Genomic DNA, 229,886 nt, shown 5'->3' with positions numbered 1-229,886 from the left:
AAGCTATCCAGGCGTCAACTTCATCAATGGCGATGCCTTCGATCTGAATGCGACACTTGGCGAGCACCAGGGCCAGATGTTCGACAGCGTCATTTCCGCCGTACCGATGCTGAATTTTCCGATGGCCGCCCGCATCAAGCTTCTCGACGAATTGCTGAAACGCGTGCCGCACGGTCGCCCCGTCATACAGATATCCTACGGTCCGATTTCCCCGATCGTTGCGCAGCCGCATCTCTACCACATCCGCCATTTCGATTTCATCGTGCGCAACATTCCTCCGGCGCAATTGTGGACCTATACCCGGGCCTGATCACACGGCAGAGTGGGCAAAGGCCGTCATTTCCCGGTCGTGACAGATGGTTAGGGGCCTGATTTTCCCTTTCCATCGCCATTGAGGACCGTTCCCATGCATGCCCTTTACATTACCCATCCCCAGGTCCGGATCGATCCGGCGGTTCCGGTTCCGGAATGGGGACTTTCGGACGTGGGTGCACAGCGGGCGTTTGAGGCAAGCCGCCTGCCATGGGCACGCGCATTGCGCCGGATCGTGTCGAGCGCGGAAACCAAAGCCATCGAAACCGCCCGAATCCTTGCTGAAACATCCGGCGCGGATATTGAAATCATCGGGGCGATGCATGAGAACGACCGGTCGGCCACAGGCTTCCTGACGCCGCCGGAATTCGAAAAGGCTGCCGACTGGTTTTTTGCCCATCCGCGAGAAAGCTTTCACGGCTGGGAACGGGCAATCGATGCGCAGGCGCGAATTGTTAACGCCGTCAGGGCCGTTCTAGACCGGCACGACCCGCAACAGCCGATTGCCTTTGTCGGCCATGGCGGCGTCGGCACGCTTTTGAAATGCCATATCGAAGGCGTCGGCATCAGTCGCAGCAAGGACCAGCCACCCGGCGGCGGCAATCTTTTCCGGTTCCCAATCGCCGAATTTTCACTTGCAGCTCAGCGCCCCACATGCGACTGGACGGCAATGGAAACATGGCAGGGATAAGACAATGACCGCGCGCGAAAAACTGATCGTCGGGCTCGATGTTCCGACTGTGCAACAAGCTGAAGACATCGTGTCGAAGATCGGCGATGAGGTTCTGTTCTACAAGATCGGCTATCAGCTGGTATTTGCCGGTGGTCTCGAATTCGCCCGCGACCTTGCCCAGAGCGGCAAGAAAGTCTTTCTCGACATGAAACTGCTCGACATCGACAACACCGTCGCCTCCGGCGTCGAAAACATCGCCCGCATGGGCATGTCGATGCTGACCCTGCATGCCTACCCGAAAGCCATGCGCGCCGCAGTCAAGGCAGCCGAAGGCTCTGGCCTCTGCTTGCTTGGTGTCACCGTGCTAACATCGATGGATGATGCCGATCTTGCGGAAGCCGGCTATGCATCGGATGCCCGTTCGCTGGTGCTGCGCCGTGCGGAACAGGCGCGCGAGGCGGGCATGGGCGGCATCGTCTGTTCGGCAGAGGAATCGACGGCGGTGCGTGAAATCTTGGGCCCCGACCTTGCCGTCGTCACCCCTGGTATTCGCCCGGCTGGTGCCGAGGCTGGAGACCAGAAGCGCGTGATGACGCCTTTTGACGCCATCAAGGCCGGTTCGAGCCATCTGGTTGTCGGCCGCCCCATCGTCAGATCAGAAGATCCGAAAGCAGCAGCCCGCGCCATTCTTGACGACATGCTGCGCGCCAGCTTTCCGGCAAATCAATAAGGACCATCGGAGGAGACGAAATGGCAAAGGGTTACTGGATCGCGCGCGTCGATGTACGCGACAACGAACGCTACAAGGACTACGTGTCGACTGGGAAGCCCGCTTTCGAGCGGTTCGGCGCCAACTTTCTCGCCCGCGGCGGTGCGTTGACCGAACTTGAGGGCAAGGCACGCGCACGCAACGTCATCATCGAATTCCCCTCTGTGCAGCACGCGATCGATTGCTACAACTCGCCCGAATACCAGGCGGCGGCCAAAATCCGTCAGGAAGTCGCCGACGCGGAGATGATGATCGTCGAAGGAATTTGACGGTCTTCAACCGCATTTCCAAAACTAGTCCCGGGCCTTGTGACAACGTCTCTTCACGCGCGCACGGCTTTGGGCTAAGAGACTGAAAAACGCTTTATCGACAGCTTCTGAGGAGCCTCCCATGACCTTGGCCAACCTTCCACCCCTCGTCACCGTTTTCGGCGGTTCGGGTTTCGTCGGGCGGCATGTCGTGCGGATGCTCGCCAAGCGCGGTTATCGCATCCGCGTGGCCGTGCGCCGTCCCGATCTTGCTGGTTTCCTGCAGCCGCTCGGCAATGTCGGCCAGATCTCGTTTGCCCAGGCGAACCTGCGGTATCGCGACTCCATCGTCAAAGCCATCGAAGACGCCGACCACGTGGTCAATTGCGTTGGCATTCTGGCCGAAAGCGGCCGCAACACCTTTGACGCCGTGCAGGAATTCGGCGCGAAAGCCATTGCCGAAGCAGCCCGCAACGCCGGTGCAACGCTGACGCACATCTCCGCCATCGGTGCCGATGCCAATTCGTCGACCGGCTACGGCCGCACAAAGGGCCGCGCCGAGGCAGCAATCCATTCCGTTCTGCCCGGCGCCGTGATCCTGCGTCCTTCGATCATCTTTGGACCGGAAGACGACTTCTTCAATAAATTCGCCAAGATGGCCCGCAGCCTGCCGTTCCTGCCGCTGATCGGCGGCGGAAAAACCAAGTTCCAGCCGGTCTATGTCGAAGATGTAGCGGAGGCCGTTGCCCGCAGCGTGGATGGCAAGCTGAAGCCCGGCGCCATCTATGAACTGGGGTGGCCAGGACGTCATGACGTTCCGCGACTGTCTTGAGGCGGTTCTTGCCGCAACCTACCGTCAGCGTCCTTTCGTCAACCTGCCTTTCGGCGTCGCCTCAATGATCGGCAAAATCGCTTCGCTGGTGCCGCTGATTACGCCGCCGCTGACTGTCGATCAGGTGACCATGCTGAAAAAGGATAATGTCGTTTCCGCTGACGCGGAAAAGAACGGCCTGACCCTGGAAGGCATCGGCATTACGCCCGTTCGCGTTGCTTCCGTCCTGCCGTCCTACATGGTGCACTATCGCCCGCACGGACAGTTCTCGAACGCCGGAAAAGCAGCATAAACCTACCGTCGCGCATTAACGATCTGAACGAAAGCGGGAGCCATTCCCGCTTTTTGTTTTTGCGCAATTCAATCGCAACCAAACCGCTATTGGCGCATTTCCCCCTCAACTGCAGGGGAGGTGCACCATCGACTGAAGCTGTTTTGAAAAGCCGGGTAAAAGTTAACGGCCAAGTGGGCTCCACAGCCGAGCGTGGCACAAGCGCAACTGTGGAAAAGACTTCGCATTAACCCGGTATTCAGCAAGCCGCTTTATTGATAATGGCCACATTCCTAACATATCCAGAACCCTCACTTCACACACGGCGGCGTAATCCGCGCGAACGAACGTCTGAAAGGCAATAATAAAATGGGCAGATCTATCGCACTCTTTTTTGCGTGTGCGGCTTTGGTGGTTCTGGCGGGTTCTTTCATGGCGCCGGGCACGGTTGCAGCGGGCAAGAGCGGTTGCGCTCCCGCCTACGGTGTCGACCCTTGCGCAACGGCTTCGATCAGCACGAACTGATCAGCTTTCACAAGTCTCAAATAAAAAGCGCCTCCGGATTCTCCCGGGCGCTTTTTATTTTGTCCGTGTATTAAAAACGAACGGCTATTTTAAAGCTCGGCTCAACGGTAGAGCAGAAGTGCCGCCAGACCCAGCGAGCCGATAACGATGCGCCACCAGGCAAAGGGTGCAAAACCGCGTCGCGAGACGAAGTCTAGCAGCGAGCGTACGACGAACAGGCCGGAGACGAAAGCGGCGATGAAGCCTACGGCAATCAGCGCACTGTCATCGAAGCTCAGGGCATCTCGGTTCTTGTAGAGATCGAGCACAAACGCGCCGAGCATGGTCGGCATCGCCAGGAAAAACGAGAATTCGGCAGCGGAGCGCTTGTCCGTGCCCATCAACAGCGCGCCGACAATGGTGGCGCCGGACCGGGAGGTGCCCGGAACCATCGCAAGGCACTGGAACAGACCGATCTTGAAGGCAAGCGACGGCGGATAATCCATGATGTCGGTATATCTGGGCTTCAGCGGCATCCGGTCGACGGCCAGCAATATGACGCCGCCGATAACCAGCACGATACAGATGAGGACAGGTGTTTCGAACAGCACCGTCTTGATGAAGTCATGCGCCAGAGCGCCGATCACCGCCGCTGGCAGGAAGGCGACAGCGACGGCCAGCACGAAGCGGCGCGCCTTGGCACTTGTTGGCATCGCCATGGCGATCGACACAAGCTTCTGAAAATAAACAAGAAGGATAGCAACGATCGCGCCGAGCTGAATGAGAACGGCAAAGGTGTTGCCCGGCGATTTGAAGCCGAGAAAATGCCCGGCCAGCAGCACATGCGCCGTTGAGGAAACGGGAATGAACTCCGTAAGACCCTCGATAATGCCCAGCAAAAGCGCGCTGATGATCGATTGGTCACCCATGAGGTATCCTTTTTTCAGGGGGAAGCGGGAATGGAAAGCAATTGCGTTAAACTTGTTTTAAAGTAGCCAAGCTCTTATAGCGTCTTGATGAAGCGAAACTGAAAAAGTTTTCCGTCAATTGTCGATCATGACAACCAATCGTAAAAATTGAGTACCGATGCCAACTCTCTATCACTCTCCCATGTCGACCGCATCGCGGTTCGTTCGTCTGATCCTTTCGGAATACGGGTTCCAGACCGATCTCGTGGAGGAGCAGCCGTGGGAAAGAAGGCGGGAGTTTCTGGCCCTGAATCCGGCGGGCACCCTGCCGGTCTATCTCGATGACAATATGCGCTCTCTCAGCGGTCCCTACGTGCTCGCCGAGTTTCTCGACGAAACGCACGGGGTTTTGAAGCGTGACCGGCGATTGCTGGCGGAAGACCCGTTTCAGCGGGCGGAAATCCGCCGCTTGACCGAGTGGTTCCTGCAGAAGATGGAAAACGATGTGACCCGACCGCTGGTGCGGGAGCGGGTTTATAAATTGCAGATGACGGCGGCGCAGGGTGGTGGCCCCCCGGATTCCAAGCTTCTGCGCACCGCGCGTAACAATGTTCGTCAGCACATCAAATATCTGGAATGGCTGGCGGGTTCGCGGACGTGGCTCGCCGGCGACCGATTGAGTTATGCCGATCTGGCCGCGGCTGCTTCTGTTTCGGTGCTGGATTATCTCGGCGAAATCAACTGGCTTGAAGCGCCCATTGCCAAGGAGTGGTATCAGCGGCTGAAATCGCGCCCGTCCTTCCGGCCGTTCCTCAGTGAGCGCATTCCGCGCCTTGCCCCCTCCTCCCACTACGCCGATCTGGATTTCTAAGTTTCGGCCTCCCGGTTATTTGCTGCGGCGTGTAGCTACGCATATATATGTCGCAGAGTAACCCGCAGGAGAAACGACCATCGACGTTGCCAGCGACAAGCAGCGGATACGCGCTCGCAAACTGACGGACTTCGTTCGTCAGGAGGCGCTTTCGCTCGGCTTCGATCTCTGTCGTATCACCGCGCCGGACAGCATTCCGCTGGCACCGGGACGGTTGAGGCAGTTTCTGGATAAGGGCTATCATGGCACGATGGCGTGGATGGAGGAGACCGAGGCCCGTCGCGCCGAGCCAAAAACGCTATGGGGCGACGTGCGCTCCATTGTCATGTTCGGGCTGAATTACGGGCCTGAGGAAGATCCTCGCGGCGTTCTTTCCAAAGCCGACAAGGCAGCCATTTCGGTCTATGCCCGCAACCGCGACTATCACGACGTCATAAAAGGGCGACTGAAAGAAATCGCCACCCGTTTTGCCGCGCGCGCCGGCGAGGACGTGAAGGTCTTCGTTGACACTGCGCCGGTGATGGAAAAACCGCTTGCCGCAGCCGCGGGTCTCGGCTGGCAGGGCAAACACACCAATCTGGTCAGCCGCACCCATGGTTCCTGGCTGTTTCTCGGCAGCATGTTCACCACCGCCGAGCTTTGTCTTGATGAGGCAGAGAAGGACCATTGCGGCTCCTGTCGCGCCTGTCTCGATGCCTGTCCGACGGCCGCCTTCCCCGCCCCCTACCAGCTGGACGCCCGCCGCTGCATCTCCTACCTCACCATTGAGCACAAAGGCGTCATCCCGCACGAGTTCCGGCCGATGATAGGCAACCGCATCTATGGCTGCGACGATTGCCTTGCCGCCTGTCCCTGGAACAAATTCGCGGCCAGCGCCTCCGAGATGAAGCTGCAGGCGCGCGAGGATTTGAAGGAACCTTCCATCGCCTTCCTGCTGACGCTGGACGACGCTGCCTTCCGCAGCTTCTTCAGCGGCTCACCAGTCAAGCGCATCGGGCGTAACCGCTTCATCCGCAACGTGCTGATAGCTGCTGGAAACTCTCGCGACCAGCAATTCGTGCAGCAATGCAAGTCTCTCGCCGAAAAAGACCCGGCACCGGAGGTGCGCGGCATGGCCGCATGGGCTTTGTCGCAGCTTATGGACAGCGAGGAATTCCGTGCATACTCTGCCGGCCGCGCCCCGGAGCCTGATCCAGAGGCGGAAATGGAATGGCAACTGGCAGAGGCGTGACCCATGCATGTGATGATTTTCGGCGCAGGATATTCGGGCAAGGCCATTGCAAACGCGCTGAAAACCGAAGCTGCAACGATATCGGGCACCACGCGCAGCACTGACAAGTTCGCAAGCCTTGCTGCAACTGGCATGACACCCTTCCTGTTCGACGGTGCCCATCTTAATGACGATCTCATCGCCACAATGGCCAATGTCACCCATCTCGTGCAGTCCATCGCGCCGGGGAAGGATGGAGATCCACTGCTTGCGCTTTTGGGCGACGACCTGAAACGGCTTCTGCCCAAGCTTGAATGGATCGCTTATCTTTCCACCGTTGGCGTCTATGGCGACCATGACGGCGCATGGGTGGATGAGGAAACCCCGTGCCGCCCGGTTTCCGCCCGGTCAGTGGAACGCGTTGCTGCCGAAACCGCCTGGGCTGCGGCTGCTGAAAAAGCGGGGGTGCCGCTTGCCATCTTGCGCCTTTCGGGAATTTACGGCCCCGGACGCAATAGTTTCATGAATTTCGAAAAGGAAACGGCGCGCAGGCTGGTGAAGAAAGACCAGGTGTTCAACCGCATCCGGGTTGAGGATATTGGTACGGCCCACGCCTTTCTGGCGCGGAGAAATGAACGCGGCGTCTTCAATGTGACGGATGATGAACCCGCTCCGCCGCAGGATGTGGTGAGCTTCGCCGCCACGTTGATGGGCGTTGAGCCGCCTCCCGAACAGGCATTCGAGACCGCCGATCTGACGCCGATGGCACGCTCCTTTTACGGCGAGAACAAGCGTGTTTCCAACGCCAGGATACGTGGCCTTGGTTTCGATTTCAGCTTCCCGGAGTACAAAATCTCCCTGACACAATTGTGGGAAAGCGGCCTCTGGCGGGGCTAAAAATTCCCCATTTAAAAGCGATGAAAAATCCTTCCAAACCCGTTTTTGAGGATGGTTTTGGTGGTTTTTCAGTCAATTAGGCTTTTATTAACCATGCAAAAATCGCTAAAATCGTAGCCATTAGAAAAATATTTCACTCACATTTCGTGAACTCGATTCACGAAGGCGTGACTTGTAACAGCATTTCCATTGAGCATTGATTCTGCGTCATTTTTTCCACTTTTCAACAATAAGGCACCGACGACACCTTTCCGGCTAACGATCACGAATGTTACAGCCTGTAACACTTCGTGATTTGAGATCAGCTTTTTTTCGCCATTTTTCCCTCGCCCTACAATCTCGCATTCAAACGCGTTCAGGCCAGACAATGGCCGTTTAGCAAGGGCACAATCAATCGGCGCGGGGCCGATTTTCAGGGAAGCACAGTTTGTTGAATATCCGTCGTATAACTTTCACCGTCGCAACTATAGCCGCCTGTTCCATCATTGCGCCTCTTCAGGCGAATGCGGCAAATGGTTGTGGAGGGGCATCGTGGTATGCGTTGAGCTCCAAGACTGCTTCGGGCGAGCGTATGAACGCCGCCAACATGACCGCCGCTCACCGCTCGCTGCGGTTCGGCACCAAGGTCAAGGTTACCAATGCCCGTAACGGCAAGGCCGTTGTGGTGCGCATCAATGACCGCGGTCCGTTCATCAAGGGTCGCGTTCTCGATCTTTCCAAGGCCGCTGCCAAAAACATCGGCATGATCAGTTCCGGCACCGCCAAGGTCTGCTACGAGGTCGTCAGCGCCGATTGAGCCTTGCCCTTGCCGCCATTCGCGTCTACCAACCGGGCTAATCAGCAAAATGAGGTAGACAATGCGTTTGGGCGGGCGTTTGGCCGGAGCAATCGAAGTATTGGCGGATATTGAGGGACGCAGGCGTCCTGTTGCCGATGCTCTGAAGGACTGGGGACTTGCCCATCGTTTCGCAGGTTCGGGTGACAGGGCCGCGATCGGCAACATCGTCTATGACGCGCTGCGCATGAAACTGTCACACGCCTGGCTGATGGATGACGACAGCGCCGCCTCGCTTGGTTATGCAGTTCTTCTGCGACAATGGGGCAAGAGCTTTTCGGAACTTGCGGCGGAATTCGACGGCGACAAATTTGCCCCTGCCGCGCCTGATGAAGAAAAGCAGAAAGCCTTTCTCTCCCGTTCTCTCGCCGATGCACCAGCCCATATTCAGGGCGACATTCCCGAATGGGTTCAAGCATCCTTCGAGACGGCGTTTGGAGCCAGCTGGCTTGCCGAGGCGCAGGCGCTGAACCAGCGCCCGACGCTTGATCTGCGGGCCAACACGCTGAAGGCCACTCGCGACAAGGTGCTGAAGGCGCTGGAAGAGAGCGGTGCGGAAGCAACGCATATCGCCCGTCAGGGTGTCCGCATCCCCGCCGGCGAAGGCCCTTCCCGCCTGCCGAATGTGACCGCAGAACTGTCCTTCCAGAAAGGCTGGTTCGAAGTTCAGGACGAGGGATCACAGATCGTTGCCGATCTTGCCGGCGCGCATGAAGGCGAACAGATCCTCGATTATTGCGCAGGTGGCGGCGGCAAGACGCTGGCCATGGCCGCCAGCATGAACAACAAGGGTCAGGTTCACGCCTTCGACGCCGATCGCAAGCGGCTCGCGCCGATCATCGAGCGGCTGAAACGAGCCGGCACGCGCAATGTGCAGGTTCATGACCGCGCAGCCGGACTTGTCCCGTTTCATGAAAAATTCGATCGCGTTCTGGTGGACGCCCCCTGCACTGGCACCGGAACATGGCGCCGGCGGCCCGACACCAAATGGCGGCTGACGACACGCAATCTGGAAGAACGGGTACAGCAGCAGGGCGAGGCCCTTTCGCAGGCCAAGGGTTTTGTGCGCCCCGGCGGCGAGCTGCTTTATGTCACCTGCTCGGTTCTGCCCGAGGAAAACGAGCAGCAGGTCACGCGCTTCTGCGAAGAAAATCCGCAATTCTATATCGGTTCGGCACTGGATCGCTGGCAGACGACTTTTGGCGGCAATGCAAACAAACCGCATTCCTCTGACGGCAAGACAGTGACGCTGACGCCTGCAACTACAGATACGGATGGTTTCTTCTTCTGCGTAATGAAACGCAAAGTGTGAAACAGGTTTTGCACGCGCTGATTTTACTTCGAAAAATACCGAGTAGCTTGTTTCAAAGCATTCTAAACTAGAATATTTGACACAAGTTTGCGATTGGGTCAGAACTCGCTTGCCGCAGCGTGAAGTTATTTCACGCCTGCCCAAGGAGAGGGATCATGATCCGCAAAACCATTCTCAGCGCGTCTTTCGCGCTTCTGGCCGCATCCGCGACCTTCACCGCGCTTCCCGCCCGCGCTGCGACCGACGCCGCCGCTGTCGTCAAGCATTACGCCGACGTCGCGCATGCGAAATACGAGGATCCGCTGACCACGGCGAAGGCGCTGGACAAGGCAATCGACGCGCTGATCGCAACACCGAGCGAAGGAACGCTGAAAGCTGCACGTGAAGCGTGGATCAAGGCGCGCGTTCCCTACCAGCAATCGGAAGTCTACCGGTTCGGCAACCCTGTCGTCGACGCCTGGGAAGGCAAGGTAAACGCCTGGCCGCTGGATGAAGGCCTGATCGACTATGTCGACGGTTCCTACGGCACCGAGAGCGACGAGAACGAGCTTTACGTCGCAAACATCATCGCCAATCCGAAGATCAAGATCAGTGGCGAAGATGTCGATACCTCGAAGATCACCCCCGAACTGATCGAAAGCCTGCACGAGGCGGGCGATGTCGAAGCCAATGTGACGACCGGTTACCACGCCATCGAATTCCTGCTCTGGGGCCAGGACCTGAACGGCACCGGACCGGGTGCGGGCAACCGCCCCTATACCGACTACGACAAGAAGAATTGCACGAACGGCAATTGCGACCGCCGCGCCGATTACCTGAAGTCCGCCTCCACCCTGCTGATCAAGGATCTTCAGGAAATGGTGGACGCCTGGGCGCCGGAAGGCGAAGCCACCAAGACAGTGGAAGCCGACCCGAAAGCCGGCCTGACCGCCATTCTCACCGGCATGGGCTCTCTTTCCTATGGCGAGCTGGCAGGGGAGCGCATGAAGCTCGGCCTTCTGCTGCACGATCCGGAAGAGGAGCATGATTGCTTCTCCGACAATACCTATAATTCGCATCTTAACGACGCCATCGGCATCGCATCTGCCTATACCGGCGAATATACCCGTGTGGATGGAACGAAGATGACCGGCGCCTCGCTGTCGGAGCTGGTCGGCGCCAAGGACAAGGCGCTGAACGACGAGATGACGGCGAAGCTGAACAAGACGCTCGACGCCATGCATGCCATGGAAAAGCGTGCCCAGACGGTCGAGGCCTACGACCAGATGATCGGCGAAGGCAACAAGGAAGGCAACGCCGTGGTTCAGGCTGCCATCGACGGCCTTCTCGACCAGACGAAAACCGTCGAACGCGTGATTGCGGCACTCGATCTCGGCAAGATCGAACTTGAAGGTTCCGCCAGCCTCGATAATCCGAACGCCGTCTTCAAATAAGAGCCAATGCGGGCCGCAGATCGCTGCGGCCCGCCATTCCCATGCTTTCCATGAAGTCATCGCTGCCGCGGATCCGCAAGCCGTTCTTCTTCGCCGGGGCAGCCTGCCTTGTGGCATCGATGGTGCTTGCCGCGCCGCTTCGTGACGATCTGACGGAAAAAGACCAAAGCCGCGTTCAGGCTGTCACCGCGCCGACGATGGATTTTACCATGCCGGAGCCCTTCGAGGCCATGTCCGGCGGGGCAACGACCAGCACCCATAAAGCCGATAGCGGCGCGTTTTCGCATCCATCCGCAACAATGCCGTTTGAGAGAAAACAGGATTTCAAGCTCGGCAATGCGCTGTTCCAGAAGCTCTGGGTGTCTTCCCCCTCCTCCACGCAAGCCTCAGACGGGTTGGGGCCGCTCTATAACGCCCGATCCTGCCAGGCCTGCCATGTGAAGGACGGCAGAGGCCGACCGCCACTTGCCGGCGAAGATGCCGTCTCCCTGTTTCTGCGGCTGGCCCGGCCTGCCCGCAACGAGGCGGAACGGGCAGCGATTGCGCGCCACGAGGTGTTGAATTTTCCCGACGAGACCTATGGCCGGCAGCTTCAGAACGTTGCCATTCCCGGCCTCGCTGCAGAGGGCAAACCTGTCGTCACCTATATCGAAAAGCCCGTGCGACTGGCCGACGGCGAGGTGGTGATGCTTCGCAAGCCAGACTATGCCGTGGCAGGCCTACACTATGGCCCTCTGGGCGTCGATACGACTTTGTCGGCGCGGATTGCCATGCCAACCCTTGGGCTTGGGCTGATCGAGGCCATTGCCGAGGCCGATATTCTGGCCGGCGCCGATCCGGATGACAAAAATGGCGACGGCATTTCCGGGCGCCCTGCTTTTGTACGGGATCACCGGACCGGCGAACTGAAGCTCGGCAGATTTGGCTGGAAAGCCCAGAACGCCAGCGTCCGCGACCAGAGCGCCAGCGCCTTCTCCCACGATATCGGCATTTCCACGCCGGATACACCGAACGCCTATGGCGATTGCACCGACGTTCAGAAAGACTGTCTTGCCATGCCGACCGGCGTGCAGCCACGGCTTGGGCCAGTGGAGGCGCCGGACCCCATTCTCGATCTCGTGACCTTTTACACCGAAAACCTTGCAGTGCCGCAGCGCCGCGATGTGGGTGATCCCACCGTGTTGCGGGGAAAGCAGCTTTTTTACGCATCCGGCTGCACATCCTGCCATACACCGAAATTCGTCACCCGCCGTGACACTGCCGACCCCATGCAGTCTTTCCAGCTGATCTGGCCCTACTCGGATTTTCTGCTGCACGACATGGGAGAGGAGCTTGCCGACGGCCAGCAGGTGGGCGAAGCAAGCGGGCAGGAATGGCGAACCCAGCCGCTCTGGGGTATCGGTCTGACGCGAAGCGTGAATGGCAACGGCTTCTACCTGCATGACGGGCGGGCGCGCAGCCTGACAGAAGCGATACTATGGCACGGCGGCGAAGCGCAAAAAGCGCGCGATGCCTTTGCCGACTTGCAAAAATCCGACCGGCAGGCTTTGCTGGCTTTTCTGGAGTCCCTTTGATGAAAAATGCCATGCGAAAAATACCCGGTCTCATCTCCGTGCTGCTGCTTTTGGGCATGCGGCCCGCAATGGCGCAGGATGTGGAGCTGATGCCGCCGCCACCGCTCGACGCCGTACAGGTCGGGGGCGTGATGGAAAAAGCGGTGAACGGTTTCATCCGTCCCGGCTATGACCACTTCCGGCAATCGGCAGAGAAGCTGGAAGGCAGCATGAAGGCGTTCTGCGCCGCCCCTTCCAAAACGACGGATGAGGCGGCCAAAGCGGCCTTTGCCGATACGGTCTCCAGCTGGTCAACCATCGAGATCGTTCGGGTCGGTCCGGTGATCGAGCACAACCGCTTCGAACGTGTGCTCTATTACCCAGACAAGAAGGGTCTTGGCCTGAAACAGGTACAGCGTTACCTTGCGGAAAAGGACGAAAGCGTCACCAGCGCCGAGAGCCTGAAGGGCAAGAGTGTCGCAGCGCAGGGCCTCGGCGCGCTGGAATTCGTGCTCTATGGCGCCGGAGCGGGTGACCTGTTCGACAAGAAGGGCGATTTCCGTTGCCGCTATGGCGCGGCGATTGCCGGCAACGTTGCCAATGTGGCGGCGGAGCTTTCCGACAGCTGGAACGCACCTGATGGAGCGCAGAAAAACTGGACGCAGCCCGGCGCGGATAATCCCGTCTTTCGCGATGAGCGTGAGGCGCTGGTTGCGCTGCTTGGCATTCTCGTACACGGCGCCGAAGCAATCCGCGACCAGCGCATAGAGACGTTCTACAAGGGGCCGGACAAGGCGAAGTTTCCCCGCACGGCGATCTACTGGCGGTCCGGTCTGACGTGGAAAAGCATTGCCGCAAACATCAAGGCCGTTCAGACCCTCCTGCACACGGCCGATATGGTCGAACTCGTGCCACCCGACCAGCGCTCCATCGTCAACTCCATCGATTTCATCGCCAAATCGATGATCCGCATTGCCGGAACGATTGATACCAACGTGGAAAAGGCGCTTGATGACGACCAGCAACGCGCCAAGGTGGATTACCTGCTGCTGAACGGCAAAGACCTGATCTACCGCCTCAACGACCAGTATGGCGGCGCAATCGGTCTCAGCTCCGGCTTTTCCTTCGCCGACGGAGACTGAGGCGGTGATATCAGGCAAAAAGCCGACGCTCATAGACCGGCGCAGCTTCATCAAGGCGGTGGGCATTCCGTTCCTTGCGACGCTCGCTCCCGGCTCGCTGCATGCGCTTGAACGCGCCGACGCTGTCTTCGCTTCCGCTTTTCGCGCCCATGACGGTTCCTACGGCATTGCGACTGTGAGCGAACGCGGCGAGATCATCGACCGTGTTGCGCTCCCAGCCCGCGCCCATGGAATGGCAACGAGCCATGCGACCGGCATGACAGTGGCCTTTGCGCGCCGGCCCGGCACCTTCTTCATGGCCTTTGACCCCGCGCGACGCCGCGAACCTGTCGTGATGCACACGCCGGAAAACCGCCACTTCTACGGCCACGGACAATTTTCTCCCGACGGTGCGATCCTCTACGCCAGCGAAAACGACTTCGATGGCAATCGCGGTGTTATCGGGCTTTACGATGCCCGCAACGGATTTGTCCGCATCGGTGAATACGACGCCCACGGCATTGGCACCCATGACATGACCGTGAGCGACGATGGCAGGCTGATCGTGATCGCCAATGGCGGCATCGAGACCCACCCGGATTTCGGCCGAACCAAACTCAATGTCGACAGCATGCAGCCGTCGCTCGTGCTTCTGGACGCCGCCAGCGGCCAGTTGATCCAGAAACATACGATGCCAGACCAGTTGCGACAGCTTTCCACCCGCCATGTCGATCTCGGCGATGACGGGCGTGTCTGGTTCGCCTGCCAATATGAGGGACCACGCAACGATCTTCCGCCGCTTGTTGGCCATTTCTCGAAGGGCGAGGACCTTGCCTTCGTCGATCTACCAGAGCAAACGACGGTGCGCCTTGCCAATTATGTCGGTGCCATCGCCGTCAACCGGCGCGATGGCCTGGTGGGCCTGACCTCACCCAATGGCAACGCGGCCGTGACGCTGGATGCGAAAACCGGGCGTGTTGTATCCGAGACGACCGTGCGGGAGGCTGCGGGCGTTGCCCCCGCCATAAAGGGCATTGCGGTTTCTTCCTATGACGGATTTTTCGAGGCTATTCGCAGCGACGTGGCGTGGGACCAGCATATCGTGCGTATTTCAGGCTAAAATACTGAAAATGCACCGGAACAAAAAAGACCAAAAAGCATTTGAGGCGTCATGAAAAACCTTTCCGTGTATATCATTTTCGTGGTTGTGGTTGTTGCGCTGGGTGCGCTCATCGGCATCAACAACGTGCCGGGCGAATGGTACCAGTCGCTTCAGAAGCCGCCCTTCAACCCGCCCAACTGGATATTCGGCCCGGTTTGGACGACGCTCTACGTGATGATCGGCATTGCAGGCGCGCGAACATGGATCGTGAGACCAGCGGGCACGCGCATGCGTCTCTGGTTCACGCAGCTGGTGCTGAATTTCCTGTGGTCGCCCATCTTTTTCGGCATGCAAAGCCCGACAGGCGCGCTCGTCATCATCGTGCCTATGCTGATCTGCATTCTGGCTTTCATTGCGCTCACCTATAGTCGCGACCGCATCTCCATGTGGCTTTTCGTGCCCTACGCCCTTTGGGTCGCCTTTGCCACGCTGCTGAATGCCAGCATCGCCGTGCTGAACTAATTGCTCCTGCGGCACTTGCCTTGCCCGCCGCCACACGCCATGTCAGTTTGCGGTGAGGACAAAAGCAGGCAGGTAAGCCAATGGAGATCACGGATCCCGGCGATTTTCGTCAGCGGATAGAAAGAAGCTTTGCGCGGCAGGGTGTGGTGCAGGCAATCGGTGCGCAGATAAGCCGCATCGAACACCGTCTGGTGGAAATCGAGCTGCCGTTTCATGAAAAGCTGACACAGCAGCACGGCATATTGCATGCCGGTGTCATTGCCGCGGGCCTGGATACCGCCTGCACCTATGCCGCCTATACGATCATAGAGCCGGAAGCCTCGCTGCTGACAATCGAGTTCAAGGTCAACCTCATGTCGCCCGGGCGCGGCGAGCGGTTCCTGTTTCGTGGCGAAATCATCAAGCCGGGCAACAACCTGATCGTTGCCGATGGCCGCGCTTACGCCCTTTCCGACGGGCCGGCGAAGCTCATCGCCTCCATGACAGGCACGATGATGGTGGTAAAGGGCCGCGAGGATATTACCGGATGAGCTACCGGCTTTTGCATGTTGCAGACAAATCCATACTTTTCGTGATGGCGGCTTCCGCCGAATACGGCCCCCACCTGCAGGCGCGCATCGCGCCCTTGATGACCGGCGTCGGCCCGGTCGAGGCAGCGATTTCGGTCACGGCAATTCTTGCCGGTCTCGATGCGGCGGACCATCTGCCTGACCTTGTCGTTTCGCTCGGCTCCGCCGGCTCGCGGACGCTCGACCAGACTGGCATCTATCAGGCGATTTCTGTTGCCTATCGCGACATGGATGCCTCGGCCTTCGGTTTTGAAAAGGGTCGCACGCCGTTTCTCGATCTGCCGGCCGAGGTGGCCTTGCCCCTGCGCATACCCGATATTGCCGAGGCGCGGCTTTCCACGGGCGCCAACGTCGTCTCTGGTGCCGCCTATGGGTCGATCGATGCCGATATGGTGGAAATGGAAACCTATGCCGTGCTCCGGGCCTGCCAGCGCTTCGGCGTGCCGCTCATCGGCCTGCGCGGTATTTCCGATGGCAAGGAAGATGTGAACCATGTGGACGACTGGACGGAATACCTGCATATCATCGATGAAAAGCTCGCAGACGCCGTCGACAGGCTTTGCCGCGCTATCGAAGATGGTGCGATCACCCTTTGAACCTCGCGATTTTAGTAAATTTCCGCTGTTAGATGCCCGCTTCCGGGTTGCCTAAAGCCGCCATTTTCTTTAAAGGCTCGCCATGACCCAGATAGCCCATCCCGACAGCATTCTCATCATCGATTTCGGCAGCCAGGTGACGCAGCTGATTGCGCGCCGCATCCGCGAAGCCGGGGTCTATTGCGAAATCCACCCGTTTCAGAATGCCGCAGAGGCGTTTGAGAAGCTCCAGCCCAAGGGCGTGATCTTCTCCGGCGGCCCCGCATCTGTAACGGCGGAAGGCAGCCCGCGTGCGCCGCAGGCGGTGTTCGACAGCAAGGTTCCGATCCTCGGCATCTGCTACGGCCAGCAGACGCTCTGCACCCAGCTCGGCGGCGTTGTCGAGGGCGGTCACGCGGCGGAATTCGGGCGCGCCGATATCGACATCAAAAAGGCAAGCCCTCTGTTCGACGGTTTCTGGGAACAGGGCAAGAGCTATCCCGTCTGGATGAGCCACGGCGACCGCGTGACGAAACTGCCGGAGGGTTTCGAGGTTATCGCAACCTCCGAGAACGCACCCTTCGCCATAGCTGCCGACGAGACACGCCACTATTACACCACCATGTTCCACCCGGAAGTGGTGCATACGCCAGATGGTGGCAAGCTGCTCTCCAACTTCGTGCACAAGATCGTCGGTCTCAAATCCGATTGGACGATGGCAGCCTATCGCGCCGAGATGATCCGCAAGATCCGCGATCAGGTCGGCACCGGGCGCGTGCTCTGCGCACTCTCCGGCGGCGTCGATTCCTCGGTTGCGGCGATCCTCATCCATGAGGCGATCGGTGACCAGCTGACCTGCGTTTACGTCGACCACGGCCTGATGCGGCTTGGCGAAAGCGAGCAGGTCGTCGGCATGTTCCGCGATCATTACAATATTCCGCTGGTACATGTGGATGCCGCAGACATGTTCCTGGGCCAGCTTTCTGGCGTCTCCGACCCGGAAGTGAAGCGCAAGACTATCGGCCGCTTGTTCATCGAGGTCTTCGAGGCGGAAGCTGCCAAGATCGCAGCAGACGGCAAGGGTGCTCCGAATTTCCTCGCGCAGGGCACGCTTTACCCTGACGTCATCGAGAGCGTTTCCTTCTCCGGCGGTCCTTCCGTCACCATCAAGAGCCACCACAATGTCGGTGGCCTTCCCGAGCGCATGAACATGCAGCTGGTGGAGCCGCTGCGCGAGCTCTTCAAGGACGAGGTGCGTGCACTTGGCCGTGAACTCGGCTTGCCGGAAAGCTTCATCGGGCGCCATCCCTTCCCCGGCCCGGGTCTGGCGATTCGTTGCCCCGGTGCGGTCACCCGCGAGAAGCTCGATATTCTGCGCAAGGCAGATGCGATCTATCTCGACGAAATCCGCAAGGCGGGTCTTTACGACACCATCTGGCAGGCCTTCGCAGTGCTCCTGCCGGTGCAGACCGTGGGCGTCATGGGTGACTACCGCACCTATGACTTCGTCTGTGCGCTCCGCGCTGTGACCTCCGTGGATGGCATGACGGCGGATTTCTACCCCTACGACATGAATTTCCTCGGCCGCGCCGCGACCCGCATCATCAACGAAGTCCGTGGCATCAACCGTGTCGTCTATGACGTGACGAGCAAGCCGCCCGGCACGATCGAGTGGGAATAAAACGAAGGCGGAGCAATTCCGCCTTTTGTTCTTCTTTTGTTCTTTATTTTATCACCGCGCAATGATAGGTTTCCGGCCTTGGTATAAGGCTGTGGAGCATCGTCATGGAGTGCGAGTTGGCGGACGAAAGAGCCTTAAAGCAGCTTTGTTTTGATGGGCTGGAGCCGCAGAAAATACGGCGCATCAATCCGCGCTTTCGAAACAAGCTCCTGCTACTGCTGAAGCCACCACGGCAATTGGCGGAAAGAATTTTTGCCGATGCGTCGCATCATGCCATGGGTCGGACAACCCGCGAGGCATATCCCGCCGAGCTTCTGCACATAACCCTGCTGTGTTTGGGGTGTTTCGAGACAATCCCTCACGGACTTACAAGCAGGCTGAAGGCGGCAATGGGTGCGGTAAACGCGCGGCCTGTTCCGGTCACCCTGGACGGAAGCGCGCTTTTCGGCAATCGCAATAGTCTGGTGCTGCGAAACGGTGGTGATCTGCCGGAGATCAACGCTCTGGTGAAGCTGCTGCAACGAGCGCTTCGACAGGCAAACCTTCCCTATATCGCGGCACCATCTTTCACGCCGCATATCACGATGATTTATGGCTGCGGGAAGATAGAGCCGATGCCGGCCGGAAAACCCTATAGCTGGCTTGCGGGTAATTTCGAGCTTGTTTTCAGCCATAATGGCGAAACGCGACATGAGTCCCTTGGACGCTTCGCACTCTCCGCAAAAGCAGATCGTTATGAGCCGCTCGAAAGCCAGCTGCATTTACCGGATAAACTGATCGGTCCGAGAAAACGGCCGAATCGAAAGCAGGCGGAACGCTAAGGCCCGCCAACATATACGCACGAGCGAGGCGATGTCGCCTCGCTGCAAACGATAATCAGCTTAGAGCTGAACCTTGTCGAAAGCCTTGCCGTCGATGCCAAGCGCTTCGAGGTCGGCGCGGGCCGGCTTGCGATGCGCGCGAACAGCGGCCGAAACCGAAAGTGCAGCACCGAGAACGGCGAAAGTTTCGCCAAAGAAGTTACGCGATGTCTTTGCAACCTGACGCATTTTTCTCTCCATCTTTGATGCCCAGATAATGGGCATTTTTGGCCTCTGCTACAACTCATGATGTAGCAGGGAAGCCATGCAGCTTTGCTCGCGCTCGTTTGGATGTCAGACACTGCATTTTTGCATGGCTAGAATTCCGTGCTTCAGGCTGCGGGTTGAATACGGCGCATTATTTGTTATGCCGGAAGTTCAAGACAAAGAGGCAGGCAACATGACGGTCACCATTTACGGCATCAAGAACTGCGACACGATGAAAAAGGCCAGAAGCTGGCTGGAGGCCAACGGTGTCGACTATTCTTTCCATGACTACAAGACGGCCGGCATCGATCAGGCCCATCTCGAAACATGGTGCGATGCCGCGGGCTGGGAAACGGTTCTGAACCGGGCCGGCACCACCTTCAAAAAACTGGACGATAGCCAGAAAGCCGATCTTACGCGCGAAAAGGCCATTGGCCTGATGCTGGAGCAGCCCTCCATGGTCAAGCGACCGGTGCTGGAGGCCAAGGAGGCGATAACCGTCGGTTTCAAGCCGGAAACCTATCAGTCCCTCTTTGCGTGAGTGCAGGCCACCATGTCCAAGACAACCCGCGCTACGCAGATGCTGACCAAGGCCGGTGTGAACTTCACCACAGTTACCTATGACTACGACCCGAATGCCGACCGGATCGGCCTGCAGGCGGCCGAAGCTATCGGCGAACCGCCACATCTGGTTCTGAAAACACTGATGGCTGAGCTGGATGGCAAGCCTGTCTGCGTCGTCGTCCCGTCCGACCGGGAAGTGAGCATGAAGAAGCTTGCCGCCGCCTTCGGGGGAAAATCTGCCAGCATGATGAAGCCCGCCGATGCGGAGCGGGCAACCGGTTATCATGTGGGCGGCATCAGCCCTTTTGGACAGAAAAAACAGGTTCCGACCGCCATAGAGGCTGGGGCCATGACCCATTCCTATGTCTACATGAATGGTGGCCAGCGCGGTTTGCAGGTAAGGCTTTCCCCCGGCGACGCGCAGGCGGCGCTGAAAGCCGTTGTCGCACCTTTGGTGGCTGATTGACGTCTCGACACAGCTTTGAAAGCATTTGGCTTTCGAAGCGAATGGGCTATGGTCGGCGCCTCCGATTGAAATATACGAAGGCAGATCATGACTGTTTCCCCCATCGATCCCGTCAAACTCGAGAAACTGGCTGAAGTCGCCGTCAAGGTCGGCCTGCAATTGCAGAAGGATCAGGATCTGGTGATCACCGCTCCGCTGGCGGCGTTGCCGCTGGTGCGGTTTTTGACCAAACACGCCTATCTTGCCGGCGGCGGGCTGGTCACCACCTTCTATTCCGACGAAGAAACCACGCTTTCCCGCTACCGCCACGCCAGCGACGCCAATTTCGACCGGGCTTCCGGCTGGCTCTATGACGGCATGGCCAAGGCCTATGCCAATGGCGCGGCGCGGCTTGCGATTGCCGGCGACAACCCCATGCTGCTGGCCGAACAGGATCCCGCCAAGGTGGCGCGCGCCAACAAGGCCAATTCCACGGCCTATAAGCCGGCGCTTGAGAAGATTTCCAACTTCGATATCAACTGGAACATCATCTCCTATCCAAACCCGTCCTGGGCAAAACAGGTCTTTCCCGGCGTGACGGAAGACGAAGCGGTTCGCAAGCTCGCGGACGCCATCTTCGCTGCTTCGCGGGTAGATCTCGCCGATCCGGTCGCGGCATGGGCGGAGCATAACGCCAATCTCGCCAAGCGTTCGGCATGGCTGAACGGTGAACGTTTCTCGTCGCTGCATTTCACCGGTCCCGGCACGGACGTGAAAATCGGCCTGGCGGACGGCCACGAATGGCATGGGGGCGCCTCCACCGCCAAGAACGGCGTCACCTGCAACCCGAACATTCCGACGGAAGAAGTGTTCACCACACCGCATGCGCTGCGCGTGGATGGTTACGTGTCCAGCACCAAGCCGCTTTCACATCAGGGAACGCTGATAGACGATATCCAGGTGAAGTTCGAAGGCGGCCGCATCGTGGAAGCCAAGGCTTCGAAGGGCGAAGCCGTGCTGAACAAGGTGCTCGATACCGACGAGGGTGCGCGGCGTCTGGGTGAAGTGGCGCTGGTGCCGCATTCCTCGCCGATTTCGGCAAGTGGCATCCTGTTCTACAACACGCTGTTCGACGAAAACGCCTCCTGCCACATTGCGCTCGGCCAATGCTATTCGAAATGCTTCGTTGATGGTGCTTCGTTGTCGCAGGATCAGATCAAGGCGCAAGGCGGCAATTCCAGCCTGATCCACATCGACTGGATGATCGGTTCCGATAAGGTGGATATCGATGGCGTGAAGCCGGATGGCTCCACAGTTCCGGTGATGCGCAAGGGCGAATGGGCCTGAGCTATTTCGGCAGCTGGCTCCGCTGACTGAGCCAGATGCTGAAAAGCACTGCAACGAAGCCGACGATTTGCGCTGGCGTGAGGCTTTGGCCGAGCGCCAGCCAGCCGAGCAGGGTCGCAACGACGGGGCTTAGGAAACCGAGCGAGGCTGCAGCCGAGGGTTCGATGCGGGCGAGACCCCGGAACCACAGAAAATAGGTCAAGGCGGCACCAATAATGCCGAGATAGGCCATACCGAGAATATTGGCCGCGGTAGGTGCAGGCAGGGCCGGCTCCAGGAAATATGCGACCGGCAGAAGCAGAATGCCTCCAGCCGTCAATTGCCAGGCCGTAAAGGTGAGGTTCGACACCGGCGGTCGCCATTTGCGGGTGAGCACGGTTCCAAAGGCCATGGATACGGCGCCTGCAAGACCCGCAGCCACGCCGACGGCATCCAGCGCGGCAGCACCCGGCGCCAAAACCAGAAGTGCGACGCCTAAAATACCCAGAAGACCAGCGACAATGGCCAGCGGCCGGACCGGCGCGGCGAGAAACAGCCGCGAAAGTCCGATGACGATCAGGGGTTGGATCGCACCCACAGTCGCAGCCACTCCACCCGGCAGCCGGTAAGCCGAAACGAAAAGCATCGCCCAGAAAAACGAGAAATTCAGCGCACCTAGAATAAGGCTGCGAGACCACCAGATGCCCTTCGGTAGTTTTCTGACCAGAAGCAACAACAATACTCCGGCCGGCAAGGCGCGTAGCATCGCAACATGGAATGGATATCCATGCGGCAGGAATTCGGTGGTGACGAAGTAGGTCGTCCCCCAGATGGCGGGCGCAAGTGCCGTCACCAGCACATCGGCGGCGTAGGTGGTATTTTTCTTCATTTCAAGAATCTCTACATCAAGATAAATACAACTTAGCCAATTTTATCTTGACGTCAAGATATCAGTTGTTATGCCTTGGTGATGAACAAAGAACCGATTGATCACGTCGATCACATTCTGGCGCAATGGCACAAGGAGAGGCCCGATCTCGATGTCGAGCCAATGGGGCTGCTTGGGCGCTTGAAACGGCTAACCACGCATCTCGGTCGCGAGGTGGAGGCGGTGCTGCTGAAACACGGCCTCTCCTCTTCCGCTTTTGATGTGCTGGCGACATTACGGCGCGCGGGCGCGCCTTACCGGCTTTCGCCCGGTGATCTGCTGGCCATGACAATGGTAAGCTCCGGCACAATGACCAACCGGATCGACCAGCTGGAAAAAGCGGGTCTGGTGGAGCGCGTCCACAACCCGCAGGATCGGCGCAGCGTATTGATATCATTGACGGAGCGGGGATTTGCCATCGTCGAGGACGCGGTTAGCGCCCATGTCGAGAACCAGCAACGGCTGGTCGCACAGCTCAGCGAAGAAGAGCGCACGGCGTTGAACAAGCTTGTGAAGCGGTTTCTACAGGGGTTTGAAGCTTAGTTCCCTAAAAAGCGGACAGGAACCAGCAATCGCGGAGGTTATGGCGCTTGTTTCGGCGATAAAAATCCTATAAGCAATTTTCCGTTAACCTGTCCTACAGGTTGGAGGAGCGATTGTATAAGCCCATTTTGCAGGAAACCGATCTCGTCAGCAGCGCTATTGGCGCAATCACGCGCCACATTCGCGAAAACGAACTTGCCCCCGGAGCGAAGCTGCCCAGCGAGCTTTCGCTCTCGCAGCAGCTCGGTGTCTCGCGCACCGTGGTTCGCGAGGCTTTCAGGTCCTTGTCGGCCATGCGGCTGATCGATGTCAGCGTCGGCAAGCGCGCCACGGTGGCGACGCTGGATCATGGCGCGATGTCGCTGATGTTCGAACATGGCATTCACACCGAGCAGATCAACATCCAGCAGATTTACGACGTGCGCCGCACCATCGAAGTCAGAACCGTGACATTGGCGGCGCTGCGGCGAACGGATGCGGAGGCGCTCACCATTCTCGACCACGCCAACAATATGGAGCGGGACTTCGGTAATAGTGACAGGGTCATGGAACACGACCTTGCCTTTCACCTTGCCGTTGCCAGAGCCTCCAAGAACCCGGTTTTCGAACTCATTCTCGGCGCCTTTCAGAATGTGACGCGCCAGACATGGCCGATCGGCTGGAAGAGCCGCAAATCCGACGCGCAGCGTCATGCCGCGACTGAACTTCATATCGCCATCGGACAGGCCATTGCCGCGGGCGACCCGCAAACGGCCTCAACGCTTATGGCGCGGCATTTCGATGAAAGCGTGCATGCGCTTCTGGCCGCCGGCATCGCCTGATTTTTCAAACGCAGTTCCAGACCGAAAACTGCCTGCCTCTGGAGGAGACACTTCATGAAAATTACGAAACTCGAAACCGTCCGCGTGGCGGAACGGGCAAACCTGCTCTGGGTTCTGGTCCACACGGATGAGGGCATTACCGGACTTGGTGAAACCTTCTACGGCGCCGAGACGGTTGAAACCTATGTGCACGAATATATCGCACCCCGCGTGATCGGCCGCGATCCGCTGCAGATCGACCTTCTGGCACAGGACCTCGTCGGTTATCTCGGCTTCCGTTCATCGGGTGCGGAAGTACGCGGCAATTCGGCCTTCGATATCGCGCTTTGGGATATTTTCGGCAAGGCCACCAACCAGCCTATTGCGCAATTGCTTGGCGGCTTCAGCCGCAGGGAAATCCGCACCTACAATACCTGCGCGGGCACGGAATATATCAAGAAGGCGACCGGCCAGCAGACGGCCAATTACGGCCTGTCCGGCGGCAAGGATTATGACGATCTGAACGGCTTCCTGCACCGGGCGGACGAGCTTGCCCATTCGCTGCTGGAAGACGGCATCACGGCCATGAAGATCTGGCCTTTCGATGCGGCGGCGGAAAAGACGCGCGGCCAATATATCTCGATGCCTGACCTGAAAAGCGCGCTCGAGCCGTTCGAGAAAATTCGCAAGGCAGTCGGCGACAAGATGGATATCATGGTGGAGTTTCACTCCATGTGGCAACTTCTGCCCGCCATGCAGATCGCCAAGGCGCTCACCCCTTACCAGACCTTCTGGCACGAAGATCCGATCAAGATGGACAGCCTTTCCAGCCTGACGCGTTATGCCGCCGTTTCACCCGCGCCGATTTCCGCATCGGAGACGCTCGGCTCGCGCTGGGCTTTCCGAGATCTTCTGGAAACTGGCGCTGCCGGTGTGGTGATGCTTGACATCAGCTGGTGTGGTGGACTTTCCGAAGCGCGCAAGATCGCTTCCATGGCCGAAGCCTGGCATCTGCCGGTTGCGCCGCATGATTGCACCGGCCCGGTGGTACTCTGCGCCTCCACGCATCTGTCGCTCAACGCACCGAACGCGCTGGTTCAGGAAAGCGTGCGCGCCTTCTACAAGACCTGGTACCGCGATCTCGTCACCGCATTGCCGGAAGTTAAAAACGGCATGATCACCGTGCCGCCGGGTGCCGGCCTTGGCATGGAGCTGCATCCCGATATTGAAAAGACCTTCACCGTCAGCCGTCGTTTTTCAGATGCGGCGTCGATCTGATCAGAACAGACTGCCCTGATTTCCCGGGTCCGAAGAGGCCGGTTTCACCGGCTTCTTTTTGGGAGCGGCAGGCGTGGGAACGTCAGATGATGGAGTAGCCTCGCCTGTCGTCAGGGCGGCGACGCGACCGTCGGCAAACTCCATCGACACCACAGCGCCGGACGCGATGGCAGCAGCCCGGGTCAGGGGCCGGTTCTCCTCGTCGCGGATGACAGTATAACCGCGGTTCAACACATTCTTGTAGGACAGCGACTGCAGGATGCGGTCATGGGCAGCAAGGCCCGAGCGGTTCTGCGCCATGCGGTGAAGCACGGCGGTATCGGCTCGTCGCGTTGCGGTGACGACCCGTTCCTTCTGCCGCTCCAACTGGCCGAGCAAGCGGGCGGGCAGCGAACGCAGCGCGGAATCGGTCGAGGAAATTCTCGACTGCGCCTGCAACAGGCGGCGCTCCACAAGCGCCTCGGCCCTCTGCATGCGTTCCGTAACACGCTGGCGATGCTGCCGCAGGCCATTCAGCAGGATTTCCGGCCTCAGACCCGAAGCAGAGCGTTCGAACGCGCGGCGCTTGTTCAGCGTCGTCATTTCAAGCCCGCGACCCAAACCGCTTGCGGCTTCGTCGAAACGACGGCGCGGCAGAGCCAGAAGCTGGTCAAGCGATGGCAGCGCACGCACCAGAGCACGCACGCCCTGTCGGCGATTGTCCATTTGGCGTGATACGGAGCCGGAAAGGCGCGCCGCAAGGCCGGAGAGCTGCGCCTCCAGTTCCGCACGCACCGGCACGGCCATTTCGGCGGCACCCGTCGGTGTCGGTGCGCGCACGTCGGCGGCGTAGTCGATCAGGGTCGTATCCGTCTCATGCCCCACAGCGGAAATCAGCGGGATTTCGCTCTCGGCAGCGGCGCGCACGACGATTTCGTCGTTGAAGCTCCAGAGATCTTCCAGACTGCCGCCACCACGGGCGACGATCAGCACGTCGGGGCGTGCAATCTCACCGCCGGGCTGAAGCGCATTGAAACCGCGAATGGCGTTCGCCACTTCCTCACCCGAGCCTTCCCCCTGCACCTTGACCGGCCAGACGACGACATGGACCGGAAAGCGATCCGAAATGCGGTGGAGAATATCGCGAATGACTGCGCCCGTGGGCGATGTGACAACACCGATGACACGCGGCATGAACGGCAGGCGGCGTTTGCGTTCCGCATCGAACAGCCCCTCCGCCGCCAGACGCCGGCGGCGGTCCTCCAGCAAAGCCATCAGCGCGCCCGCGCCGGCCGGCTCCAGGCTTTCTATGACGATCTGATATTTCGAGGAGCCGGGAAAGGTGGTGACCTTGCCGGTGGCGATGACCTCCATGCCCTCTTCCGGGCGGAACTTCAGCCGCGAGAAAGTACCCTTCCAGATAACCGCATCGATGCGGGCGCGATCGTCCTTCAGGGAGAAATAGGCGTGACCCGAAGAATGCGGACCCCGGTAGCCGGAAATCTCGCCGCGCACCCTCACCTGATCGAAAGCCGTCTCCACCGTTCGCTTGATGGAACCCGACAGTTCGGAAACCGAGAACTCGGCAAGATTGCTCAATGCGGCATTGGAGAAAATATCGCTCATGCCCGTTTGTAACCAAAACCCGTCGATTCGGAAATGCCGGTACTGGCCGGGTCTATTTTAACGGCGGTGAAACCATATCCTCAACTAACGAGTTAGGAAAATGGGTGAGGGAGGAGAAAACAAGGGTTCGTTAGGGAAGAGGACGCTACGTCTTATCCCAGACCCGGCAACCAAAGAGGAGGCGGCATTCATGATTTTTCTTACCGCCACATTGCTCGGCGTAACCGCAGTTGCGTTGCGTTCGGTATTCAGCATCATTTTCATCTGCCTGATGGTTATCGGCGCCTATGGTGTCGCGATGGCGATTTCTGCAACCGCCGTGCCGCTGATGTCGCTGCTCCTGGCGCTTGCCGGTTATAATTTCGGCGTTGTGAGTGTGGTCATCGGCCTTCTCGTGCTGCAACGTCCGCGCTCCACCCAGCCGACGCTTTAAAGCACACGGCCTTGCGGCTTCGCCACTTCGCCCTGACCGAGGTTTACGGACTGGCTGTAGACCTTTCCATCTCTTTTCTGCTGATTTTTTATATCGGCATCGACCCGCTTGCCGCCCGTCTTCCGGGCGCTTTGGCAGGGCTTGCGACGAGTTGGAGGCTAAACCATTCGAATGGCGATGGCCCCAATGAGCTGAACGGCTTTCTGATGAACGCCGTCACGCTTATCTCCCGCATGGTTGGCGTCGGGCTGTTCGCCATGCTGCAATGGCGCAATCCACTGGTGCAGCCGCTGGTCCCGCTCGCCTTTTCCGCACTCGCGGCACTGGTGCTGGCGCTTTACGGCTATAGGCGGCTTCAAAAGCAGCGTGCGGATCAGGATTAAACCGTCTCCCAACCGTCCTTTTCCGCCGCACGGTAGATGGCATCGATGAAAAGCTGGTTCTTCCTCGAGCTTTCCAGGGTGACGACCTCGCCCTCACCTTTCACCGCGCGGGCGAAGGCCTCCGCCTCCAGCTTGTACTGGCGACTATCCTGAAACCGGAAGACTTGCGACTGGTTATGGCCCTGGTTGGTCAACTCGATTTCCTCCGCACCCCAGCGATTTGCATTGAAGGGAGACTTGATCTCGATGTACCCGTCCGTGCCATGGAAAACCATCAGCTGGCGAGCGGCAAGCTGCGTCGCCAGATAAAAGCTCAGTTCGAAGCCGCCGAAATCGGCCCTGACGCTGGAATAGATATCGGTGCCGAATTCCTTATCACGCTCGACGCTCGCCTGTACGCGCTTCGGCTCGGCACCCGTGGCAAAACGGGTGACGATGGTCGGGTAGACGCCGATATCCGGCAAGGCCCCGCCGCCCCAGTTCGGGAATATTGCGCATATTGCCGGGATCGCGGTTGAAGTAGCTGAAAGCGCCCTGCACATGCTTCAGCGTTCCGATTGCACCTGATGCCAGCAATTCCTTCACCTTGGCCCAAACAGGAGAATAGGTGACCATGAAAGCCTCCGACACGACAACGCCATTGTCGTCCCGCGCCGCGATGATGGCGTCGATCTCTTCAGCCTTGAGTGCGATCGGCTTTTCACACAGCACGTGTTTGCCGGCATTGGCAGCTTTTATGGTCCATTCCACATGTTGCGAGGTGGGAAGCGGAATATAGACGGCATCGATGACATCGGACGCAAGCATTTCCTCATAGGAGCCGAAGGCATGCGGGACGGAAAAACGATCTGCAACCGCGCGCGCCTTGGCATGATCGCGGCTGGCGATGGCGCTGACCACACAGTTCCGCGCATCCTGTATCGCCGGAATGACGTGATCCTGAGCGATTTTCGCCGTTGAAATTATTCCGAAGCGCAGCATCTCATTCTCCCACTCTGTAATTCCGGGAAACTTACCATTGTCGCGACGCCTGGCAAGTCGCACGAAACGTAACTGCAAACGCTATGGCCGGATTCGTCCTTCCTTTGTCGGTTTCCATGCTTTTATCCAGCCTTTCAAAGGTGAATTATGCTATGCATGAACCCAATGGAGAATCATGAAATGTCCTCTTCTCACACAGCACTCCTTGTCATCGACGTTCAGGAATCCTTTCGGCACACCCCCTATTTCCAGGAAAGCGAACTTCCCGCCTATCTGGAAAAACAGCAGGTACTGATCGACGGCGCCAAGGCGTCGGGCATTCCCGTCGTGCAAATCTTTCATGTAGATGGCGACCGGGCATTTGCAGAAGAGAGCGGCTATATTCGCGCGCTGGAAGGTGTGCGCATTACCCCTGACGTTACCTTTCGCAAGAACCGCCACTCTGCTTTCGCCGGCACCGGCCTCGATATCTGGCTGACGCAAAAGGGTATCAACCGGCTGATCGTATCCGGCATCCGCACCGAACAGTGCTGCGAAACGACCACACGGCATGCATCGGACCTCGGTTACACAGTCGATTACGTCACCGAGGCGACGCTTACCTTTCCAATGACGCACGCCTCGGGCACCGTGTTCAGCCCTGATGATATTCGCACCCGAACCGAGCTGGTGCTGGCCGGTCGCTTTGCGCGCATCGCAACCGTCGGCGACGTTCTCGAAACGGTACGAAAGGCCGCCTGATGGACAATGGCGGCACGCGGACCATTCCCTTTTATACGCTTGTGCCGCCACACGCGCTGTTGCTCGATATTGCCGGCCCGCTGGAGGTGATCCGTTATGCCAACGCGGAACAGCGGGACGTCCATTTCGACTGCCGTTACATCGCGGAACATGACCAGCAGCAATCCTCCATCGGCCTTGGGCTTTGCGGGCTGGAGGCCTTGCCCGAGAGCCTGCCGGACAATGCTTTCCTGCTGATTTCCGGCAGCATCTCCCGATCGACAACGCGCCGGAGATGCGACGGGAGCGGCAGGCGCTGGTGGCATGGTTGCGCCGCGCAGTGCGCGCGGACACCACAGTCATTTCCATTTGCTCCGGCGCACTGCTCGCGGGCGAAGCAGGTCTTTTCGACGGGCGGAGCTGTACGACACATGCGGATTGCATCGAAGCGCTGCGCCGCACCGCACCGCTGTCGCAGGTGGCCGAAAACCGTCTTTTCGTGGAGGATGGCAACCGCTTCTCCAGCGCCGGTATTTCCACCGGCACCGACCTCATGCTGCATGTCGTTTCCCGACTGACATCGCCTGCGGTCGCGGCGCGCATTGCCAAAAATATGGTCGTTTATCTCAGGCGCAGCGGCAGTGATCCGCAAATCTCCCCCTGGCTTACCGGCCGCAACCACATTCACCCCGCCATTCACCGGGTGCAGGACCGGGTGATGACTGAGCCGGCTCAGGACTGGTCTTTGGAACGGCTGGCCGATATTGCCGCACTCAGCGAGAGGCACCTGTCCCGCCTGTTTCGCGAGCATACCGGCATCAGCGTCATCGACTACGTCAACCTGATGCGGGTCAATCTCGCCCGCGACATCCTTGCAAACAGCCGTCTGGATATGGAAGCCATTGCCGAGCGGGCGGGCTTTGCCTCCGCCCGGCATTTGCGGCGCGTGTGGCAACAGCACAATCACCTCCCGCCCAGCCACTATCGCGGCTTTCAGGCCTGATCTCACCCGCTTTTGCCCGTTGCCTGATGAATGCCATCAAAGGAATTGAATGGTTATGCCGGCAAGCAGTTGATAACCTTGCCGCCAAAGACAGCAAGAGGAGCATTCCCCGTGGAAAAACGAAGCCTTGGCCGCACCGGCCTCTCCATCGCCCCGATCGTCTTCGGCGGCAACGTGTTCGGCTGGACAGCGGACGAGAAGACTTCCTTTGCCCTGCTCGATTCATTTTTCGACGCCGGGTTCAACGCCATCGACACGGCAGACGTCTATTCCGCCTGGGTGGACGGGCATGAGGGCGGCGAGTCGGAAGCCATCATCGGAAAATGGCTGAAACAGTCGAGCGTCAAGCGGGAGGACGCGGTGATCGTTACCAAGGTCGGTTTCGACAATCGCGGTCAGAAGACAGGCCTCAGCGCCAAATGGATCGCAGAGGCTGTCGACGCCTCGCTGAAGCGCCTGCAAACCGACTATATCGATCTCTACCTCGCCCATAAGCCGGACGCGGATGTGCCGCTGGAGGAAACGCTTGCAGCCTTTGCAAAGCTGAAGGAACAGGGAAAGATACGCGCCATCGGCTGCTCCAACTATTCGGCGAGCCAGCTTCAGGAGGCGCTGGACACGGCCGCGAAGAACGATCTGCCCCGTTACGATGTGCTGCAGCCGGAATATAATCTCTACAACCGTGCGGATTTCGAAGGCCCGCTTGCCGATCTTTGCGTCGCCCAGGAAATTGGTGTCATCAATTATTATAGCCTCGCGGCCGGGTTCCTCACCGGGAAATATCGCGCCAAGGCGGATACCGAAGGCGTCGCCCGCAGCTACCGGGTGGGTGAATATGTCAACGCCCGCGGCCTTGCCGTTCTGGGCGCCATGGATGCGGTTGCCGTGGAAACCGGAGCCAAGCTTGCCGATATCGCGCTGGCGTGGCTATTGCGGAAGAAGGCCGTGACGGCACCGATTGCCAGCGCCACCAGCCTGTCGCAACTCGAAAGCTTCAAACGCGCCGTCAATCTCAAGCTGACGGATGAGATGATGACGCTGCTCGACAAGGCGGGCGCGTGACATGGATCTTGTAATTCGCGACGCGGAGCCGGAAGACCGGGCAGAATGGCTGCGCCTGTGGAACGACTATCTCGCCTTCTATAACGTACACCTTGCCGAGGAAGTTACGGACCATACATGGGCGCGTATCCTCGATCCGGCATCACGCGTTTCCATGCGCGTGGCTCTTCTGGGCGACAGGATGGCCGGTTTCGCCATCCATCACTTCCATGATTCCACCTGGGTGAAAACGCCCGACTGCTATCTGGAAGACCTGTTCGTTGACGGCGCGATCCGTGGCAAGGGAACAGGCCGGGCGCTGATGGATGACCTCATTGCCATATGCAAGGAAAAGGGCTGGTCCCGGCTTTACTGGAACACGGACGAGCACAATCACCGTGCTCAGAAGCTTTACGACAGCTACGTCAAAAGCGACGGCCATATCCGCTATCGCATCAAGTTCTGATCACCCTCTGAAGCGGAAGAAATCCACGAAAGCCCTTAGCGCCGGGCGCATCTGCCGGCGCGAGGGGTAATAGATATAAAAACCATCAAAGGGCGCGCACCAGTCCTCCAGCACCCGGACCAGCCTGCCTTCCTTGATGTCGTCTTCTACGCGCTGTTCGAAAACGAAAGCCAGACCCGCACCGTCAATCGCCGCCCGGCGAATAAGGCTCTGGTCCGACAGGACGAGCGGCCCCTGCACATCGACCACCAAAGGTCTGCCGTCCTTTTCCAGCTCCCAGCGGTATAGCAGACCGCTGGAGAAGCGACGGAGAATACAGCGATGCCGCATCAAATCCCTCGGCTCACGGGGCGGGGGATTTTCTTCGAAATAGGTGGGCGCGCCGACAATCGCGCCACGCCATGGGCCGCTCGCCTTCACGGCAATCATATCCGCTTCAAGATTCTCGCCGAGCCGCAGGCCGGCATCGAAACCTTTCGCGACAATATCCTCGAAGCGGTCATCGGTCGAAATCTCCAGCGAGATATCTGGATATAGCCGCAGGAACTCGCCAAGCCGGGGCATGATCAGGTCCTCCGCCGCAAGTCTTGGCAGGGTTATCCGCAACGGTCCGGCCGGCCTTCCGCCATGCTCGGCAAGCGTATCGATGACGGCATCGATTTCAGCAAGGGCCGGCCCAAGCGTCTCGAGAAGCCGCCTGCCCTCCTCTGTCGGCGAAACGCTGCGGGTGGTACGATGCAGCAGGCGCAGGCCAAGGCTCGCTTCGAGCGACGATACTGCATGGCTGACGGCGGAAGGCGCAATGGCAAGTTCGGCGGCAGCTTTACGAAAGCTGCGGCCTTCGGCAACGGCAGCGAGGACAGCGAGTTGAGAGAGTTGCACACGGTTCATTGTTCTAAATAATAGAACAACCCGCAACGATTTGCAGCGATTATTTTTGCCGTCTTAGGGCGCTATCTTCTCACCACGCCCCTGACAACGGGCGGCTCCTCATGGAAGGACGAACAGATGAAAAAAAGAACTCTCGGAAACAACCTTTCCGTTTCGGCGCTTGGCCTCGGCTGCATGGGCATGACCCATGCCTATAGCCCGACCGGCGACGAAAATAGTGCAATAGCGACGCTGCACCGCGCCGTCGAACTCGGTGTCACTTTTTTTGACACGGCAGAGGTCTATGGGCCCTACAACAACGAAATCCTCGTCGGCAAGGGTTTGAAGCCCTATCGCGACAAGGTGGTCATAGCTACAAAGTTCGGTTTCAAAATCGACGCCAGCAAACCCGCAGGCCAGATGATGGTGGGCACCGACAGCCGCCCGGAAAATGTGCGCGCCGTCGCCGAAGCCTCTCTCAAACGCCTAGGCGTCGACACCATCGACTTGTTCTATCAGCATCGCGTCGATCCGGATGTTCCAATCGAAGATACGGTCGGCGCCATGGCGGAACTGGTCCGGCAGGGCAAGGTGAAACATCTAGGCCTTTCGGAAGCGAGTGCCGAAACACTTCGCAAGGCGCATTCCACTCACCCGATCGCTGCCATACAGAGCGAATATTCGTTGTGGACCCGCGACGTGGAGGAAAACGGCGTGCTGGAAACCTGCCGGGAACTCGGTATCGGTTTCGTCCCCTTCAGCCCGCTCGGGCGTGGTGCCCTGACGGGCGCGCTGAAATCGCTCGACGGACTTGCATCCGACGATTTCCGCCGCGGCCTGCCGCGCTTCCAAAGTGAGAACTTCGATGCCAATCTGGCGCTCATCAAGCTTCTGGAAGATATGGCTGCCGAAAAGGGTGTTGCCGCCGGGCAACTGGCGCTGGCCTGGGTTCTGGCGCAGGGTGACTTTATCGTTCCGATCCCCGGTACGACGAAAATCGCCAATCTTGAGACAAACGTGGCGGCAGCGAATATATCGCTGACGGCAGAAGAAGTCGCCAGCCTTGGCGCGTTGCTTTCTCCAGCAAAGGTTGCCGGCCAACGATATCCCGAGCGTATGTCCCAGATGGCGAACCGCTAAAAACAAAAAAGCCGAGGCGACTGCCTCGGCTTTTTCAATTCATGGAAACAGAGCTTTACGCTCTCAGCACGCCGCCCGTCGATTTCTCGACATTACCGACGATCTTTGCGGTCAGCGCCTCGAAATCCTCGTCCGTCAGCGTCTTGTCGACCGGCTGGATCTGAACTTCAATGGCGATGGACTTGCGGCTTTCGCCAAGCGATGCACCTTCGAAGACGTCAAAGACATTGACGCCGGTGATCAGCTTGCGATCAGCGCTTGTTGCAGCCTTGATGATGGCCCCTGCCTCGACCGACTTGTCGACCACGAAGGCGAAGTCGCGCTTGACCGCCTGGAAGGGCGAAAGCTCAAGGGCCGGCTTTGTGCGGGTCGCCTTCTTCTTTGGCTCCGGCATGGCGTCGAGATAGATCTCGAAACCGCTATAGACACCGGAAACATCCAGCTCTGAGAGAGTCTTCGGGTGGAATTCACCGAAATAGCCGAGCACGACCTTCGGACCCATCTTGATGGTGCCGGAGCGGCCAGGGTGATACCAGCCGGGAGCGCCGGCCTCGATCTGCACATTGGCCATCGGCAGGCCACAGGCTTCGAGCACCGAAAGCGCATCGGCCTTGGCGTCATAGACATCCACCGGCTTGCCGCCGCCCTTTGTGGCATTGGACCACATGCGGCCGCTGCCTGCGAGCGAGGCCGTGCCACGGCGTACACCGCCGGCAACACGGCGCTGGGTGTCCGGCGTGTCACCCTCATAGGTGCCGGAGACCTCGAAGATTGCCACATCGCCGTGGCCCTTGTCGGCATTGCGCTGTGCTGCGGTCAGAAGGCCCGGCAGAAGCGAAGGACGCATATCCGACATATCGGCCGCGATGGGGTTGGCCAGTTTCAGAGCGGGCGAACCGCCACCGAAAAGCTTCGCGTGAGCTTCCGGGATGAAGGACCACGTGACGGCCTCCAGCATGCCACGGCTGGCAAGCGCACGGCGCGCGGTGCGGGTGCGCACCTGCAGCGTCGTCAAGATGCGGCCGTTGACGGCACCGAAGCTCTCCAGCGGTTCCGGCTTGATGTTGTCGACGCCATGAATGCGCATGACCTCTTCCACCAGATCGGCCTTGCCGTCGACATCCGGGCGCCAGGACGGCACGGTGACGGAAACACGCTCGCCCGTTCCCTCGATGCCGAAACCGAGACCCTTGAGAATGGCCAGGCTTTCTTCCGCCGAAACTTCTAGGCCGGTCAGACGCTTCACTTCCGAGAGCGGAAAATCAACGACCTTGGGCTGATGCCCCTTGTAACCGACGACCTTGGCTTCGCCGGCAACGCCGCCGCAGAGTTCCAGAACCAGTTCGGTGGTGCGTTCCAGACCCGGAACCATATATTCCGGATCGACGCCGCGCTCGAAGCGATAACGGGCATCGGTGATGATGCCGAGCGAACGGCCGGTCTTGGCGATGTTGATCGGATCCCAGAGAGCGGACTCGATCAACACGTCAACGGTGTTTTCATCACAGCCGGAGTGTTCACCGCCCATGACGCCGCCGATGGACTCGAGGCCCTTTTCGTCGGCGATGACGACATTGTTCGGGCCGAGCTTGTATTCGCGCTGATCAAGCGCGAGGATCGTCTCACCCTCTTTCGCACGGCGGACCGTCAGGTCGCCCTTGACCTTGGCGGCATCGAAGACGTGCATCGGCCGGCCCTGATCGAAGGTCATGTAGTTGGTGATGTCCACGAGCGCATTGATGGGACGCAGGCCGATTGCCATCAGACGCTGCTGCATCCACTTCGGGCTCGGGCCGTTCTTCACACCGCGCACGATGCGCAGCGAAAAGCCGGGGCAGAGCGCCGCGTCATCCAGCTCCAGCTTCACGTCGACCGGGGTTGAGCCTTCGACCTTGAAGGACGGCGCTGGCTTGGTCTTGAGCTTGCCGAGACCGGAAGCGGCGAGATCGCGCGCGATTCCATAGATCGAGGTGCAATCCGGGCGGTTTGGCGTCAGATTGATCTCGATGACCGGATCGTCAAGTCCGGCATAGGTCGCGAAAGAAGTGCCGACCGGCGCGTCTTCCGGCAGATCGATGATGCCGTCGTGATCGTCGGAAATGTTCAGCTCTTTTTCGGAGCACATCATGCCGTGGCTTTCGACACCGCGTATCTTGCCGACGGCAAGCGTGACATCGATGCCCGGCACGTAAACGCCAGGACGCGCCAGCGCACCGACAAGGCCGGCGCGCGCATTCGGCGCGCCGCAGACGATCTGTACCGGCTTGCCGTCACCGGCATCCACCATCAACACCTTGAGGCGGTCGGCCTCGGGATGTTTTTCGGCGGAGACGACCTTGGCAATGACGAAAGGCTTATAGGCCGCCTTGTCGTCGACGTCCTCGACCTCAAGCCCGATCGCCGTCAACCGTTCGCAAATCTCGTCCAGCGTCGCATCCGTTTCGAGATGCTCTTTCAGCCAGGAAAGAGTGAATTTCATGTCTTTGCTCCTTGGCTAACCGGATTAAACGCTCAAACCGCCGAACAGCGTCGGCATGTCGAGCGGGCGGAAGCCGTAGTGGTTCATCCAGCGGACATCGGCGTTGAAGAAATCACGCAGGTCCGGCATGCCGTATTTCAGCATGGCGATGCGGTCGAGGCCCATGCCCCAGGCAAAGCCCTGATATTCATCCGGGTCCAGACCGCCGGCGCGCAGCACATTCGGGTGCACCATGCCGCAGCCAAGGATTTCCATCCAGTCGTTGCCTTCGCCGAACTTGACGATCGGGCCGGAGCGGTCGCACTGAATATCCACCTCGAAGCTCGGCTCCGTGAAGGGGAAGAACGACGGGCGGAAGCGCATGACAACGCTATCCACCTCAAAGAAGGTCTTGCAGAACTCTTCAAGTACCCAGCGCAGATTGCCAACATGCGCCTTCTTGTCGATCACCAGACCTTCGACCTGATGGAACATCGGCGAATGGGTGGCATCGGAATCCTGACGATAGGTCTTGCCCGGAATGACGATGCGGATCGGCGGCTTCTGGCTTTCCATGGTGCGGATCTGCACCGGCGAGGTGTGCGTGCGCAGCACCTTGCGCTCGCCGTTTTCATCCGGCTGGAAGAAGAAGGTGTCATGCATTTCGCGGGCCGGATGGCCTTCGGGGAAATTCAGCGCCGTGAAGTTGTAATAGTCCGTTTCGATATCCGGACCTTCGGCGATCGAGAAGCCCATATCTGCAAAGATCGCGGTGATTTCATCGACGATCTGGCTGATCGGATGAATGCGGCCGCGCTCGGTCGGAGACTGGCGGACCGGCAGGCTGACATCAAGCGTTTCCGCCTTCAGGCGGGCGGCAATCGCGGCATCTTTCAGGCCACTCTTGCGTTCACCGATCAGGTCGGTGATTTCAGTCTTGAGCTGGTTGATGGCAGCGCCCCGGGTCTGGCGCTCTTCCGGCGTCATCGACCCCAGCGTCTTCAGAAGCTCCGAAACCGAGCCCTTCTTGCCAAGCGCGGAGACGCGCACGGCTTCGATGGCCGGCTCATCGGCGGCGGCGGCGATCTCCGACATCAGTTGCGATTTCAAGGTATCAAGTTCAGTCATCTTTTCCTGCCTTGCCGGTATTTTTAACAGCGGCTTCGGGGTTCACAGCATTCATCAGATAGTCGGTCGCCATGATAAAGCGTCGCAGATCACTACCCATCCGCACGCGCCCGATCAACCGGGCAAGCGGTAAAAATCGCCCCAGAATGCCGATCAGACGGCACAATTCTTCAAGCGCCCGCGGCGGGGCGTTTTCACGCCAGCGGGCAAAGGCGGCGTCGCAGGTTTTAGGCGCATCGCAGGCGCGGGTCGCGACCTGCAAAAACAGCAGCCAGATATCGCGAGCCTGCGCCGTCTCCAGCGGCATGACCTCCTGCGGGCGCTCCTCGAAATCCATGAAACCGATACGGTCGTCTTTTAAAAAGAAGTCACGCACATGCGGGCGGCCGTGGCAGAGACCCGCCGCATGCAACTCGCCAAGCGCTTCTGCGGATTTCACAAGCAAGGCGTCATGTTGCACCGGATCGGACGCCTTTAGCGCACCCATCCGCTCCATGAGCGTCGGACCGACATCTCCCAGCACCATTGCTGTGCGCGACGAGTAGATCAGCGGCGGAACCGGGAAACCGCCTTGCTGGAACTGCTGCAACGTTTCCAGCTCTCGCTGCATGAGGCCGGCGCCGTCCAGCGGTTCAGAAGGGCGAAGAAAAGCATAAGGCAGAAGTTTTGACAGCAGCTTCTGCATTTTCATCCACCAGGTCACACGTTCCGTGCCCTGCCGTTTGATCCACACCGTCAATTGCGAGAGCTCGACCTTTTGAATGCGCCGGTCACTTTTCAGGAGGACGCGCATCAGAGTTGCGATGTCGTCATCGTCGAGATGAACGCGAAAGCCTTCTGCTTCCACAACCTGAATTTTATTGACCAGCATTTCCGTCCACCAAGGATTTCGCTTCAAACGGCGTGAATACTCCAACTCTTCTAAATTTCTAAATTAAAAAACGCCGATAGAGCTGTATCAGAAACTGAAAACGAAAAACCCGCGCCGGAGGACCGGCGCGGGTTTCAAATGAACAACAGATTGTCCGCGCCGTAATTACTTTACAGCGGTTTCAAACTCGTTGGTCGTACCAGCTTCCTTGAGGTACTCAAGAGCCTTCTTCGCGGTCTCGACGAGCACGCCGAATGCTGCCGGCTCATGGATAGCCATGTCGGACAGAACCTTGCGGTCAACTTCGATGCCAGCCTTGTTCAGGCCGTCGATGAAGCGGCCGTAGGTCAGGCCGAATTCGCGAACAGCAGCGTTGATACGCTGGATCCACAGAGCGCGGAAGTTGCGCTTGTTGACCTTGCGGTCGCGGTAAGCGTACTGCTTGGAACGATCCACGGCAGCCTTAGCTGCGCGGATGGTGTTCTTGCGGCGGCCGTAGAAGCCCTTGGCTGCCTTGAGTGTCTTGGTGTGCTTGGCGCGGGAAGTTACGCCACGTTTTACGCGTGCCATGTCATGATCTCCTTAAAGTGTCCAAAAGTGCGGAAAAGTCTCAGAGACCGTTCGGCAGGTAGTTCTTGACGACTTTTTTGCCGTCAGCTTCGGCGAGAACCATGGTTCCACGCGCGTCGCGAATGAACTTGTTGGTACGCTTGATCATGCCGTGGCGCTTACCGGCGGCGGCTGCAACAACCTTGCCGGTGGCGGTGATCTTGAACCGCTTTTTTGCAGCGGACTTCGTCTTCATCTTGGGCATTTTGCTACTCCGTGTTTTTGTATCGAAACAGGCAGACGAGGCCTATTTCAAGCTATTCAGGAACGGCCTCGGCATGCCCTGCCGGACCGTTCGGACGCGCGCTTATAACCGCAGTCGGTTAAAAGCGCAACGGGGAATACGAACTTCCCCTTGCGGTGGTGCTTCATGCCGCCCGGGCGGCGTGCGCGAAAGAGTTATTTCGGCGCGAGAACCATCATCATCTGACGGCCTTCCAGCTTCGGCTCGGCTTCAACCTTGGCAATCGCCTGGGTATCTTCCTTCACCTGCAGGAGAAGCTTCATGCCGAGTTCCTGGTGGGCCATTTCGCGGCCGCGGAACTTCAGCGTCACCTTCACCTTGTCACCTTCGTCAAAGAAACGGTTCATCGCCTTCATCTTCACGTCATAGTCATGCGTGTCGATGTTGGGGCGCATCTTGATTTCCTTGACCTCGACGATCTTCTGTTTCTTGCGCGCTTCAGCGGCTTTTTTCTGGGTCGAGTATTTAAGCTTGCCGAGATCGAGGATCTTGCATACCGGCGGTTCAGCGTTCGGCGAAATCTCAACGAGATCGAGACCGGCATCCTCCGCCATTTTCAAAGCCTGGTCCGTCGGCATGCTACCGAGGTTCTGGCCCTCTTCATCAATAAGCTGAACTCTGGGAACCCGGATTTCCCGGTTGGAGCGCGGGCCCTCCTTGACGGGGGCATCGGCTTTGAAAGGTCTGCGAATGGTCGTATTCTCCTGATCTGTTTCTGGATCACATCGGCAAAAAACAGCTTGTTTGGTACAAGCGGCGGAAATGTCGTTATTGCCGTGGCGAAGTCAATAGCATATCTGCCCGAAAAGATCACCTGTTGTCACGGTTTTTGCAAATACGCCGCCTTTGTTGCGCGAAATTCAGGAGAATTGCATATACATGACTGAACAAGCCGCTGAATTCCTGCGTGTAGGCATGGGCGACGACGCCCGCGACATCGCCGTCCTTCACCGCCCGGCAACTTCACGAGAAGATGCACCCACGCTTGTCTGGCTCGGCGGTTACCGTTCCGACATGACGGGAACCAAGGCGGTGGAACTCGACCGCTTTGCAGCGGAAAACGGCATTGCCTGCCTGCGGCTCGATTATTCCGGGCACGGCGCTTCCGGCGGTGACTTCCAAAAAGGCACGATTTCAAGATGGCTGGAAGAGGCGCTTGCCGTCGTGCGCCAAAAGGCGCCCTCGCGCGTCGTCCTTATCGGTTCGTCGATGGGTGGATGGATTGCGCTGCGCATGGTCGAGGAACTGCGCAAGGCTGGCGGCACGCCGTCCGTCGCTGGTCTGGTCCTCATTGCGCCAGCCCCCGATTTCACGGCGGACCTGATAGAGCCGAGCCTCACGGATGCGGAAAAACGGTCGCTTGAAGACAAGGGGTATTTCGAGGAACATTCGGAATACAGCCCCGAGCCGAACATCTTTACACGCGCGCTGATGGAAGACGGGCAGCAGAACCGCGTCCTCACCGGCATCATTACCACGGGCTGCCCGGTTCACATCCTGCAGGGAATGCGCGATCCCGATGTTCCCTATCAGCATGCGCTGAAGCTCCTCGAACATCTTCCTGCTGACGACGTCGTCTTGACGCTGATCCGCGATGGCGACCACCGGCTGTCCCGGCCGCAGGATATCGACAGGATGCTGGCTGCCGTCAAAGCCCTTGCAACATAGGCATTTGCGCAACGATCTTAACCATATTTAACGAGTCTTGCGCGCCGCCGATGGCTAGTGATTGACTCCTGCCCCCCAACCCTCTTAACTTTTCATTAAGAATTAAGGGACGGGTTTCATGATGAACGCACCGCTGGCGCGTGCGCTGCTGTTTGCAGTTGCCGCCGGGCTATTGACTGCTGCCTCCGCCGTGGCGGAAACCAAGGGAAGCCCTTCCATGGTGACGGGCGGGATCACATCCCAGCCGATCGGCCATTATGAGTTCTGCCAGAAATACGCGAGCGAGTGCAACATTCGAAGCAAGCTGACGCCGCCACCACGCGTCACCGAGTATGGCTGGGGTGTAGTTCGCGAGATCAACACATCCGTCAACACCTCGATCGTCGCCATGACCGACATGGAAATCTACGGCAAGGAAGAAGTCTGGGAATATCCCACGACCGCTGGCGATTGTGAGGACTTCGTGCTGCTGAAGCGCAAGAAGCTGATCGAGCGTGGGTTTTCCGTTGCTGACCTGCTGATCACTGTCGTGCGCAAGCCTGATGGCGAGGGCCACGCCGTGCTGACGCTCCGCACCACCGATGGCGATTATATTCTCGACAATCTCACCGACGACGTGAAGCTCTGGACCGACACCAACTACACTTATCTGAAGCGGCAGGCGTCCTTCAATTCGGGCCGTTGGGTTTCCATCGAGGATGGCCGCGACGTTCTGGTCGGCGCATTGCGCTGATCGACAGATATTATAGGCTCAATGCAGAAAGCCCGCAGCAAACGCTGCGGGCTTTTTTATTCACTAGGCGTTGCCGATGATGATACCCGCGGCCAGCACCAGCGAACCGCCGAGCACTACCTGAAACACTGCCCGCAGGAACGGCGTTTCCATGAAGCGGTTCTGAATAAAGGCGATGGCCCAGAGTTCCACGAAGACGACGACCGCGGCGATGGCCGTTGCTGTCCAGAAATGCGGAATGAGATAGGGCAGCGCATGGCCAAGGCCACCAACGGCCGTCATGATGCCTGAGGCGAGACCGCGCTTTACCGGAGAGCCACGACCGGAAAGCTTGCCATCATCATGGGCCGCCTCGGTGAAGCCCATGGAAATACCCGCGCCAACGGAGGCCGAAAGGCCGATCAGGAAGGTTTGCCACGTATCCTGCGTGGCGAAGGCGGCTGCGAAGATCGGCGCCAGCGTCGATACGGAACCATCCATCAGTCCCGCAAGACCCGGCTGCACGAAGGTCAGAAGAAATTGCCGCTTTGCGGTTTCCGCCTCTTCTGTCTTGCCGTTTTCGTCGAGATGTTTCTCTTCCAGCATCTGCGCGATGTCTTCGTGACCACGCTCAGCCTCGGCCAGATCGCCGAGCAGCTTGCGGGTCGAGGCATCGCTGGTTCGCTTGACAGCCTCGTCGTAAAAACGGATCGCCTGGGCCTCCATCAATTCCGCCTGCGCACGAATTTTGTCGAGCGACAGGTTCTTCACCAGCCAATCCGGCGTGCGCTCGTAAAAGCCACGCACATGCTCACGGCGGATCAGGGGGATCGTTTCCCCAAATCGCCTGCGGTGCATGTCGATCAGCACGTTTCGATGCTGCTGCTCCACCTCGGCCATATCATCGAAGATTTTTGCGGATTGCGGATATTGCGCGCGCAGATGATCGGCATAGGAGCGGTAGATGCGGGAATCGTCTTCTTCGGACGAGATGGCAAGTGCGAGGATTTCCTGTTCGCCAAGCGAGGAGAACGGGCGTTTGGACAGGGAAAAAAGACTGCGGAACATGGCTGGAACCTCTTTAGAATAATTCTAAATACATCCTGATCACGTCACAATCAAGCCTTTTAGAATTATTCTAATATGCCAAAGGGTCGCATTGCGGAGTGTCGAAGAGCCACGTAGGTTCTGCCGCAAAAGGAAGCACAATGCAGGACCAGATCGCGGCAAAGGCCGCCCACAACGCGGAAATTCAGAACAGGGCGGAAAAGGCCATGGCGGCTATCGGCATCGACGCCGGTTTCGTCGACCTGCTGGTCGAGACATTTTACGGCCGCGTTCTGGAACATCCCACGCTGGGCCCTGTCTTCAATGCGCGGCTTTCCGGGCGCTGGCCGGAGCATATGGCCAGGATGAAACAGTTCTGGGCCGCCGTCGCCTTCAAGAATGGCGGCTACGGCGGCAAGCCGGTGCAGGCGCATCTTGGCGTAAAAGGCATGTCGGCGGAACTGTTCCCGCAATGGCTGGCGCTTTTTTCGGCCACCCTTGACGATATCGCGCCGAGCCCACAAGCCCATAGCTGGTTCATGGAAACTGCGGAACGCATCGCAAAAAGCCTGACGCTTTCGCTGTTTTATAATCCTGCAATGGATGATCCGGCGTTAAAACGCATGCATCCTTAGCCCCATCCGGGCGATGATAGCAGGCCCGGCAAGTTCAAATATTCCCCTTGATGGCCGCGAGGATAAATGTTTAGTAGCCACTGGGAGGCGTACCGTACGGTTCGCCTGTAATATGCAGACATATCAGGGCTTATCGACATGGATCGCAGATCATTTATTCGCAAGGCGGGCGCTGTTGGTGCCGGTGTTACCGCAACCGTGCTGGCCGCTCCGGCCATTGCGCAGGAAAACCCCAAAATCACCTGGCGCATGACGTCGTCATTCACCAAGGGCCTCGACATTCTATTCGGTGCCGGGCAGATCGTCGCCGATCATGTCAAGGAAGCATCCGGCGGCAACTTCGTCATCCAGCATTTCGCCGGTGGCGAAATCGTGCCGGCGCTGCAGGCAGCGGATGCGGTGACGGCCGGAACCGTCGAAATGGCGCATACCTGCTCATACTACTATGTTGGCAAGGACCCGACCTTCGCGCTCGGGACCTCGGTTCCCTTCGGTCTCAATGCACGCCAGACGAATGCATGGTTCAATCAGGCGGGCGGCAACGAGTTGCTCAATGAGTTTCTTGCCCAGCACAATATCTACTCGATCCTGCTCGGCAATACCGGCGCCCAGATGGGCGGCTGGTTCCGCAAGGAAATCAACACCATCGATGACCTGAAGGGCTTGAAAATGCGCATTGCCGGCCTAACCGGCCAGGTGATGCAGAAGGTTGGCGTGACACCGCAGCAGATCGCCGGCGGCGATGTTTACGCCGCTCTGGAAAAGGGCACCATCGATGCAACCGAATTCGTCGGTCCCTATGACGACCAGAAGCTCGGCTTCTACAAGGTTGCGAAATATTACTACTACCCCGCATGGTGGGAAGGTGGCCCAGCCGTTCATGCTTTCGTGAACCTGCAGAAGTTCAACGAGTTGCCGGAGAACTACAAGCGTATTCTGAAAGACGCCTGCGCCGCCGGCAGCGCCAGCATGCTGGAGCGTTATGACGCGCGCAATCCGAAGGCTCTGAAGGAACTCGTGGCGCAGGGCGCCATCCTGCGGCCGTTCAGCCAGGAAATCCTCGACGTCTGCCACAAGGCGGCTCAGGACACCTATGCGGAGATTTCGGCCAAGAACGAAAGCTTCAAGAAGATCTACGAAAGCCAGCAGGCGTTCAAGAAAGACGCCTATCTCTGGGCACAGATCGCCGAATATACCTATGACACCTATATGATGATCCAGCAGCGCAACGGCACGCTCTGATCCTCATTTCAGTATCTTCAAACGGCCATCCTGCATCTGTCGGGTGGCCGTTTTTGTATTCGATACCAGATTCCACACCTCGTGTTCACGCCAGTCCACCGGGCTCATGCCGGTGACGCGGCGAAATTCCCGGTTGAAGTTGGATTTGGTCTGAAAGCCGGAAGACAGCATGATCGCAGTGACCGACTGATCCGTCTCCTCCAGCAACCGGCAGGCTTCGCGGATGCGCAGCTGGTTGACATATTGCGAGACGTTGACGCCGAGCGAGCGATTGATGGCGCCGGAGATTTGCCGGCTCGGCAGACCGAGACGTTTTGCGAGCCGTGACAGGTTTAGGTTCTCATCGCGGTAGAGCGTGTGGGTTTCCATCAAGCGATCAAGCCTTTCGACAACGTCCCGGTCCTGTTGTGAAGGCGCCGGCAAAGACAACTCCGCAGCAGGCTGGGCAGCCGTTTGCGGCGCTTTGCTTTTGCCGGCAAGTGCAGCCATGAGACCGATCAGCAGAAGCCCGAGAAGGTTGGCATTGCTGACAAGTGCGGCAACATTTTCTCCATGCGCCCACTCGAAATCGAAAAACACCAGAAGATCGAAGAACGCGGAAACGCAGAGAGCGACCGCGGCGACAATAAGCGCCTTATGCGCAGATGCGACGCTGGCAAATTGCGCCTCGTCCAGCCCATCCGGCCCTTTTCTTGCCAAAAGAAGCAAGGCAATGGCGTGCCCGACAAAAATCACGATCAGCGCAAAATCGATCGCAACAGGAAGGACGAACTCCAGAAAGACGACGAAGAAAGGTGAAAGCACAAGACTGGCAAACATCGCCCTCCTGCTTTCAACTCCAACGCCCATCAGTCCGCGAAAGGCGATGTAGACGAGAGGCGGCAGGCAGGCAGCCAGAACAGGCAAAACATAACGCGCTTCGCTCACACCATATCCCCAGCGCAAGCCGACAAGAACGGACTGCACGGCGCAAAGCGCGATGAGCGCCAGAAACGCCCGGTTGGTTCGCATATCCTCTGCGCCTCGAAAGAAGACGATGAACATAACGACCAGCAGAAGTGCGACGACAAAAGGCAATGGAATGAAAAGCACGGATAACGATCCCGAAGCGATGAATTACCACCCATTCATGGACCAGATCGCGTTTCGGCACGACCTTTAACGCGATCAAGGACGCATTTATTCACCCTAGAAGAAAAACGGGAGCATCCACCTTGTCAAACGGAGAGGCTCTCATGACACTGAAAAACACCCTTTTCGCACTTCTGATGTGCGCGGCTTTTTCCCCGCAGGCATTTGCCGCAGAGGATGTCGGGCTTACAAGCATCCCTGTTCCTTCCAAGGCTCGCGACACAAACCTTGACGTTACGATCTGGTATCCGGCCAAAGGCGGAGACGGCACACCGGTGCTTTCCTCCGAGAACCGTATCTTTCAGGGAACGGCGGTTCGGAAGGACGCGACCATCAAAGACGGCCATTTCCCCCTCGTGTTGATTTCGCACGGGTCCGGCTCGCGCGCTGAAGGCATGGCCTGGATCGCCGCGAAACTCGCCAGCGAAGGTTTCATCGTCGCCGGAACCAATCATCCCGGCACGACCAGTGGTGACTCGACGCCTGCCGATACGCCGAAAATCTGGGAACGGACGAACGATCTATCCACAATCGTCACGGCCTTGACGACGGACGGCACGTGGTCAGGTGCGATCGACGCGCAACGCATCGGTGTTCTCGGCTTTTCGCTGGGCGGTAGCGCAGCGATGGAGATTGCAGGTGCACGCGCCGATCTTGACGCCTATGTGCGCTATTGTGAAGAGAATGCAGCAATGATGGATTGCCAGTGGTTTGCCGACGGCCGGGCCTATGTCAATAACGAGCCGGTCAGCGTACCGAAGCTCGATCTAAGAACCATCGACAAGGCCCGTTTCGAGCAGCAGAACCGCGATCCACGCATCCGTTCCGCCGTGTTGGTCGATCCGGGTCTGGCGCTGGCGTTCCAGCCGAACAGCCTGAGACAAATCGATATTCCGCTGACCTTCATCAATCTTGGCAGCGAAGGTAAAATACCGCCCGCCGTGCTTGCCGACGAGCTTGCAGCACAAGTGCCTGCCTCTACTTACCAACAGGTCGACGAGGCCAACCATTTTAGCTTCCTGCCCCTTTGCAAGCCGGATGCCGACGCGTTTCTCAAATCCGTTGGCGAGCGCGATCCGATCTGCGAACCGGCCGGGCCCCGCGACCGTAAGGATATTCATGCACAGCTGGAAACGATGATCGTCAACGCCTTCAACCGCAAGCTGAAGCCGGGTCAATAACCATAAGAACCTAGCCGATCCTTTTGTAAAACAGGGTCGTGCCGCAATAACGCCCGTCGGGAAAAAGCGCATAGTCGGGGATGACGCCGACGCGTTCCCAGCCAAGACGGGGATAAATTGCCTCCGCATCGCTACCCGTGGCCGTATCCAGCACCAAAAGGGTACGGCCACGTTTTGCCGCTTCCTGCTCCACCTTTTCCATGAGCTTTCGTGCAAGTCCCAGCCCGCGTGCCGACCGATGCACAAGAAGCTTCATCAGATCACCGCGATGTGGCTGGTTGGGCTTGGAGGCCAGACCGACCTGCACCGTGCCCACCACTTTGTCGTTTACTTCCGCCACCACATGAATGGTGCCGCCTGCTTCCACGGCATCGGCTACATCCTGCCAGAACGGCTCTGCATCTTTTGGGGAGAAAGGCAGCATGAAACCGACAGACGCGCCGCCATTAACGCAGTCGGCGATAACGTCACAAAGTTCGGGCAAGGCATTGATCGTCTCTGCCCGGTTCAATACGCGGATGGTGGCCATTAATAACTCCTGTCGGGGAAAATCAGCGCTGTCTTTGATCCAGCACGACGGCATAACGGGCAGGTTTTTCTGAGGGATTGTGGAAGACATGTCCCTCACCCACCGGCATGAAGAGGCAATCGCCTGGTTCCAGCAGGTGCACGTCTCCACCACTCGTCATCTCCAGCACACCGTCAAAAAGCCAGACATATTGCGTCATTCCGCGGCTTGCCGCATGCGGCGGGAAACCGACCCGTGCGCCCGCCGGGAACTCGACCTCGACAATATCGACATCGGAACCGACGCGTGGCGGGGAGATGGCACGGCGCACATAACCGGTCTCCGGGTCTTTCCAGAGCTGCTGGTCACGCTTTTTCACCAGCGGTGAAACAGCCTCTTCGTCTTCGGCGAAAAAGCCGGAGAGCGACAGGCCTAGCGCTGCGCAGATGCGGGCAAGAAGCGAGGCCGTGGGGCTCGCCTCGCCACGTTCGATGCGGGAAATCATGGCGCGGCTGACGCCGGATTCGGCGGCGAGCCGATCCAGCGTCAAACCATTTTCAGCGCGCAACGTCTTGATGCGGTCGCCGATAGAGCGTTCGAGAATATGATCTTCGTTTTCCATCATGCGAGAATACATTCTCACATGATGGAGTCAATATCTACCATAATGGAAATTACGATCGCTTTTTTACCGCGGGTTCGGCGCGCGGCAAAGATGCATCAGGCACCGACCTGGGCGATCCAATCGTTCAGATTATAGTAGTTCGTTACTCGACTAACTTTTCCATCTTTCAGGTCAAAGAATGCACCAGCCGGCAGGACGTATGTCTGGCCATCGGCTTCCGGCAGGCCTTCATCGGTTGCGAGATATTCGCCGTTCACGATGAATTCCGCAGAGGCGCGCTTGCCGTCCTCGCTCGCCATGATGACCATGTCGGTGAGGTTTTCCTTATAGCAGCGATTCATGTGCTGCATGAAGGATGCAAAAGCAGGCTTTCCGGTCTGACGCTCGCCCTGATTGATGTCATGTACCACCTCGTCGTGAAGAAGCGCCAGAAAGGCATCCATGTCCTGACGGTTGAAGGCATCGTAGTAGGCGCGGATGGTCTCAGTGGCGGTCATTGTCTTCTCCGTTCAATGCTTGCGCAGGGTTTCCATGACGGTATAACCAGTGCAACCGAAAGTGAAAATGCCCATGACCGTCGAAATCAAGTCTCTTTCCGGCATCGAGGCCGCGCCCTATTTCGATGACCTTGCGCGCCTGCGGATCGAAGTGTTTCGCGCCTTTCCCTATCTCTATGACGGATCGCTGGATTACGAGCGCAAATATCTCGCCACCTATGCCGACACGAAAGGCGCGGTTTTTGTGCTGGCGCTGGATGGCGCACACGTGGTGGGCATGTCCACCGGCATGCCCATGGCGGCCGAGACCGACGAGGTGAAGGCGCCCTTCCTGAAGGCGGGTTACGATCCGGACCGAATATTTTACTTCGGCGAAAGCGTGCTTCTGCCCAGCTATCGCGGGCATGGCATCGGGGTGCGGTTCTTTGTGGAGCGGGAGGCGCATGCGAGCAAGCTCGGCTTCAACTGCTGCACCTTCTGCGCGGTCGAGCGCCCCGCCGACCACCCGCGCCGGCCATTGGATTACGTGCCGCTGAATACCTTCTGGGAAAAACGCGGCTATCGCCATCACCCGGAATTGCACACCAGCTTCACCTGGCGGGATCTAGACGAGAGCACCGAAAGCCCAAAGCCCCTGTCGTTCTGGATGAAGACCATTGCTGCCGGAGAAGAAAACAGATGACGAAACTCGCCGCCAGCCAATATGCCATCGAACTCATCGAGACATGGGAAGGCTATGCCGCCCATCTTTCCGCCATCGTGCGCGAGGCGAAAGAAAAAGGCGCCGAGCTGCTGCTGTTGCCGGAATATTCGGCCATGACGCTGACCGGGCAGTTGCCGCCCGATGCGCGCTCGGACCTGCACCGCTCCATCGAAGAGATACAGCCGCTCATCCCCTCATGGGTCGAGCTTTGTGAAGAGCTGGCGCGGCAACATCAAATCCTGTTTCAGCCGGGCAGCGCGCCAGTGAAAGACAAGGACGGCAAGTTCCGCAACCGCGCATGGCTGTTCGGCCCCAACGGACTGATCGGGTATCAGGACAAGCAGATCATGACGCGCTTCGAGCGGGAGCAATGGAACATCCATGCCGGCATCGAGGGCCTGAAAGCCTTCGAGACGCCGATCGGCAGGCTCGGCATCCTCATCTGTTACGACAACGAGTTCCCGATGCTTGGCCGGAAGCTGGCCGAGCTTGGCGTCGAACTGGTTCTCGCTCCCAGCTGCACCGATACGCTGGCCGGCGCCTACCGGGTGCGCATCGGCGCGCAGGCGCGGGCGTTGGAAAACCAATATGCCGTTCTCTCCTCCCCCACGGCGGGTGAGGCTCCATGGTCTCCCGCCGTCGATGAAAATCGTGGCCGCGCAGCACTTTACGTGCCATCCGACTATGGCATGCCGGCATCGGGTATCGTCGCGGAAAGCGAAAGCGATGCGGTGACACACAGCACGTTGCTGATCGCCGATATCGACCTTGCTGCCGTGGCCAAGCTTAGAACCGAAGGACAAGTGGCCACCCGCCGCGACTGGCCGGAGCAGTTTGCGATCTGAAAAGCCCATTTTAAAGGGCTTTTAACCAAATTCCCGCTTTGCGGCATGAGAAGCCCCTGCTATAGCGCGGGGCATGAGCACAAATTCGACCCGCACGCCCCTGGACCATATCCGCAACTTCTCGATCGTTGCCCACATCGATCACGGCAAATCGACGCTGGCCGACCGGTTGATCCAGTCGACAGGCGGCCTTGCCGAGCGCGATATGTCGGAACAGGTTCTCGATTCGATGGATATCGAACGCGAGCGCGGCATCACCATCAAGGCCCAGACCGTGCGCCTGCACTACAAGGCGAATAACGGCGAAACCTATGTGCTGAACCTCATCGACACGCCCGGTCACGTCGACTTTGCCTATGAAGTGTCCCGCTCGCTTTCGGCCTGCGAAGGTTCGCTACTGGTGGTGGACGCATCTCAGGGTGTGGAAGCCCAGACGCTGGCCAACGTTTATCAGGCGATCGACAATAATCACGAGCTGGTGACGGTCTTGAACAAGATCGACCTGCCGGCCGCGGAGCCCGACCGCATCAAGGAACAGATTGAGGAAGTAATCGGCATCGATGCTTCCGAAGCTGTGTTGATTTCGGCCAAGACCGGGCTTGGCATCCCCGATGTTCTCGAAGCCATCGTCAACCGCCTGCCACCGCCGAAGAGCGAAGTCGGCGAGAACGGGCCGCTCAAGGCACTGCTCGTCGACAGCTGGTACGACACCTATTTGGGCGTCATGGTTCTGGTGCGCGTCATCGACGGCGTGCTGACCAAGGGCCAGCAGATCCGCATGATGGGTTCCGGCGCAAAATACGGCGTCGAGCGCGTTGGCGTACTTACCCCGAAGATGGTCAATGTCGACAGCCTCGGCCCCGGCGAGATCGGTTTCATCACCGCCTCGATCAAGGAAGTCGCCGATACGCGTGTTGGCGATACCATTACCGACGACAAGCGCCCGACGGCGCAGGCCCTGCCCGGCTTCAAGCCAGCGCAGCCCGTGGTTTTCTGCGGCCTCTTCCCTGTCGATGCAGCCGACTTCGAAGATCTGCGCGCGGCAGTGGGCAAGCTTCGCCTCAACGACGCCTCCTTCTCCTTCGAAATGGAATCGTCTGCCGCTCTCGGCTTCGGTTTCCGTTGCGGCTTCCTCGGTCTGCTGCATCTTGAAATCATTCAGGAACGTCTCGAGCGCGAGTTCAATCTCGATCTGGTCGCCACAGCACCTTCGGTCGTCTATGAAATGACGCTGACGGATGGCACCGAGAAAGAGCTGCACAACCCGGCTGATATGCCTGATGTCGTGAAGATCAAGGAAATCCGCGAACCGTGGATCAAGGCGACGATCCTGACGCCCGACGAATATCTCGGTGGTATTCTGAAACTCTGTCAGGACCGGCGCGGCCTGCAGACGGAGCTGACCTATGTCGGCAACCGCGCGATGATCACCTATGAATTGCCGCTCAACGAAGTGGTGTTCGATTTCTACGACCGGCTGAAATCCATCTCGAAGGGTTACGCCTCGTTCGACTACAACATCATCGACTATCGCGAAGGCGATCTCGTCAAGATGTCGATCCTCGTGAACGGCGACCCGGTGGACGCACTCTCCATGCTGGTCCACCGCTCGGCGGCTGACCGGCGCGGACGCGGCATGTGCGAAAAGCTGAAGGAACTCATTCCGCCGCACATGTTCCAGATCCCGATCCAGGCGGCCATTGGCGGCAAGGTCATCGCCCGCGAAACCGTGCGCGCGCTGCGCAAGGACGTGACGGCGAAGTGCTACGGTGGCGATGCGACGCGTAAACGCAAACTTCTGGACAAGCAGAAGGAAGGCAAAAAGCGCATGCGCCAGTTCGGCAAGGTGGAGATTCCGCAGGAAGCTTTCATCGCTGCGCTGAAGATGAACGACGAATAAGCGGCCGCTAAATCGTCGCTGATTTGACAAGGGAGGCTCACGGCCTCCTTTTTACATTCACGCCAGCTGCTCAGGCATGCAGCTTCGCGCCCTTGGTAATCTTGTCGACGATTTTCTTGTCCGCCCTCAGCGCCATGCCGACAACCTTTGCATTGTCGGGAGAAAATTCCGAAAACACCTGGCGGTTGGCAACATCATGACCGGTTGCGAACATTTCCTCGATATAGAGCGATGTCGTGACCTCGCGTTCCAGGGATCGCTGATGGATTTTGCGCAGTGCCTCCTGATCCGTGGCCATGACGACTATCGGCTGGACGGACAGGGGATTGTAGACGTTACCCGCCCCGTCGCGGTATGGTTCCCCGATGATCTCTCTGGTCTGGGCGACGATGCCGGACATGAGAAATGCGGTGACATTCAGTTTTTGCCACACGGCAAGGTCATCACGAAGGATGACGGCGATCTTGGTATCAAACATGCGAACTCAATCTGGCTGTGGTTACGAAAGAGAAGCGACCCTAGTCCCTCAGGGTACGAGCGATCTTGAACGTTCGTGCAAATTCGAGGGGATCGTGCAGGCCCCTTCCAGCGAAGGGATCGAGCGCATCGAAGCGCGCTTTCACGGCAACGCCTATGCACCCCATCGCCATGACACCTATGCTCTGGGTGTGACGCTTTCCGGCGTCCAGACGTTTTCCTATCGTGGCACATCGCATTTCAGCACGCCCGGAAAGGTTATCGTGCTGCATCCGGACGAAGTTCACGATGGTGGTGCCGGCACCGACGAAGGCCTGCGCTACCGTATGCTCTACCTTCCGCCGGAAAAAACCATGGAGGTGGCGACCGGATTTCACGCGCTGCCATTTGCAAAAAATCCCGTCATCGAAGACGATGAGTTCCGGCAATGCCTGATAGAGGCTCTCGGCAATCTCGAAGGCGAGCCGGACAATCTGCTCCTGACCGACTGGCAATCGAGACTGTCGGATCTGCTCTGGAAGCATTCGAACGGAAGCGAGAGAACCCTCAGGCGGCTTGACCGGATCGCCGTTTTCCGTTGCCGGGATTACCTGCTGGAGAACAGCGCGCTTGCCGTCAGCTCAGAGAAGCTGGAGCAAATAAGCGGGTTAGATCGCTTCACGCTCTTTCGGCATTTCCGCTCCCTGTTTGGCACGAGCCCGCACCGTTATCTCATCATGCGGCGTCTGCAAAAATGCAAGGACATGATGCGGGCGGGTGCGGGTCTTGCGGAAACGGCGTTTGCCTGCGGCTTTGCGGATCAGGCGCATTTTACCCGCCACTTCAAGAATGCCTTCGGAATGCCTCCGGGGCGCTGGCTAAGCCTTGTTTCGCACTGATCATTCCGGAAACATGATCGACCTGTGAGCCGCAGTCCCTGCCATGGCGCCATCGCCCACAGAAAGAGCGACCGAGCCGGCGGGCCTTGCCACATCACCGCATGCGAAGATTCCGCGCACTGTCGTCTGTTTCATGGCATCCGTCACGATGCTTGAACCCATCGGCCCTTCTTCCACGATGCAACCGAGCTTTTCGATCCAATCCGAGGCAATCAGCAATTTCGGTTGCGTGAAAAGACCGGCCAAAGCAATGCTGCGCCCATCCGCAAGAACGACATCCGCATGCCCTGCGATCTCTCTGATACGCTCTTTTTCCACCCGAACGCCCCGGGCTGACAAAAGCGCATTCTGTTCAGCATCCGGCACGAATATACCGTTGGTAAAAAAGGTCGTTTCACCCCAGTCCGGAAGCATCAGTGCATGGTGGATGGCCAGCGGTGAGGCCGCGATGACGCCGATCCTGCGCTGATCCAGTTCGTATCCGTGGCAATAGGGGCAATGGAAGACGGCGCTGCCCCAGCGTTCCTTCAGCCCGGCTATATCAGGCAGTTCATCCGTAACGCCTGTGGCAAGGATTAGTCTAGCCGCCCTTTCGCGGCGATTGCCATCGATCTCGATGACGAAGTCATCGAATGATCCTTCGGCATTCGTTACCCTGCCCTTTGCCCAGTGTATCGTCGGGTAGCGCTCGATCTGGCGGCGTGCCTCGGCGATGATGTCGCCCGGCGCCTTGCCGTCCTGTCCGAGAAAACCGTGGGAATGGCTGGCGAAGCGATTTCTCCGCTCACCCGCGTCCACCACCAGGATGTTTTTTCTCGCGCGCCCGAGCTGCAGGGCGGCGGACAGGCCCGCATAGCTGCCGCCGATGATGATGACGTCGTATTTCATGATGCACCTATCGTTCACCGAGCCGGAAGCGCCCGTTCGTTTCAAGATACTTATATTGTTACATGATTTTTAGAGTCAATAGTCACGCAACTTATATTGTTACGTCATATGCTAACTGGTAATGTCGCGAAAAACAGGCGGATTTCACCGATGAGACACGACACGCGCCTTTCACGGGTGCTGCATATTCTGATCCATATGGAGAAACACGAGGGTGCGGCGACCTCGGAAAGCATCGCGGCGATGTTGCAGACGAACCCGGTGGTGGTGCGCAGAACCATGGCGGGCTTGCGGGAGCACGGTTACGTGTCGTCGGAAAAAGGCCATGGCGGTGGCTGGGTTCTGGCGCGACCGCTCAGCGAAATCACGCTGCTTGATATTTACCGGGCGCTTGGCGCGCCGGAATTGTTCTCGATTGGGCTGGCAGGAGATAATCCTAACTGCGTCATAGAGCAGGCCGTCAATGCTGCCCTTTTCGACGCCATGAACGAGGCGGAGACCATTCTCCTGTCCCGCTTCGGAAACATTACGCTTTCGGCGCTGGCGGAGGAATCGATGAGCCGCTGGTCCAGATTGTCCAACCACCCCTCCGCGATGGATCAGCTCTAACGCCGCAGAGTTGGCGCAATAAAAAACCGCCTGCCGTAAGGCAGGCGGTTTTGTCAGATTATCTAACCCATTACGGCTGCGTCTGCGTGCCGCCGGTATTCGGGCTTGCCGGTGCGGCATTGTTGGCAGGCGGTGTTGCCGGGACGGTCGGAGTCACGGGCGCCGGTGCCTGTTGCGTCGCCGCAGGCGGCATGGTCGAGGATGTCGTGGCCGGATCGGTGTTCGGGCCGCTCATCTGCGACCAGGCGAAAACGCCCACCAATGCGACAACGAGAATCGCCAGCCATGGCATCCAGGACGGAGACTTGCGGGCAAGCGGTTCATTGCTGATATTCAGTTCCGGACGAAGATCACGGTCCGGGCGCGGATTGTTTGGATCGAATGTCATGGTATTTCCTCCTCTTCATTCTGAGAAGAAAACGGCGTTCACGGGATTTTGTTCCGATTCTCCTCGGCCAGCACAATATGGGCGACAATTACGCGCTCTGCCTGAGGGCATCTGCCAGCACCGCCATGACCTGAGGAGCGGCCATTTGCGACACATTGAAACGCATGAAAGCGGATGCGTTCTGCGCGGAGCTGAAAACATTGCCGGGTGCCAGCACCACCTGTTGCACCAGTGCCCGGCGTGCAACATCGGCGGCGTCGACCCCCTCCGGCAGGCGGCACCATAAGAACATGCCCGCCTGCGGTTCGATCCACGGCACACATCCAAGCGCTTTCAAACGCGCCGCCGCCTCAGGCACCGCCGCCGCGAGACGCTGTCGAAGAGCCTCGACATGCTTGCGATAACTACCGTCAGTCAAAAGCGACAGGATCAATGCAGCCGAAAAATTGGCTCCACCAAAAGCAGTGGCAATCTTGAGATCGGTCAGGGCTTCCACCCATGCTGGAGGCGCTGCGATGAAACCGCACCGAACGGAAGCAGACAGGGTTTTAGAAAAACTGCCGATCTGGACGACCCGGTTCAGACCATCGAAAGCAGCCAGCCGTGGTGCCGCCTGCGTTTCAAAATCGGCAAAAATATCATCCTCGATGATGGTGAGGCCCGCCTGTTCGGCCAGCATCAGCAGGCGATGGGCGGAAACGGCGGAAAGCCTTGCGCCTGTCGGATTATGGATCGCGGAATTAGTGATATAAAGGCGCGGCTGATGCTCTTTCAGTGCCTGCTCGAAAAGCGGCAGGTCCGGTCCAGCCGGCGTATAGGGCACACCAACGATTTTCACCCGATGCGCCCGCAAGAGAGCGCGGAAGTTAAAATAGCAGGGATCATCGACAATCACCGTATCCCCTGGCTGCAGTAGGAAACGACACAGGAGATCGATCGCCTGCGTGCCGGAATCGGTGAGCATGATCTGGCTGGCGCCCGCCTGTACGCCATGTTCGGCAAGTCTGCGGGACAAAAGCTGGCGTAGCGGCAACAGCCCCATTGGGCTCGCATAATCCGTCAGCAAGGAAGCATCCGCACGGGCAAGCGCCCTCACCGCCCGCCTTAGCGCTTGCTCCGGCATCCATGACGCTGGAAGCCAGCCGCAGCCGGGCTTGGCAAGCGCCGCCCCCTCGTCCAGCGCCTGGCGCGACACCCAGAGCGGATCCACCGCCCTGTCCAGCCGAGGCTCGATATCGGCCAGAGACAGGGGCGCGAGCGGACCCGCCACATAAAATCCCGAACCCGGTCGTGAGCTTATAGTGCCATCGGCAACCAGCCGGTCATAGGCCTCGACGACGGTTGAAGTGGAGACCTGCATGGCCTTCGCAAGCGCTCGAACGGATGGCAACCTGGCGCCGGGAACGAGGCTTCGCGAAGCGATGCGTTGCCGCATGCTGGCCATCACCTGTTCTATGCGCGTTCCCGTCGCGAGGTGTCCGTCCACATTTCTCTCCAACCGTACCACCCAAACAACCATAACAGTTTCTTGAAATTGTATATGACTGTCGCTGTTTTCACCAGCCGTTCCGGATCAAGTAAGGGAAATTGCAGGAGACGGTCATGGACAAGACGACAAGCGGTTGGCTAAGCGGCCTTATCGGCGTGGTGATATTCAGCGGCTCGCTGCCCGCCACGCGGGTTGCGGTAACGGGTTTCGATCCAGTGTTCCTGACCCTCGCCCGCGCCAGCATAGCCGGCCTTCTGGCGCTCGCTTTGCTTTTTGTGTTCCGGCAAAAACGCCCGGCGCGCGATGATATGGCATCCCTTTTCATCGTGTCCTTCGGCGTGGTGGTTGGCTTCCCGCTGTTGACTGCCCTCGCCTTGCGGCACATTACCTCGGCCCACTCCATCGTCTTTGTCGGGCTTTTGCCGCTCGCTACCGCGGTTTTTGCCGTGCTGCGTGGGGGAGAACGCCCGCGGCCCGCCTTCTGGTTCTTTTCCTGCCTGGGCAGCGTTCTCGTTGCCGGCTTTTCATTGTCGAATTCGCTGGCCTCCGGGCTCGGAGCATCACTTGCCGGCGATCTCTTGATGCTGGGCGCGATTATCGTCTGTGGGCTGGGATATGCCGAGGGTGCTGCCCTTTCCCGCAAACTGGGGGGCTGGCAGGTCATCTCATGGGCATTGGTCCTCTCCCTGCCTCTGATGCTGCCGCTTGCCTTCTTCACAGGGCCGCAAACCCTCGCAGGCATCGACCCGCAGGCCTGGGGCGGCCTTGCCTATGTCTCGCTGTTCAGCATGCTGATCGGCTTCATCTTCTGGTATCGCGGGCTGGCGCTTGGCGGAATTGCCGCGGTGGGCCAGCTGCAATTGCTGCAGCCGTTCTTTGGGCTGGTGCTTGCAGCAACCCTGCTTCACGAGGAGGTCAGCCCTGCGATGATCGCCATCACGCTCGTGGTGGTGCTCTGCGTTGCCGGCGCGCGAAAATTTTCGCGCTGACGCCCGCCCCGTCAACTCGAGCGGCGGTCTACCCAGCGATGCCAGGCATCCTCGCTGCCGTTGAAGACATTGAGATCGATGCGTCCATCGACACCATGCGACAGGCCGGAGCCGGAATATTGCCAGAACAACCACTTGCGGCCGGGATAGACCACGGACGGATGCTGGGCAACGGCGCGCAGCCAGAAGGGATAGTCCTGGAACTCGCCGGTCAGATTGTCCTTATAAAAATCGGGCGCCGTATAGATAATCGGACGCTGGCCGTAATGGCGCTCCAGCTTGTCCATGAACACGCGCATCTTTTCCAGAATACGCTCACGGGAATGGCGCATCTTGCAGCTCGATTCGCCGTTATATTCCACGTCGATCACCGGCGGCAGCGCATCCGGATCGCGCGGTACGTTGCGAATGAACCAATCCGCCTGCTCGCCGGCCGACCGGCACCAGTAGAAGAAGTGGTAGGCGCCACGACGGATGCCCGCTTCCTTTGCACGCTGCCAGTTGGTGCGGAACATCGGGTCAAGATGATCGCCGCCATCCGTCGCCTTGATGAAGGCGAAGTTGGCGCCGCGTGTGCGCAGCTGCGGCCAGTCTATATTGGCCTGCCAGCGCGAGACATCCACCCCGTGGACCTGAAAATGGCGCGGCTGGACCCTGCCGAAATTGATGGGTTTGGCATCGCTGAAGCTGGAGCGGAAAATGCGCGAACGGATCTGCGCACCGGCACTGGCCGCCGGGGCTGCAGCCATGGCCAATTGTACCGGACGCTCTGCCGGTCGTACCATTCCAGCCTGTGACGGTGACGGCAAACGGGTTTCAAGCGCGTTCTGCGGCACGGGCGCTCGTGGGGTAACGGCTGAAAAGGCCTTTGGCTCTTCGGGCACCGGCCCGCCCCATGCCAAAACTTCCTGTCGCGGCTGGGCCGTGATGGGTTGGCTGCCCACGCTTGCCTGCGGCACCGGCGCGGATGGCGTAACCGAACTCGTGGTTTCCTTCGACGGCAGGCCGGCCATCAGGCTTTCCGGCCCGGAACTGGACGTACAGCCACCAAGCAGAAGGCAACCGAAGAGAAGTGCTGGCACAGCCGATGAACGCATGAGAACCCGTACGCAAAACAATCCAGGGGCACTCTGACGCCGCCCGGGAACCTCGAAATACAATTGCTAACGGAAGATTATCAAAAAAGACTGAATCTTATCTTTACGCCGACACCTTCCAACGCGCCCGTCATTTCTGGCAGGAGAATGCCTCGAGGTTTCGCGAAACGGAGAGCTTCAGGCGGTCATCGTGCTCAGATCGACCGTATCGGCGCCGGGGGAATTTTTCTTGATCGATTCGATGGCGTGGATGGCCGATGCCTTGGCCTTGTATCCTTCGGACGAAAACATCGTTTCCCCGTTGGATGCTTTGAAGCGGAAGCGATATTCCCCGGCCCTGTCCTGATAGATTTCGAATTTATACATGATCTTGGTGCCTCCTTGGCAAACGTCGGTGAAACACACTCAATTCTGAGCGGCCTTGGCCATATTCGCAACCGATAATTGCCAGATCACACAAGCCGTACCCAGGCACGGGCAATTTCCAGACCGGTCGCATCGGCCACATCGGCACGCCCGCCACGGTGATCGTGGTAATTGTTCATCCAGCCGGGCGCCATTTTCTCGACGGAAGCCGGGAATGCCTCACACCATCCGTCTACCACGGCCGTGGATGCCTCAAAATGAAATTGCGTGCCATAGGCGGCCCGGCCAACGCGAAAAGCCTGATTTCGCGTTGCACCATTGGTCGCAAGTCTCGTCGCCGCGGGAGGAAGCGTGAATGTGTCGCAATGCCACTGAAAAATGGGAAATGTCTTGTCGAGTCCCGCCAATAGCGGATCGGACACGCCCTCTTCCGTGAGGGATACGTCTTCCCAGCCGAATTCGGGCGGGCCGGCCAGAATATTCTCTCCGCCATAGGCGCGCGCCAGCAACTGGCTGCCGAGACAGACGCCCATCACGGCCTTGTCCGCATCGCCAAACGCTTTCATCAAAAGTGCGAGGTCTGGAAGATAGGGATAAAGCACGTCGTCAAGAGCGTTCTGCTCCCCGCCCAAAACGACGAGCGCATCGTGTGCAGCTGCATCGAGAGGAAGAGGCTCACCCGCATAGGCGCGGATGACATGCACGTCAGCCCCTGCCTCTTGCAGAGCGACGCCGATCTGTCCATGCGGCGTGCCCGCCATGTTTTCGATAATTGCAACGCGCATGGGGCCTCTTGCCGACAACGGGGAATACGATCGGCCGGTATCGCCGATCGAATTCAGCTTCACCACGAGAAAAACGGATTTTCAAGAGGCGCAATATCGTCAGCAAGGCAATAAGCGGACAAGCCGGCCTGTGGCACCTTAAAATTCCCGCGACAGCTTCGCGTCGACGGAATGCCGGTTGCCGCCGCGGACAGCGAAGAACAGGAAAATGGCTGCCCAGAGAACTGATTTTTCCGCGCCACCCAGACCTTCCGCTTTTACGATACCGTGAAAATAGACCGTTACTAAAAGCACGATCATTGCGGCAAAGGATGCCGGCCGCGTGAACAGCCCAATGGCCACGAGAATTCCACCGAAAAATTCGGTGGCGGCCAGGAGAGGTGACCAGAATACACCCGGATAAAAGCCGAGGCTCTCCACCATGCCGACAGCCCCGAACGGATTGGCGATCTTGCCGAAGCCGTGGGTGACAAGAAGAAGCCCGGCCACGACGCGCAGAACGGTCTCCACCAGATCATGTGTCGAATTATAAAGAGGTGCGACCGCCGGAACGAAAAGACGCTGACGATTATTGTCGAACTGGGCCATGGGATCTCCGCGTTTTAGCCTTCGATGGCTTATCTGTTCGCAAAGCAGCATGATAAGAACAAGCATGCCGCAGGTAAAAACATGAGTATTATAGTTGACATTATCGTGAGCATTATTGTCACCGGGCGCTGAAGGAGACGTGATCATGGCCGAGACCAAGCCCCGCATAACCATCCGCTACTGCACACAATGCAACTGGCTGCTTCGTGCGGGATGGATGGCGCAGGAGATTTTGCAAACCTTCGCTTCTGATATCGGCGAAGTCAGCCTCATTCCCTCAACGGGTGGCCTGTTCGAGATCACCGTTGATGGTGAAACCATATGGGAGCGCAAGCGCGATGGCGGTTTCCCCCGGTCCAAAAGAGCTCAAACAGAGAATCCGCGATGTCATCGACCCGGAACGTGACCTCGGTCATGTCGACAGGACGAAGCATGAAGGGCTGGACAATTGACGCGGCAACATGTTTCAACAGCGTCTAACCAAGTTTTTTCCCTTTAAAATCAATGATCGTCATAAAAGTTCAAAAAGTCTGTTGACACCGGGCGGCTGCCCTCGTACATCGCTCTCCGTCGCCCAGATGGCGGAATTGGTAGACGCGCCAGCTTCAGGTGCTGGTACTCGCAAGGGTGTGGAGGTTCGAGTCCTCTTCTGGGCACCATTCCATTTTTGATCTTAGCCAGATCAAACACTTAGACGAAAAAACAGCAACATTCAGTCCTCCTGCAAAAGGCAGGGGAACATGTTGCGGTTTTTCGTTTTGCTGGCGATCAACCCCGATTTTTCCCATAAAAATACTGCCCAGGACGAGCACTAAGCCTTTGTCACTTTGACAAAATGCCAGCCATTCCCGCGCGCGGAATTCCGATATATTCAGACCTGGTATTGGGTTGCAGTTCGCTTAAGGCTGGGCGTCTTTGTCGCCACTGTTTTGCGAATGCTGTTCGCAATTCGGTGTACAGGAAAGCACGGTCCGTTCCGTCTGTCGAAAAACGCGAACCGTATTGCCCTCATCGATGGAGACGAGAATGCGCTCATCGACGATTGGATTGCCCTCGGCATCGAGAAGAACAAGATTCGTCGTGCCGAAACTGCGCCCGGTCAGCACGATCGTGGTGGCATCGGCCACCGTCGCATCGGCGACTTTCGAGTTGCCGACAATAACCTTGCTCACGGGGCGGTCGAGGCGAAGGACACGGGCGTGGTTCATCGAAACGCGCAATATGTCTTCCTGAGCAAAAACAGGCTGTAACGAACCCGATAGGATGACGGACAAGCCGACCACGATTTTCGCCAGTTTTCCGGATGACACGCGTTTCGCCCCTGCTCACTACCCGCACTTACTGTGCAGCAGAATGCGGGTTTTTAGTGAATGAAGCGTTAAATGATAGAGGCCCCTAATGTGAACGGTAACCATGCCTGACATGGCAATATTTTCGAGGCTCTCGCTGTCCCGCACCAAAACTGAACATCTATGTCTCACCGGGAGGACACTTTGCCGGAAATAAGAAACTGACAGTCTCTGGAATATATTTGTTTATCAGGAACTATAAAAATAGAGACAATACTTTTTTGTTTTGTTTACCAAGAGAAACTCATCCTGTCGTTTACTTTGGATTAATCCTCTTCTTTAAGCGCTTGGAAATCGCTCACCTGTAATTTGAACGCAACCGAACAACGGAAAACAGTTGTCGGCGTGCTGAACACAACACAAGAGTTAGGAGAGACCCATGACTAAGATTTTCGCTCGCTTCCTGAAGGATGAGTCCGGCGCCACTGCAATTGAATACGGCCTGATTGCTGCGCTTATTTCTGTTGCCATCATCGGCGGCGCATCGTCGCTGGGCTCCAAAATCGGACTCCAGTTCACGAACCTCGCGACTTACCTCAACTTGACCGCGAAGACATCGTGATTATACGCACCAAAGCATATGCCACCCCGTAAACGGGGTGGCATTTTTATAACAATCTTCCGTCAACTTCGAAGAGATAAAAATGGCAGTTGCGGCAATTTTTCTTATACTGCCTCTCTGCTTGGTGTTCGCTGCCATCAATGACGTAGCGAGCATGACCATACCCAACAGAATACCGCTTATATTGCTGCTTTCCTTCATTGTGGTTGCGCCCTTTACGGGTATGGAGTGGCAAACCTTCGCAATGAGCATTTCAGCCGCCGCAGCCGTTTTTTTTGCCTGTTTTGCGCTCTTCGCTGCCAATGTCATGGGCGGTGGGGATGCCAAACTTCTCACAGCTGCCGCTGTCTGGTACGGTTTCAATGCCTCCCTAATAGAGTTTCTACTTGCGGTCACCTTCATCGGCGGCGTGTTGACGCTTGGAATCCTGCTTTTGCGATCGCGCTCGCGGGAAATCATGGCGGCCGGCATTCCCATTCCGGATTCCTTGCTGGTTGCGAAGAAAATCCCCTATGGCATAGGCATCGCTATTGCCGGGCTTTTGACCTATGGCGAAACACCGCTTGTAAAAGCCGCCATCGCAAGTCTTTCCTGAGAAATCTGCGTTCACTGCAGGTTAAAGGCCTGTTAACCAGAAATCCAAGCATAATATTAACCATAATTATACCAATGACCGGCCATCCTGACGGGAGAAGAATCTGATTCCCTCAAGGATCGAGCATGAAACCGTCGCGTATCGTCATTCTGTCCGTTGCCCTAGTCGCCGCCGGTCTTGCCGGCATCGTTGCCATGCAGATTTCCGGCGCGAAGCAGGTCATCGAAAAAGCGGAAACGATCATAGAGAAGGAACCGACGGTTAACGTTCTCGTTTCCTCGGTCAACCTACCCGTTGGCAGCCGCCTGAACGATAGTTCGGTACACTGGACGCCCTGGCCCACTGGTAACGTCATCGACAGCTTCATAACGGAAGCGAAAAACCCGAACGCCATAACCGAACTATCCGGCGCTGTCGTGCGGCTGCCTTTGTTTCAGGGCGAGCCGGTACGGCCTGAAAAAGTGGTCGATTCCAGCACCCGCATCATGTCCTCGCTTTTGCCGGCCGGCAAACGCGCCGTCGCCACGGAAATTTCCGTCTCGACAGGTGCTGGCGGTTTCGTGCTGCCGAATGACCGAGTCGATGTCATCATGGTCCGCAAGGGCGATTCAGGTCATTTTTTAACTGAAAATGTTTTGAACAATGTCCGTGTTCTGGCGATCGACCAGCAGATCAAGGAAGGCGAGGACGGCACCTCAGCCGTCGTGGGTGCAACCGCAACGCTCGAACTCACACCCGAACAGGCCAAAATCATCACCGTGGCGCAACAGATGGCGGATCGCCTTACGCTGGCTTTGCGCTCAGTCGCCGATGCGCAGGAAAACGACACGCTTTCAGCAGGTTACCTTCTCAACGGCGGCTCCGGGCAGCCGGAGATTCAGGTGATCAAATCCGGTTCGATCGTCAAAGCCGGACAAGGAGCATCGCAATGACCGGGAGTTCCATGGCAAAGCGCATTAAACAACACCTGCGTTCCTCAATGGCGGGCAGCCTTGCATTTTGCTTGGCTTTTTCAGGTTTTCCGGGTCAGCACTCTCCCGCGTTTTTGCGTATCAGCGAAGCCGAGGCTCAAAGCGCGAGCATCGTGCGGATCACCGAAAGCGGTAGTGGCATTCGCAAGCGCCTGAAGCTCGGTCTCAACAAGGCACTGGTCATCGATCTGCCGGAGGATGCCCATGATATTCTCGTCGCCGATCCGAGCCTTGCCGATGCCGTAACCCGTACGTCCAAGCGCATCTATCTGTTCGGAAAAACGGTGGGCCAGACCAATATCTTCATTTTCGGAGATGGCGGGCGCGAAATCGTCAGTCTTGATCTTGAGGTCGAGCGCGATATCTCTGGGCTTGAGGCCAATATCCGCCGTTTCATTCCCGAATCGGACATCAAGGTAGAGATCGTTTCGGACAACATCGTTCTCACTGGATCAGTGCGCACGCCGCAGGATTCTGCACGCGCCGTCCAGCTTGCCGAAGCATTTCTGAAAGGCGGCGAAGCCACCACCCGCAACATATCGCTGACGGGCGGTAACAATGGCGGTGACGCGGCGATATTTGCCGAAAACCGCCAGACATCGCAGATCGTCAATATGCTGACGATTGAGGGCGAAGATCAGGTGACGCTGAAAGTCACCGTTGCTGAAGTTAGCCGGCAGGTGCTGAAACAGCTTGGCTTCAATGGTTCCATCAGCAGCTCGACAAGCAATAACGGTTTCGAATTTTCAAATCCGTCCAATCTCGGAAATGCAATTAGCGGTGCGTCGCGAATAGCCAGTGGCGCGATTGGCTCCGGCTCGCTCAACTTTGCTTCCTATCTCAACGCCATGGAACAGGCGGGTGTCGTGCGCACTCTGGCCGAACCAAGTCTTACCGCCATCTCCGGCGAACAGGCCAAGTTCTACGTGGGGGGCGATTTCCGTCTGCCTGCAGAGCAAGAAGTTACCATCGACAAGGATACGGGCCAGCCAACCATAACGCGTACCACCGACACGGTCGACTACGGCATCACGTTGAACTTCAGGCCCGTCGTGCTTTCACCGGGACGGATCAGCCTTAAAATCGAGACCAATGTTTCCGAGCCGACATATGAAGGCAACGTTGTAACCGGAAATGCGGGCCGCACCATCCCAGGTTCTACCTACATGTCGATCCGCAAACGCGAGACATCGACAACAGTCGAACTTCCGTCCGGCGGCTCGATTGTGATCGCAGGTCTGGTCCAGGACAATATTCGTCAGGCCATGTCAGGACTTCCCGGCATTTCCAAAGTCCCGATCTTCGGCACGCTTTTCCGCAGCAAGGATTTCATCCGCAACGAGACGGAGCTTGTCATCATAGCAACGCCCTATCTGGTACGTCCTGTTGCGCGCAATCAGATTGCCCGGCCGGATGACAACTTCAACCCGGAAAACGATGCCGCGATGTATTTCATGAACCGTGTCAACAAGGTCTATGGCCGGAAGGATCAGGTCCAGGCGGCTCCCTATCAGGGATCAGTGGGGTTCATCTACAAATGACGACACACGCACGAAATCTCGTCCTCAGAGCAAGCCCGGTCCGGGCAGGAAACGTCATGCAGGAAAACCCTTCTTCCTTTTCCTCAAGCCTGCCGGGCAGACGGGCAGGTCTCGTCGCCATGGTAGCGCTTGCCGCCGGCCTGTTGCAGGGTTGCGCACGCGACCCGATGACGACCAACGCCATTCCTGACGACTACCGCACGCGCCATCCGATCACCCTCTCGGAAGCCGAGCATTCGCTGGATATTCCGGTTTCAGCAGGCGATAGCCGGCTGACCACGGCAATGGCGGATAATGTCCGTGGTTTCGCCCAGAATTACGCCTCGATGTCGACGGGAATCGTCAATATCCAGATGCCATCGGGATCAGCCAACTCGGCAGCGGCTTCAAAAATGGCGAGACAAATCCGCTCCGCGCTTTCCGGCGCTGGTGTGCCCTCTGGCAAGATCATGGAAACACGTTACGCTGCATCCCCGAATGGCGACGCCGCCCCCATTCGACTGAGTTATGTGGCCGTTACCGCCATGACCGGGCAATGCGGCCAATGGCCCGAAGACCTTTCCGACAATACCTTTGCCAACAAGAACTGGTACAATTTCGGATGTGCCTCCCAGAGCAATCTCGCGGCACAGGTTGCCAATCCCATGGATCTGGTTGGCCCGCGTGGCATGAGTCCGATCGACGCGGAGCGCCGAGCAGTGGTGATTGACGCCTATCGCAGCGGCAAAAACACGGCGACGCCAAATTGACGCGGTTCCAACAATTGTCAGGGCAGGAAAGACGATGAGCGCTGTAGAATACGATATCAAGTCAAGCGGCGACGCGGAAGCCGAACAGCCGGCGCCGCGTGCCTCGGATATGGATCGCCTGCGGCCCTTGCCCCGCATATCCGTCCATGCCTTCTGCGTCAGCGAAAACATGCAGCGCGTGATGGATGCCTTATCCAGTGACAGGCGGATGAGCAAGGTCACCCTGCGGGTAACCAAGGGCGACATCAACGCGGCGGCGACGATGTTTTCCGCCTCACCAACGCCCAACCTCATCGTTCTCGAAACAGCAAGCTCACCGTCTTCTCTGCTGGATGATCTCGCTCCTCTGGCAGAGGTTTGCGACCCCACCACCCGTGTCATCATCGTTGGCCGGCACAACGACATAACGCTTTATCGCGATCTCATCCGCAACGGCATTTCCGAATATCTCGTCGCACCGATCAACATGGCCGATCTATTGGCCTCGATCGCGACGATCTTCGTTGACCCGGAAGCGGAGCCGCTCGGTCGCAACATAGCCTTCATCGGTGCCAAAGGCGGGGTGGGCTCGTCGACGATCGCGCATAATTGCGCCTTCGGCATCTCTACCCTCTTCTCCACCGAAACCATTCTGGCGGATATGGATCTTGCCTATGGCACGGCCAACATCGATTTCGATCAGGATCCCGCTCAGGGCATGGCGGAAGCGGTGTTTTCGCCGGAACGGCTGGACGAGGTGTTCCTCGACCGTCTGCTGACGAAATGTTCCGACCACCTCTCACTTTTGGCCGCACCCTCTCTTCTCGACAGGACCTATGATTTCGATCGTCAGGCGTTTCTGCCGATTCTTGAGGTCCTGCAGCGCAGTGCGCCCGTCGCGGTTCTCGACCTTCCCCATCAATGGTGTGACTGGACGCGGGCGGTGCTTGCGGAAGCCGACGAGGTGGTCATTACGGCGGTTCCGGATCTCGCAAACCTGCGCAATACGAAGAACCTGTTCGACGCGCTGATAAAACTGAGACCCAACGACAAGTTACCGCATCTCGTTCTCAATCAGGTCGGCATGCCGAAACGCCCGGAGATCGCCCCTGCGGATTTTCTCGACCCACTGGAAATCGAGCCGGTCGCCATCATTCCGTTCGACACCCAGCTGTTCGGAAATGCCGCCAACAGCGGTCGCATGATCAGCGAGATGGACGAAAAATCCCAGATCGCGGAAACGTTCTCGCAAATTGCCCATACCATTACAGGCCGTACCATTCTGCGCAAAAACAAGCGCGGCGGTCTGGACAAGCTCAAGAATATTCTCAAGCGCAAATAGGCTCCCTTTCTGGGCCTTTAGACGGAAACGCCGATGTTCGGAAAACGCGGGCCAGAAGGCCCAGCCAGAACCATAAAGCCGGATTTTGTCGCGCCTGCCATACAGCAGGTGAAGGCAACGCCTGAGCCGCGATCTCTGGCGATCGACACTTTGGAGCCCGGCCAATCGCCTGCAACGCGGCAGGCACAATCTCCCATGCAATCGCCGCAGAAAAAGCGTGCCCGCACGGAAGATTATTACAATACCAAGGGCCAGGTCTTTTCCGCGCTCATCGATACGATCGACCTTTCGCAGCTCGCCAAGCTCGACGCGGAGAGCGCACGCGAGGAAATCCGTGATATCGTCAACGATATCATAACGATCAAGAATTTCGCCATGTCCATCGCCGAGCAGGAAGAGCTGCTCGAAGACATTTGCAACGACGTTCTTGGTTATGGGCCGCTGGAGCCGCTTCTCGCACGCGATGATATTGCCGATATCATGGTCAACGGTTCCGGCCAGACCTTCATCGAAGTCGGCGGCAAGACCATCGAATCCGACATACGGTTCCGTGACAATGGTCAATTGCTTTCCATCTGCCAGCGCATCGTCAGTCAGGTCGGCCGACGCGTGGACGAATCGAGCCCGATATGCGACGCCCGCTTACCCGATGGATCGCGTGTCAACGTCATCGCACCACCGCTCGCCATCGATGGTCCGGCGCTTACGATCCGAAAATTCAAGAAGGACAAGCTCACGCTAGACCAGCTAGTGCGTTTCGGCGCGATCACGCCTGAAGGCGCGACCCTGCTCAAGATCATCGGCCGCGTCCGCTGCAATGTCGTCATCTCTGGTGGTACCGGCTCTGGCAAGACCACGCTTCTCAATTGCCTGACGAGCTTCATCGACAAGGATGAACGCGTCATTACCTGTGAGGACACCGCCGAACTGCAACTGCAGCAACCGCATGTGGTGAGGCTGGAAACGCGCCCGCCGAATATCGAAGGTGAAGGTGAGATCACCATGCGTGATCTGATCAAGAACTGCCTTCGTATGCGGCCTGAACGTATCATCGTCGGCGAAGTGCGTGGACCGGAGGTTTTCGACCTTCTTCAGGCGATGAACACCGGCCATGACGGATCGATGGGAACGCTCCACGCCAATACGCCGCGGGAATGCCTCAGCCGTATCGAATCGATGATCGCCATGGGCGGGTTTACCCTGCCGGCAAAGACGGTACGTGAAATCATTTCGGGCTCTATCGACATCGTCATTCAGGCCCAGCGCCTTCGCGACGGCTCACGCCGGATAACGCAGATCACCGAAGTGATCGGCATGGAAGGCGACGTCATCGTGACCCAGGATCTGATGCGATACGAAATTGACGGCGAAGACGCGCATGGCAAGCTGATCGGCAAGCACGTATCCACGGGCATCAGCAAACCCCATTTCTGGGATCGCGCGCGCTACTATGGCGAGGAAAAACGCCTGGCCACCGCGCTCGACGAGATGGAAAAGACATCCTAGAGCAAGTCTTGTTTAAACGGAATCGTCTGACGTGCTCTAACTCTTTGTTTCTACGTATTTTCCGGACGGAAAACCACTACGCAATTTTACCGGAAATGCTCTAAGGAAGGCGACTGCCATGGACCCCACAATCCTGTTACTGGCCGCACTTGTCGCTATTTCGGCAGGGGCGCTTGCTTATGCCTTCCTCTTCCAGCAGATCGAGGTCGAGAAAAAGACCACTAGTCGCGTCAAGCGGGTCAAGGCCGCCGAGACGGATCACGCAAACATCAAGGCCGCGCGGGACCGGGTCCAGGAACTTGGCAAACGCCGCAAGTCCATGCAGGACAGCCTGCGGGAAATGGAAAAGAAACAAAGCGAAAAGGCGAAGAAAGCAAAGAATGTCGGTCTGCGCGAAAAGCTGGTTCAAGCGGGACTGCAACTTTCTGTCCGGCAGTTCCACCTTCTGAGCGCAGGCGCGGCTGCTTTCTCCGTCGTCATTGCGCTTCTTTATGGCCTGTCGATGCTTATCGCTCTGCTCATAGGAGCCGTCGTGGCCTTGGGACTGCCGCGATGGGTATTGGCATTTATACTCAAGCGCCGGCAGAAAAAATTCCTCGAGGAATTTCCAAATGCGCTGGATGTCATGTGCCGGTCGATCAAATCCGGATTACCGTTGAACGACGCCGTGCGACTGATTGCTTCAGACGGTCAAGAACCAGTCAAGACGGAATTCCAGCGCGTCATCGACGCGCTACAGGTCGGCATCGGCATTCCGCAGGGGATCGAGCGCATGATGCTGACCGTGCCGCTTTTCGAAGTGAGCTTCTTCAGCACCGTGATCAACATTCAGGCGCAGGCGGGCGGCAATCTTTCGGAGGCTCTTTCCAACCTTTCGAAAGTTCTGCGTGAACGCAGGAAAATGCGTGCCAAAGTCAACGCGTTATCGATGGAGGCGAAGGCCTCGGCAGTTATTATTGGCGCGCTGCCTTTCATCGTCATGCTGCTGGTGCATTTCACCTCGCCCGACTATCTGTCGGTGCTCTTCACCGACATGCGTGGGCACATCATTCTGGGGGTGTCGGCATTATGGATGCTGATCGGGATTTTCATCATGCGCCAAATGATCAATTTCGACATATGAGGGCACGACCATGACAGGAAGCCTCTTTTCCAGCCTGACGGACCCGCAAACGATCATTGCCATTCTCGTCACCCTTGCGGTTTTCGCAACCCTCTATACGCTCATCATGCCACTCTTTGAGCGAAAAGACTTCGCCAAGCGCATGAAAGCCGTGTCATCGGAGCGCGATCTCATTCGCAGCCGCGAGCGTGAGCGCCTCGCCGCCGCCACTAGGGACGGCAAGGCCTCCCTGCGTGGCAATAATAATAAATCGGCGCGCCGCATCGTCGAAAAATTCAACCTTCAGGAAGCGCTTGCCGACAAGAACACGATGAACAAGCTGCGCGCTGCGGGTTTTCGTTCACAGAATGCGCTCAACACATTTCTTGCCGCCCGGTTCGTGCTGCCATTCGTTTTTCTGGCCCTGGCCTTTACCTGGGTTTTCGTTCTCGGAAACCTCGCCGATAAGGCTTTCGTCGTCCGGCTGATGGCAGTGCTCATTTTCGGTTATCTGGGTTTTTACGCACCCAATATCTATGTTTCCAACGCCATGAACAAGCGGCAGGCCTCGATCAGGCGCGCTTGGCCGGATGCGCTTGATCTGATGCTGATCTGCATCGAATCCGGTGTGTCCATGGAGGCCGCCATGCGTCGTGTTGCGGAAGAAATGGGTGAGCAGTCGCCCGAACTGGCGGAGGAAATGATGCTGACGACAGCGGAGCTTTCCTTCCTTCAGGACCGGCGCATCGCACTTGAGAATTTTGGCATGCGCACGCAGCTGGACGGCGTAAAAAGCGTGGTGCAAGCGCTTATCCAGGCGGAACGATACGGCACGCCATTGGCTCAGGCGTTGCGCGTTCTGGCCCAGGAAGGCCGTGACGAGCGGATGAACGAAGCCGAAAAGAAGGCCGCCGCCCTGCCGCCAAAGCTGACCGTGCCGATGATCATATTTTTCCTGCCGGTGCTCATCGCAGTCGTTCTCGGACCAGCCGGCATTCGCGTCGCCGATACGTTCTGACACGCTAAACGCGCCCGCCCTATAGGCGGTAGCGCGTGATGAGGCGGAGCTGTGAATATTATCTGCGATGTGGCATTGATGGACGCGCCTGAACCCGCATCAGCCTGCTGGCTTGTTGTCCTTCTTCGCCAGTTGCTGCCAGGAATTCTGCTGCGACAGCATTGCACGCAGATAACCGAGATTTGCCTGCGCCTGCTGTGGCGAAAGTTCCTGAACCGCGATGCGCTCAGCCTCGGCAAACCGTCCCTGAAGACCCACCACGAGCGCGAGGTTCTGGCGAACGCGGCTGTCGGCGCCCGGCTGGGTGATGGCCGATTGCAGATATGTCTCGGCGGTACGGGGATCGCTCGACAGGACATAGGACATGCCAAGGTTCGAGAGCACGCTTGGATCGTTCGGTTTGAGATCGAGTGCCTGCCTGTATTTGGTGCGGGCCTCGTTCGACCTGCCAAGCTGGTCGAGCACGGCACCTTCGGCAGAATACAGCCGCCAGTCTGGACGATCAGGCGTCTGTGCTCTCTGAATGGTTGAAAGGGCCTGTTCGAGCTGGCCTGATGCTGCCTGCGCCTTGCCATAGGCGGCAAGCACCTCGCGGTCGGACGGATTGGCGATGGCGATCTGCTGCATGACCGCGAGCGCCTGCGTGTTCTTGCCGGTCATCATCAGCACGTTAGCATAATTCATGCCGACTGACCTGTCCTTGGGGCTGCGTTCATAGGCCTTGCCGGCCGTCTCTTCCGCCTGCCGGAGCTGGTCCATGTTCATGTGGTCATAGGAGCGTGTGGCCGCAGGAATGGAGCCGGTGGACATGCGATCCGGCTTGTTGGTGCTCGCGCATCCGGAAACGGCGAAAACCAGCGCTGCGAGACATGCTCCCCGCAGTAAGCCTGTCCGACCTGTCTCGCTCAAAGAAAAAGCAGTCATGGCAGTGCCCCCGCCCAAGAATTATCGATCTTGCGCCCGACATACGACAGACTCACATGACGCAACTTTCGCTTAAGCAATAATCTGTTAACCCTAACAGAGCGTTAATCGCACCGATTCTCGACAGTTACGAAAGCAGACCATGGCGCCCTATCAGTTCATCGAACGCCCGACACCTTTCAGCTCCAAGGCTGGCAGCACCCTGCCGGTTTTCGCCGTGACGCCAGCCCATATCGAACAGGGTGCCATCGATCCTGTTGCTCTGGACTGGGCGAAGAAAGCGGGTTTCAAGGCCGAAGCAGGCGCCGTATTGCTTGTTCCCTCTTCCGATGGTTCGCTAGGTGGCGTTCTTCTCGGCCTTGGGGGCAATCCCTCCGAAATCCCGTTCATAACCGGAAAACTGGCCCGCGAGCTTCCCGAAGGCGAGTGGCATATTGAAACCGCGCCATTGACGGCCAATCGGCTGGCTCTCGGTTTCGGCCTCGGCAGCTACCGCTTCGACAAATACAAGACAACCAAAACCAGCGGGGCAAAGCTTCTCATTCCGCAGGATGCCGAAGATGGCGAGATCAAGCGCGTTCTGGCCGGCGTCTTCCTCGCCCGCGATCTCATCAATGTTCCGGCCAACGATATGGGACCGGACGAGCTTGAGATCGCCTTCCGCAGCCTTGCCGCACACTACAAGGCAAAGGTGGCCGTCATTACCGGCGACGATCTGCTGAAGGAAAACTTCCCGCTCATCCATGCCGTCGGCCGCGCCAGCGAAAGCGCACCGCGCCTTCTGGAAATGAACTGGGGCAAGAAGGGAAATCCCTGCCTGACCCTCGTTGGCAAGGGTGTCTGCTTCGATACTGGTGGTCTCGATATCAAGCCAGCCGCCTCCATGGCGCTGATGAAGAAGGACATGGGTGGTGCGGCCAATGTTCTCGGTCTTGCGCTGATGATCATGGACGCGAAACTGCCGGTCAATCTTCGCGTCCTCGTGCCCGCCGTCGAAAACTCCATTTCCGCCAACGCCTTCCGTCCCGGTGATATCTACAGGAGCCGCAAGGGCCTGACGGTACAGATCGACAATACGGATGCGGAAGGCCGTCTCGTTCTGGCCGATGCGCTGGCCTATGCAGACGAGGATGCGCCGGACCTGATGATTGACATGGCAACGCTCACGGGTGCCGCCCGCGTTGCTCTCGGCCCGGATCTGCCGCCCTTCTATACCAATGACGACGATCTGGCCCACGATATCGCGGAAGCGAGCATCGATACCGACGATCCCCTTTGGCGCATGCCGCTCTACATGGGGTACGACAAGGATATCCGCTCACGCGCGGCCGATATCACCAACGCGCCATCAGGCGGCATGGCAGGATCGATCACCGCCGCCCTGTTCCTGAAGCGTTTCGTCACCAATACGAAAAAATGGGCACATTTCGATATTTACGGCTGGTCCTTGAGCGAAAGGCACCATTCATCGATCGGCGGCGAGGCTCAAGGGATCAGAGCACTCTTCCATTACATCTCACACCAGTTTGCGAAGTAAATCGGTACCACGGTTGATCTGACCGGCCCACGGGCGCTTCGTTAAGCGGAGCGCCCGGCCTTACTCAAACCAGAACCTTCTGTTCCTTGAGATCTTCCTCACCAAAGAACTTCAGATAACGCTCCACCTCGGATCGTTCGCCTGTCGCTTTTTGCGGATTATCGGAGAGTTTCACGGCTGGCCGACCATTGGCGTCGCTGACCTTGCAGACAATGGAAATCGGCTTCAAGCTGGCGATGGTCTTCGGCGCGCAACCGGCGAAATCATTGGTCAGATTGGTGCCCCAGCCGAAGCTCATGCGCACCCGGCCTTCGAAATGCCTGTATGTATCGACGATGGCATCGACATCGAGCCCATCTGAGAAAATCAGCATCTTCTTGCGGGGGTCACGGCCCATCTTCTGCCACCACTCGATGATCTTTTCCCCGCCTTCGATCGGCGGCGCGCTGTCGGGACGAAAGCCCGTCCAGTCCGCCACCCATTCCGGCGCATTGCGCAGAAAGGCCGCCGTGCCAAAAGCATCGGGCAGCACGATCAGCAGGTTGCCGCCGTAAAGCCGGTTCCAGTCCTTCAGAACCTGATAGGGTGCTGCGGCCAGTTCCTCGTTGGTTTGCGCCAGCGCCGCAACCACCATCGGCAATTCATGCGCATTGGTGCCGACCGCCTCAAGGTCGGAATCCATGGCGAGAAGGACGTTGCTCGTGCCGGTGAAGGCAGGGCCAATGCCTTCCTTCAGCGCCTCGACGCACCAGCGCTGCCACAGAAAACTGTGGCGGCGGCGGGTGCCGAAATCGGAAATACGCAGGCCCGGCAGTTCCCGCAACCGTTCGACCTTTTCCCACATCTTGGCCTTTGCGCGGGCGTAGAGAACATCCAGCGTGAAATAACCAAGCGAGCGCATTGCGCTGCGCGAGCGTAGCTCATTGATGATCGCCAGCGCCGGGATTTCCCAGAGTGTCGTATCCATCCAGCGGCCGTGGAAATTCAGCTCATATTGCCCGTCTCGCTTGAAAAGCTCGTATTCCGGCAGCTGGTAGCTCGAAAGCCAGGAGAGGAATTCCGGCTCGAAGATTTGCGAGCGGCCGTAGAAGGTGTTACCCGCAAGCCAGATGTTCTCCTTCTTGGAGAGGCGCAGGGTACGCGCGTGATCGAGCTGCTCGCGCAGTTCCATCTCGTCGATCTCTTCCGCCAACCGCACCGTCTTCGTGCGGTTGATGAGCGAAAACGTCGCGTCGACTTCCGGATAGAGTTTCCAGATCATCTGCAACATCAGCAGCTTGTAGAAATCCGTATCGATCAGGCTGCGGACGATCGGATCGAGTTTCCAGGTGTGATTGTGGACACGGGTTGCTATATCGGTCTTCGTCATGCTTGCATTCCCCAGCATCGGCCCAGAACATCGGCAGGGCCGACGTCACCCCGCACCTCGACAGGTATTATCAACCTGTCATGTCAAAGATTTATCTGAAAAAGCAACAACAAGTCCAGAGTGCGGGCGGCGCAAACGCCGCTTTAAGTCATATTACTTCAGAAGGTCGGGTCGACAGGATTGATGCCGGGATACCAGTCCTTGGAGATGGGATTTCTGCCACCGAAGCTGGAGATGCCGTTCTCATCGGTGCAGCGATAGCCTTGAACCGGCAGACCGCGACTACCGAAAACATCCCGGTATGGGCCGCGGGCATATCCAGTTACACCAAGTTCGCTATGGCAATTGTAACGCACCTTGGGCTGTAGCGTTCGCGGGTCTTTGACACCCGGCAGGTTCGCATAGGCATCTGGAGCCGGAGCAAAACCATTCTGAAAAACGGTCTGCGCCTGCGCGGAAGCGCTCATTAACACCGCTGCCAGGATCGCTGCCAATCGTGTTGCCATTTTTGTGTTCATCGATGCCGGTCCCGTACCATCATTCAACCGATGTAGGCTTTCGGCTGTGGTCGCACAAAGGGCGAGGCAGGCACAATTTCGTGAAGCCGCCGCCTCAGCCTTCCAGACGCCGGAAAGCCGTCGGCTTTTCGTAAAGCCAGCCGATGCGCTCGATGGCCTCATTGAGATTTTCGCGTGCAACATTCATCGTGTGGCCATTGGCATGCAGCAGCGTCTCTTCGTTTTCCATTAGCCCGACATGGCCCTTCCAGAAAACCAGATCGCCGCGGCGCAATTCATCGCGTTCTATTTCCACGCCGAGCGATTTAACCTGCATGTCGGTATCGCGCAGAACCCGTCGGCCCGTCATCGCCATGGACAATTGCACGAGGCCCGAGCAATCGATGCCAAAGCCGGAGCGGCCGCCCCAGAGATAAGGTGTCTCGATAAAGCGCAAGGCCACCGCAACATAGTCCTCTTCGAGAGCGGCATCGACTGGTCGGCAATGGGCGGCGATTATGCCCTCGCCTCTTTCGGTCAGCAGATAGCGGGTGCCGCGTGTCTCGGCCTCACCAACGATCCGGACCATGCTGCCCATGGAAATGGCTGCGACCGGCGGTTTGCGCAATTCGGCGGAAGGATAGAGGAAGGTGCGTGGCGCAACCACCTGGTGGGTAACGGCAACGACATCGCCGATTGCCGTCTCCGGCACGTAACCGGCATAACCATCAGCATCCGCCTGCACCCAGGCCCAGCCATTCGCCCGGTCGAAAATGCGCACGGTTTCACCAAACAGCAGCTCCGTATCGATGCCGGCGGCAAGGTCAGGCGTTGGCCGCAGGCCAATAACCGGCACCGCGATCTGGGCTGGCGAACCGCTGACGAAACGCTCGGCCTGAACCACGCCTTGCAGTTTCTCATCGGCCAGATCGGAGCGGAAGACATTCAGGCGGCGGTCGAGCATCATGGTTTCACATCCAGAGGTTAGATCTTGCGTGCCTGATCAATAATCAGATCGCCGAATTTTTCCAGATAGAGCGCACCTGCCACGGTGCGTTTTATCACGACATTGCGCTTGTCCCGTTCGTCCCGCACCCTGTCAACCAGCCCGAGCGCTCCCAGACTGTCGAGTGCGCGGGTGATGACCGGTTTGGTCACGCCCAGCAAGGCGGCGAGGCCCCGGACTGTATGTGGCGGCGGCACGAGGTATATCTGCAGCAGGATTGTAGTCTGGCGCAAGGTCAAATCCGGCGCATCGGCCGTGACCTGCGCAGCAGATACGCGATGCCAAAGCCCCAAGGCCTCCGTAGGCGAAAGTTCTGCAGGCAAACCGGTAACCTTCCAGTCGTTATCCCACCGTTTTCATTCAACGGAGCGGAAAACTCAAGAAGCATACCGCACAAACAGAACCGCCGCGCCTTCGCAGATCATAAAAGATCGCGCGGCGCGGCGGTGTTGTTTAAACCCGTTTGTCGGGCCTTTAATGTCCCCTCTGGACTTGCAAGATGAGATGCAGGAAGCGTGCCAGTTTTACCGCAGTGCACAAATACGAGCAAAAACAGATGCTTGGGGTATAATTCCGATGTTATGTTCAAATTTTCCGCAAGGCGAAAATAGCAAAAAAAACAGGCAATCAGCAATTCAGTGCTTAAAAACTGCCTTCCGCCGTAACAGCGGAAGGCTGGGATCGGGATGGGTCAGATTTCCGCACCGCGAGCGGCATCGGTCGCATCTGCATTGTGCCGCCGGTTATGTCGGATGGACGACCAGAGCGAAATGCCGATCAGGGTCGCGCCACCAAGGCCGGTGATGACCTCTGGAATGTGGAACATCGTCTGCACGTACATGATGACGGACAGGATGAGGATCGCGTAGAAAGCGCCGTGTTCCAGATAGCGGTATTCGGCGAGCGTTCCCTTTTCCACCAGCATGATCGTCATCGAGCGCACGTACATGGCGCCGATACCGAGGCCGATGGCGATGATGAACAGGTTCTGCGTCAGCGCAAAAGCACCGATGACGCCATCGAAGGAGAAGCTTGCATCGAGCACTTCGAGATAGAGAAACGCACCGAAGCCGCCTTTTGCAGCGCCTTCGAGCACTTCCTGGCTACGATCGAGAATACCGCCGACGACTTCCACCAGCAGGAAGGTCAAAAGACCCCAGATTGCCGCATGGAAAAAGGTGTTGGCCGCAACCGGACCAAGCTCCGGATTGTCGCTGGCGCCGATGATACGAGAGAAGGCCAGCATGACGACCAGCACGAAGGCGATCTCGATACCCTTGACGGAGGAATAGACCGCAGCCTTTTCCTCGATCCAGCGCACCCAGTGCACGTCCTTTTCATGGTCGAAGAAGAAGTTGAGACCGACCATCATCAGGAAGGTACCGCCAAAAGCAGCGATCGGCAGATGGGCGTCACGCATGATTTCTGCATAACGTTCCGGCTGCGTGGCCGCCATGACGAGCGCCGTCCAGGGGCCGACATTGGCGGCAACGACCACGATCAGCAGCGGGAAGACGATACGCATGCCGAAAACGGCAATCAGAATACCCCAGGTCAGGAAGCGATGCTGCCAGACTGGCGTCATCTCTTTCAGCTTGTTGGCGTTGACGATGGCGTTGTCGAAGGAAAGCGAAATTTCCAGCACGGCAAGCACCGCACAAATGAAGAAGATCGTCGCTGTTCCACTGACAGTTCCGGTCATTTCCCAGCCGAGATAGCCGCCAAGGATCAGACCGACGATGGTGACGATAAAAGCCCACTTGAAGTAGGAAAGTGTGGTTTTCTGGGCGGCGCTCATGTCCGGTTACCTCCGGTAACGAGAGCGATTGCGGAACGACGCAGGACGTCGGGCCGCACGCAGAAAGCACGCGCGCGAAGCACATTCAGGTTTTTCATAGTTTTTAATCCGCCGGCCAATTTTTGCAGGCGGTACCGACATCACGAGAGCGCCGTAAAACTCTCGCCAGAGGGGCCCGGCACCTTTGTTTCCTCTGCCCTTGCGAGACATATGATCGCAGGACCCTCTCTTACTCCTCGAAGATCACCTCTTCGTCAAGTCCCGTGATGATTTCGGCGGCAACATCACGGGTAAACAGAGGAAATGCCTAGTCCGCAGCCAGTATATCCACCTTTTCGCGACCGCGTTTGAGCGTATTTTCACGGAAGAAAATATAAAGGCCGGAAAGAACGATCAGGCCCGCACCGACGACGATACTGGTCTGCGGCACATCACCAAAGAACAGCCAGCCAAAGACCACCGCCCAGAGCAGCAATGTGTATTGCAGCGGCGCGACGGTCGCGGCGTCCGCGAGCTTCAGAGCGCGGTTGACCAGCACATGCGCCGCCATGGCGACCACGCCGAGCAGGCCGAGGAAAGCGAGATCGAAACCGGACTGGACCGGCAACCAGCCCGACGGCGTGACGAACACCGCAACGAGGCCCGCAAGCCCCGCACCGATGATCTGCCAGAAAGCGAGCACCGTATCAGGCGTGTTGCGTAGCTGGCGTCCGGACAACATCATGAAGGCGAAGGCGGCGCTGCCGAGAATGGAAAACAGTGCGGCCGAGGTGAGGCTTGCCGAGCTTGGCTGCAAGGCAATGAGAACACCGACGAAACCAATGGCGATGGCCGTCCAGCGACGCCAGCCGACCTTTTCTCCCAGGAGAAACGGCGATAGAGCCGCCACATAAATGGGGGCGGCGAGCCAGTAGGTCATCACGTCTGCCAGCGGCAGGGCAGCGACTGCGAAATAGAAACAGAAAAGCTCGGCGGTGGAGAAGAATACTCGCGCCACCTGAAGAGACGGTCGCTCGATTTTCATGAGGCCGGAAAGACCGCCTTTCCACACGATCGGAACCAGAATGACAAGGGCAGCGACGCTGCGGATGAGGATCACCTGCCCCTGGCTGTAGGTCGAAACCAGCCATTTTCCCATAGCGTCGTTCAACGCGAAAAGCAGCATTCCAAGCAGCATGACGGCCACGCCGAGGCCAGTCGGCGAAAGCTTTCGTAATATATTCGGCATGTCAGGTTCCGTTCTCTCCCAATGGCTGCATTGGTCGTTCAGCCAGCCCTCGTTTGTCAAGCCCGAAGCGGGAGGAGTCGCGTATTAATAGTACTAATAAATCGGCAATTTCGATGTCACGCGAACATGCGCTTCTCTTCGGCAACGAGTTCCTGGAGAAAATCGACCACCGTGCGCACGCGGACCAACTGACGGGCGGATTCGTGATAGGCCGTCCAATAGGACCGACTTATGCTCATATGCGGCATGATCCGCAGAAGTTCGGGATATTGTCCGGCAATGTAATTGTGCAGGATGCCGATACCGGCGCCCGAGCGCACCGCCTCGGTCTGACCGGTGGCGCTGGATATTTCAAAGGCGGCGTCCCAGTCGCGCATGATCTCGCCGGTATAGTTCAGAGAAGGCGAGAAGATCAGATCCTCGACGTAGCCGATGCGCCGATGGCGCTTGAGTGTTTCCACATCCGCCGGCGTTCCATATTCGGAGAGATAGGACTTCGATGCGTAAAGCCCCAGCGAATAGTCGGTGAGCTTGGAAAACATCAGCCTACCCTGTTCCGGCCGCTCGATGGTGATGGCGATATCGGCCTCTCGCTGCGACAGGGAAAAGGAGCGCGGAACCGGCACGAGCTGGATTTTTAGGTCGGGATAACGCGCGGTCAGCCGGCCAAGCCGTGGCGCAAGAAAAGAAACCCCGAGACCATCGGGCGCGCCGATGCGCACCGTTCCCGCCACTGCCGTATCGACACGACCGAGATTTGCCTGCGCATTCAGCATTTCGGTTTCCATGCGCTCGGCGGCGCCCAAAAACAGCTGACCTTCTTCGGTCAGTTCGCAACCGTTCGTCCGGCGGATGAATAATTGGGTCTTCAGTGCCTGCTCCAGCGACGTCAATCGTCGCGAAAGCGTTGCGTGGTTGAGGCCGAGCCGTTTCGATGCGGCAAGTATCTGCCCGGAGCGGGCAACGGCGAGGAAGATGCGGACGTCATCCCAATTCATGGTTTGCTGCGCAGCATTATGGGTTCGACATCAAGCAAGGTCAGCGACGTCACCATTCCTGCCACACTCTCTTTGTATTTCAGAAAATGCGGCGTTTGCAGATGCGCTTCATATGCCGCCCGGTCCGCGTAGACTTCGAGGATGCGAATCTTTTCCGGGCTGCCTTTAATTGCCACCGCATTTAATGCAAGCACACCAATTTCCAGGCTGACCGAAGCTTCGATCTCTTCTGCAAGCAGTCTGCGATAGGCATCCAGCTGGGTTGGATCGATTTGGATTTCAGCCATCCGCACGACTGGTTCATCGCTCATCAAGCTTCTGACCTTCTGTTGACCGGCGAACGTGTGGGTGTCGGAAATCCGCCGCCACCCTCAAAATACTCGCCTTGCTTTAATTTACGCACAACGGTTTCTTATCTGAGTTCATTGATTTGTACAAATTCAAGTGCAATGCTGCACCCATCAAAAAATCGCGGAGGAAAGCCCCATGAGGGAAATCGGTCATTTCATCAACGGCAAGCATGTGTCCGGCACCAGTGGCCGCACATCTAACGTCTACAACCCGGCAACCGGCGAAGTGCAGGCGACTGTCGCGCTTGCCAGCGACGCCGAGTTGCGCGCTGCCGTGGAAAGCGCAAAAGCGGCACAGCCGAAGTGGGCCGCCACCAACCCGCAGCGCCGCGCCCGCGTTTTCTTCAAGTTCGTCGAACTTCTGAACCGCGATATGAATGAGCTGGCGGTGCTGCTCTCCAGCGAGCACGGAAAGACCGTCGAAGATTCCAAGGGCGATATCGTGCGCGGCCTCGAAGTCTGCGAATTCGTCTGCGGCATTCCGCATCTGCAGAAGGGTGAGTTCACCGAGGGCGCAGGTCCCGCCATCGACATGTATTCGATCCGCCAGCCGGTCGGCATCGGTGCGGGCATCACGCCGTTCAACTTTCCGGGGATGATCCCAATGTGGATGTTTGCGCCGGCCATCGCCTGCGGCAACGCCTTTATCCTCAAGCCTTCCGAGCGCGATCCGTCCCTGCCGATCCGCCTTGCCGAACTGATGATCGAGGCAGGTCTTCCGGCCGGCATCCTCAACGTCGTCAATGGTGACAAGGGCGCTGTCGACGCCATACTGACCGATCCGGATATCGGCGCGGTTTCCTTCGTCGGTTCCACGCCGATTGCCCGCTACGTCTACGGTACTGCCGCCATGAACGGCAAGCGCGCACAGTGCTTCGGCGGCGCGAAGAACCACATGATCATCATGCCTGATGCCGATCTCGATCAGGCCGTGAACGCCCTGATGGGCGCCGGTTACGGTTCGGCCGGCGAGCGCTGCATGGCCGTGTCGGTTGCGGTTCCGGTTGGCGAAGAAACGGCCAACCGTCTCGTTGAAAAGCTCATCCCGCAGATCGAAGCACTGAAGATCGGCCCCTACACCGACGACAAGGCCGATATGGGCCCGCTCGTTACCAAGGAAGCGCAAACGCGCGTCAAGGGTCTGATCGACAGCGGTGTCGAGCAGGGCGCGAAACTGCTGGTCGATGGCCGCGACTTCAAGCTCCAGGGTTATGAAGACGGCTATTTCGTCGGTGGCTGCCTGTTCGACCACGTCACCCCTGACATGGACATCTACAAGACGGAAATCTTCGGACCTGTTCTCTCCGTCGTTCGCGCCAAGAACTACGAAGACGCGCTGGAACTGCCGATGAAGCATGAATATGGCAACGGTGTTGCGATCTACACCCGTGACGGCGATGCTGCGCGTGACTTCGCCAGCCGCATCAATATCGGCATGATCGGCATCAACGTTCCGATCCCTGTTCCGCTCGCCTACCACTCCTTCGGCGGCTGGAAGGCCTCGAGCTTCGGCGATCTCAACCAGCATGGAACGGATTCAATCAAGTTCTGGACGAAGACCAAGACGATCACCTCGCGCTGGCCGTCCGGCATCAAATCAGGTGCCGAATTCGTCATGCCGACGATGAAGTAAGCAATGCGTCTCTAAACAATGAACCGGCGGGCGATTGACCCGCCGGTATCCTAACCGGTCACAGGCGTGTAAACGGCGTCAATTGGTCGGGCCGTCGTTGAAACCCACTTCGTCCACCAGCTCGGATGCCTGTTTGCGGTGGGCGGCAATATCCGTCAGTGGCAGCTTGTCCGGATTGATGGGGCCGAAGCCCTTCACGACATCGGAAGGCTCCGCTCCGGGCAGCACCGGGTATTCGAAGACCTGCTTGGCATAGATTTCCTGCGCCTCGCGCGATGCCAGGAATTCCATCAGCTTCAGCGCATTGTCCTTGTTGGGTGCGTATTTGGTCAGCGCCATGCCGGAAATATTCACATGCGTTCCGCGATCTCCCGCATTGGGAAAGATCACCCGCACCGATCCCGCCCAAACCTTTTCCTCCGGCTCGCGGTCGTTGGTCAGCATCAGGCCGACATAATAGGTATTGCCGAGCGCGATATCGCATTCGCCGGAAAAGATCGATTTGGTCTGGCTGCGGTCTGTTCCATCAGGCTTGCGGGCAAGATTGTTCTTAAGGCCGGTCAGCCATGTCCGGGTATAATCGACGCCATGATGGGCGATCATCGAGGCGATCAGCGCGATATTGTAGGAATGCTGACCGTCGCGAATGCAGATCTTGCCCTTCCATTTCGGATCGGCAAGATCTTCATAGGTGATGTCTTTCTGGGTGACCCGCTCCTTTGAGGCATATACCACGCGGCCACGCGTCGTCAGGCCGAACCATTCGCCTTGCGGATCGCGCAGATTGGCCGGGATATCCTTTTCAATGACGGGATCGTTCAGCACCGGCTGTGTGACGCCGCCTTCTTTCGCCTCGACAAGCCGGGCGATATCGACCGTCAACAGCACGTCGGCCGGCGAATTGACGCCTTCTGCCTGAATGCGCTCCACCAGACCCTTGTCGAGGAAGAGAACGTTGGCCTCTATGCCCGTTTCTTTCGTGAAGGCATCGAGCAGCGGCTGGATCAACTCGGGCTGCCGGTAGGAATAGACGTTCACCTCGCCGTCCGCAAAAGCAGCGGGCGCGGCCCAGAGGATCGTCAGACCCGAAAAAACGGCAGCGGAAAAACACGATTTCAAGCTTGCCATTAAGAATGCCTCCATTACATTCAGATTCTTGACTTGTTTGTTCATGAATCATCAAAGCGGTCAACAAGGCTGTCCGAGAAATATCGGATGGCTGCCAGTTTTTTCAGTTTCTGGAATTGTTCTAAACTGAAAAAGAGACTATATAACTCCACATTGAGAGTTAGGAGACCAGCATGCGTTTGACCAAACAGACCAACTATGCCGTTCGCATGTTGATGTATTGCGCCGCAAATGAAGGCAAGTTGAGCCGCATTCCGGAGATCGCCAGGGCTTATGGCGTATCTGAGCTGTTCCTTTTCAAAATTCTGCAGCCGCTCAACAAGGCCGGTCTGGTGGAAACCGTGCGCGGCCGTAACGGCGGCGTGCGTCTTGGCAAACCCGCTGAGAAAATCAGCCTGTTTGACGTGGTGAAGGTGACCGAAGACAGTTTTGCCATGGCGGAATGCTTCGAGGACGGTGCTGTCGAATGTCCGCTTGTGGATAGCTGCGGCCTCAACTCGGCGCTTCGCAAGGCGCTCAATGCCTTCTTCGATGTGCTGGCGGAATATTCCATCGACGATCTCGTCAAGGCGCGGCCGCAGATCAACTTCCTGCTCGGCATCGACACGGAAATGCCGAAGATCGCCGCCTTGCCGGCCGCCTGATCATCCCATTGCCCAAGCAACAATTGCGCTAGCCCGTGCCCACAGGTCACGGGCTTTTATTTTATAGAATACTTCGGAAATGCAATATTTTTGGTCGAGCGTGTTGACGCCAGGAGACGAAGCGGCGCATTTGGTCGCGAGCTTTTTTGAAGCAATCAGCCAGCGTCGCAATGATCATCAAGCCTGAATTCCATACATTTGCACTTACCGCGCTCGTCGGCAGCATGGGTGCGCTGCTTGCCAGTCTCCTTAACGTTCCAGCGCCGTTTCTGTCCGGTCCGGCGCTCGCCGTGACGATTACGGGACTGGCGGGCGTGAAGCTTGGGATTCCCGCCTTCATCCGCAATGCCTGTTTCGTTGTGGTCGGCATTTCGATGGGAACGAGCGTAACGCCGTCGGTGATCGATGCCGCGAAGACATGGCCACTGAGCTTCGTCATCGTGCTCGTTGCAGTCGTCATCATGCTGTATGTCGCCTATTGGATCCTGCATTACGGCTTCGGATACGACAGGACGACGGCGATGCTGGGCGCTTCGCCCGGGCACCTCAGCTATATCATCAGCCTCGGCGCCGAGACGAAAAGCGACCTTGCGACCGTCAGCATCGTGCAAAGCGTGCGGGTGCTGGCGCTGACGCTTTCCGTGCCGCTGATTGTTGAATATTTCGATCTCGTCAGCACGGAACCGCTCATCGCCAATCCACCGATGGGCCTGTTCACACTGGCCCTGACCATTGGCGCGTCGCTTGCGATGGGATGGCTGTTCCTTCGCTGGAGATTTCCCGCAGCCCTGCTGCTGGGCGGCGTCGCGGTTTCCATCGGCACCCATATTACCGGCCTTACCGAGGGCGGCGTTCCGAGCTGGCTCAGCCTGCCGGTCTATGTGCTGATCGGCTGTCTCATCGGCACGCGCTTTTCGAATGTGTCGCTGATGGATGTGCGAAAAGGCTTTCTGGCAGGTTTCGTCGTCACCATCGCCGTGATGGTGATCGCCGGAAGTATCGCCTGGATGATTTCCAACATTACAGGCGTTCCGCTCAATGCGGTGATGATCGCCTATTCGCCGGGCGGGCTTGAAACGATGGCGGCGATGGCCGTGATGATGCATGCCGATACCGCCTATGTCGGGTCACATCACGTTCTCAGACTTCTGTTCCTGTCGGTTCTCATGCCGCTCGTCATGGGCAAGGATGCACGCAAGCGGGACGGCGAAATCTAAGCCGGGCCAGTGCCCTCGCCATTCAGGTAAAAAACGCCAATAGCGTTGCAACCATTTGTTCCTCTGGCCGTTCATGTTTCTCCGCAATTGCGGCGGCGATTTTTCGCGTGTTCGACAGGCTGACCCACCGGAGGACTATTCATGAACCGCTTGATGATGTTGACAGGCGCCGGATTTGCGCTCGCCCTTTCTGTTTCCTTCGCTCAGGCGCAGGTGGTGGTGTCGTCTAAGATCGACACGGAGGGCGGCGTTCTCGGCAACATCATCCTTGCCGTGCTGAACAAGAACAATATCGAGACGACGGATCGCATCCAGCTCGGCGCTACCCCGGTCGTCAGAAAAGCGATCACGGCTGGCGAGATCGACATTTATCCGGAATACACAGGCAACGCCGCCTTCTTCTTCTCCAAGGCGGACGACCCGCTCTGGAAAGATGCCGCCAAGGCTTACCAGGAAGCCAAGACACTCGACTATGACGCCAACAAGATCGTCTGGCTGACACCATCGCCCGCAAACAACACCTGGGCGATTGCGCTGCGCAAGGATGTTGCCGACAAGAACAATCTGAAGACGCTTTCGGATTTCGGCAAATACATTGCCGGTGGCGGTGAGGTGGTTCTTGCCGCCTCCTCGGAATTCGTCAATTCCGCAGCCGCCCTGCCGGCATTTCAGACCACCTACGGCTTTACCATGAAGCCGGATCAGCTGATCACGCTTTCCGGTGGCGACACGGCTGCCACTATCGCTGCCGCCGCAAATCAGACGAACAATGCCAATGCGGCCATGGTCTATGGCACCGATGGTGGCATAGCGCCGTCCGGTCTTGTCGTGCTTGAGGACGACAAGCATGTGCAACCCGTCTACCAGCCCGCGCCGATCATTCGCGAGGAAGTTCTGAAAAAGAACCCCAATATCGAGACATTGCTGAAACCTGTTTTCGAAAAGCTGGATCTGGCAACCTTGCAGGAGCTGAACGCCCGCGTGCAGGTGGGAGGCGAACAGGCCAAGGCAGTTGCGACCGACTTCCTGACGAAGAACGGTTTCCTCAAGTAATTGCCAGAGAACCGTTGGGGCGGGATATCGGAAACCATGTGAGGTTCACCATCCCGTCCGAACCTATGATCCGGGGGAGCGGAATTTGACGAAATGGCCTGACAAGGTAGGCGTGCTGATTTCGTGCCTGCTTCTCTACGCGCTTGCCGCGTCCCCCCTTCATGACATTCCGAGCTAACCGGATCATTCAGGGTGAAACGCGAACGATCTTCGAAGCGCTTCCGGTTGCTGCTGCTACCCTCCTCGTCGCCATCATTGTTGTCGCCGCCTTCATCGCCTTTTTCCGGTTTCCGGCGCACCTGAAACTCGCCGCTGCGCTGGTCGGTCTCGCGGCACTGGCGATCTTCGTCGGGCAGGCGGCGTCTGCGTTGACACCTGAGGGCAACAGTTTTGCCCGCGTTTCGCCCGCCAGCGGTTTCTGGTTGATGTTTGCAGGGCTTGCATTGCTTGCCGCCGATTGCATTGCACGTCTCCAGCCGAAACCCACTTTGCGGATTTTGCTGTTGCTGGTGGCAACCGGGACGCTTGCGGCGTTCCTGACAAGCGGCCTCTGGGACGATCTCTCCATCATCAAGGAATATACCGGCCGGGCAGATATCTTCTGGACCGAAGCACTGCGGCATGTGGAACTTGCCATCGGGTCGCTGGTTGCAGCCACCCTCGCCGGTATCCCGCTCGGCATTCTCTGTTACAAGGTCGAGCGTTTGCGCTCCGGTCTACTGAACGCTCTCAATATCGTCCAGACCATTCCCTCCATCGCGCTTTTCGGCCTTTTGATTGCGCCACTCGGATGGATGGCAGCCAATGTGCCGGGTGCGGCGAAGATCGGCATCGCCGGCATCGGCATGGCGCCCGCCTTCGTGGCGCTATTTCTCTATTCGCTGCTGCCCGTTGTCTCCAATACGGTGGTCGGCCTGTCCGGCGTTTCGCAGGCAGTGCGGGAAGCCGCGCGCGGGCTTGGCATGACGCCACTGCAAAGGCTGCTGCGGGTGGAGTTTCCGCTCGCCATGCCCGTCATCCTCACCGGCATCCGTATCGTGCTGGTGCAGAATATCGGTCTTGCGACCATCGCAGCACTGATCGGCGGCGGTGGATTTGGCGTTTTCGTGTTTCAGGGCATAGGGCAGACCGCGATGGACCTCGTACTGCTCGGCACCGTGCCGACCGTTCTGCTCGGCTTCGCCGCCGCGATTACGCTCGACGCCCTTATCGACAGCAATCTCTTCAGCGCAGGCGGAAGGCAAAAGGCATGATCGAGATCGACACCATCACGAAACGATATGGCGATACGGTCGTGGTCGACCAGGTCTCCCTGACTGTGGCGCCGCGCACCGTCACCGTCATCGTCGGCACTTCCGGGTCGGGAAAAACCACGCTGCTGCGCATGATAAACCGGCTGGTGGAGCCGACCTCCGGCACTATCCGCATCGACGGAGACGATGTGAGCACCATGCCCGGCTACAAGCTGCGCCGTCAGATCGGCTATGCCATTCAGGGCCATGGGTTGTTTCCGCATCGCACCGTGGCGGAGAATATCGCGACGGTTCCGCAGCTCATCGGCTGGGACCGCAAGCGCATCGATGCGAAAATCGACGCGCTGATGCAGCTCTTCCAGCTGGATCCGGCGCTTTATGCCAACCGCTTTCCGCATGAGCTTTCAGGCGGCCAGCAACAGCGTGTCGGCGTGGCGCGCGCGCTTGCAGCAGAACCGAACATTCTCCTGATGGACGAACCTTTCGGTGCACTGGACCCGGTTATCCGCGCAAAGGCCCAGAACGATCTTCTCGATATCCAGAAGAAGCTCGGTGTCACCATCGTTCTTGTCACGCATGATATGGACGAGGCCTTTCACCTGGCGGATCGTATTGCCGTTATGGACAAGGGCCGTATCGTTCAGGACTGCCCGCCGGCCGAGCTGGTGCTGAAACCGGCAACAAATTTCGTCCGCACCATGATCGGCGAAAACGAGCGCGCCCTGAAACTTCTATCCGTCCTGTCGGTTGCAGACGTCGTGGAGCCGGGAAGCGCTGAAGGCGAACCTTTGAATGAACATACCAGCCAGCGCGACGCCCTGTCTGCAATGTTGTGGGCGGGCTGCGATACCTTGCCGGTGCTGAAAGACGATGGCAAACCCGCAGGTATCGTACGGCGCGATGTTCTCCTCCAGCGGGCTGCCGGAACCCCATGAAAAATGCCGCTTCGTTTTTCGCCCCCGGGCTTCTGGTGCTGGCGCTGATGGCCTTTCTCGCGGCGCCGCAGGTTTTCGCACCGATATTCCGCCCTCTTGTGCAGACCAATGCGCCGGCGATCTACACGCAGGCCAATCTGCTTTCCCTGACACTGTCGCATCTGACCATTGTCGCAATCGCAACGGGGCTCGCCACGCTGGTGGCGGGAGCCCTTGCGGTTCTCGTCACCCGCCCTTTCGGCGCGGATTTTCTGCCGCTATCGCGCAGCATCGTCAATATCGGCCAGACCTTTCCGCCGGTGGCGGTGCTGGCGCTTGCCGTGCCGATGATCGGTTTTGGCGAGAAACCGACGCTCATTGCGCTGTTTCTCTATGCGCTTCTACCGGTTTTCGAAAATACGCTGACAGGGCTGACCACGCTGCCGCCAACCGTCATGGATGCCGCAAAGGGCGCCGGCATGACCGGCTGGCAAAGACTTGTCAAAGTGGAGCTGCCACTTGCCCTTCCGGCGATCCTCGCAGGCATCAGGCTTTCGGCGGTGATCAGCCTTTCAACAGCAACCATCGGTTCCACGGTCGCGGCCCGCACGCTCGGAGAGGTGATCATCGCCGGTCTGCAATCCAACAATCTCGCCTTCATCCTTCAGGGCGGATTGATCGTCGCTGTGCTGGCAATCCTGATCCACGCCAGCTTTTCTGCACTGGAAAAGGCAGCGGCCCGCAAAACCGGGCACTGACAAATGCAAGCTCCTCATTTTTATGTTCCCGACATCCGCCGCGCATGTTAGGGGCTGACCGTCGAAACAGAAACATTCGAGGTTCGGGTGACAAAGGCAATCGTCGTGATGGGAGTGAGCGGCTCTGGCAAGTCCACGGTCGCAGAAGAACTGGCGGAAAAAGCTGGGCATTGCCTTTATTGAGGGCGACAAGCTTCACCCGAAATCCAATGTCGACAAAATGTCAGAGGGCATTCCGCTGACCGACGAAGATCGCTGGCCCTGGCTCGATCTGATTGGCGCAGAACTGCGCAAGGGAAACGAAAATAACGGTGTCGTCGTTTCCTGCTCGGCGCTGAAGAAAATCTATCGCGACCGCCTTCGCGAGGCTACCGGTGGCCCGCTCGCTTTCGTCTATCTGGACGGCAGCCTGGAACTTCTCAGCAGGCGTATGGGCGAACGCAAGGGCCACTTCATGCCGCTCTCGCTGCTCCAGACCCAGCTTGCCACGCTGGAAGTGCCGACCGGCGAACCCGGCGTCGTAACCGTCAGCATCGACGCCACGCCGGAGGAAATTACCGCAAACGCACTTTCGGGCCTGAAAGCGGTGATTTTTTAAAATCCGAGCCTGTCGCGCAGGCCGTACCACCATGCACCAAGCACGGTCAGCGGCACGCGGAACGTCTTACCGCCCGGGAACGGATAATTCGGCAGGGAACTCCAGACATCGAAACGCTCTGCGTGGCCTGCAACGGCCTCGCCCAATATCTTGCCGAGCAGGTGCGTGGTAGTGACACCGTGGCCGCTGTCGCCATGCGAAAAATAGACATTGTCCGACAGTTTGCCCATATGCGGGATGCGCGTCAGCGTCAGCGCGAAATTGCCGCTCCAGGCAAAATCGATCTTCGTCTTTTCCAGTTGCGGGAAAGTCTTCAGCATATTCGGACGGATCACCCCGGTCAGATCCGCCGGATCGCTGCCGCCATAACCGATACCACCGCCATAAAGCAGGCGGTTGTCGGAGGTGCGGCGATAATAATCGAGAATATAATTGGCATCCTCGACGCAATAATTGGCTGGCAGGAGTTGCTCGATCAGATCGGCATCAAGCGGCTCTGTCGCCATGACCTGGCTTGAGACCGGCATCATCCGGTCGCCGATTTCCGGCAGCAGCTTGCCGAGATAGGCATTGCCGCAGACGAGAACATATTTCGCCTTCACGCTGCCCGTCGCCGTGCGCACGACAGGGTTTACGCCCTGCTCCAGCGAAATGACCCTCGAATTTTCGAATATGCGCGCACCGAGACTTTCGGCCGCCGCTGCTTCTCCCTGCACCAGATTGAGCGGATGGATGTGGCCGCCGAAACGGTCGATCATGCCGCCGGCATAACGATCGGTCCGCACGTATTTTCCGACATCGGCTTTGGAGACCATCTCAAGCCCGCCATGGCCGTGTTTTTCCCAATGGGCCTTATGGGCCTCCATCTCGCGAATCTGTTTCGTCGTGAAGGCCGCAAAGAAACCGCCATCGACGAGATCGCAATCGATAGCGTATTTCGAAATGCGGCTGCGGATGATCTCCCCGCCTTCCAGCGACATTTCGCCGAGTTTCACCGCCTTGTCGTGGCCGTAACGGCTGGCGATTGTTTCGAGGTCGCGGCTATAGCCATTGACGATCTGGCCGCCATTGCGCCCCGAGGCGCCGAAGCCGACCCGCACGCCTTCCAGCACGATAACGGAATAGCCGCGTTCGGAAAGTTCGAGTGCTGCGGAAATCCCGGTAAACCCGCCACCGATGACGCAGACATCCGCTTCCATTGCGCCTTCAAGCGTTGGCCGCACGGATTTGACATTGGCGGAGGCCGCATACCAGGAGGATGTGTGGCCGGGATTGGGAATAGTCGTCACCTCAGCCATCTCACACCGTCCTGATATAGGCGTCATATTCGACGTCGGTTACACGCAGGGAAAATTCGGAAAGTTCCTGCTGTTTGCAGGCAGAAAACAGCGTGCGATAACGCTGGCCAAGCGTCGCATAGGCGAAACTCGAACGCGTGAAACGCTGCAATGCATAATCCCAGTTGGTGGGCAGAGGTTCGTGATTGATGGCGTGGCTGTCGCCGGAAATCGCGCCGCCCGGCTGGCGTTTTTCCTTCATGCCGGCAAGGGCAGCACTCAGGATCATCGCCACAACGAGATAGGGATTGGTATCGGCGCCGGCGACACGATGTTCGATGCGGGTTGCGGCCTTGCTGGCAGTGATAACGCGCACCGCCGCCGAGCGGTTGTCTATGCCCCAGGAGGCATAGGTGGGCGCATGTTCGCTGGGCGTCAGGCGGCGATAGGAATTAGCATGGGGAGCGAAGATCGCCATGCTCTCCCCCATGTTTTCCAGAAGGCCGCCGACCGAATGCATCAGCGCGTCCGATGGGCCGTTTTCCCCGGCGTAGATATTCCTGCCGTCACTATCGAGAACGGAAAAATGCACATGCATGCCATTGCCGGCCTGTAACCCGTACGGCTTCGCCATGAAGGTGGCGTCGAGATCGTGCCGCCGCGCCACACCCTTGACGATACGTTTCAGGAAAACAGCGAAATCGGCGGCCCGCAACGCGTCCGGCACATGATTGAGGTTGATTTCATATTGGCCGGGGCCGTTTTCCCGCAGCGTCGTGTCGGCAAGAACACCCTGCGCCCTGCATGCGGTGGCGATATCATGGAAGACATCCTCGAAATCCTGCAATTCGGAAATCGACAGAACCTGTGTCTGGCCCGTGTGCCACCGGCCTTCGCGGCTGTGCGGCGGACGCACCGGATCGAGCGCAGAGCGAACCGGGTCGATCAGGTAAAATTCAAGTTCGGTCGCCACGACGGGCGTGAGGCCGGCCTTTTTGTAGGCTTCCAGCACCCTTGCCAGAACATTGCGCGGATCGCCATAAAACCCGGTTCCATCAGGATTTTTCATCGCGAGCAGGACTTGCGCGGTCGGCCGGCCAAGCCATGTCACCCGAGACAGCGTGCCGGGAACAGGAAAGCAGAACCCGTCCGGATCGCCCGTCCCTTCGGCGAGGCCTGCGGCATGCACATCGCGGCCCCAGATATCCAGCGCATAGACCGAGCGTGGGATCGCCATTCCCTTTTCAAGGACATCGATCGCCCTTTCGCGCGGAATCCATTTGCCGCGCGGCACGCCATTTGCATCTATGACGAAGGCTTCGAGAATTTCGATATCGGGGTTATCGTCGAAAAATTTCTTTGCTTTTTCAATATCATCCATCATGCACCAGCAGGCCGTTTCTCTTCTGTTTCGCGCGCAGAAGCGCTTCGCTAACGAAAATCGTCCTGCTGTTGATAGATGAGAAACCTCGCCGTCATGATGACGCTTGCCCCTTTTCCCTTTTTATAAGCCCATGTTACGTGGCCCGCCGCGGGAAGGCCAGCGGATTCGGCCATCAGAGCGGGATGGCGAAAAGTGTACACGGTTTTCGCCAGAGATGATTTCAGTTCATCAGGATCTAGGGATTGAACCTTTCGGGTCGATAGGCATCGATGGCGATGACCGCCGTTTCTCCCAGCATGGTTTCCGCCAGCACACGGCCAGTGATGGGCCCGAGTGTGAGGCCGTGATGGGCGTGACCGAACGAGAACCACAATGTCCTGTGGCGCGGCGCCTTGCCGATGATCGGCATCATATCCGGTGTGCAGGGACGCGCGCCCATCCAGGGTTCCGCATCCAGCCTGCCGCCCAGAGGAAAGACGGTGCGGGCGACCCGTTCCGCCCGCTCGATCTGCACGGGAGATTTCGGCGCATCGCGTTCGGCAAATTCCGCGCCGGTCGTCAGGCGGATGCCTTTGCGCATTGGCGCGAGGAAATAACCGCGCTCGGCGTCGATCAACCAGTTGTTGAGCTTGGTGCCCTCCTGCGGAGCATAGTGCATGTGATAGCCGCGTTTCACGCCGAGCGGAAAGCGGTAACCGAGCCGTTCCGTCACCGTATCCGCCCAGGGGCCTAGTGCGACAACGGCATGTTCAGCTTCCACCGCCCCGGTTTCGGTGCGTACCGTCCAACCACTTGTCGTCTGGCTGAGCGTGGATGCATCACCCCGGACAAAGGTTCCGCCAAGGCTCTCGAACAGTTTGACATAGGCGAGCGTCAGCGCATGTGGATCGCGCACCGACCATGGATCGTTCCATTTCAAACCGCCGACGAAATCGCGGCTGAGATGCGGCTCCGCCGCGGCGAGTTCCGCCCCATCGAGTTTCGTGTGGGAGATGCCGTGGTCGCGCGCCAGACGTTCGGCGAAAGCAAAGTCTGCATCCCGCCTTTCGGCGGTCCTGTAGGCCTCCATCCAACCGTTTTTCACGATTAGATCGCCGGCCTTGGCTTCATCGATCAGGATGCTGTGTTCGGAGACCGAGTGCTCGATCAGCGGCGCGTAGGCGCGGGCAATTGCTGCGTGGCGCGTGGCTGCGGAATTATACCAGTAGCGGCCAAGAAACGGCGCGATCCTGGGCAGGGCAGAGAGATGATAACGGGCATCGATGCTGTTGTTCAGGGAATAGCGGAGAAGCCGGCTAACTTCCTGCGGGAAGGCGTAGGGAACGACACCCTCTCTCTGGATCAGTCCGGCATTGCCGAAGGAGGTTTCCTCACCCGGTCCCCGCCGGTCCACCAGCACCACCGATTTGCCCCTGCGGGCCAGTTGCAAAGCGACGGAGACCCCGATGATCCCCGCCCCCAAAACGATCACATCCGCTGCCATGGCATTCAATCCGTTTGCGTATCTCGTCCCCTCAACATGGGTCGGCATTTTGCGCAAAGCAACAGAAAAATCATCGTCTTAATAGAAACAGCAATGCGCCTGCTACTGGCTCACCGCTTTAGTTTCGACTGCCTCGATATTGAAAGCAGCAGCCAGCAGGGCCTTGGTATATTCCTGTTGCGGATCGGCGAATATCTCCGCTGCCGGGCCGCTCTCCACCACCTTGCCGTTGCGCATGACGATTACGTCGTTGGCAAGCGCTTTAACTACCTTCAGGTCATGACTGATGAAGAGATAGGCGAGTTCGTGGCGGGCCTGAAGATCGCGCAAGAGATCGACCACCTGTGCCTGCACGCTCATGTCGAGCGCCGATGTGGGCTCGTCCAACATGACGAAGCGGGGTTTCAACACCATGGCGCGGGCAATGGCGATACGCTGACGCTGGCCACCGGAAAATTCATGCGGATAGCGCCAGCGCGTCGCCGGGTCGAGCCCGACTTCTTCCAGCGCCTGGGCGACGCGGGTATCCCGCTCATCGGCGGAAAGCTGTCGCTCGTGCACCTTCAGACCCTCGGCAACGATTTCGCCCACCGACATGCGTGGGCTGAGCGAACCGTAAGGATCCTGAAACACCACCTGAAGCCGATTTCTGAGCGGCTTCATCATTTCATAGGAATAGCTGTCGATCGACTGACCGATGAAACTGATACGCCCCTCAGACGCTATAAGACGCGATAGGGCGAGACCGAGTGTCGTTTTGCCGGAGCCGGATTCGCCCACGACGCCAACCGTCTGTCCTGCGCGCAGGGTAATATCGATACCGTCAACCGCCTTCACGTGGTCGACCACCTTGCGCATCAGCCCCGCCTTTATCGGGAACCAGACTTTTATGTCGTCGCCCTGCATGACGACAGGTTTGCTGGCATCGGAAAGCGGCGGCTCGCCCTTGGGTTCGGCAGCCAGAAGATGGCGGGTATAGGCATGCTGCGGATCGGTAAACACCTGCTCCACCGTGCCGGTCTCGACGATCTTTCCCTTGGTCATCACGCAGACACGATCGGCAAACTTACGGACAATGCCGAGATCGTGGGTGATGAACAGCATGGACATGCCGTGCCGGTTTTTGAGGTCGCTCAGCAGTTCAAGGATCTGCGCCTGAACCGTTACATCGAGTGCGGTCGTGGGTTCATCTGCTATCAGCAGTTTCGGCCGGTTGGCAAGCGCCATGGCGATCATCACGCGCTGCCGCTGGCCGCCGGACAATTCATGCGGATAGGCCTTCAGGCGCTTTTCCGGCTCGCGGATGCCCACCTGCAATAACAGTTCCAGCGTGCGCGCCCGCGCTTCAGCGCCGGTGATTGCCTGATGCAGTTCCAGAATTTCGCCGATCTGCCGCTCGATGGTGTGGAGCGGGTTGAGCGAGGTCATCGGCTCTTGGAAAATCATGGTGATGTCGTTGCCGCGAACAGCGCGCAACGCGCGTTCCGGTAGGGTCAGCATTTCCTTGCCGTCGAACAGGATTTTGCCCGAAGGATGGCTCGCCGCCGGATAGGGCAGCAATTTGAGAATGGAGTTCGCCGTGACCGATTTTCCGGAGCCGGATTCCCCGACTAGGGCGACAACTTCGCCCGGCATCAGGTCGAAGGAGACATGATCTACGGCGACGCTGGTCGCTCCACCCTGATGAAAGGCAACGGAGAGATCACGGACGGAGAGAAGCGGCTGGGTCTTTGTTTCCATCATGGCAATCACCGGAACGTCTTGCGTGGGTCGAAGGCGTCTCGCACCGCCTCGCCGACGAAGATCAGCAGCGACAGCATGATGGACATGGTGAAGAAGGCCGTGAGGCCAAGCCAGGGCGCCTGAAGATTGTTCTTGCCCTGCGCGATCATCTCGCCCAGCGACGGCGATCCCGGCGGCATGCCGAAGCCGAGGAAATCGAGCGAGGTCAAAGTGGTGATAGAGCCGGAGAGGATGAACGGCAGGAAGGTCAGTGTTGCCACCATGGCGTTTGGCAGAAGATGCCGGAACATGATTGTCCAGTTGCCGACGCCAAGGGCGCGGGCGGCGCGGACATATTCGAAGTTTCTGGCACGCAGGAATTCCGCCCGCACGATGCCAACGAAGCCGACCCATGAAAACAGCAACATGATGCCAAGCAGCACGAAGAAACCCGGCGGCAGAATAGCCGCGATGATCAGCAGGATGTAAAGCACTGGCATGGATGACCAGATTTCAATGAAACGCTGCAACAGCAGGTCCGTCCAGCCGCCGAAGTAACCCTGGATGGCGCCGGCAGTCACCCCAACTAGGGCGGATGCGATCGTCAGCGTCAGGCCGAAAAGCACGGAAATACGGAAGCCATAGATCATCCGCGCCGTGACGTCGCGCGCTTGATTGTCGGTTCCGAGCCAATTGAGATTGCCGAGCGTACAGCCGGGATCGGCATTACCCTGCGGATAGGCCGAGCAGCGGTCCTTTTCATCCATCAGCCAGAATGGTGCCGTGGGGGCGGAATGCGGAATGTTGGAATTGACCGTCTGATAGGAATAGCGGATCGGCGGCCAGATCATCCAGCCATTGGCGTTGATCTCGTCCTGAATGAAGGAGGATTTGTAGTCAGTCTGGGCAAGGAACCCGCCAAACTTTTCCTCCGGATAATCGACCATGACCGGCACCAGAAATTCGCCCTTGTAGGAAGCGAAAATGGGTTTGTCATTGGCGATGAATTCCGCAATCAGGCTCAGGAAAAACAGGATCAGGAACAGCCAGAAGGACCAGTAACCGCGCCGGTTTGCCTTGAAATTCTGCCAGCGGCGCTTGGTGGTTGGTGAAAACCACGGGCGCTTCGGCTTTACCAATGTTTCCGTTGCGGCGGTATGGGCAAGCGTCATCACACGTCCCTCCGCTCGAAATCGATTCGCGGATCGATCCATGTGTAGATAAGGTCGGATAGGAGGCTGACCACGAGGCCCATCAGCGAAAAGATGAAGAGCGTGCCGAACACGATCGGGTAGTCGCGATTGACGACCGAGAGATAACCGAGGCGACCTAGGCCATCCAGCGAGAAGATATTCTCGATCAGCAGCGAACCGGTGAAGAATGCCGAGATGAAGGCGCCCGGAAAACCGGCGATCACGATCAGCATCGCATTGCGGAAGACGTGGCCATAAAGAACCTTGCGTTCGCTGAGCCCCTTGGCGCGGGCGGTCACGACATATTGCTTCTTGATCTCGTCGATGAAGGAATTTTTCGTCAGAAGCGTCGTCGTCGCGAAAGCCGAAAGCGATAGCGCGATCAGTGGCAGGGTCAGGTGCCAGAAATAGTCGATGATCTTCTGCCACCAGTTCAGCTGGTCAAAATTGTCCGATACCAGACCGCGCAGCGGGAACCAGTCGAAGAACGATCCGCCGGCGAAAAGCACGATGAGAAGAATGCCGAACAGGAAGCTTGGAACGGCATAACCGATGATGATGATGCCTGATGTCCAAATATCAAAGGTCGAGCCGTCGGAAACGGCTTTCTTGATGCCGAGTGGAATGGAGATCATGTAGGAGATGATCAGAATCCAGAAGCCGAGCGACATCGAGACCGGCAGCTTGTCGATGATGAGATCGATGACCGAGGAATTGCGGAAGAAGCTGTCGCCGAAATCGAAGCGTATGTAATTCCACATCATTTCGAGAAAACGGGTGAGCGGCGGCTTGTCGAAACCGAACTGTTTCTCAAGCTTGGCGATCAGCTCCGGATCAAGGCCCTGCGCACCGCGATATTTCGAGCCGCTTTCATCGAAACCGCCGGACTGGCCCATAAGATCGCCGCCGCCGGAGAGGCGGTCGGAGGCGCTGTCGCCCTGCCCAGTCAGTTGCGCGACGACCTGTTCCACCGGCCCGCCCGGCGCGAACTGGATGACAAGAAACGAAATGCCCATAATGCCGATAATGGTCGGGATCATCAGCGCCAGACGTCTGAGAATATAGGCGCCCATCACCCTTTGCTCCCGGCTGATACGTCAGCGGTTTTCGTTTCTGTCAAACCCGGTCCTTTCCTGAAAGCGCTGCCTTGCGCGATCCAAGCGATTCGTCTCGCCCTATGTGAATCAAGCCTTCGGCGCGAAAGCAAGCGCGTCGTCAGTTCGCGGCCTGGCTGGACCACCATGCTTCCGGAAAACCGATGCCATATTGCGGCAGGTTTTCCGGACGGATGAGCGTCTTCCAGTAAGCGACGAACATCTCACCGCGATAAAATTGCGGTATGACGTAGCTGTTTGCCAGAAGCACCCGGTCAAGCGCCCGCGCGGCGGCCACCTGCTCATCCCGGTTGGGCGCAAATATGACCTTCCTGACCAAAGCGTCGACGGCAGGGTTCTTGATGCCGGCGAGATTGTTGGAGCCCTGCCGGTCGGCCGCCGCCGAACCCCAGAAATCCGCCTGTTCGTTTCCGGGATTTGCCGACGTCGCCCAGAGCTTGACCGCAACGTCGAAATCGAAGCTGCGGGTACGGTTGGTATATTGCGAGGCATCGACGGTGCGGATGGTCGCATTGACGCCGATCTTCTTCAGGTTCTGGACATAGGGCAGGATGGTTCTTTCCATGCCGGAGGAATCGATCAGAAACTCCATATCCAGCGGCTGCCCGCTCGCCGCATTGACCATGCGGTTGCCGCGAAGCTCATAACCGGCCTCCTTCATCAGCTTGACCGCCTCGCGCAGATTGTCACGCTGTTTGGCGGGTTCACCCGCGACGGGATTGCTATATTCGGTGGTGAAGACCTCCGGCGGCACCTGATCCTTCAACTCCTGAAGAATTTCGAGTTCACGACCGGTCGGCAGGCCGGAAGAGGCGAGCTCGCTGCCCATGAAAAAGCTGTTGATGCGCTGAAACTGACCGTAAGCCAGCGTCCTGTTCAGCTCTTCGAAGTCGAAAGCATAGTTAAGCGCCTTGCGCAGTTTCGGGTTCTGGAACTTCTCCCGCCGCATGTTCGGCACGAAGGCCTGCATGATGCCGACGGCGCGATAGATGTTCGGCAATTCTTCCTTTGTGACGCGGCCTTCCTTGGCGGCCGGAAAATCATAACCAGTGACCCAGCGGCTGGAAGAAGCTTCCTGCCGGAAATCGACTGTGCCTGATTTGAAAGCCTGGAACTCGACGTCCTGATCGGCAAAGAAGGTATAGGTGATTGTTTTGAAATTGTGCTGGCCGACATTCACATTGACGTCCTTGCCCCAGTAGTCGTCGCGGCGTTCATAGGTGATTGTGGAGCCGGGAGAGACTGACGCAATCTTGTAGGGGCCCGAGCCCATGACCGGCTCCAGCGTGCCGCGCGAGATGTCGCGCGGCTTGGCGTCTGGACCGGCGGCTTCCCACCAGTGCTTGGGAACGATCAGCAATTGGCCGACGATCTGCGGCAATTCGCGATTGTTCTTTTCATCGAAAGTGAAGGTGATGTCCTTTTCGCCGCTCACCTCTGCCTTGGTGACATGGGTGTAATAGGTCGCAAGCTGCGGGCTGAGGTCTTTGGCCTTTTCAAAGCTGAAGACGACATCTTCCGGCGTCACCGGCTTGCCGTCGGCCCATTTCGCTTCCGCGCGCAGCCGGAAGGTGGCTTTGGAGATATCGTCGGGATAGCTCACGCCCTCTGCCAGGAGACCGTAGGAGGCCGAGAGTTCCTCTTCCGTCGATTTCATCAGAGTGTCGAAAACCAGTGAAAGACCTGTGGCCGCCTCACCCTTGGCGAGCAGCGGATTGAGCGTGTCGAAGGTTCCCGACGTCGACAGGCGTAGCGTGCCGCCTTTCGGCGCCTTGGTGTTCACATAGTCAAAATGATCAAAACCATCGGGATGCTTCAATTCACCGACCGTCGAGATTCCCTTTCGCCACACATCCGCAGACTGTGCGGAGGCGGCCGCCGGCATCAGCATGGCGGAGGCCGCAAGAGCGACGAGGAGCCGGGATTTCAGCGGTGCCAATTTCATTCGGGACGTTCCCTGTTTTCGTGTTTGTTGAAGAGAGCATAAAACAAACATTGGCAAAAAACAGATGCTCCGGCTCACAAGCTCTTTATTGAGGCCTTTATTCGCATGCCTTGGTGCGGGCGGCTTGAAACATGGTTTCAACAAAATCCCGATCCAGTTTATCCTGAGGGGCGAGAGAATCATTTAGTCGGAACGGGCACGAATATATGACGGCGGGATCATCCAGAGTTTTCAAAGCGGCCATGCTGGCGATTTCGGTCGTTTCGGCGCTCCAGTTGCAGACGCAAATCGCATCGGCCGAGGACAGGCCCGCGAAAGAGGTATTCGGCCACATCGACCTGCCATCTGCGAATAGCTCCCAGCCGATCGGCTCCTATGCAAAGGGATGTCAGTCCGGCGCCATCGCCATGCCCGCAGATGGCCCGACGTGGCAAGCCATGCGCCTTTCCCGCAATCGCAACTGGGGCCAACCGCAGCTCATTTCCTTCCTCGAACGGTTTTCGCAGGATGCACAGAAAATCGGCTGGCCGGGCCTGTTGCTTGGCGATATCTCACAGCCGCGCGGTGGACCGATGCTGACAGGCCATGCCTCGCACCAGATCGGCCTCGATGTCGATGTGTGGTGGCGGCCCATGCCGAATCCGAGGCTGACGGTGCAGCAGCGCGAGACGCTGCCTTTCATTTCCATGCTTGATAAGTCCAAGTTCCTCACGGTCGATGACCGCAAATGGTCGCCGCTCAATGCACGGCTGGTAATGATGGCAGCGAGCTATCCGCAGGTGGAGCGGGTCTTCGTGAACCCGGCAATCAAGCAGAAACTCTGCCAGACATGGACCGGCGACCGCACCTTCATGGGCAAGATCAGGCCAATCTACGGTCACGACGAACATTTCCACATCCGGCTGGAATGCCCGCCCGGCGCGCCCAACTGCAAACCTCAGGCAGAAGTTGGCAAAGGTGATGGTTGCGACAAGTCGCTGGCCTGGTGGTTCACCAAGGAACCATGGGCGCCGCCGAAGAAAGACCCCAATGCCAAGCCGGTGAAACCCCGTCAGGTCATGGTCTCCGATCTGCCCGCAGCCTGTGCCGCCGTGGCCGCCGCCCCATCCGCCAATACGGAAGGTTTTGCTGCCCAGGCATATTCCCCGGCGCAGGCCGTGCGCCAGCAAGGCGTGGAACAGATCATCCAGAACGCTCCGGCCATTCAGCCACCTGCGGATATTCCGCTTCCGACCCAGCGCCCGACATTGAACTGAAACAGAAATGCGGCATTAAACAGCTTCCCTTTTCAAATGGGGACAAGCTGTTATAGAAGGCTTCAAATCGATTTAATTCTTTATGGGAACAGGCTGGGGACATGGCAGGACAACGCTGTATCGCACTCATCGCTCACGACGAGAAAAAAGACGATATGGCGGATTTTGCGCGTCATCACCAAAAGGTGCTTTCCGGCTTCAAGATCGTCGCCACCGGCACCACCGGCGGGCGCGTTCAGGAAGCATGCCCCGACCTCAGCGTCATTCGCCTCAAAAGCGGCCCGCTTGGCGGTGACCAGCAGATCGGTGCGATGATCGCCACCGGTGAGGTCGATATGCTTATCTTCTTCACCGACCCGCTGACGGCGATGCCGCATGATGTGGATGTGAAGGCGCTGACGCGGCTTGCCACGGTTTACGACATTCCCATGGCGCTCAATCGCGCCACCGCAGAAAACCTGATCGACTTCAACCTCGCCGAATGACGCGCCAACATGGAACAGGTAATGCCGAAGACGTCCGATACCGAATATCTTTCCTTTCCGATCCTTCTTGGCGACATCGGCGGCACCAATGCCCGCTTTTCCATTCTGATCGATTCCTTTGCGGAACCGGTGCACCTCACCACCGTGAAAACAGCGGAATATCCGACAATTGACGACGCCATCCAGCAGGCGGTTCTGGACAAGACCTCGCTTCAGCCCGTGTCGACCATCCTTGCTATCGCCGGCCCCATCGAAGGCGACGAAATTCCGCTGACCAACTGCCATTGGGTCGTTAAGCCGAAGGATATGCTGGCCAAACTCGGCCTGAAGGACGTCATCGTCATCAACGATTTCGAGGCGCAGGCACTGGCTATTGCCGCGCTCGACGACGACAACCGCGAGTCTATCGGCTCCGGCAAAAAAGACATGCTGGCATCGCGCGTCGTTCTCGGACCAGGCACAGGCCTTGGCGTTGCCGGTCTGGTTTACGCCCGACATATGTGGTTTCCTGTACCCGGCGAAGGCGGCCACATCGATATCGGCCCCAGAAGCGCGCGTGACTATGCGGTCTTTCCGCATATCGAGACCATCGAGGGCCGTGTCGCCGGCGAACAGATCCTTTGCGGGCGCGGGCTGGTCAATCTTTACCGGGCCATCTGCACCGCCGATGGCATCGAGCCGATCTTTTCCGATCCGGCCGACATAACCTCGCAGGGGCTTTCGGGCCAGAACCCGCAGGCGAAAGAGACGCTTTCGCTTTTCAGCACCTATCTCGGCCGTGTGGCGGGTGACCTTGCCCTGATCTTCATGGCCAAGGGCGGTGTCTATCTCGCAGGTGGCATTTCGCAGAAAATCGTTCCCGCGCTGAAAAGCCCTGAATTCCGTGCGGCGTTCGAAGACAAGGCGCCGCACAGTGCCCTGATGCGCAGCATTCCCACCTTCGTCGTTACCCATCCACAGGCGGCCCTTTCCGGTCTCGCCACCTACGCGCGCACCCCTTCGGATTTCGGCCTTTCACTCGACGGGCGGCGCTGGAGAGCCTGATCTGCGCTTGGGACAGGCTTGCGAAGCTGGCGGGCGGTCATTAACGTCGGTGAGGTATGGGTCAGTCAATTGAATGGCGACCTTGAACGGCAGGACGTGAAAAGTGAGTGAAGGCATGAGCGGCAGCGATATGAAACTGGTGGTGGTTGGTGCGGCGGGCCGCATGGGACAGGCGCTGATCCGCCTTATTCACCAGACACCGGGTGTAACGCTGCATGCCGCCGTGGCGCGCGAAGGGTCTGCTTTTGTTGGCCGCGATGCCGGCGAGATTGCCGGTCTCGGACCAATCGGCGTCGAGATCACCAGCGATCCCTTGCAGGCATTCCTGCATGCGGAAGGGGTGATCGACTTCACCTCGCCTGCAACCAGCGTCACTTTCGCCGGTCTCGCCGCGCAGGCCCGCATCGTACACGTCATCGGCACCACCGGTTGCTCACTGGGCGACGAGGAAAAATTCAAGGCAGCGTCACGCCATGCCCGCATCGTCAAATCAGGCAATATGAGCCTCGGCGTCAATCTGCTCAGCGTTTTGACGCAGCAGGCCGCCAAGGCACTGGATGCGCAGAACTGGGATATAGAAATCCTTGAAATGCACCACAAACACAAGGTGGACGCGCCCTCCGGAACAGCGCTGCTGCTCGGCGAAGCGGCGGCAGCGGGCCGCAAGGTCGATCTCGCCACCTCCTCCGTTCGCGTGCGTGACGGGCATACGGGTGCGCGCGAAGCGGGTACAATCGGTTTTGCGACGCTGCGCGGCGGCTCGGTGATCGGCGAACATTCGGTGATCTTCGCTGGCGAGGGAGAGCGCGTCGAGCTTTCCCACTACGCCGGCGACCGCTCCATCTTCGCACGCGGCGCGATTGCGGCGGCGGTCTGGGCCTTCGACAAGAAGCCGGGCTTCTATTCGATGCTGGATGTTCTCGGCCTTTCGCAGGCAGAATAACGCTTCAATCTATGTCTGCGCCTTAATTTTCCACGGTAAACTCAACCGTATCGGCCGAGAACCGGCTGATGGCATATTGCACGGGAATGCCGTCCATATCCGCGTTCAGCGCCTGGGTGACGAGCAGTATTGCGCCCGGCGACAATTCGAGATCGGCCAGATCCTGCGTATCAGCGTGGCTCGCGGAAATAACGGTAGAGATGCGCACATAATCCGCGACGCCCAGCATTTCGAAGGCGGCGGTGATCGACCCACTTTTTTGATAGGCTTCCCCTATCCCTGAAAAACGGTCCGCCGGAAACCACGTGGTCGAGCGGGAAACCGGCCGGCTGTCGGCCTTTCGCAGGGTTTCCAGACGCACAAGCGGCGCACCCGGCTGCAATTGCAGCCGTGCCGCCAGGTCGGCATTTGCCGGCTCGGTGGTGTGGGAAAGAAGCAGCGCCTGCATATCCTTCACCTGATCGCTGATACCGGCTGTGAACCGTGTGCGCAGTGAAATCGGAAAGCTCAGTCGTTCCTTGCGCGCAATCATCGTGCCGCGCCCCTGCCTCGCCTCGAGAATGCCTTCGCTTGCCAGCGCGGCAATGGCGCTCCTGACGGTATGGCGGTTGACACCGAATTTTTCGGCCAGCGTCATTTCTGGCGGCAACATGCCGGTTTCGTCGTGATCGCCCGCTGCGATCTCGCCCCTGATCCTGTCGGCGATCTGTCGCCAGAGCGCCACGCCGTTCTTTCTTTTCATCGCTGCCGAAGGGCTCATGTCACACGCTTGTCATTCATCGATGTTAATTGTAACTTATATTGTATAGTTGTCTATATCAATAGACATTAGAGGTCAAGCGATGAATAACGAAGCTGCGAATTCACATGCGGAAAGGAAACGGGTGGCAGCACTTCTTGCCCGCGCCACCGTTCAGGAACTTGAGGCCGTCTGGAGCCGGCAGGATGCCAGCCCGCAGACGGAAAACGTGCGGGGGCCTGAAACCGGCCTCGTGATGGTCAAAGGCCGTATCGGCGGCGGCGGTGCGCCCTTTAATCTGGGCGAAACCACCGTGACCCGGGCAACCGTGAAGCTCGCATCCGGCACCGTCGGCCATGCGCATGTGCTCGGCACCGGTCGCAAGAAGGCCTGGTACGCTGCGGTTTTCGATGCGCTCTGGCAGGAAAACCCGACACGCGGCTTCATCGAGACCGAGCTTCTTTCACCGGTCGAAAAAAGACTGGCCGAGGAGAAAGACCGGAAAACGAAAGAAACAGCCGCAACTCGTGTGGATTTCTTCACCATGGTTCGAGGAGAGGATTGATGGGCGTGAAAGCCGAAGCATTGACGGGCGGTTTTTCCGACGCCGTTTTCGATTCACAGCGAATCTTCAAGGAGCTCATGGACGGCATGGCCCGGCCAGGCACAGCGCAAACGATCGAAACAACAGTTGCCCCGCCGCTGCCGCTTGGTGCGGCCAGCGGCGCTGTTCTTCTTGCACTTTGCGACCATGACACGCCGGTCTGGCTGAGCGGCGCGCTACGCAAAACCACGGTGCCGGGATGGATCGGGTTTCACACCGGGGCGGTTACAACAGAGGAAAAAAGCGCGGCGCATTTCGCCGTCATTGAGGCGGGAAGCGCAATTGCCTCCTTCGGTCTCTTTGCCCAAGGCAGTCAGGAATACCCCGACCGTTCCACGACGGTCATCATTGAATTGCCCGATCTTGACGGCGGACGGGAACTGCTGCTGTCCGGCCCCGGCATCCGCCATATCAACATCATTAGCCCATCCGGCCTGCCGGACATATTCCCGAGGCTATGGGCGGAAAACAACGCCATCTTCCCGCGCGGCATCGACGTCATCCTGACGGCTGGCGACAAATTCGTCTGCCTGCCGCGCAGGACGCGCATTCAACCCGTGGAGGCATAAGATGTATGTTGCTGTCAAAGGCGGGGAAACCGCCATCGCCAACGCCCACCGGCTTCTGGCCGACAAGCGGCGCGGAGACCGCGACCTGCCCGCCATGACGGTGGCGCAGATCGTTTCGCAGCTTTCGCTCGCCGTTGACCGGGTCATGGCGGAGGCTTCGCTTTACGACCAGTCGCTGGCCGCCCTTGCCGTCAAGCAGTCTCGCGGCGACATGATAGAAGCGATTTTCCTGCTGCGCGCCTACCGCACGACCCTGCCCCGTTTCGGCTATTCTGTTCCCGTGGATACTGCGAAGATGACGGTCCAACGGCGCGTTTCGGCAACCTACAAGGATTTGCCGGGCGGGCAATTGCTGGGACCGACCTTCGATTACACCCACCGCCTGCTCGATCCCTCGCTGCTGGAGGACGGAGCTGTCGAGATCCCTGCCATCCGTGAAGGCGAGACAGAATACGTCATGCGCGTATCCGACATTCTCGCCGAAGAAGGCTTGATCGAAAGTGACGGCGACATGCCGGACGACCATGTTGCCGGCGATCTGACACGCGAACCAATAGAGTTTCCGATGGCGCGCGACCTGCGCCTGCAATCGCTTGCACGCGGCGACGAGGGCTTTCTTCTGGCGCTCGCCTATTCGACGCAGCGCGGTTACGGCCGCACACACCCGTTCGTCGGTGAAATCCGAATCGGCGAGGTGGAGGTCGAACTGGATGTGCCGGAGCTCGGTTTTGCTGTCTCGCTCGGAGACATCAAGGTCACCGAATGCCAGATGGTCAACCAGTTCAAGGGTTCTGCCAAGGCACCTCCGCAATTCACCCGCGGTTACGGTCTGGTGTTCGGCCAGAGCGAGCGCAAGGCGATGGCCATGTCACTTGTCGACCGTGCGCTACGCGCCGCTGAATTCGGTGAGGATGTGGTTGCCCCGGCGCAGGACGAGGAATTCGTCATCTCGCACGCCGACAATGTTCAGGCGACGGGCTTTGTCGAACATCTGAAATTACCGCATTACGTGGATTTTCAGGCCGAACTGGGCTTGGTGCGCAAAATGCGCGCCGATTTCGACGCGACCGACACCTATGCCGGGGAATGGATGAGCGATGCAGCCGAATAAATCAGCGACTGTGCTGCTCGCCGAACCAATAGGCGCAAAAGACGGTCAATGCTGCAAAAGCGGCAAAGAACACGGCTGCAAGAATTCCAATCTCCATGAGCTTGTACTCCTTTTTTCGCAAGGTTAACGCGCAATGCTTAAAGAAGTTTCATTCGACGACGGGCTGGCTGCCTACAACTTCGCCTATCTGGACGAACAGACCAAGCGGATGATCCGCCGGGCGATCCTGAAGGCAATTGCCATTCCCGGTTATCAGGTTCCCTTCGCTTCCCGTGAAATGCCCATGCCTTACGGCTGGGGCACCGGCGGCGTGCAGGTGACCGCCGCCATCCTCGGTCCAGACGATGTCCTGAAGGTTATCGACCAGGGCGCCGACGACACCACCAACGCCGTTTCCATCCGCGCCTTCTTCCAGAAAGTCGCTGATGTCGCCGTCACCACCCGCACCAAGGATGCAACCATCATCCAGACGCGGCACCGCATTCCCGAAGAAGAACTGCATTCGGGGCAGGTGCTTGTCTATCAGGTTCCCATTCCTGAACCCTTGCGGTTCCTCGAGCCGCGTGAGACCGAAACCCGCGTCATGCATGCGCTGGAGGAATACGGCCTGATGCACGTCAAGCTTTATGAGGACATCGCCCGCAACGGCCGTATCTCCACCACCTATGCCTATCCGGTGAAGGTTGCGGGGCGCTATGTGATGGACCCCTCGCCAACCCCGAAGTTCGACAATCCGAAAATGCACCTGTCGGACGCCCTGCAATTGTTCGGGGCCGGGCGCGAAAAGCGCATCTATGCCGTGCCACCCTACACGGATGTCGTCAGCCTGGATTTCGAGGACCATCCGTTTGAAATCCAGAGCTTCGACAAGCCCTGCGCGCTGTGCGGCGGGGAGAATGTCTATCTGGACGAGGTGGTGCTGGACGACAAGGGCGGGCGGATGTTCGTCTGCTCCGATACCGACCATTGCGAAGACCGCCGCGCCCATGGCCACAAGGGCCATTTGCTGGCGGATGTGAAGGAGGCCGCAGAATGAGCGACGCACCGCTTCTGAAAGTCAGGGACGTTTCGAAATATTACGGCGACCGCGCCGGTTGCCGCAACGTCTCCTTCGAGCTTTATCCGGGCGAGGTTCTGGCAATCGTCGGTGAATCCGGCTCCGGCAAGACCACGCTTCTCAACTGCATTTCCACACGGCTCGTGCCGACGGCTGGCAGCGTGGAATATCGCATGCGCGACGGCTCGGTGCGAGACCTCTATCATATGGGCGAGGCCGAACGGCGTTTCCTGATGCGGACAGACTGGGGGTTTCGTGCACCAGAACCCAGCGGATGGGCTGCGCATGGCGGTTTCGGCGGGCGCCAATGTCGGCGAGCGGCTTATGGCTGTCGGTAACCGGCATTACGGCAATATCCGGCAATCGGCCAGCGAGTGGCTGGAACGGGTGGAAATCGGCACAGACCGCATTGACGACCAGCCTCGCGCCTTTTCCGGCGGCATGCGTCAGCGTCTGCAGATTGCCCGCAACCTGGTGACCTCACCGCGCCTCGTCTTCATGGACGAACCGACCGGCGGCCTCGATGTCTCGGTGCAGGCACGCCTGCTCGATCTCGTGCGTGGTCTCGTCAACGATCTCGGCCTCGCCGTTATCGTCGTCACCCATGATCTGGCGGTCGCGCGGCTGCTTTCCCATCGCATGATGGTGATGAAGGGTGGTGACGTCATCGAACACGGTCTGACAGATCGGGTGCTGGATGATCCGCGCGAACCCTACACGCAATTGCTTGTTTCCTCCATTTTGCAGGTTTGACGCCATGCCGACACCCCTTATCGTTTCGGAAGTCTTCAAAAGCTTCACCATGCATCTTCGCGATGGCATCGAACTGCCTGTTGTCCGCGATGTCAGTTTCTCCGTGTCCGGCGGAGAATGTGTCGTGCTCGGCGGCCCGTCCGGCATCGGCAAAAGCTCGATCCTGAAAATGCTCTATGGCAATTATGCCATCGACAGCGGCCAGATCCTCATCCGCCACGAGGATCAGGTCATTGACATGGGCAGCGCCTCGCCGCGCACCATCCTCGAGATTCGCCATCGCACCATCGGGTATGTCAGCCAGTTTCTGCGCACCGTGCCGCGCGTTCCGGCGATCGACGTCGTCGCCGAGCCGCTTTTTGCGCGCAAGGTTGCCGCAGAAGAGGCCCGCGAGCAGGCAGCCGTTCTGCTTTCGAAACTCAACCTGCCGCGGGAACTGTGGTCGCTGCCGCCAGCAACCTTTTCCGGCGGCGAGCAGCAGCGCGTCAACATCGCACGCGGTTTCATCACCGATCACGCGATCCTGCTTCTCGATGAACCCACCGCATCCCTGGATGCCGCCAACCGACGGGTGGTCGTGGAGATGATCGCGGAAAAGAAACGCAAGGGGACCGCCTTGCTCGGTATTTTCCATGACGAGGAAGTGCGGGAAGCCGTGGCCGATCGCGTTCTGGATGTCTCGCAATTCTCCCCCGGAAGGCAGCGGCATGAGTGTGAAGGTCGGTCTCGAACCTGTTGTCCACGAAAGTGCCCGCGTCACCAATTCATCGATCGGCCGCTATACCGAAATTTCCGGAACGCTGCCGCATCGAGGAAGTGGAGATGGGCGACTATTCCTATGTCATGCAGGACGGTGCGATCTGGTGCGCCACCATCGGCAAATTCGTCAACATCGCCGCATCCGTCCGCATCAACGCGACCAATCATCCGATGTCGCGCGCCACACTTCACCATTTCACCTACCGTGCCCGCAATTATTGGGACGACGCCGATGATGAAAATGACTTCTTCGCCGCCCGCCGCGCCAAGCGCGTGGTGATCGGCCACGATGTCTGGATCGGCCATGGCGCGACCATCCTGCCTGGCGTCACAATCGGAAACGGTGCGGTAATCGGGGCCGGTGCGGTCGTGTCGAAAGACGTTGCGCCCTATACCATCGTCGGCGGCGTACCCGCCCGGCTGATCAGGAACCGCTTCCCGGCGGACCTTGGCCAGCGCATGGACGATCTCAAATGGTGGGACTGGGACCACGCAACGCTGCGCGGCGCACTGGACGATTTCCGCACCCTCGCCGCCGAGGATTTCGTGGCGAAATACGCCGGGTAAAATCGCGCCAAACCGAAGAAACTGCAGATTCCGGGGTCATGCTCCGGGGGTCTCGCTAACCATGTCTGCGAGACAAAGCGCGGGCTTCAAGCCCTTGGCACGACTACTAAAAGGTTCGCAGGCGACCACGCGCACGCCTTATCTGCGCATTCTGTAATATTTTCTTCATCAAACTGACATTCACGCTTCACGCACCGCTGTTAGGTCGAACCCCATCAGAAGAAGATTGGACGGGGAAATGAGCTTTCACCTGAAGCAAGTCACGCGCCGTTTCGGCAACCACACTGCGGTCGATTCAGTGAATGTGGAAATTCCGCAAGGCCAGATGGTTGGCGTGATTGGACGTTCTGGCGCAGGAAAGTCAACGCTGCTGCGCATGATCAACCGCCTCGTCGATCCCTCCTCGGGTTCCATTCATTTCAACGACACGGAAGTCTCTTCGCTGAAGGGTGCCGCCCTGCGCAACTGGCAGCGCGACTGCGCGATGATCTTCCAGCAGTTCAATCTGGTGCCGCGTCTCGACGTGCTCACCAATGTCATGCTCGGCCGCCTGAACCACCGTTCGACCGTGCTCAGCCTGTTCAACATCTTCACGGATGAAGAGCGCCTGATGGCGATTGCCGCCCTCGAGCGGCTCGGTATCGAGCACGTAGCCATGCAGGCGGCGGGCACGCTTTCCGGCGGCCAGCAGCAGCGCGTCGCTATCGCCCGGGCACTAATGCAGTCTCCGAAGATGGTTCTCGCCGACGAGCCGATCGCCTCTCTCGATCCCCTGAACGCCAAGATCGTCATGGACGCCCTGCGCGACATCAACGAGCGTGAAGGCATCACCGTCATCACCAATCTGCATACGCTGGATACGGCGCGCAATTATTGCGAACGCATCATCGGCATGTCGCAGGGTCGAGTCGTTTTCGACGGAACACCCGCCGAACTGACGGCGGCGGCGGTCACCGAGATTTACGGCACGGATTCACACGGCGCCGGCATCGACGAGACCATGACCTCGACCAGCATCAATATTCCCGGCGCGCAGCTTGCCGCGCGTCCGGTTCAGCAATCTGCCGGTCCCGAACCGCTGGCTCTCGCCGGGCTCTGAGGAACCGCTCAGCATCGTTTGCGCCCGCGTCAAGGGCCGATACTTCACAACAAACTCCGGCTCGCCGGAAAACAGGAGAAAGTCCATGTTGAAGAAAATCCTTCTTTCGGCAGTCGCCCTTGGCGTTCTGGCCGGTTCGGCCATGGCTCAGGACGTCAAGGTCCTGCGTATCGGTCTCGACGGTTCGGAAAATGAAGCCGACCAGATCCGCAACACGAAGTGCGTTGCGGATGGCCTCAAGGCTGCAACCGGCGTTTCCGAAGTTCAGGTTTTCCCGTCGCCGGACTATAACGGCGTTATCCAGGGCCTGCTCGGCGGCACCATCGACATTGCATCCATGGGCGCTTCTTCCTACGCCAAGATCGCTATTGCCGATCCCAAGGCCGTCGATCCGATCCTGACCTATACCGGCTCTGACGGTTCGAGCGGCTACTACACGATCATGGTTGCCCGCAAGGACAGCGGCATCAAGTCTCTGGCTGACGCCAAGGGCAAGAAGATCGGCTTCGCCGACCCTGACTCCACTTCCGGCTTCCTCGTCCCGAACGTATCGATCCCGAAGGAAACCGGCGTTCCGGTCAAGGAATATTTCTCCGAAACCGGCTTCGGCGGCGGCCATGAGAACCTCGTTCTCGCCGTTCTCGACAAAAAGTTCGACGTCGGCACGACATTCGGTTCTGGCGTCGGCAAGTGGGAAGAAGGCTACTCCGGCGGCAACCTTCACCAGATGGTCAAGAAGGGCAACCTCGACATGGACGATATCGTTCAGGTCTGGAAGTCCCCGCTGATCCCGAACGGTCCGCTTCTCGTTGCCAACAAGATCGGTGACAGCATGAAGCAGAAGGTCGAAGACTTCTTCATGGAACTTCCGAAGAAGGATCTCGCCTGCTTCCAGGGTTACACCCAGGGCAAGAACACTGCCTACATCAAGGTCGACCCGGCTTTCTACCAGACGATCATCGACGCCCGTAAGTCCGTTATCGGCGGCTGATCCTCAGATCATATCCGGAAGCGGCGGTGCCTTGCGGCATCGCCGCTTTTGCCAATAAAGGAAAGCGGCATGGCGACCACACTGCAACATGGTACCCTCACGCCCGAGGGATTGAGCGCATCGTCCCGAACGGTGATGCGTCATTATCAACAGCAGCTTAGGACACGGCGGATTTATACCGTTATGTCGCTCGTTATCTTCCTCATCGTCCTTGCCGCCTCACTGAATTTCGCCAATGAGGCCAATTCGGGCAAGTTCTTCGAGCGCCTGCCATATTTTTTCGACTTCATGAAAACATTCGTGCCGGATAGCCCGCTCGAGGTCTTCCGGGCGATGTTCGACCTGCCGTCGCCCTATGACAACGGTTCGCTGAAATACAACTATGTCGCGGATCGCGTTTACATCACCAACGGTTTCTACATACCGCATTTCATCTATCAGCTGATCATCACGCTCAACATCGCGCTGGTCTCGACGATAATAGGCACGACCTTCGCATTTGTGCTGTGCTTTTTTGCCTCCACAAACCTTATCGGTGCCGGCCTCGTGCGCTGGGTGGTACGCCGGGTAATGGAGATCCTGCGCGCCTTTCCGGAGATCGTCGTCGCGGGATTGCTGACTGCCATCTTATCGATCGGGCCGATCGCGGCGATCATCGCGATTTCCGTGCACACCATCGGGGCTCTGGGGAAGCTATTCTTCGAAGTCGTGGAAAATGCCGACATGAAGGCGGATGAAGGCCTGCGTGCCGCGGGTGCCAACTGGCTGGAGCGGGTTCGCTTTGCCATCGTGCCGCAGGTCCTGCCCAATTTCGTGTCCTATGCATTGCTGCGTGCCGAAATCAACGTACGCGCCTCGACCATCATCGGCGCCGTTGGTGGTGGCGGCATTGGCGAGGTCTTCCGGCTGTCGATCGGTAACGATCACGCCTCCAAGACCTATGCCATCATCATCCTGCTGCTGATCACCATCATCGCCGTAGACCAGTTTTCAAGCTGGTTGCGCCGCAGGCTGATCGGCCATCAATCCTTCGAATTCGGACGGGGAGCGGCCTGATGTCGTCCAGCTTCATTCTCAATACCGCAGACCGCGAGAGGCTGACGGCCGCACATCCCGCAATTTTCAATCGCGGCTTCATGCAGCGATTCGGCTTGCTGACCGGTATTGTCGCCGTCCTCGTCTATCTCACCGCCTGCTTTTTCTTCTTCAATGTCGGCCCCGCTTTCATGCAGGGCCGATGGGATCGCGCTTCGAGCTACATTCAGGACTGGTATTCCTGGAGGGCCCAGCCACGCCTTCGTTTCGAAGACGGCAAGGTGAACCCGCAGTGGTCAAGCCGGATGCAATATCCCGCCGATGCGCCGATCGACTGGCTGCAACCCTTGCCGGATGGCGGCTACAGCGTCGTTTACGCGGGCACGCAAAACCGTCTCGACGTAACGCCGACCCGGGTGGACGTCTATGTGGACGGCAAGAACTATCCCGTCATCATCAATGGCGACAAGGCTCTGGCGCCTGAGGTCCTGCCGCAAGAGATCACGCAGGACGGCAACAAGGTTCTCGTGCATTACGGTTTTGCCGGACAGGCGGAAATCCGCACCAGCCAGGTTTACGTGCAGCGGCGGTTCCTCGGATGGGCGAACTTCCTGTTCGATACCAAATCGGAATTCTGGGGCAAGAGCTATGGCGACCTTGCCGCACTGGCGCTGTGGGGGGAAAGGCTCGATCCCACGCGCTCCAATATCAGCCACATGGTCGATGATTTCCTCGACAATGGTGTCTGGCAGCACGCCGATATTCTTTCCAAGCTGATGCAGACGCTGGTGATGGCCTTTGTGGGCACGTTGTTCGGCACGCTCGTTGCCCTGCCGCTCGCTTTTCTCGCCGCACGCAATATCACCGCCAACAGGGCCGCCAACTGGGGCATGAAGCGTCTATTCGACTTCCTGCGCTCGATCGACATGCTGATCTGGGCGCTGTTTTTCACCCGCAGCTTCGGTCCGGGGCCGATCCCCGGCATTGCCGCGATCTTCTTCACCGATACCGGCGCGCTCGGCAAGGTCTATGCCGAGGCGCTGGAGAATGTTGACGACAAGCAGCGCGAGGGCGTCAAATCGGTTGGCGCTTCCCCCATTGCCGTCAATCGTTTCGGCGTGCTTCCGCAGGTCCTGCCGGTCTTCATTTCCCAGTCGCTTTATTTCTGGGAAAGCAACACCCGTTCAGCCACGATCATCGGTGCGGTTGGTGCTGGCGGCATCGGTTTGAAACTGCTGGAAGCGATGGGTACCAATGCCGACTGGGACAAGGTCGCTTATATGGTGCTGCTCATTCTCTTCGTGGTTTTCCTGTTCGACCACATCTCGAATTCCCTGCGGTCGCGCCTGATCGGGAAAACCCAGCATTAATTCATAAAGCAGGAGCGGGGTTTGGCTATCCCGCTTCCCAAGACGTGCGCAAAACCGGAACCTCTTTGCAAAGTCAGATACATCCCGTCAATGCGCCAGCATCCGTCTTCCGGACATTCGAGAGACACGCGGCGTTTCAAGCGCTTTTTTTCCTGGGGCATCATCATTCTGTCACGGAAAGCGATTACCTCGCACTCCTGACCTTGCGGGAAGCGGGCGAGTCACGCCAAATAGCTTTTCATCCAGGTTTTCCATGACACCGAAGAGTGCTTGCCGTGCGCTACGCCATCTATTTTTCTCCGGCTAAAGATCATCCACTGACTGAAGCGGCGTCGCGCTGGCTGGGACGCAATGCCTTTTCCGGCGCGCAACATGATGACCATGGCGCTTATGCGGAGATGACCGAGGAGCCGCGCCGTTACGGTTTCCACGCGACGCTGAAAGCCCCCTTCGAGCTTTCCGAAAAATACAGCGAAGCGGATCTCGTCGCCGCCCTCGAACAGTTTGCGGCCAGCCAGTCCGTCTTCGATATTCCACGTGTTGTCATCGGTGCACTCGGGCCGTTTTTCGCGCTCGTTCCGGATCGCACCTACCAGCCGCTGCAGGATTTTGCCGCTGAGATCGTTGACCATTTCGACCGTTTTCGCGCGCCCCTGTCCGAGACGGACATTGCCCGCCGGCGCCCGCAAAACCTGACCGAAAGCCAGCGGCAAAATCTGTCGCTTTGGGGTTATCCGCATGTCATGGATGACTTCCGCTTTCATATGACGCTGACGGGCCGCATCGACGAAAGCGACGCGCCCGCTATCCAGGATGTGCTTTCGACAAAGTTTTCCGAGTTCGTCGACCGGCCTCTCACCATTTCCGGCCTCGCTTTGTTCGTTGAGGAAACGCGCGGCGCACCATTTACCGTTCATCGCTGGCACCCGCTTGGCCAGCCGCCAAAGAAAGATGCTGACCCATGACCGAGCATGCCCTTTCCAACGCCCGTATCGTTCTGGAAGACGATATTATTCTGGGATCCGTTCTGATCCGTGACGGCAAGATTGCCGATATCAGCGAAGGCGCCTCCAAAACCGGTGAGGATCTCGAAGGCGATTTCCTCATCCCGGGTCTGGTGGAACTGCACACCGACCATCTGGAACAGCACTATTCGCCGCGTCCCGGGGTTATCTGGGATAAGATCGCCGCCATTCAGGCTCACGATGCGCAGGTCGCGTCATCAGGCATTACCACTGTTTTCGACTGCCTGCGGCTCGGCTCCGACGAAGATGGCGGGTTCAAGAAGGGCGAGATGCGGGAAATGGCGGATGCCATTGAAACCGCTGCCGATCAGAACCGCCTGCGGGCAGATCACCTGCTGCACCTGCGCTGTGAAGTCGCCTCCGCCGATGTGCTCGAGCATTTCGAAGATTTCGAGACCGATCCGCGTGTGCGGCTGATTTCGATGATGGACCACTCCCCGGGGCAGCGCCAGTTCCAGTCGATGGACCAATATATCTTCTATTACCAGAAGAAGCGCGGACTGAGCGACGAGGCTTTCGCCGAGTTCGTCAGACGCCGGCAGACGGCATCGGCGGAGTTTTCCGCCAAGCACCGGGATTACCTGGCGGCCCGCTGCGCCGAGCGCGGCATAACTGTTGCAAGCCATGACGACGCTACAGAAGCGCATGTGGGCGAAGCGATCGGACACGGCGTGAAACTCGCGGAGTTCCCCACCAGCGTCGAGGCGGCAAAGGCTTCGCACAGCGCCGGCATGAGCGTGCTGATGGGCGCACCGAACATCGTTCGTGGCAAGTCCCATTCCGGCAACATCGCCGCGCGTGATCTTGCCGAACTTGGCGTGCTGGATGTTCTCTCTTCCGACTATGTGCCGTTCAGCCTGCTTTACGCGCCGTTCCTGCTCGCCGACCAGGTGGAAGCCATCACTCTGCCGGAAGCGTTGCGCATGGTCACCTCCACGCCGGCACGAACGGTGGGCCTTCGCGATCGCGGCAGCATCGCAACGGGATTGCGGGCCGATCTGGTCCGAGTTCACCGCGAGGACGGCGTTCCCGTCGCCCGCTCGGTCTGGCGTCAGGGCAAACGTGTGGCATGACCGGCAACGGACAGGATAGCCGGCTTGACGGCCAGACACTGGGTACTGTGCCCGGAACCATGATCGTAATTGTCGGCCCGAGTGGGGCCGGCAAGGACACGCTGATGGATTATGCGGCAGCGCAGCTGTCCGGGCGGCCGGGCTTTCATTTCACCCGCCGGGTCATTACCCGCAGCGGCGATGCCGGCGGCGAAAATCACGATGCCGTTTCCATGCACGAGTTCAACCGGCTGGAAGACGAAGGTGCTTTTGCCGTTTCCTGGCAGGCGCACGGGCTGAAATATGGCATTCCGGCCGCCGTCTATCGTCATCTTAATGCGGGAGACGTGGTCATCGCCAACGGCTCCCGCTCGGCCCTGCCCCAGTTCGGCACCGCCTTTGCGCGCCTCAAGGTCGTGAACATCGTTGCACGGCCGGACGTGCTGGCGAAGCGGCTGGAGCAGCGCGGGCGGGAAAGCCGGGAGGATATTCTCCGGCGGCTGGAACGCAGTTCGCTCACGGTCGTCGGAGATTTTGATGTGACGACCGTGGACAATAGCGGTTCCATGGAAGATGCGGGCAAAACCATCATGCAGGTGCTGGAGCAGAGCGCCTGCCGTCGCCACATTTAAACTCCATAGGCCGAACTGGTCGACAAATGGCTTCCCAACGCTTACCATCAGGCGACAATTTCCAAACATGGTACGCCAAGGCGAGGGATGCCTGAAAAGAGGGTCAGCGACGAGATAACAGTGGTGGCCGGTCTGGCCGCCGGCGTCGCCAATTATGCACGGTCGCGGGGCATCGACATTGCCCCCATCTGCAAGGCTCTCGATATCGATCCTGCCACTTTCGGCAGCGTGACGGAGCGCATCAGCCTCGACCGATTTTGCCGCCTGCTCGAGACATGTGCGTTGATTTCCGGCGACGACGCCTTTGGTTTGCAGTGCGCGTCCACCTTTCCCGCCGGCGCATCCGGCGCGTTCGGATATGGCCTGATCAGCGCGCCGACAGTGCGGGCTTTCCTGCGTTTTCTTCAGGATCACGTTTATTACGCGACGAATAACAGTAATTTCACCATGGTCACGGATGCCGCGCACGTAACCCTGTCGTGGTCCTTTGCGCCTGTCATCGCCAAACGCGATCAATATGTGGATTTGTCGCTGACAGCTCTGATCCAGCGCCTTCGCGATATTCTGGGGGAGCGCGTGAACCTGATCGAGATCGGTCTGGAACGGCCGAAACCGATTAATATTCAGCTATTTAAAGAAAGAATGACCAAGCGCGTCAGCTTTTCGCAACCCATCCACACCATGCGTCTTCCCACATCGCTTCTGGACGTGGTCAACCCAAATGCAGATGAGCGGCTGTTCGAGCTGATGAACTTGCAATGCCGGATGCTGCGGCCGGAGACATCGGCAGACGCCACGCATTTCATCGATCAGGTGAAGCGTTACATGCAGGTGCGGCTGTCGGATGCCGAGCTTTCGCTGAGCGAGATCGCCCCCTATTTCAACCTGTCGGAACGCAGTTTTCAAAGACGGCTTGCCGAGCTTGGGACTAATCTCAACGAGATAAAGGACGCCATTCGCAAGAATGCCGGCTTCAAGCTCCTCGTGGAAAGCGATCTTCCGGTTTCCGATATCAGCTACAGGCTCGGCTATTCCACGCCGGGTGCGTTTTCGCGTTCCGTTTCCCGCTGGTTCGGGGCAACGCCCACGGATATTCGCAAGAAACACGCGCATCATTCCGCCGTATAGGGCGCATTCCCAGCATCAATATTCCATATATCCAAAATAAAATTAGGAAATATGTCGGCGTTCATTGGATTATGTATCGAAACATAACAATAAAAACGCAAAACTTGGCGTGAGATGTTATTCTCTTGAGATGGCAGACCGCCTAATAGAACGCCGCAATATGCCTTAGGGCATGACGGAAAATATTCCAAAGCTTTGAATTTTACATTGTTCTGGACAAGAACCGATTTCAGGTTTTTGGGAAGGACGATGCAGTCATTCTTTCATCGCCGAGGATATGCCCATGCCGGGACCGGCTGGCTGCGAGATCAGCTGCTTATTGCCTGGTTCCTGAGGCCACATCCCGCTTTGGGAAGGTCAATCTCTTTTGAGGCTGAAAGACTATGTCGTCAAAAACGCAGCATGAACGTCATCAGGCGCGTGAAATCGTCCTTTCGGATCGTGAGCGGCAATATCTGGGGCTCGTTGCGCGGGGCCGACATCCTTCTCACATTGCCTTGATAACGGGAGCGGACGAAGCGGATGTTAAAGATACTCTGGAACGGGTCCGCCTAAGGCTGGGTGCGGCCAATCTGCTGAATGCCGTCAGCATCGCCCTGCTGCGTGGACTGATCGAACAGGATATTTAGAGCTTCCCTCTCGCTCCAAAAGCTTACGCGAAATCGTCCCCTTCCCGTAAGCCAAAACCGGATGTGTTGCTTTCTGCGCCAAAAACCCACCATTTCGATGGCGGGACGGCGGACTAAAAGGCGGGTCGGAAATGACTTCCGGCCTATCGGCGCAACTGTAAGGCAGCCATACACGGTTTACCCGGCGGACTTTCCGGTCCGCCGGGTTTTCATTTTCAGTTCCTCACAGTGACTGAATCTCGGCAAGAATATCGCTTTCGACGATAATACCGCTTTCCAGCGCCTGCCTTCGAATGCCCTGGCTTCGCCGACCGGGCAAACGCACGTTTTCCTGCTTCTCTATCTCTCCGGCGATAAGCGCCAGTCGCTCGGTAAAGGCCGCACCGCCCGACGATACGGGGTCTATGGCGATGATCGTATGGCCGAGAGAGGGTGGCGCACCCTTGTCGTCCAGAAGGGAAGAGGCCTCGAAGGCGAAGCTTCCACCGGTGAGCGCAGCGGCCATGATCTCCACCATCAGCGCCAGGGCAGCACCCTTGGCCTCGCCCGCAGGCACCATCGTTCCGGCTAGGGCTTCTTCGGGATCGGTCGTGGGCCGGCCATTCGTATCAAGCGCCCAGTCGCCCGGAATGGTTTCGCCTTTCTGGCGGGCCGCCATAATCTTTCCGCGCGCAACCTTGGAAAGCGCCAGATCGATCACCAGCGGATCTGCCTCGCCAACAGGGCTGGCGAAAGCAATCGGATTGGTGCCATAGAGCGGTTTGGTGCCACCCCAAGGCGCCATGGATGCAGGCGCATTGGCGAACATCAGCGCCACGAGGCCCATTTCCGCGAAACGCTCGACTGTAAGTGCCATGACGCCTGCATGATGGGAGCGATGGATCGCGGCGAGCGCGATGCCCTGCTGCCGGGCCATGTCCGGCAACTCGTCTACGGCGCAGTCGATCGCGGGATAGGCGTAACCGTTGTTAGCGTCAATTGAAAGCACACCCGGTTTGACACGACTTGCCACCGGCCGCGCATTGCCATCGACCTTGCCAACCCGCGCCTGACGGACATAAACGGGGATACGCCGAAAACCGTGGCCGCCCTGGCCTGCAGCCTCGGATGCCACGAGCGCCTTCGCCACGGAGCGGGCGTTTTGCGGCAGAACGCCGTTACGCTCAAAGATAGAGGATACGAGATCCTCCGCCTCTGCGATTGAGAATTTCATTCCGGAATGCCTCTGCGTGTTAAGTCGACAAGACCTACACCATCGAAAACATTCGCGAAATGCAATTCAGGCCCAAATGGATATCTTATCGAGAATAACGGTCGGGCACGCATTCGCCCTTCGGCAGGGCGTCATGCCAGGCAAGAGCTTATTCCAGCAGAACCGCGACGTGGCCTTGGAATCGATCTAGCGGATGCTGATCGGCAAGGTGATTGTCTTGTTTGCGTCCGGTGGCGGCGCGGGCACGGGTGACGCGCTCTGGATCCAGGCCGCAATCTGCTGGTCGATGGAGGAATCACCAGTGGATTGCACCACACTGACACCGCTGATGGCGCCTGTATCGTTAACCCGGAACCGCACGGTCGCTGTCATCGCATCGCTGCGAAGCGAGCGGGGCTTACGCCTCTGGATATGCGAGCGAACCTTCGATCCCCATTTTGCCGGCGAGGCGGAGGATGAAGAGAAGAAACCGGCATTGTTGCGCGATGCCGCCGTCCGGTCGGATTGCTGTGTCTCGGCCTTGGCCGTTTCGCGCAGTTCCGATGCCTGTTGCGGTTTGGGGCGCTGGCGCTCGACCTTCTTCTTGTCGTCCGGTTCTTTCTTCTCCACCTTCTTTTCGACCGGCGGCGGCGGTGGCCGGATGACGGGCAAGGGAACCTCGACATTTTCGAGTTCCGCCATCATCTGTTCCTGCACGGGATCGATCGGCTCCACCGGTTCGGGAATTTCCTGCGGCTCGACGATCTCCTCGACCGGCGGTTCCGGCGGCTGCACGGGTTCCGGCGGCGGCGTTTCCACAACCGGCTCAGGCGGCGGCGGCTCCTCCGGGGTGACTTCCTCCACCGGTTGGCTGTTGTCGCTCTTTACCTCTTCGGCATCTTCAACGTCCTGCGCAGGCGTCGTTTCCTCGGTGTTCACGGCTTCCGGTATGGCTGCCATTTCGATCATGATCGCGGCAGGCGGCGGCCCGCCGGCATCCAGTTCCTCTGGTTCCTGCATCAGGTAATAGGCAAAACCCGCATGAACGCCCAGCATGAGCAGTGCTGCGGCGGACCACAACGCCGCTTCCCCGAGGCGGGAATGTCGGGACTGCGGGTAGCCGTTTTCAGTCATGGCGCGGTTCCTGGCACTGTGGGCGCGGCGGGCGGAACGGCACCGCCTGGCTGCGTTGCCGCAGCGGCATTTTCCAGCCCTACCAGAGCGATTTTCAGATATCCGGCATCGCGAAGCAGGTTCATGATTTCCATGAAGTGGCCATAGTCGACGGCTTTGTCGGCGCGCAGGAAAAATTCGCGTATCTTTCTTGCCGCCCGTCTGCCGGTCGATCGCCGCTGCCAGGGCTTCGCGGGCAACCGCATCATTGCCGAGATTGAGCGACAGATCATCCTTGACGGTCAGATAAAGCGGCTCTTCCGGGCGCTCCGCAGGCTTGGCGGTGGATGCGGGCAGATCGACATTCACATCCACGGTCGCCAGCGGTGCGGCCACCATGAAGATGATGAGCAGAACCAGCATCACGTCGATGAAAGGCGTGACGTTGATTTCGTGGTTTTCGGAGAGATCGTCTCCGCTATTTTCGCGAATACCGCCAGCCATGACCGATCACCGCCCAACCAACGACACTGCGGGCTTGCTGCTGCCCGGCGGAATGCGGCGGAAATCAAGGTCGCGGCTGACGAGGCGTTCCACGCCGGCTGCGGCATCCGCCAGCAAATGCCGGTATCCCGTGATCGAGCGGGCGAAGACGTTGTAGATCACCACCGCTGGAATAGCAGCAACAAGGCCGATTGCCGTGGCAAGCAGCGCCTCGGCAATGCCGGGTGCCACGACGGCAAGATTGGTGGTCTGCGATTCCGAGATGCTGATGAAGGAATTCATGATGCCCCAGACGGTACCGAACAGACCGACAAAGGGAGCGGTGGAGCCGATGGTCGCCAAGGCGCCCGTTCCGCGCGACATGCGGCGACCGGCGTGGGTTTCAATGCGTGACAGGGCCGAGGATACACGCTCCTTGATGCCACCGCCGTCGGTGTGTTCGACCACCGCGTCGGAAAGCTGCATTTCGTGAGTTGCCATGCGCAACATCAGCGCTGCCGGCCCGCCCTTCTTTTCGACGGCCTCAGTCGCCTCGTTCAGGGTTTTCGCCCTGCGAATAACCTTGAGTGTCGCACCGGCGCGCACCCGTGCACCGGCAAGCTCGATAGACTTCGCCACCCAGACCGTCCAGGTGACGAGCGATGCGAAGGCAAGACCGATCATCACGCCCTTCACGACCCAGTCTGCCGCCATGAACATGCCCCAGGGAGACAGGTTGTGCGGGATATCAGCACGATGTCCGGCACTTGCGGGTTCGGCGACTACCGGTTCAACCGGGGTGGAGACCTCGTTCGGCGCTGCCGTACCGTTCGTCGGAGCGCGTTGCTCCGTCTGTGTCGGCTGCGGTGAAACACCTTCGGCTGCCGGCGTGGGATTACTTGCGGCGGGCGCAGGCTGGGCCGGCGCGGGCTGTGTGGGCGCGGCAGCGGAAGGCGGCACAGGCTGGACTGCCGGAGCGCTCGGCGTCTCAGCCGGCGACTGCGCGGGCTGCATCGTTTCTGTTGCCGGTGCAGGTGCTGGTTGGATCGGGGTCTCGGATGCCGACTGAGCAAAAACCGCTCCGGCACTCAAGCCGGCCAGCAAAGTGACCGTCATGGCAAGTGAGATATGCCGTGTTTTGTTTGCCCTGGTGAAGCACGCGGAAGAAGTTGAGGTCTCAGCTGACATAATTTTTATCCCGGATTTCCGTCGATGAACTCATCCGCAGATTGACCGGTTCATTAAAACCGGGGCCATGAACGGATGCCGTCGTGAAAGCTTGACGTTCCGATAATAAACCTGAGTTCTTTTGACAACTATTATATTGCCAAAAGACGACCCGTAAACTCTTCTTTACAAAAAATTGACCGACCTGCGGTCTTCAGGTGTTTTGCGAAGGCGAAAACTGCGCCACCAGCGCGTGTCGGTCGCCGGGATAGGTGACCCGGACACTGGTGACATAATCCGCTCCGTGCCAGGTGCGGCGGTGGATGACCAGACACGCCGCACCGGAAGCAATGCCGAGCGCGGTCGCATTTTTGCGATCAGCGGAAACTGCGCTGATGCGATGTTCCGCGGCACTCCAGGGAACCATTTTCAGCAGCCAAGTGCCCGGCCCGATCTGTGAAAAATCCGCTGCCTCCGCCTCCGGAACGGCGGTGACATTGATGATGCGTTCTTCAAGGCAAAAGGGAACGCCGCCGGCAAAATGCGTGCAGGTGAGTTCCAGAACCGGGGCATCCGCGGCAAGCGCCATGGCCGCGCCGTCTTCTTCCCCCGCAGGGCGCAGTCGCCGTCTGTCGAGACGGTAACCGTAAACGAGGCCGAGGGCCTGCACCTCCCGCTCGATATCGTGGATTTCCAGCACGGCCGATTGCGCATGGGGCTGGCGAACGAAGGTGCCGAGACGCCGGCGGCGCTCGATAAGGCCGCGCTGCACCAGTTCGCCGAGCGCCTTGTTCACCGTCATGCGCGAGCAGGCATATTGCCGGGTCATCTCGTGTTCGTAGGGAATACGATAACCCGGCGGCCACTCGCCCGACATGATGTGGCGCTCGACATCGTTGCGGATGCGCTCGTGCAGTGATTTTTCCTGAAGATCGGCGCCTGTACTCCTCATACCGATGCTTCCTTCCTCCCGGTTCTATGGATCAACTATCCATGGGCAGCGGCGGCAATCGCCTCGCTGCGAATTTCCTCCGTCAACTTGGCGCGTAGCTGCGAAAACTCCGGGCTGGCCTTGACGGTGTAGTGACGCGGATGCGGCAGGTCGACCGGCATGATCGACTTGATGCGCCCCGGCCGCGCTGACATCGTCACAACCCGCGACGCCATGAACACCGCCTCCTCGATGTCATGCGTCACAAAAATGACAGTCTTCTGCTCGCGCTCCCATATGCCGAGCAGCAATTCCTGCATCAGTCCGCGCGTCTGGTTGTCGAGTGCGCCGAAAGGCTCGTCGAGCAGCAGGATCTTCGGGCCGTTTGCCAGAGCGCGAGCGATGGCTGTTCTCTGCTGCATGCCGCCGGACAGCTGTTTCGGCCAATGGTTCTCGAAGCCGCGCAGGCCAACCTTGTCGATATAGCTGTCGACGATCTGCCATTTTTCCTTCTCGGCCACACCACGCTCGCGCAGGCCGAAGGCGACGTTTTCCCGGATCGTCAGCCACGGAAACAGCGTGTAGGACTGGAACACCATGCCGCGATCCGCCCCCGGCCCTGTCACTGCCCGGCCGGACAAAAGGACTTCACCCGTCGTTGGACGGTCAAGACCGGCGATGATGCGCAGCAAGGTCGACTTTCCGCATCCGGACGGGCCGAGAATGGTGACGAAATCGTTGCGGGAGATTTCCAGATCCGTGGGCTGCAAGGCCAGCGTTGGCTGGCCGCCCTGAACGCCGGGGAAAGTGCGGCTGACGCCCTTGATAACGAGTTCGCTCATCAGGCAAGCCTCCAGGCGAAAAGCTTCCGGTTCAGCGATTTGAACGCGAAGTCAGAAATAAGTCCGATGACACCGATGACGATGATGCCGAAGATGATCTGCCCGGTCGCCATCAGCGCCTGGCTGTTGATGATCATATAGCCGATGCCCGACGACGCGCCGATCAACTCGGCAACAATGACATAGGTCCAGGCCCAGCCGAGGACGAGACGGAGAATTTCCGCAATATCAGGCGCATTGGCGGGAATGAGAACGCGGCGGACCACGCCCCGGTCTTTTGCGCCAAGTGTATAGGCAGCCTCCACCAGATCGCGTCTTGTGCCGGCAACCGCCACGGCAACCATAAGAATGATCTGGAAAACTGCGCCGATGAAGATCACCAGCAGCTTCTGCATCTCGCCGATGCCGGCCCAGAGAATAAGCAGCGGCACGAAGGCAGAAGCCGGAAGATAGCGTGCGAAGGAGACGAAGGGCTCAAGCAGCGCCTCGACCGGCTTGTAAGCGCCCATGGCGATGCCGACTGGTACGGCAACGAGCGAGGCCAGCACGAAGCCGCCGACAACACGCCAGATCGTCATTCCGATATCGCTGGCAAATCCCTGATCGGTCAGCAGATAGATGCCGTCCTTCAGCATAGTGATCGGGTCAGCCAGAAAGGTCGGCGATACGAAACCGCCGAGCGTGGCAAAGCCCCAGGCGGAGAAAAAAGCACGAAGAACAGAATGCCGAGAAAAATCCGCGTGCTGTTCTTTATGGGTTGAAGAGGTTGCATTCTGTCGCCTGTCCGGAAAACGGGCGCGGCACTCTATCGCCGCACCATCTAAGCGCCGTGCGTCGTCCATGACGCACAGGCGCTGTAAGGCTTCTCACTGGCTGCAATAGTCCCCGAAGGAAAAGCAGCAGTTTGCTTCTGTTACTTGATGAAGGACGTGTCCGCGAGTGTCGAAAGATCGGGTTTCGATTTTATCACGCCGATTTCCAGAAGCAGATCAGCCGATTTTTCGGAGAATGTCTTGAATTCACCGTCGAAGAACTTCTGGTTGGCGGCCTTGTCCTGCCATTCCAGGAATTTAGCCGAAGCTGCGAATGCCTCGCCCGTCTGTTTTACGTCCGCTCCCATGGTCTCATAGGATTTTGCAGGGTCCGTCTTGATGAGCTCGAGCGCCTGGAAATAGCTGTCCGCAAGGGCTTTTGCCGCCTGCGGATTGGCCTTCAAGAAATCCGGCGTGCAGCCGAACGTGTCCATGACGGCGGGATAATCCAGCGTCGTCGCAAGGATTTTCCCCTTGTCCGGTGCGGCGCGCACTGTGGACAGATAAGGCTCATAGGTCATGGCGGCTTCATTCTGGCCGGCGACGAATGCCTGCGCGGCCGGTCCCGGCTCAAGGTTGACGACCTTCACGTCCTTCAGGGTCAGGCCGTTTTCCTTCAGTATCCAGGCAAGGAAGAAATAGGGGGATGTGCCCGGTGCAGAAGCGGCAACCGTCTTGCCTTTGAGGTCCGACACCTTTGCAACATCACTGCGCACCGCAATGCCGTCGGCTCCGTGCGACTTGTCCATCTGGAAAATCTGGGTGGACTTCACGCCATTGGCATTCCACGCGATCCACGTTTCGACCGTGGTGGCGGCGCACTGGATGTCACCGGAAGCAAGCGCCAGATGCCGGCTTGCCTGCGGAATCTTCTTGATATCGACCTTGAGGCCATTCTTTTCGAAAATGCCAGCCTGCTTGGCAAGCGTCAGTGGCGCAAAGCCGGTCCAGCCGGACATGCCTATTGTAACCGATGTTTCGGCATAGGCGGAAGCAGATGAAACAAGCGTCGCGATTGCGGCGATAACCCATGTCTTTTTCATGATCGGAACCCCTTTTGATTTATTTTTGTGCGATATTTTTTTCGCTTTATTTGAGGCATGCTAGGCAGGGATTCTACATTTGTCTAGACAAAATAGAGGCGCTCAAACGCTTCCAGAAAGATTGCAAACAAGCCGCCCGGCATTCTAGACATAGGATAGCACAGCCCGGCGCATCGGCCCGCTGTTTTCCATATCGAGCTTTTCCATGACCAGACAGAGACGCCGTAACATCATCAGGGCAAGGCGCACCGGCACCGGCATTGCGCTCGTCGCCGCCATTTCATTCATCGCCGGAATGACAGATGCGGTGGGTCTTCATCTTTCCGGCGATTTCGTTTCCTTCATGACCGGCAACACCACCCGCGCGGCCATTTCGGTGGAAGCTGGCGTTTATTCCCATGCGGCGAAACTACTCTTCGCGATCATCGCTTTCGTGGCGGGCAATGCTGGCGGTATCGTGGTCGCGCATAAATTCGACCGGAGCATCTTTGCCGTTCTCGTGGCCGTCGGGTCGCTGGTGGCGATTGCCGCATTGCTGCGCGACGATGCTTCCGCCCTGGCGCAGTTTTATCTTGTCGTTTTCGCCATGGGGATGGTCAACGCTGCCGTCGAACATATTGAGGGGCTGCCTATTGGCCTCACCTACGTGACCGGCGCCCTTTCCCGTTTTGGCCGTGGCATCGGTCGCTATCTTCTGGGGGAGCGAAGCCTCGATTGGGGCATCCAGATCGTGCCCTGGCTCGGTATGATAAGTGGCGCAATCTGCGGGGCGGTGTTGGGCGCCACGCTGCAGTACGATGCCCTGTGGGTGGTTGCTGCAACCGTTTTTGCGGTCGCCATCGCCACACTCGTCATTCCGCGTTCGCTTCGCCACCGCTATAATCAAAGGGTCCGGATCAGGCGCATCGCGCCCTGACGGACTGCGTCGTCACTTGCGTGAGATGGTGACGAATTTCGTGCCGCGCACCCGCACCGTCATCAGGCAGGCTTCCTTGTCGGTTCGATCGCAATAACGCGGGTGCATCTTCAGTACGAAGACCATGTTGCCGAAACGTTTGATGAAATCGTAGCCGTAAATCCGGGCCGTCGCGATCATCAGATATCCGCCCTCTTTGACCTGGACGTAAAAATTGTAAGGGCAACCTTCGTCATCGCAGCTGCGGCCTTTTTCGCCATCGCAATCCAGCACGCCGTGATTGACGACGGCATCCGTCAGGCCATCATTGTTGATATCCAGTCTGGTGATGAAATCATCGCCGAAGCCAGCCGTCTTGCACTCCTTGCGGAAATGATCCTTTTCATAGATCTCGGGATCGTTCACCAGCTGCTGCTGTGCCGCCAGCGCGACCGGAAACATCAAGAGGACCAGCGCCTGAAGAGCGGCAACGATAGCGATTCGCACGGCATTTTCCTTTGCATCCGTTTCGTTTATGGATGTTGCGATCATCCGGGCGGCCAGCCTAGAGTTCCGTGCTTGCGCGACACTGACGCAAACGCATCCAAATTTCCGGGGGGACCTTTTTCATGACACTGCTGGGTTTTCTCGATTATGCCGGCGTTGCCGTGTTTGCCGCAACCGGCGCATTGGCCGCCTCACGCAAGCAGCTCGACCTGATCGGCTTCCTGTTTTTCGCCGCCGCGACCGGGATCGGCGGCGGCACGGTGCGCGATCTCGTGCTGGGCAGGGCGCCCGTGTTCTGGGTGTTGAACCCGACCTATATTCTGGTCTGCGTATCGGTTGCGGTCCTGCTTTTCTTCACCGCCTACCTGTTCGAATCCCGGTATCGGGTGCTCATCTGGCTCGATGCCGTCGGCCTCTCAGCCTATTGCGTCATGGGAGCCGCCAAGGGTCTGGCTGCAAGCGGCTCCGCAACCGTGGCGATCGTGACAGGCGTTTTGACAGCGACGTTCGGCGGCGTATTGCGCGATGTTCTCGCGGGAGAACCCTCCGTGCTGCTGCGCCCGGAAATCTACATTACCTGCGCGCTTTTGGGGGCCTCCATCTTCACCGGCGCTTATTTCCTCGGCGCGCCGCTTTATGTCGCGTCGGGCATCGGCGTATTGACGGCTTTCGGTGTCCGGTCCGGAGCGTTGATCTTCGGATGGACCTTTCCGCCCTACAAGGGCAAGCCCGGCAGACGGCCCGAAGATATATTGAAGTGAGGCGGCGAAGGCTGCCTGAAACAAAAATGGCGCCCACAGGCGCCATGTTTTTTTGTTTATCAAGCCGAAGCTTCAACCGCGCTTGCGACGCAGGCGAATGACCACGTCCACATGGGCGATTTCCATGCCTTCGGGCGCCTCCGGCAGATTGTCGATCTGGAGATTGTTGACGGGGATGTCGAGAACCTCGTTCTCTCCTTCCACGAAGAAGTGATGGTGGTCGGACACGTTGGTGTCGAAATAGGTGCGCGCACCTTCGACGGCCAGAACGCGGATCAGGCCGGCTTCGGTAAACTGATGCAGCGTGTTGTATACCGTCGCGAGAGAAACGGGCACGCCGGCGGTCACCGCCTCGTCATGCAGCTCCTCGACAGTCAGGTGGCGATCACCCTTTGCGAAAAGAAGATCGCCCAAAGCAACGCGCTGGCGCGTGGGGCGCAGCCCCGAGCGCCGCAGCCTCGTCCCGATATCCAATGTGGCGTCAAATGCCATGCAATCCCATTCCAAACACAGGGGTGAAACCCATCAATTGCAATAGCATATATCTTTTGCGGTGAATGCTTTCAATAGTTTCAGCGTCGCCGAGTGTCGCAAATGGCTGCAAACCGGCCATTCTTGCAAATTTCCTCTGGTTCCAGCCGGATGGTTCCTGTATGCGGACGGCATATTGAGGTAATGACTTCTCTAAAGAAGGTTCGAAGACAAAGAATGGGGGCATAATGGCCTCTGCCCTTGCAGCGCTTCATTTTGAACCTAACTTGCTCTAGTGAAGTCGATAAACACCAGTGATTGAGGAAGTGAAAGCGGTATGGCAACGAGGCAATCAAGTTACAATTACGAGGAGATCCTTTCCTGCGGACGCGGCGAATTGTTCGGTCCGGGAAATGCCCAGCTTCCGTTGCCTCCCATGCTCATGGTTCACCGCATCACCGAAATTTCCGAAACCGGCGGCGCGTTCGACAAGGGTTTCATCCGCGCTGAATACGATGTCAGCCCAGACGACTGGTATTTCCCCTGCCATTTCCAGGGCAACCCGATCATGCCGGGTTGCCTCGGCCTTGACGGCATGTGGCAGCTGACCGGCTTCTTCCTCGGCTGGCTGGGCGAAGAAGGCCGCGGCATGGCGCTCTCCACCGGCGAAGTCAAGTTCAAGGGCATGGTTCGCCCGGAGACGAAGCTCCTCCAGTACGGCATAGACTTTAAGCGTGTGATGCGCGGACGTCTCGTTCTGGGTACCGCAGACGGATGGCTGAAGGCAGACGGCGAAACCATTTATCAAGCGACGGACCTTCGTGTGGGGCTGTCGAAGGAAAAGACCGCCTGAAGCGGACGGAATAGTCCTGGCAAACGCCGGGCGGCTTCGGTCGTCCAGCCGAAATCTTAAGAAAAGGTCCATTTCATGAGACGAGTTGTTGTCACCGGCCTCGGCATTGTTTCTTCCATCGGTGGTGATGCCGCCGAAGTCACCGCATCCCTGCGCGACGCCAAATCCGGCATTTCATTTTCACCGGATTTTGCTGAGCACGGTTTCAAGTGCCAGGTATGGGGCAAGCCGTCTCTCGATCCGACCGAACTGGTCGACCGTCGCGCCATGCGCTTCCTTTCGCAGGGCGGCGCATGGAACCACGTTGCCATGAAGCAGGCGATTGCCGATTCCGGTCTCGAGGAAAGCGACATCAGCGGCAACGAGCGCACCGGCATCATCATGGGTTCGGGCGGTCCTTCCACCCGCACCATCGTCGAAGCCGCCGATATCACGCTGAAGAACAACAGCCCGAAGCGTATTGGCCCGTTTGCCGTGCCGAAGGCCATGTCCTCCACCGCATCGGCCACACTTGCGACCTGGTTTAAGATCCACGGCGTCAACTATTCGATCTCTTCGGCCTGCTCCACATCGGCGCATTGCATCGGCAACGCCGCCGAGATGATCCAGTGGGGCAAGCAGGACGTGATGTTTGCTGGCGGCCATGAAGACCTCGATTGGTCCATGTCCAACCTCTTCGACGCCATGGGCGCGATGTCGTCCAAATATAATGAGACGCCAAACCTCGCTTCCCGCGCCTATGACGTCAACCGCGACGGTTTCGTCATCGCCGGCGGTGCTGGCGTACTGGTTCTTGAAGAGCTGGAACATGCAAAGGCGCGCGGCGCCAAGATTTACGCCGAGATCGTCGGTTATGGCGCAACCTCGGATGGTTACGACATGGTGGCTCCTTCCGGCGAGGGCGCGATCCGCTGCATGCGTCAAGCCCTTTCCACCGTCAAGGGCGATATCGACTACATCAACACCCACGGCACCTCGACGCCGGTTGGCGACAGCAAGGAAATCGGCGCGATCCGGGAAGTCTTCGGCGACAAGATCCCGCATATCCAGTCGACCAAGTCCCTAACCGGCCACTCGCTGGGCGCAGCAGGCGTTCAGGAATCGATCTACGGCCTGTTGATGATGCAGGAACGCTTCATCGGCGAGAGCGCGCATATTTCCGAACTCGATCCGGAATTTGCGGGCGTCCCGATTGTTCGCAGCCGCATCGACAATGCCAAGATCGACACGATCCTTTCCAATTCCTTCGGCTTCGGCGGCACCAACGCCACGCTGGTCTTCCAGCGTCATAACGGATAATTGCCATGAACGGCATCATGCAGGGTAAACGCGGCCTCATCATGGGCGTCGCAAACAATCACTCTATCGCCTGGGGTATCTCCAAGGCTCTTGCGGCGCAGGGCGCAGAGCTCGCCTTCACCTATCAGGGTGAGGCGCTCGGCAAGCGGGTAAAGCCGCTCGCCGCCGAGCTCGGATCCGACTTTATCGTGCCTTGCGATGTCGAGGATATCGCCTCGGTTGACGCGCTTTTTGCGGCAATCCGCGAAAAATGGGGTACGCTTGATTTCGTCGTGCACGCGATCGGCTTTTCCGACAAGAACGAGCTGAAGGGTCTTTACGCGGATACGACCCGCGAGAATTTCAGCCGCACTATGGTCATCTCCTGTTTCTCGTTCACGGAAATCGCCAAGCGTGCCGCCGAACTGATGACGAATGGCGGATCCATGCTGACGTTGACCTATAACGGTTCGCAGCGGGTCATCCCCAACTACAACGTCATGGGCGTTGCCAAGGCAGCTCTCGAAGCGTCTGTGCGTTATCTCGCTGCCGACTATGGTCCACGCGATATTCGCGTCAACGCCATCTCGGCCGGACCGGTCCGCACACTGGCGGGCGCCGGCATTTCCGATGCGCGCGCAATTTATGCGTGGAACCAGAAAAACGCACCGCTGCGGCGGACAGCGGATATCGACGATATCGGCGGATCGGCTCTTTATCTGCTGTCCAACATGTCGCGCGGCGTTACCGGCGAGTGCCACTACGTGGATTGCGGCTACAATATCACCTCCACACCCACCCTTGAGGTTCTCTCAAAAGCGGATGCGGAATAAGCTATCGTTTTTCCAGTAAGTAAAAGCCCGGGGATATGCCGGGCTTTTTGCTTTTATAGCCTGTGCCATTTTTGCGAACTGATAAAGTATAACTCGTCGGGGTAACTGAATTTAAACACCGGCTGGTTATGGTCCGCAACAAATTCAACGGTTGCGCTTGCCGCATATTCTAAAGATCGACACCGACATATGCGACTGGCCAAATTGAAGCCATTGCTGGAAAAATTCGGGCTCTCGCGTGACGGGACAGCAGCCATCGAATTCGCGATCCTGGCGCTTCCCTATTTCCTCGTCGTCTTTGCGATCATCGAAACTTTCATCGCCTTGATGGCGGAGCAAGTGGTCGTCAATGCTACCGACACGATGGCGAGGCGTCTGCGCACCGGGCAGATCAGCAGTTCGATTTCCAAAGAGGATTTTCGCAAGAGTTTCTGCAACGAAGTTTCGGTGATTATCACCTGCTCGGCTGATGAGATCAAAAAAGAACAGAAGCTTTATATAGACCTTCGCTCCTTCACCGCCTTCAAGGATATTCCAACTACGATACCTTTGAAAGCTAACGGCGAATATTACGATCTCGACACGGCGCAATTCGGCTTCAAGCCGGGTGGACCTGACACGATCAATATGCTGCGCGTCTATTATCGCTGGCGTGTAGTCGCAGATATCATCCGACCATATCTTACCAAAATACGCCCAGCCGACGGGTCAATGCCGTCGCATTTCCTCATTGTCGCGACCGATGCTTTCATGAACGAGAAATACACCACGAGCGGGGGCTCATGATGGCAGGGCTTGTTTCCACCATCACGAACGGCCGACTTCGTTTTATCGCGCTCGTTGCACGCTTCGCAAGGGATCGCCGTGGCGTGGGTGCGGTAGAATTTGCGATCGTCTTCCCGATATTGCTTGCGCTTTATCTGACGTCCTTCGAACTCACCATCGGCTATAATACCTACAAGCGGGCAAGCAGCGCCTCCGCAACGATCAACGACCTGATCTCCAAAACAAATTCCGTCGACAAGGCTTATCTGACAAGCATGCAGGACGTAACGGCTGCCGTCTTTGCGCCTTACAGCACCAAGGGTCTGCAGCTGAAGATCAGCGGCATCAAGATCGACAAGCAGAAACAGGCGACTATCGCCTGGTCCTGGAACGAGAAAAACGCGCGGCCCTATGTGGTGGGATCGCCAGTCTCCGTTCCCACACGTTTGCTTGTAGCGGACAGTTTCCTCATCCACGTCGAGCTTTCCGTGCCGCATGAGTTGTTGATGTTCATGCCAGATATTTCTTCGTCCGGCGTAAGATCGATCACGATCGCACGCGATTATTTCTTCAAGCAGCGCGACGCTGAGATAACCTGCTCCAATTGCTGATGCGCCTCAGCGCTTTGCTCTAATAAACATCGCGCAGATAACGTTTTTCGCGCTTCAGCCGGTTTACATAGTCGCTTGCCGCTTCCGCAGAGATGCCCGCCTCGTCAATAACGATCTGGTGCAGGGCATCGTCAACATCCTTCGCCATGCGGGTCGCGTCGCCGCAAACATAAAAATGGCCGCCCTCTTCGAGCCATTGATAGAGTGCCTTGCCGTTTTGGCGCATACGGGTCTGAACATAGATCTTTTCGGCCTGATCCCTCGAGAAAGCGAGATCGAGACGGGTCAGCACGCCATCGCGACTCATCTTTCCAAGTTCGTCTTCGTAGACGAAATCCGACTGCCGGTGCTGATCGCCGAAAAACAGCCAGTTCCGGCCCTTTGCGCCCCGCGCCTGCCGTTCCTGCAAAAATGCCCGGAATGGCGCAATGCCCGTGCCGGGTCCCACCATGATAACAGGTGCGTCATTGTCCTGAGGCACGCGAAACGCCTTGTTCGGAGAGACGAAAATCCCGGCACTCTGCCCCGCTTCTACCCGGTCCGCGAGATAGGTGGAGCACACGCCGCCACGCTCGCGACCTTCGGCGCGATAACGCACGCTGGCGACTGTCAGATGCACGCTGTTGTGCGCGGCCAGAGGGCTGGAAGAGATCGAATAGGCGCGGTGCTGTAACGGCTTCAGGAACGTCACGAATTCAGCAAGCTCGAATACGGGTTTTTCACCGAGACTAAGCAGGTCGAGAATATCCTTGCTCCAGAGAAAGGCGGCAAGCTGTTCCCTGTCTCCATTCGCAAGGATGTGGCTTAGTTCATCGTGCCCTGCGCGCTTGCCGATCTCGGCGACCAGTTCACGCGACGGTGTCGATATCTCGAACATATTGAGAAGCGCATCGCCAACCGGACGGTCAAGTCCGACGACTTCGCCATCCGCGCTCACTCCGAAGCGTTCGAGCAGCGCGCCTACCAGTTTCGGGTCGTTTATGGGAACGACGCCCAGAGCATCCCCCGCCTCATAGTCGAGACCACTTTCGCCGAGATCAAATTCGTAGTGGCGAATTTCCTTGGACGAAGCAGGCCCGGAAAGAAGGCGATTGACGCTCACCTGCGCGGCATAGGGATTCTTGCGGCTCCAGCCCTGTTTTGCCCGCGCGGGCGCCTCGGCGATCGCCGGCACAACCGCCACCTTATTGCCACCATCGATGGCGAGCGCGAGTGGCAGGGTCTCGCCGATCCAGTTGGCGGCGACATCTTCGAAATCGATATCGCAATCGATACGCGTCTTCATGCGTTTGCCGCCAAGCTGCTCGAAGCGGGTATCGATGAGCTTGCCCGCCTGGCAGAAGCCATCGTAACCGGTGTCGCCAAGCGCAAGCACGGCAAAGTTCATCTCATCCAGCCGGGGTGCGGCCTCCTTGGAAAGTGCCTCCCAGAAAAGCTGGGCATTGTCAGGCATTTCACCTTCGCCGTAGGTGGAGGTGACGACAATGACGCGCTTCATGACGCCCAGACTATCCATGGAAACATCGTCCAAGGCCGTCACCACAGGCTGCATGCCCTGGGCACGGGCGGCGTCGGCTATATCCATCGCCAGCGCCTCGGCATTGCCGGTCTGGGTGCCGAAGAGAATGTTCAGCACGCTGGCCGCCGCCTTGGGAGCGGCAGCGGCAACCGATGTGTCCATACCCATTGCTGCGCGGGAATGAAGCCCGGCCAGGAAGCCGGATAGCCAGGCGCGCTGGTCGCCATTGAAAGGGGCATCTTGAGGAATGTAAGGTATCTTCATCATGCTGCCCTGTTCTGGCTGGATGCGGTGGCAAGGTCGGGAATGGCACGCGCCGCGAAAGCTCCTCAAAGCCCGGCAGACGACCGATCTTCTCGATGTTTTTGCGGTCCTGCTGAATGATCCAGCCATAGGTGCCGGGACTATCCACCGACCAGATGTTACGGCGCGCAAGCGCCTGCTTGTAATCGTCGAGCCGCTTGGCGGCGATCATCACCGCAAGCTGCTCGTCATCATGATCGGAAAGCGCCTCGCGCGCATATTTCAGCAGCCGCTGCATCAGCGCATAGTCCTCCGTGAGGACGAGATTGCGCACGGCTTTTTCGATGGCGGGATCGGAAGGACCGGATGCCATCGGCAACCGTTGGAGAGCAATGGCCTGCGCCATACTCAAAACCGTGTAGTTGTTGATGAGCGCATACATGTCTTCCGTATCCGTCTCACCATAACCAGGAACGGTTCCGTTCAACACGGCCTTGCGGTCGCGATAGGCCAGCTTGAACTTCCGCACCTGATGGGCGGCAAGCGCGGATGCCAGTTCCTCCAGCAACTCCTTGCGGGGCTTGGCTTTCAGAATTTCGTCGCTGTCCTGATAAAGCAGCAGGGCGCGCGGCATGCCGTAGACGAAATTGTGCTGTTCGCTTTCCCAGTTTTCCAGAATCCATGCGGCCTTGGCCGACCCTGTTTCGTCGACATGCCAGGTCAAAAGCTGGTGAACGGCCTGATTGTGGATAGATGCCTGTTCGTCCTCGCCGGTGATGGAGCCGAGCAGGATGGAATCATGGCTCACCTTCTTCGGCAGATCGCCGTAAGGGTCATATTGATAGACGAAGCCGCCGCTCATGCCGTTGCCGAAACCCTTGCCGAAACTGCCGAGGTTAAGCACAGCGCCATTGGTCATATATTCGCAGGCGAAGTCGCCCACACCTTCGACAACGGCTGTCGCACCCGAATTGCGCACCGCGAAACGGTCGCCCGCCTGCCCTTCCACGAAAGTGCGACCGCCGGTGGCGCCGAACAATGCAAAATTGCCGACCAGCACATTGCCATCAGCATCTTGCGAACCGCCACCGGGGGAGCGCACTACAATGGTGCCGCCGCAGGCGCTTTGCCGACGCCATCATTGCAGGTACCGGTATGGACCATGACCATGCCGTCATTGCAGAAAGCGCCGAAGGACTGCCCGGCTGAACCTGATGTGTCGATGCGCACCGAACCCGCCTCCAGAAAACGGCGGCCACGGCTATCCCGCTTCACAGCCGGAAGCGCATCCGCCTCTTCGTCGGAAAGTTCGTGGTTCAGCATGCGCTCGATATCGACGGCGAGCTGGCCGCCAACACTCTTGTTGCAATTGTTGAGGAAGCGGTTGCCGCCAAGCTCGATGTTTTCCCGTCTGCTGTCGATCAGAGCCGAGCGCACGAGTTCGATGAAGGCATCGTCCAGCGCGAAGTCCTTTTCCATATAGACCGGGCTGTCGATCTTCACTTCCTCCACCACCGAAAGCATCGCCCGCAGGTCAAGCTGGCCGACGCTCGCCGGGTGATCCAGGAGGTGAAGAAGATCGGAGCGGCCCCGAGCTTCGCGCAGCGAGCGCAGCCCGAGTGCGGCCAAGATCTCGCGGGTTTCATGGGCGATGTTCATGAGATATTGCGCCAGCGCGCGTGGATCGCCGTTGAAGGCTTCCTGATTGGTGGTGAGGCCGGCGGGGCACTTGATGTTGCAGTTCTTCGCCATGACGCATTTCAGCATCATCAGCGCCGTGGTGCCGAACTCGAAGCTGTCGCCGCCGAGAAGAGCCGATTTCACCACGTCGCTCGCCGTCTGGTGCGCGCCGGAGCAGCGCAGCAGCACCTTGGCACGAAGGCCTGTGGCACAAAGTGCCTGATGCACCTCGGCGATGCCGATTTCCGCCGCGCGGCCGGTATATTTGAGGCTGGTGACAGCGGCCGCACCCGTGCCACCGGTATTGCCGGCAACATTGATGACATCCGCACCCGCTTTCGCAACACCGACTGCAATCGTGCCGATGCCTTCCGACGAAACGAGCTTGACGATGACGCGCACGCGCGCCGCCTTGGCGTCGTGGATTAGCTGGGCCAGATCCTCGATCGAATAGGTATCATGGTGCGGCGGCGGCGAAACCAGCTCGACGCCTGGGGTGCCGCCACGAGCCGCGGCTATTTCCACCGTTACCTTTGGAGACGGCAATTGCCCGCCCTCGCCGGGCTTTGCACCCTGGCCGATCTTGATCTCTATTTCCTCCAGCATCGGGTCGGCAAGATAACCCGCCCATACACCAAAACGGCCAGAGGCGAACTGCTTGATGCGCGAGGCGCGGATGGTGCCGTAACGGGAAATATGCTCGCCGCCCTCCCCCGAATTCGACATGCCGCCAACCATATTGGTGCCATGCGCTACCGCCTCATGGGCGGCTGCGACCAGCGCGCCATGGCTCATCGCACCCGAAGCGAGGGTCTTGGTGATCTCACTCGCCTTTTGCACAGCGTCGAGCGCAATGCTGTCAGGTGCGGTGCGGATCAGCGACAGATAGGTGAATGCTTCACCCTTCGCCTGAACCAGAAGCGCGCCGCCCTCTAGCCAATGGCCGGCAATATCCTCACCGAAACGATCGAGCAGCGACTGTCCTAGTGCGGCAAGCCGGGCAAGCTCATGACCGTGCGGCCCGGTCAATTCCAGCCGGAACGCGCCTTCGCCCGCACTTTCGCAGAGCAATCCGCGCACCATGAAGCTGTTGTTGCCACGTCTGGAAAAGCGCCCCATCTCGCGGCGGAATTCTTCGGCCGAACCGGCAAAGGTCACATCAGCCGGCAATTCCAGAACATCACGCAGGGCTGCCGGACGGCGGGCCCTTTCTTCGGCCATCATGCGTGCGAAGGCGCGGTAACCCGGCGTTACCTCGAAAGCGTCGATTGCTTCGGGCGTCAGCCGGTCGAAGCTGTTGTGATAATAGGCCGCATCGTTGAGGCCGAAAGCATCCTCCAGCCGGTTGAGCGGCAGGAGACGCAGCGCCTCCTCGTTGTCGGTTCCCTTGTCGAAACCGATTTTTTCCTCCGTCATATCGACGAAACCGCGAACCGCCGTCGTGCCATAGGAATGGCCCGCACCTTCGGCGCGCTCCTTGAAGAGACCGAGCAGCGGAATGTCGTTTTCACCCTTTACCGACAGCGCCTTTCGATGCCAGTCCGCTACCGCCTGCGCGATGACAGCGAAGGTAACGCCACCGACCGGTGTCTTAACATTGGGGAAATAACGCTTCAGCACAGGATCGTTGGTGTCGAGGAAGTTCGGTTCGAAGAACTCGCCGCCAATATAGCTTTCCGCCGTGCACAGCCCGACCTTGCCCATGGTCTTCATCAGCGACTTTTCAGCCGCCTTGGCAAAACGCTTGAAGGCCTTGTCAGCATCGGCACCAAATTTCTCCTCGGCACGGAACTGCACGCCGAGTGGGTAGACAGCCGAAGCCCCGAAACCAAGGCTCGCTGCGATGTGATGCGAGGAGGAAAATTGCCCACTTTCAACGATCAGGGACACGCGTAACCGCAGACCCTCCTCGATCAGCCGCTGGTTGATGGCGGAGACGACCATGATCATAGGCAAGGCCGCACGACCTGCCGAAACGTGCCGGTCAGTGACGACGGCAATACCGCCCTCCTCAGCCGCGAAAGCCACAACCTCACCGCAGAGGCCATCTATCGCCTGACGCAAGGCCGCTTCGTTGGCACTCGCAGCATCAAAGATCGGCGTATAAAGCATCTCGAAACGACGAACTGGCGTCTCCGACTGCTCGCGAATGCGCAGCATGTCGAGATGGGTCAGGATCGGGGAGCGCACGACAATCTGGCGGGCCGCTTTCGCACCGCTATTCGGCTTTGCGCCGAGCGCCACGCGCAGCGTCATGCCATCGGCCTCACGAATGCTGTCGAGCGGGGGTTGGTGACCTGCGCAAAGCGTTGCGAGAAATATTTGGCAACCCCGCCCTCCTGATCGGAGAGCGCGTTGATGGCATTGCCATAACCCATGGCCGAGATTTTTTCAGCACCCGACGCCAGCATCGGATCCATTAGGAACTTGAAGCTTTCCTGATTGTGCGAATAGGCGACATAGCGCTGATGCCGTTCCAGATCGCCATTGTATCGAAGCGGCGATCCCTGCTTTTCGGCGGGCACCTCCGGCAAATCCGCAAGCATGACGCGCGCTTCAGACAATAGCGACGGGTAGTCCCGCCGCGCCGCCAGAAGCTCCAGCGCCTCGACGGTGGAAAAGGCGCGCCGTTCGGCGTGGTCGTAATAAAGCATGCCGCCGGCCTCGATGCGACCGCGACGAATGACGCTTTCGGCCGGAAAGGCGATCTGCCCCGCCTCCGACATGACGCAGAGATAATCGTCTGTCTCGACGGTCCGCAGCGGGCGCAGGCCGAGGCGATCAAGCCGTGCGCCGATGACGGTGCCGTCGCCGAAAATCAGCGCAGCCGGGCCGTCATTCTTCTCCTCGTAGAGCGAGAAATATTCCAGCATCGCCTTGACGCCGGGAGAGAGCGTGTCGTCGTTTTCCCAGGCAGGCGGCATCATCGAGACGACGGCGGTGACGAGGTCGAGACCGTCTTCCATCACCCGCGTCTGCAATGTCTGGTCCAGACGGCAGCTATCAGACTGGCCCTTCGGCCGGATGATGCTGGCATTTTTCGCCAACGCCACGGCCGCTTCCGATAGCCGGTTCTTCTTGTCGGTGTTGAGTTCGCCATTATGCGCCATTAGCCTGAAGGGCTGCGCCATGGAGGGGTGCGGATCTGTATTGGTGGAAAACCGCGTGTGGAAATACATCGTATGCACTTCATGGCGCGGATCGGTCAGGTCGCAGAAATAGGGCATGACCTCATGCGAGTTCAAACGCCCTTTCAGAACCTGCGTGCGTGCGCTGAGCGACAGCGGATAAAAACCGGCAAGTTCCGGCGCGGTATAGGCAAGCGCCTCGATAGCGAGCAGCGCCTTGTGAATACGCCAGTCGAACTCGGCAAGGGTTGCGCATTCCGCTGGCGCCGAAAAGAGCCATTGCCGGATCGGCAATTGATAGGAAATGGCGGCCGCGCGGATGGCCGCGTCATTCACCGGTACATTGCGGACGAGCAGGATCGAGAAGCCCTGTTCCTCCAGAGCACTGCCGATGATGCCGATCGCCTGGTCATGAAAAGCAGGGTTCTGCGGCAGGAAAAAATTGCCGACGCCGAACCGGCCGGCTTGCAAGGAATCGTTGTCAGTCAGCTTCCGGAAAAATGAGAGTGAAAGATCGAGCGACACGCCAGCACCATCACCCACGCCCTCCGCCGACATGCCGCCGCGATGCGGCACGGCACAGAGCGCCTCGTGACCGCGCTTCAGCACATCATGCGTCTGCACGCCGTCCTTGCGGGTGATGAAACCGACGCCACAGCTGCTTTTCTCAAAAGCCGCATCGTAAAGGCCGAATTTTTGCTCCGTCACGCTCAAGGTTCTCTCCTCTCGTTGCGCATTCCGCGCGGCATCGCCCTTTTCCCGAAACCCGGCGCGTCAGCCGGCACTCTGCGGGCGGAGCCGCAGACGACCTGGCTGCTCCTCTTCTTTTCTGCTTATCGGCGTTTAATGGCGCGAACGGTCGTTTTGCGGCCGCCAAACGGCGTGGCGGCATTGGCCGCTTTCTCGCAAATAATGATCGTCATCGTTCGCATTGCGTTCCCTGATGGCCGGCATTTCCGGCAGTGAGACACATTGAATTACGTCAGTATTGCTTACATAATATTTCATGATGGACCGAGTCAAGATTAAAATCGGTCCCACGCAATAAAAAAACAAAAACGCCGCGAAATCCGACAGGATTCCGCGGCGCGATGGCTGCAGAGATGTTTATATTGCCCTGCTCACTCCGAGGGCATGTCCAGCGTTCGGCTGAACCACAGTGCGACCAGTGTACAGACTGCACCCGACATCAGGTAAATGCCGACCGCAAACAGTCCGAATTTGGACGAAAATCCGAGCGCCACGAGCGGTGCAAAACCAGCGCCGATCAGCCAGGAAATATCCGAGGTGAGCGAAGCGCCGGTATAACGGTATTCGCGGCTGAAGCGGGAGGCGAGCGCACCGCCCGCCTGGCCGAAGGACAGGCCAAGCAATGCAAAGCCGACCAAGACGAAAAGATAACGCCCTATATCGCCCGAACTCAGCAGGAGCGGTGCCACGAGGCTGAAAAGACCGATCAGCACTGCGGCGAAAGCCAGCAGCTTCCGCCGGCCGATTTTGTCGGCGAGAATACCAGACACGACGATCATGCCGCCGGCGATGATGGCGCTGACGAATTGCACGAACAGAAAGTCCGAAACCCGCTGGGTGGTATTGAGGGAAACCCAGCTCAGCGGGAAGACCGTGACAAGATGGAAGAGCGCGAAGCTTGCCAGCGGCACGAAAGCGCCCGTCAGCACGACCGGAAACTGCGAGCGCAGCATCTTGAACACGGGGCGCGGCTCCAGCTCATGCTGTGCCAGCATGGACTGGAATTCCGGCGTGACAATCATGCGCAGGCGGGCAAAGAGCGCGAGAACATTGAGCGCCAGTGCAACGAAGAACGGGAAACGCCAGCCCCAGGCCAGGAATTCCGCGCTGGAGAGCTGCGTCACGAACACGATGAAGAATGCGCTGGCAAGACCAAAGCCCATCGCCGCACCAATTTGCGGCATCATGGCGTACCAGCCGCGCTGCTTCGGCGGTGCGTTCATGGCGAGGAGCGAGACAAGACCATCCCAGGCACCGCCAAGACCAAGTCCCTGACCGATACGGAATACCGCCAGAAGACAGGGGGCAAGCATGCCGGCTTCCGCATAGGACGGAAGAAAGCTGATCGCCATGGTGGAACCGCAAAGCGTGAACAGGGCCGCCATCAGCTTGACGGCACGGCCGAACTTTCGGTCGATCTGGAGGAAGATCAATGAACCGATCGGCCTTGCGATGAAGGCCAGCGAGAAGACCGCGAAGGAATAAAGCGTCGCCGTCAGCGGATCGACGAAGGAAAAGAAGACATGCGGAAAAACGAGCGCGGAGGCGATGGCGTAGATGAAAAAGTCGAAAAACTCCGTCATTCTCGCAAGAATGACAGCAATTGTAATGCGATCCGGATCGACCTTGACCGGATCGGTCCCATGTCCCTTCGCTTCCGGCGCCTGCCCAAAAGATGGAGCAGCATCAGTATAACTCATAATATCCCTCCTGCGTCATGGACGAACCATTTCCTGTAACGCGCCGGCTCCTCTTCCTTAGCGTTACGATGCGACGGATTGTCACACGCACCCTACGTAACGTCAATTGAAGTTTGATAAGAAAGGCTTGCCCCGCAAGCTCCCTATGCGATAATGCAGCCGCTCCGCCTTCAAACGCGGCTCCGCTAAGCCTATGGTGCATCGCGAAGGTTTCGCTGCACCGCGACAATATACCTCATTTCAAAAATGATGTTCGGCAATTAATCGCGGCATAATCCAAACTGTACGAGTTCAAAGAACGTGCGCATGATCAAGAAAATCACATCTGCCCTTCTGGCAATCCCCGCACTGCTGCTGCTTAGCGGCTGTAACCTCGTGGTGATGAACCCTTCGGGCGACGTCGCCATCCAGCAGCGCGACCTCATCATCACGTCCACGGTTCTGATGCTGCTCATCATCGTCCCGGTTATCGCCCTGACGCTGTTCTTCGCATGGAAGTATCGCGAATCGGCGAAGGCCGAGGATTACGATCCCGAATGGCATCACTCGACGCGCCTTGAAATGGTGATCTGGTCCGCCCCGGTCGCCATCATCCTGATGCTAGGCACGGTGACCTGGATTTCCACCCACCGTCTCGACCCCTACCGCCCGCTGGAGCGTATCGACGAAAACCGTCAGGTTACCGCCGAAACCAAGCCGCTTACGGTGGAAGTGGTGGCCATGGACTGGAAGTGGCTGTTCTTCTACCCCGAGCTCGGCATTGGCAGCGTCAATGAATTCGCAGCTCCGGTCGATGTTCCGATCAACTTCAAGATCACCGGCACGACCGCGATGAATTCGTTCTTCGTTCCCGCACTCGCCGGCCAGATCTACGCCATGGGTGGCATGCAGACCAAGCTGCACGCGGTCATCAACAAGGAAGGCGTTTATGACGGCTTCTCGGCCAACTTCTCCGGCCCTGGCTTCTCGCATATGCGCTTCAAGTTCCATGGTCTCAGCCAGCAAGGCTTCGATCAGTGGGTTGCGAAGATCAAGGATGGCGGCAAAGGCTTCGGCCGCCAGGAATATCTCGACTTTGCCAAGCCTTCGGAACGTGAGCCGGTGCAATATTTCGCCTCCGTCGATCCGCAGCTTTACGATGCCATCCTCAACCGCTGTGTCGAGCCCAACAAGCTCTGCATGCGTGACATGATGCATATCGACGCCAAGGGCGGCGGCGGCAAGGAAGGCATCGATATCGCCAAGGCGCTGAACTCCGTCGTCTGTACACCGCTTTCACCTTACGGTGTCGCCAGCGGACCCCAATCCACTCCGGCTGCGATCGAAGGACAGACTTTCGAACCCGCGGCGCTGCCGGAAACGAAACAAGTCGCTGGCTGACGGATAAGTCCCGGCATTATGCGGCGCGGCCAATGGCTGCGCCGATCTTATGTCTTAGAATCGCAAGAGGCTAAAAATGATCGTCAATTCCGATCAAACGTCATTCCTGTTCGGGAAGCTGACATGGGAGTCCATCCCGCTTCACGAGCCCATTCTCGTCGCGACCTTCGCGGCAGTGGCTCTGGGCGGCATCGCCGTCGTCGGCGCCCTCACCTATTTCCGGCTGTGGGGTTATCTCTGGAATGAGTGGTTCACGAGCATCGATCATAAGAAGATCGGTATCATGTACATCATTCTGGCACTCGTCATGCTGCTGCGCGGTTTCGCAGATGCCATCATGATGCGCGTCCAGCAGGCGATCGCCTCCGGCGGATCGGAAGGCTATCTTCCGCCGCACCATTACGACCAGATTTTCACGGCCCATGGCGTCATCATGATCTTCTTCATGGCCATGCCGATGATCACCGGTCTCATGAACTTCGTCGTGCCGCTGCAAATCGGCGCCCGCGACGTTTCGTTCCCCTTCCTCAACAACTTCTCGTTCTGGATGACCACGGCCGGCGCCGTCATCACCATGATCTCGCTATTCATCGGTGAATATGCGCAGACTGGCTGGCTTGCCTATCCGCCGCTTTCCGGCATCGACGGAAGTCCGGGCGTGGGTGTGGATTATTACATCTGGGGTCTGCAGATCGCCGGTGTGGGCACGACGCTCTCTGGTATCAACCTGATAGTCACGATCATCAAGATGCGCGCACCTGGCATGACAATGATGCGCCTGCCGATCTTCGTCTGGACGTCGCTGTGTTCGAACATCCTGATCGTGGCATCCTTCCCGATCCTCACCGGCACGCTCGCCCTTCTGACCCTTGACCGTTACGTTGGCACGAATTTCTTCACCAACGATCTCGGCGGCAACCCGATGATGTATGTCAACCTCATCTGGATCTGGGGCCATCCCGAAGTTTACATCCTGGTGCTGCCGGCCTTCGGCGTCTTCTCGGAAATCGTCTCGACCTTCTCCAACAAGCGTCTTTTCGGTTATGCCTCGATGGTCTATGCGACGGGTGTCATCACCATCCTCGCCTACATCGTTTGGCTGCACCACTTCTTCACCATGGGTTCCGGCGCAAGCGTCAACGCTTTCTTCGGCATCACCACGATGATCATATCGATCCCGACCGGTGCGAAGATCTTCAACTGGCTCTTCACCATGTACAAGGGCCGCATCAAGTTCGACGTTCCGATGCTGTGGACGATCGGTTTCATGATCACCTTCGTCATCGGCGGCATGACCGGCGTTCTTCTCGCTGTTCCGCCGGCGGACTTCGTGCTCCACAACTCGCTGTTCCTCATCGCCCACTTCCACAACACCATCATCGGTGGCGTGGTGTTCGGTGTGCTTGCGGGTATCGTCTACTGGTTCCCGAAGGCCTTCGGCTATCGCCTCGATCCGTTCTGGGGCAAGCTGTCCTTCTGGTTCTGGTTCATCGGCTTTTACTTCGCCTTCATGCCGCTCTACATTCTCGGCCTGATGGGTGTGACCCGCCGTATCAGCCAGTTCGAAGACAATTCGCTCCAGATCTGGTTCCTGATCGCAGCCTTTGGCGCCTTCCTGATCGCGCTCGGCATCGCTTCCTTCGTCATCCAGCTCATCGTCAGCTTCTTGAAGCGCGATCAGCTCCGTGACGTGACAGGCGATCCCTATCATGGGCGTACGCTGGAGTGGTCGACCTCGTCGCCTCCGCCTGCCTACAACTTCGCTTTCACGCCGGTTGTGCATGATGTCGACGCCTGGGCGGACATGAAGAAGCGCGGTTACGACCGTCCCAAGGAAGGCTTCATCCCGATCCATATGCCGAAGAACACCGGTGCGGGCGTAATCATCAGCGCCATCAGCGTCGTGCTTGGCTTTGCCTTGGTGTGGCACATCTGGTGGCTGGCGGCTCTGTCCATGCTCGCCATCATCGCGGTCTCGATCGCCCATACCTTCAACTACAACCGCGAATACTACATTCCTGCCTCCGATGTTTCGACAGTCGAGGCGGAACGTACGAAGCTGCTTGCGGAACAGGCGTAACGAATATGGCTCATACACCTGCACAAAGCGCCGCGGGCGCGGAAACACCGGTCTTCTACCTCAAGGAAGACCACCATCCGGAGAACGGCACCTCGCTGGGCTTCTGGCTCTATCTGATGAGCGACTGCCTCATCTTCGCAACGCTGTTTGCCACCTATGCCGTTGTCGGCCGCAACTATGCGGCCGGCCCTTCGGGCGCAGATCTGTTCGATCTGAAGCTTGTGGCGATCAACACCGCCTTCCTGCTTTTCTCTTCCATCACATATGGCTTCGCCATGCTGGAAATGGAAAAGCAGAAGGTGAAGACGACGCTGATCTGGCTCGGCATTACCGGTCTCTTCGGTCTCGCCTTCCTCGCCGTGGAACTTTACGAGTTCCATCACCTGATCGAAGAAGGTGCAGGTCCACAGCGTTCGGCGTTCCTTTCCGCCTTCTTCGCGCTGGTTGGTACGCACGGTCTGCACGTGACCTTCGGCGTAATCTGGCTCGTCACACTGATGTTCCAGGTCGCAAAGCATGGTCTGATCGCCGCAAACAAGCGTCGCCTGATGTGCCTGTCGATGTTCTGGCACTTCCTTGACGTCATCTGGATCGGCGTCTTCTCCTTCGTTTATCTCATGGGAGTTCTTTGATGAGTTCCGAAGCACACGCACACCACGACGCGCATGGCGACGACCATCATCACCATGATGGCGCCAGCCACGGCACGTTCAAAAGCTATATGATCGGCTTCGTCCTGTCGGTCATCCTGACGGCGATCCCGTTCTGGCTGGTCATGGGCGACGTTCTTGAAAACAAGACGCTGCTGGTCATCGCGATCATGGGTCTCGGCGTCATCCAGATCTTCGTGCACATGATCTACTTCCTGCACATGGACACCAAATCCGAAGGCGGCTGGACCTTCATGGCGCTGATCTTCACCGTCGTGGTGCTGCTGATCACGCTCTCCGGCTCACTCTGGGTCATGTACAACATGAACAAGAACATGATGCCGCTGCACATCGAGGATGTGAAAAACCTGCCCTGAGCAGCCATAGATCAACGGCCTGCCGGATTTCCGGCGGGCCGCTTTCTGCGCCAGCACACGACCCCCGCAGCGCATAACCCCATGAATCGTCGGCGCGATTTATGGGGTTATTTGCTGGAAGACCCGGATGCCGACAGCCGACAGTGTTGCCGCAGCAAACCGCATGGCCTTGCAAGGACTGTGAAACCATGACCGATCCGTCGACAACCGCCCCGCACACGCGACGCATCCGCCCCGCAGCAATCGTCGTCCTGCTTCTGACTATTGTACTGACAGGCTTCCTGCTGGCGCTTGGAACATGGCAGGTTCAACGCCTCTTCTGGAAGCTCGATCTCATCGAACGCGTCGAAGCTCGCGCCCATGCCGCACCTGTGGATGCACCGGCAGCCAGCGAATGGCCGGCCCTTGCCGATCCCGCAGAGTATGAATATCGCCGCGTGAAACTGTCAGGCACCTTCCTCAACGACAAGGAGGTCCAGGTCTATACGGTCAGTGATCTCGGGCCCGGCTACTGGGTGATGACGCCGCTGAGACGCGATGACGGATCGAATATCATCGTCAATCGTGGCTTCGTGCCTTCCGACAAACGCGATCCATCCTCGCGCCGCGAAGGGGAACCAACCGGGCAGGTCGAGATCGTCGGGCTGATGCGCGCGCCAGAAACCGGCGGGCTTTTCCTTCGAACCAACGATCCGGCAAATCGGCGCTGGTACTCCCGCAATATCCCGCAGATATCGCAGGCATCCGGCCTTTCCGGCGTGGCGCCCTTTTATGTCGATGCCGATGCGACGCCCAATCCGGGTGGCCTACCGGTCGGCGGCAAGACCATGCTCACCTTCCCCAACAACCACCTGTCCTACGCCATCACATGGTACATTCTGGCGGCCATGGTAATTGCCGCTGGATGGTATGTGCTGCGCAATCTCAACGCACCGAAATCGAAACGGGAAGAGGATTGAACAGCCGGTTTTACCGGATGGTTCATAAAATCACTTCCTTCTTCACGTTTTGCTGATCTATAACGACAGTTCGGCCTGACATTGCCCGTCGGCGCATTTTCGTTTCGGTGAGTTATGGCAAGAGCATTTCTTCTCGTTCTGGATTCCTTCGGTGTCGGCGGTGCGCCTGACGCGGAGCATTATGGCGACCTCGGCGCCAATACGCTCGGTCATATCGCCGAATTCTGCGCGGCAGGTGCTGCCGACAGGCCGGGCCTTCGGGCGGGTCCGCTGAAGCTGCCCAACATGTCTTCGCTTGGTCTTCTGGAGATTGCACGACAAGCAAGCGGCGACATTCCCGCCGGCATGGAGCCGCCGGAGCGTATTTTCGGCCTGCATGGCTCTGCCAGCGAAATATCGAAGGGCAAGGATACGCCCTCAGGCCATTGGGAGATCGCGGGCACGCCCGTCACCTTCGACTGGGGCTACTTCCCGACAGAAGGCGACGCCTTTTCTCCCGAACTGGTGGAAGCCATCTGCACGCAAGCGGATATTCCAGGCATTCTCGGCAATTGCCACGCTTCCGGCACCGAGATCATCGCGACGTTTGGCGAAGAGCATATCAGGAGCGGCAAGCCGATCTGCTACACCTCATCCGATTCCGTGTTCCAGATCGCCGCGCATGAGACCCATTTCGGATTGCAGCGGCTCGTCACGCTCTGCGAGACGGTGCGCAAGCTGCTCGATCCGCTGAATATCGGCCGTGTCATTGCCCGTCCCTTCATCGGCGAGACGGTAGCAACCTTCGAACGCACCGGCAACCGCCGCGATTTCTCCGTTCCGCCGCCCGAACAGACATTGCTCGACCGCCTTGTGGAGGCTGGCAGGAAAGTGCACGCGATCGGCAAGATCGGCGATATCTATGCCCACAAGGGTGTCTCGCGCGTCATCAAGGCAAATGGCAACAGCGCCCTGATGGATGCAACGCTGCACGCTATTGACGAAGCCGAAAACGGCGATCTTGTCTTCACCAATTTCGTGGATTTCGACATGCTCTACGGCCATCGCCGCGATGTTGCCGGTTATGCGGCGGCGCTTGAAGCCTTCGATGCGCGCATTCCGGAAATCCATCGCAAAATGGCGCCGGGCGACATCGCCATTCTTACCGCTGACCATGGTTGCGATCCCACATGGCGGGGCACGGACCATACACGGGAAAGAGTCCCGATCATGGCATTCGGGCCGGGCATCCGCTCCCGCGATGTCGGCATTCGTTCAAGCTACGCCGACATCGGCGAAAGCATCGCCCACCATCTAGGAATCGAGGCCGGTTCGCACGGCAGGAGCTTCATTTGACATCGCATTTGCTGAAAGCGGAAATTCACTGCCACCTGGAAGGTGCGGCACCCCCTGCCCTCGTCGCAAAACAGGCTGAGAAATACGGCATAGAAACCAGTAGCTTTCTGCGCGACGGCCAGTACGTCTGGTCGGATTTTGCGCAATTCATCCAGTGCTACGATGCGGTGGCGCAGGTGTTCAAGACCGATGAGGACTATGCGGTTCTGACGCAAACCTATCTGACCGAACTTGCCGAGGCCAATACGATCTATAGCGAGCTCATCATCTCGCCCGATCATGGCGACCGCATCGGGCTCGGCGCTGACGCCTATCTCTCCGGTATCGCCGAGGGCATCCGGATCGCGAAAGAAAAGACCGGTATCGAAACCCGCATCATCGTGACCGGCGAGCGGCATTTCGGTCCTGAACGGGTCATCGCGGCGGCTGAATATGCGGCACGGACGAAACACCCGCTGGTGACCGGTTTCAACATGGCGGGCGAGGAGCGCATGGGCCGCGTCGCCGATTACGCACGCGCCTTCGACATTGCCCGCGATGCCGGACTTGGGCTGACCATCCATGCGGGTGAGGTCTGCGGACCGGAAAGCGTCGTCGATGCGCTCGACCTCGTAAAGCCGTCGCGCATCGGCCATGGCGTGCGCGCCATCGAAGACGCGGCTCTCGTCGATCGGCTGGTTGAGGCGGGAACAGTGCTTGAGGTCTGCCCAGGATCAAATATCGCGCTCAACGTTTATCCCGATTTCGGCAGCCATCCGCTGAGGGCGTTGCGCGATGCCGGGGTGCGCGTCTGCATCAGTTCCGACGATCCGCCATTCTTCTTTACCTCGCTTGCCCGGGAATATGCGCTGGCTGCGGATGCCTTCGGTTTCAGCGATGCCGAGATTAACCGCATGACCCGAACCGCACTGGAAAGCGCCTTTGTGGATGAAGTCACACGCGCCCGGCTGCTTGCGAAACTCGATAGCCACTAGGCATCGGTTGGCGGGGTAAAACCGCGAAGAAGGCTTGCGAAAAGCCTGCTTTCGGTGAATTACAGGGGCACAGGATAAAAAAGGAAGGCCAGTTTCATGGACGGCGTCACAGTCATCGAACATCCGCTGGTGCGGCACAAACTTACCATCATGCGCAAGAAGGAAACCTCGACAGCCGGCTTCCGCCGCCTGCTCAGGGAAATCTCGACGCTGCTCTGCTATGAAGTGACGCGCGACCTTGAAATGACGATGGAAACCATCGATACGCCGCTCGAAACCATCGAGGCTCCGGTGCTGGAGGGCAAGAAGCTGGTTTTCGCCTCCATCCTGCGTGCCGGCAACGGCCTTCTGGAAGGCATGCTCGAACTCGTGCCTTCGGCGCGTGTTGCGCATATCGGTGTGTATCGCGATCACGATACGCTGGAGGCGGTCGAATATTACTTCAAGGCTCCCGAAAGCCTCGATGCCCGCCTTATCATCGTCGTCGATCCAATGCTGGCGACCGGCAATTCCTCCATCGCTGCGGTTGAAAAGCTGAAAGAGCGGGGCGCGAAGAACATCCGCTTCCTGTGTCTGCTGGCTGCACCCGAAGGCATCAAGAATTTCCGTGAAGCGCATCCCGATGTGCCGATCTATACTGCCGCAATCGACAAGCAGCTGAATGAAAAGGGTTATATCGTTCCCGGCCTCGGCGATGCAGGCGACCGCATGTACGGCACGAAATAACACCGTTCATCATCGCTTAACCGTTTGAGCCATTCGCCGACCAACAAGCGGCGAATGGCTTTTTTCTTTTAAGATTTCAGCATGTTTTGCGTCTATTCTGCATAGGGATAACCCTGCCTTCTCAGGAGCGACGACTTGCTGGCGCGTACGATTTTTCTGCTCATCGGTCTTTCGGTCAGCGCCACGCAGATTCCGGCGCTGGTGGAAAAATTTCAGCCGCGCCCGGAAGCCAAGGTGGAAAAAGCCGAAGTCAAATCGGAAGCCGTCAAACCGGAACCCGTTTCGCTTGGTGGCGTCAATCTGAGAGCGGACGCACGCGGCCACTTCAACGCCGCCTTCCGTATCAACGGTAAATCTTTCGACGGGCTTGTCGATACCGGCGCCTCCATGGTTGCCATCAATGAGACGATCGCCCGGCGGCTCGGTTTCGGCGTCAACAGCCTCGATTTCAAATATCCGATCTCAACCGCCAACGGCCAGACCATGGCGGCCTATCTGAAGCTCGACCGGGTGGAAATCGGCACGATCCGCGTTCAGAATGTCGACGCCATGGTGCTGAAAGATAATGCGTTGAGCAACATGCTTGTTGGCATGAGCTTCCTGAAACAACTATCGTCATTCAAGGTATCGGGTGGCGAAATGAGGCTGGTCAGGTAATTCGCTCGAGGACCACAGTGCTGGTTTCCATCGCAGTGTCAGCAACCCCATAGCAGGCCGTAATCCTTTTGACGGCAAGTTCCGCTTCTTGCTTAGAGGCCGCATGGACGCAGGCGATTGGTTCGCCTTTTTCCACTTTTGTGCCGAGCGGCAGGATATCGGAGATCCCGACCGAAGGATCGATCTTGTCTGACGGCATTCTTCTGCCGCCGCCAAGCTCGACAACGACCATGCCGAGATCGCGCGTCGCACAGGATGCCAGCCAGCCGCTGCGCTCAGCCGAAACCGGGAGAATGACCGGCGCCGATGGCAGGTAACGCGATGGATGATCGACAAAGTCCGCAGGCCCGCCAAGTGCTGCGACCATTTTCGCAAAGACTTCCATGGCACGCCCGGAGGAAAGGGCGGCCTCAGCCAGCACCTCGCCTTCATCCAGAGTGGCCGCGCTGCCCGCTTGCACCAGCATTTCCGCAGCAAAGGCAAGAACCACCTTTTCGAGACGTGTTCCCGCCTTACGGCCAGCCAGAAAGTCCAGGCAATTGACGATTTCGACCGCATTGCCTGCGGCATCGCCAAGCGGCTGGTTCATGTCGGTTATAAGAGCCGTCGTCGGCAGGCCTGCGCCATTTGCCACATCGACCAGCGCGACGGCGAGATTACGGGCATCCTCCACACTCTGCATGAAAGCGCCGTTGCCGACCTTCACATCCAGAACCAGCGTCTGAAGTCCGGCCGCAAGCTTCTTCGACAGAATGGAGGCGGTGATCAACGGGATGGAATCTACCGTCGCGGTCACGTCCCTGATAGCATAGAGGCGCTTGTCTGCGGGGGCGAGATCGCCCGTCTGGCCGATGATGGCACAGCCGACCGTCTTGACCGTCCGGCGGAACAGGGCTTCGTCCGGCATCACATCGTAACCGGGGATCGCTTCCAGCTTGTCGAGCGTACCCCCGGTATGGCCAAGGCCCCTGCCGGAAATCATCGGCACGGCAAGACCGCAGGCGGCAACGATCGGGGCGAGCATCAGGGAGACGTTGTCGCCGACGCCGCCGGTCGAGTGCTTGTCCGCCACCGGCCTGCCAATATCGTTCCAGGACAGGACATCACCGCTGTCGCGCATGGCGAGTGTCAGCGCCACCATCTCGTCGCGGTTCATACCCCGGAAAAACACCGCCATGGCAAAAGCAGCGGCCTGGCCTTCCGATATGCCGTCCTTGGACAGCGCCTCGATGAAAGCGGCAATCTCCTGCGGCGCAAGAGACAGGCCATCACGTTTGCGGCGGATGATTTCCTGCGGGATCAAGCTCAATACCCGCTGGCGGCCTTGGCCGGTTCGCCGCCGGCCAGCACGTTCAGGACATCATCGAGAACGCCGGAAGCGCCGAAGCGGAACGTGGACGGCATGGCCCAGTCGGGCGCCATGATTGTTTCCGCCAGCCGCAGATAAAGCGTGGCGTCTTCCACCGTGCCGACACCGCCGGCAGGCTTGAAGCCCACCTTCTGCCTGCTGTCGCGGATCGCCTGCAACATGATATCGGCGGCTTCCAGCGTGGCGTTGATGGCGACCTTACCTGTTGAGGTCTTGATGAAATCGGCCCCTTCGGCAATGGCGAGTTCGGAAGCACGACGAATGAGAGCCTTGTCCTTCAGCTCGCCGGTTTCGAGAATGACCTTGAGAAGAACGGGTGCGACGCAGACCTTGCGTACGGCAGCCACCATCTCGGAAACAGCCGTTTCATCGCCTGCTATGAACTTACGATAGGGGATGACCAGATCGATTTCGTCGGCACCGTCGCGGATAGCCGCCTCGGTCTCCGCCACCACGGTCGCAACATCCAGATCGCCCGAAGGAAAATTGACGACCGTGGCGATACGGATCGCATGGTCTTTTCCGAAAGCGGCACGCGCCTGGGCGACGAAACGCGGCCAGATGCAGATCGCGGCGGTATTGCCGTATTCGGTATGAGCCCTCTGGCACAAAGCAGCAATCTGCTCGGGCGTGCAGTCTTCCTTGAGGTTGGTCAGGTCCAGCAAGGATAGTGTCAGGGCAGCCGCTTCGCGCGGACGCTGGAGTTCCATGGTCACGCTCCTCCTGCGATCATTTCTTTCAAGATGGCGGCAAGCCTCTTGCCGCCTACCGGAGCCATGTCCTTGGTTTCCTCATGGCTCAGTTCAGCGCCAGTCATGCCGGCACCGTAATTGGTAATAACCGATGCGGCGGCAACGCGCATCCCGAAAAAGCGGGCGAGGATGACTTCCGGCACCGTGGACATGCCGACGGCATCCGCACCCAGCAGCCGCGCCATGCGGATTTCCGCCGGCGTTTCGAAACTCGGGCCGGAAAACCACATATAGACGCCGCCGAACAAGGGCACCGTCGCGCGGATCGCGGCATTACGCATCGCGAGCATCAGGTCCGGATCATAAGCCGTGGTCATGCCGACGAAGCGGTTGTCGCTCTCTTCGCCAATCAGCGGGTTCATGCCGGAATAATTGATATGATCGGTGATCTGCATGACCGAGCCGGGCGGTATGTCCTGCCTGACCGAGCCTGCAGAATTGGTGAGGATCAGCGACTGCACGCCAAGACCGGCGAGCGCCTCAATGACCGCGCGCATGGCGGCCGGATCGCCTTTTTCGTAATAGTGCACCCGGCCGGACAGCATCATCACCGGCTCGCCACCGAGATAACCGGCCACCAACTCGCCGGCATGGCCGGAAACGCCGCTTGCAGGGAAACCGGGAAGTTCGGCGTAGGGCACGCGGATCGCATCGCTGACCTCGTCCACAAGCGACCCCAGGCCTGAGCCCAGCACGATGGCGATGCGCGGCATCAGGCCATTCAGACGCTCCACCAGAATATCGATCAGCGTATCCGGCATCAGGGCAGCTCGGTCTTGAAGCTGAAGGGCAAAAGTTCATCCATGGTCATGACCTTCTGAACACCGGTTTCGTCACAGAGATAGACCTTGGTGTCTGGCGAGGCGAATTCGGCGATCTTCTGCCGGCAGCCGCCGCAGGGCGGGCAAAGAGCAAGCTTTTCCGCGATGACGGCGATCTCGCTTATTTTCTTTGCTCCACCCATGATCATGGCGCTGATGGCCGAAGGCTCGGCGCACCAGCCTTGAGGGAAGGAGAGGTTCTCGATATTGGCGCCCTTGTAGATTTTGCCGTCTTCAGCGCGGATTGCCGCACCGACAGGGAATTTCGAATAGGGCGCATAGGCAAAGGCCATGGCCTCCACCGCTGCCTCGAACAACTGATGGGACATTGGTTCACGGGACATGGATTTAACGCTCCTTCGCATAGGCAACGCCACCGGCCTTGGGGGGCTTGGCGACGCCGATGAAACCGGCAAGCAGGATGCAGGTCAGAATATAGGGCATTGCCTGGAAAATCTGCACCGGCACTTCACCGATACCCGGCACGGATTTGCCCTGCATGAAGTTGGCGAAAGCATCCAGGAAACCGAAGAGCAGGCATGCGAACATGACCGGCACCGGCTTCCATTTCGCGAAGATCAGCGCGGCGAGTGCGATATAGCCCTTGCCGGCCGACATGTTGGCGATGAAGGCCGCCGATTGCGCAACGGCGAGATAGGCGCCCGAAAAACCGCAGAGGAAGCCGGCAACGATGACGGCGCGGTAACGCATCCATGTCACCGAAATGCCCGCCGTATCGACCGCGCCCGGATTTTCACCCACCGCGCGCAGGCGAAGGCCGAAACGGGTGCGGTAAAGCACCCACCAGGACAGCGGCACCGCCAGAAAGGCGAGATAGGTCAGGATGTTGTTGCCGGAAATGACATTGGCGTAGAGCGGGCCGATGAAAGGCACTTCGCGCATCGCATCCGCACCAGGCAGGATGATCGGTGCGAAACGGCCTTCGCCCGGCAATTGCGGCGTGCGCCCGCCCTGCCCGAACCACGCCTGCCCCAGAACCACCGTCAGACCGGCGGCAATGAAGTTGAGCGCCACGCCCGACACGATCTGGTTGCCGCGATTTGTGATGACGGCAAAGCCGTGGATCAGCGAAAACAGGATGGAGACGGCAATGCCCGCAAGCAGGCCGGCCCAGGGATTTGCGGTGAGATAGGCGACACAAGCCGAAGCAAAGGCTGCCGCCAGCATCTTGCCTTCAAGGCCGATATCGAACACGCCCGCGCGTTCGGAAAACAGCCCGGCAAGCGCCGTGAACAGAAGCGGGATGGTGAGGCGGACGGTCGAGCCGAGAATGCTGACCAGCATATCGAAGAAATCCATATCAGCTCACCCCTTTGCCAAGCGCTGGTAGATGCGGACGATCGCCGGCCGGTACATATATTCGAGCGCGCCGGCAAACAGGATAACCAGACCCTGGATGACGACGATCATCTCACGGGTAATATTCGGCATCTCGAAAGAGAGGTCTGCACCACCCTGATAGAGAATGCCGAACAGCAGCGCCGAAAACAGGATGCCGAGCGGGTGGCTTCGCCCCATCAGCGAGACGGCGATGCCGACGAAACCCGCACCGCCGACAAATTCCACCTGCAAGCGGGCGGACGCGCCCATGACCGGGTTCAGCGCCATCATACCTGCCAGACCGCCGGAAATGAGCATGGCGATGATGACGGTGCGCGCATAGGGAATGCCGGCATAGACGGCGGCCGAGGGGCTGACGCCGAGCGTGCGCATCTCATAACCGAGCTTGGTGCGCCAGATCAGCACCCAGACGAGAAAACACATGACCAGTGCGATGATGAAGGAGACGTTGAACGGCGCCGGCCCGAGCTTCAGGCCGAACAGCGCCATCAGCCAGTCGAGCTTCGGCAATTGCCCACCTGGCAGAAAGGTGCGCGTTTCCGGCGCCATCTTGCCCGGCACGATCAGCACGTTCACCAGCAGATAGACCATTAACGCCGCAGCGATGAAGTTGAACATGATGGTGGTTATGACGACGTGGCTACCGCGTTTTGCCTGCAGCCATGCCGGAATAAACGCCCAGGCCGCGCCGAAAACCGCAGCGCCGATGATGGCGAAGGGCATCGTCACATACCAGGGCACATAACGGTCGAGCGCCAGCGCCACCAGCGCCGCGCCCAGTCCGCCAATATAGGCCTGGCCTTCAGAACCGATGTTGAACAGACCGGCATGGAAGGCGACCGCCACAGATAGGCCGGTGAAGATGAAACTCGTCGTATAAAACAGCGTGAAGCCGATGGCATCGCCACGACCTAGCGCACCTTCGATGAGCAGGCGAAGCGCCGCGAGCGGATTTTCACCGATAGACCAGACGACGAGGCCGGAAATCAGAAATGCGGTAACTACATTTAAAAACGGCAGGAGGCCGTAGGTGATCCAGTTTGGCAGGGGTACGGAAGCGGTGCTCATTCATGCCTCATGCGGCGATGCCGGCCATCATCAGGCCCAGCGTCTGTTCTTCGGCTTCCGCCGTTTTTTCTCCAACGACACGCCCGGCGAACATGACCATGATCCGGTCCGAAAGGGAACGGATTTCATCGAGTTCAACCGAAACCAGCAAGATCGCCTTGCCGGCATCGCGCATTTCGATGATGCGGCGATGGATGAATTCGATGGCGCCGATATCCACACCGCGGGTCGGCTGGCCGATGATCAGCATCTTGGGGTCACGCTCGATTTCGCGGGCAACGACGATCTTCTGCTGGTTGCCGCCGGAAAAATTGGCGGTCTTCAGCTGCGGGTTCGGCGGGCGGATATCGTATTTCTCGATCTTTTCGACCGCATCCTTGCGGATGGCCTCGGGGTTGAGGAAAGGACCTTTGCCGTATCGCTCGTCATGGTGATAGCCGAGGATGGAATTTTCATATTCCTCGAATTTCAGCACCAGCCCCATATGGTGCCGGTCTTCCGGAATATGTGCGAGACCGAGTTCGCGCAGAATGGACGGATCGGGCCGATCAACCTTCTGCCCGGCCACCCATATCTCGCCCGAGTAAGGCTTGCGGATGCCTGCAATCGCTTCGAGGAGCTCAGACTGGCCATTGCCGGCCACACCGGCGATGCCGACGATTTCACCGGCGCGGACATCCAGCGAGACATCGTCGACCATGGTGACACCGCGGCTGTCCTTGACGGTCAGATTACGGATGGAAAGGAGAACCTCGCCCGGCGTCGTCTCGCCTTTTTCCACCCGTAGCAGCACGCGACGGCCGACCATCAGTTCGGCCAGTTCCTCAACGCTGGTTTCGGAGGTTTTGCGGGTCGCCACCATTTCGCCGCGGCGCATGACGGAGACGGAATCCGTGATCGCCATGATCTCGCGCAGCTTGTGGGTGATGAGGATGACGGTTTTGCCCTGCTCACGCAGGACACCGAGGATCTTGAAAAGATGATCGGCTTCCGCAGGCGTGAGAACGCCGGTCGGCTCGTCGAGGATCAGGATTTCGGCGCCACGATACATGGCTTTCAGGATTTCGACGCGCTGTTGCAGGCCGACCGGCAGTTCCTCGATCACCGCATCCGGATCGACTTCCAGCCCGTAGTCGTCTTCAAGGCGCTTCAACTCCTTGCGCGCAGCCGCCCTGCCCTTGGCAAGCGATGCGCCGCCTTCCGCGCCCAGCATGACGTTTTCCAGCACGGTGAAATTTTCCACCAGCATGAAATGCTGATGGACCATGCCGATGCCAGCACTGATCGCAGCCTGGCTGTCGCGGATCGATACCGGCGCGCCGTTTACCCGGATTTCACCGGCATCAGCCTGGTAAAAACCGTAGAGGATCGACATCAGGGTCGATTTTCCGGCACCGTTTTCCCCGATGATGCCGTGGATCGTACCCTTGGCAACGGTCAGGTTGATATTCTTATTGGCGTGAACGGCACCGAATTTTTTATCGATGCCCACGAGTTCGATTGCTGGGTCCATACTCAAACCGAAACCTCTCCGAAGGCTGGATATGAAAAGGGCGCAAGGTGAAAAATCACCATGCGCCCCAGACACATATCATATCATTTCGGGCAGGAATTGTCCGCCATATAGTCATGAACCTTGATGGTGCCGGCAATGATGTCGGCCTTCGCCTTGTCCACGGCGGCGGTCATTTCCGGCGTGATAAGGGCCTTGTTGTTGTCATCGAGAGCATAGGCAACGCCGTCTTCCTTGACGCCGAGAGCAACGATGCCGGGGGTGAACTTGTCGTCCTTGGCATCCTTGTAGGCGTTGTAGACGGCCAGATCGACGCGCTTGACCATCGAGGTCAGAACCGAGCCGGGGTGCAGGTGGTTCTGGTTGGAATCGACGCCGATCGAGAATTTCTTGTTGTCGGCAGCGGTCTGCAACACGCCGATACCGGTCGCACCAGCTGCCGCGTAGATCACGTCAGCGCCCTGGTCGATCTGGTTCTTGGTCAGTTCGCCACCGCGCACCGGATCGTTCCAAGCCGCACCCGTGGTGCCGGTCATGTTCTGGAAGACTTCGATCTTGTCGTTGGCAGCCTTGGCGCCCTGCGCATAACCACAGGCGAATTTACGGATCAGCGGAATATCCATGCCGCCGATGAAGCCGACCTTACCGGTCTTGGAGGCCATGCCTGCCAGAAGACCGACGAGATAAGAGCCTTCGTGCTCCTTGTAGACGACCGAGCGGACATTCGGCAGCTCGACGACGGAATCGACGATGACGAACTTGGTGTCAGGGAATTCGGCTGCAACCTTTTCCATGGCCGACGTCCAGGCGAAGGACACGGCAACAACCGGGTTAAAGCCCTTGCTGGCGAAGTTGCGGATAGCCTGCTCACCCTGCGTATCGCTGGTCGGTTCAAAATCGCGGAACTCGATGCCCGTTTCTGCCTTGAACTTTTCAGCGCCAGCCGCGGCGGCTTCGTTGAACGACTTGTCGAACTTGCCGCCCGTACCATAAACCAATGCCGGCTTGATATCGGCAGCAAGCGCGGAAGCCGACATGGCGGCGAGCGCAAAAAGCGTCAGAAGGGATTTTTTCATTGTGCAGCCCTGTTGTTGCAATTGATATTTTAAGGGTCCTCCCGCAAACCCGTTGACCGGGAATGTCTGCGGAACCGCCAGCCGTTATCCCGGCTGTGCTTGGCTCATATCCTTGCATGGCTCAATGAAAAATTCATCCGGTTTTTTTGACCCGGTGGAAAAACTTTATTCTGGCGTTTTTTTGGTCTTTCCACCTGGGCAACGTGCAAAAAATCTAGTCGATATTGCAGCTTACGCCGGTTCCCCTGAGCCCGCAGTAGCCGCCCGGATTCTTGGCAAGATATTGCTGGTGATAGTCTTCCGCGTAATAAAATGTTTCAAGCGGTCCAATTTCGGTTGTGATGGCGCGGCCATGCCCCGCCTCGTCCAAAGCCTGCTGAAAAGCGTCGTGCGCCTTCTGCGCCTGCTGCAACTGGCCTTCGGTATTGGCATAGATGGCGGAACGATAGGTCGTGCCGACATCGTTTCCCTGCCGCATCCCTTGAGTCGGATCATGCTCCTCGAAGAATATCTTGAGCAGCCCTGACAGCGAGATGACGGCCGGATCGTAGACGACCTTGACCATTTCGGCGTGGCCCGTCTGGCCCGTCGTTGTCTCCTGATAGGTGGGATTGCGGGTAAAACCGCCGGCATAACCCACCGCCGTCACCCACACACCCGGCGTCTGCCAGAACAGGCGCTCCGCACCCCAGAAGCAACCCATACCCAGATAGATGATTTCCAAACCATCGGGATAAGGCCCCTTCAAGGGCCGGCCATTGACGAAATGGGTCTCGGGCACGGCAAGCGCCTCTTCACGGCCGGGCAAAGCCGTCTCTTCGGTCGGCATCGTCGTCTTTTTTGAAAGCGTATCGAACAGGAACATTCGGTCCTCCGTGCGGCCGATTATGCCGCTTCTCAGGGTTCACATCTGCGGGGCGCGCGCGCTGTCAGTTGATAAATTCAGACTGACGAACGCCTCATCACTTTGCGCTTCCTGTAACCGGCCATCCAGCAAAGCAGGGATAGCGCGAGGAAAAAAGCAAATGCCGGCAGTCCCGACAGGGCATTTTCAATGAAGCGCCACGCTTCAGGGTGAATATAGTGAGCCAAGGCCGTTTCCACCATGGTGCGCGAGGCAGGAAGAAGATAGTTCCAGACGGACAGGATGCCGGTGATATTGACCGAGGATGTGGAAACCGAGCGGATCGAATCGAGTACGCCAAGAAAAACAGCTGCAATGAGAAGAAGAAAGCTCAAAAACCGCAAAAAAGCTTTCATCAGGATACCTCGGTTGCGGCCCGTCGTTTCGACAGCCATGTTTTGAAAGATATATTGCATCGATAAAGGCGGGAAAACCGGTTTGCAATCGCATCGGAAGGCAGGAAATTGCCGACAATTCAAAAAACTGTCAGATTCGTGTTGATCCCAGCGAATTCATCGGTATATATCGCGCCGTTCCAGTGATTTGCATTCCTCAAAACATGCAGATTTGAAAAAAGGACAGGTGGCCGAGTGGTTTAAGGCGCACGCCTGGAACGCGTGTGTGCGTGAAAGCGTACCGTGGGTTCGAATCCCACCCTGTCCGCCATTTCACCTCACCTCAATGACTTTATAAACGCGCCTCCGCATCGCCATGACCGTGGCAGTCAAAGTCACGTTTTTGCCCTTCTGCAAGCCTTGATGGCTATGCTTCTGCACAGACAGGGGTTTCATCCGCTTTTTTGCAGCGCTTCACCCTCTCTTGCGCCTTGCAGCAGGAAAAATCGCTCCTTATATACGCCGCATAACAGCAGCGAATACTGCAAATCCAAGTCAAGGAGTTGTCCATGGAATGCCTCACGGGGTTCCGACAGCTCGCTTCAAGGAGAGAAGAGCATGGCAAAAGTAATCGGTATCGACCTTGGCACAACCAATTCCTGCGTTGCAGTGATGGACGGCAAGGACACGAAAGTTATTGAAAACGCGGAAGGCGCGCGCACTACGCCATCCATGGTGGCATTTTCCGACGATGGCGAACGCCTTGTCGGCCAGCCGGCCAAGCGCCAGGCGGTCACCAACCCGACCAACACCCTGTTTGCGGTCAAGCGCCTCATCGGTCGCCGTTATGAAGACCCGACCGTCGAAAAGGACAAGGCTCTCGTTCCCTTTGAAATCGTCAAGGGCGACAATGGCGACGCATGGGTGAAGGCTCAGGACAAGAACTATTCCCCTTCGCAGATTTCCGCGATGATCCTTCAGAAGATGAAGGAAACGGCTGAATCCTATCTCGGCGAAAAGGTCGAGAAGGCCGTCATCACCGTTCCGGCATACTTCAACGACGCCCAGCGCCAGGCCACCAAGGATGCCGGCCGCATTGCCGGTCTGGACGTCCTGCGCATCATCAACGAGCCGACCGCAGCAGCCCTCGCTTACGGCCTCGACAAGAAGGACGGCAAGACCATCGCCGTTTACGACCTTGGCGGCGGCACCTTCGATATTTCCGTTCTGGAAATCGGCGACGGCGTTTTCGAAGTGAAGTCCACCAACGGCGACACCTTCCTCGGCGGTGAAGACTTCGACATGCGTCTGGTCGAATATCTGGCCGGCGAGTTCAAGAAGGATCAGGGCATCGACCTGAAGAACGACAAGCTCGCTCTGCAGCGCCTCAAGGAAGCTGCCGAAAAGGCCAAGATCGAACTTTCGTCCTCGCAGCAGACCGAAATCAACCTGCCGTTCATCACGGCTGACGCTTCCGGTCCGAAGCACCTGACGCTGAAGCTGACCCGCGCCAAGTTCGAAAGCCTGGTGGACGATCTGGTGCAGCGCACCGTCGCCCCTTGCAAGGCTGCCCTCAAGGATGCCGGCGTTACCGCTGCCGAGATCGATGAAGTCGTTCTCGTTGGTGGCATGAGCCGCATGCCGAAGGTACAGGAAGTCGTCAAGCAGCTGTTCGGCAAGGAGCCGCACAAGGGCGTGAACCCTGATGAAGTGGTTGCCATGGGCGCCGCCATTCAGGCCGGCGTTCTGCAGGGCGACGTCAAGGACGTTCTGCTTCTCGACGTGACCCCGCTGTCGCTCGGCATCGAAACGCTGGGTGGCGTCTTCACCCGTCTGATCGATCGCAACACGACGATCCCGACGAAGAAGAGCCAGACTTTCTCGACCGCCGAAGACAGCCAGTCGGCCGTGACGATCCGTGTCTCGCAGGGCGAGCGCGAAATGGCACAGGATAACAAGCTGCTCGGCCAGTTCGACCTCGTCGGCCTGCCGCCGGCACCCCGCGGCGTTCCGCAGATCGAAGTGACCTTCGATATCGACGCCAACGGCATCGTGCAGGTTTCGGCGAAAGACAAGGGCACCGGCAAGGAACAGCAGATCCGTATCCAGGCTTCCGGTGGTCTTTCCGACGCCGACATCGAGAAGATGGTCAAGGACGCTGAAGCCAATGCCGAAGCCGACAAGAAGCGTCGTGCGGGTGTCGAAGCCAAGAACCAAGCCGAAAGCCTCGTTCACTCCACCGAGAAATCGGTGAAGGAATATGGCGACAAGGTTTCCGAAACCGACCGCAAGGCCATAGAAGACGCCATTGCCAGCCTGAAGACGGCCGTTGAGGCTTCCGAACCGGATGCCGACGACATTCAGGCAAAGACCCAGACCCTCATGGAAGTTTCCATGAAGCTCGGTCAGGCCATCTACGAAGCGCAGCAGGCTGAAGCCGGCGCTAACGGAGAAGGCGGCAAGGACGACGTCGTCGACGCCGACTATGAGGAAATCAAGGACGACAAGAAGTCCGCATAATCGCGTGACTTCCTGTCTCCTGTCGATACATGCAAGACATCCGGCTGCCGAAGTGCAGCCGGAAATCCATTTGCGAGGCTTGTTATCTTAATGGCGAAAGCAGACTTTTACGAAACACTCGGCGTCAGCAAGACCGCGGACGAAAAAGAGCTGAAAAGCGCCTTCCGCAAACTCGCGATGAAATACCATCCGGACAAGAACCCGGATGATGCTGATTCCGAACGGAAGTTCAAGGAAATCAACGAAGCCTATGAAACGCTGAAGGACCCGCAAAAACGCGCGGCCTATGACCGTTTTGGCCACGCCGCCTTTGAAAATGGCGGCATGGGCGGCGGTGGTATGGGCGGCGGCGGTTTCGCCAACGGCGGCTTCTCGGATATCTTCGAAGACATCTTCGGCGAGATGATGGGCGGCGGACGCGCACGCCGCTCTTCCGGCGGTCGCGAGCGCGGCGCCGACCTTCGCTACAACATGGAAATCACGCTGGAAGAAGCCTTTGCCGGCAAGACGGCGCAGATCAGGGTTCCAACCTCGATAACCTGCGATGTCTGTTCCGGTTCCGGCGCAAAACCCGGCACGCAACCCAAAACCTGCGGCACCTGTCAGGGTTCCGGTCGCGTGCGCGCAGCCCAGGGCTTCTTCTCGGTAGAACGCACCTGCCCCACCTGCCACGGGCGCGGACAGACGATTTCCGATCCGTGCAGCAAGTGCCACGGCCAGGGCCGCGTGACGGAAGAGCGTTCGCTTTCGGTCAACATTCCCTCGGGTATCGAGGATGGCACCCGCATTCGCCTGCAGGGCGAAGGCGAAGCCGGCATGCGTGGCGGCCCGGCGGGTGATCTCTACATCTTCCTGTCCGTGCGTCCGCATGAGTTCTTCCAGCGCGACGGCGCCGATCTCTATTGCACCGTGCCGATCTCCATGACGACGGCCGCTCTTGGCGGCACCTTCGATGTCACGACGCTCGACGGCACGAAGTCTCGCGTCACGGTTCCGGAAGGCACCCAGCCAGGCAAGCAGTTCCGCCTGAAGGGCAAGGGCATGCCGGTGCTGCGTTCGGCGCAGACTGGCGATCTCTACATCCAGATCCAGATCGAGACACCGCAGAAGCTCAGCAAGCGCCAGCGCGAGCTGTTGCAGGAGTTCGAGCAACTCTCGTCCCAGGAGAATAATCCGGAATCGACCGGCTTCTTTGCCCGGATGAAGGAATTCTTCGACGGCTGATCTGCGGCCGTTACCCACCAAAAAAAGCGCCGCCGTCTTTCGGGACTGGCGGCGTTTTTCGTTGAAATCAGCCAGTAAAACCACCCGCATCAAGATATTGCCGTTCCTCCGGCGTCGTTTCCCGCAGCAATATGTCGTTGCGATGCGGAAAGCGGCCAAAACGCGCGACGATATCGCGATGCTCTTCGGCATGGTGGAGATAAAGCCCGCCAAGCGGCCGGTTGAGCGTGCAGGCACGCTCCTGATCCTCGATGCTTTCCGAATGGGAAAAGGGCAGATAGAAAAAGACCCGCAAATCCTCGGTCACCGCCTGATCGTGGCCGCGACGGATGGCCTCGCTGGCGAACATGCGTGCCAGCGGATCGGTCGCATACATATGCGCTGTCTCGCGAAAGCAGTTACGCGGGAACTGATCCAGCAGAAGCATCAGCGCGAGGCTGCTTTCCGCACCGTCCAGCCAGCCATCCAATTCGCGCCTTGCAGCGGCAAAATGGGCATCGCGGAAACGGTCATGAAAGTGATCGTCGAAGGCGGCGTCCTTGTCGAACCACTTGTCCGGTCCTGCCTGCTTCCAGAAATCCACAATTTCGGCGGCAAGTGCGGCTGTATCGCTCTTCATGGGGTCTCCCTCATCAATAATGCGGCGGCCGGGTAATTGCGGGCGCGTCCAGCGACTGCTCCTCAAGGCTCAGGAACCTTTCCGTCAACCGGTCGAGCTTGGCGCGGGTCTGTTCCACCACCTTCCACTGTTCCGTCAGCTGGTCGGACAGTTCCTCTATAGTCTTGGCCTGATGCGCGATCGTTTCCTCAAGCGCAATGATCCGTTTTTCGGTTTCCGACGTCATATCGACCTCTCTTTCCCGCCCTTCCTTGGCCCTAAAAAGCTTCAAGTCAACCATATGCCGCTTCGGTGAACCGGATTCCTCACAGCGATCCCATCAACGCAGAAACGCCGGCGACATTTCCATCACCGGCGTTCCGAATATTTCGAGACCTGCTCAATCTTCTTCTACGAAAACCTCTTCGCGCTTTTTCTTCACGCTGGGCAGGAAGACAATGATCAGCACGGCCAGAGCAATAAACAGCAGGGTAGCGCTGATCGGTCGGCTGACGAAGGTCGTCGGATCGCCACGTGACAGGATCATGGCGCGTCGCAGGTTTTCCTCCAGCAGCGGCCCAAGCACGAAGCCCAGCAGCAGCGGCGCCGGCTCGCAGCGCAGCTTCACGAGCACATAACCAATGAAGCCGAAGAAGGCGACGGCGTAGAGATCGAAGACGTTGGAATTAACGCTGTAAACCCCGATGGCGCAGAAGGCCATGATGATGGGGAAAAGCACGTAATAAGGCACCGTCAGCAGCTTCACCCAAAGCCCGATCAGGGGCAGGTTGAGGATGACGAGCATCAGATTGCCAATCCACATCGAGGCGATGATGCCCCAGAACAGCGCCGGCTGCTCGGTCGCAACGTTCGGGCCGGGCACGATGCCCTGAATGATCATCGCACCGATCATCAGCGCCATCACCGGGTTTGCGGGAATGCCGAGCGTCAAAAGCGGGATGAACGAGGTCTGGGCACCGGCATTATTGGCGGATTCCGGACCGGCAACACCGGCGACGGCACCGTGCCCAAACTCCTCAGGATGCTTGGAGACGCGTTTCTCGACGGTGTAGGATGCGAAGGCAGCGAGAATTGCACCGCCGCCGGGCAGGATGCCCAGTGCCGAACCGATGACCGTACCGCGCAGCACCGGGCCGACCATGGCCTTGAAGTCTTCCTTCGACGGCATCAGGCTGCTGACCTTGGCGATCAGCACCGAGCGCGTGCGCTCGTTTTCGAGATTGCGCAGGATTTCGGCGATACCGAATACGCCCACCGCCACCGCAACGAAATTCAGCCCATCGGCATATTCACGGATGCCGAGAGTGAAGCGTGGCGCGCCGCTGTAGATATCCGTGCCGACCAAACCGAGCAGCAGGCCAAGCACGACCATGGCCAGCGCCTTGACGATGGAACCATGGGCAAGCGCGATGGATGAGACGAGGCCGACGACCATCAGCGAGAAATATTCCGCCGCGCCGAATTCCAGCGCAATCGCCGTCAAAGGCGGTGCAAAGACTGCCACGAGAAAGGTGGAAACCGTGCCGGCGAAAAACGAGCCGATCGCGGCAATCGCAAGTGCGGCACCCGCCTTGCCCTTGCGCGCCATCTGGTAGCCGTCAATGGCGGTAACGGCGGATGAGGATTCACCCGGCATGTTGATGAGGATCGCCGTGGTGGAGCCGCCATATTGCGCGCCGTAATAGATGCCTGCGAGCATGATGAGCGATGAGACGGGCTCAAGCTGAAAGGTGATAGGCAACAGCATGGCGATGGTTGCGGTTGCGCCAATGCCCGGCAGCACGCCGATCAGCGTGCCGAGCAGCACGCCAATCAGGCAGAAGAACAGGTTTGCCAGCGACGTGGCCGTGACGAAACCGAGAGCAAGATTATCAAGCAATTCCATTACGGCACCTCAAAATTTAAGCCAGGGGCCGAAGCGCTGGAATGGCAGGCCGAGACCATAATTGAACACAGCAACGGAAAAGACCGTGATGGCGGCGGAAATAATGACGGCCATGAGCGGGCTCATCTTGTGCGAGGCGAAGGCTGCGATAAGGGCGCTGAAAAAAAGCGCCGGTACGAAACCAAGCCCCCGGACCGTGAAACCGAAAAAGATCGGCGCAGGCAGGATGAAAAAATCCCCCGCCAGGCGATTGCACCGAGGGCATCGCCCTGCACGCGGGTGGCGCGAATGAATATTACCCCACCAAGCAGGATCAGCACGATTGCCAGAACAAGCGGAAAATAACCCGGCCCCATGCGGAAGGCGGTTCCGATATCCAGCCCGAAAGACTGCAACGCGAAAAAAGCGCCAAAACCGATGAAAATTGCCCCACAGGCTGCCTCGGCAGGGTCAATGAAAAACGACTTCATGAAAGATGCCCCTCCACTGCGGCCGGCCACACACCGTTCCGCGCGTTAAACTGACGGCAAGAAGCCGGCGGCAGGGTGCCGCCGGCAATTGCTTCAACCATCAGTCGGCATATTGGCCGGCGCCCTCGATCACAGGCTTCCAGCGGGCGATTTCGCTTTCAAGCTTGGTCTTGAGCGCTGCGGGCGTCGCATCGGCTTCCGGGGAAGGCGTGGTGCCGAGTTCGGCAAAACGGGCCGCCACGTTCTTGTCCTTCAGCGCGACCTGCAGCGACTTGGAGAGCTTTTCGTTGATCTCGGCCGGTGTACCCTTCGGCGTGTAGATACCGTGCCAGATACCCACCTCAAGCTTCGGCAGGCCCGATTCGGCAACTGTCGGTACGTCCGGCAGCACGTCGAGCCGTTTGGCCGAGGTTACGGCATAGGCTTTAACGGTCCCGCCCTGGATTTGCTTGGTGGTGTTGGTGGTCTGGTCGCACATGATATCGACCTGTCCGCCGAGCAGGTCGGTCATGGCCGGGCCTGTGCCCTTGTAGGGAACAGTGACCAGCGGTGTCTCGATCGCGCTCATGAACAACATGCCGCACAGATGCGAAGCAGCACCGATGCCGGCATTGGCAACGGTGACCTTGTCCTTGTTCGCCTTGGCGTAGTCGATCAGACCCTTGAGATCCTTGGTCTCGAGCGTCTTGCGCGACAGAATGGTCATCGGCACTTCCGTGACCAGACCGACATATTCGAAAGCGTTCAGGGTATCATAGGCGAGCTTGCGATAAAGCGTGGCGCTCGTCGCCATGCCGATGTGATGCAGCAGAACGGTGTAACCGTCCGGATCCGACGCCGCCACGCGGCCAGCGCCCAGCGTGCCACCAGCGCCGCCGACATTTTCGACGATGATCTGCTGGTCGAGATCCTTCGACATGGATTCAGCGACAAGACGCGCGACCGTATCTGTCGGGCCACCGGCGGCAAAGGGCACGACCATGGTGATGTTGCGCTCGGGGTAGTTCTGAGCGGATGCAGAAAGCGCAAAAAGGGAAACGGCAGCGGCGGCAGCAAGGCCGGTAACTGTCTTCAGTATTTTCATCGATTCCTCCCGGATGAAAATGTTCGCCACTTCAGCCGCGCATGCTCCTCCATGGCGGCCGGGGTGAGCCATTTGCGATCCGGGATTGCCGTTCAGCAACGGCGGTCTTGCGGCAAGGCGCGCTTTTATCGCCATCATGGGCAGCAATGGGTGGATTTCTACCCATACGGGCTCATCCATGGGTGGAAATCCACCCATTACACCTCGGTCATGTGCCGGTGCAGCTCGTATTTCTGCATTTTTTCGTAAAGCGTTTTGCGTGAAATGCCGAGGCTCTCATAGACGGATTTCAGATTTCCGCCGTGGGCGGCGATCGCGCGCGCAATAAGGCTTTTTTCATAAGCGGCGACCCTTGCGGCAAGCGCCGCCTTGCCATCGCCCTCAAACGGCAGCGAGGTTTCGGAGACATCGCTTTCCAGACCGAGAACGAAACGGTCCGCCGCATTACGCAATTCCCGGACATTGCCCGGCCACTCACGCAGGGAAATGACTGAGAGCAGATGCTGCGGAACGTCCATATCTTCCCGACCGTAACGGGCAGCAGCCTCCCCGCACCAGATGCAGGAAAAGCAGCGGTATGTCGGCACTGCGCTGCGAGAGGGACGGCACGAGAATCGTCGCCACGTTCAGGCGGTAGAGAAGATCGGCACGGAACCGCCCTGCCGCGACTTCCTGCTCCAGATCGACCTTGCTGGTGGCGATGAAGCGGACGTCGAGCTCGACTGTTTCATTGGAGCCGAGACGGGTGATCACCCGTTCCTGCAACACGCGCAGGAACCGGCCCTGCAATTCAAAGGGCATGGAGCCGATCTCGTCCAGCAATATCGTGCCGCCGCGGGCATGCTCGAACTTGCCGTAGCGCGGGCGCAGCGCGCCGGGAAAAGCGCCAGCCTCGTGGCCGAACAGCTCGCTTTCGATCAGCGTTTGCGGAAGGGCGGCACAATTGATGGCGACAAAGGGCCGGTTGGCTCTGGCGCTGATGTCGTGAAGTGCGCGCGCCACCACTTCCTTGCCCGCACCGGTATCGCCGACAATGAGCGTATCGGCATCGGTCGCACCAATGGCGCGAATGCGGTAGCGCAGATCGACCATGACCTGGGTTCTGCCGGGCAGACGCGTTTCGAGATCGTCATGCTTGCCCGCCACCGCCTTCAGGCGGCGGTTTTCCAGCACCAGTGCCCGCCGGTCGTTGGCTCTTTTTATGATGCCGGCGAGATATTGCGGGGTGAAGGGCTTTTCGATGAAGTCATAAGCACCGTTGCGCATGGCATTGACGGCAAGCTGCACATCGCCATGGCCCGTCATCAGGATGACAGGTATTTCCGGGTCGAGCTCCCGCACCTTCTGCAGCAGCGTCATGCCATCCATGCCGGGCATCCTGATATCGCTGACCACGACGCCATCGAAGCTGTAGCCGATGAGCTCAAGCGCATGTTCGGCGCTTGCCAGCATGGTGACCGCAAAACCGGAAAGTTCCAGCGCCTGCGCGGTGGAAAAGCGCAGTTCCTCCTCGTCATCAATCAACAGAACCCGCGACATGGTCATTCCGCCGCCACCTCCACACGATAGGCTGCTGCCGGTAATTCGATCTCGAATTCCGCGCCGCCGTCTTCATGGTTTCTGACACGCAGCTGGCCGCCAAAATCCTTGATGATGTTGTAGGTGATGGAAAGGCCGAGACCGAGGCCACGCCCCACGCCCTTGGTGGTGAAGAAGGGATCGAAGATGCGCTCCGAAATCGCCGGAGGAACGCCCGGACCTCGGTCACGAATGAAAATCGAAACCGTCTGACCGTGCAGCACGGCTTTCAAAGCGATGCGACGATCCTCGCGCCCTTCCACCGCATCGGCGGCATTGGAGATGATGTTGACCAGCACCTGCTGCAGCCGCACCGGCCCGGCCTTCACCGCAAGCGGCACCGGACCAAGATCAACATCCAACACCGCATTGGCGACCTTCAGCCGTGCTCCAACAATTTCCAGCGTATCGCGAAGGACAGCATCGAGCGCGACCGCAGCCATTTTCTCATTGGGTTTGCGGGCAAAATTTCTCAGATGCCTGCTGATAGAAGCCATGCGATCGATAAGGCCCGAAATACGCCTGAGGTTTTCCGTCACCTCTTCCAGACGTCCACGTTCCACGAGAAGAGAGGCGTTTTCCGCATAATTCTTGGCGGCTGCGAGCGGCTGGTTGAACTCGTGCGAAAGTGCTGCCGACATTTGCCCGAGCGCTGCAAGCTTGCCCGCCTGAACCAGGTCATTCTGCATCTTGCGCAATTGTTTCTCCGTCTGGCGGCGCTCGGCGATTTCGTGTTCGATTTCACGGTTCACCCGCGCCAGATCGGCTGTGCGCTCCTCCACACGCCGCTCCAGCTCCGCCTGAGCTTCGGCCTGGTGGGTCAGGCGTTCACGCAGGCGCCGCCGTCTTTGCAGCATGGCGGCGACCACGGCAGCGGCAAGACACAGGCAGAGGATGATCGCGATCATCGCCGTCTTGACCTGCGTCCTGAGTGAGCCGGTATCCATCAGCACGCTGACCGTCCAGCCCGCGTCGGGCATCGGCTGCGACAGGACGAGATATTCCCGGTCACCGTCGTTCTGGCTGATCGTCATCAACTGATGAGAGCCGAAATTGCCGTTTTTCAGCGGCAGTTCCTTCAGGTCGGCATTGGCGTAACGGCGGGATGCCGCCGTGCGCGCAAGCCTTTCCGGTGTCAGCGGCATCAGGCCGGAATAAAGCCACTGCGGCGTTCCGGTCATGAAGATGATGCCTTCCGGGTCCGATACGAGAATGCGGTTTTCACCATCGCCGAACGACGCCTCTATGCCTTCAATATCGACCTTGAAGACGATGACGCCCTTTATCTCCTCGTTGAAGAGAATAGGCGCGGAAAAATAATAACCGCGCTTGTGGGAGGTGGTGCCTAGCGCAAAGAAACGCGACGGGAAGCCCTTGGCGGCATCCTGAAAATAGGGACGGTAGCTGAAATTCTCACCGACGAAGCTCGTGGGTCCATCATAGTTACTGGCGGCGATGGTCACTCCGTCCAGCGTGATGATGTAGATGTCGGAGGATTCCAGCAATGTATTGATGGATTTGAGATAGATATTGGCGCGCTGGCGCATCGCCTCATCCTGCGGATGCGCGACAAGCTCCTCAATGTCGTCGTGATCGGCGATCAGGGCGGGCAGCGGCTCGAAACGGCTCAAAAGCCCGCCAAGAGCCGAGACGGCCAGCCTGAGGGTGGTGCGGCCCTGATCGGAGACTTCGCCGAAATAGCTTTCCGCAATGATGCCGCTGCCCTTGGTCACGGCGCCGTAACCGAGGCCGAGGCTGAGCAGCGTCAATAAAATCCAGCGATATTTCACCGAAGCGCCCCTCCCCGTTGCAGGCACCAGACCTGCTCTCCCGAACAGAGTGTAGGAGGAGTGATCGGATTTTCCAAGTAACCGAAAAAAGCAGCTAAACGGCCCAAAAACAAAAAACCGGCCACGAGGGCCGGTTTTCCGTAAAGATTATTTCAGAAAGCTTATGCGCTTTCCTTCGGCGTCAGAACCTGACGACCGCGATACATACCGGTCTTCAGATCGATATGGTGCGGACGGCGCAGTTCGCCGGAGTTCTTGTCTTCAACGTAGGTCGAAGCCTTGAGACCGTCAGCCGAGCGGCGCATGCCGCGCTTGGACGGGCTTGTTTTTCTTTTTGGTACAGCCATTTTTGTTACTCCACTTTAGCGGCGAAACAACGTAACCGGCCATAACCAAAGGCCGAATGTCGGGTGTCTCGATATCGGAAATTTGGCGCGCTTATACATGCCCAAACGGGCTTTGACCAGCCCTGACGCGCATTTTTTCCGATTAAGCCGGTTTGCTGCGACGGGCGGGCGGCAGGCCTTTGCAAATCATGCTTCACTTCCTATCAAAAACCACAAGTTCCCTAAAGTGGTTCATGTCCCTGAATTCACAGAAAGCTGGAGCGCGCATCTCGATTATCGGCGCTGCCGCACGCAGTTTTTCCAGCTCTTCATCCAGCATCGCCTGCCATCGCGGCAGGCACTCCGGATCGAACCAGCGCGTGACATAAGCCAGCGTAATATGGAATTGATAGGTGTCGTGATCGGGATGCCGATAACCGAAAGCTTCGGCAAATGTATCCCGCCACAGCGCAATGATCCGGTCGTCTTCGGCGGTGGCACCCTTCAGCACCAGCCCCGTCGGCTTGAGACCAGTCACCTGCATATTGAAACCAGGCAGGCCCGGAAAATCCGCCAGACGATCGCAATAATACTCCGTCATCGTGTTGATCGGAGTATCGAGTGGCATGTCTTCCGGCCAGTAGGGAAATGCACGGCGATATTCGATAATGCCCTGAAATACCGTCATATGCAGGCTGGAAACCGGCGTGAAGGCCAGCTGCGATGCCTCGGGCATATCCAGAAAACGCTGGCGTGTCCCGATGATTGCGCTTTCGGTTTTCGACCCTTCAACGAGATGGCAGACCACGGTATTGCCCGGCTCGAGCAGGAATTCACCATCCGTATTATAGCGGCGACCCAGATGGCGCGGCGGCTGATCGTGGCTGGCAGCGGAAAAAGATTCCAGATCTTTTGAAACGAGCGGGGCGTGCATGGGGGAACTCCTTTTGAGATGTTTCCCCTAATCTGCGCACGCAACAAACCAATGACAGCTATCGGTCAATGGCCGGTCAATTCCCGTCAATGCGCCTCGTCCCAGTTGTCGGCCGCGCGGGCATCCACCTTGAGCGGAACCCTCATGGAAATAGCCGGCATGGCTGCATTTTCCATCACCGAGACGACGATGGGCAGGGTCTTTTCGATTTCCCCTTCCTCGACTTCGAAGATGAGTTCGTCATGTACCTGCAGCAGCATGCGGGCAGAAAGCTTTTCCGCCTCCAGCACCGGCTCGATACGGACCATCGCACGACGAATGATATCGGCTGCAGACCCCTGGATAGGTGCGTTGATGGCTGCACGCTCGTTGAAGGCCTTCATGGAAGGGTTGGAGGAGCGGATTTCCGGATAATGCGCGCGGCGGCCGAAAATCGTCTCGACATAGCCGTTCTCGCGGGCGAAAGCCTTGGTCGCTTCCATGTAATCGCGAATGCCAGGAAAACGCTCGAAATATTTCTTGATATATTCGCCCGCTTCGGAGCGCGCGATGCTGAGCTGGTTGGCAAGGCCGAAAGCGGAAATACCGTAGATGATGCCGAAGTTGATGGCCTTGGCACGTCGGCGCACTTCAGACGGCATGCCTTCCACCGGCACCCCGAACATTTCCGATGCGGTCATCGCATGAATGTCGATGCCGTTTTCGAATGCGCTGCGAAGCTGCGGAATGTCGGCGACATGGGCAAGCACACGTAGCTCGATCTGGCTGTAATCGGCGGAAAGAAGCTTGTGTCCGGGGGTGGAGATGAAGGCCGTGCGGATCTTGCGACCTTCCGCCGTGCGCACCGGAATGTTCTGAAGGTTCGGCTCCGAGGACGACAGGCGCCCCGTGGTGGTGGAGGCCAGCGCGTAGGACGTGTGCACCCGTTTCGTCTGCGGATGGACATATCCGGGAAGCGCATCCGTATAGGTCGATTTCAGCTTGGTCAGCTGCCGCCAGTCTACAATCTTGCGCGGCAACTCAGCCCCTTCTGCCGCCAGATCTTCGAGAACCTGCGCCGATGTGGACCATTGGCCCGTCTTGGTCTTGGAGCCGCCAGGCAGGCCCATCCTGCCGAACAGGATATCGCCGAGCTGCTTTGGCGATCCGATGTTGAAACGCTCGCCTGCCAGTTGGTAGACTTCCTCTTCGAAAGCAGCCGCCTTCTGGGCGAGTTCACCGGAGAGACGCGACAGGATCTGTCGGTCCACGGTGATGCCACGCTCCTCCATATGCGCCAGTACAGGCACCAGAGGGCGCTCCAGCCGCTCATACACACTGGTCAGCCGCTCTGCGGCAAGCCTGGGCTTCAGCACCATCCACAGCCGCAGGGTGACATCCGCGTCTTCCGCGGCGTAAGCGGTCGCCTTGTCAATATCGACGAAATCGAAGGTGATGCTCGACTTGCCCGATCCCGCCACGTCCTTGTAGGCGATCGGCGTGTGGCCGAGCCAGCGTTCGGAAAGCGTATCCATGCCATGCGTGGTTTTTCCCGCCTCAAGAACGTAGGAAATCAGCATGGTATCGTCGAAACTCTGCATGACGACGCCGTGGCGCTTCATCAGCAGGTAGTCATATTTGAGGTTCTGCGCGATTTTCAGAACGGCTTCGTCCTCAAGAAGATCCTTTAAACGTGCCAGCGCCTCGGCAAACGGCACCTGTCCTTCAGCAAGCCTGATGCCATCGCTGAAAAGATCGCCACCGGAGCCGGTCTTGTGCGTCAATGGCACATAGGCAGCGCGGATATCGGTGCCTGAGGCATCCTTGCCGTTATCGGCAATCGCCAGCGAAAAACCGACGAGTTCCGCCTGCATGGGGTCGAGCGAGGTCGTTTCCGTGTCGAAGGCGACGACACCTGTTTCGCGGGCAGCGGCAACCCAACGATCCAGCTCCGCCAGATCCCTGATCGTCGTATAGGCGGTCGTGTCGATCTTGGCGGCGGAGAAAACCGTCTGCCGTGCCGTGGCGAGATCGGTGGGCGCGCTACCCTCCCCTGTCACCTTCCGTGCCGAAGCGGTGGTTGACGCCGGCGCAGCGGTCTTGTCATCAGCTGCGGCAACTGCAGGCGCGGCGTCGAGGTCTGGTCCATGGGCATCAGCGCCCCATTGCACCGGCACATTGGCGGCTTCGATGGCAGAGGCATCGCTATCGGTGGCTTCAGCTACCCGGCGCGTCAGCGTCGTGAACTCCATCGCCTTCAGGAAAGCGATGAGTTTCGGGCCGTTCTGCGGTTCGAGCACCAGTTCTTCCAGAGACTGCTCCAGCGGCACATCGGTTCTGAGCGCCACGAGCTGTCTGGAAAGGCGGGCAAGATCGGCATTGGCGATGATGTTTTCGCGGCGTTTCTGCTGCTTGATTTCTCCTGCCCGCGCCAGCAGCGTGTCGAGATCGCCGTATTCTTCCAGCAATTGCGCGGCCGTTTTCGGCCCGATACCAGGAATACCCGGAACATTATCGGTGGAATCGCCGGTCATCGCCTGAAGGTCGATCATCTTTTCCGGGGCTACACCCCATTTTTCGACGACATCGGGAACGCCGATCTGCTTGTCCTTCATGGCGTCGTACATATGCACATTGGCCGTGACGAGCTGCATCAGATCCTTGTCGGAAGAAATGATGGTGACATCGGCGCCAATCGCCTCCGCCTGACGGGCGTAAGTGGCGATGATGTCATCCGCCTCGAAGCCTTCCGTCTCGATGCAGGGAAGGTTGAAGGCCCGTGTCGCCTCGCGGATCAGGCCAAACTGCGGCACCAGATCTTCCGGCGGTGCGGTGCGGTTGGCCTTGTATAGATCGTACAGCTCGTTGCGGAAGGTTTTCGACGAATAGTCGAAAATCACGGCAAAATGCGTGGGCGTGACGCCGACATCGGTATTGCGCGCATCCTTCAGGAGCTTCCACAACATGTTGCAGAAGCCGGAAACGGCGTTGACCGGCAGCCCATCCGACTTGCGGTTCAGCGGGGGAATGGCATGGAACGCCCGGAAAATGAAACCGGAGCCGTCAACGAGGAAGAGATGATCGCCTTTTTTCATGGCGATATGGATAGCGCGGGGCCGTTTTGACGTCCACAGAAAGTTCAAACAACGCACCGCAAAGCGCACGGGGCTAAGCCGCTGGAGGCACCGGCAAAATTCGCGTGAACCTTACGAATTTGTAATAGATTTTCCCTTGAAAAGCCGCATTTGCACACACATTTCTTAGGGGACGGCGCCTGATCACGCCGTAGTCTGATTGTAGGCTCGTCCCCCGCCGCATCAGACCGGACAAAGGCCTTTCCCCCCTCTCCGGGCCTTTGTCCTCTTATATGACCGCCATGGCCGTCCCCTCCCGGCCATGGCGGTTTTTATTTGTGCCGGGTTTCTGACTGGCATAAACATACCGTGCGATATATATCCCACTATCGAAATCGCGCGATTGCGCCGACCAGATGCCAGACGGATTGATGAATGGGTTTTTCCCGGGACGAATCGGCGATCTATCTCGCCGCAAAAATGGCGAGGGAATTCACCATGGCGCTCCAGAAGAGAGCTGCCGCGCTGGGGTTTTCTCCTGGACAATTCCCCATCCTCATCGAACTGTGGCATGAGGAGGGACTGACGCAACGGCAATTGCTGGATAGAATCGACGTGGAGCAGGCGACGCTTGCCAATACGCTGTCCCGCATGGAGCGCGACGGGCTGATCGTGCGCAAATCCCACCCAAGCGACCGCCGCGCGCAGATCATCGAACTTACCCAGCGCGGCAGGGATCTCGAGGCGAACGCCATTGCCGCTTCCGAAGCCACGGAAGATACGCTGCTGGCGGATTTCCGCCGTTTCGAAAAGCAGCTTCTGCTGGAATATATGCGCCGGGCGATCGACCGCGCCAAAAAAGCGAAATAGGATTTACAACTCGAAACGCTTTCTTTGCTCCTGGCCTTCTATCGCCTGCAGCCTCCAAGGTTTTGTTTCCGCGCAGTTTAGGCGGAAAACCACTTCGCACTTTTCATGAACTGCTCTATCGTTCCGGCGGCTGCGCGCTTGCCGATTCAACGACACGTCAGCCCCTTGTTCCCACGCGATGCGCGATACCAGGATGTTTCGTCCATCGCCGGGTTGCGACAGACATGACAGGATCAGCGATGACAGACGTTTCCCCCATTCTTTCCACGGCCGACGACAACCTTACCTCCAGCCTCGAGCGATTGTTCGAACTGGTGCGCATCCCGTCCATTTCCACGGACCCCGCCTACAAGGCGGAGTGCCGGAAGGCGGCAGAATGGCTGGTCAGAACGCTTGAATCACTGGGCTTTGCGGCTTCCGTTCGCGATACGGCCGGTCATCCAATGGTGGTGGCGCATCATGACGCCGCGACAAAAGACGCGCCGCATGTGCTTTTCTACGGCCATTACGACGTGCAGCCGGTCGATCCGCTCAATCTTTGGGAAAACGATCCGTTCGAACCGGCCGTGAAAGATATCGGCGGCGGCCGGCAGGTGATCACCGGGCGTGGAACGGCTGATGACAAGGGTCAGCTGATGACCTTTGTGGAAGCCTGCCGGGCCTATAAGGCAGTCAATGGCAGTCTGCCAGTGCGCGTCACCATTCTTTTCGAGGGCGAGGAAGAATCCGGTTCGCCCTCGCTGAAGCCGTTCCTCGACGCCAATGCCGATGAGCTGAAAGCCGATTATGCACTGGTATGCGATACCAGCATGTGGGACCGCGATACGCCCGCCATCGCCGCCGCCCTTCGCGGCCTGGTCGGCGAGGAAATCACAATCACGGCGGCCGACCGCGACCTGCATTCGGGTCTTTTCGGTGGTGCGGCCGCAAATCCCATTCACATCCTGACCGATATTCTCGCCGGCCTGCATGACGAGACCGGCCGCGTGACACTTGCCGGCTTCTATGACGGCGTGGAAGAAACCCCCGCCAACATCAAGGCTTCCTGGGAAACGTTGGGCCGCACCGCCGAAGCCTTCCTCGGCGAAGTCGGCCTCTCGATTCCATCGGGCGAAAAGGGCCGCTCCGTGCTGGAGCAGACCTGGGCGCGGCCAACGGCGGAAGTCAACGGCATCATCGGCGGCTATACCGGCGACGGCTTCAAGACGGTTATCGCCGCAAAGGCCTCTGCTAAAGTGTCCTTCCGTCTCGTCGGAGAGCAAGACCCGAAAGCGGTTCGCGAGAGCTTCCGGAACTATGTCCGCTCCAAAATTCCAGCCGATTGCTCGGTGGAATTTCACGAGCATGGTGCATCGCCGGCTATCCAGCTTTCCTATGATTCGCCAGTGCTGACGAAGGCGAAAAACGCGCTTTCGGAAGAGTGGCCCAAACCTGCCGTCGTGATCGGCATGGGGGGCTCGATCCCCATCGTCGGCGATTTCCAGAAGATGCTGGGCATGGATTCGCTGCTCGTCGGTTTCGGCCTTACCGATGACCGCATTCATTCGCCGAATGAAAAATATGACCTGCAGTCGTTCCACAAGGGCATCCGCTCCTGGATCCGCATTCTCGACGCCCTGGCCGCGAAGTAGTCAAAAAGAAAGGAGGCGCCGGTTACCCGATGCCTCCCCGTTCTCTTATATTTTGGTGGTTCAAAACAAAAAGGCCGGGCAAGCCCGACCTTTCCATCCGTTTTTCGTCAGTGCCAGTACATCCGTGGTCAAAGCGTTCAAACGGTCCGATGCTCCAGAGCGCGCCAACAAAGCCGACGCTGCTTTTCACGATCAGGATCGGCTGCTTTGGTTAATCTTTGGTTAACGCAACAACAGCGGCACTTTAAAAGCACCAGCCTGACAATTCCGTGCGGAGCACTGTTGAACCCTATATTGGTATGCACTCCAGCTTTTTCAAGAGCGGCCGGACCCGGTGCATCTTCCAAAAGAAAAAGGCCGGAAAAATCCGGCCTTTCATATTCATACGAATGACCCGTTCAGGCCAAGCCGCTTATCAGGAAGCGACGAGCTCGCCTGCAGACATCTTGCCCGAGCGGCGGTCCTGAGTCAGCTCGTAGGAGAGCTTCTGACCGTCGTTGAGGGAGGTCATACCAGCGCGCTCAACGGCGGAGATGTGCACGAATACGTCCTGCGAACCGTCGTCAGGCTGAATGAAGCCGTAGCCCTTGGTTGCGTTGAACCACTTTACTGTACCAGTCGCCATAACGATTTCCTTCCGTTGGCAAATTGTATTTGCACTGCGCGCAGTGCGGTCTTGGGTCGAATTTGAAGGAAAGATCGTCGTGTGCACCTAGAAAAGGCGCCGAAGCTCTGGTCGTCAAACAAATATCGATGCGCGAACACCTAGGTTGGAAGGGCCTGAAAGTCAAGTTTCTTTGAAAAAGCCCGGCGATTTTTGTGAAGCGTCGGCAAATGAAAGTCGCGGGAAACAAGGCCTTAAACAGCAAAAACCCGGCGCGGGAGGAGGTGCGCCGGGTTCTTGAAACTGACTGACAATTGGGAGGAGGAGTATTGTCAGTCCAATCGGGCGACGCTGGGAGGAGGAGTGCGTCGCTTCGATGATTTGAAGATACAGGATCTCCGCTCAAAAAACAGACGTTTCATCGCAGCGCAGCATTGCATAAAATGCATAGCTATTTCGCGACACCTTGAAGCCTCTTGGCATACCGCCTAATAAATACGCATGACCATCGAATCCGTCAGAGCGTTTTTCACCGAAAATTCCCCCGAAGTGACCGTTATCGAAACGGAAACGAGTTCGGCGACAGTCGCTTTGGCTGCCGAAGCGCACGGCGTCGATCCCGACCAGATTGCCAAAACGATCTGCCTGAAGGCGGGCGACACAATTCTTCTCGTCGTTGCCGCCGGCACGAAACGGCTCGACAATCGTAAATTTCGCGATCATTTCGGCGCCAAGCCGCGCATGCTGGGAGTGGAAGAAGTCGTTGCGGTTACCAGCCATCCCGTCGGCGGCGTGTGTCCTTTCGGATTGCCTTCTCCCCTTCCGGTGTTTTGCGACATATCCCTGAAAAACTATCCCGAGGTGGTTCCGGCAGCGGGTGCCACCAATGCGGCGGTGAGGATTTCGCCTGACATGATGGCGCGACTGACGGGAGCGGAATGGGTCGACGTCTGCCAATGACGCCGATTTGATCCGGCGAGGACTTAACCCCGCCTTAAATTGCCGCATTTAAACTCTTCATCCTGGATTAAGGATCGCGCAGGCATAGAAGCCTGAAGTGCGAACGGTTTCGCGAATATAAGGAGCGACTTCGGCTGGATGGCAGGCAAGGGTAAATCACGCGATCGGGTAGAGCCTTCCTTCGGGGATTTCCACGAATCCGGTGACGATCTGCGTCTTGATGCCAGCGAGCGCATTGGCGGAACCGCAAAGCAGCCCGCCAGAAAACCGAAGTCCACATCCGGCCGCGCCAAACCGCAAAAAAAGGAAAAGCGCACACGCAGTTCCGGCGGTGGCGCAACAGGCTTTATCCGGTCCCTCGTTTACTGGTGCATTGTGCTCGGCATCTGGGGCGGTATCGGCGTTGCCGGTCTTGTCCTTTATTACGGCGCGCGCATGCCGAGTGCCAGCAGTTGGACCATTCCCGAACGCCCTCCGAATGTGAAGATCGTTTCGGTGAACGGCAGCGTGCTTGCCAATCGCGGCACCACGGGTGGCGAGGCTCTCGCGCTTGAAGACATGTCGCCCTACCTTCCACAAGCGGTCATGGCGATCGAAGACCGGCGGTTCTATTCGCATTTCGGTGTGGATCCGCTCGGCCTGGCCCGCGCCATCGTGACCAATGTGATGACGGGACGAACAGTGCAGGGCGGCTCGACGCTGACGCAGCAGCTGGCAAAAAACCTGTTCCTCTCACAGGACCGGACGCTGGAGCGCAAGGTGCAGGAAGTGCTGCTGGCCTTCTGGCTGGAGCATAAATACACCAAGGACCAGATCCTCGCGATGTATCTCAACCGCGTTTATTTCGGTTCCAACGCCTTTGGCGTCGAAGCCGCTTCCAGACGCTACTTCAACAAATCCGCGCGCGACGTCAATCTTGGCGAGGCGGCAACGCTTGCCGGACTTCTCAAGGCCCCCTCGCGCCTTTCACCGGCGCGCGACCCGCAGGCGGCGGAGGAGCGGGCGCAGGTCGTTCTGAGATCCATGCGCGATGTCGGGTTCATCACCGATGACGAGATCAAGACCGCGATGTCGCAGCCGCCGACCAAGGCCAAACGTTTCTGGTCCGGTGCCGAACATTACGCTGCCGATATGGTGATGGAGGAAGTTCGTGGCCTGATTGGCGACGTCAAGCAGGACATCGTCGTCGATACGACCATCGACCCCAATCTTGAACGCGACGCCGAAAAAGCACTGACCCATGTTCTCCAGGGTGATGGTAAAAAGCAGGGCGCCTCGCAAGCGGCTCTCGTTTCCATCGATGGCACAGGCGCAATCCGGGCCGTGGTCGGCGGTGCGGATTATGCCGAAAGCCAGTTCAACCGGGCTGCCAAGGCGAAACGGCAACCCGGATCGGCGTTCAAACCCTTCGTATACGTCGCGGCGCTCGAATCGGGTCTGACCCCCAGTACAATTCGCAATGACGGGCCGGTCCGCATCGGAAACTGGACACCGGAAAATTATGAGAAGAAATATCGTGGCGAAGTTACGCTTGCCACTGCGCTTGCCAATTCTCTGAACACGATCGCTGCGCAGCTGGTGATGGAAGTCGGTCCTGAGCGGGTGACGCAGGTGGCGCATCGCATGGGCATAGAATCGGAGCTGCAGAACAACGCTTCCATCGCACTCGGCACCTCGGAAGTGTCGCTGATGGAGCTGACCGCCTCCTACGCTCCCTTTATGAATGGCGGCTACAAGGCGACGCCGCATATCGTCAAACGCATCTCCGATGCTGACGGCAAGGTGCTTTATGAAAACAGATACGACAACCCGCCGCGCGTGCTGAGCGAGGAAATCGCCGCGACGATGAACGGCATGTTGTCGCGCGTCATCACCGAAGGAACAGGAAAAGCTGCTCGCCTTCAGGGTTGGCAGGCAGCGGGAAAATCCGGCACGACACAGTCTTTCCGCGACGCGCTTTTTGTCGGCTACACAAGCAACCTGACAACGGGCGTCTGGTTCGGCAATGACGATGGCACATCGATGAAAAAGGTCACCGGCGGCGGCTTACCTGCGAGGGCCTGGAAAGATTTCATGACCGCCGCCCATTCCGGGCTCTCGCCCTCGCCGCTCTTTGGTCTCGGCGCAGGCGGCGTGCCGCCGCTTGGGGAAATACAGCAACCGGCGCCCGAGAGCGCGCCTTCCTCCATCGGTGACATCATTTCCAATGCTCTCGGCGGCGGCGGAACGACAAACACCCGAGCCTATCCCGAAGCGCCCGTCTCGCCAAACGCTGGTCAGCCGGGGGTCCCCATGCCGCCTGGAAACATCCCTTCCCGCGATATCGAACCCGGCTATTCAGCCGACAATGGACCTGTGCCGCCAGCCGATATCGGCGGCCGGGCGCCGGCAACTTCCGGGCCGAAGCAGACGACCCTTCTTGATATTCTGATGGGAAATTAATTGCCTTTTGGGTAATCGGCTCGCCGGTTACCCGGCAAGCGAAGGGCCGGCAACGATCCTGTCGCCTTTCCCGCAAATACTCAATTTTCCAAAGACTTGATTACACCGAATGGGCAACCAACGCAGCCAAGAGCGGAGACCGCACTTGTGTTTGCAACATATGCGTGCATCCACGTTAACCGTAGATTGCTATTTGCGCAAAAACGATTACATTTCGGATGACTTTTTACGGTAAATGAATTATTAATCGTTCATATAAATTAATTTTCTTGTTTCAAAATAACTTTTCAGGGCTTCATATTATGCTGGGTACTAAAAGCTCATCGCATGCCGTGTTTTACGGCGCCCCTTATCCTGCGGCTGTCACTTTCGACGCGGCGGAAACACAACCTTCCATTTCAGAAACCAACACGTCGGTGTTCCTGCGCAGCCAGTTTGTGCTCAAGAGAACGATCGACATTGCAGGGGCGTCCATCGCCCTTGTCGCACTCGCGCCCGTATTGCTGACCGTCGCGGCGCTGGTCAAACTCGACAGCAAAGGGCCGGTCCTGTTCTCACAAGTCCGTTGGGGCATGAACGGGCGAAAGATAAGGGTCTATAAATTTCGCTCGATGCGGACCGAACTGGGCGATGCCACCGGCGTGGCGCAAACGGTAAAGAACGATCCGAGGATAACCCGGATCGGCGCCGTGCTTCGCCGCACAAATGTCGACGAACTGCCACAGCTCATCAACGTCTTGAAAGGCGACATGTCGCTGGTGGGTCCGCGCTGCCATGCGATCGGCATGCTGGCCGCCGGCCGTCTTTATGAGGAACTTGTTCCCCACTACCACCTGCGGCACCGGATGCGGCCAGGCATTACCGGTCTTGCCCAGATGCGGGGTTTGCGCGGCCCGACGGATCGCAGTGACAAGGCGCGTGCCCGCATCGTGTCCGATCTTTATTACGTCGACAATTTTTCCGTCTGGCTGGATATCAAGATCATGATCGGAACGGTCATTTCCGAATTGCGCGGCGGCAAGGGTTTCTGATCTTTCAGAAATCAGACAGATAGAATCAAAAAAGCCCGGCAGCGATGCCGGGCTTTTCTTATGAAATCACCATATTCCGTCAGTTTATCGGCACGGGAGCCGCAGCCGGATCCGGCAGCGGCGCCGGGTTTGCCGACAGCGTGCGCAGATAAGCGATGAGATCGGCGCGTTCCGTCTCCTTCTTCACACCCGCAAAGCCCATGGCCGTGCCGGGAACGTGTTTCTTGGGAGCTTCGATGAAGTAGCTGAGATGATCGTAATCCCAGTGCACGGAACCGCCCTTGGAGAAATCCTTCATTGCTGCGGAGTAGCTGAAACCCGCATGGCTGGCGATCGGCCGGTTGACGATATCGAAGAGATTGGGGCCGACCTTGTTTGCACCACCACTCTCTCCGGTATGACAGCTCGTACACTTCTTGAAGACCGCCTCACCCTTGGCAGCATCCGCGCTGGCGAGCAATTTCGCGATCGGGGTTGCCGCTGCAGCGGGTTCGCCTGCAGCCTCGCCGCCGCTCGCTTCCGCGACGATGGCGTAACCTTCCTTTTCCGGGGTGGGCGCATGAAAAATGCCCTCAGACGCAATTGACACCGACATCAGAACGAAAACCGTGCCCAGCAACGCCCCAACGCCCATATTTACATAAGAATTCATCTATATGCGCTCCCTCGCATCCGCTCCATATAACCGGGCATCTTGAAATTATTCAAAAGCTATGGCTTTTGCACAGCCTGCGCAACTTGAATAATATTCCCCACTCCGTGACGTTTTGACACTTTTCGGTTGGGATTTGAAGGGTGTCGGATGAAGAATCGGGAATTCGAGAAAGCTGTCGTCCTTATACCGGCGCGGATGGCATCGACACGGCTTCCGGGCAAGCCTCTCGCGGATATTGGCGGCAAACCGATGATTGTGCAGGTTGCACTCAGGGCGCGTGAAGCTGGCGCGACGCGCATCGTCGTTGCAGTCGATGACGAACAGGTATTTTCAGCCGTTAAAAATGCCGGTTTCGACGTAATGATGACGCGCGATGATCACCAATCCGGTTCGGACCGCATTTTCGAGGCGCTGCAGAAGGCTGACCCCTATGGCAACGCCGAATATGTCATCAATGTTCAGGGCGACCTTCCGACCATCGAAGCGGAAACGATCCGCGCCTCGTTGCGCCCGTTGGAAAATGCCGCCGTCGACATTGCCACGCTGACGGTTGAGATCACCGACGAGGAAGAAAAGACCAATCCGAACGTGGTGAAAGTGGTTGGTAGCCCGCTTTCCGAGACGCGATTGCGCGCGCTTTATTTTACCCGCGCGACTGCGCCCTATGGCGACGGACCGCTTTATCATCACATCGGCCTTTATACCTATCGCCGCGCCGCCCTTGAAACGTTCGTGAGGCTTCAGCCTTCGCCACTCGAGAAGCGCGAAAGGCTGGAACAATTGCGCGCGCTGGAAGCGGGCATGCGTATTGATGCCGAAATCGTTCACTCCGTGCCGCTTGGCGTTGATACGCCGCACGATCTCGAAAAAGCCCGCACTATTCTCGCAAACCGAACCCTCTGATGGATAATTCCATGACCTTGAGCACAAACCGCATTGCCTTTCAGGGCGAATTTGGCGCGAATTCCGACATGGCATGCCGCGACATGTTCCCGGATATGGAGCCGTTGCCGTGCCCGACATTCGAGGATGCTTTCAATGCCGTCGAAAACGGCGAAGCCGATCTCGGCATGATCCCGATCGAGAACACGCTGGCCGGTCGCGTTGCCGATATCCATCATCTGCTGCCGGAATCACGCCTTCACATCATCGGTGAATATTTCATGCCGATCCGCTTCCAGCTGATGGTTATACCGGGCGTGAAGAAAGACGAGATCCGCACCGTTCACAGCCACATCCACGCGCTTGGCCAGTGCCGCAAGATCATCCGCTCCAACGGCTGGAAGCCAGTCGTTGCCGGCGACACGGCCGGAGCGGCGAGACTGGTTTCTGAAAAGGGTGATCGCAGCATGGCAGCGCTTGCACCGCGTCTTGCCGCCGGTCTCTACGGCCTTGATATCATGGCTGAAAATGTCGAGGACTCAGAAAACAACATCACGCGTTTCGTAATTCTTTCGCGCGATGAGAACTGGGCCAGACGCCAGTCCCAAGGCGAAGCACCAGATGAAACCATCGTCACGACCTTCGTGTTCAATGTCCGCAACATTCCGGCGGCGCTTTATAAGGCAATGGGCGGTTTCGCGACGAATGGCATCAACATGACGAAGCTGGAAAGCTACCAGCTCGGCGGAAGGTTCGTGGCAACGCAGTTCTATGCAGATATCGAAGGCCATCCGGATGACGAGCCGGTGCGGCACGCGCTGGACGAGCTGCGCTTCTTTTTCCGAGAAGGTCCGAATTCTCGGCGTCTACAAGGGTCATGCGATGCGCGGCAAGCTCAACCAGAGCTGAGCCTGCCGCAAATCTTCATTTCGTCCATTCCACCCAGTCGCGCATCAGCCGGTGCGCGATGGCACCGCCCGGAGGCGCGGAAAAGCCCTCGCCCGCAGCAGCCTCCAGCATCGTGGCCACCTCCGCCCGCGTGAACCAGCGGCAATCCTCCAGCTCGATCTCATCGCGGGAAATATCGAACGAGAAAGCCTCGGCATAACAGCCGATCATCAGCGTGTGCGGCATCGGCCAGGGCTGGGAAGCGTGATAGCGCACGCGGCCGATTTCGACGCCGGATTCTTCATGCGTCTCGCGGCGCACGGCCTGCTCGATCGTTTCGCCCGGCTCCACGAAACCGGCGAGGCAGGAATACATGCCCGGCGCAAAATGCGCGCCGCGTCCGAGCAGGCAAAGATCGCGCTCGATATCGATCGTCATCATGATGACAACGGGATCGGTTCGGGGAAAAATAGTGTGATTGCAGGCGGCGCATATGCGCTTGTAGCCGCCGATACGCAATTCCATCGTGCCGCCGCAACGTCCGCAGAAGCGGTTATCCGCATTCCAGTGCGTAAGGCTGACAGCCTGGGCAACCTCGCTCAGCAATTCCTCATCGAGAAGATGATCGCGATAAAGGGTGCGGGCATCGGCCAGCTTATAGTGGCTCGCTAGCGTGTCTTCCGTGACGGCCACCGGCACCGCAATTCTCGGTTCGCCGGTTTCGCGGTATCCAAGCAGAACGGCATTGTCGAAATCCGGCTGCAATTCCGCCAGCTCATAGGCGGAAAACAGGGGATCTATGACCTGTTCGTCATGTTTCAGGACAAGCCGGTTGCCGGAGAAGGCAAAAATATGGGTGCCATCGACTTTCAGCGCATCGGCAACGCAGTCTTCCGTCCGCTTTTCGGCGAATCGGTTGAGGGCGTTCTTGGAAAGGCTGTCAGCAGGCTTGCTTCGGGATGGGGAGCAGTGGTTTCGAAAATAGTCATTGATATCATCAGAGCGCGCCGGATATTTTTTTCATCAAGGATTCCTTTTCGCCCGGGCCATAGGGCACTGGCGTCCCGTGACCCCAGATTGGGCCGGGCCAGCAGGTGTCGCCTTCGTTGCGGGCGATAATATGGACGTGAAGTTGCCGGACGATATTGCCCAGCGCGCCGACATTGATCTTGGCGGCCCCGGTAACGTCCTTCAGCGCGGAGGCGACGAGATTGGTCTCGAACGTCAGCACGGCCTGATCGAGCGGAGTAAGATCGAACAGCTCGCTGGCGCCGCCTCTCTGTGGCACCAGCACCAGCCAGGGCCAGCGGCTGTCGTTCTGCAAACGCAGCTCGCATAGTCCCAAACGCATTACAAGCGCACTGTCGCGCGCCAGCCTGTCGTCCAGCCGGAATGTCTCCAAGGCGTCCTCCATGTTTGTTTTCATTGTGATAGCAGTTTTTTGAAGGCTTGGCTTGCATTTGCTTTCGATATTGCCGATATGTGGCCCCGGGAGGTTGGTGGTGGACGAGCCACTCGCCAACCGGGTCAGGTCCGGAAGGAAGCAGCCCTAACGAGCCAGGCACGGGTCGCCGTGCCAGCCTCCCACCCTTTTTAAATTCCGCTCAGCTTTCGCCGGGCCGGTTCAGCCTGAAAGCGGCCCCTGCGTATCGGCATGATGTGCAGACTTTAGAGGAATAGAGCGTGCCTGATGCGTCCAATGGGACGCACGGCGCTCTAGGACAAACTGGCAAAATAAACTGGCGAGGCGATGAGCGACACCTTACCCACCACATCAAGCGAATCCCAGGGCGGGACCGGCTACCGGGTACTGGCACGCAAATATCGTCCGAAGGATTTTTCCGATCTGATGGTCGGCCAGGAGCCGATGGTCCGCACGCTGACGAATGCGTTCGAGACCGGCCGCATCGCGCAGGCCTATATGCTGACCGGTGTTCGCGGTGTGGGCAAGACGACCACCGCGCGTATTCTTGCCCGTGCGCTGAACTACAAGACCGACACCATCGACAAACCGACCATCGACCTGCGTATCCCCGGCGAACATTGTCAGGCGATCATGGAAGGCCGTCATGTCGACGTGATCGAGATGGACGCCGCCTCCCATACCGGTATTGACGACATTCGCGAGATCATCGAGCAGGTGCGTTACCGCCCGGTTTCGGCGCGCTATAAAGTCTATATCATCGACGAAGTGCACATGCTCTCGACGCAGGCCTTCAACGGTCTTCTGAAGACGTTGGAAGAGCCGCCGGAGCATGTGAAATTCATCTTCGCAACCACTGAAATCCGCAAGGTTCCGATCACCGTGCTGTCGCGGTGCCAGCGCTTCGACCTGCGCCGCATCAGCGCCGCCGATCTCGTCGGCCTGTTGACTGCCATTGCCGGCAAGGAAGGTTTCGAGGCCGAACCGCAGGCGCTCTCAATGATTGCCCGCGCGGCTGAGGGTTCCGCCCGTGACGGTCTTTCCCTGCTCGATCAGGCGATCGCCCATGGCGGCGGACGCGTGGAAGCCGAGGCGGTGCGCGGCATGCTGGGTCTTGCCGACCGGGCGCGCATCGTCGATCTTTTCCAGCACATCATTAAAGGTGATGTCGCGGCGGCACTTTCGGAATTCAACGGTCAATACGAGGCAGGCGCCAACCCCGTCGTCGTGCTGAACGACCTTGCCGATTTCACTCACCTCGTCACCCGCATGAAATATGTGCCGGATGCGTCGGAAGATCCCTCGCTGTCCGAGATCGAACGCGTGCGTGGCGCGGAATTTGCCGAGACAATCGCCGTGACTGCGCTGTCGCGTATCTGGCAGATGCTGCTCAAGGGTATTCCGGAAACTGAAAATGCCTCACGTCCTGCTGGTGCGGCCGAAATGGTGTTGATCCGCCTTTCGCACGCCGCCAATCTTCCGGCACCGGAAGACGCGGCGCGACGCCTGCTCGAACTTTCCAACAGCGATGGCGGCTATTCCAATGGCGCGCCTTCGGGTGGCGGCAATGGCGGCGGCACTCGCGCCTATTCCTCAGGACAGACAGTGGCCGCAGGAAGACCTGTGGAGCTTTCCGCCCAGAGGCCAGCAAGCTCGCAGCCTTCGACCATGCTGCGCGCCGTGCCTGACAGCCGCCCGCAGGAAATGCAGGTCGCGGCACCAAAAACCGAAGAACGGCCGGAGCCGAAGGTTCCCGTCAACTCTCTTCAGGACATTGCCGACCTGTGCCAGAAAAATCGCGATCCCGTCATGCGGGCGAAGGTTCGCAACTTCGTGCGGCTGGTGCGGCTGGAGCCGGGCCGGCTCGACATGCGCCTCGGCGATGGCGCACCCGGATCGCTCCCCGGCGAGCTTGGTGTGAAGCTGAAAGAGTGGACCGGTATCCACTGGATCGTCAGCCTTAGCAAGGAACAGGGTCAGCCGACGCTGGTTGAAGCCGAGGGCAGTGCGCGCGACGCCCGCCTCGTGGATGCGAGGCAGGACCCTGACGTGGCAGCCATTCTTCAACAGTTTCCAGGTGCAAAAATCACCGACGTGCGCATTCGCGTCACCCAGCAGGACGAGCCGGACGAGATCGCCCCGCCGCCTTCGGTTGCCGAATCGAGCGAGGGCGACATCCTTCCCGGCGACGATATCGAATTTTAATACATAACAAAAACAGGAGTTTGGCACATGCGCGACATCATGGGCATGATGGGCAAGGTCAAGGAAATGCAGGCCAAGATGGAAAAGATGCAGGCGGATATCGCCGCGCTTGAAGTTGAAGGCAAGTCCGGTGGCGGTCTCGTCACCGTGAAGCTGAATGGCAAGGGCAGCCTGCTGGGCCTGAAGATCGATCCGTCTCTCTTCAAGGAAGACGACGTCGAAATTCTCGAAGACCTGATCGTCGCCGCCCACAATGACGCCAAGGAGCGCGCCGAGGCCATTACCGCTGAAAAGACCAAGGAAATCACGGCTGGCCTGCCGATCCCGCCCGGCATGAAGCTGCCGTTCTGATATTCTTACGAATTCAGACTTCCAGCATGGCGCGGAACCGGCTCGCAAGCGGGGTGCCGAGATATGCGGCACGTTCGTCCCTGGTAAGCTGCATGGGGCGGAAGCGCTGGAGAATGACCGGTATGGGCAGCTTCGTTCCCTGATAGGGTTCGAAAGCAATGCCTTCACCGGCGCTGAGCATTCCACCTTTCAGAACCCGGCAATAAAAGCCCGGCTGACCCGCCTGCCGAAAACGCGGCGCGAAGCCGGGATCGCCGAGCCGGGTTGACAGGGTGGCGCAGGGAATGCGGGCGGCGGTCACTTCCAGCACCACTTCCTCGGCTGAGAACCTGTCGCCGACATGCAGTTTTGCGCTGTCGACACCTTCCAGAACCAGATTTTCGCCGAAAAATCCTGGCTCAACCGCAAAACCCAGCGTACGCGACCAGAAATCGAGATCGACGGAGCCCATGGCGTAGATCGCCTGATCCGGCCCGCCGTGATGTTTACGATTGCAGACAGCGTCGCTGACGATGCCTTGCGCATCCACCATCACCGCGCCCTGCACGGCATGTTTGAAAATACCCGTCTTCGCCGTCTTTCCCGGCAAGGCCTTCGCCTCGCCCCGGCACACTGCCCGTATTTTCATGGACTGCCCTTCGCGCTTCATGATTCCCGTTTCCCGATTTATGCAGTAGAAAGCGCTCATGGCAAAACGAGTCACCGGTCCCGAAATCGAAAAACTGATCCAGCTGCTTGCAAAAGTGCCGGGGCTTGGGCCCCGCTCGGCGCGGCGGGCGGCGCTGCATCTCATCAAGAAGAAGGAACAGCTTCTTGGACCGCTGGGCCACGCGATGGGTGAAGCCTATGACAAGGTGAAGATATGCTCTTGCTGCGGCAATGTCGATACCATCGATCCCTGCACGGTCTGCGCCGATGATAGACGTGACCAGTCGGTCATCATCGTGGTGGAAGACGTGTCGGATCTGTGGGCGCTGGAGCGAGCAGGCGCCATGAATACCGCCTATCATGTGCTTGGTGGCACGCTGTCGCCGCTCGATGGCGTCGGGCCGGAAGATTTGAACATCAAGGGACTGATCGATCGCGTCAGCGCCGGCGGTATTCGCGAGCTCATCATCGCCGTCAATGCGACGGTGGAGGGACAGGCAACAGCCCATTACATCACCGACCGCCTAGCCGATCTCGGCATCAAGATCACCCGGCTTGCCCATGGCGTGCCTGTTGGCGGCGAGCTGGACTATCTCGACGAGGGCACATTGACGGCGGCGCTGCGCGCTCGCACAACGATCTGACGCCTTCTTTCCCTGTCCGTCACTCGAAGAGGAGACCGAATGCGAAACCGATTTGATTCTTTGTTTTGGCGCATTTCCAGACGGAAAACCGGCCTCCACTTTTCCTGGAAAAGCCTCAAGGCATTGGCCGCCATTCTTTCCGTTTTTTCAGCAACGGCCGCTCTGGCGCAATCCGCGCCGACAGGTGCCGCTGCTGCCCGGTACGATGCCGATTTCAATGCGTGGCTGAAAAAGGAAATCTGGCCGGAAGCGCGCAAGGCGGGAATTTCGCAAAAGACGCTGGAGGCTGCGCTGAGCGGCCTTTCCATCAACTGGAGTCTGCCTGATCTCGTCATCCCCGGCCAGAAGCCGCCGAAGGAACAGAGCCAGAGCCAGGCCGAATTTTCATCGCCCGGCGCTTATTTCTCCGAAAAACGATTGCAGGGGCTTGCCGCCACCGGCCGCTCTCTGGCCGCGACGCATGCCGCCACCCTTCGCAGGATCGAAGCCAAATATGGCGTGCCCGGCGATGTCGTCGTGGCAATCTGGGGCCGCGAATCCGGTTTCGGCCGTGCGAAACTGCCGCATTCGGTTGTCGATGTGCTGGCGACGAAAGCCTATATGTCGACCCGCAAGGAGATGTTCCGCACTGAGCTGATCGATGCGCTGAAGATCGTCGAAAGCGGCGATATTGCGGCCTCGCGCATGATGGGGTCCTGGGCAGGCGCGCTCGGTCAGCCGCAATTCATGCCGTCGAGCTATCTCAAATATGCCGTTGATTTCGATGGCGACGGCCACCGCGATATCTGGAACTCCGTGCCGGACGCATTGGCATCCATAGCTAACTATCTTTCGCAGAGAGGCTGGCAAAGGGATCGCGACTGGGGCTTCGAAGTATCTATACCCGGCAACGTCTCCTGCGCCCAGGAAGGCCCGGATCTTGCCCGGCCGGTGAGTGCGTGGGCGAAGATGGGGATCACCCGCATTTCCGGAAAGGCCTTTCCATCCAACGACCTCTCCGCCGACGGCATGATGCTTGTGCCGGCCGGGCGGCACGGGCCGGAATTCGTGGTCACGCCGAACTTCTACGTCATCAAGGAATACAATAATTCCGATCTCTACGCGCTGTTCATCGGCAATCTCGCCGACCGCATCTCCCATGGGGCGGGGCCGTTCAAGGGCGAATGGGGCAATGTCGGATCGATGTTGCGCTCCGACGTTCTTGCCATGCAGAAGGCACTCGTCGCCAAGGGCTATGATGTCGGCAAAGCGGACGGGCTGGCCGGCTTCAAGACACGCCGGTCACTGGGCGACTGGCAGGCGAAAAACGGTCTGTCACCGACCTGCTTTCCCGATGCTACGCTGAAAGCGAAGCTGAAATAGCAGCTTACTGGCGACGTGTGAAACCACTCCTCCGTCATGCGCGGGCTTGTCCCGAGCATGACGTCGCCACTACTTAGCCCTATCGTCTCTCAATGCTGGTCCGTATGCGGCTTGTGGAAGATATCGTCGGTCGGCGGAATGGTCTGCCGCTCGATCATCCGGTGTACGCGGGGCCGTGTCTTGCCGCGATGAAGGGCCAGCAGCCGGTCCCAGGCTTCCGCATCCGCCTGGGTGCGGCGGTGGTTGTGGCGGACATATTCCACCCATGTCAGTACATGGTAGCTTTCCGTCCAGATATCTGGATTTTCCAGATCACGCATCAGGTTCCAGTTGCGCGCGCCGTCGCGCAGACGGATGCGGCGACGCTCGGCCATCAACGGCAGGAATTCGCCGAGATCCTCGTCATGAATTTCATAGTCTATGAGAATGGCAATCGGCCCGCTGCGCGGCTTGATATCGAGCCTTAGCGGCGGTTCGACGAAACGGTTGAGCGGATCGAGATTGAGTGAAGCAAAAGCGGGCATGGCGAGTTTGAGGCCGACGACGACGCCCAGCAGCATCAGCACGCACGAACCGAGAAGGGAATAGGAAATACCGTAATCTTCCGCCAGCTCGCCCCACAGCCAACTGCCGACGGCAATGCCGCCGAAGGTCAGCGTCTGGTAAAGCGACAGCGCCCGGCCCACCACCCAGCGCGGGGCAGAAAGCTGGACGATGGTATTGAACAGGGAAAGCGCCAGAACCCAGCAGGCACCGGCAATAGTCAAAACAAGCGAGGTTACGATCGCGTTCGTGCTGACCGCCGTCACGCCGGAACTGAAGGCGAAGCCCAAAAAGGCGACACGCACGATCCATTCGCTGGACAAAACCTCGCGAAGTCTGGCGCTGACGAGCGCGCCGCCGATAGCGCCGACACCGAACGCACCGAGCATGACGCCGTAGGTCAGCGGGCCACCCTCGACCAGATCGCGGGCAACGATCGGCATCAGCGCCAGGATGGCGCTGGCGGAAAGGCCGAAGAGAAAGCCACGCACCAGAACCTTGCCGATATTCGGCGACATCGCCACATAACGCATCCCGGCCGATATGGCGGCAAGAAGCTGCTCGCGCGGCAAGGTCGAGGCATATTTGGGCGGCTGCCAGCGAACCAGCGCGTAGATGAGGGCAAAATAGCTGAGCGCGTTCACGAAAAACGCGGCCGCGGCGCCGGCGGCAGCGACGATGATGCCGCCGATGGCAGGACCGACGCTGCGGGTGATGTTGAAGCCCACGCTGTTCAGCGTCACGGCAGCGGGCAGATCCTCACGCGGCACCATTTCGCCGACGGACGCCTGCCAGGACGGATTGTTGAGCGCCGTGCCACAGCCGATCATGAAGGTGAAGAAGAGCAGCAACCACGGAGTGAGCCAGCCGGACCAGGCAAAAACCGTCAGCAGCACGGAAGCCGTCAGCATCAGGATCTGAGCGGAAATCATGATGCGGCGGCGGTCGAAACTATCGGCCAGTGCGCCTGAAATCAGCGAAAACATCATGATCGGCAGCGAGGTGGAGGCCTGTACCAGCGCGATCATGTTTTCGGAACTCGACAGCGAGGTCATCATCCACGCGGCGCCAACCGCCTGGATCAGACCGCCGAAATTCGAGGCAAGGCTCGCGATCCAGATTCGTCTGTAAGTCAAATGCCTTAAAGGCGCGAGTGGCGATTTACGGTCAGGCACGATAAGTCCACTTGATGCAACTGCGATTTGTCAAACGGCAACTATAGACAGTGCCGGAAATCATGCCACCCTTTCCGACACGGTGAAGGTGAAAATGTGGCCGCAGCCGTGACTGACGCGCCCTGCCCGCGAAAACCTTGCAATCCTGCCCTGATGGGTCTATATGACCTTTGAAATTCTTGATCGCTTGATGAAGAGTGGGGCCGCAAGGCTCCGCTCTTTTTCGTTAGGCGAACCGGAAACCACGGGCTGAGCGCCCGGTGAAAATCTAAAGACCGGAAGGCCAGATGGCAGACACCGTACATGAACCGCGACTGATAACCGAAACGGGAATCGACCAGCGCATCGCCGAAATCATCGAGCCTGTTTTGACGGGCATGGGATATCTTCTGGTGCGCGTGCGGCTCTCCAACCAGAACGGCATGACCCTGCAGGTGATGGCCGAGCGGGAAGATGGCACCATGACCGTCGAGGGCTGCGAAGCCGTGTCAATGGCGATTTCACCGGTTCTTGATGTGGAAGATCCGGTCGATAAGGCGTATCATCTCGAAGTTTCCTCGCCCGGCATTGACCGGCCGATGGTCCGCAAGTCGGATTTCACCCGTTGGCAGGGCCATCTGGTGAAGGCCGAAACCTCCATTCTGGTCGAAAACCGCAAGCGGTTTCGCGGCAAGATCGTCGAGGTGGATGCGGACGGCTTCAAGCTGGAACGCGACCAGATCGCCTATGGCGACGAACCGACAGTCACCATTCCGTTCAGCGCGCTTTCAGATGCGAAGCTCATTCTGACGGACGACCTTATTCGTGATGCGCTGCGGGCAGACAAGGCGGCAAAGGCCGCCGCCGCAAACCAGAACGACGAAAACGAAGCAGACGAAGACTAATTCCAACGTAAAAGCCCGGAAAACGGGTGATCCCCGCAATTATGCGACTTACGGAGACAAAAAAATGGCAGTGAGTGCTAACCGGCTTGAGCTTCTGCAGATCGCCGACGCTGTGGCGCGCGAAAAGGTCATCGACCGCGAAATCGTGCTTGCCGCAATGGCCGACGCTATCCAGAAAGCCGCCCGCTCGCGCTATGGTTCGGAAACCAACATTCGCGCCGACATCAACTCCAAGACCGGCGAAATCCGCCTGCAGCGTCTTCTGGAAGTGGTAGAGACGGCCGAAGACTATTCGACCCAGATTCCGCTCGAACTTGCCCGCGACCGCAACCCGGACGCCAAGCTCGGCGATTTCATCGCCGATCCGCTGCCGCCGATGGATTTCGGCCGTATCGCCGCACAGTCCGCCAAGCAGGTCATCGTTCAGAAGGTGCGCGAAGCAGAACGCGACCGTCAGTATGACGAGTTCAAGGATCGCATCGGCGAAATCGTCAACGGCACCGTCAAGCGCGTCGAGTACGGCAATGTCATCGTCGATCTGGGCCGTGGCGAAGGCATCATCCGTCGCGACGAGATGATTCCGCGGGAAAACATGCGTTATGGCGACCGTGTACGCGCTTACGTCTACGACGTTCGCCGCGAGCAGCGTGGCCCGCAGATTTTCCTGTCGCGTACACATCCGCAGTTCATGGTGAAGCTGTTCACCATGGAAGTTCCTGAAATCTACGACGGCATCATCCAGATCAAGTCGGTTGCCCGTGACCCCGGTTCGCGCGCCAAGATCGCCGTCATCTCGAACGACTCGTCGATCGATCCGGTCGGCGCCTGCGTCGGTATGCGCGGTTCGCGCGTTCAGGCCGTTGTCGGCGAATTGCAAGGCGAAAAGATCGACATCATTCCGTGGAGCCAGGAGCCGGCATCCTTCATCGTCAACGCTCTGCAGCCCGCTGAAGTGGCCAAGGTCGTTCTGGATGAAGAATCCGAACGCATCGAAGTTGTGGTTCCCGACGAGCAGCTTTCGCTCGCCATCGGCCGCCGCGGCCAGAACGTACGTCTGGCATCGCAGCTGACCGGCTGGGATATCGACATCATGACCGAGCAGGAAGAATCCGAGCGTCGCCAGAAGGAATTCAACGAGCGCACGGCACTCTTCATGGACGCCCTCGACGTTGACGAGATGGTTGGTCAGGTTCTGGCTTCCGAAGGCTTCGCGCAGGTTGAAGAACTTGCCTATGTCGATCTTGGCGAAATTTCCTCGATCGACGGCTTCGACGATGACACCGCCGATGAAATCCAGACCCGCGCCCGCGAATATCTGGAACGCCTGGAAGCCGAAATGGACGCCAAGCGCAAGGAACTCGGCGTTGCCGACGAGCTGCGCCAGATCGAAGGCCTGACCTCGCAGATGATGGTTGCCCTTGGTGAAGACGGTATCAAGACCATCGAGGACTTTGCCGGTTGCGCCGCAGACGATCTGGTCGGCTGGAGCGAACGCAAGGACGGCGAGACGAAGAAGTTCGAAGGCATCTTCTCCAAGCTCGACGTATCGCGCGTCGAAGCTGAGAACATGGTTGTGCAGGCCCGTCTTCTGGCAGGCTGGATCACGGCCGAGGATCTGGCTTCCGAAGAGGAAGTCGATGCGGAAGCTACTGAGGAGGCGGATACCGCCGAACAGGAATGACATCGCAGGTGCATGAGCCGGACGAGCTGCCCGAAACCGATGAGGACGGGCGGCTGGAAGGCAACGTCAATGGACGTATGTGCATTGTGACAAGGCAGAGCGGATCTCCAGACGAGTTGATCCGCTTCGTCGCAGGGCCGGACGGCAACGTCGTTCCGGACCTGAAACGCCAATTGCCGGGGCGCGGATGCTGGGTAAAGCCGGAGCGCGCCCTGATAGAGAAAGCCATCGCGAAGAAGATCTTCGCACGGGCACTCAAACGCGACGTCAAGGCCGGGCCGGAGCTTCTCGCTCTTCTCGACCGGCTGATGTCGCAGCAGCTTGCCGGAATGATGAACATGGCGCGCAAGGCGGGTCAGTTCATCAGCGGCGCGACGAAAGTCGATGCCGCCGTCCGTTCGGGGAATGCGATTGCCGTGTTCCACGCAACCGATGCCGCGGCAGACGGCGTGCGAAAACTGGACCAGGCCCGCAAGGCCTGGGAGCTCGGCAGCGATGCCGGCAATGAAATTCCGTCCTTCCGGCTCTTTAGCGAAGCCGAAATGGACGAGTTGATGGGCCAGAATGCTTTTATCCATGCTTGCGCGCTTGCGGGGCAGGCGGGTGAGGGTGTAGTGAAGCGCGCAAAGATGCTTAAGCAGTACCGCCTTGGCGGTCAGCCTGAGGCGGAACGCGACGCTGCCCGGACAGTACAATGACGCGGTTGCCAAACATGAACGGCCGCCGCGTTCCGATGCAGCAATTGAACGACGAGACCTGATGGATGTCATCCGGTTCTCGTCCGTAGGAACGGGAACGGAATGACCGACAACAACGACGACAAGACACTCAATGCGCCGGCCAAGAAGACTCTTACCCTGAAACCGGGCGGGATGAATCAGGGCACCGTGCGGCAGGACATGGGTCGAGGTCGCACCAATGCGGTTGTCGTGGAAACACGCAAGCGCCGCCCCCTGCGTCCCGAAGACGAGAAGCCGGTTCAGCCTGTCGTGGCGGCAGCTCCGGCGCCGAAGCCGGCAGCGCCTGCCCCTTCGGCACCGCGTCCGCAGGCCCCACAGCAACGCATTCAACAGCCGAGCAACCAACAGCAGCGTCCCGGTTCTTCCCATTCGCAGCAGCGCCCCGGCTCGTCCGCACCGCAGCAGCGTCAGCCTGACCGTCCGCGCGGCAACGTTCTGCACGACCTGTCCGCAGGCGAGATGGAAGCCCGCCGCCGTGCGCTGATAGAAGCGCAGGCTCGCGATGTTATCGAAGCCAAGCAGCGCGCCGAAGACGAAGCCCGCCGCAAGGTGGAAGAAGAACAACGCATCGCCGCTGAAAAAATCGAAGCCGAAAACCGCGCTGCCGAAGAGGCTGCTGCGGCAAAGATCGCTGCGAGCCAGCCTGTTACGGAAGCGAAATCCGATCTGTCCGGCGAAAAGCCGGCTGCGGCCGCTGCGCCGGCGCCACGCGCTGACGCCCGTCCCCAGCCTGTTGCTCCCCGTTCCGCTCCCGCCACGCCCGATGCCGCCGCTCCCCGCGGACGCCGCACCGGTGGCGACGACGAGGACGATCGCGGCGCAGTCCGTCGTGGCAGCAGCCTTCCGGCTCGTGGCAAGGTCGTGGCTCCGGTTCCGGCCAAGCCCGCAGCCCGCCTGAAGACCGAAGAAGAGCGCCGTCGTGGCAAGCTGACCGTGACCGCCGCCAATCTGGAAGAAGATGGTACGCCGCGTGGCCGCTCGATGGCATCCATGCGCCGCCGCCAGGAGAAATTCCGTCGCAGCCAGATGCAGGAAACCCGCGAAAAGGTTCTGCGCGAAGTCATCCTGCCGGAAACCATCACCATTCAGGAACTGTCGCAGCGTATGTCCGAGCGCGCCGTTGACGTCATCAAGTTCCTGATGAAGGAAGGCCAGATGCTGAAGCCGGGCGACGTGATCGACGCCGATCTGGCGGAACTGATCGCGGTCGAATTCGGCCATACGGTCAAGCGCGTTTCCGAATCCGACGTTGAAGAGGGTCTCTTCAACAAGGCTGACGATGAAGGCGAGATGGTTTCCCGTCCGCCGGTCGTGACCATCATGGGCCACGTCGACCACGGCAAGACCTCGCTGCTCGACGCTATCCGTCAGGCGAATGTCGTTGCTGGCGAAGCCGGTGGCATCACCCAGCATATCGGCGCCTATCAGGTCGAAAAGAACGGTCAGAAGATCACCTTCATCGACACCCCCGGCCACGCCGCCTTTACGGCAATGCGTGCCCGTGGTGCGCAGGCAACCGACATCGCCGTGCTGGTTGTTGCAGCCGACGACAGCGTGATGCCGCAGACGATCGAGTCGATTAACCATGCGAAGGCGGCCGGTGTTCCGATCGTCGTTGCGATCAACAAGATCGACAAGCACGAGGCAAACCCTGAAAAGGTTCGCCAGCAGCTGCTGCAGCACGAAGTGTTCGTGGAATCGATGGGTGGTGAAGTTCTTGATGTCGAAGTGTCGGCCAAGAACAAGCTCAACCTCGACAAGCTGCTCGAAGCGATCCTGCTTCAGGCAGAAATCCTCGATCTCAAGGCGGATCCAAGCCGCACTGCGGAAGGCACGGTCATCGAAGCCGAGCTGGACCGTGGACGTGGTGCCGTCGCGACCGTTCTCGTGCAGAAGGGTACACTGAAGCCCGGCCAGATCATCGTTGCCGGCGATCAGTGGGGCCGTGTGCGCGCGCTCGTCAACGACAAGGGCGACAACGTAAAGGAAGCCGGTCCGGCCATGCCGGTCGAAATCCTCGGCCTTTCCGGTACGCCGTCGGCCGGTGACCGTTTTGCGGTTGTCGAAAACGAAGGTCGTGCTCGCGAGATCTCCGAATACCGCCAGCGTCTGGCTCGCGACAAGGCAGTTGCCCGTCAGACCGGTCAGCGCGGCTCGCTGGAACAGATGATGAGCCAGTTGCAGACTTCGGGATTGAAGGAATTCCCGCTGGTCATCAAGGCGGACGTGCAAGGTTCGGTCGAAGCCATTATCGCTTCGCTCGACAAGCTCGGCACAGACGAAGTCCGCGCTCGTGTCGTTCACTCTGGTGCTGGTGCCATCACGGAATCGGATATCTCGCTTGCCGAGGCATCCAACGCCGCGATCATCGGCTTCAACGTTCGCGCCAACGCACAGGCACGTACGGCGTCCGAACGCGCCGGTATCGAAATCCGCTACTACAACATCATCTACGATCTGGTGGATGACGTGAAGGCGGCGATGTCGGGTCTGCTTTCGCCGGAACGTCGCGAGACCTTCCTCGGCAATGCCGAAATCCTCGAGGTGTTCAACATCACCAAGGTCGGTAAGGTCGCGGGTTGCCGCGTCGTCGAGGGCAAGGTGGAACGTGGTGCGGGTGTGCGTCTGGTACGCGACAACGTCGTCATCCACGAAGGCAAGCTCAAGACCCTCAAGCGCTTCAAGGACGAAGTCAACGAAGTGCCTGTTGGTCAGGAGTGCGGTATGGCCTTCGAGAATTACGAAGACATTCGCGCCGGCGACACCATCGAGTGCTTCCGCGTCGAACACATCACGAGAACGCTCTAAGCGTCTCGCCGCAAAACAGGACTTTTCTGTCGGGCGCCGGCTTCACCGGCGCTCGCTCCGTTTGAGGCATTACCCATGGCAAAAGCTACATCATCGGCCCCTTCGCAACGCATGCTGCGTGTTGGCGAACAGGTGCGCGCCGCACTGACCCAGATTCTCCAGCGCGGCGAAGTCCGCGACGATCTGATCGAAGGCACCGTCATTTCCATTTCGGAAGTGCGCATGTCTCCCGATCTCAAGATCGCGACCGCTTACGTGACGCCGCTTGGCGTTGCGGATCATACCGACATCATCACGGCGCTCAACCGCCATGCCAAGTTCATGCGCGGCCGCCTCGGCCCGCAGCTGCGGCAGATGAAGTACATGCCGGAACTGCGTTTCCGCGACGATACGAGTTTCGACAACTATCAGAAGATCGACGCACTCCTGCGGTCACCGGAGGTGCAGCGCGATCTGGGACCTTCGAACGAAAAAGACGACGAACAGAACTGAAGCATGTCCAAACCACGCAAACAGCAGAACCGCAAACCCAAGGGCCGCCCGATTTCGGGCTGGCTCATTCTCGACAAGCCGCTCGATTTCGGCTCAACCGAAGCCGTTTCCAAGATCAAATGGCTGTTCAACGCCCAGAAGGCAGGTCACGCCGGAACGCTCGACCCCTTGGCGTCCGGCATGCTGCCGATTGCACTCGGTGACGCCACCAAGACCGTTCCTTACGTCATGGACGGCCGGAAAATCTACGAGTTTACCGTCACCTGGGGTGAAGAACGCGCAACCGACGATCTGGAAGGCGAGGTAGTCAACTCCTCCGACCAGCGCCCGGACGAACAGGCGATCCGCGACATTCTGCCCAATTATACCGGCGTGATCATGCAGACGCCGCCGCAGTTTTCCGCCATCAAGATCGCCGGTGAGCGGGCCTATGATCTGGCGCGTGAAGGCGAAACGGTGGAGATTCCCGCGCGCGAGGTGGAAATTCACCGCCTGACGCTGCTCGCCTGCCCCGACGCTGACACCGCTCATTTCGAAGTGGAATGCGGCAAGGGTACCTATGTGCGGGCGCTTGCGCGCGACATGGGCCGGGATCTCGGTTGTTTCGGTCATATTTCGCAATTGCGCCGTACCATGGTCGCGCCATTCGGCGAGGACATGATGGTACCGCTCGAAACCTTGACGGCGCTCGAAGCCATCGAAGACCGCGACGAGCGGCTTGAAGCGCTCGATGCTTTTCTGATCGACACGGCGGAAGCGCTTTCATCCCTTCCCCACCTCATCATCAATGATGATCAGGCACACCGGCTGAAGATGGGCAATCCGATCCTGCTGCGCGGGCGTGATGCGCCGGCCAATCACCCGGAGGCCTATGCCACTGCGCATGGCAAGCTCATTGCCATCGGAGAGATCGGCGAGGGCGAATTCCGGCCGAAGCGCGTTTTCGGTTGAGACGAGCCTTGAGGGGCGCCGTCAATCGCCTCTTTCAATTGTACCCGGAATAGTTTATAGGCAGCGCCAGCTTGGGCTTTGCCTATGCTGCCGAATGGCCAGAGCTGGACGACATCCCGGCTCTAGGCGTCCCATTTTTCCTTAAAATAGAAAGGATCGTCCGATGTCGATTACTGCAGAGCGCAAAGCCGCCCTCATCAAGGAATATGCAACGAACGAAGGCGACACCGGTTCTCCGGAAGTTCAGGTCGCTATTCTGACCGAGCGGATCAACAACCTGACCGGTCACTTCAAGGACCACAAGAAGGACAACCACTCCCGTCGTGGCCTTCTGACGCTGGTTTCGAGCCGCCGTTCGCTTCTCGACTATCTGAAGAAGAAGGACGAAGCCCGTTACAGCAAGCTGATCGGTGCTCTCGGCATTCGCCGCTAAAACCTTATCCGGCGGGTTTCGCAACGATACCCGCCGGTTTTTATATCTGGCCTTTTGAAGGTCATCTTCAATTTCCGGGCGTTCGCCATAGATGTGGCCCCCGGACGATAAGGCAGCCCCGGATGGGCCGGTGCAGCCTTTTCAACCGCAGACCTGTCATGGGGCAGGATTGCCGGATGCTTGCACCTTGAAAGCCTCCGGCTGTCTTGCCCGTGATTGCGTCGTTCGTTGCCCCCTCGCAAGGCGGGCATACACAAACAAGGACAAGATATGTTCAATAAACACTCCGTGGAAATCGAATGGGCTGGCCGCCCGCTGAAGCTCGAGACAGGCAAGGTTGCCCGTCAGGCTGACGGCGCCGTCATCGCAACCTACGGCGAGACGATGGTTCTTGCGACGGTGGTTTCCGCAAAGTCTCCGAAGCCTGGACAGGACTTCTTCCCGCTCACCGTGAACTACCAGGAAAAGACCTACGCAGCCGGCAAGATCCCCGGCGGCTATTTCAAGCGCGAAGGCCGTCCGTCGGAAAAGGAAACGCTGGTTTCCCGCCTGATCGACCGTCCGATCCGCCCGCTGTTTCCTGAAGGCTACAAGAACGACACGCAGGTTGTCGTAACGGTCATTCAGCACGACCTCGAAAATGACCCGGACGTTCTGTCGATGGTTGCCGCATCCGCTGCGCTCACACTGTCTGGCATTCCTTTCATGGGCCCGGTCGGCGGCGCGCGCGTTGGTTACATCAACGGCGAATATGTTCTGAACCCGCATCTTGATGAGATGGATGAATCGGTTCTGGATCTGGTTGTTGCCGGCACGCAGGACGCCGTCCTGATGGTGGAGTCGGAAGCCAAGGAACTCAACGAAGACGTCATGCTCGGCGCCGTCATGTTCGGCCATCGCGGCTTCCAGCCGGTTATCGACGCGATCATCAAGCTCGCTGAAGTTGCCGCCAAGGAACCGCGCGAATTCGAACCGGAAGATTTCTCCGCACTCGAAAACGAAATGCTCGGCCTTGCCGAAACCGAACTGCGCACCGCCTACAAGATCACCGAAAAGGCTGCCCGTTACGCCGCCGTCGACGCCGTAAAGGCGAAGGTCAAGGCTCACTTCCTGCCGGAAGAAGGCGAAGCGAAGTATAGCCCTGAAGAAATCGGCGCTGTCTTCAAGCACCTTCAGGCGAAGATCGTTCGCTGGAACGTTCTCGACACCAAGAGCCGCATCGATGGCCGCGACCTGTCGACCGTTCGTCCGATCGTTTCGGAAGTTGGCATCCTGCCGCGTACGCACGGCTCGGCGCTGTTCACCCGTGGTGAAACCCAGGCGATCGTTGTTGCGACGCTCGGCACCGGCGAAGACGAACAGTATGTCGACAGCCTGACCGGCATGTACAAGGAACGTTTCCTTCTGCATTACAACTTCCCGCCCTACTCGGTCGGTGAAACGGGCCGTATGGGTTCCCCGGGCCGTCGCGAAATCGGTCACGGCAAGCTCGCATGGCGCGCTATCCGTCCGATGCTGCCGACTGCGGAACAGTTCCCCTACACGCTGCGCGTCGTTTCCGAAATCACCGAGTCCAACGGCTCTTCGTCGATGGCAACGGTTTGCGGCACCTCGCTTGCACTGATGGACGCTGGCGTACCGCTGGCCAAGCCAGTTGCCGGTATCGCCATGGGCCTTATCCTCGAAGGCGAGCGCTTTGCGGTTCTCTCCGACATCCTGGGTGACGAAGATCACCTCGGCGACATGGACTTCAAGGTTGCAGGTACTGCCGACGGCATCACCTCGCTGCAGATGGACATCAAGATCGCCGGTATCACCGAAGAGATCATGAAGATCGCTCTGGAGCAGGCACAGGGTGGCCGCAAGCACATCCTCGGCGAAATGGCGAATGCCATCACCGAGAGCCGCGGCCAGCTTGGCGAATTCGCACCGCGCATCGAAGTGATGAACATTCCGGTCGACAAGATCCGTGAAGTCATCGGTTCGGGCGGCAAGGTCATCCGCGAAATCGTCGAAAAGACCGGCGCCAAGATCAACATCGAAGACGACGGCACCGTCAAGATCGCTTCTGCTTCCGGCAAGGAAATCGAAGCGGCCCGCAAGTGGATCCATTCGATCGTTGCAGAACCGGAAGTCGGCCAGATCTACGAAGGTACGGTCGTCAAGACCGCTGACTTCGGCGCTTTCGTCAACTTCTTCGGCGCCCGCGACGGCCTCGTTCACATCTCGCAGCTCGCTTCCGAGCGTGTCGCCAAGACCTCCGACGTCGTCAAGGAAGGCGACAAGGTCTGGGTCAAGCTGATGGGCTTCGACGAGCGTGGCAAGGTTCGCCTGTCCATGAAGGTTGTCGACCAGGCAACCGGCAAGGAAGTTGCCGCAGACAAGAAGAAGGAAGATGGCGAAGCCGCTGCCGAATAAGGCAGCCTCGCCAGACCCTATCGAGGCGCGGGTTTTGCCCGCGCCTTTTTTCTATTCCATCTTGAGGACGCTCCAATGAGCCGTGATGCTGTTAAAACCCTTTTCCATCCCTTTGCCGCAGAGATGCTCGACTTGCCGAAAGAGGGCGAGCGCGTTCTGTTTCTGGGAGCGGAAGCCGGCCCGCGGCTAGACGGTTTTAACGCTGACATCGTCTCGGTTCAGAATTTTCGACCGCTTTACCGGGCTCTTCAGGCGCAGAACGCAGAGGTCACGCCGGATATTTCCGGCGAGGACTACGATGCGGCGTTGCTGCTTTGCGGCAAACATCGCGGCGAGAACGAAAACCGCGTCGCTGAAGCGCTCTCGCGCGTCAAGGCGGGTGGGTTGATCGTGGCGGCGGGATCGAAGGAAGACGGCATTCTGACGCTGCGCAAGACGCTGGCAAAGCTTGGCATCGAGGCGGAATCGACGCCGAAGTACCACGGCGTCGCCCTCTGGTTCAAACGGCCGGAAGACGTTGCATCTGCCGTGTCGAAACTCGCGCAACATTCCGTTACGGTTGCTGGCCGTTTCACCGCCATGCCCGGCATGTTCTCTCATGACCGCGTGGACGATGGTTCGGAGCTGCTCGCGTCGCGCCTGCCGACCGACTTCGACGGCAACGCCGCCGATTTCGGCGCAGGCTGGGGTTATCTCTCGGTCATGCTGGCGGAAAAATCGCCGCGCACGGCGCGTATCGATCTTTTCGAAGCGGACTGGAACGCGCTCGAATTCGCCAAAACCAATCTTCTTGAAAACAATCCGCGACTGACGGCGCGCTTCTTCTGGCAGGACCTTGCAAACGAGCCGCCGAAAGAAAAATACGACCTCATCATCATGAACCCGCCTTTCCACGCGGCAGGACAGGCGGCAGAACCCGCTCTCGGTCAGGCCTTTATCAAGACGGCTGCCGGCGCGCTTCGCAACGGTGGAAAGCTGCTGATGGTCGCCAATCGCGGCATGCCCTATGAGCCGGTGCTGGCGGCGGAATTCCGCACCAGCGCCGAGGTATGCCGCAACGCGCGCTTCAAGATCCTGAGCGCCCAGAAGTAAGCAATTCGAGCATCATCAGCTCAACAGCCATGCCCACAGCGACACGGAGAGAACACCGGTCGCCGTGGAAATGCTGATGGTGGAGGCCGCAACGCTGTGGCCGATGCCGAAGCGGTTGGCGATCAGCCATGCATTCACCCCTGTCGGCACCGACGAGGTGAGCACGAGGGCAGCTGTCCATTCCCGGCTGAGACCGAGAGCATGGCCCATGGCCCACACGCAGGCGGGCAGAAGCAGCAGTTTGAAAACCGTCATGGTGACAGCAATCCCCAGATTACCGCGAATGGTGTATTTCGTCAGCGCCATGCCGAGCGAGATGAGCGCTGCCGGTCCCGCCATGGACGCGATCTGATCAACCACGGTCTTGAGGATGGGCGTGAGCGTCACGCCTGAAACATTGGTCGAAAGCCCGATGAAAAGTCCGATCACCAGCGGATTTGTGATGAGGTTGCGGCCGACCTGCCTGAAGACAGAAGCCATGCTGCGCTTTTCGCCGCCCACCGCCTTATGCGTGGCGTTCTCCATCAGGATGGTACCGGCAATCATCATGACCGGCAGATGGATGGCCAGCAGAATGGAGAGGGCGACCAGCCCCTCATCCCCGATGGACCGCCCGACGAGCGGCAGGCCGATGAAGATATTGTTGGCAAAGGCCGAGGATATGCCGGCTATGACGGCGATGCGACTATCCTGCTTGAAGATGTACCGCGTGACGATATGCCCAACCGTCCAGGTTACGGCCACGCCGGCGAAATAGGTCAGCCACAGCCGGAAGGGCGATGCGCCATGAAAATTCGCCTCCGCAAGAGTGCGGAAGATCAAAGTCGGCACGGCGATCTTGAATACAAAATCGCTGAGAATCTCACCGGCATCAGCCCTGAACAAGCCGGCCTTGACGGTGAGCCAGCCGATCAGGATAAGAATGAAAATCGGAGCGACGTTCGCGGCAACGGCAGACATGGAGGGAGAGCTTTCGCGGCTTTTGCGGGAGATACTCCGCTTTAGAGCCTTTTCCAAGGGAATGGAATCGCGAAAACGCTGCACCCGGATGTTTCATTCAATACGCGACGTAGCTCCGTCAGGTATTTTTGCAGAAAGCCCCTCAAAACCGGTCACTGGATCAAGTGGCGCTGCGGTCGGTCTTTCGAGTACCGTCTATAATGAAAACCCGCTTGCGGCACTCTAGAAAGGGGCGCACCAAAGGTGGACCAAAAGAAAAAGCGGGGTTTCCCCCGCCTTTTGTCATATCCGTTATACGCCGTCAGTACATCCGTGACGGAGATAACGGGTGAGCCAGAAGACCTCATGTCTTCTATTCTGGTCCGTATTCACGCACCGTTTGCTCTGATCGGAGTGATAGCTTAACCACATTACAGGCACATGACGCGTTTCTGTCTCTGGTGGAGAACCGCATATTTCCCCTTTGGGCTTTTCTTGCCGCCAGAATTGTTTAAGACCGTTCAAAAATGTGCACCCTGCAAACCGGATAGGGCCTATGACGAAATTCGACGTACTGACTGTCGGCAATGCCATCGTCGACATCATTTCCCGTTGTGATGATCGCTTCCTCAATGATAACGCCATCACCAAGGGCGCGATGAACCTCATCGACGCGGAGCGGGCCGAACTGCTTTATTCGCTGATGGGACCCGCTCTCGAGGCCTCCGGCGGAAGTGCGGGCAACACGGCGGCGGGCGTGGCGAATTTCGGTGGCAGGGCGGCTTATTTCGGCAAGGTGGCCGAAGATCAGCTCGGCGAAATCTTCCAGCACGATATCCGCGCGCAGGGCGTCTATTTCGAAACGAAGCCGGAAGGCACGTTTCCGCCGACTGCCCGCTCGATGATCTTCGTCACGGAAGACGGTGAGCGCTCGATGAACACCTATCTCGGCGCCTGCGTCGATCTCGGTCCGGAAGATGTAGAAGAAGACGTCGTGGCGAACACGAAGGTCACCTATTTCGAAGGTTACCTGTGGGATCCGCCGCGCGCCAAGGATGCCATTCGCGATTGCGCCCGCATTGCGCATGAGAACGGCCGTGAAGTCTCCATGACGCTTTCAGACAGTTTCTGCGTAGGCCGATACCGCGAAGAATTTCTCGACCTGATGCGTTCCGGCACCGTGGACATCGTTTTCGCCAACAAGCAGGAAGCTCTCTCGCTCTATGAAACCGACGATTTCGAGCTGGCGCTGACGAAAATCGCTGCCGATTGCAAGATCGCAGCGGTAACGATGAGCGAAGAAGGCGCCGTTATCCTGCGCGGCACGGAACGCGTGAAGGTAGAAGCCTATCCAGTGTATGACGTGGTCGACACAACAGGCGCCGGCGATCTTTTCGCCGCCGGCTTCCTGTTCGGTTACACGCAGGATCGGTCTCTGGAAGACTGCGGCAAACTCGGCTGCCTTGCTGCTGCCGCCGTCATTCAGCAGGTCGGGCCGCGTCCGATGTCATCGCTCAAGGCGCTGGGCGAGAAAAACGGCCTTATTTAAAGGCCTCGCCGGGATAAGCACCCCAGATTTCACCCTGCGACACCCAGCCTGAGGCCTGACCGGCCTCGGCGCGGCACCAGTCGCCGTTGCATTCACCGATCCTGAAGACGACGCCCGGCTCCAGCCGGGCGATGACGGAGGCGCCCGACTGTGCGTCGCGGCGCATGTTCACGTAGACATCCTTGCCCTTGCCGCGCATCCACGGCGCGGCGACGGCCGTGCGCTCGCCAGAGAGTAGCGCCTGGTTAACCCAGCCTTCCGTGCCATCGGCATCGCGGATGCGTCGCCAGTTCTCATATTCCTGAATGATTTCAACCGGCATTCCCGATTTCATATACATCCAGGAAACGGCATAATCCGTGCTGGGTCCGATGCGCATGTTGACGCGCTTGGATTTCAGGCTGACAAAACGCGGCAAAGGCAGGCCGCTTGCGCCTTTGGCAGCGCCTTGCGCCATGGCCTCGTTCGCCACACCAAAGAGGCCCAGAGACAATGCAATGCAAACCATAGAAACCACACTGCGCATGCCCATTTCCGTTTCCTGCCTTCTGCAAACCGGATTAAATTCGAGGAGGCTCGTTTCCACACGCCTCAAGCTTCGGCGAGTTTTATTTGTCTTCGCCGGTGGGTCTGGTAGAAACGCCCTGATTGAAAGAAATTATCGCTCTTTCTGGTTAATGACTTCTGAACAAGGCAGCGGCAAACGATGACCCACAAGAAGAGACCGACAGTCTATATCACCCGCAAATTGCCTGACGTCGTCGAAACCAGAATGCGGGAACTCTTCGATGCCGAACTGAATATCGACGATACGCAGCGCCGCGAGGAAGAGCTTGTGGCCGCCATGCAGCGGGTCGACGTTCTGGTGCCGACGGTCACGGACCGCATCACCGCCGCCATGATCGAGAAAGCAGGGCCGCAACTGAAGCTGATCGCAAGCTTCTCCAACGGCATAGACCATGTGGATGTGGACGCGGCCGCCCGAAAGGGCATCACAGTGACCAACACGCCCAACGTGCTGACCGAAGACAGCGCCGATATCACCATGGCGCTGGTGCTGGCCGTGCCGCGCCGCCTGATCGAAGGCACGCGCGTACTTGCCAATGGCGCCGACGAATGGCTGGGCTGGTCGCCGACCTGGATGCTGGGACGGCGCATTTCCGGCAAACGCATCGGCATTGTCGGCATGGGCCGCATCGGTACGGCAGTTGCGCGGCGCGCCAAGGCTTTCGGCCTCTCCATACACTATCACAACCGCAAACGCGTCAACCCGGCGACGGAAGCGGAGCTTGAGGCAACCTATTGGGACAGCCTCGACCAGATGCTGGCTCGGGTGGATATTGTTTCCGTCAATTGCCCCTCCACACCTGCGACCTATCACCTGATCTCGGCACGACGGCTCGCGCTGATGCAGCCGACAAGCTACATCGTCAACACGGCGCGCGGCGATATCATCGATGAGGCGGCAATGATCCAGTGCCTGCGCGACGGAAAGATCGCCGGAGCCGGTCTCGATGTCTACGAGAACGAGCCCGCAATCAATCCCAAGCTCATCAAGCTCGCGAGAGAAGGCAAGGTCGTGCTGCTTCCGCATATGGGCTCGGCAACGATCGAGGGACGCATCGAGATGGGTGACAAGGTCATCATCAACATCCGCACGCTTTTCGACGGACACCGACCGCCGAACCGGGTGCTGCCGGGGCGGAACTGAACCGGTTCAGACAGCCGTGTCTGCTCGTGACATGGGACGGAGAAGCAGGCCTCTAAGCGGATCACAGATTGAGCCGTCTCAGCCGAGGAATTTCGTCATTTCAATCGAGGTCGTACGGTCGTAACCCGGATGGGCGTTTTCAGCGGTTTTGATGAAACCCCAGGCGGCGAATTTCGCGTGGTTGCCGACAAGCTCGATGCGCGTTTCCAGCCGCAGTGCCGGTAACGCCAATTCGCGGGCCAATGCTTCGGCCCGTTCCAGAAGCATTTTGCCGATGCCTTTGCCCTGCGCTTTCAGGGAGACGCACAGCTTGCCGACGTAAAGGCAGGCCGGTGGTTCCTGCCGGCAAAACAGGCAGCCAACAATCTCATCACCATCCAGCGCCACGAAAGCGGTCTCCGCCCTCGCCTTTTCCGCGAGATTTTCGAGCGTCAAACGGTGAGCGGACGATGGTGGGTCGATGACGCCGTCCATATAGGCGAAGGACGACATGATAAGCGCAAGCAGCTCCTGCCAGCGCTCGAATTCTTCGCCAATCCTTGTGACCTCAGTCATGTTTTTTTCCAGCAGGGCGGCGCTTGTAACGCACGGTTTCGAAGCGGGCCGACAGGGCGTCATAGAGAAGCAGGCGGCCGACCAATGGCTCGCCAGCAGCGGTGATCACCTTGATGGCCTCCATGGCCATGATCGTGCCGATCACGCCGGTCAAAGCGCCGACGATGCCCGTTTCCGCGCAATTCGGAATAAGCCCCTGCGGCGGTGGCTCGGGAAACAGATCGCGATACCCCGGCAGCAGATTACCATCGGCACCCGCCTCATAGGGTTTCAGCACCGTTACCGAACCATCGAAACGGCCGACAGCGCCCGTTACCAGCGGCCTTTTCGCAGCTTCTGCGGCATCGGCAGCGGCATAACGTGTGTCGAAATTATCAGAACCGTCGATAAGGAGATCGAAGGATGGCAGATGGGTGTGCGCCCAGATCTGCGAAAAACGCTCCTCAAAAACAAGGGTACGCACATGCGGGTTGAGCCGGGCGATGGCTGCGCGGGCGCTTGCCGTTTTCAGCTCACCGATCGTGCCGGTATCGTGAATCACCTGCCGCTGGAGATTGGAAAGGGAGACCACGTCGTCATCGATCAGGCCAAGCGTGCCAACACCGGCTGCAGCAAGATAATGAAGGACAGGCGCGCCGAGGCCACCAGCCCCGATTACCAGCACCCGCGCGGCCTTCAGACGCTGCTGCCCGGAACCGCCGATTTCCGGCAAGAGAATATGGCGCTTGTAGCGTTCGATTTCGTCCGGGCTCAGCGGGTCCATGTCGCACTCCATTTTTTCGCTGTCATGCCGTGATGCCCCCGTGGGAAACATTGAAGAATTGCGCCCTGTTGCCAAGGGCGGAGAACATTGCCGCATCCGTTCCGGTCATGAAACTCTGACCACCGAGCGCGTGAATGAGATCGAACAGAGCCGCCCGCCTGCCCTCATCCAGATGCGCGGCAATTTCGTCGAGCAGCAGAACCGGCGCATGGCCGGTCAAGTTGGCGGTGAGCTGGGCATGCGCAAGCACCAATCCCACCAGCAGCGCCTTCTGTTCTCCGGTCGAGCAACGCTCTGCCTCCATGTTCTTTTCCGCATGGCGCACGAACAGATCGACACGGTGCGGTCCATCAAGCGTGCGGCCTGCCGCCGCGTCTCGATACCGGCCTTCGCGCAGCGTAAGCCTATACTCGTCTTCCAGATCGACAGCCGGCCGGTTGAGCGTGTCGTCCATGAAACCCGAGAGCGCCAGCGCTGCAGAGGGAAGGCAGCATTGCCGGAACGGCCTTCGATGAGGCTCTTCAAAAGACCCAACATTTCATAGCGCGCGAGCGCCATCGAAATGCCGAGTTCCGCCATCTGCTTCTCGATACCGTCCAGCCAGACCGGATCGAAACGGCCTTCCGAAAGCAGACGGTTGCGGCCGCGCATGGCCTTTTCGAAGTCGCTTGCCCGCCGCCCATGCGCGGGATCGAGCGAGAGCACCAACCGATCGAGAAAACGCCGGCGATCCGAGGATGAACCGGTAAAAAGCCCATCCATGGCAGGCGTCAGCCACAGCACCCGCAGATGATCCGTCAATTCATCGACAGACTTCACCGATGTCCCGTTCAGCCTCAGGCGGCGCGACACTACCTCGCCGTCACCCTCGATCCCGGTTCCGATGGCGACCTCGCCGTCCATGCCGTCGACATCCGCAAAAATCGAAAAACCGGCGGCCTCCGCCCCCACTCGCGTGACATCGGACAGGGTGGCGCGGCGCAGGCCCCTTCCGGGCGACAAAAACGAAACGGCCTCCAGGAGATTGGTCTTGCCGGAACCGTTGTCACCCGTCAGCACCACGTGGCGGTCATCCAGCGCGAGCGACGCCGCCGCATAGTTGCGGAAGTCCGTGAGTTTCAGCCGTAAAAGCGACACCTTATTCGTCATCTGTACGGCCTAAAACGAACATAGCTGGATAGCAAGGTGGGGAATGCGTCGTCCGCATTGAACATAATGCAACCACACCGCAATCCAGTCTCCAGTAGCAACTTTTTGAGCGGCCGGTTATTTATGCGTGGTCCCTCATTATCGGTAACCCCATCCATGCGCCTGATTTTTTCGCTCCTCCTCGCTCTCAGCCTTCTTTCATCCTGCGCGGGCAGGCCGGGGGCGGATGTGTTGCAGGCCATAAACACCAAGACCACCGATACGAAAATCGTGACAGCCTATGTGGCGAGCACGCGGGAGAAAAACAACGAGGCCAAAAAGGGCTTTAGCGCTGGGCGGGCGGCTGAGCTGAATTATGCGCGCTTCGACATTTCCATTCCTCCCAGCCATAAAAGCGGAAATATCGAATGGTCCAAAGGTAAGCCGAACCCGAGCAAGGATTTTGTCGTCACCAAAGCCGATATGCTGACGAAAACGCGTTTCAATTCCGATCTTGGCGACGTCACCCGCTCCGGCAAGCAGATTGCGCTTTTTGTGCATGGCTATAATTACAGCTATCAGGAAGCCTTGTTCCGTGCGGCACAAATGGCAGCCGATGCCAATATGGATGGTGTGCCGCTGGTCTTTTCCTGGCCGTCCCAGGCGAGCGTCACCGGTTACGTGGCCGACAAGGAATCAGCGACCTATTCGCGAGACGCGCTGGCCACGGTGCTGACCGACCTTACCAGGCAAACACCGAAAAAAAGCATTGTCGTGTTCGGTCACAGCATGGGCGGCTGGCTGGTCATGGAAGCGCTGCGACAATTGCGCTTCGAAGGCAGGAACGATGTGCTCTCCAAACTACAGGTAGTGCTGGCCGCGCCGGATATCGACGCCGATGTTTTCCGCAAGCAGATCGAGGTGGTGGGAAGGCTCAATCCGCCGCTCACCATTCTCGTCTCCAAGGACGACCGCGCCCTGAAGGCTTCCTCCATCCTGGGGGCCGACGTCACCCGCATAGGCGCGCTGGATGTGACCGATCCTCAAGTGCAGGAAGCCGCCCTGAAAGAGGGCGTTCAGTTCGTTGACATCTCCAAGCTCAAGGCATCGGATCCGCTCAACCACGACCGCTATGCGGCACTCGCGTCGCTGGTGCCACAACTGGAGGCGAGCCGGAACGGCAACGGCGAAAACGGCATAGGCCGCGCGGGTGCCTTTGTGTTCGATGCTATCGGGGCAACGGTATCCAGCCCCTTCCGGCTTGCGAGCCAGGTCGTGAACCCGCAATAACTTTTGCGGGTTCTTGGCGACAACCGGTTCAGAAATCCCAGCCTTCGTCTTCTGTGGCGACCGCCTTGCCGATGACATAAGAAGAGCCGGAGCCGGAGAAGAAGTCGTGGTTCTCGTCGGCATTGGGAGACAGCGCCGAGAGGATCGCAGGATTGACCCGGCAAGCCTCGGGCGGAAACAGCGCCTCGTAACCCAGATTCATCAAGGCCTTGTTGGCGTTGTAATGCAGGAACTGCTTGACGTCCTCCGTCAGGCCAACGCCGTCATAGAGGTCTTGGGTATATTTGGCCTCGTTGTCGTAAAGCTCGAGCAAAAGATCGAAGGCGAAATCCTTGATCTCCTGTTTTTCCGCTTCGCCCAGACGTTCGAGCGCGCGCTGGAACTTGTAGCCGATGTAATAGCCATGCACGGCCTCATCGCGAATGATGAGACGGATCAAATCGGCCGTGTTGGTAAGCTTGGCGCGACTTGACCAGAACATTGGCAGGTAGAAGCCGGAATAGAACAGGAAGCTCTCCAGAAACACGCTGGCGACCTTCATTTTCAACGGATTTCCGCTATCATATTCGCGCATGATGAGCGCGGATTTGCGTTGCAGGAATTCGTTCTCCTCCGACCAGCGATAGGCGTCATCGACGTCAGGCGTGGAGCAGAGCGTCGAGAAGATCGAGGAATAGGAGCGGGCGTGGACCGCCTCCATGAAGGAGATGTTGGAAAGCACCGCCTCCTCGTGCGGCGTCGCCGAATCCGCCATCAGGCGCACGGAACCGACGCCGTTCTGGATCGTGTCCAGCAATGTCAGCCCGGTGAAGACGCGGATCGTCAGGGTCTGCTCTTCCGGCTTCAGCGTTCCCCAGGACGGGATATCGTTGGAGAGCGGCACCTTTTCCGGTAGCCAGAAATTCGATGTCAGGCGATTCCAGACTTCGAGATCCTTGTCATCCTCGATGCGGTTCCAGTTGACCGCGCGAATACGGGACGCGGGTTTTACGGCAATATTCATTGTCTTGTCCCTCAATTCAGAGCGTGCAGGATACGCAGCCCTGAACCTGCGTGCCTTGCAGCGCCATCTGGCGCAAACGGATGTAGTAGATGGTCTTGATGCCTTTTTTCCAGGCGTAGATCTGCGCCCGGTTGATATCGCGCGTCGTTGCCGTATCGCGGAAGAACAGCGTCAGCGACAGACCCTGATCGACATGCTGGGTGGCCGCCGCATAGGTATCTATGATCTTTTCCGGACCGATTTCGTAGGCATCCTGATAATATTCGAGATTGTCGTTCGAAAGGTAGGAAGCCGGATAATAAACACGGCCGATCTTGCCTTCCTTGCGAATTTCAATCTTCGAGACGATGGGATGGATCGAGGAGGTCGAGTGGTTGATATAGGAGATCGAGCCTGTGGGCGGCACGGCCTGAAGGTTCTGGTTATAGAGGCCGGTCTCCATGACGGCCTGCTTCAACGCTTTCCAGTCCTCCTGTGTCGGAATGGAAATGCCAGCTTTCTCAAAAAGGTCGCGGACCTTTTCCGTCGCGGGCAGCCATTCCCGGTCGGTATATTTATCGAAGTAGTCGCCCGAGGCATATTTGGAGTTTTCAAAGCCCTTGAAGCTCTGGCCCCTGTCAGTGGCGAGGCGATTGCTGGCGCGGATGGCGTGATAGGTCACCGTGTAGAAATAGATATTGGTGAAATCGATGCCCTCTTCGGAGCCGTAGAAGATGCGCTCGCGCGCCAGATAGCCATGCAGGTTCATCTGACCAAGCCCGATGGCGTGGCTCGCATCATTGCCCTTTTCCACGGAAGGGACAGACGAGATGTGGCTCATGTCAGAAACGGCCGTCAGCGCCCGGATGGAGGTTTCGATCGTCTTGCCGAAATCAGCCGAATCCATTGCTGAAGCAATGTTGAGCGAGCCGAGATTGCAGGAAATATCCTTGCCCATATGGCTGTAAGAGAGATCGTCGTTGAACTCGCTCGCCTCGCTGACCTGTAGGATTTCCGAGCAAAGATTGCTCATGCTGATACGGCCGGCGATCGGATTGGCGCGGTTCACCGTATCCTCGAACATGATATAGGGATAACCGCTTTCGAACTGGATTTCTGCGATGACTTGGAAGAACTCGCGTGCCTTTATCTTCTTCTTGCGGATGCGGCTGTCGGCGACCATTTCCTGATATTTTTCGCTGACGGAAATCTCGGTAAACGGCACGCCATAGACCCGCTCAACATCATACGGCGAGAACAGGTACATATCCTCGTTGTTTCTCGCGAGTTCGAAGGTGATATCAGGGATCACCACGCCGAGCGAAAGGGTTTTGATGCGGATTTTTTCGTCGGCGTTTTCGCGCTTGGTATCGAGGAAACGCATGATGTCCGGGTGGTGGGCATGCAGATAGACCGCGCCAGCGCCCTGGCGCGCGCCAAGCTGGTTGGCGTAGGAGAACGAATCTTCCAGCAGCTTCATGACAGGAATGACGCCAGAGGACTGGTTTTCGATCTGTTTGATCGGCGCGCCGGCTTCGCGAATATTGGTCAGGGACAGTGCTACGCCACCGCCACGCTTGGAAAGCTGCAATGCTGAATTGATGGACCGGCCGATGCTTTCCATATTGTCTTCCACACGCAGCAGAAAACACGAAACCAGCTCACCGCGGCTTTTCTTGCCAGCGTTGAGAAAGGTCGGGGTTGCCGGCTGGAAGCGGCCGGAAATGATTTCATCCATCAGATCGCGGGCAAGCTGCTCGTCGCCACGCGCCAGAGCCAACGCCACCATGCAGACGCGGTCCTCATAACGCTCCAGGTAACGCTTTCCGTCGAAGGTCTTCAGCGTATAGGACGTATAATATTTGAAGGCGCCGAGAAATGTCGGAAAACGGAACTTTCTGGCATAGGCCTCGTCGTAGAGGTCACGGACGAAATTGAAGGAATACTGGTCCAGCACCTCCTGCTCGTAATATCCCTCGGTAACGAGATAATCGAGCTTTTCCCTGAGATTATGGAAAAACACCGTGTTCTGATTGACGTGCTGAAGGAAATATTGCCGTGCCGCAAGGCGGTCCTTGTCGAGCTGGATCTTCCCGTTTTCATCGTAGAGGTTCAGCATCGCGTTCAGCGCGTGATAGTCCAGTCCCGCGTCCAGGTGTTTCTGCGCAGCGGTTACTTGTTGTTTGGCATCCGTGTTGCGCACCGCGCTCGAGGTCAGCGTGTCCAAAATCGTTCCAATCCATGATTGACGTTGGCGACATCTTCCTCCGTGCCGAGAAGCTCGAAGCGGTAGAGAAACGGCACCGCGCATTTACGCGACACGATATCTCCGGCGGATGCGAAAGCTGCGCCAAAATTCGTATTTCCCGCCGCTATGACGCCGCGAATGAGATTTCGGTTTGAGGGCTCGTTCAAAAACCGGATAACCGGTTTCGGTACAGCTCCTTTCATGCCGCCACCCCCATAGGTGGGGGTGACGAGAACATAGGGCTCCGACACGTGAGGAACGTCTTCCTCGGCGCCGAGCGGCAGGCGAAGCAATCGTCGCCCCAGTTTCTGAAGGAAGCGATGAGTGTTCTCAGACCGGCTGGAATAATAGACGATCAGCCCCATCGCATCGCCTCCTCAGCTGATCGAGCCAATCATGTCCGGACGGAAACCCGCCCAATGGCGTTCGCCGGCAACGACCACGGGAACCTGCATGTAACCAAGGCCGCGAACGTGATCGAGGGCATCCGCATCTTCGGAGATATCGACGATCTCGTAGCTGACACCGATGCGGTCAAGCGCACGATAGGTGGCAGTGCACTGGACGCAGGCGGGCTTGCTGTAAACGGTGACGGTCATAGTTTCCTCTTTCGAAGCCGCTTTTACGCACGGCTCAACATTGCCCGCCTGCAATCACAAGCGGGTGGCGATGGTTCTGTCATTCTGGCGAGGCGCGCGGGTCAGGCCGCGTAAGATCGCTGTCTACGCCGACGAGCGTAGAAACTTATAAAAATGCACTGGCATGACTTCACCCCGAAGCTTGTTCTGGAGGCGGCAGAAAAGGGCGCACGCAATTCATTTGCGTCATACACCTTCCTTCCGGACACCCCGCCCGTGGACGTTTTCGCTCAAGGCAGGTCTCCTGACTTGCGGGTCAAAACATCCATTCCCACCTTCCCGGAGCACTTAGCGCCAGTGGCTCAAATCGGAACGATGCTCACCGCTTACAGTTGCGGGGGCAGTTTCGGCATTGCTTCACCATAATGGTGTTGCGCACCGAATTCCCGTCTTAGCTCCCGACGCTTGCGAATCGAAAGAACCTTGAACACCACATATAGTATATGAGGAATTTTTTTCGTCAATAATTAGACATGCGAAAGCCCCACCCTGTGGATCAAAAAGATTCAACACATGGTCAACAAAGGCTTAACGGTGAATGCTCGATGCCGCCTACGGACGGAAGCGGCGGGTTATTCCCAGATATCGATGCGAATATCGGCGGGGCGGGAGTTCTCAATCACCCGCTTTCCGTTGGGAAGATCATTTTCGAACAGTTTGGCGTGAATCTCGGTCGCATCGAGACCATAGCCCTGCCATCTATCCCGCAGGCGTTCCTCGAGCACCGCAACGGATGGGCCTACGAAGACGGTAAGATCGAAGCTGCCGGAAAGCTTCGTCCACGGCGCCTCGCTCAACAGCAGATAGTTGCCTTCGGCAAGGATGAAGCGTGTTTCTGGCGCGATGGCGCGAGCGGAGGCAATGGCTATTTCGCGGGAGCGGTCAAAAACCGGGACAAGAACTTCTTGCCCGCCCTGACGAACTGCGGAGACGATATCAAGAAAGCCGCGCACGTCGAAGGTCTCCGGTGCGCCTTTTCGCGGCAAGAGCCCCCGTTCTTCGAGAATACCGTTATCCATATGGAAGCCGTCCATGGGCAGGACAGCCGCAGCCTCGCCGCGCGCCACGAGGGCACCGCACAGGGCATCCGCCAGCGTGGATTTGCCGGCCCCAGGGGGACCGGCAATGGCAATGATAAAACGAGATTTATCCTCTGCCCGCCGAAGAACATCTTCGACGATCGTTTCAAGCTTCAACGTCATGCGGCCAGCGTTTCCTTTGGCGCTTCCTTGGCGCCCGTCATGAAGGCGACGGCGTCGGACATGGTATAGTCCTTCGGATTGATGACGCATAAACGCTTGCCCAGCCGATGAATATGAATCCGGTCAGCAACCTCGAAAACATGCGGCATGTTGTGCGAGATGAGAACGATCGGTAGCCCTCGCGCGCGCACATCCAGAATAAGCTCGAGAACGCGGCGGCTTTCCTTGACGCCGAGCGCCGCCGTCGGTTCGTCAAGGATGACGACCTTGGAGCCGAAGGCGGCTGCACGCGCCACCGCAACACCCTGGCGCTGGCCGCCGGAGAGGGTTTCCACCGCCTGATTGATGTTCTGGATCGTCATCAGGCCGAGTTCAGAGAGTTTCTCACGGGCAAACTTTTCCATCGCCGGACGGTCCAGTGCCCTGAACAGGCTTCCCTGAATACCGGGTTTGCGGATTTCACGGCCGAGAAACATATTGTCGGCTATGGACAATGCGGGAGACAGCGCAAGGTTCTGATAAACGGTTTCGATACCAGCCTTGCGCGCCTCGATCGGCGAGCGGAACTGTACCGGCTTGCCTTCAAGCTTGATCTCCCCTTCATCGGGTGTCACCGCACCGGAAATCGCCTTGATGAGAGAGGATTTTCCAGCACCGTTATCACCGATGACGGCGAGGATTTCGCCCGGATAAAGGTCAAAATCGGCATTGTCGAGCGCAGTCACACGACCGTAGCGTTTAACGAGATTGCGTGCTGTGAGGATAGGTTCTTTTGCCATCAGCCTGCTACCTTTCTGATCCACTGGTCGATTGCGACAGCCAAGATGATAAGGACGCCGATCAACAGATAGGTCCATTGTGGGTCTGTTCCGATAAGTCGCAAGCCGAGAGAGAAGACACCGACGATCAGCGCGCCGAAGATCATGCCCATGATAGAGCCGCGTCCGCCAAACAGCGATATGCCGCCGATGACCACTGCGGTGATGGATTCGATGTTGGCGAACTGACCGGCGGTCGGCGATACCGAGCCGATGCGGCCGATGAGAGCCCAGCCCGCGAAGGCGCAGATAAGCCCGGAAAGTGTGTAGACAGTCGTCAGCATGCGCTTGACGTTAACGCCGGCAAGTTCGGCTGCGTCGGGATCATCACCCACTGCATAGAGATGTCGACCCCAGGCGGTGCGGTTCAGCACATACCAGAGCAGGGCAACCAGCAGAACCATCGCAATGACGCCATAGGTGAAGACGGCGCTGCCGATGCGGACATTGTTGCCGAAAAACTGGAGAATGGGCGCCTGTTGGACGATATCCTGTGAGCGGATCGTTTCGTTGGCCGAATAGAGGAAATTGGTGGCCAACACGATCTGCCACATGCCCAGTGTAACGATGAAGGGCGGCAGCCGCATGCGCGAAACCAGCACGCCATTGATAAAGCCACAAAATGCGCCGACTGCGAGACCGCAGATAATCGAGAGTTCGGCAGGCAAACCATAGCGGAACGTAAACTGTCCCATGACGACGGAGGACAGAACCATGATCGCACCGACCGAAAGATCGATACCCGCAGTCAGAATGACCAGCGACTGTGCCGCGCCGACGATGCCGACGATTGCCACCTGCTGAAGGATAAGGGTCAGCGAAAAGGCCGAGAAAAACTTGCCGCCCAGGGTCATGCCGAAGACAGCCAGCGACAACACCAGAACGATCAGCGGTACGGCCGCCGGGCTGGAATGCAGAAAGTGCTGGAATTTTTCAAGCAAACTCTTGTTTTGCGTATCGAAAGCAGCGACCTGGGTCGAACTTCCCGACAGCACTTTTTCAAATTCATTATGCGGTTGAGCCCGCACTGGCTGATCGCTCATGGATTTTCCTCCCGATCGCTCCATCGCATCAGCCCCGAACCCGGGATTATTTTCCGGAGGGGACAATGCGTAGATTCAAACTGTTGAGAAGCGTGCCTCAGTTACGTCCACGGACGCCGGGCGCGCTCGTTTGTTCCTGTCCGATCACCCAGATCGTTCTTTTAAACCATTCCGGTTCAAGGGCGGGGGCAAATTGCCCCCCGCCGATTTCAACGGTGTAGTATCAGCCCCAGCACTTCTTCAGGCCTTCCTTGGTGTCGATCGAATCGAGACCCTTGACCGGCTTGTCGGTTACCAGCGTTACGCCGGTGTCGAAGAAGTTCTTGCCTGCCGTCGGCTTCGGCTTTTCACCGGTGTCGGCAAACTTCTTGACGGCTTCCACGCCGAGTGCCGCCATCAGCAGCGGGTATTGCTGAGACGTCGCGCCGATCACGCCTTCCGCAACGTTCTTGACACCAGGGCAACCGCCATCGACGGAAACGATCAGAACATCCTTTTCGCGTCCGACGGCTTTCAGCGCTTCGTAAGCACCGGCAGCTGCAGGTTCGTTGATGGTGTGAACGACGTTGATGGTCGGATCCTTCTGCAGCAGATTTTCCATCGCAGAGCGGCCGCCTTCTTCGTTACCGTTGGTAACATCATGACCAACGATACGCTTGTCGTCTTCATCACCAATCTTGTTGATGTCCTTCACGTCGATGCCGAAGCCCTTCATGAAGCCCTGGTTGCGCAAAACATCAACGGTTGGCTGGGAAGGCGTAAGGTTGAGGAAGGCGATTTTCGCGTCCTTGGCCTTGTCGCCGAGGGTGCCGGCAGCCCATTTGCCGATCAGCTCGCCGGCCAGAAGATTGTCGGTAGCGAAAGTGGAGTCAGCGGCATCAACGGGTTCGAGAGGTGTATCGAGGGCGATGACCAGAAGACCGGCATCGCGCGCCTTCTGCACGGCCGGAACGATGCCCTTGGTGTCCGATGCGGTAATCAGGATACCCTTGGAGCCATCGGCAATGCATGTCTCGATCGCGGCCACCTGGCTTTCGGAATCGCCATCGATCTTGCCGGCATAGGACTTCAGCGTCACGCCAAGTTCTTTAGCCTTGGCGGTAGCGCCTTCCTTCATCTTGACGAAAAAGGGATTGGTGTCGGTTTTGGTAATAAGACAAACCGAAGTATCGGCGGCGGACGCGACGGACGCGAAAGAAACGCCGAGCGCAAGCGCGCCCAGAAGAGCGGAAACAGTCGTCTTCATTGTAATCCTCCCATTGAATGTTTGAGTACCGTGACGGTTACCCGACGATCTCGTCTCCTCCGAGAACAGCGACCGTTGACACAGATGGAACCACCAAAGGAAACGGCTGTCAATAAATAAATCCGATTGAATTATTAATTCCGTATGGCATTCTAACAAGCGGCAGGGAGGAATATCGCCGCGTCGTTTAACGTTGCGATAGCAAGATTGCCATAAAGCCTGCATGTATCGGTCGCGGCGGATATGGCGGGCGGGAGGATGAAACTATGAGACAATCTGTCGAGACGGCGCCGCCCGCGCCGTCCACCAACATGGATATGAGCGGCGGCGCCAACCAGATTGGGGTGCGTGCTTATAACGAGCGGCTTGTGCTGTCGCTGGTTCGCCGCCACGGCGGCTTGTCGAAAGCCGAAATATCCAGGCTTTGCGGTCTCTCGGCGCAGACTGTCTCGGTCATCATGCGCTCGCTCGAAAGTGACGGTCTTCTTATTCGTGGCGAAAGACTGCGCGGCAAAGTCGGGCAGCCTTCGACGCCGATGCGCCTCAATCCCGATGCCGTCTTCTCGTTTGGCGTAAAAATCGGCCGTCGCAGCGTCGATCTGGTGCTGATGGATTTCGTCGGCCGGATCAAGCTGAAGCTCCGCAGAACTTACCCCTATCCTATGCCGGAATGGATTTTGCCATTCGTCATCGAGGGTATCACGGAACTCGAATCCAAGCTCTCTCCGGCCGAACGGCAAAAAATTGCCGGTGTCGGCATTGCCGCGCCGTTCGAATTGTGGAACTGGGCGCAGGAGGTGGGCGCGCCGCAGAATGAGATGGAGCGCTGGCGCGACGTCGATATCCGTTCCGAAATTGCGGATGGCGTCAGCTATCCGGTTTTCCTGCAGAACGATGCGACCAGTGCCTGCGGTGCAGAACTGGTTTTTGGTGCAGGCCAGAACTACCCCGATTTTCTCTATATCTTCATCGGATCCTTCATCGGTGGCGGTGTCGTTTTAAACTCCGCACTGTTTTCCGGAAAGACGGGCACCGCCGGTGCAATCGGCCCCTTGCCGGTCCAGGGGCAGGACGGCAACACGGTCCAGCTTCTGAAAATCGCCTCCATCTTCGTTCTGGAAAACATGTTGCGCGAACGCGGCATCGATCCACGTCCCCTGTGGTTCTCGCCGGATGAATGGATCGATTTCGGAGAGCCGCTGGAAAACTGGATTGGAAAAACGGCCGCGGCCCTTGCGCAAGCCGTCATCGCTGCAGCCTCCATCATCGATTTTTCCAGCGTCATCATCGACGGCGGTTTTCCGGATTGGGTCAGAGCAAGAATAGTCTCCGCCACCCGTCTTGCCCTCAAACATCACGATCTTCAGGGTGTTACGCTGCCGGAAATCATTGAGGGAGCAGTCGGCAGCCAGGCCCGGGCTATCGGGGGAGCGAGCCTGCCCCTGTTTTCCCGTTATCTCATCGACCAGAATGTTCTGTTCAAGGACACGACAGGTTGAGGTTTCAGGCCCTGCCGAAATTTCCTGGCGGGACTCTTTGCCGGATTCAAATGGTCACTCGCTGGCGGCATGTTCCATGATAGCCGCCAGAAAAGCAGGGCCGTATCGTTCCAGCTTTGTGTCTCCCACTCCGGGTATCCGCGCCATTTCTCCCACAGAAGCCGGTCTTGCTGCCGCAAGCTCAATGAGCGTCTTGTCGTGAAAAATCACATAGGGCGGAACGTTCTGTGCGCGGGCAATTTCCATGCGCTTCGCACGCAGCGCCTCAAAGAGGCTGCGATCGGCCTCCGGTAAAACAGTGGCGGCGGGCTTGCGAGTCGCCTGTTGTCGCGCCGAACGGGGAGCGGACGGTATCCTCAACATCAGGGACGGCTTTTCGCGCAGGAACCGCCTCCCTTCTTCGGAAATGGACAATCCCCCGTGACCGGCCAGATCAACCTCGATCAGGCGCAGCGCAACCATCTGGCGCAGGATGGCCCGCCAGGTGCGATTGTCGTGCTCTTTGCCGATGCCGTAGGTCGTGATCCGATCGTGACCAAAGCTCGATATCCGTTCATCTTCCATGCCCAGCAATACGCGGATGACATAGGCCTGGCCGAAACGTTCTCCCGTGCGGTAAATGCAGGACAGCAACTTTTGCGCGGCAATGGCACCATCAAACAGGTCCGGCGGTTCCGCACAGGTGTCGCAATTGCCGCAGGGCTCGCAATGGTCGCCGAAATAAGACAAAAGCACCCGCCGACGGCAACCGGCGGTTTCCGCGAGGCCAAGCAACGCATCGAGCTTCCGGCGCTCCATGTTTTTGCGCTGGTCGCCCGCATCCGACTCTTCGATAAAGCGGTTGCGCAATGCGATGTCTTCATAACCGTAAAGCATAAGCACGTCGGACGGCAGACCATCACGGCCGGCACGGCCGGTTTCCTGATAATAGGCTTCGATGCTGCTGGGCAGATCGATATGCACGACGAAGCGCACATCCGGTTTGTCGATGCCCATACCGAAAGCCACGGTTGCAACCATGATGACCGCTTCACCATGCTGGAAGTGGGTCTGGTTCGCCTCGCGGGCGGCCTTGTCCATGCCGGCGTGATAGGGCAGCGCATCACGCCCCTCCTCGCGCAGCCAGGCTGCCGTCTCATCGACCTTGCGTTTGGAAAGGCAATAGACGATGCCGCTTTCGTCCTCGCGACCCGTCAGGAAGCGCTTCAGCTGTGTACGTGGATTATCCTTTTCCATGATCGCATAGCGGATATTTGGCCGATCGAATCCGGCTATGAAGGCGTCGCTTCCGTTGATCCCGAGATGACCCAGAATTTCGGCGCGGGTTGGCTCGTCCGCAGTCGCCGTCAGCGCCATGCGTGGCGTATCCGGAAAGCGCTCGATCAACGTGTCTAGCTGGCGGTACGGGGGACGGAAATCGTGCCCCCACTGCGATAGACAATGGGCTTCGTCGATCGCGATCAGCGACAGGCTGATAGGTTGAAGCGCATTCAGAACATCCGGCTTAAGAAGGGTCTCCGGCGCAGCATAGAGAATATCGACCTTGCCAGCCCGCATATCCTGCCAGAGTGCCCGCCGCTCTTCTGGGGAAAGATCGGAGTTGAGAGCTTCTGCGCGCACACCTGCCTGACGCAAGGCGGCGACCTGATCGACCATCAGCGCGATCAGGGGCGAAACAACCAGCCCCATTCCCTGACGGGCGAGCGCCGGAATCTGGTAACAAAGCGACTTCCCGCCCCCTGTTGGCATCAATACAAATGCATTGTTGCCTGCCATCACATGCCGGATGATTTCGGCCTGCTGTCCACGAAACGTATCGTAGCCATAGACGGTCTTGAGAATCTGCAAGGGATCGGCGGTCACGTTGGCTTTCTTATGAGCTGGACGGTTTACGCATCATGGTCAAATCAGGGGCTATCGCAACGCAGAAAGGCTGAATGAGTCGCAGAAAAAAGAGCGCCAATTGTGAACGATGCGAACTTATATAGGTTTGGATGTTATTTGAGGTATTTCGCAAAAGGAAAACCCCGCAGCTTAAGCTACGGGGTTTTTGTGAAGATGGTTGCGGGGGCAGGATTTGAACCTGCGGCCTTCAGGTTATGAGCCTGACGAGCTACCGGGCTGCTCCACCCCGCGTTACCAGCGTAAATCCCTATGGGATTTATCGCGACCAGCGTAAATCCCTATGGGATTTATCGCGACTGCATCACAGGGAGGCTGTGATGTATATTGCCGGAGCAAATTGCCGAAGGCGATTTGTCTCCTTTAAGGGACGCACGAGGCGTTTTCCTTATGTTTTCATGTTACGCAATGCAAAAAGGCCGCTTTGAGCGGCCCTTTGTATCGGCTGGGCCGAAGAGTTTGCTTGAGAAGATATTTGTTGCGTTTTGCAGACCTGGCAGCGACCTACTCTCCCGCGTCTTGAGACGGAGTACCATTGGCGCTGGGGCGTTTCACGGCCGTGTTCGGAATGGGAACGGGTGCAGCCGCCCCGCGATAACCACCAGGTCGGCAAAACGCAACACAGTTCATGTTTTCACATGAGTGTTGTTTCGAGAAGCTGGGAAGCTTGCGCTTCATTTAATTTAACACGTCTTTCTGCGACCTTCCCGTATGTTTGCCATACAGACCAGAGGTCGTCGCGCCCTGTGGCGCGGCCCGTCCGGAGCGCTATGCGCGTCAGGACAGAACAGATGATGCTCATCTTTGATGAGCATGAACAATGGGAACGAAGAAGTCGATCGAGCTATTAGTAACGGTAAGCTTCACATGTTGCCATGCTTCCACACCCGTCCTATCAACGTGGTCGTCTTCCACGGCTCTGATAGGGAACACTCGTTTTCAGGTTGGTTTCCCGCTTAGATGCCTTCAGCGGTTATCCATTCCGTATATAGCTACTCTGCTATGCCCTTGGCAGGACAACAGATCCACCAGAGATACGTCCATCCCGGTCCTCTCGTACTAGGGACAGATCCTGTCAATATTCCTACACCCACGGCAGATAGGGACCGAACTGTCTCACGACGTTCTGAACCCAACTCACGTACCGCTTTAAATGGCGAACAGCCATACCCTTGGGACCTGCTCCAGCCCCAGGATGCGATGAGTCGACATCGAGGTGCCAAACAACCCCGTCGATATGGACTCTTGGGGGTCATCAGCCTGTTATCCCCGGCGTACCTTTTATCCGTTGAGCGATGGCCCTTCCACACGGGACCACCGGATCACTATGACCGACTTTCGTCTCTGCTCGACTTGTCAGTCTCGCAGTCAGGCGGGCTTATGCCATTGCACTCGACGACCGATTTCCGACCGGTCTGAGCCCACCATCGCGCGCCTCCGTTACTCTTTCGGAGGCGACCGCCCCAGCCAAACTACCCACCATACACTGTCCCGGATCCGGATAACGGACCGCGGTTAGACATCCACGAAGATAAGGGTGGTATTTCAAGGATGGCTCCACAAGAACTGGCGTCCCTGCTTCAAAGCCTACCACCTATCCTACACATGCCTTGGCGAATGCCAGTGTAAAGCTATAGTAAAGGTGCACGGGGTCTTTCCGTCTGACCGCAGGAACCCCGCATCTTCACGGGGAATTCAATTTCACTGAGTCTATGTTGGAGACAGCGGGGAAGTCGTTACGCCATTCGTGCAGGTCGGAACTTACCCGACAAGGAATTTCGCTACCTTAGGACCGTTATAGTTACGGCCGCCGTTTACTGGGGCTTCAGTTCAGAGCTTGCACCCCTCCCTTTAACCTTCCAGCACCGGGCAGGCGTCAGACCCTATACGTCGTATTGCTACTTCGCAGAGCCCTGTGTTTTTGATAAACAGTCGCTACCCCCTGGTCTGTGCCACCCCATCATACTTGCGTAAAATGGGGTCACGCTTCTTCCGAAGTTACGCGTGCAATTTGCCGAGTTCCTTCAACATAGTTCTCTCAAGCGCCTTGGTATACTCTACCTGACCACCTGTGTCGGTTTCGGGTACGGTCTATACGGTGGAGCTATTTCCTGGAACCTCTTCGCCGCACATTCAATCCAGTAAGAATGTACAACACACGAGATCCGTCACTACCACCAGGCCCACGAATATTAACGTGGTTCCCATCGACTACGCGTGTCCGCCTCGTCTTAGGGGCCGGCTAACCCTGCTCAGATTAACTTTAAGCAGGAACCCTTGGTCTTTCGGCGAGGGAGTCTCTCACTCCCTTTATCGTTACTCATGTCAACATTCGCACTTCCGATATCTCCAGCAGCCCTCACGGGTCCGCCTTCACAGACTTACGGAACGCTCCGCTACCACGCAACAGTCACTACAACTGTCACATCCTCAGCTTCGGTGCATGGCTTTAGCCCCGTTACATTTTCGGCGCAAAGACCCTTATTTAGACCAGTGAGCTGTTACGCTTTCTTTAAATGATGGCTGCTTCTAAGCCAACATCCTGGTTGTTTTGGGATCCTCACATCCTTTCCCACTTAGCCATGACTTGGGGACCTTAGCTGGAGGTCAGGGTTGTTGCCCTTTTCACGACGGACGTTAGCACCCGCCGTGTGTCTGCCGACTAGTACTCCTCGGTATTCGGAGTTTGGTTAGGATCAGTAAGACGGTGAGTCCCCATAGCCCATCCAGTGCTCTACCCCCGAGGGTATTCGGTCGACGCTCTACCTAAATAGATTTCGCGGAGAACCAGCTATTTCCGAGTTTGATTGGCCTTTCACCCCTAGCCACAAGTCATCCCAATCTATTGCAACAGATACGGGTTCGGCCCTCCAGTTGGTGTTACCCAACCTTCAGCCTGCTCATGGCTAGATCACTCGGTTTCGGGTCTAATGCAACTAACTCAATCGCCCTATTCAGACTCGCTTTCGCTGCGCCTACACCTACCGGCTTAAGCTTGCTAGTTACACTAAGTCGTTGACCCATTATACAAAAGGTACGCCGTCACCCTTGCGGGCTCCGACTGTTTGTAGGCATCCGGTTTCAGGTTCTATTTCACTCCCCTCGTCGGGGTGCTTTTCACCTTTCCCTCACGGTACTTGTTCGCTATCGGTCATGCACGAGTACTTAGGCTTGGAGAGTGGTCTCCCCATGTTCAGACAGGATTTCACGTGCCCCGCCCTACTCAAGGACAATGACTGTTCTACGCGTAAGGGGCTATCACCCTCTATGGCCGACTTTTCCAAATCGTTCCGCTTTATTCATCATTGCCACTGGCCTGGTCCGCGTTCGCTCGCCACTACTTACGGAGTCTCGGTTGATGTCCTTTCCTGCAGGTACTTAGATGTTTCAGTTCCCTGCGTTCGCTTCTTACCCCTATGTATTCGAAAGTAAGATACCTTATCACAATGCTTGGAAACCCAGGCCGTTCATAAAACAGACTGGATTTTCCAAGCATTTAAGGTGGGTTGCCCCATTCGGAGATCCATGGATCAAAGCTTATTCGCAGCTCCCCACGGCTTTTCGCAGCGTATCACGTCCTTCTTCGCCTGTGCATGCCAAGGCATCCACCAAATGCCCTTAATTCACTTCTTCGTTCTCATTGTCTATGCTCATCATCTGTTGGATTTGGCAGAACCTTTCCTTCTCGCTTACGCTCAAAGGGGTGCCAAATCGGGCCATCCGGGCAAAACTCAATCTGCCGCGAAAGCCATTCCATCTCTAACGATAAAGAGAGGAACAACGGTTACGGTTACCTTTTACAACCGCAACACTAACGATGACATCGACGTGTTCGATACAATCCTCTTTGAAGGCACGCCGGTGCACTTCGAGGTCGTATCATTAAGACCAGCTTCTCGAGATATCATCCGGTGATGCGCGGTCAGGCAACATCAATCCAGCATTCCCATCAGAGGAGCAAAAGCTCCAACAACAAAAATGCCTCGGACAAGCGATCCTTCCTACCTCCAACCCCTCCACCAATTCCGGCCGACTAAGCCATCACATGGTTTCACAAGGATTGGTCTCGGACGTTTCAGGCATAAACCCAAAACACCTGGACGCTTCCAGACATATCTTCTCTTCACAATGTATTCAGAACAGGCATCTTCCTTAGCAGAAGATGCAAACTTTTATTTCTTCAAAAGGATATTCAACTTACCGATCAATCCACCCACACAGGCCGGT

Annotated in this window: 205 protein-coding genes, 3 tRNA genes, 2 rRNA genes, 1 other RNA gene, 17 pseudogenes and 1 riboswitch (1 of these 229 cut by a window edge); of the genes and pseudogenes, 127 read left to right on the top strand and 101 right to left on the bottom strand. The window is 58.4% G+C overall.

Features of this window, described 5'->3' with window-relative positions; translation table 11 throughout:
• The 5 genes and pseudogenes from pmtA to RBH71_RS14140 form a co-directional block, all read left to right on the top strand.
• On the top strand, window positions 1-310 hold the 3' portion of the coding sequence (gene pmtA / locus RBH71_RS14160) for a phospholipid N-methyltransferase PmtA (RefSeq protein ID WP_003514702.1). The gene continues 284 nt to the left of window position 1, outside the view; only the last 310 of its 594 coding nucleotides appear in the window; the start codon falls outside the window, past its left edge; its stop codon occupies window positions 308-310.
• 96 nt (window positions 311-406) lie between these two features.
• Window positions 407-1,003 (top strand): histidine phosphatase family protein, encoded by a 597-nt coding sequence (locus RBH71_RS14155; protein WP_003514701.1) that lies wholly within the window; start codon window positions 407-409, stop codon window positions 1,001-1,003.
• A gap of 4 nt (window positions 1,004-1,007) precedes the next feature.
• Complete coding sequence (pyrF, locus tag RBH71_RS14150) at window positions 1,008-1,715, top strand: orotidine-5'-phosphate decarboxylase (protein ID WP_003514699.1); 708 nt, start codon at window positions 1,008-1,010, stop codon at window positions 1,713-1,715.
• Between the two features lie 20 nt (window positions 1,716-1,735).
• Entirely contained in the window at window positions 1,736-2,023 is a 288-nt protein-coding gene (locus RBH71_RS14145) for a DUF1330 domain-containing protein (RefSeq protein WP_111802540.1), read from the top strand.
• Window positions 2,024-2,144: 121 nt separating this feature from the next.
• Window positions 2,145-3,126 (top strand): annotated as a pseudogene (locus RBH71_RS14140) (complex I NDUFA9 subunit family protein).
• A gap of 605 nt (window positions 3,127-3,731) precedes the next feature.
• Here RBH71_RS14140 and RBH71_RS14135 read toward each other — a convergent pair.
• Window positions 3,732-4,538 carry an undecaprenyl-diphosphate phosphatase gene (locus tag RBH71_RS14135; RefSeq protein WP_003514692.1) on the bottom strand — a complete coding sequence of 269 codons (807 nt, stop codon included), beginning with the start codon at window positions 4,536-4,538 and terminating at the stop codon, window positions 3,732-3,734.
• A 157-nt stretch (window positions 4,539-4,695) separates the two neighbouring features.
• Between RBH71_RS14135 and RBH71_RS14130 the strand changes: the two genes are divergently transcribed.
• From RBH71_RS14130 to RBH71_RS14065, 14 genes are all read left to right on the top strand, one after another.
• A complete protein-coding gene (locus RBH71_RS14130; RefSeq protein WP_003514689.1) occupies window positions 4,696-5,388 on the top strand; it encodes a glutathione S-transferase family protein in 693 nt (230 codons plus the stop codon).
• A 79-nt stretch (window positions 5,389-5,467) separates the two neighbouring features.
• A complete protein-coding gene (queG, locus tag RBH71_RS14125; RefSeq protein WP_035252005.1) occupies window positions 5,468-6,619 on the top strand; it encodes a tRNA epoxyqueuosine(34) reductase QueG in 1,152 nt (383 codons plus the stop codon).
• A gap of 3 nt (window positions 6,620-6,622) precedes the next feature.
• Window positions 6,623-7,495: an SDR family oxidoreductase gene (locus RBH71_RS14120; protein WP_003514685.1), complete on the top strand. Its 873-nt coding sequence runs from the start codon at window positions 6,623-6,625 to the stop codon at window positions 7,493-7,495.
• 427 nt (window positions 7,496-7,922) lie between these two features.
• Window positions 7,923-8,291, top strand: a complete 369-nt coding sequence (locus RBH71_RS14115) for a septal ring lytic transglycosylase RlpA family protein (RefSeq protein ID WP_013635343.1) — start codon at window positions 7,923-7,925, stop codon at window positions 8,289-8,291.
• Window positions 8,292-8,352: 61 nt separating this feature from the next.
• Complete coding sequence (locus tag RBH71_RS14110) at window positions 8,353-9,642, top strand: RsmB/NOP family class I SAM-dependent RNA methyltransferase (protein ID WP_003514682.1); 1,290 nt, start codon at window positions 8,353-8,355, stop codon at window positions 9,640-9,642.
• A 155-nt stretch (window positions 9,643-9,797) separates the two neighbouring features.
• Window positions 9,798-11,075 (top strand): imelysin family protein, encoded by a 1,278-nt coding sequence (locus RBH71_RS14105; protein WP_323687400.1) that lies wholly within the window; start codon window positions 9,798-9,800, stop codon window positions 11,073-11,075.
• A gap of 41 nt (window positions 11,076-11,116) precedes the next feature.
• A complete protein-coding gene (locus tag RBH71_RS14100; protein WP_003514678.1) occupies window positions 11,117-12,649 on the top strand; it encodes a di-heme oxidoredictase family protein in 1,533 nt (510 codons plus the stop codon).
• Window positions 12,649-13,770 (top strand): imelysin family protein, encoded by a 1,122-nt coding sequence (locus RBH71_RS14095; RefSeq protein WP_003514676.1) that lies wholly within the window; start codon window positions 12,649-12,651, stop codon window positions 13,768-13,770. Before RBH71_RS14100 ends, RBH71_RS14095 begins: the two co-directional genes overlap by 1 nt.
• A gap of 4 nt (window positions 13,771-13,774) precedes the next feature.
• Window positions 13,775-14,869, top strand: coding sequence for a DUF1513 domain-containing protein (locus RBH71_RS14090; RefSeq protein ID WP_003514674.1), 1,095 nt, complete (start codon window positions 13,775-13,777; stop codon window positions 14,867-14,869).
• Window positions 14,870-14,920: 51 nt separating this feature from the next.
• Window positions 14,921-15,373 carry a TspO/MBR family protein gene (locus RBH71_RS14085; RefSeq protein ID WP_003514671.1) on the top strand — a complete coding sequence of 151 codons (453 nt, stop codon included), beginning with the start codon at window positions 14,921-14,923 and terminating at the stop codon, window positions 15,371-15,373.
• Window positions 15,374-15,453: 80 nt separating this feature from the next.
• Window positions 15,454-15,903, top strand: coding sequence for a PaaI family thioesterase (locus tag RBH71_RS14080; protein WP_003514669.1), 450 nt, complete (start codon window positions 15,454-15,456; stop codon window positions 15,901-15,903).
• Window positions 15,900-16,538, top strand: coding sequence for a 5'-methylthioadenosine/S-adenosylhomocysteine nucleosidase (locus tag RBH71_RS14075; protein ID WP_003514666.1), 639 nt, complete (start codon window positions 15,900-15,902; stop codon window positions 16,536-16,538). The genes RBH71_RS14080 and RBH71_RS14075 overlap by 4 nt, the downstream gene beginning before the upstream one ends.
• Window positions 16,539-16,620: 82 nt before the next feature.
• Window positions 16,621-18,198, top strand: coding sequence for a glutamine-hydrolyzing GMP synthase (gene guaA / locus RBH71_RS14070; protein ID WP_003514664.1), 1,578 nt, complete (start codon window positions 16,621-16,623; stop codon window positions 18,196-18,198).
• 104 nt (window positions 18,199-18,302) lie between these two features.
• Window positions 18,303-19,019, top strand: coding sequence for a 2'-5' RNA ligase family protein (locus RBH71_RS14065; protein ID WP_003514663.1), 717 nt, complete (start codon window positions 18,303-18,305; stop codon window positions 19,017-19,019).
• A 60-nt stretch (window positions 19,020-19,079) separates the two neighbouring features.
• Here the strand turns inward: RBH71_RS14065 and RBH71_RS14060 are convergent, their stop codons facing one another.
• Window positions 19,080-19,247 (bottom strand): hypothetical protein, encoded by a 168-nt coding sequence (locus RBH71_RS14060; protein WP_003503889.1) that lies wholly within the window; start codon window positions 19,245-19,247, stop codon window positions 19,080-19,082.
• Window positions 19,248-19,458: 211 nt separating this feature from the next.
• Between RBH71_RS14060 and RBH71_RS14055 the strand changes: the two genes are divergently transcribed.
• The 3 genes from RBH71_RS14055 to RBH71_RS14045 all read left to right on the top strand — a co-directional run bounded on the left by RBH71_RS14055 (window position 19,459) and on the right by RBH71_RS14045 (window position 21,621).
• Window positions 19,459-19,806 carry an ArsC family reductase gene (locus RBH71_RS14055; protein WP_003514661.1) on the top strand — a complete coding sequence of 116 codons (348 nt, stop codon included), beginning with the start codon at window positions 19,459-19,461 and terminating at the stop codon, window positions 19,804-19,806.
• Window positions 19,807-19,818: 12 nt separating this feature from the next.
• Window positions 19,819-20,295: a Cys-tRNA(Pro) deacylase gene (gene ybaK / locus RBH71_RS14050; RefSeq protein ID WP_003514659.1), complete on the top strand. Its 477-nt coding sequence runs from the start codon at window positions 19,819-19,821 to the stop codon at window positions 20,293-20,295.
• A gap of 87 nt (window positions 20,296-20,382) precedes the next feature.
• A complete protein-coding gene (locus RBH71_RS14045; RefSeq protein ID WP_003514657.1) occupies window positions 20,383-21,621 on the top strand; it encodes an aminopeptidase in 1,239 nt (412 codons plus the stop codon).
• A 1-nt stretch (window position 21,622) separates the two neighbouring features.
• On the opposite strand, the gene RBH71_RS14040 is transcribed toward RBH71_RS14045, so the two are convergent.
• Window positions 21,623-22,489 carry an EamA family transporter gene (locus tag RBH71_RS14040; RefSeq protein ID WP_003514655.1) on the bottom strand — a complete coding sequence of 289 codons (867 nt, stop codon included), beginning with the start codon at window positions 22,487-22,489 and terminating at the stop codon, window positions 21,623-21,625.
• An 81-nt stretch (window positions 22,490-22,570) separates the two neighbouring features.
• Between RBH71_RS14040 and RBH71_RS14035 the strand changes: the two genes are divergently transcribed.
• From RBH71_RS14035 to RBH71_RS14025, 3 genes are all read left to right on the top strand, one after another.
• Entirely contained in the window at window positions 22,571-23,071 is a 501-nt protein-coding gene (locus RBH71_RS14035) for a MarR family winged helix-turn-helix transcriptional regulator (protein WP_003514652.1), read from the top strand.
• A gap of 113 nt (window positions 23,072-23,184) precedes the next feature.
• Window positions 23,185-23,892 carry a FadR/GntR family transcriptional regulator gene (locus RBH71_RS14030; protein WP_003514650.1) on the top strand — a complete coding sequence of 236 codons (708 nt, stop codon included), beginning with the start codon at window positions 23,185-23,187 and terminating at the stop codon, window positions 23,890-23,892.
• A 54-nt stretch (window positions 23,893-23,946) separates the two neighbouring features.
• Window positions 23,947-25,149 (top strand): mandelate racemase/muconate lactonizing enzyme family protein, encoded by a 1,203-nt coding sequence (locus RBH71_RS14025; protein ID WP_003514648.1) that lies wholly within the window; start codon window positions 23,947-23,949, stop codon window positions 25,147-25,149.
• Here RBH71_RS14025 and xseA read toward each other — a convergent pair whose 3' ends face one another.
• Window positions 25,150-26,754, bottom strand: coding sequence for an exodeoxyribonuclease VII large subunit (gene xseA / locus RBH71_RS14020; protein WP_003514646.1), 1,605 nt, complete (start codon window positions 26,752-26,754; stop codon window positions 25,150-25,152).
• A gap of 190 nt (window positions 26,755-26,944) precedes the next feature.
• Between xseA and RBH71_RS14015 the strand changes: the two genes are divergently transcribed.
• A complete protein-coding gene (locus tag RBH71_RS14015; protein ID WP_003514644.1) occupies window positions 26,945-27,187 on the top strand; it encodes a hypothetical protein in 243 nt (80 codons plus the stop codon).
• Between the two features lie 11 nt (window positions 27,188-27,198).
• Entirely contained in the window at window positions 27,199-27,570 is a 372-nt protein-coding gene (locus RBH71_RS14010; RefSeq protein ID WP_003514642.1) for a hypothetical protein, read from the top strand.
• Here the strand turns inward: RBH71_RS14010 and RBH71_RS14005 are convergent.
• Window positions 27,567-28,551 (bottom strand): annotated as a pseudogene (locus RBH71_RS14005) (Gfo/Idh/MocA family protein). The gene RBH71_RS14010 and the pseudogene RBH71_RS14005 sit on opposite strands and share 4 nt — an antisense overlap.
• A 180-nt stretch (window positions 28,552-28,731) precedes the next feature.
• On the opposite strand from RBH71_RS14005, the gene RBH71_RS14000 reads away from it, so the two are divergent.
• From RBH71_RS14000 to RBH71_RS13985, 4 genes and pseudogenes are all read left to right on the top strand, one after another.
• On the top strand, window positions 28,732-29,292 hold the full coding sequence (locus RBH71_RS14000) for an isochorismatase family protein (protein WP_323687399.1): 561 nt from the start codon (window positions 28,732-28,734) through the stop codon (window positions 29,290-29,292).
• Window positions 29,292-30,274 (top strand): annotated as a pseudogene (locus tag RBH71_RS13995) (GlxA family transcriptional regulator). The gene RBH71_RS14000 and the pseudogene RBH71_RS13995 overlap by 1 nt, the downstream one beginning before the upstream one ends.
• A gap of 111 nt (window positions 30,275-30,385) precedes the next feature.
• Window positions 30,386-31,336 carry an aldo/keto reductase gene (locus RBH71_RS13990; RefSeq protein ID WP_003514634.1) on the top strand — a complete coding sequence of 317 codons (951 nt, stop codon included), beginning with the start codon at window positions 30,386-30,388 and terminating at the stop codon, window positions 31,334-31,336.
• Window position 31,337: 1 nt separating this feature from the next.
• Window positions 31,338-31,781 carry a GNAT family N-acetyltransferase gene (locus RBH71_RS13985; RefSeq protein WP_003514632.1) on the top strand — a complete coding sequence of 148 codons (444 nt, stop codon included), beginning with the start codon at window positions 31,338-31,340 and terminating at the stop codon, window positions 31,779-31,781.
• Here RBH71_RS13985 and RBH71_RS13980 read toward each other — a convergent pair whose 3' ends face one another.
• On the bottom strand, window positions 31,782-32,672 hold the full coding sequence (locus RBH71_RS13980; RefSeq protein ID WP_019564476.1) for a LysR family transcriptional regulator: 891 nt from the start codon (window positions 32,670-32,672) through the stop codon (window positions 31,782-31,784).
• Window positions 32,673-32,789: 117 nt separating this feature from the next.
• Here RBH71_RS13980 and RBH71_RS13975 point away from each other — a divergent pair, with 117 nt between their 5' ends.
• The gene (locus RBH71_RS13975; RefSeq protein ID WP_003514629.1) at window positions 32,790-33,791 is read left to right on the top strand and encodes an aldo/keto reductase; all 1,002 of its coding nucleotides are present in this window, start codon (window positions 32,790-32,792) and stop codon (window positions 33,789-33,791) included.
• 55 nt (window positions 33,792-33,846) lie between these two features.
• On the opposite strand, the gene pheT is transcribed toward RBH71_RS13975, so the two are convergent.
• The 6 genes from pheT to infC form a co-directional block, all read right to left on the bottom strand.
• Window positions 33,847-36,270, bottom strand: a complete 2,424-nt coding sequence (pheT, locus tag RBH71_RS13970) for a phenylalanine--tRNA ligase subunit beta (protein WP_003514627.1) — start codon at window positions 36,268-36,270, stop codon at window positions 33,847-33,849.
• A 24-nt stretch (window positions 36,271-36,294) separates the two neighbouring features.
• A complete protein-coding gene (pheS, locus tag RBH71_RS13965; protein WP_003514626.1) occupies window positions 36,295-37,377 on the bottom strand; it encodes a phenylalanine--tRNA ligase subunit alpha in 1,083 nt (360 codons plus the stop codon).
• Window positions 37,370-38,248: a hypothetical protein gene (locus RBH71_RS13960; RefSeq protein ID WP_003514624.1), complete on the bottom strand. Its 879-nt coding sequence runs from the start codon at window positions 38,246-38,248 to the stop codon at window positions 37,370-37,372. Before RBH71_RS13960 ends, pheS begins: the two co-directional genes overlap by 8 nt.
• A 165-nt stretch (window positions 38,249-38,413) precedes the next feature.
• Entirely contained in the window at window positions 38,414-38,818 is a 405-nt protein-coding gene (gene rplT / locus RBH71_RS13955; RefSeq protein WP_003514622.1) for a 50S ribosomal protein L20, read from the bottom strand.
• Window positions 38,819-38,858: 40 nt separating this feature from the next.
• Complete coding sequence (gene rpmI, locus RBH71_RS13950; RefSeq protein WP_003493355.1) at window positions 38,859-39,062, bottom strand: 50S ribosomal protein L35; 204 nt, start codon at window positions 39,060-39,062, stop codon at window positions 38,859-38,861.
• A 194-nt stretch (window positions 39,063-39,256) separates the two neighbouring features.
• On the bottom strand, window positions 39,257-39,793 hold the full coding sequence (infC, locus tag RBH71_RS13945; RefSeq protein WP_060641871.1) for a translation initiation factor IF-3: 537 nt from the start codon (window positions 39,791-39,793) through the stop codon (window positions 39,257-39,259).
• A gap of 187 nt (window positions 39,794-39,980) precedes the next feature.
• Between infC and RBH71_RS13940 the strand changes: the two genes are divergently transcribed.
• Both RBH71_RS13940 and RBH71_RS13935 read left to right on the top strand, forming a co-directional pair.
• The gene (locus RBH71_RS13940) at window positions 39,981-40,769 is read left to right on the top strand and encodes an alpha/beta hydrolase (protein ID WP_003514619.1); all 789 of its coding nucleotides are present in this window, start codon (window positions 39,981-39,983) and stop codon (window positions 40,767-40,769) included.
• 118 nt (window positions 40,770-40,887) lie between these two features.
• Window positions 40,888-41,502: a transglutaminase-like cysteine peptidase gene (locus tag RBH71_RS13935; protein ID WP_003514617.1), complete on the top strand. Its 615-nt coding sequence runs from the start codon at window positions 40,888-40,890 to the stop codon at window positions 41,500-41,502.
• Between the two features lie 63 nt (window positions 41,503-41,565).
• Here RBH71_RS13935 and mbfA read toward each other — a convergent pair whose 3' ends face one another.
• Window positions 41,566-42,549, bottom strand: coding sequence for an iron exporter MbfA (mbfA, locus tag RBH71_RS13930; protein WP_003514615.1), 984 nt, complete (start codon window positions 42,547-42,549; stop codon window positions 41,566-41,568).
• Window positions 42,550-42,689: 140 nt separating this feature from the next.
• Here mbfA and RBH71_RS13925 point away from each other — a divergent pair, with 140 nt between their 5' ends.
• Complete coding sequence (locus RBH71_RS13925; protein WP_003514613.1) at window positions 42,690-43,163, top strand: group III truncated hemoglobin; 474 nt, start codon at window positions 42,690-42,692, stop codon at window positions 43,161-43,163.
• 138 nt (window positions 43,164-43,301) lie between these two features.
• The gene (locus RBH71_RS13920; protein ID WP_003514611.1) at window positions 43,302-44,405 is read left to right on the top strand and encodes a TRAP transporter substrate-binding protein; all 1,104 of its coding nucleotides are present in this window, start codon (window positions 43,302-43,304) and stop codon (window positions 44,403-44,405) included.
• Window positions 44,406-44,408: 3 nt separating this feature from the next.
• On the opposite strand, the gene RBH71_RS13915 is transcribed toward RBH71_RS13920, so the two are convergent.
• Complete coding sequence (locus tag RBH71_RS13915; protein WP_003514610.1) at window positions 44,409-45,497, bottom strand: helix-turn-helix transcriptional regulator; 1,089 nt, start codon at window positions 45,495-45,497, stop codon at window positions 44,409-44,411.
• A 143-nt stretch (window positions 45,498-45,640) separates the two neighbouring features.
• Here RBH71_RS13915 and RBH71_RS13910 point away from each other — a divergent pair, with 143 nt between their 5' ends.
• Window positions 45,641-46,717, top strand: a complete 1,077-nt coding sequence (locus RBH71_RS13910; RefSeq protein WP_003514608.1) for an alpha/beta hydrolase family protein — start codon at window positions 45,641-45,643, stop codon at window positions 46,715-46,717.
• A 10-nt stretch (window positions 46,718-46,727) separates the two neighbouring features.
• Here the strand turns inward: RBH71_RS13910 and RBH71_RS13905 are convergent, their stop codons facing one another.
• From RBH71_RS13905 to RBH71_RS13895, 3 genes are all read right to left on the bottom strand, one after another.
• A complete protein-coding gene (locus tag RBH71_RS13905; RefSeq protein WP_019564485.1) occupies window positions 46,728-47,246 on the bottom strand; it encodes a GNAT family N-acetyltransferase in 519 nt (172 codons plus the stop codon).
• 22 nt (window positions 47,247-47,268) lie between these two features.
• Complete coding sequence (locus RBH71_RS13900) at window positions 47,269-47,850, bottom strand: helix-turn-helix domain-containing protein (protein ID WP_003514603.1); 582 nt, start codon at window positions 47,848-47,850, stop codon at window positions 47,269-47,271.
• 95 nt (window positions 47,851-47,945) lie between these two features.
• Window positions 47,946-48,347, bottom strand: a complete 402-nt coding sequence (locus tag RBH71_RS13895) for a ketosteroid isomerase-related protein (RefSeq protein WP_003514602.1) — start codon at window positions 48,345-48,347, stop codon at window positions 47,946-47,948.
• 73 nt (window positions 48,348-48,420) lie between these two features.
• Here RBH71_RS13895 and RBH71_RS13890 point away from each other — a divergent pair, with 73 nt between their 5' ends.
• The 3 genes from RBH71_RS13890 (at window position 48,421) to lepA (ending at window position 51,795) form a co-directional block, all read left to right on the top strand.
• Entirely contained in the window at window positions 48,421-49,029 is a 609-nt protein-coding gene (locus tag RBH71_RS13890) for a hypothetical protein (RefSeq protein ID WP_003514600.1), read from the top strand.
• On the top strand, window positions 49,026-49,895 hold the full coding sequence (locus tag RBH71_RS13885; RefSeq protein ID WP_003514598.1) for a carbon-nitrogen hydrolase family protein: 870 nt from the start codon (window positions 49,026-49,028) through the stop codon (window positions 49,893-49,895). Before RBH71_RS13890 ends, RBH71_RS13885 begins: the two co-directional genes overlap by 4 nt.
• Before the next feature lie 61 nt (window positions 49,896-49,956).
• Window positions 49,957-51,795 (top strand): translation elongation factor 4, encoded by a 1,839-nt coding sequence (gene lepA / locus RBH71_RS13880; RefSeq protein ID WP_025592156.1) that lies wholly within the window; start codon window positions 49,957-49,959, stop codon window positions 51,793-51,795.
• A gap of 70 nt (window positions 51,796-51,865) precedes the next feature.
• On the opposite strand, the gene RBH71_RS13875 is transcribed toward lepA, so the two are convergent.
• A complete protein-coding gene (locus RBH71_RS13875; RefSeq protein ID WP_003514594.1) occupies window positions 51,866-52,273 on the bottom strand; it encodes a DUF2000 family protein in 408 nt (135 codons plus the stop codon).
• Between the two features lie 94 nt (window positions 52,274-52,367).
• On the opposite strand from RBH71_RS13875, the gene RBH71_RS13870 reads away from it, so the two are divergent.
• Window positions 52,368-53,150 (top strand): AraC family transcriptional regulator, encoded by a 783-nt coding sequence (locus RBH71_RS13870; RefSeq protein ID WP_003514593.1) that lies wholly within the window; start codon window positions 52,368-52,370, stop codon window positions 53,148-53,150.
• Here the strand turns inward: RBH71_RS13870 and RBH71_RS13865 are convergent, their stop codons facing one another.
• The gene (locus RBH71_RS13865; protein ID WP_003514592.1) at window positions 53,151-54,038 is read right to left on the bottom strand and encodes an NAD(P)/FAD-dependent oxidoreductase; all 888 of its coding nucleotides are present in this window, start codon (window positions 54,036-54,038) and stop codon (window positions 53,151-53,153) included.
• A gap of 150 nt (window positions 54,039-54,188) precedes the next feature.
• Here RBH71_RS13865 and RBH71_RS13860 point away from each other — a divergent pair, with 150 nt between their 5' ends.
• On the top strand, window positions 54,189-54,647 hold the full coding sequence (locus RBH71_RS13860) for an Rrf2 family transcriptional regulator (RefSeq protein ID WP_003514591.1): 459 nt from the start codon (window positions 54,189-54,191) through the stop codon (window positions 54,645-54,647).
• Between the two features lie 70 nt (window positions 54,648-54,717).
• On the opposite strand, the gene RBH71_RS13855 is transcribed toward RBH71_RS13860, so the two are convergent.
• A complete protein-coding gene (locus tag RBH71_RS13855; RefSeq protein ID WP_003514590.1) occupies window positions 54,718-55,035 on the bottom strand; it encodes a hypothetical protein in 318 nt (105 codons plus the stop codon).
• Between the two features lie 88 nt (window positions 55,036-55,123).
• Entirely contained in the window at window positions 55,124-56,521 is a 1,398-nt protein-coding gene (locus RBH71_RS13850; protein WP_003514588.1) for a PLP-dependent aminotransferase family protein, read from the bottom strand.
• Between the two features lie 116 nt (window positions 56,522-56,637).
• On the opposite strand from RBH71_RS13850, the gene RBH71_RS13845 reads away from it, so the two are divergent.
• Entirely contained in the window at window positions 56,638-57,513 is an 876-nt protein-coding gene (locus RBH71_RS13845) for a DMT family transporter (protein ID WP_003514586.1), read from the top strand.
• Between the two features lie 11 nt (window positions 57,514-57,524).
• Here the strand turns inward: RBH71_RS13845 and RBH71_RS13840 are convergent, their stop codons facing one another.
• The 4 genes from RBH71_RS13840 to RBH71_RS13825 form a co-directional block, all read right to left on the bottom strand.
• A complete protein-coding gene (locus RBH71_RS13840; protein ID WP_035251997.1) occupies window positions 57,525-58,610 on the bottom strand; it encodes a GH25 family lysozyme in 1,086 nt (361 codons plus the stop codon).
• A gap of 177 nt (window positions 58,611-58,787) precedes the next feature.
• Window positions 58,788-58,976: a YegP family protein gene (locus tag RBH71_RS13835; RefSeq protein WP_003514584.1), complete on the bottom strand. Its 189-nt coding sequence runs from the start codon at window positions 58,974-58,976 to the stop codon at window positions 58,788-58,790.
• An 86-nt stretch (window positions 58,977-59,062) separates the two neighbouring features.
• Window positions 59,063-59,761, bottom strand: a complete 699-nt coding sequence (locus tag RBH71_RS13830; protein ID WP_003514574.1) for a type 1 glutamine amidotransferase — start codon at window positions 59,759-59,761, stop codon at window positions 59,063-59,065.
• A gap of 138 nt (window positions 59,762-59,899) precedes the next feature.
• On the bottom strand, window positions 59,900-60,349 hold the full coding sequence (locus RBH71_RS13825) for a DoxX family protein (protein ID WP_003514571.1): 450 nt from the start codon (window positions 60,347-60,349) through the stop codon (window positions 59,900-59,902).
• 145 nt (window positions 60,350-60,494) lie between these two features.
• Here RBH71_RS13825 and RBH71_RS13820 point away from each other — a divergent pair.
• Together RBH71_RS13820 and RBH71_RS13815 are read left to right on the top strand one after the other, a co-directional pair.
• Window positions 60,495-60,801, top strand: a pseudogene (locus tag RBH71_RS13820) (SelT/SelW/SelH family protein).
• A gap of 120 nt (window positions 60,802-60,921) precedes the next feature.
• Window positions 60,922-61,008 (top strand) — tRNA-Leu (locus RBH71_RS13815).
• Between the two features lie 240 nt (window positions 61,009-61,248).
• On the opposite strand, the gene RBH71_RS13810 is transcribed toward RBH71_RS13815, so the two are convergent.
• Entirely contained in the window at window positions 61,249-61,632 is a 384-nt protein-coding gene (locus RBH71_RS13810) for a pilus assembly protein N-terminal domain-containing protein (protein WP_046205577.1), read from the bottom strand.
• Window positions 61,633-62,077: 445 nt separating this feature from the next.
• Here RBH71_RS13810 and RBH71_RS13805 point away from each other — a divergent pair, with 445 nt between their 5' ends.
• From RBH71_RS13805 to RBH71_RS13765, 9 genes are all read left to right on the top strand, one after another.
• Window positions 62,078-62,260: a Flp family type IVb pilin gene (locus RBH71_RS13805; RefSeq protein ID WP_003514568.1), complete on the top strand. Its 183-nt coding sequence runs from the start codon at window positions 62,078-62,080 to the stop codon at window positions 62,258-62,260.
• An 82-nt stretch (window positions 62,261-62,342) separates the two neighbouring features.
• Window positions 62,343-62,855, top strand: coding sequence for an A24 family peptidase (locus tag RBH71_RS13800; RefSeq protein WP_003514567.1), 513 nt, complete (start codon window positions 62,343-62,345; stop codon window positions 62,853-62,855).
• 125 nt (window positions 62,856-62,980) lie between these two features.
• Window positions 62,981-63,787: a Flp pilus assembly protein CpaB gene (cpaB, locus tag RBH71_RS13795; RefSeq protein WP_003514566.1), complete on the top strand. Its 807-nt coding sequence runs from the start codon at window positions 62,981-62,983 to the stop codon at window positions 63,785-63,787.
• A complete protein-coding gene (locus RBH71_RS13790; RefSeq protein WP_003514565.1) occupies window positions 63,784-65,367 on the top strand; it encodes a type II and III secretion system protein family protein in 1,584 nt (527 codons plus the stop codon). Before cpaB ends, RBH71_RS13790 begins: the two co-directional genes overlap by 4 nt.
• A 56-nt stretch (window positions 65,368-65,423) precedes the next feature.
• Window positions 65,424-66,116, top strand: a complete 693-nt coding sequence (locus RBH71_RS13785) for a CpaD family pilus assembly protein (RefSeq protein ID WP_003514564.1) — start codon at window positions 65,424-65,426, stop codon at window positions 66,114-66,116.
• 34 nt (window positions 66,117-66,150) lie between these two features.
• Window positions 66,151-67,437: an AAA family ATPase gene (locus tag RBH71_RS13780; protein WP_003514563.1), complete on the top strand. Its 1,287-nt coding sequence runs from the start codon at window positions 66,151-66,153 to the stop codon at window positions 67,435-67,437.
• Window positions 67,438-67,470: 33 nt separating this feature from the next.
• On the top strand, window positions 67,471-68,943 hold the full coding sequence (locus tag RBH71_RS13775) for a CpaF family protein (protein WP_003514561.1): 1,473 nt from the start codon (window positions 67,471-67,473) through the stop codon (window positions 68,941-68,943).
• A 118-nt stretch (window positions 68,944-69,061) separates the two neighbouring features.
• On the top strand, window positions 69,062-70,066 hold the full coding sequence (locus RBH71_RS13770) for a type II secretion system F family protein (RefSeq protein ID WP_003514558.1): 1,005 nt from the start codon (window positions 69,062-69,064) through the stop codon (window positions 70,064-70,066).
• 10 nt (window positions 70,067-70,076) lie between these two features.
• Entirely contained in the window at window positions 70,077-71,063 is a 987-nt protein-coding gene (locus RBH71_RS13765; RefSeq protein ID WP_003514557.1) for a type II secretion system F family protein, read from the top strand.
• A gap of 99 nt (window positions 71,064-71,162) precedes the next feature.
• Here RBH71_RS13765 and RBH71_RS13760 read toward each other — a convergent pair whose 3' ends face one another.
• Complete coding sequence (locus tag RBH71_RS13760; protein WP_035251994.1) at window positions 71,163-71,987, bottom strand: tetratricopeptide repeat protein; 825 nt, start codon at window positions 71,985-71,987, stop codon at window positions 71,163-71,165.
• A 142-nt stretch (window positions 71,988-72,129) separates the two neighbouring features.
• Here RBH71_RS13760 and RBH71_RS13755 point away from each other — a divergent pair, with 142 nt between their 5' ends.
• Window positions 72,130-73,524, top strand: coding sequence for a leucyl aminopeptidase (locus RBH71_RS13755; RefSeq protein WP_003514553.1), 1,395 nt, complete (start codon window positions 72,130-72,132; stop codon window positions 73,522-73,524).
• A gap of 64 nt (window positions 73,525-73,588) precedes the next feature.
• Here the strand turns inward: RBH71_RS13755 and pncB are convergent, their stop codons facing one another.
• The 8 genes from pncB to RBH71_RS13715 all read right to left on the bottom strand — a co-directional run bounded on the left by pncB (window position 73,589) and on the right by RBH71_RS13715 (window position 80,731).
• The gene (gene pncB, locus RBH71_RS13750; protein ID WP_003514549.1) at window positions 73,589-74,893 is read right to left on the bottom strand and encodes a nicotinate phosphoribosyltransferase; all 1,305 of its coding nucleotides are present in this window, start codon (window positions 74,891-74,893) and stop codon (window positions 73,589-73,591) included.
• A 158-nt stretch (window positions 74,894-75,051) separates the two neighbouring features.
• Window positions 75,052-75,411, bottom strand: a complete 360-nt coding sequence (locus tag RBH71_RS13745; protein ID WP_035251992.1) for a hypothetical protein — start codon at window positions 75,409-75,411, stop codon at window positions 75,052-75,054.
• 94 nt (window positions 75,412-75,505) lie between these two features.
• Entirely contained in the window at window positions 75,506-76,357 is an 852-nt protein-coding gene (locus RBH71_RS13740; RefSeq protein WP_003514546.1) for a C40 family peptidase, read from the bottom strand.
• 17 nt (window positions 76,358-76,374) lie between these two features.
• Window positions 76,375-76,719 carry a MarR family winged helix-turn-helix transcriptional regulator gene (locus RBH71_RS13735; protein ID WP_003514544.1) on the bottom strand — a complete coding sequence of 115 codons (345 nt, stop codon included), beginning with the start codon at window positions 76,717-76,719 and terminating at the stop codon, window positions 76,375-76,377.
• A gap of 368 nt (window positions 76,720-77,087) precedes the next feature.
• Window positions 77,088-78,194 (bottom strand): DUF475 domain-containing protein, encoded by a 1,107-nt coding sequence (locus RBH71_RS13730; RefSeq protein ID WP_003514542.1) that lies wholly within the window; start codon window positions 78,192-78,194, stop codon window positions 77,088-77,090.
• A 307-nt stretch (window positions 78,195-78,501) separates the two neighbouring features.
• Entirely contained in the window at window positions 78,502-79,422 is a 921-nt protein-coding gene (locus RBH71_RS13725) for a DMT family transporter (RefSeq protein WP_003514540.1), read from the bottom strand.
• A 116-nt stretch (window positions 79,423-79,538) separates the two neighbouring features.
• Entirely contained in the window at window positions 79,539-80,420 is an 882-nt protein-coding gene (locus RBH71_RS13720; RefSeq protein ID WP_003514539.1) for a LysR family transcriptional regulator, read from the bottom strand.
• Window positions 80,417-80,731 carry a putative quinol monooxygenase gene (locus RBH71_RS13715; protein ID WP_003514538.1) on the bottom strand — a complete coding sequence of 105 codons (315 nt, stop codon included), beginning with the start codon at window positions 80,729-80,731 and terminating at the stop codon, window positions 80,417-80,419. The genes RBH71_RS13720 and RBH71_RS13715 overlap by 4 nt, the downstream gene beginning before the upstream one ends.
• 175 nt (window positions 80,732-80,906) lie before the next feature.
• Between RBH71_RS13715 and RBH71_RS13710 the strand changes: the two genes are divergently transcribed.
• The gene (locus RBH71_RS13710; protein WP_003514535.1) at window positions 80,907-82,403 is read left to right on the top strand and encodes a CoA-acylating methylmalonate-semialdehyde dehydrogenase; all 1,497 of its coding nucleotides are present in this window, start codon (window positions 80,907-80,909) and stop codon (window positions 82,401-82,403) included.
• A gap of 78 nt (window positions 82,404-82,481) precedes the next feature.
• Here RBH71_RS13710 and RBH71_RS13705 read toward each other — a convergent pair whose 3' ends face one another.
• The gene (locus tag RBH71_RS13705) at window positions 82,482-83,531 is read right to left on the bottom strand and encodes a Fe(3+) ABC transporter substrate-binding protein (RefSeq protein ID WP_003514533.1); all 1,050 of its coding nucleotides are present in this window, start codon (window positions 83,529-83,531) and stop codon (window positions 82,482-82,484) included.
• A gap of 173 nt (window positions 83,532-83,704) precedes the next feature.
• On the opposite strand from RBH71_RS13705, the gene rirA reads away from it, so the two are divergent.
• The 7 genes and pseudogenes from rirA to RBH71_RS13670 all read left to right on the top strand — a co-directional run bounded on the left by rirA (window position 83,705) and on the right by RBH71_RS13670 (window position 89,968).
• Window positions 83,705-84,175: an iron-responsive transcriptional regulator RirA gene (gene rirA, locus RBH71_RS13700; protein ID WP_003514531.1), complete on the top strand. Its 471-nt coding sequence runs from the start codon at window positions 83,705-83,707 to the stop codon at window positions 84,173-84,175.
• Window positions 84,176-84,345: 170 nt separating this feature from the next.
• The gene (locus tag RBH71_RS13695; RefSeq protein WP_003514529.1) at window positions 84,346-85,392 is read left to right on the top strand and encodes an AbrB family transcriptional regulator; all 1,047 of its coding nucleotides are present in this window, start codon (window positions 84,346-84,348) and stop codon (window positions 85,390-85,392) included.
• Window positions 85,393-85,533: 141 nt separating this feature from the next.
• Complete coding sequence (locus tag RBH71_RS13690; RefSeq protein ID WP_013635286.1) at window positions 85,534-86,445, top strand: ABC transporter substrate-binding protein; 912 nt, start codon at window positions 85,534-85,536, stop codon at window positions 86,443-86,445.
• A gap of 85 nt (window positions 86,446-86,530) precedes the next feature.
• A pseudogene (locus tag RBH71_RS13685) lies at window positions 86,531-87,698 on the top strand (ABC transporter permease).
• On the top strand, window positions 87,695-88,633 hold the full coding sequence (locus tag RBH71_RS13680) for an ABC transporter ATP-binding protein (protein ID WP_003514521.1): 939 nt from the start codon (window positions 87,695-87,697) through the stop codon (window positions 88,631-88,633). The pseudogene RBH71_RS13685 and the gene RBH71_RS13680 overlap by 4 nt, the downstream one beginning before the upstream one ends.
• Window positions 88,630-89,370 (top strand): ABC transporter permease, encoded by a 741-nt coding sequence (locus RBH71_RS13675; RefSeq protein ID WP_003514520.1) that lies wholly within the window; start codon window positions 88,630-88,632, stop codon window positions 89,368-89,370. The genes RBH71_RS13680 and RBH71_RS13675 overlap by 4 nt, the downstream gene beginning before the upstream one ends.
• Window positions 89,371-89,478: 108 nt before the next feature.
• Window positions 89,479-89,968, top strand: a pseudogene (locus RBH71_RS13670) (gluconokinase).
• Here the strand turns inward: RBH71_RS13670 and RBH71_RS13665 are convergent.
• The 7 genes from RBH71_RS13665 to RBH71_RS13635 form a co-directional block, all read right to left on the bottom strand.
• Window positions 89,965-91,266: an NAD(P)/FAD-dependent oxidoreductase gene (locus tag RBH71_RS13665; protein WP_003514518.1), complete on the bottom strand. Its 1,302-nt coding sequence runs from the start codon at window positions 91,264-91,266 to the stop codon at window positions 89,965-89,967. The pseudogene RBH71_RS13670 and the gene RBH71_RS13665 overlap by 4 nt on opposite strands.
• Window position 91,267: 1 nt before the next feature.
• Window positions 91,268-92,629, bottom strand: coding sequence for a glutamine synthetase family protein (locus RBH71_RS13660; RefSeq protein ID WP_003514517.1), 1,362 nt, complete (start codon window positions 92,627-92,629; stop codon window positions 91,268-91,270).
• 235 nt (window positions 92,630-92,864) lie between these two features.
• Entirely contained in the window at window positions 92,865-94,112 is a 1,248-nt protein-coding gene (locus RBH71_RS13655; protein ID WP_003514516.1) for an NAD(P)/FAD-dependent oxidoreductase, read from the bottom strand.
• 102 nt (window positions 94,113-94,214) lie between these two features.
• Window positions 94,215-95,855: an ABC transporter ATP-binding protein gene (locus RBH71_RS13650; protein ID WP_080580947.1), complete on the bottom strand. Its 1,641-nt coding sequence runs from the start codon at window positions 95,853-95,855 to the stop codon at window positions 94,215-94,217.
• 5 nt (window positions 95,856-95,860) lie between these two features.
• The gene (locus RBH71_RS13645; protein WP_003514514.1) at window positions 95,861-97,006 is read right to left on the bottom strand and encodes an ABC transporter permease; all 1,146 of its coding nucleotides are present in this window, start codon (window positions 97,004-97,006) and stop codon (window positions 95,861-95,863) included.
• A complete protein-coding gene (locus RBH71_RS13640; protein ID WP_003514512.1) occupies window positions 97,006-98,100 on the bottom strand; it encodes a microcin C ABC transporter permease YejB in 1,095 nt (364 codons plus the stop codon). The genes RBH71_RS13645 and RBH71_RS13640 overlap by 1 nt, the downstream gene beginning before the upstream one ends.
• A 142-nt stretch (window positions 98,101-98,242) precedes the next feature.
• A complete protein-coding gene (locus RBH71_RS13635; RefSeq protein ID WP_003514510.1) occupies window positions 98,243-100,087 on the bottom strand; it encodes an extracellular solute-binding protein in 1,845 nt (614 codons plus the stop codon).
• 206 nt (window positions 100,088-100,293) lie between these two features.
• Between RBH71_RS13635 and mepA the strand changes: the two genes are divergently transcribed.
• The 4 genes from mepA to dapB all read left to right on the top strand — a co-directional run bounded on the left by mepA (window position 100,294) and on the right by dapB (window position 103,815).
• Complete coding sequence (gene mepA, locus RBH71_RS13630) at window positions 100,294-101,343, top strand: penicillin-insensitive murein endopeptidase (protein ID WP_013635279.1); 1,050 nt, start codon at window positions 100,294-100,296, stop codon at window positions 101,341-101,343.
• A gap of 101 nt (window positions 101,344-101,444) precedes the next feature.
• A complete protein-coding gene (locus RBH71_RS13625; RefSeq protein WP_003514504.1) occupies window positions 101,445-101,828 on the top strand; it encodes a methylglyoxal synthase in 384 nt (127 codons plus the stop codon).
• Between the two features lie 21 nt (window positions 101,829-101,849).
• The gene (locus RBH71_RS13620; RefSeq protein WP_003514502.1) at window positions 101,850-102,872 is read left to right on the top strand and encodes a glucokinase; all 1,023 of its coding nucleotides are present in this window, start codon (window positions 101,850-101,852) and stop codon (window positions 102,870-102,872) included.
• Window positions 102,873-102,987: 115 nt separating this feature from the next.
• On the top strand, window positions 102,988-103,815 hold the full coding sequence (gene dapB, locus RBH71_RS13615) for a 4-hydroxy-tetrahydrodipicolinate reductase (RefSeq protein ID WP_003514501.1): 828 nt from the start codon (window positions 102,988-102,990) through the stop codon (window positions 103,813-103,815).
• A gap of 22 nt (window positions 103,816-103,837) precedes the next feature.
• Here the strand turns inward: dapB and phnF are convergent, their stop codons facing one another.
• Entirely contained in the window at window positions 103,838-104,575 is a 738-nt protein-coding gene (phnF, locus tag RBH71_RS13610) for a phosphonate metabolism transcriptional regulator PhnF (RefSeq protein WP_003514498.1), read from the bottom strand.
• Between the two features lie 82 nt (window positions 104,576-104,657).
• Between phnF and phnG the strand changes: the two genes are divergently transcribed.
• From phnG to RBH71_RS13530, 16 genes and pseudogenes are all read left to right on the top strand, one after another.
• A complete protein-coding gene (gene phnG / locus RBH71_RS13605; RefSeq protein ID WP_003514497.1) occupies window positions 104,658-105,119 on the top strand; it encodes a phosphonate C-P lyase system protein PhnG in 462 nt (153 codons plus the stop codon).
• Entirely contained in the window at window positions 105,119-105,727 is a 609-nt protein-coding gene (phnH, locus tag RBH71_RS13600; protein ID WP_323687398.1) for a phosphonate C-P lyase system protein PhnH, read from the top strand. The genes phnG and phnH overlap by 1 nt, the downstream gene beginning before the upstream one ends.
• A 1-nt stretch (window position 105,728) precedes the next feature.
• Window positions 105,729-106,838 (top strand): carbon-phosphorus lyase complex subunit PhnI, encoded by a 1,110-nt coding sequence (locus tag RBH71_RS13595; protein WP_003514494.1) that lies wholly within the window; start codon window positions 105,729-105,731, stop codon window positions 106,836-106,838.
• 133 nt (window positions 106,839-106,971) lie between these two features.
• Entirely contained in the window at window positions 106,972-107,874 is a 903-nt protein-coding gene (locus RBH71_RS13590; protein ID WP_003514490.1) for an alpha-D-ribose 1-methylphosphonate 5-phosphate C-P-lyase PhnJ, read from the top strand.
• A pseudogene (gene phnK / locus RBH71_RS13585) lies at window positions 107,871-108,648 on the top strand (phosphonate C-P lyase system protein PhnK). Before RBH71_RS13590 ends, phnK begins: the two are co-directional and overlap by 4 nt.
• Window positions 108,649-108,652: 4 nt before the next feature.
• Window positions 108,653-109,342 (top strand): annotated as a pseudogene (gene phnL / locus RBH71_RS13580) (phosphonate C-P lyase system protein PhnL); the annotation flags it as partial.
• A gap of 13 nt (window positions 109,343-109,355) precedes the next feature.
• Window positions 109,356-109,974 (top strand): annotated as a pseudogene (locus tag RBH71_RS13575) (DapH/DapD/GlmU-related protein).
• A gap of 238 nt (window positions 109,975-110,212) precedes the next feature.
• On the top strand, window positions 110,213-111,073 hold the full coding sequence (gene phnC / locus RBH71_RS13570) for a phosphonate ABC transporter ATP-binding protein (RefSeq protein ID WP_003514481.1): 861 nt from the start codon (window positions 110,213-110,215) through the stop codon (window positions 111,071-111,073).
• 85 nt (window positions 111,074-111,158) lie between these two features.
• A complete protein-coding gene (gene phnD, locus RBH71_RS13565) occupies window positions 111,159-112,064 on the top strand; it encodes a phosphonate ABC transporter substrate-binding protein (RefSeq protein WP_003514479.1) in 906 nt (301 codons plus the stop codon).
• A gap of 69 nt (window positions 112,065-112,133) precedes the next feature.
• Window positions 112,134-113,120: a phosphonate ABC transporter, permease protein PhnE gene (phnE, locus tag RBH71_RS13560; protein ID WP_013635271.1), complete on the top strand. Its 987-nt coding sequence runs from the start codon at window positions 112,134-112,136 to the stop codon at window positions 113,118-113,120.
• Window positions 113,120-114,469: a phosphonate ABC transporter, permease protein PhnE gene (phnE, locus tag RBH71_RS13555; protein WP_003514476.1), complete on the top strand. Its 1,350-nt coding sequence runs from the start codon at window positions 113,120-113,122 to the stop codon at window positions 114,467-114,469. The genes phnE (RBH71_RS13560) and phnE (RBH71_RS13555) overlap by 1 nt, the downstream gene beginning before the upstream one ends.
• Before the next feature lie 266 nt (window positions 114,470-114,735).
• Window positions 114,736-115,434, top strand: coding sequence for a DUF1045 domain-containing protein (locus RBH71_RS13550; RefSeq protein ID WP_029658721.1), 699 nt, complete (start codon window positions 114,736-114,738; stop codon window positions 115,432-115,434).
• Window positions 115,431-116,567: an alpha-D-ribose 1-methylphosphonate 5-triphosphate diphosphatase gene (locus RBH71_RS13545; protein WP_003514474.1), complete on the top strand. Its 1,137-nt coding sequence runs from the start codon at window positions 115,431-115,433 to the stop codon at window positions 116,565-116,567. Before RBH71_RS13550 ends, RBH71_RS13545 begins: the two co-directional genes overlap by 4 nt.
• Window positions 116,564-117,178: a phosphonate metabolism protein/1,5-bisphosphokinase (PRPP-forming) PhnN gene (gene phnN / locus RBH71_RS13540; RefSeq protein WP_003514473.1), complete on the top strand. Its 615-nt coding sequence runs from the start codon at window positions 116,564-116,566 to the stop codon at window positions 117,176-117,178. Before RBH71_RS13545 ends, phnN begins: the two co-directional genes overlap by 4 nt.
• An 87-nt stretch (window positions 117,179-117,265) precedes the next feature.
• Window positions 117,266-118,306 (top strand): AraC family transcriptional regulator, encoded by a 1,041-nt coding sequence (locus RBH71_RS13535; RefSeq protein ID WP_035251984.1) that lies wholly within the window; start codon window positions 117,266-117,268, stop codon window positions 118,304-118,306.
• Between the two features lie 383 nt (window positions 118,307-118,689).
• Window positions 118,690-118,935 carry a LuxR C-terminal-related transcriptional regulator gene (locus RBH71_RS13530; RefSeq protein WP_003514469.1) on the top strand — a complete coding sequence of 82 codons (246 nt, stop codon included), beginning with the start codon at window positions 118,690-118,692 and terminating at the stop codon, window positions 118,933-118,935.
• A 223-nt stretch (window positions 118,936-119,158) separates the two neighbouring features.
• On the opposite strand, the gene RBH71_RS13525 is transcribed toward RBH71_RS13530, so the two are convergent.
• The 8 genes and pseudogenes from RBH71_RS13525 to RBH71_RS13490 all read right to left on the bottom strand — a co-directional run bounded on the left by RBH71_RS13525 (window position 119,159) and on the right by RBH71_RS13490 (window position 126,518).
• The gene (locus RBH71_RS13525) at window positions 119,159-120,148 is read right to left on the bottom strand and encodes an Ldh family oxidoreductase (RefSeq protein WP_003514466.1); all 990 of its coding nucleotides are present in this window, start codon (window positions 120,146-120,148) and stop codon (window positions 119,159-119,161) included.
• A 186-nt stretch (window positions 120,149-120,334) separates the two neighbouring features.
• On the bottom strand, window positions 120,335-121,261 hold the full coding sequence (locus RBH71_RS13520; protein WP_003514462.1) for a TonB family protein: 927 nt from the start codon (window positions 121,259-121,261) through the stop codon (window positions 120,335-120,337).
• Window positions 121,258-121,744, bottom strand: a pseudogene (gene exbD, locus RBH71_RS13515) (TonB system transport protein ExbD). Before exbD ends, RBH71_RS13520 begins: the two are co-directional and overlap by 4 nt.
• Window positions 121,745-121,750: 6 nt before the next feature.
• Window positions 121,751-122,911 carry a tonB-system energizer ExbB gene (gene exbB, locus RBH71_RS13510; protein WP_003514457.1) on the bottom strand — a complete coding sequence of 387 codons (1,161 nt, stop codon included), beginning with the start codon at window positions 122,909-122,911 and terminating at the stop codon, window positions 121,751-121,753.
• Window positions 122,912-123,104: 193 nt separating this feature from the next.
• Window positions 123,105-123,842 carry a histidine utilization repressor gene (gene hutC, locus RBH71_RS13505; RefSeq protein WP_003514455.1) on the bottom strand — a complete coding sequence of 246 codons (738 nt, stop codon included), beginning with the start codon at window positions 123,840-123,842 and terminating at the stop codon, window positions 123,105-123,107.
• 35 nt (window positions 123,843-123,877) lie between these two features.
• Window positions 123,878-124,663: an ABC transporter ATP-binding protein gene (locus tag RBH71_RS13500; RefSeq protein WP_003514454.1), complete on the bottom strand. Its 786-nt coding sequence runs from the start codon at window positions 124,661-124,663 to the stop codon at window positions 123,878-123,880.
• Window positions 124,663-125,435, bottom strand: a pseudogene (locus tag RBH71_RS13495) (ABC transporter permease). The gene RBH71_RS13500 and the pseudogene RBH71_RS13495 overlap by 1 nt, the downstream one beginning before the upstream one ends.
• Before the next feature lie 141 nt (window positions 125,436-125,576).
• Entirely contained in the window at window positions 125,577-126,518 is a 942-nt protein-coding gene (locus tag RBH71_RS13490; protein WP_003514451.1) for an ABC transporter substrate-binding protein, read from the bottom strand.
• Between the two features lie 205 nt (window positions 126,519-126,723).
• Between RBH71_RS13490 and RBH71_RS13485 the strand changes: the two genes are divergently transcribed.
• Window positions 126,724-127,434, top strand: coding sequence for a YoaK family protein (locus RBH71_RS13485; protein WP_003514449.1), 711 nt, complete (start codon window positions 126,724-126,726; stop codon window positions 127,432-127,434).
• Between the two features lie 12 nt (window positions 127,435-127,446).
• Here RBH71_RS13485 and RBH71_RS13480 read toward each other — a convergent pair whose 3' ends face one another.
• Complete coding sequence (locus tag RBH71_RS13480; protein ID WP_003514447.1) at window positions 127,447-127,965, bottom strand: hypothetical protein; 519 nt, start codon at window positions 127,963-127,965, stop codon at window positions 127,447-127,449.
• A 77-nt stretch (window positions 127,966-128,042) separates the two neighbouring features.
• On the opposite strand from RBH71_RS13480, the gene RBH71_RS13475 reads away from it, so the two are divergent.
• Window positions 128,043-128,681, top strand: a complete 639-nt coding sequence (locus tag RBH71_RS13475) for a trimeric intracellular cation channel family protein (protein WP_003514444.1) — start codon at window positions 128,043-128,045, stop codon at window positions 128,679-128,681.
• A 72-nt stretch (window positions 128,682-128,753) separates the two neighbouring features.
• Here the strand turns inward: RBH71_RS13475 and irrA are convergent, their stop codons facing one another.
• Together irrA and RBH71_RS13465 are read right to left on the bottom strand one after the other, a co-directional pair.
• Window positions 128,754-129,173, bottom strand: coding sequence for an iron response transcriptional regulator IrrA (irrA, locus tag RBH71_RS13470; protein ID WP_003507276.1), 420 nt, complete (start codon window positions 129,171-129,173; stop codon window positions 128,754-128,756).
• A complete protein-coding gene (locus RBH71_RS13465) occupies window positions 129,163-129,399 on the bottom strand; it encodes a hypothetical protein (protein WP_035251981.1) in 237 nt (78 codons plus the stop codon). The genes irrA and RBH71_RS13465 overlap by 11 nt, the downstream gene beginning before the upstream one ends.
• A 90-nt stretch (window positions 129,400-129,489) precedes the next feature.
• Between RBH71_RS13465 and fabA the strand changes: the two genes are divergently transcribed.
• The 5 genes from fabA (at window position 129,490) to RBH71_RS13440 (ending at window position 133,492) form a co-directional block, all read left to right on the top strand.
• Window positions 129,490-130,005 (top strand): 3-hydroxyacyl-[acyl-carrier-protein] dehydratase FabA, encoded by a 516-nt coding sequence (gene fabA, locus RBH71_RS13460; RefSeq protein ID WP_003514441.1) that lies wholly within the window; start codon window positions 129,490-129,492, stop codon window positions 130,003-130,005.
• 75 nt (window positions 130,006-130,080) lie between these two features.
• Window positions 130,081-131,304 (top strand): beta-ketoacyl-ACP synthase I, encoded by a 1,224-nt coding sequence (fabB, locus tag RBH71_RS13455; protein WP_003514438.1) that lies wholly within the window; start codon window positions 130,081-130,083, stop codon window positions 131,302-131,304.
• Window positions 131,305-131,309: 5 nt separating this feature from the next.
• Window positions 131,310-132,116: an enoyl-ACP reductase FabI gene (gene fabI / locus RBH71_RS13450; protein ID WP_003514436.1), complete on the top strand. Its 807-nt coding sequence runs from the start codon at window positions 131,310-131,312 to the stop codon at window positions 132,114-132,116.
• A 189-nt stretch (window positions 132,117-132,305) separates the two neighbouring features.
• A complete protein-coding gene (locus RBH71_RS13445) occupies window positions 132,306-132,902 on the top strand; it encodes a TadE/TadG family type IV pilus assembly protein (protein ID WP_003514434.1) in 597 nt (198 codons plus the stop codon).
• Window positions 132,899-133,492 carry a TadE/TadG family type IV pilus assembly protein gene (locus tag RBH71_RS13440; protein ID WP_003514432.1) on the top strand — a complete coding sequence of 198 codons (594 nt, stop codon included), beginning with the start codon at window positions 132,899-132,901 and terminating at the stop codon, window positions 133,490-133,492. Before RBH71_RS13445 ends, RBH71_RS13440 begins: the two co-directional genes overlap by 4 nt.
• A 19-nt stretch (window positions 133,493-133,511) precedes the next feature.
• Here RBH71_RS13440 and RBH71_RS13435 read toward each other — a convergent pair whose 3' ends face one another.
• The 3 genes and pseudogenes from RBH71_RS13435 to RBH71_RS13425 form a co-directional block, all read right to left on the bottom strand.
• A complete protein-coding gene (locus tag RBH71_RS13435; RefSeq protein WP_003514430.1) occupies window positions 133,512-135,278 on the bottom strand; it encodes a sulfite reductase subunit alpha in 1,767 nt (588 codons plus the stop codon).
• Window positions 135,275-140,776: pseudogene (locus tag RBH71_RS13430) on the bottom strand (glutamate synthase-related protein). Before RBH71_RS13430 ends, RBH71_RS13435 begins: the two are co-directional and overlap by 4 nt.
• A 407-nt stretch (window positions 140,777-141,183) precedes the next feature.
• Window positions 141,184-142,512 carry an MFS transporter gene (locus RBH71_RS13425; RefSeq protein WP_003514422.1) on the bottom strand — a complete coding sequence of 443 codons (1,329 nt, stop codon included), beginning with the start codon at window positions 142,510-142,512 and terminating at the stop codon, window positions 141,184-141,186.
• 306 nt (window positions 142,513-142,818) lie between these two features.
• On the opposite strand from RBH71_RS13425, the gene cyoA reads away from it, so the two are divergent.
• From cyoA to RBH71_RS13380, 9 genes are all read left to right on the top strand, one after another.
• Entirely contained in the window at window positions 142,819-143,892 is a 1,074-nt protein-coding gene (gene cyoA / locus RBH71_RS13420) for a ubiquinol oxidase subunit II (protein WP_003514421.1), read from the top strand.
• Between the two features lie 76 nt (window positions 143,893-143,968).
• Entirely contained in the window at window positions 143,969-145,972 is a 2,004-nt protein-coding gene (cyoB, locus tag RBH71_RS13415) for a cytochrome o ubiquinol oxidase subunit I (RefSeq protein ID WP_003514419.1), read from the top strand.
• A 5-nt stretch (window positions 145,973-145,977) separates the two neighbouring features.
• Window positions 145,978-146,604: a cytochrome o ubiquinol oxidase subunit III gene (gene cyoC / locus RBH71_RS13410; protein ID WP_003514417.1), complete on the top strand. Its 627-nt coding sequence runs from the start codon at window positions 145,978-145,980 to the stop codon at window positions 146,602-146,604.
• A complete protein-coding gene (cyoD, locus tag RBH71_RS13405; RefSeq protein ID WP_003514416.1) occupies window positions 146,604-146,999 on the top strand; it encodes a cytochrome o ubiquinol oxidase subunit IV in 396 nt (131 codons plus the stop codon). The genes cyoC and cyoD overlap by 1 nt, the downstream gene beginning before the upstream one ends.
• A gap of 188 nt (window positions 147,000-147,187) precedes the next feature.
• A complete protein-coding gene (locus tag RBH71_RS13400; protein WP_035251978.1) occupies window positions 147,188-147,958 on the top strand; it encodes an SURF1 family protein in 771 nt (256 codons plus the stop codon).
• Between the two features lie 114 nt (window positions 147,959-148,072).
• Complete coding sequence (locus RBH71_RS13395; protein ID WP_003514414.1) at window positions 148,073-149,293, top strand: phosphopentomutase; 1,221 nt, start codon at window positions 148,073-148,075, stop codon at window positions 149,291-149,293.
• Window positions 149,290-150,267 (top strand): adenosine deaminase, encoded by a 978-nt coding sequence (locus tag RBH71_RS13390; protein ID WP_003514413.1) that lies wholly within the window; start codon window positions 149,290-149,292, stop codon window positions 150,265-150,267. Before RBH71_RS13395 ends, RBH71_RS13390 begins: the two co-directional genes overlap by 4 nt.
• 96 nt (window positions 150,268-150,363) lie before the next feature.
• Complete coding sequence (gene upp, locus RBH71_RS13385) at window positions 150,364-150,993, top strand: uracil phosphoribosyltransferase (RefSeq protein ID WP_003493096.1); 630 nt, start codon at window positions 150,364-150,366, stop codon at window positions 150,991-150,993.
• Between the two features lie 135 nt (window positions 150,994-151,128).
• Entirely contained in the window at window positions 151,129-151,650 is a 522-nt protein-coding gene (locus RBH71_RS13380; protein WP_003514411.1) for a TIGR02281 family clan AA aspartic protease, read from the top strand.
• On the opposite strand, the gene deoA is transcribed toward RBH71_RS13380, so the two are convergent.
• The 10 genes from deoA to RBH71_RS13330 form a co-directional block, all read right to left on the bottom strand.
• Window positions 151,643-152,959: a thymidine phosphorylase gene (gene deoA / locus RBH71_RS13375; protein ID WP_019564545.1), complete on the bottom strand. Its 1,317-nt coding sequence runs from the start codon at window positions 152,957-152,959 to the stop codon at window positions 151,643-151,645. The genes RBH71_RS13380 and deoA overlap by 8 nt on opposite strands.
• Window positions 152,956-153,729, bottom strand: coding sequence for a deoxyribose-phosphate aldolase (gene deoC / locus RBH71_RS13370; protein WP_003514408.1), 774 nt, complete (start codon window positions 153,727-153,729; stop codon window positions 152,956-152,958). Before deoC ends, deoA begins: the two co-directional genes overlap by 4 nt.
• A 2-nt stretch (window positions 153,730-153,731) precedes the next feature.
• Window positions 153,732-154,532 carry a purine-nucleoside phosphorylase gene (locus RBH71_RS13365; RefSeq protein ID WP_003514406.1) on the bottom strand — a complete coding sequence of 267 codons (801 nt, stop codon included), beginning with the start codon at window positions 154,530-154,532 and terminating at the stop codon, window positions 153,732-153,734.
• A complete protein-coding gene (locus RBH71_RS13360) occupies window positions 154,532-154,921 on the bottom strand; it encodes a cytidine deaminase (protein ID WP_003514404.1) in 390 nt (129 codons plus the stop codon). The genes RBH71_RS13365 and RBH71_RS13360 overlap by 1 nt, the downstream gene beginning before the upstream one ends.
• A gap of 19 nt (window positions 154,922-154,940) precedes the next feature.
• Window positions 154,941-155,912 (bottom strand): ABC transporter permease, encoded by a 972-nt coding sequence (locus RBH71_RS13355; RefSeq protein WP_003514401.1) that lies wholly within the window; start codon window positions 155,910-155,912, stop codon window positions 154,941-154,943.
• 6 nt (window positions 155,913-155,918) lie between these two features.
• Window positions 155,919-157,022: an ABC transporter permease gene (locus RBH71_RS13350; RefSeq protein ID WP_003514397.1), complete on the bottom strand. Its 1,104-nt coding sequence runs from the start codon at window positions 157,020-157,022 to the stop codon at window positions 155,919-155,921.
• A 7-nt stretch (window positions 157,023-157,029) separates the two neighbouring features.
• Window positions 157,030-158,535 carry an ABC transporter ATP-binding protein gene (locus RBH71_RS13345; protein WP_003514394.1) on the bottom strand — a complete coding sequence of 502 codons (1,506 nt, stop codon included), beginning with the start codon at window positions 158,533-158,535 and terminating at the stop codon, window positions 157,030-157,032.
• Window positions 158,536-158,618: 83 nt separating this feature from the next.
• Window positions 158,619-159,611, bottom strand: coding sequence for a BMP family lipoprotein (locus RBH71_RS13340; RefSeq protein ID WP_003514392.1), 993 nt, complete (start codon window positions 159,609-159,611; stop codon window positions 158,619-158,621).
• Window positions 159,612-159,825: 214 nt separating this feature from the next.
• Window positions 159,826-160,476 carry a peptide-methionine (S)-S-oxide reductase MsrA gene (gene msrA / locus RBH71_RS13335; protein WP_003514391.1) on the bottom strand — a complete coding sequence of 217 codons (651 nt, stop codon included), beginning with the start codon at window positions 160,474-160,476 and terminating at the stop codon, window positions 159,826-159,828.
• A gap of 77 nt (window positions 160,477-160,553) precedes the next feature.
• Window positions 160,554-160,871 (bottom strand): hypothetical protein, encoded by a 318-nt coding sequence (locus RBH71_RS13330; protein WP_013635245.1) that lies wholly within the window; start codon window positions 160,869-160,871, stop codon window positions 160,554-160,556.
• Window positions 160,872-161,091: 220 nt separating this feature from the next.
• On the opposite strand from RBH71_RS13330, the gene RBH71_RS13325 reads away from it, so the two are divergent.
• The 3 genes from RBH71_RS13325 (at window position 161,092) to dnaJ (ending at window position 164,594) form a co-directional block, all read left to right on the top strand.
• Window positions 161,092-161,181 (top strand) — tRNA-Ser (locus RBH71_RS13325).
• A gap of 287 nt (window positions 161,182-161,468) precedes the next feature.
• Window positions 161,469-163,370 (top strand): molecular chaperone DnaK, encoded by a 1,902-nt coding sequence (dnaK, locus tag RBH71_RS13320; RefSeq protein ID WP_003514373.1) that lies wholly within the window; start codon window positions 161,469-161,471, stop codon window positions 163,368-163,370.
• A gap of 90 nt (window positions 163,371-163,460) precedes the next feature.
• Window positions 163,461-164,594, top strand: a complete 1,134-nt coding sequence (gene dnaJ, locus RBH71_RS13315; protein WP_003514371.1) for a molecular chaperone DnaJ — start codon at window positions 163,461-163,463, stop codon at window positions 164,592-164,594.
• Window positions 164,595-164,661: 67 nt separating this feature from the next.
• Here the strand turns inward: dnaJ and RBH71_RS13310 are convergent, their stop codons facing one another.
• The 10 genes and pseudogenes from RBH71_RS13310 to polA form a co-directional block, all read right to left on the bottom strand.
• Window positions 164,662-165,213 carry a DUF924 family protein gene (locus RBH71_RS13310; RefSeq protein ID WP_003514360.1) on the bottom strand — a complete coding sequence of 184 codons (552 nt, stop codon included), beginning with the start codon at window positions 165,211-165,213 and terminating at the stop codon, window positions 164,662-164,664.
• Window positions 165,214-165,226: 13 nt separating this feature from the next.
• Window positions 165,227-165,439 (bottom strand): SlyX family protein, encoded by a 213-nt coding sequence (locus RBH71_RS13305; RefSeq protein ID WP_013635242.1) that lies wholly within the window; start codon window positions 165,437-165,439, stop codon window positions 165,227-165,229.
• A 153-nt stretch (window positions 165,440-165,592) separates the two neighbouring features.
• Window positions 165,593-167,098: a tripartite tricarboxylate transporter permease gene (locus tag RBH71_RS13300; protein WP_003514356.1), complete on the bottom strand. Its 1,506-nt coding sequence runs from the start codon at window positions 167,096-167,098 to the stop codon at window positions 165,593-165,595.
• A gap of 9 nt (window positions 167,099-167,107) precedes the next feature.
• Window positions 167,108-167,568: pseudogene (locus RBH71_RS13295) on the bottom strand (tripartite tricarboxylate transporter TctB family protein).
• Window positions 167,569-167,668: 100 nt separating this feature from the next.
• Window positions 167,669-168,652 carry a tripartite tricarboxylate transporter substrate-binding protein gene (locus RBH71_RS13290; protein WP_003514352.1) on the bottom strand — a complete coding sequence of 328 codons (984 nt, stop codon included), beginning with the start codon at window positions 168,650-168,652 and terminating at the stop codon, window positions 167,669-167,671.
• 197 nt (window positions 168,653-168,849) lie between these two features.
• Window positions 168,850-170,197 (bottom strand): annotated as a pseudogene (locus tag RBH71_RS13285) (sigma-54-dependent transcriptional regulator).
• Window positions 170,194-172,020, bottom strand: coding sequence for a sensor histidine kinase (locus RBH71_RS13280; protein WP_003514349.1), 1,827 nt, complete (start codon window positions 172,018-172,020; stop codon window positions 170,194-170,196). The pseudogene RBH71_RS13285 and the gene RBH71_RS13280 overlap by 4 nt, the downstream one beginning before the upstream one ends.
• A 161-nt stretch (window positions 172,021-172,181) precedes the next feature.
• Window positions 172,182-172,367, bottom strand: coding sequence for a 50S ribosomal protein L32 (gene rpmF, locus RBH71_RS13275; protein WP_003514347.1), 186 nt, complete (start codon window positions 172,365-172,367; stop codon window positions 172,182-172,184).
• Between the two features lie 193 nt (window positions 172,368-172,560).
• Complete coding sequence (locus RBH71_RS13270) at window positions 172,561-173,280, bottom strand: DUF1868 domain-containing protein (protein ID WP_003514344.1); 720 nt, start codon at window positions 173,278-173,280, stop codon at window positions 172,561-172,563.
• 86 nt (window positions 173,281-173,366) lie between these two features.
• A complete protein-coding gene (polA, locus tag RBH71_RS13265; protein ID WP_003514342.1) occupies window positions 173,367-176,354 on the bottom strand; it encodes a DNA polymerase I in 2,988 nt (995 codons plus the stop codon).
• Between the two features lie 414 nt (window positions 176,355-176,768).
• On the opposite strand from polA, the gene RBH71_RS13260 reads away from it, so the two are divergent.
• Entirely contained in the window at window positions 176,769-177,203 is a 435-nt protein-coding gene (locus RBH71_RS13260; RefSeq protein ID WP_003514340.1) for a MarR family winged helix-turn-helix transcriptional regulator, read from the top strand.
• A 239-nt stretch (window positions 177,204-177,442) separates the two neighbouring features.
• Complete coding sequence (locus RBH71_RS13255) at window positions 177,443-178,834, top strand: dipeptidase (protein WP_003514337.1); 1,392 nt, start codon at window positions 177,443-177,445, stop codon at window positions 178,832-178,834.
• A gap of 415 nt (window positions 178,835-179,249) precedes the next feature.
• Here the strand turns inward: RBH71_RS13255 and RBH71_RS13250 are convergent, their stop codons facing one another.
• Window positions 179,250-179,459: a cold-shock protein gene (locus RBH71_RS13250; RefSeq protein ID WP_003514335.1), complete on the bottom strand. Its 210-nt coding sequence runs from the start codon at window positions 179,457-179,459 to the stop codon at window positions 179,250-179,252.
• A 480-nt stretch (window positions 179,460-179,939) separates the two neighbouring features.
• Between RBH71_RS13250 and RBH71_RS13245 the strand changes: the two genes are divergently transcribed.
• The 3 genes from RBH71_RS13245 to RBH71_RS13235 all read left to right on the top strand — a co-directional run bounded on the left by RBH71_RS13245 (window position 179,940) and on the right by RBH71_RS13235 (window position 183,871).
• Window positions 179,940-180,398: a YbaK/EbsC family protein gene (locus RBH71_RS13245; protein WP_003514334.1), complete on the top strand. Its 459-nt coding sequence runs from the start codon at window positions 179,940-179,942 to the stop codon at window positions 180,396-180,398.
• Between the two features lie 138 nt (window positions 180,399-180,536).
• A complete protein-coding gene (locus tag RBH71_RS13240; RefSeq protein WP_003514332.1) occupies window positions 180,537-182,840 on the top strand; it encodes a transglycosylase domain-containing protein in 2,304 nt (767 codons plus the stop codon).
• A gap of 302 nt (window positions 182,841-183,142) precedes the next feature.
• The gene (locus RBH71_RS13235) at window positions 183,143-183,871 is read left to right on the top strand and encodes a sugar transferase (protein ID WP_003514330.1); all 729 of its coding nucleotides are present in this window, start codon (window positions 183,143-183,145) and stop codon (window positions 183,869-183,871) included.
• Between the two features lie 79 nt (window positions 183,872-183,950).
• On the opposite strand, the gene RBH71_RS13230 is transcribed toward RBH71_RS13235, so the two are convergent.
• On the bottom strand, window positions 183,951-184,523 hold the full coding sequence (locus RBH71_RS13230) for a c-type cytochrome (RefSeq protein WP_003514328.1): 573 nt from the start codon (window positions 184,521-184,523) through the stop codon (window positions 183,951-183,953).
• A 150-nt stretch (window positions 184,524-184,673) separates the two neighbouring features.
• On the opposite strand from RBH71_RS13230, the gene RBH71_RS13225 reads away from it, so the two are divergent.
• Both RBH71_RS13225 and RBH71_RS13220 read left to right on the top strand, forming a co-directional pair.
• The gene (locus RBH71_RS13225) at window positions 184,674-185,429 is read left to right on the top strand and encodes a 3-deoxy-manno-octulosonate cytidylyltransferase (protein WP_003514327.1); all 756 of its coding nucleotides are present in this window, start codon (window positions 184,674-184,676) and stop codon (window positions 185,427-185,429) included.
• 11 nt (window positions 185,430-185,440) lie between these two features.
• A pseudogene (locus RBH71_RS13220) lies at window positions 185,441-186,317 on the top strand (prephenate dehydratase).
• 15 nt (window positions 186,318-186,332) lie between these two features.
• On the opposite strand, the pseudogene nudC reads toward RBH71_RS13220, so the two are convergent.
• Both nudC and RBH71_RS13210 read right to left on the bottom strand, forming a co-directional pair.
• Window positions 186,333-187,294: pseudogene (gene nudC / locus RBH71_RS13215) on the bottom strand (NAD(+) diphosphatase).
• Window positions 187,294-187,722, bottom strand: a complete 429-nt coding sequence (locus tag RBH71_RS13210) for an HIT domain-containing protein (RefSeq protein ID WP_416349318.1) — start codon at window positions 187,720-187,722, stop codon at window positions 187,294-187,296. The pseudogene nudC and the gene RBH71_RS13210 overlap by 1 nt, the downstream one beginning before the upstream one ends.
• Before the next feature lie 65 nt (window positions 187,723-187,787).
• Between RBH71_RS13210 and ffs the strand changes: the two genes are divergently transcribed.
• The 3 genes from ffs to RBH71_RS13195 all read left to right on the top strand — a co-directional run bounded on the left by ffs (window position 187,788) and on the right by RBH71_RS13195 (window position 190,275).
• Window positions 187,788-187,884, top strand: an RNA gene (gene ffs, locus RBH71_RS13205) — signal recognition particle sRNA small type.
• A gap of 162 nt (window positions 187,885-188,046) precedes the next feature.
• Complete coding sequence (locus RBH71_RS13200; RefSeq protein WP_003514319.1) at window positions 188,047-189,924, top strand: DNA polymerase III subunit gamma/tau; 1,878 nt, start codon at window positions 188,047-188,049, stop codon at window positions 189,922-189,924.
• Between the two features lie 27 nt (window positions 189,925-189,951).
• Complete coding sequence (locus RBH71_RS13195; protein WP_003514318.1) at window positions 189,952-190,275, top strand: YbaB/EbfC family nucleoid-associated protein; 324 nt, start codon at window positions 189,952-189,954, stop codon at window positions 190,273-190,275.
• A gap of 13 nt (window positions 190,276-190,288) precedes the next feature.
• On the opposite strand, the gene RBH71_RS13190 is transcribed toward RBH71_RS13195, so the two are convergent.
• Window positions 190,289-190,924: an MOSC domain-containing protein gene (locus RBH71_RS13190; RefSeq protein ID WP_003514310.1), complete on the bottom strand. Its 636-nt coding sequence runs from the start codon at window positions 190,922-190,924 to the stop codon at window positions 190,289-190,291.
• Between the two features lie 37 nt (window positions 190,925-190,961).
• On the opposite strand from RBH71_RS13190, the gene recR reads away from it, so the two are divergent.
• Both recR and RBH71_RS13180 read left to right on the top strand, forming a co-directional pair.
• Window positions 190,962-191,567: a recombination mediator RecR gene (gene recR / locus RBH71_RS13185; protein WP_003514308.1), complete on the top strand. Its 606-nt coding sequence runs from the start codon at window positions 190,962-190,964 to the stop codon at window positions 191,565-191,567.
• A 123-nt stretch (window positions 191,568-191,690) separates the two neighbouring features.
• Complete coding sequence (locus RBH71_RS13180; protein WP_050923848.1) at window positions 191,691-192,929, top strand: lytic murein transglycosylase; 1,239 nt, start codon at window positions 191,691-191,693, stop codon at window positions 192,927-192,929.
• A gap of 89 nt (window positions 192,930-193,018) precedes the next feature.
• Here RBH71_RS13180 and RBH71_RS13175 read toward each other — a convergent pair whose 3' ends face one another.
• A complete protein-coding gene (locus tag RBH71_RS13175; protein ID WP_076843882.1) occupies window positions 193,019-194,647 on the bottom strand; it encodes an MFS transporter in 1,629 nt (542 codons plus the stop codon).
• Window positions 194,648-194,934: 287 nt separating this feature from the next.
• Here RBH71_RS13175 and rimP point away from each other — a divergent pair, with 287 nt between their 5' ends.
• From rimP to RBH71_RS13130, 9 genes are all read left to right on the top strand, one after another.
• A complete protein-coding gene (gene rimP / locus RBH71_RS13170; RefSeq protein WP_003514299.1) occupies window positions 194,935-195,531 on the top strand; it encodes a ribosome maturation factor RimP in 597 nt (198 codons plus the stop codon).
• Window positions 195,532-195,595: 64 nt separating this feature from the next.
• A complete protein-coding gene (gene nusA / locus RBH71_RS13165; RefSeq protein WP_003514298.1) occupies window positions 195,596-197,212 on the top strand; it encodes a transcription termination factor NusA in 1,617 nt (538 codons plus the stop codon).
• Window positions 197,209-197,910: an RNA-binding protein gene (locus tag RBH71_RS13160; protein WP_003514297.1), complete on the top strand. Its 702-nt coding sequence runs from the start codon at window positions 197,209-197,211 to the stop codon at window positions 197,908-197,910. The genes nusA and RBH71_RS13160 overlap by 4 nt, the downstream gene beginning before the upstream one ends.
• 102 nt (window positions 197,911-198,012) lie before the next feature.
• Window positions 198,013-200,760, top strand: a complete 2,748-nt coding sequence (gene infB, locus RBH71_RS13155) for a translation initiation factor IF-2 (protein ID WP_323687396.1) — start codon at window positions 198,013-198,015, stop codon at window positions 200,758-200,760.
• Between the two features lie 75 nt (window positions 200,761-200,835).
• The gene (gene rbfA, locus RBH71_RS13150; RefSeq protein WP_003507167.1) at window positions 200,836-201,252 is read left to right on the top strand and encodes a 30S ribosome-binding factor RbfA; all 417 of its coding nucleotides are present in this window, start codon (window positions 200,836-200,838) and stop codon (window positions 201,250-201,252) included.
• 3 nt (window positions 201,253-201,255) lie between these two features.
• Window positions 201,256-202,203, top strand: a complete 948-nt coding sequence (gene truB, locus RBH71_RS13145; protein ID WP_003514295.1) for a tRNA pseudouridine(55) synthase TruB — start codon at window positions 201,256-201,258, stop codon at window positions 202,201-202,203.
• A 163-nt stretch (window positions 202,204-202,366) separates the two neighbouring features.
• A complete protein-coding gene (gene rpsO, locus RBH71_RS13140; protein ID WP_003514294.1) occupies window positions 202,367-202,636 on the top strand; it encodes a 30S ribosomal protein S15 in 270 nt (89 codons plus the stop codon).
• 270 nt (window positions 202,637-202,906) lie between these two features.
• Window positions 202,907-205,054 carry a polyribonucleotide nucleotidyltransferase gene (gene pnp / locus RBH71_RS13135; protein ID WP_003514278.1) on the top strand — a complete coding sequence of 716 codons (2,148 nt, stop codon included), beginning with the start codon at window positions 202,907-202,909 and terminating at the stop codon, window positions 205,052-205,054.
• 75 nt (window positions 205,055-205,129) lie between these two features.
• A complete protein-coding gene (locus tag RBH71_RS13130; protein WP_003514275.1) occupies window positions 205,130-206,146 on the top strand; it encodes a class I SAM-dependent methyltransferase in 1,017 nt (338 codons plus the stop codon).
• A 15-nt stretch (window positions 206,147-206,161) separates the two neighbouring features.
• Here the strand turns inward: RBH71_RS13130 and RBH71_RS13125 are convergent, their stop codons facing one another.
• Complete coding sequence (locus tag RBH71_RS13125) at window positions 206,162-207,106, bottom strand: AEC family transporter (RefSeq protein WP_013635221.1); 945 nt, start codon at window positions 207,104-207,106, stop codon at window positions 206,162-206,164.
• A 535-nt stretch (window positions 207,107-207,641) separates the two neighbouring features.
• On the opposite strand from RBH71_RS13125, the gene RBH71_RS13120 reads away from it, so the two are divergent.
• Window positions 207,642-208,634, top strand: a complete 993-nt coding sequence (locus RBH71_RS13120) for an adenosine kinase (protein WP_003514270.1) — start codon at window positions 207,642-207,644, stop codon at window positions 208,632-208,634.
• Here the strand turns inward: RBH71_RS13120 and RBH71_RS13115 are convergent.
• The gene (locus RBH71_RS13115) at window positions 208,627-209,160 is read right to left on the bottom strand and encodes an SH3 domain-containing protein (RefSeq protein ID WP_003514268.1); all 534 of its coding nucleotides are present in this window, start codon (window positions 209,158-209,160) and stop codon (window positions 208,627-208,629) included. The genes RBH71_RS13120 and RBH71_RS13115 overlap by 8 nt on opposite strands.
• Window positions 209,161-209,340: 180 nt before the next feature.
• On the opposite strand from RBH71_RS13115, the gene RBH71_RS13110 reads away from it, so the two are divergent.
• Entirely contained in the window at window positions 209,341-210,345 is a 1,005-nt protein-coding gene (locus RBH71_RS13110; protein ID WP_003514267.1) for a 2-hydroxyacid dehydrogenase, read from the top strand.
• A gap of 78 nt (window positions 210,346-210,423) precedes the next feature.
• Here RBH71_RS13110 and RBH71_RS13105 read toward each other — a convergent pair whose 3' ends face one another.
• The 3 genes and pseudogenes from RBH71_RS13105 to recF form a co-directional block, all read right to left on the bottom strand.
• Window positions 210,424-210,900 carry a GNAT family N-acetyltransferase gene (locus RBH71_RS13105; RefSeq protein WP_003514266.1) on the bottom strand — a complete coding sequence of 159 codons (477 nt, stop codon included), beginning with the start codon at window positions 210,898-210,900 and terminating at the stop codon, window positions 210,424-210,426.
• Window positions 210,893-211,663 (bottom strand): molybdopterin-synthase adenylyltransferase MoeB, encoded by a 771-nt coding sequence (locus RBH71_RS13100; RefSeq protein ID WP_003514265.1) that lies wholly within the window; start codon window positions 211,661-211,663, stop codon window positions 210,893-210,895. Before RBH71_RS13100 ends, RBH71_RS13105 begins: the two co-directional genes overlap by 8 nt.
• Before the next feature lie 22 nt (window positions 211,664-211,685).
• A pseudogene (recF, locus tag RBH71_RS13095) lies at window positions 211,686-212,812 on the bottom strand (DNA replication/repair protein RecF).
• Window positions 212,813-212,968: 156 nt separating this feature from the next.
• Here recF and RBH71_RS13090 point away from each other — a divergent pair.
• Window positions 212,969-214,081: an alpha/beta hydrolase gene (locus RBH71_RS13090; protein WP_003514263.1), complete on the top strand. Its 1,113-nt coding sequence runs from the start codon at window positions 212,969-212,971 to the stop codon at window positions 214,079-214,081.
• Window positions 214,082-214,109: 28 nt separating this feature from the next.
• Here the strand turns inward: RBH71_RS13090 and nrdF are convergent, their stop codons facing one another.
• The 8 genes from nrdF to RBH71_RS13050 all read right to left on the bottom strand — a co-directional run bounded on the left by nrdF (window position 214,110) and on the right by RBH71_RS13050 (window position 222,258).
• Window positions 214,110-215,084 (bottom strand): class 1b ribonucleoside-diphosphate reductase subunit beta, encoded by a 975-nt coding sequence (gene nrdF, locus RBH71_RS13085; protein WP_323687395.1) that lies wholly within the window; start codon window positions 215,082-215,084, stop codon window positions 214,110-214,112.
• A 16-nt stretch (window positions 215,085-215,100) separates the two neighbouring features.
• Entirely contained in the window at window positions 215,101-217,290 is a 2,190-nt protein-coding gene (gene nrdE, locus RBH71_RS13080; RefSeq protein WP_080580932.1) for a class 1b ribonucleoside-diphosphate reductase subunit alpha, read from the bottom strand.
• On the bottom strand, window positions 217,278-217,676 hold the full coding sequence (gene nrdI / locus RBH71_RS13075; RefSeq protein ID WP_003514252.1) for a class Ib ribonucleoside-diphosphate reductase assembly flavoprotein NrdI: 399 nt from the start codon (window positions 217,674-217,676) through the stop codon (window positions 217,278-217,280). The genes nrdE and nrdI overlap by 13 nt, the downstream gene beginning before the upstream one ends.
• A 12-nt stretch (window positions 217,677-217,688) precedes the next feature.
• The gene (nrdH, locus tag RBH71_RS13070) at window positions 217,689-217,910 is read right to left on the bottom strand and encodes a glutaredoxin-like protein NrdH (protein ID WP_003514250.1); all 222 of its coding nucleotides are present in this window, start codon (window positions 217,908-217,910) and stop codon (window positions 217,689-217,691) included.
• A 255-nt stretch (window positions 217,911-218,165) separates the two neighbouring features.
• Window positions 218,166-218,390: riboswitch (cobalamin riboswitch) on the bottom strand.
• 131 nt (window positions 218,391-218,521) lie between these two features.
• Window positions 218,522-219,151: a nucleoside triphosphate hydrolase gene (locus RBH71_RS13065; RefSeq protein WP_003514247.1), complete on the bottom strand. Its 630-nt coding sequence runs from the start codon at window positions 219,149-219,151 to the stop codon at window positions 218,522-218,524.
• Complete coding sequence (locus RBH71_RS13060) at window positions 219,148-219,930, bottom strand: ATP-binding cassette domain-containing protein (RefSeq protein ID WP_003514244.1); 783 nt, start codon at window positions 219,928-219,930, stop codon at window positions 219,148-219,150. The genes RBH71_RS13065 and RBH71_RS13060 overlap by 4 nt, the downstream gene beginning before the upstream one ends.
• A complete protein-coding gene (locus RBH71_RS13055) occupies window positions 219,930-221,012 on the bottom strand; it encodes an ABC transporter permease (RefSeq protein WP_003514243.1) in 1,083 nt (360 codons plus the stop codon). The genes RBH71_RS13060 and RBH71_RS13055 overlap by 1 nt, the downstream gene beginning before the upstream one ends.
• A 223-nt stretch (window positions 221,013-221,235) precedes the next feature.
• Window positions 221,236-222,258 (bottom strand): sugar ABC transporter substrate-binding protein, encoded by a 1,023-nt coding sequence (locus RBH71_RS13050; RefSeq protein WP_003514241.1) that lies wholly within the window; start codon window positions 222,256-222,258, stop codon window positions 221,236-221,238.
• A gap of 266 nt (window positions 222,259-222,524) precedes the next feature.
• Here RBH71_RS13050 and RBH71_RS13045 point away from each other — a divergent pair, with 266 nt between their 5' ends.
• On the top strand, window positions 222,525-223,757 hold the full coding sequence (locus RBH71_RS13045; RefSeq protein ID WP_003514239.1) for an ROK family transcriptional regulator: 1,233 nt from the start codon (window positions 222,525-222,527) through the stop codon (window positions 223,755-223,757).
• A gap of 54 nt (window positions 223,758-223,811) precedes the next feature.
• Here RBH71_RS13045 and recQ read toward each other — a convergent pair whose 3' ends face one another.
• The 4 genes from recQ to RBH71_RS13025 form a co-directional block, all read right to left on the bottom strand.
• Window positions 223,812-225,620 (bottom strand): DNA helicase RecQ, encoded by a 1,809-nt coding sequence (gene recQ, locus RBH71_RS13040; RefSeq protein ID WP_003514238.1) that lies wholly within the window; start codon window positions 225,618-225,620, stop codon window positions 223,812-223,814.
• A 196-nt stretch (window positions 225,621-225,816) separates the two neighbouring features.
• Window positions 225,817-225,893: transfer RNA gene (locus RBH71_RS13035), tRNA-Met, on the bottom strand.
• Window positions 225,894-226,150: 257 nt separating this feature from the next.
• Window positions 226,151-226,265 (bottom strand): 5S ribosomal RNA (rrf, locus tag RBH71_RS13030).
• Between the two features lie 220 nt (window positions 226,266-226,485).
• Window positions 226,486-229,292, bottom strand: a 23S ribosomal RNA gene (locus RBH71_RS13025).
• Between the last annotated feature and the right edge of the window lie 594 nt (window positions 229,293-229,886).

The sequence above is a fragment of the Rhizobium sp. AN68 genome, from assembly GCF_030758035.1.
GTDB lineage: Bacteria > Pseudomonadota > Alphaproteobacteria > Rhizobiales > Rhizobiaceae > Agrobacterium > Agrobacterium tumefaciens.
This window is presented reverse-complemented; position numbering and strand designations above follow the sequence as displayed.

Bases quoted from the DNA above. Each gene is read 5' to 3' on its own strand.
- RBH71_RS13500 (WP_003514454.1), bottom strand. From the start codon at position 124,663: ATGAGCGAACTCGTTATCAAGGGCGTCAGCCGCACTTTCCCCGGCGTT.
- RBH71_RS13985 (WP_003514632.1), top strand. From the start codon at position 31,338: ATGGATCTTGTAATTCGCGACGCGGAGCCGGAAGACCGGGCAGAATGG.
- phnC (WP_003514481.1), top strand. From the start codon at position 110,213: ATGAGCTTTCACCTGAAGCAAGTCACGCGCCGTTTCGGCAACCACACT.
- phnH (WP_323687398.1), top strand. From the start codon at position 105,119: ATGGGCGTGAAAGCCGAAGCATTGACGGGCGGTTTTTCCGACGCCGTT.
- nrdI (WP_003514252.1), bottom strand. From the start codon at position 217,676: ATGGGGCTGATCGTCTATTATTCCAGCCGGTCTGAGAACACTCATCGC.
- cyoD (WP_003514416.1), top strand. From the start codon at position 146,604: ATGAGTTCCGAAGCACACGCACACCACGACGCGCATGGCGACGACCAT.
- msrA (WP_003514391.1), bottom strand. From the start codon at position 160,476: ATGTTCCTGTTCGATACGCTTTCAAAAAAGACGACGATGCCGACCGAA.
- RBH71_RS13895 (WP_003514602.1), bottom strand. From the start codon at position 48,347: ATGACCGCCACTGAGACCATCCGCGCCTACTACGATGCCTTCAACCGT.
- phnD (WP_003514479.1), top strand. From the start codon at position 111,159: ATGTTGAAGAAAATCCTTCTTTCGGCAGTCGCCCTTGGCGTTCTGGCC.
- RBH71_RS13330 (WP_013635245.1), bottom strand. From the start codon at position 160,871: ATGAAAGCTTTTTTGCGGTTTTTGAGCTTTCTTCTTCTCATTGCAGCT.
- RBH71_RS13160 (WP_003514297.1), top strand. From the start codon at position 197,209: ATGACATCGCAGGTGCATGAGCCGGACGAGCTGCCCGAAACCGATGAG.
- RBH71_RS13445 (WP_003514434.1), top strand. From the start codon at position 132,306: ATGCGACTGGCCAAATTGAAGCCATTGCTGGAAAAATTCGGGCTCTCG.
- deoC (WP_003514408.1), bottom strand. From the start codon at position 153,729: ATGGAACTCCAGCGTCCGCGCGAAGCGGCTGCCCTGACACTATCCTTG.
- RBH71_RS13830 (WP_003514574.1), bottom strand. From the start codon at position 59,761: ATGCGCGTTGCAATTATCGAAAACATGGCGGGCACGCCGCATGGACAG.
- RBH71_RS13925 (WP_003514613.1), top strand. From the start codon at position 42,690: ATGCAGGACCAGATCGCGGCAAAGGCCGCCCACAACGCGGAAATTCAG.
- phnF (WP_003514498.1), bottom strand. From the start codon at position 104,575: ATGAGCCCTTCGGCAGCGATGAAAAGAAAGAACGGCGTGGCGCTCTGG.
- RBH71_RS13300 (WP_003514356.1), bottom strand. From the start codon at position 167,098: ATGGAATTGCTTGATAATCTTGCTCTCGGTTTCGTCACGGCCACGTCG.
- RBH71_RS13800 (WP_003514567.1), top strand. From the start codon at position 62,343: ATGGCAGTTGCGGCAATTTTTCTTATACTGCCTCTCTGCTTGGTGTTC.
- RBH71_RS13660 (WP_003514517.1), bottom strand. From the start codon at position 92,629: ATGATGGATGATATTGAAAAAGCAAAGAAATTTTTCGACGATAACCCC.
- RBH71_RS13060 (WP_003514244.1), bottom strand. From the start codon at position 219,930: ATGGCAAAAGAACCTATCCTCACAGCACGCAATCTCGTTAAACGCTAC.
- RBH71_RS13235 (WP_003514330.1), top strand. From the start codon at position 183,143: ATGCTGGGTACTAAAAGCTCATCGCATGCCGTGTTTTACGGCGCCCCT.
- RBH71_RS13745 (WP_035251992.1), bottom strand. From the start codon at position 75,411: ATGAACACAAAAATGGCAACACGATTGGCAGCGATCCTGGCAGCGGTG.
- RBH71_RS13595 (WP_003514494.1), top strand. From the start codon at position 105,729: ATGTATGTTGCTGTCAAAGGCGGGGAAACCGCCATCGCCAACGCCCAC.
- RBH71_RS13355 (WP_003514401.1), bottom strand. From the start codon at position 155,912: ATGGATTTCTTCGATATGCTGGTCAGCATTCTCGGCTCGACCGTCCGC.
- rimP (WP_003514299.1), top strand. From the start codon at position 194,935: ATGGCAGACACCGTACATGAACCGCGACTGATAACCGAAACGGGAATC.
- RBH71_RS13485 (WP_003514449.1), top strand. From the start codon at position 126,724: ATGACCAGACAGAGACGCCGTAACATCATCAGGGCAAGGCGCACCGGC.
- fabB (WP_003514438.1), top strand. From the start codon at position 130,081: ATGAGACGAGTTGTTGTCACCGGCCTCGGCATTGTTTCTTCCATCGGT.
- RBH71_RS13770 (WP_003514558.1), top strand. From the start codon at position 69,062: ATGGACCCCACAATCCTGTTACTGGCCGCACTTGTCGCTATTTCGGCA.
- RBH71_RS13635 (WP_003514510.1), bottom strand. From the start codon at position 100,087: ATGAAATTGGCACCGCTGAAATCCCGGCTCCTCGTCGCTCTTGCGGCC.
- RBH71_RS13050 (WP_003514241.1), bottom strand. From the start codon at position 222,258: ATGAAGACGACTGTTTCCGCTCTTCTGGGCGCGCTTGCGCTCGGCGTT.
- RBH71_RS13740 (WP_003514546.1), bottom strand. From the start codon at position 76,357: ATGATGCTCGACCGCCGCCTGAATGTCTTCCGCTCCGATCTGGCCGAT.
- RBH71_RS13535 (WP_035251984.1), top strand. From the start codon at position 117,266: ATGCCTGAAAAGAGGGTCAGCGACGAGATAACAGTGGTGGCCGGTCTG.
- RBH71_RS13705 (WP_003514533.1), bottom strand. From the start codon at position 83,531: ATGGCAAGCTTGAAATCGTGTTTTTCCGCTGCCGTTTTTTCGGGTCTG.
- RBH71_RS13105 (WP_003514266.1), bottom strand. From the start codon at position 210,900: ATGACTGAGGTCACAAGGATTGGCGAAGAATTCGAGCGCTGGCAGGAG.
- nusA (WP_003514298.1), top strand. From the start codon at position 195,596: ATGGCAGTGAGTGCTAACCGGCTTGAGCTTCTGCAGATCGCCGACGCT.
- RBH71_RS13840 (WP_035251997.1), bottom strand. From the start codon at position 58,610: ATGCGTTCATCGGCTGTGCCAGCACTTCTCTTCGGTTGCCTTCTGCTT.
- pnp (WP_003514278.1), top strand. From the start codon at position 202,907: ATGTTCAATAAACACTCCGTGGAAATCGAATGGGCTGGCCGCCCGCTG.
- RBH71_RS14040 (WP_003514655.1), bottom strand. From the start codon at position 22,489: ATGAAGAAAAATACCACCTACGCCGCCGATGTGCTGGTGACGGCACTT.
- RBH71_RS14100 (WP_003514678.1), top strand. From the start codon at position 11,117: ATGCTTTCCATGAAGTCATCGCTGCCGCGGATCCGCAAGCCGTTCTTC.
- RBH71_RS13975 (WP_003514629.1), top strand. From the start codon at position 32,790: ATGAAAAAAAGAACTCTCGGAAACAACCTTTCCGTTTCGGCGCTTGGC.
- RBH71_RS13650 (WP_080580947.1), bottom strand. From the start codon at position 95,855: ATGATGGAAACAAAGACCCAGCCGCTTCTCTCCGTCCGTGATCTCTCC.
- RBH71_RS14015 (WP_003514644.1), top strand. From the start codon at position 26,945: ATGATTTTTCTTACCGCCACATTGCTCGGCGTAACCGCAGTTGCGTTG.
- upp (WP_003493096.1), top strand. From the start codon at position 150,364: ATGGACGGCGTCACAGTCATCGAACATCCGCTGGTGCGGCACAAACTT.
- RBH71_RS13200 (WP_003514319.1), top strand. From the start codon at position 188,047: ATGAGCGACACCTTACCCACCACATCAAGCGAATCCCAGGGCGGGACC.
- RBH71_RS13530 (WP_003514469.1), top strand. From the start codon at position 118,690: ATGTCGTCAAAAACGCAGCATGAACGTCATCAGGCGCGTGAAATCGTC.
- RBH71_RS13250 (WP_003514335.1), bottom strand. From the start codon at position 179,459: ATGGCGACTGGTACAGTAAAGTGGTTCAACGCAACCAAGGGCTACGGC.
- RBH71_RS13545 (WP_003514474.1), top strand. From the start codon at position 115,431: ATGACCGAGCATGCCCTTTCCAACGCCCGTATCGTTCTGGAAGACGAT.
- RBH71_RS13195 (WP_003514318.1), top strand. From the start codon at position 189,952: ATGCGCGACATCATGGGCATGATGGGCAAGGTCAAGGAAATGCAGGCC.
- pyrF (WP_003514699.1), top strand. From the start codon at position 1,008: ATGACCGCGCGCGAAAAACTGATCGTCGGGCTCGATGTTCCGACTGTG.
- RBH71_RS13980 (WP_019564476.1), bottom strand. From the start codon at position 32,672: ATGAACCGTGTGCAACTCTCTCAACTCGCTGTCCTCGCTGCCGTTGCC.
- RBH71_RS13680 (WP_003514521.1), top strand. From the start codon at position 87,695: ATGATCGAGATCGACACCATCACGAAACGATATGGCGATACGGTCGTG.
- RBH71_RS13225 (WP_003514327.1), top strand. From the start codon at position 184,674: ATGAAGAATCGGGAATTCGAGAAAGCTGTCGTCCTTATACCGGCGCGG.
- cyoC (WP_003514417.1), top strand. From the start codon at position 145,978: ATGGCTCATACACCTGCACAAAGCGCCGCGGGCGCGGAAACACCGGTC.
- truB (WP_003514295.1), top strand. From the start codon at position 201,256: ATGTCCAAACCACGCAAACAGCAGAACCGCAAACCCAAGGGCCGCCCG.
- RBH71_RS13255 (WP_003514337.1), top strand. From the start codon at position 177,443: ATGACAGACGTTTCCCCCATTCTTTCCACGGCCGACGACAACCTTACC.
- RBH71_RS14130 (WP_003514689.1), top strand. From the start codon at position 4,696: ATGCCAACTCTCTATCACTCTCCCATGTCGACCGCATCGCGGTTCGTT.
- RBH71_RS13780 (WP_003514563.1), top strand. From the start codon at position 66,151: ATGAGCGCTGTAGAATACGATATCAAGTCAAGCGGCGACGCGGAAGCC.
- RBH71_RS13590 (WP_003514490.1), top strand. From the start codon at position 106,972: ATGCTTAAAGAAGTTTCATTCGACGACGGGCTGGCTGCCTACAACTTC.
- ybaK (WP_003514659.1), top strand. From the start codon at position 19,819: ATGTCCAAGACAACCCGCGCTACGCAGATGCTGACCAAGGCCGGTGTG.
- dnaJ (WP_003514371.1), top strand. From the start codon at position 163,461: ATGGCGAAAGCAGACTTTTACGAAACACTCGGCGTCAGCAAGACCGCG.
- rirA (WP_003514531.1), top strand. From the start codon at position 83,705: ATGCGTTTGACCAAACAGACCAACTATGCCGTTCGCATGTTGATGTAT.
- RBH71_RS13885 (WP_003514598.1), top strand. From the start codon at position 49,026: ATGACGAAACTCGCCGCCAGCCAATATGCCATCGAACTCATCGAGACA.
- RBH71_RS13190 (WP_003514310.1), bottom strand. From the start codon at position 190,924: ATGAAGCGCGAAGGGCAGTCCATGAAAATACGGGCAGTGTGCCGGGGC.
- dapB (WP_003514501.1), top strand. From the start codon at position 102,988: ATGAGCGGCAGCGATATGAAACTGGTGGTGGTTGGTGCGGCGGGCCGC.
- RBH71_RS13755 (WP_003514553.1), top strand. From the start codon at position 72,130: ATGGCGCCCTATCAGTTCATCGAACGCCCGACACCTTTCAGCTCCAAG.
- RBH71_RS13920 (WP_003514611.1), top strand. From the start codon at position 43,302: ATGGATCGCAGATCATTTATTCGCAAGGCGGGCGCTGTTGGTGCCGGT.
- RBH71_RS13115 (WP_003514268.1), bottom strand. From the start codon at position 209,160: ATGCGCAGTGTGGTTTCTATGGTTTGCATTGCATTGTCTCTGGGCCTC.
- rpsO (WP_003514294.1), top strand. From the start codon at position 202,367: ATGTCGATTACTGCAGAGCGCAAAGCCGCCCTCATCAAGGAATATGCA.
- RBH71_RS13305 (WP_013635242.1), bottom strand. From the start codon at position 165,439: ATGACGTCGGAAACCGAAAAACGGATCATTGCGCTTGAGGAAACGATC.
- rpmI (WP_003493355.1), bottom strand. From the start codon at position 39,062: ATGCCCAAGATGAAGACGAAGTCCGCTGCAAAAAAGCGGTTCAAGATC.
- irrA (WP_003507276.1), bottom strand. From the start codon at position 129,173: ATGGCATTTGACGCCACATTGGATATCGGGACGAGGCTGCGGCGCTCG.
- nrdF (WP_323687395.1), bottom strand. From the start codon at position 215,084: ATGAATATTGCCGTAAAACCCGCGTCCCGTATTCGCGCGGTCAACTGG.
- RBH71_RS13645 (WP_003514514.1), bottom strand. From the start codon at position 97,006: ATGACGCTTGCCCATACCGCCGCAACGGAAACATTGGTAAAGCCGAAG.
- nrdH (WP_003514250.1), bottom strand. From the start codon at position 217,910: ATGACCGTCACCGTTTACAGCAAGCCCGCCTGCGTCCAGTGCACTGCC.
- RBH71_RS13765 (WP_003514557.1), top strand. From the start codon at position 70,077: ATGACAGGAAGCCTCTTTTCCAGCCTGACGGACCCGCAAACGATCATT.
- RBH71_RS13475 (WP_003514444.1), top strand. From the start codon at position 128,043: ATGACACTGCTGGGTTTTCTCGATTATGCCGGCGTTGCCGTGTTTGCC.
- RBH71_RS13395 (WP_003514414.1), top strand. From the start codon at position 148,073: ATGGCAAGAGCATTTCTTCTCGTTCTGGATTCCTTCGGTGTCGGCGGT.
- phnE (WP_013635271.1), top strand. From the start codon at position 112,134: ATGGCGACCACACTGCAACATGGTACCCTCACGCCCGAGGGATTGAGC.
- RBH71_RS13675 (WP_003514520.1), top strand. From the start codon at position 88,630: ATGAAAAATGCCGCTTCGTTTTTCGCCCCCGGGCTTCTGGTGCTGGCG.
- RBH71_RS13720 (WP_003514539.1), bottom strand. From the start codon at position 80,420: ATGAATTGGGATGACGTCCGCATCTTCCTCGCCGTTGCCCGCTCCGGG.
- RBH71_RS13230 (WP_003514328.1), bottom strand. From the start codon at position 184,523: ATGAATTCTTATGTAAATATGGGCGTTGGGGCGTTGCTGGGCACGGTT.
- recR (WP_003514308.1), top strand. From the start codon at position 190,962: ATGGCAAAACGAGTCACCGGTCCCGAAATCGAAAAACTGATCCAGCTG.
- RBH71_RS14105 (WP_323687400.1), top strand. From the start codon at position 9,798: ATGATCCGCAAAACCATTCTCAGCGCGTCTTTCGCGCTTCTGGCCGCA.
- RBH71_RS13905 (WP_019564485.1), bottom strand. From the start codon at position 47,246: ATGGCCACCATCCGCGTATTGAACCGGGCAGAGACGATCAATGCCTTG.
- mbfA (WP_003514615.1), bottom strand. From the start codon at position 42,549: ATGTTCCGCAGTCTTTTTTCCCTGTCCAAACGCCCGTTCTCCTCGCTT.
- RBH71_RS13845 (WP_003514586.1), top strand. From the start codon at position 56,638: ATGGACAAGACGACAAGCGGTTGGCTAAGCGGCCTTATCGGCGTGGTG.
- RBH71_RS13350 (WP_003514397.1), bottom strand. From the start codon at position 157,022: ATGAGCACCGCTTCCGTACCCCTGCCAAACTGGATCACCTACGGCCTC.
- phnE (WP_003514476.1), top strand. From the start codon at position 113,120: ATGTCGTCCAGCTTCATTCTCAATACCGCAGACCGCGAGAGGCTGACG.
- rplT (WP_003514622.1), bottom strand. From the start codon at position 38,818: ATGGCACGCGTAAAACGTGGCGTAACTTCCCGCGCCAAGCACACCAAG.
- RBH71_RS13525 (WP_003514466.1), bottom strand. From the start codon at position 120,148: ATGAAATTCTCAATCGCAGAGGCGGAGGATCTCGTATCCTCTATCTTT.
- infB (WP_323687396.1), top strand. From the start codon at position 198,013: ATGACCGACAACAACGACGACAAGACACTCAATGCGCCGGCCAAGAAG.
- RBH71_RS13465 (WP_035251981.1), bottom strand. From the start codon at position 129,399: ATGCCCCCATTCTTTGTCTTCGAACCTTCTTTAGAGAAGTCATTACCT.
- RBH71_RS13245 (WP_003514334.1), top strand. From the start codon at position 179,940: ATGACCATCGAATCCGTCAGAGCGTTTTTCACCGAAAATTCCCCCGAA.
- RBH71_RS14085 (WP_003514671.1), top strand. From the start codon at position 14,921: ATGAAAAACCTTTCCGTGTATATCATTTTCGTGGTTGTGGTTGTTGCG.
- RBH71_RS13940 (WP_003514619.1), top strand. From the start codon at position 39,981: ATGACTGAACAAGCCGCTGAATTCCTGCGTGTAGGCATGGGCGACGAC.
- RBH71_RS13900 (WP_003514603.1), bottom strand. From the start codon at position 47,850: ATGATGGAAAACGAAGATCATATTCTCGAACGCTCTATCGGCGACCGC.
- phnG (WP_003514497.1), top strand. From the start codon at position 104,658: ATGAATAACGAAGCTGCGAATTCACATGCGGAAAGGAAACGGGTGGCA.
- RBH71_RS13775 (WP_003514561.1), top strand. From the start codon at position 67,471: ATGTTCGGAAAACGCGGGCCAGAAGGCCCAGCCAGAACCATAAAGCCG.
- cyoB (WP_003514419.1), top strand. From the start codon at position 143,969: ATGATCGTCAATTCCGATCAAACGTCATTCCTGTTCGGGAAGCTGACA.
- guaA (WP_003514664.1), top strand. From the start codon at position 16,621: ATGACCCAGATAGCCCATCCCGACAGCATTCTCATCATCGATTTCGGC.
- cyoA (WP_003514421.1), top strand. From the start codon at position 142,819: ATGATCAAGAAAATCACATCTGCCCTTCTGGCAATCCCCGCACTGCTG.
- RBH71_RS14155 (WP_003514701.1), top strand. From the start codon at position 407: ATGCATGCCCTTTACATTACCCATCCCCAGGTCCGGATCGATCCGGCG.
- RBH71_RS14145 (WP_111802540.1), top strand. From the start codon at position 1,736: ATGGCAAAGGGTTACTGGATCGCGCGCGTCGATGTACGCGACAACGAA.
- RBH71_RS14060 (WP_003503889.1), bottom strand. From the start codon at position 19,247: ATGCGTCAGGTTGCAAAGACATCGCGTAACTTCTTTGGCGAAACTTTC.
- xseA (WP_003514646.1), bottom strand. From the start codon at position 26,754: ATGAGCGATATTTTCTCCAATGCCGCATTGAGCAATCTTGCCGAGTTC.
- RBH71_RS13240 (WP_003514332.1), top strand. From the start codon at position 180,537: ATGGCAGGCAAGGGTAAATCACGCGATCGGGTAGAGCCTTCCTTCGGG.
- RBH71_RS13400 (WP_035251978.1), top strand. From the start codon at position 147,188: ATGACCGATCCGTCGACAACCGCCCCGCACACGCGACGCATCCGCCCC.
- RBH71_RS13875 (WP_003514594.1), bottom strand. From the start codon at position 52,273: ATGTTTGATACCAAGATCGCCGTCATCCTTCGTGATGACCTTGCCGTG.
- RBH71_RS13860 (WP_003514591.1), top strand. From the start codon at position 54,189: ATGAGACACGACACGCGCCTTTCACGGGTGCTGCATATTCTGATCCAT.
- dnaK (WP_003514373.1), top strand. From the start codon at position 161,469: ATGGCAAAAGTAATCGGTATCGACCTTGGCACAACCAATTCCTGCGTT.
- RBH71_RS13290 (WP_003514352.1), bottom strand. From the start codon at position 168,652: ATGAAAATACTGAAGACAGTTACCGGCCTTGCTGCCGCCGCTGCCGTT.
- RBH71_RS13345 (WP_003514394.1), bottom strand. From the start codon at position 158,535: ATGGACCCAGCAATCGAACTCGTGGGCATCGATAAAAAATTCGGTGCC.
- RBH71_RS13480 (WP_003514447.1), bottom strand. From the start codon at position 127,965: ATGATCGCAACATCCATAAACGAAACGGATGCAAAGGAAAATGCCGTG.
- RBH71_RS13210 (WP_416349318.1), bottom strand. From the start codon at position 187,722: ATGAAAACAAACATGGAGGACGCCTTGGAGACATTCCGGCTGGACGAC.
- RBH71_RS13435 (WP_003514430.1), bottom strand. From the start codon at position 135,278: ATGATGAAGATACCTTACATTCCTCAAGATGCCCCTTTCAATGGCGAC.
- RBH71_RS13625 (WP_003514504.1), top strand. From the start codon at position 101,445: ATGGCAGGACAACGCTGTATCGCACTCATCGCTCACGACGAGAAAAAA.
- RBH71_RS13730 (WP_003514542.1), bottom strand. From the start codon at position 78,194: ATGAGCGCCGCCCAGAAAACCACACTTTCCTACTTCAAGTGGGCTTTT.
- RBH71_RS13055 (WP_003514243.1), bottom strand. From the start codon at position 221,012: ATGAGCGATCAGCCAGTGCGGGCTCAACCGCATAATGAATTTGAAAAA.
- RBH71_RS13425 (WP_003514422.1), bottom strand. From the start codon at position 142,512: ATGAGTTATACTGATGCTGCTCCATCTTTTGGGCAGGCGCCGGAAGCG.
- RBH71_RS13120 (WP_003514270.1), top strand. From the start codon at position 207,642: ATGACGAAATTCGACGTACTGACTGTCGGCAATGCCATCGTCGACATC.
- cpaB (WP_003514566.1), top strand. From the start codon at position 62,981: ATGAAACCGTCGCGTATCGTCATTCTGTCCGTTGCCCTAGTCGCCGCC.
- RBH71_RS13125 (WP_013635221.1), bottom strand. From the start codon at position 207,106: ATGTCTGCCGTTGCCGCGAACGTCGCTCCGATTTTCATTCTTATCCTG.
- hutC (WP_003514455.1), bottom strand. From the start codon at position 123,842: ATGAGGAGTACAGGCGCCGATCTTCAGGAAAAATCACTGCACGAGCGC.
- RBH71_RS13360 (WP_003514404.1), bottom strand. From the start codon at position 154,921: ATGTCCCATCAGTTGTTCGAGGCAGCGGTGGAGGCCATGGCCTTTGCC.
- RBH71_RS14095 (WP_003514676.1), top strand. From the start codon at position 12,649: ATGAAAAATGCCATGCGAAAAATACCCGGTCTCATCTCCGTGCTGCTG.
- phnN (WP_003514473.1), top strand. From the start codon at position 116,564: ATGACCGGCAACGGACAGGATAGCCGGCTTGACGGCCAGACACTGGGT.
- RBH71_RS14080 (WP_003514669.1), top strand. From the start codon at position 15,454: ATGGAGATCACGGATCCCGGCGATTTTCGTCAGCGGATAGAAAGAAGC.
- RBH71_RS13365 (WP_003514406.1), bottom strand. From the start codon at position 154,532: ATGCCGGATACGCTGATCGATATTCTGGTGGAGCGTCTGAATGGCCTG.
- RBH71_RS14075 (WP_003514666.1), top strand. From the start codon at position 15,900: ATGAGCTACCGGCTTTTGCATGTTGCAGACAAATCCATACTTTTCGTG.
- RBH71_RS13710 (WP_003514535.1), top strand. From the start codon at position 80,907: ATGAGGGAAATCGGTCATTTCATCAACGGCAAGCATGTGTCCGGCACC.
- RBH71_RS14025 (WP_003514648.1), top strand. From the start codon at position 23,947: ATGAAAATTACGAAACTCGAAACCGTCCGCGTGGCGGAACGGGCAAAC.
- RBH71_RS13655 (WP_003514516.1), bottom strand. From the start codon at position 94,112: ATGGCAGCGGATGTGATCGTTTTGGGGGCGGGGATCATCGGGGTCTCC.
- RBH71_RS13045 (WP_003514239.1), top strand. From the start codon at position 222,525: ATGAGACAATCTGTCGAGACGGCGCCGCCCGCGCCGTCCACCAACATG.
- RBH71_RS13695 (WP_003514529.1), top strand. From the start codon at position 84,346: ATGATCATCAAGCCTGAATTCCATACATTTGCACTTACCGCGCTCGTC.
- RBH71_RS13785 (WP_003514564.1), top strand. From the start codon at position 65,424: ATGCAGGAAAACCCTTCTTCCTTTTCCTCAAGCCTGCCGGGCAGACGG.
- fabA (WP_003514441.1), top strand. From the start codon at position 129,490: ATGGCAACGAGGCAATCAAGTTACAATTACGAGGAGATCCTTTCCTGC.
- RBH71_RS14135 (WP_003514692.1), bottom strand. From the start codon at position 4,538: ATGGGTGACCAATCGATCATCAGCGCGCTTTTGCTGGGCATTATCGAG.
- RBH71_RS14120 (WP_003514685.1), top strand. From the start codon at position 6,623: ATGCATGTGATGATTTTCGGCGCAGGATATTCGGGCAAGGCCATTGCA.
- exbB (WP_003514457.1), bottom strand. From the start codon at position 122,911: ATGTCAGCTGAGACCTCAACTTCTTCCGCGTGCTTCACCAGGGCAAAC.
- rbfA (WP_003507167.1), top strand. From the start codon at position 200,836: ATGGCAAAAGCTACATCATCGGCCCCTTCGCAACGCATGCTGCGTGTT.
- RBH71_RS13620 (WP_003514502.1), top strand. From the start codon at position 101,850: ATGCCGAAGACGTCCGATACCGAATATCTTTCCTTTCCGATCCTTCTT.
- RBH71_RS13790 (WP_003514565.1), top strand. From the start codon at position 63,784: ATGACCGGGAGTTCCATGGCAAAGCGCATTAAACAACACCTGCGTTCC.
- RBH71_RS13310 (WP_003514360.1), bottom strand. From the start codon at position 165,213: ATGAAGAGCGATACAGCCGCACTTGCCGCCGAAATTGTGGATTTCTGG.
- RBH71_RS13835 (WP_003514584.1), bottom strand. From the start codon at position 58,976: ATGTATAAATTCGAAATCTATCAGGACAGGGCCGGGGAATATCGCTTC.
- polA (WP_003514342.1), bottom strand. From the start codon at position 176,354: ATGAAAAAAGGCGATCATCTCTTCCTCGTTGACGGCTCCGGTTTCATT.
- RBH71_RS13690 (WP_013635286.1), top strand. From the start codon at position 85,534: ATGAACCGCTTGATGATGTTGACAGGCGCCGGATTTGCGCTCGCCCTT.
- pheS (WP_003514626.1), bottom strand. From the start codon at position 37,377: ATGACTGAACTTGATACCTTGAAATCGCAACTGATGTCGGAGATCGCC.
- RBH71_RS13825 (WP_003514571.1), bottom strand. From the start codon at position 60,349: ATGGCCCAGTTCGACAATAATCGTCAGCGTCTTTTCGTTCCGGCGGTC.
- RBH71_RS13760 (WP_035251994.1), bottom strand. From the start codon at position 71,987: ATGACTGCTTTTTCTTTGAGCGAGACAGGTCGGACAGGCTTACTGCGG.
- RBH71_RS13715 (WP_003514538.1), bottom strand. From the start codon at position 80,731: ATGAGCGATGAACCAGTCGTGCGGATGGCTGAAATCCAAATCGATCCA.
- RBH71_RS13520 (WP_003514462.1), bottom strand. From the start codon at position 121,261: ATGACTGAAAACGGCTACCCGCAGTCCCGACATTCCCGCCTCGGGGAA.
- RBH71_RS13725 (WP_003514540.1), bottom strand. From the start codon at position 79,422: ATGCCGAATATATTACGAAAGCTTTCGCCGACTGGCCTCGGCGTGGCC.
- RBH71_RS13665 (WP_003514518.1), bottom strand. From the start codon at position 91,266: ATGGCTGAGGTGACGACTATTCCCAATCCCGGCCACACATCCTCCTGG.
- RBH71_RS13340 (WP_003514392.1), bottom strand. From the start codon at position 159,611: ATGAAAAAATCCCTTCTGACGCTTTTTGCGCTCGCCGCCATGTCGGCT.
- RBH71_RS13890 (WP_003514600.1), top strand. From the start codon at position 48,421: ATGACCGTCGAAATCAAGTCTCTTTCCGGCATCGAGGCCGCGCCCTAT.
- RBH71_RS13960 (WP_003514624.1), bottom strand. From the start codon at position 38,248: ATGCTGGTCAATAAAATTCAGGTTGTGGAAGCAGAAGGCTTTCGCGTT.
- RBH71_RS14045 (WP_003514657.1), top strand. From the start codon at position 20,383: ATGACTGTTTCCCCCATCGATCCCGTCAAACTCGAGAAACTGGCTGAA.
- RBH71_RS13270 (WP_003514344.1), bottom strand. From the start codon at position 173,280: ATGCACGCCCCGCTCGTTTCAAAAGATCTGGAATCTTTTTCCGCTGCC.
- RBH71_RS14035 (WP_003514652.1), top strand. From the start codon at position 22,571: ATGAACAAAGAACCGATTGATCACGTCGATCACATTCTGGCGCAATGG.
- RBH71_RS13110 (WP_003514267.1), top strand. From the start codon at position 209,341: ATGACCCACAAGAAGAGACCGACAGTCTATATCACCCGCAAATTGCCT.
- RBH71_RS13100 (WP_003514265.1), bottom strand. From the start codon at position 211,663: ATGGACCCGCTGAGCCCGGACGAAATCGAACGCTACAAGCGCCATATT.
- RBH71_RS13065 (WP_003514247.1), bottom strand. From the start codon at position 219,151: ATGACGTTGAAGCTTGAAACGATCGTCGAAGATGTTCTTCGGCGGGCA.
- RBH71_RS13865 (WP_003514592.1), bottom strand. From the start codon at position 54,038: ATGAAATACGACGTCATCATCATCGGCGGCAGCTATGCGGGCCTGTCC.
- RBH71_RS13130 (WP_003514275.1), top strand. From the start codon at position 205,130: ATGAGCCGTGATGCTGTTAAAACCCTTTTCCATCCCTTTGCCGCAGAG.
- RBH71_RS13090 (WP_003514263.1), top strand. From the start codon at position 212,969: ATGCGCCTGATTTTTTCGCTCCTCCTCGCTCTCAGCCTTCTTTCATCC.
- fabI (WP_003514436.1), top strand. From the start codon at position 131,310: ATGAACGGCATCATGCAGGGTAAACGCGGCCTCATCATGGGCGTCGCA.
- RBH71_RS13910 (WP_003514608.1), top strand. From the start codon at position 45,641: ATGACACTGAAAAACACCCTTTTCGCACTTCTGATGTGCGCGGCTTTT.
- RBH71_RS13935 (WP_003514617.1), top strand. From the start codon at position 40,888: ATGATGAACGCACCGCTGGCGCGTGCGCTGCTGTTTGCAGTTGCCGCC.
- pncB (WP_003514549.1), bottom strand. From the start codon at position 74,893: ATGACGAAGACCGATATAGCAACCCGTGTCCACAATCACACCTGGAAA.
- RBH71_RS13640 (WP_003514512.1), bottom strand. From the start codon at position 98,100: ATGGGCGCCTATATTCTCAGACGTCTGGCGCTGATGATCCCGACCATT.
- RBH71_RS13855 (WP_003514590.1), bottom strand. From the start codon at position 55,035: ATGACATTCGATCCAAACAATCCGCGCCCGGACCGTGATCTTCGTCCG.
- RBH71_RS13805 (WP_003514568.1), top strand. From the start codon at position 62,078: ATGACTAAGATTTTCGCTCGCTTCCTGAAGGATGAGTCCGGCGCCACT.
- RBH71_RS14065 (WP_003514663.1), top strand. From the start codon at position 18,303: ATGGAGTGCGAGTTGGCGGACGAAAGAGCCTTAAAGCAGCTTTGTTTT.
- RBH71_RS14110 (WP_003514682.1), top strand. From the start codon at position 8,353: ATGCGTTTGGGCGGGCGTTTGGCCGGAGCAATCGAAGTATTGGCGGAT.
- rpmF (WP_003514347.1), bottom strand. From the start codon at position 172,367: ATGGCTGTACCAAAAAGAAAAACAAGCCCGTCCAAGCGCGGCATGCGC.
- mepA (WP_013635279.1), top strand. From the start codon at position 100,294: ATGACGGCGGGATCATCCAGAGTTTTCAAAGCGGCCATGCTGGCGATT.
- pheT (WP_003514627.1), bottom strand. From the start codon at position 36,270: ATGAAATTCACTCTTTCCTGGCTGAAAGAGCATCTCGAAACGGATGCG.
- RBH71_RS13440 (WP_003514432.1), top strand. From the start codon at position 132,899: ATGATGGCAGGGCTTGTTTCCACCATCACGAACGGCCGACTTCGTTTT.
- RBH71_RS13490 (WP_003514451.1), bottom strand. From the start codon at position 126,518: ATGAAAAAGACATGGGTTATCGCCGCAATCGCGACGCTTGTTTCATCT.
- RBH71_RS14055 (WP_003514661.1), top strand. From the start codon at position 19,459: ATGACGGTCACCATTTACGGCATCAAGAACTGCGACACGATGAAAAAG.
- RBH71_RS14000 (WP_323687399.1), top strand. From the start codon at position 28,732: ATGTCCTCTTCTCACACAGCACTCCTTGTCATCGACGTTCAGGAATCC.
- RBH71_RS13260 (WP_003514340.1), top strand. From the start codon at position 176,769: ATGGGTTTTTCCCGGGACGAATCGGCGATCTATCTCGCCGCAAAAATG.